The organism is Streptomyces sp. NPDC008092, from assembly GCF_042957285.1.
Taxonomy (GTDB): Bacteria; Actinomycetota; Actinomycetes; order Streptomycetales; family Streptomycetaceae; genus Streptomyces.
In genome coordinates this window covers 197,744-425,239 of sequence record NZ_JBIBHY010000006.1, presented here as the reverse complement: position 1 = coordinate 425,239, position 227,496 = coordinate 197,744, and the positions used below count along the sequence as shown (strand labels likewise).

Sequence of the window (227,496 nt, the reverse complement as noted above, 5' to 3'; positions counted from 1 at the left end):
GCACGGACTGCGGTTCCTGCGTCCGTCGCATCCAGGCGATCCTCGGCCGGGGCGCCTGCCCCCGCCGCGAGCTGGCCGACCAGGGCCGCCCGGTGCTCTCCGAGCTCGAAGCGGCCGACGCGCTCGGCGCGCTCGACGAGGCCGCCTGACTCAGCTGGTCTCGGGCTGCTCGATGATCTGCGAGATGTAGAGCGCCTCACCGAGCTTCTCCACCAGCTCCAGCTGGGTGTCGAGGTAGTCGATGTGGTGCTCCTCGTCCTCCAGGATGTCCTCGAAGATGTTCGCGGACGTGATGTCGCCCTTCTCGCGCATCACCTTGATCCCGCGCTTGAGGCGGTCGATCGCCTCCACCTCGATCTGCCGGTCGGCCTCGAACATCTCCTTCACGGTCTGCCCCACGCGGACGTGGAACAGCCGCTGGTAGTTGGGCAGCCCCTCCAGGAACAGGATCCGGTCGGTGAGCACCTCGGCGTGCTTCATCTCGTCGAACGACTCGTGCCGGGTGTACTTCGCGAGCTTGTACCAGCCGAAGTTCTCCTGCATCTTCGCGTGCAGGAAGTACTGGTTGATCGCGGTGAGCTCACCGGTGAGCTGCTCGTTGAGGAATTCGATGACCTCGGGGTCGCCCTGCATCGCAGAGGCTCCTTCCACGGACTGGGGTGTTTGCGGCGCATGATTGCACCGGCGTAGAAGATCGTCCAGTAAGTGCGGACTTAGTAAGTAAGTCCATACCTGGTGGAAGTTGACCGATTTGATGATCGGTGGGCGGTCTGCCTGGTCAGGTGCGCCTCCGTGGTCTGTCAGGATGGAAGGCATGGGTCATCCGGTGGAGCGCGCGTCTCGGGAAACCGCGGGAGCCGGGCTTCCGCCGGGACAGCGACTGCAGCGCGGCTGGCCGGTCACGCACTACGGCCCGGTGCCCAGGTTCCGGCCCGAGCGCTGGGAGTTCCGGGTTTTCGGCGCCACCGCCGACGGGGGCGCGCAGGTCTGGAACCACGAGCAGTTCACGGCCCTGCCGTACACCACCGTGGTGGCCGACCTGCACTGCGTGACGAAGTTCAGCATGCTCGGCGCGGAGTGGGGCGGGATCCCGGCGCGGACCGTCCTGGAGCTCGCGCCGCCCGCCCCCGACGCCACCCATGTGATGGTCTGGGCGGAGTACGGCTTCAGCTCCAACCTGCGCCTCGCGGACTTCGCCGCCGAGGGCACCCTCTTCGCCACCCACAAGGACGGTGAACTCATCACCGCCGAGCACGGGTTCCCGGTCCGCCTGGTCGTACCTCACCTGTACGCCTGGAAGGGCCCCAAGTGGGTCCGCGGCGTCGAGTACATGACCGCGGACCGCCGCGGCTTCTGGGAGGAGCGCGGCTACCACAACATCGGCGACCCCTGGAAGGAACAGCGCTATTCCTACCAGGAGGGACCGGGGGACGGCCCGGAACTCTGAGCCGCCGGTGACGACGGGCGGGCTCAGCCCTCCCGGAGCCGCTTGAGGCGCTCGACGTCGGCCGCGTGCCCCTCCTTGCCGCCGGGCGTCTCGATGACCAGCGGTACGCCCGCGGTCGCCGGGTGGGTCATCAGCGCCCGGAACGGGTCCTCGCCGATGTGCCCGGAGCCGATGTTCTCGTGCCGGTCCTTGTGCGCGCCGACGACGTCCTTGGAGTCGTTGGCGTGGATCAGCTTGAGCCGCCCCTCGCCGACGGTGTCCACCAGCAGGTCCAGCGTCTGGTGCATCCCGCTCGGTCCGGTCAGGTCGTGCCCGGCGGCGAAGACGTGGCAGGTGTCCAGGCAGACGCCGAGCTTCGGATGGACGTCCAGCGCCTCGAAGTACGGTCCGAAGTCCCAGGTCCGCGAGCAGAGCGAGGCGCCCTGTCCGGCGGTGGACTCCAGGAGCAGGAACGGGTCGTCGTCGTGGGTCAGCTCGTCGAGGAGCGGCAGCAGACGGGCCCGTACCTGCTTCAGCGCCACGTCCCGGGCCCGGCCGCCGGTCGCGCTCCCGGTGTGCACGACCACCCCGAGCGCCCCGATCTCCCGGCCGCGCCGCAGCGAGTGCCGCAGCGACTCCACCGACTTCTCCACGGTGGCCTCGGTGTGCGAGCCGAAGTTGATCAGGTACGGGGCGTGCACGTACGCCGGGATCGCCCCCTCCGCACAGGCCGCGCGGAACGCCTCGTCCTGCTTCGGGCTGCCCGCCGGGGTGGCCCAGCCGCGCGGGTTGGCGACGAAGACCTGCACGGTCTCGGCCTTCAGCTCACGGGCGTACGAGAGCCCCACGGAGTGCAGACCGCCGGCCACCGGGACATGGCCGCCGACGGGGTTGCGGACGGGACCTGACTGCTGACTCTTCACCCGTCAAGGGTGTCACGGTGCGCTCCGCCCCCGGTCACCGGATGGTGATGGTGATCGTCGACCCCTTGGGCGCCTGTTCCCCGGCGTCCACCGACTGCTTCTTCACGGTGTCGCCGAACAGCCCGAGCAGCCCGCGGTCCTCCTTGACCCGGAAACCGGACTGCTCCAGCAGCTTGGCCGCGTCCTCCGCGGTGGCGCCGACCACGTCCGGCACCTCGACCAGCTCCGGACCCTTGGACAGCGTCAGCGTCACGGTGTCGCCCTCGGCGGCCCGCGCGTCACCCGCCGGCGTCTGCTGGGCGACCTGCCCCTGGTCGTACTCGGAGCTGACCTCGGTGGCGGACACCGTCACCTTCAGCCCGGCCTCCTGGAGTTGCTGCCGGGCGTCGTCCAGGTCGTCGCCGGTGACGTCCGGGACGTCGACCGGGGCGCCCTTGCTGACGACGAGCGCGATCGCGGTCCCCGCGTGCCGCTCGGTCCCGGCCCCCGGGTCGGACGAGATGACCGAACCCCTGGGCACGTCCTCGCTGAACTCCCGGGTCACCATGCCCGGTTCGAACCCGTCGGCGGTCAGCAGCAGCTTGGCCCTGGCGAGCGTCCGCCCCTGCACGTCCGGCACCTTCGCCGTCTCGGGGCCGTCCGAGATGGTGAGCGTCACCGAGTCGTTGCTGCGGATGCGCCTGCCGGCCGCCGGGTCGGTGCTGATCACCGTGCCCCGCTTCACCGTGTCGCTGTAGGCGTGCTCGACCGACCCGACGTCGAGCCCGGCCTCCTTCAGCCGCGCGGTGGCCTGGGCCTCGGTCTTCGACAGCAGCGGCGGGACCTTGGTGAACTGCCCGGAGTTGATGTACCAGACACCGGTGCCCGCACCGAGGACGATCAGTACGGCGACGACCAGCGTCAGCAGCCCGCGCCGGGACCGACGGCCCCCGCGCCGCCGGTCCGGGACGGGCGGCGCCTCGAACCGGCTGGTCCGCAGCACTGCCTCGGCCCGCTCGTCCTCCTCGTTGACGGGCAGCGGCCGGGATGGGGGTCCCCCCGCGCGAGCGAAGCCGAGCGTGGGGGAGGTCAACGACCGGGGTATGACACTGGTCCGGTCCTCGGCGATGTCGTGCGCGTCCGCCAGCGCCTGCGGCGGCACGGCGTCCAGCTGCTCGGCGCGGAGCGCGCTCCGCGCCTGCCGCAGCAGGGCGAGCAGCGCGACGGCGTCGTACGGCCGCACCCCGGGATCACGGGCGGTCCCGCGGGCGACCAGCTCGTCCAGCTCGTAGGCGAGCCCCGGCACGACGGCGGACGGCGCCGGCACGTCCTCGTGCAGGTGCTTGTAGAGAATGACCGCGGGCGAATCCGAGTCGTGCGGTTTCTCCCCGGTGAGCATCTCGTAGAGCACGACACCGCACGCGTACACGTCGACGCGCGGATCGGCGGCCCCGCTCTCGACCTGCTCGGGCGCGAGGTACGACACGGTGCCGAGCACGGCGCCGGTCGTGCTGGTGACGGAGTCCACGGACCGCACCAGTCCGAAGTCCGCGACCTTGACCCGCCCGTCGTCCGCTATCAGCACGTTCTCGGGCTTCATGTCCCGGTGCACGAACCCGGCCCGGTGCGCGGCGCCCAGCGCGGCCAGCACCGGCTCCAGGATGTCCAGCGCGGCCCGCGGCTGCAGCGCGCCGCGCTCGCGCAGCACGTCACGCAGGGTGCAGCCGGCGATGTACTCCATGGCGAGGTACACGTACGACCGGTCGGCGCCCTGGTCGTAGACCTGGACGACGTTCGGGTGGGCCAGTCGGGCGACCGACTTGGCCTCCCGGATGAACCGCTCCACGAAGGACACGTCGGCGGCGAGCGCCGGGTGCATCACCTTCAGCGCGAGCACACGGTCCAGCCGGATGTCCAGAGCCCGGTAGACCGTGGCCATCCCGCCGACGGCGATCCGCGCGTCGACGCGGTACCGGCCGTCTAGCACCTGCCCGACGAGAGGGTCCTGAAGGGTCGTATCCACCCAGCGAGTGTACGAGCACCGGCTGACACCCCCACAGGTGAGACCGCTTTCCCCGGGGGACTGCAGCGCACCTGTGACGCTTTGCACCTGGCTGAAATATGCACCTGTCCGCCTGTGGCCGCCGACGGCGACCGGCTCCGGGCAGGCTTCCCGCCTCCCACCAGCGGCCGCCGACGGCGCTCGGCCCCCGCGGGAGAGTCCTGCTTGTCAGCACACGGTTTCGGGCGGTGCGTGGGTGGGAGAGCACGCGGGAGCGGGCCGGCGTTCAGAACGCGGGGCGCTCGGGGTCCAGCACGGCCCGGCCCTCCGCGGGGGACGACGCCTCCGCGAGGTACCGGCGCGGAATCCGCCCCGCCAGCCGGGCCAGCCGCCCCGCCTCCACCCCGGCCCGCATGGCGTGAGCCATCCGCTCGGGATCCTGCGCCCGCGTCACCGCCGACGCCAGCATCACCCCGGCACACCCCAGCTCCATCGCCAGCGCCGCGTCCGACGCCGTACCGGCTCCCGCGTCCAGGATCACCGGCACGCGCGCGTGCTCGACGATCAGCTGGAAGTTGTGCGGGTTGCGGATCCCGAGCCCGGACCCGATCGGCGACCCCAGCGGCATCACCGCGGCGCACCCCACGTCCTCCAGCTTCCGGGCCAGCACGGGATCGTCGTTCGTGTACGGCAGCACCGTGAACCCGTCGTCCACCAGCGTCTCCGCCGCGTCGAGCAGCTCGACCGGGTCCGGCAGCAGGGTCCGCTCGTCGGCGATGACCTCCAGCTTGACCAGGTCGGTGCCCAGCGCCTCCCGCGCCAGCCGGGCCGTCAGCACCGCCTCGCCCGCGGTGTAGCACCCGGCCGTGTTGGGCAGCACCCGGATCCCGAGCCGCTCCAGGACCGACAGCACGGAGCCCCGTACCCCCGGGTCCACCCGCCGCATCGCGACCGTGGTCAGCTCGGTCCCGGACGCGACCAGCGCCCGCTCCAGCACCTCCAGGCTCGGCGCGCCCCCGGTACCCATGATCAGCCGGGAGGAGAACGTCGTACCCCCGAGGACGAACGGATCGTCGGCCATGGCGCTCAGCCTCCCTGCACGGCGGTCAGGACTTCCACCCGGTCGCCCTCGGCGAGCCCGGTCGTCGCCCACTGCCCGCGCGGTACGACGGTCTCGTTGACGGCCGCGGCCACCCCGGAGGGCGCGGGGGTCAGGGACCGTACGAGCGAGTCGAGAGCGGTGCCCGGGGCGATCTCCCGGCGCTCCCCGTTGACGGAGATGGTGACGGAGATGTTCATGCGGTCTGCTCCACGAGTGCGGCGGGAACGAGGTCGAAGCGCCTCGGCGTGAACGGACGGGCTTCCTCCGGCAGCTCGCCGCCGGCCAGCAGCTCCGCCATCACGTCTCCGGTGACCGGTGTGAGCAGCACCCCGTTGCGGTAGTGCCCGGTGGCCAGCAGCAGTCCGTCGAGGCGGGTCGGCCCGAGCAGCGGTGCGTTGTCGGGGGAACCGGGGCGCAGTCCGGCCAGGGTCTCGGTCAGGGGCAGCTCGGTGATCCCGGGCACCAGCTCGTGCGCGTCGCGCAGCAGCTCGTACACGCCGCCCGCCGTGACCGTCGTGTCCCAGCCGAGCTCCTCGCTGGTCGCGCCGACGACCAGCTCGCCGTTCTCCCGGGGCACCAGGTAGACGTTCCCGCCGCGCACCACGGCCCGTACCGTCCGGCTGAGGAACGGCGCGTACCGCGCGGGCACGGTCAGCCGCAGCACCTGCCCCTTCACCGGCCGCACCGGCGGCAGCACGTCGTCCGGCACGCCCGCCAGCCGCCCGCTCAGGCTCCCGCCGGCGAGCACCACCTGTCCGGCGCCCAGGGTGTCACCCGTGCGGGTGCGGACACCGGCGGCCCGACCCCGTTCCACCTCCAGGCGCTCGGCCCAGTCGCGGTGGAAGGCCACCCCGGCCCGCTCGCACGCGGCCACCAGCGCGGCCGCCAGCCGGCGCGGGTCGATCTGGTGGTCGCCGTCCACCCGCAGCCCGCCGCGTACACCCGGCGCGAGCATCGGCTCCAGGCGCCGGCACTCCCGCCCGGACAGCCACTCGGACTCCAGGCCCGACTGCTGCTGGAGGGCGTGCAGCTCGCGCAGATGGGCGCGGTCGTCGGCGTCCAGCGCGACCGCGAGCGTGCCGCAGCGCCGGTAGCCGAGGTCGTGGCCGGTCAGCTCGGTCAGCTCGGCGGCGAAGGCGGGGTAGCGGCGCGCGGAGGCCAGGTTGAGCCCCAGCAGGGTCTGCTCGCCGTAGTGCAGCTCGGTGACCGCGGCCAGCATCCCGGCCGCGACCTGCGCGGCCCCGCCACCGGGCGCCGGGTCGACCACGGCGACGTCGAGCCCGCGCTGAGCCGCTCGCCAGGCCGTGACCAGGCCGATGATTCCGCCCCCGATGACGAGGACGTCGGACGTATGTGAGGACATGGGCGTCCAGCCCCTCCCTTCGCCGGCATGACCCGGATCAGGTTCGTACGGTCGGAGGCCGCCAGCCTCCCTCTCAGCCCGGTGCGTCCGGGCTCCCGCGTGTGCTTCCCCGCCACCCTAGCCCGCGGAGCTCCGCCCTTGTAAGACGGCCTCGGACGGCGCCGCGGACGGCCCGGTGGACGGCCCTGAGTACGGCCCTGAGTACGGCCCTGTGGAACAGGTCACTCGCCGCGACCGCTGACTGACTCTTTGTCAGTTGTCTATCGTTCTTGTCTATGGTGATCACGTGAGCGAGCAGACGCAGCGACGGAGCACGTCACAGACGCGGCGCGTGGTCGTCGTGGGCGCGGGGATGGCCGGGGTGCAGACCGCCGTCGCCCTGCGCGAGCAGGGGTTCACCGGAACCGTCACGCTGATCGGCGCCGAGCCGCACCAGCCGTACGACCGGCCGCCGCTCTCCAAGGCCGTGCTGCTCGGCAAGTCGGAGGGCTCCGCCTTCGAGGTCGACTTCGAGGCGCTCGGCATCGAGCTGGCGCTCGGCCGGGACGCCCTGGGCGTGCGCACCGCCGACCACGAGCTGGACACCGAGGCCGGCCCGGTGCCGTACGACGTCCTGGTCCTCGCCACCGGCGCCGAACCGATCACGCTGCCCGGCACCGAGGGTGTGTCCGGCGTCCATCTGCTGCGCACCCTGGACGACGCCGAACGGCTGCGGCCCGTGCTCGCCCGGCAGCACGACATCGTGGTCGTCGGCGCGGGCTGGATCGGCGCCGAGTTCGCCACCGCGGCCCGCGAGGCCGGCTGTGCGGTCACCGTGGTCGAGGCCGCCGACCGCCCGCTCGCGGGAGCGCTCCCCGCCGAGGTCGCCGCGCCGATGGCCGCCTGGTACGCGGACAGCGGCACCGACCTGCGCACGCACGCGCGCGTGGCAGGCGTCGAGCCCGGCGCGGTGCTGCTCGACGACGGCTCGCGGCTGCCCGCGGGCGCCGTCGTGGTCGGCATCGGCGCCCGCCCCGCCACCGCCTGGCTGGCCGGCTCCGGCATCGAGCTGGGCACCCGCGGCGACGTGCTGGCCGACGACCGTCTGCACAGCAGCGCCCCGGACGTCTACGCGGTCGGCGACTGCGCCTCGTTCCCGTCCGGCCGCTACGGCGAGCGCCTGCTGATCCACCACTGGGACAACGCCCTCCAGGGCCCGCGCACGGTCGCCGCCAACATCCTCGGCGAGACCGACGCGGTCTACGACCCGGTCCCGTACTTCTGGTCGGAGCAGTTCGGCCGCTTCGTGCAGTACGCGGGCCACCACGCCGCGGCCGACCGGCTGGTGTGGCGCGGCGACCCGACCGGCCCGTCCTGGAGCGTCTGCTGGCTCCGTGACACCCGCCTGGTAGCCCTGCTGGCGGTAGGCCGCCCCCGCGACCTGGCCCAGGGCCGCCGCCTGATCGAGGCAGGCACCCGAATGGCCCCCGAGGCCCTGTCCGATCCCGGTAATCCGCTCAAGAACGCCACGACCGCTTGAGAGCGCCCTGAGGGAAACGCGCCCCGAAGGGGCGCGGGGCCGTATCGATATGCGGCTCCGCCGCGTGGGCGCGACCAGCCCCCACGGCGCCGCACCCGGACCACCACCCATCGCGGCGGCACCGACGATGCGCCTACCCTTGACCCCGTGACCGAGATTGACACCAAGACCGATGCTCTCGTCCCCGCCTGGCTCACCCTCCCCGACATCGCAGAGATGATGGATGTCGAGGTGACGCGCGTGCGGCAGCTGGTCAAGGAGGGCCAGCTCATCGCCGTCCGCCGCGGTGAGAACAAGGCACTGCACGTCCCCGCCGCCTTCATCGACGGGGACAAGGTCGTCAAGGGCCTGACCGGCACCTTGACGCTCCTGCGGGACGACGGCTTCACGGACGAAGAGATGCTGGAGTGGCTCTTCACTCCCGACGCGACCCTGCCCGGCACCCCCGCGCAGGCGCTCAGCGAGAATCGCGGCACGGAGGTGAAGCGCCGCGCCCAGGCGCTCGCCGTCTGAGGCAGCCAGTACCGACACAACGGGGGACCACCGATGACCGACACCGCCCGCGCCCAGCTGGCCGACGCCCGGCTCTACCTGTGCACGGACGCCCGTAAGGAGCAGGGCGACCTCGCGGAGTTCCTGGACGCGGTCCTGGCGGGCGGTGTCGACATCGTGCAGCTGCGCGACAAGGGCATGGAGGCCGCCGAGGAGCTTGAGCACCTCGCCGTGTTCGCCGACGCCTGCGCCCGGCACGGCAAGCTGCTCGCGGTCAACGACCGCGCCGACGTGGCCCACGCGGCCGGCGCCGACGTGCTCCACCTCGGCCAGGGCGACCTGCCGGTCCCCGCCGCCCGCGCGATCCTCGGCCCGGACGTCCTGATCGGCCGCTCCACGCACGCCGGGTCCGAGGCCGCCGCGGCCGCCGTCCAGGACGGGGTGGACTACTTCTGCACCGGCCCCTGCTGGCCCACCCCCACCAAGCCCGGCCGTCCCGCCCCCGGCCTCGACCTGGTGCGGTACACCGCGGCCCTGGGCACCGACCGCCCCTGGTTCGCCATCGGCGGCATCGACCTCGGCAACCTCGACCAGGTGCTGGACGCGGGCGCCCGCCGGGTGGTCGTCGTCCGCGCGCTCACCGCGGCCGACGACCCGGGCGCGGCCGCGGCCGAGTTCGCGAAGCGACTGCGGTCGGCGTGACGCACCGTCCGTCCCGGCTGTCCGGAAACATGTCCAGTATCCGGACGGGAGGCCGACAAACCGGGCGAATTTCCCGAGCGCGGTTGGGTCCCTGTCCGCCCCTGGCTAACCTGCGAGTATGGCCCTAGGAACCGCATCCACCAGGACTGACCGCGCACGCACCGTGCGCGACATGCTCGCCACCGGCAAGACCACGTACTCGTTCGAGTTCTCGGCGCCGAAGACCCCCAAGGGCGAGCGGAACCTGTGGAGCGCGCTCCGGCGGGTCGAGGCGGTCGCCCCCGACTTCGTCTCCGTCACCTACGGTGCCGGCGGCTCCACCCGCGCGGGCACGGTCAAGGAGACCGAGCAGATCGTCGCGGACACCACGCTCACCCCGGTCGCCCACCTCACCGCGGTCGACCACTCGCTGGCCGAACTGCGCAACATCATCGGCCAGTACGCGGACGCCGGGATCCGCAACATGCTCGCGGTGCGCGGCGACCCGCCCGGCGACCCGATGGGCGACTGGGTCGCGCACCCGGAAGGCCTGACCTACGCGGCCGAACTCGTCCGGCTCATCAAGGAGTCGGGCGACTTCTGCGTGGGCGTCGCCGCCTTCCCGGAGATGCACCCGCGCTCCACCGACTGGGACACCGACGTCCGGCACTTCGTCGACAAGTGCCGCGCGGGCGCCGACTACGCCATCACGCAGATGTTCTTCCGGCCCGAGTCGTACCTTCGCCTTCGTGACCGGGTCGTCGCGGCCGGCTGCGAGACCCCGGTGATTCCGGAAATCCTGCCCGTCACCAGTGTGAAGATGCTGGAACGGCTGCCCAAACTCAGCAATGCCGCCTTCCCGGACGCCCTGAAAGAGCGGATCCTCACAGCGAAAGACGATCCGGCGGCGGTACGCTCCATTGGCATCGAACATGCCACGGAGTTCTGCGCGCGGCTGCTGGCCGAGGGAGTGCCAGGACTGCACTTCATCACGCTCAACAACTCGACGGCGACGCTGGAAATCTACGAGAACCTGGGCCTGCACCATCCCCCGCGGGCCTAGACCGGCCGCACCGGAGTACGACACACTGCGTAGCGGTCACAGGGAGAGGGGCGTACATGGGCTGGACGGTCCTCTACGTAGCGTTCGGCATCGTCGCGCTGTGGTTGCTCGGCGAGGTGCTGCTGCAGTACAAGGCGCGGCTGCGCTGGCGGCTGCTCGCCTTCGTCGGTTTCCTCGGGGTCGTCTTCGGTGTCCTGATCCCGTCGGTCATCGTGATCGGTGTCGGCGCGATCGCCTTCGCGGTCGGCCAGACCTACGTCACGCTGTCCTTCCGCCGCGGCTTCGAGGCAGGCTGGGCGGTCAAGCGTCCCGGTGCGGACGGTGACGGCGGCGGCCTGACCAAGCGCCGCCGCGGCGAGCCGGACGAGGACGCGGACCCGGGGCCGGAGGCCACCGACCCGGACGCGGCCGACGCCGCCTACGCCGAGCAGCAGGGCGCCTACGCGGCGGCCGGCGGGAATCCGTCCTACGGCGGTGACGAGTACGACCGCGACGACGTCTTCACCCCGGCGGCCCGCACCATGGAGCCCGGCGCGGCCGAGGCCGCCGCGGTGTACGAACCGCAGCCGATGCCCGACGACACCGGCTCCTACGGCGTCTACCGGGACTCCGGCTACGCCGCCACCGGCGACCAGCAGGCCGCCTACGCGACCGCCGGCCAGGACCAGGCGTACGCCGCCCAGGGCACCGACCAGAACTACGCCTACGACTACTCCGGCTACGGCCAGCAGCAGCAGTACGGCTACGACACGAGCGGCGGCCAGCAGCAGTACGCCAACTACTCCGACCCGTACATCGGCAACCAGACCTACGGCGGCGCCGGGTACGACCAGTCGTCGTACGGCACCCAGCAGTACGACCAGCAGGGCTACGCCCAGGGCCAGTACGGGAACGGCACCGGCGGCTACGGCGAGACCCCGGCGGGCGGGGTCTGGGTCCCGCAGCAGCGCGCCGACGAGACCTACGGCGGCGAACTCCCGCAGGAGCAGCAGTACCCCTACCAGGGCCAGGGCGACGGACAGGGACAGCAGCAGGGCCACCAGGGCAACGGGTACGACGAGCAGTACCGTTTCTGAAGCCTTCCCGCGGCGCCCGGCTCACTGCGAGCCGCGGAACTCCGGTCCCTCCACGATCAGCCCGGCCACCAGCGCCCCCGACATGCCGGCATGCGCAAGCCCGCCACCGGGGTGCGACCAGCCGCCGACGGTGAACAGGCCCGGTACCGCCGTCGTGTTGGCGGGGTGCAGCACACCCTCCGCCGCGGCCAGCGCGGGCGGTGGCACCGCACCGCCCAGGGCGCCGGTCTCCCGCCCGGTGTCCACAGGCGTGCGGACCTCGCGCCACAGCACCCGCTCGCGCAGCCCCGGCACGGCACGCCCGGCGGCGGCGACCATTCGGTCCGCGAAGGCGTCGGCGGCCCCCGGAGCGGTCCAGTCGTACCAGGCCGCCGACGGCACCGTCGCCGTCACCACCAGTGACTCGTGCCCGGCGTCAGGACGCAGGGCCGGGTCGTCCGGCCGGTCCACGACGACCGTCGGCAGGTCTGGCAGCTCCCCGTGCCCCAACAGGTCCAGGTCGCCCTCGGCGTCCGGGCCGTGCACCACCGTGCGGTGCACGGCGGCCGGTTCCCGCGCGCCGCGCAGCGCCAGGCACACCACCACCCGGCCCAGGTAGCGGTCCTCGGCTTCCGGGCGCACGTCCTGCGGGCCGTACAGCTCCCTGCCCGCGACCAGGCGGCCCAGCCGCCACGGCCCCGTACCGACGACGAAATCCGCCTCCGCCACCGTGCTGTCGGCCAGCTCCACCCCGGCCGCCCGGCCGTCCTTCTCCAGGATCCGCACGACCTCGGCGCCGAAGACGAACTCCACCCGCCGCTTCACACACCGCTCGTACACCGCGCGGGCCAACTCCCGTATGCCGCCCCGCACGTACCAGGTGCCGAAGGCGTGCTCCAGGTACGGCAGCACGGCCGCGCTCGCGGGGGCGACCCCGGGATCGATGCCGTGCGCGAGCGCGTAGCCGTCCAGCAGCTCCCTCAACCGCAGGTCGCGCAGCTCCCAGGCGCCGATCTCGTAGAGGGTGCTCGCCCGGCGCGTGCGCAGCAGCTTTTTGTGCGGGACCGACGGGTACGGCTCGCGCTCGGCCAGCACCTGCCAGTTCGGCCACAGCGGCTCCTCCAGGAGCGGGCGCCGGGTGCGGTCCCAGGCCTCCCGGGCCCGCACCAGGAAGTCGCCCCAGCGCTGCCCGGCACCGGCACCGAGGGCCTCGTCCAGGGCGGCGACGACGCCCGCCCGGGACGCGTTCGGCAGGGACACCTCCGTGCCGTCCGCGAAGACGTGCCGGGCCGACGGGTCCACCTGGACCAGCTCGACACAGTCCTCCAGCGGCTCCTTGCCGGTCTTGACGAACAGGTCGCGGTACACGGCGGGCAGCGGCAGCAGACCCGGCCCGGTGTCGAAGGCGAACCCGTCACGCTCGAACCGGCGCACCCCGCCGCCGTACGTGTCCGTACGCTCGTACACCGTCACCCGGTGGCCCGCGACGGCCAGCCGGGCGGCCGCCGCCATGGCGCCCATCCCGGCGCCGATCACCGCAATCCGTCCCATGCCCGCGACTTTATCGACCGCCACCGACAGTCCGGACCGGCGGGCCGTCAGCCGGGCGGCCGCCCCACCTGCGCCGCGAGCCGCCGTTCCTCCCGGCGCTGGGCCCGGCGGCGCCAGAAGCGCCGGATCCGGGAGACCAGGAACACCAGCACGATCAGGCCGGTGGCCAGCAGCACCGCCGCGACGACCGCCGCGGCCAGCGGGTGGAACATCGCGAACGACACGATCCCGGCGACCCCGAGATCCTCGGCGAAGCTCAGCACGATGTTGCTGAACGGCTCCGGCGAGGTGTTGACCGCCATCCGGGTCCCGGCCTTCACGGTGTGGCTGGCCAGTGCCGTGGAACCGCCGACCAGCCCGGCCACCACGTCGTTGACCGAGCCGCTGTGACCGGCGAGCAGCGCCCCGACCCAGGCGCCCGCCAGCGGCCGGACCACCGTGTGCACGGAGTCCCAGACCGTGTCGACGTACGGGATCTTGTCGGCGACCGACTCGCACAGGAAGAGCACGCCCGCGACGATCAGCACCTCGGGGCGCTGCAGCGTCTCGGGGACGTCGTCGCTCAGGCCCGTAGCGCCGAAGAGACCGAGCAGCAGCACCACCGCGTAGGCGTTGATTCCGCTGGCCCAGCCGCTGGTGAAGACCAAGGGGAGTACCGACACGGACGCGATCGTAACCAGTCCGGGGCCGTCCGTCCTGGGCCTCCGTGCGCAGACCTGAGTACGGATACCCAGGCACCGAGTTGAGTACGCGTACGGATGGGCCGCGACCTGCGGGAACGGGAGAGTGGAGACACGGAAAGGGGCGCGGGTCCGGCACCGCCGACACGGGGCGGCGGAACGGCACCGGCGCTCTTGCCCGCTCCTTCCGCCGATTCGCGTCGGCGGAAGCGAGACACGGGGGAGAGGGGACCCGGGGGAACGACGGGAACCGGGGAGCACGGGGGTGTACGGGGTGCACGGGGTGCACGGGGGTGCACGGGGGTACACGGAAGGCGCCGGTCCGACGGCGGCCCGCGGGGGACGCGGCCGCCGGCGGCCGGCGCCTTCGCACGCCCACGCGCGCGTGCCGGTCCCGGAAGGGCTCAGCCCCTCCCGCTCACCCGCCCCTGCAGCAGCCGGGACAGCGCCGCGTGGACGTCGTCCAGGGAGCGCTCCGGCTGGAAGGACTTCCAGTCCAGCGCGGCCACCAGCACCATCCCGACCAGGGCGGCCGCCGTCAGCTGGACGTCGATCTCGTCGCTGAACTCGCCGTTCTCCACGCCCTCGCGCAGCACCCCCTCGACGACCGCGACCGCCTGCTGCCGGACCACCATCAGCGTCGACTGCCAGGCCCGGTTGGTGCGCCACAGCTCCGCCACGTAGAGCTGGGTGAAGGCCGGGTAGCGGTCGATGAAGACGAGACCCGCGCGGACCATGGCGTCCAGGGCGTCGACCTTGCTGCCGCCCTCCCGCGCGGTCTGCTCGGCGGCGTCCCGCAGGGACGCCGTGAGCAGGCCCACGCCGTGCCGCAGCAGCTCCTCGAAGAGGACCGACTTGCTCGCGAAGTTGTAGTAGACCGTGCCCTTCGCGACGCCCGCCCGTTCGGCGATCTCGTCCACCGTGGTGGCCGAGAAGCCCTGCTCGGCGATGAGCGTGACGGCGGCCTCGTAGAGCTTCTGCCGGGTGGCCTCACGGCGTGTGCTGCCGCCCGTGGTGCTGCTGCTTTCCATGGTCCCGATTCTCACAGCAACGGAGGGCCCCGCGGGCACGGAAGAGGAGGTCATGGCGGAGGTCATGGCGGCCTCACAGACTCAGCTCGGGATGCAGGCGGTCCAGCGTCCACACCTGGCGGCGCCGGGCCGAGACCGCGGTGAGCGCCAGGGCACCCGCCGTGAACGCCGCCAGGACGGCACAGGCCTGCCACACCGGGCCGAGCCCGCCGCCCGTGATCAGCCGCCGCAGCGCCGCCACCACGTAGCTCATCGGCAGGAACGGGTGGATCGCGTTGAAGAAGCCCGGGCTGGTCTGCACGGGATACGTGCCGCCCGCCGACGTCAGCTGGAGCATCAGCAGGGCGAGGACCAGGATCCGTCCGGCCGCCCCGAAGCGCGCGTTCAGCCACTGCACGATCGCCGCGAAACAGGCCGCCACCAGGAACAGGAACCCGACCGTCCCGGCCGCTCGGGCCATCCGGAGCCCGATCGCCCAGTGCAGCACGGCCATCAGGGCGGCCGTCTGCAGCACCCCGACAGCGACCACCGGCAGCCAGCCCGCCAGCGCGATCCGCCAGGCCGCGGAACCGGCCGCCAGGGCACGCCGGTTGAGCGGCTGGATCAGCATGTAGGCCACCATCGCGCCGACCCACAGGGAGAGCGGGATGAAGTACGGGGCGAACCCGGTGCCGTAGTTGGGCGCCTTGTGCAGGTCCTGCGAGGCGAGCTGGACCGGGTCGGACATCACCCCGGTGCGCTGGTCGCGGTCCTGCTTGTCGTAGTCGGGGATCTTCGCCGCGCCGTCGTGCAGGCCGCCGGCGAGCGTGTTGGACCCGTCGGCGAGCTTGTACATCCCGCCGTTGAGGTCGTAGGCGCCGGACTCGAGCCTGCCGAGGCCGCTGTCGAGGTGGGTGGCGCCGGCGGTGGCCGTGCCGAGTCCGGTGTGCAGCTTCGCGGCGCCCGCGGCCACCCGGGCCGCGCCGTCGTTCAGCTTGTCGATCTTCGTGACGGCGTCGGCGACGTCCTCGGAGAGGTGCGGGGCGCGGTCGGCGAGGGCCTGCGCCTGGGTCTGGAGCGTGCCGAGGTTCGCGTCGAGCGTCTTCAGGTCGCCGTTCTGGTCGGCGATCAGCGCGTTCAGGTCGTCGGCGACGCCGGCCACGTCGTCGGCCGCGTCCCTGGCCTTCTTCAGGTCGGGGCAGACCGGGTCGGTCAGCAGGTCCGCCGAGCAGCGCGCCGCGTAGACCTGGTCCAGGGTGTCGGCGGCGGCGTGGGCGGTCTCGGCGGCCGCCGGGGCGGTCTTCACCAGGACGCCCAGGTTGTCCCGGACGGTCCGGGCCGAGTCGGCGACCAGCTGCGCCGTGTCACCGATGGTCTTCTCGTTCTTCGCCAGGTACGGCCCGACCTTGCCGTAGACCCCGTCGACCTGGTCCGCGAGGGCCTGCGTGCCGTCCGCGACCTGCCGCGAGCCGTCCGCCAGCGTGCCGGCGCCCGTGTCCAGCTTCCTGATCCCCTTGGCGAGCTTCGCGCTGCCGGTCCTGGCGTCCGCGAGGCCGTCCGCGAGGTCCTTCGACCCCTTCTCCGCCTTCCCGATGCCGCCGGCGAGGGTGTCGGCGCCCTCGGCGGCCTTCGTGGTCTGCCCGTGGATGTCGGCGAACGAGATGAAGATCCGGTCCAGGAAGGAGCGGGACGCCTTGGTGGACGCGGCCGAGCGCACCTCGTTGAAGACCGTGCGGGAGATCTGCCCGACGATGTAGTTGTTCGCGTCGTTCGTACGCACCTGGAGCGCGCCGGTCTCCGGGGAGTCGCCGGAGCTGGAGGCGATGCGCGCGCTGAAGTCGGCCGGCATGGTCAGCGACAGGTAGTAGGTGCCGTTCTCGACGCCCCGGCGGGCCTCGGCGGCGCTCACCTCGTGCCAGTCGAAGGCCCTGCTGTCCTTCAGCCCGGCCACGATGTCGTCGCCCGCGGTGAGCCGCTCGCCGCCCGCCGTCGCCCCCTTGTCGTCGTTCACGAGCGCCACGGGGACGCGGTCGAGACGGCCGTAGGGATCCCAGAACGACCACAGGTACAGCGCGCCGTACAGCAGCGGCAGCACCAGCAGGGCCACCAGGGCCGCGCGCGGCAGCCGGCCCCGTCCGAAGCGCCTGAGCTCAAGCGCGGCCAGTCGCGGCGAGCGCATCGCCGGCCTCCTTCTTCTCCGTGGCCTTCTGCGTGGCCTTCTGCGTGGCCTTCTGCGTGTCCTCAGTGGCCTCAGTGGTCTCTGTGGCCTTCTCCGTGGTCTCCAAGGCCTCCGTAGCCGTCGCAGCCGTCCCGGATTCGGTGGGTTCCGTGGTCCCGGTGCGGACGACGACAGCCCCCGCCATCGCCTGGCCGCACACCGCCACCACCGTCGTCCCGGCCTCCGCGATCGAGGCCAACAGCGCCCGTACCTCGGCCCGTTCGGACTCCGACAGCTTCAGGTCCGCGTCGTCCACGGCCAGCAGCCGCGGCCTCCCGACCAGCGCCAGCGCCACGGACAGCCGCAGCGCCTCGATCCGCTCCAGATCCCGTACGGCGGTCCGGGCGCCCTTGGGCAGTGACTCCAGGTCGAGCCCGGCGGCGGCCAGCGCGTCGTCGACGCGCCGCTGTGCCCGCTCCCTGCGCTCGGTACGCGGCCGCAGCAGCGCGCGCACGGAGTCGCCGAACCGGCGCTGCAGCAGGGCCCGTTCGCGCAGGTGCTCGCCGACGGTCAGGGCGGGTTCGAGGTCGGTGACCCCGGCCACGTTGGCCACCGCGCTGATCCGCCGTACGGCCGCGAGCTGCTTGGGCAGCCGGGCCCCGCCGACGGTCGCGGTGCCCTCGGTCGCCTTCATCCGGCCGGTGAGCGCGAGCAGCAGACAGGTGCGGCCGGAGCCGGACGGGCCCTCCACCGCGATCAGTGCGCCGGGCCCGGCGTCCAGGGAGATGCCCTGGAACGCCCAGCCCCGCGGGCCCTTGAGCCCGAGGCGCTCGGCCGTGACAGGTACGCCGTGCACAGGTTCCCCCCGGTGGCTTCGTTTTTGAACTGACTGGTCAGTGCAAAAACTACTCCGAACCTACGATCGAAGCAAAAGCCCAGGTCAGAACGGATTGTCAGTGCCATACCTCACGATGGGCACATACGGCACCCCGTGTGAGGGCGCCGTCACTCAGACGACAGGAGGTTCGTCATGGCCAACTCGTCAGCGTCCGCCGCCCACCGGCGCCGCGCCACCGGCCCTGCCCCCTCACTGACCGGCCCGGCGAGCGATGTGCACCCCGTGCTCCGCCGGGCCACGGCCCCGCCCGCCGCCCTCGACCTGCTCACCCAGGCCCGTGCCGCCCTCGACGAGGCCGAACTGCTCGACACCCCCAACGAGCGCTACGCGACCGCCCACCTGGCCGCCCTGCGCACCGCGGCCGCCGTGCTCGCGGCCCGCGCCCGCCCCGAGACCTCGCCCCGGCGCCGGGCCCGGATCCGCAGCGCCTGGGAAGTGCTCCCCGAAGTCGCCCCCGAGCTCACCGAGTGGAGCGCCCTGTTCGCCTCCGGCGCCGCCCGCCGGGCCCGCGCCGAGGCCGGCATCCAGGGTGCGGCGGGCCGCCGGGACGCCGACGACCTGATACGGGACGTGGCCATGTTCGTCCGCATCGTCGAGCGGATGCTCGTCCTCCAGCCGGTACTGCCGCAGCCGCGCAGGCAGGACGGGGAGCGCCCGGCCGGCGACCCGGGAAGGGAGCTGCCCGACGCGGGATGACCAGGCAGGCCGGCGGGATGACCAGGCAGGGCGGCCGGACGACCGGGCAAGGCGGCGGGGGGCAACGGGCGGCGGAGGCAATAGGGTGGAGAGCGCCTGAAGCCTTCCCGCCTCCGCACCCCGGGCCGGGGAGGCACCCAGTTCGCGCCGCCGGGCAACAGGCGGTGCCGCGCCGAGGAGTCAACTGCCGTGCCGGACCCCACTCGACCCCGCGCTTCTCTCCGTACCGCCGTGGTCTGGGAGGTTCTTCAGGACGCCCTCGACCGCCGGGTCAAGGCCACCGGCCGGGACGCGCTGGACGTCCTGGACACCGGCGGCGGCAGCGGCAACTTCGCCGTCCCCCTGGCCCGCCTCGGCCACCGCGTCACCGTCGTCGACCCCAGCCCGAACGCACTGTTCGCGCTGGAGCGCCGGGCCGCCGAGGCTGGCGTGGCCGACCGGGTCAAGGGCGTCCAGGGCGACGTCCTCGGCCTGTTCGACGTGGTCGAGCGCGGCGCTCACGACGTGGTCCTCTGCCACGGCGTCCTGGAGCACGTCGACGACCCGGCCGAGGGCGTGCGCAACACGGTGGCCGCGCTGCGCTCCGAGGGCGTCCTCAGCCTGCTCGCCGCCGGGCTCGGCGGGGCCGTCGTCGCCCGAGCCCTGGCCGGCCACTTCACGGAGGCCAAGCAGGCCCTGGAGGACCCCGACGGGCGCTGGGGCAGCGGCGACCCGATGCCGCGCCGCTTCACCGCCGAGCAGCTCACCGGCCTGGTCGAGGGCGCGGGCCTGGCCGTCACCGCCGTGCACGGCGTGCGGGTCTTCGCCGACCTGGTCCCCGGCGTCCTGGTGGACACCGAGCCGGGCGCCCTGGACGCCCTGCTCAGGCTGGAGGCCGCCGCGGCCGAGCTCCCCGCCTTCCACGCCGTCGCCACCCAGCTGCACGTGCTCGGCGAGACACCGGGTGCCACCGGGGCCTGAGATCCTCCTGAGTCGAGCCCGCTGATCAGGGGCTCGACAGCGGATGGAGTACGCCACAGGCCCCCCGATCGAGGGGTTTGCGCCGTATGATCGAGGGAGACCAACCCGGCATGACGGGTCGGCTGCCGGGGAATGGAAGCCTCAGCGAGCCGGTACTGCCATGGCGGGTTCCGGTTGGCCAATTGGCCTAGAGGGGCGGGTTTCACGGGGGCGATTCCCTGCCTATCCTGAAGGGACCCCCCGGGTCGCCCCGGCGACTGCACGATGAGGAGGACGCCGTGCCGCTCTCGGAGCACGAGCAGCGAATGCTTGAGCAGATGGAGCGAGCGCTGTACGCCGAAGACCCCAAGTTCGCGACAGCGCTTGAGGGAAGCGGCCTGCGGACGTACACCCGGCGACGGGTCTACCAGGCGGTGGCCGGCTTCCTCGTGGGTATCGCGCTCCTCATCGCCGGAATGGTCGTGCAGCAGGTCTGGGTCAGCGTGGTGGGCTTCCTCGTCATGCTGGGCTGCGCGGTCCTCGCCGTCACCGGCTGGCGCAAGGCTCCCAAGCCCGGGGAACAGCCCGCCGCGGGGCCGCAGGCGCGCCGCCAGGGCCGGCCGAAGCGCTCCATGATGGACCGTATCGAGGAGCGGTGGCAGCGCCGCCGTGACGAACAGGGCCACTGAGGGCTCCGCCGGGAGGGCCGACAGGCCGAACAGAGCGTGACTGAGGGGTGACCGCTGGTTGGCGGTCACCCCTCAGGTGTTGTTCAGTCGGCCGGAGCCGAGGGACCTGCTGCGGGCCGTGCGCCACTGCGGGTACGTGGGGGCTGGTCGCGCAGTTCCCCGCGCCCCTTACGGGGCACTTCACAGCCGCCCCCTTGTCAGCTCCCCAGCTGCGGGCAGGCGTGCCGCAGGGCGGCACCCGGCAAGCGCCGGTAAGCGCCCCCCCCGCGCCAGCCCCCTCAGCTCTCCTGTTCCGTCGGCTTTCGCAGGGGCGGCCGGGCCGCCGCCAGTCGCTCGCGCAGCCGGGCCCAGCCCGCCGACGCCGCCCACACCGCGCGCACGCTCGACCGCGGAGCGAACAGCGCCCGCAGCCGCGCGGGAACACCGACCGTGCCGTTGAACGCGGCCGTCACCCGGCGGACGTCGTCCGCGAGGCCCGCCGTCGGCCGCGGCCGTGGCGCGTACAGCACCTGTTCGACCGCGTCCGCCACCCGGTGCACCGAGGCCCCGGTGGCCGGATCGAGACGGCCGAGCCGGACGATCCGGGCGGCCGCGTTGCGCGGGGTCAGCGACTCGTCCGGCAGGATGCCGAAGTCCCAGGCGGTGTCGGTCAGTTCCAGCCAGACCGCCAGCGTGTGTGCCGCCATGCCCGTGGGCGTACGGTCGTGGGCCCCGAGCCGGCCTGCCCGCGCCTGCTGCCGGTACAGCATCGGCGACAGCGGCACCGCCAGTACGGCGAGACCGCCGAGCGCCCACAGGGCCAGCTGCCACCACGGCGGCCCGTCGTCGCCGCTCTGCACCGCGGCCGCCGCCGACGGGCTGGCGCAGGCGTCCTGCCTGCGCAGCTGCGGCGTGCAGCTCTCGCTCTGCGAGGCCGAGGCCGACGGCGCCGCCGAGGCGCCCTTGGAGGGCAGGGTCTCGTCCGGCACGGAGGACCCGGGCGAGACCGACACCGTGTACGAGGGAGTCGTGCCCCGGGTCGGGGTCGGCTCGAAGCGGGTCCAGCCCACACCCTCGAAGTACAGCTCCGGCCAGGCGTGCGCGTCCTTCAGGCCCACCGACACCGTGCCGTCGGCCTGCGGGGTGCCCGGTGCGAAGCCCACCGCGACCCGGGCCGGGATGCCCAGCGTCCGGGCCATCGCGGCCATCGCGAACGAGAAGTGCACGCAGAAACCGCGCTTCTGCTTCAGGAAGTTCGCGATCGCGCCCTCGCCCCGGCCGACCTCCACCTGGGTGTCGTACTGGAAGCCGCCCGTCACCGCGAAGTAGTCCTGGAGCTTCACCGCCTCCTCGTAGTGGTTCGCCGAGCCCGCGGTGACCTCCTTCGCCGTCTGCGCCACCACCGACGGCAGCGAGGAGGGCACCTTGGTGTACTCCTTCCTCATCGCCGCCGAGGCCTCGGGCGCCGCGGCCAGCTGCTCCGCCGTCGGCTGCACGTCCAGGCTGGTGACCTGGTAGGTCTCGCCGCGCGTGTTCTGCCCGTGGTCGCCGACGAGGGTCATCCCGACCGGCTCGTAGCGCCAGGTGCCGGCCACCTTCACCCCGCTCGGCGGGTACGGCATCGGCAGCCAGTCCTGGGCGTACCAGTCGGCGGCCGCGATCGTCGACCTCACCGTCGTCCGCTTGACGTCGGCGCCCAGTCCCGCCGGGGTCGGGAACCTGTCCGGCACACCGGTGATGTGCCGCTGGGCCGGCTTCCAGGTGGTGCCGTCGAAGTCGTCCAGGGAGACGATCCGCAGGTACAGGTCGGAGACGTCGTCGCTGCTGGTCCGCACGGACAGCACCTGGCGGTCCTCGTCCACGTTGAGGCTGTCCCGCAGCGACACCAGCGGGTTGACCGCGGAGATCGTGCCGCCGTTCCCGTCGCCCACGCCGACACCGTTCCCGGCGCCGTCCAGCAGGCCGCCCTGGATCGAGGGCATCGCGAGCGGCACGAACAGCGCGACGCTCAGCACGGCGAAGCCGATCCGGCGCCCGGTGCGCACCGGGGCCACCGCGCCGCTCTCCTGGCCGCCCGGGGTGCGCGCGGCCCCGCCGAACACCCGGCCCCACTGCGAGAGCCGGTCCCGGCCCTCGGCGAGCAGCAGCATCAGGTAGCCGGCCGCCGCCACCAGGAACCACAGCCAGTCCGTCGGCCCGTCGGACAGTCCCGCCGCCACCGAGTACAGCGCGAGCAGCGGCAGCCCGGCCGGGGCCGCGCTGCGGAAGGTCACCGCGAGGGTGTCCACGACCAGTCCGACGACCAGCACCCCGCCGATCACCATCAGCCGGATGCCGGGCGTCAGTGGCGCGGGTATCGCGTACCGGCTGACGTCGTCCGAGCCCTGCTGGAGCAGGTCGCCGAGGTACCGGAAGGTGTCCGGGCCGGGGATCACCCCGGCGATCGCGTGGCTCCGGGCGAAGACCACGGTCAGCATCAGCAGCGTGACCAGCGCCTGCGCGGCCACGGTCAGCGGCCGGGCCAGCGGCACCCGCCGGGCGGCCGCGCCCACGCCCGTCTGCACCGCCAGCAGGAACGCCGCCTGGAACAGCCAGGTCATCGGGGAGACCAGCGGCAGCAGGGCGCAGGACGCCATCAGCGTCGCCGCCGCGGCGGTGAGGGCGAGCCGGGCGCGTCCGCTCATCGCCGTGCCTCCCCGCTCAGCGCGGCCTGCCCGGTGCGCTCCCGGTCGGCCTGCCGCCACGCCTCGGCCACTGCGGTGCCGCGCGGCACGCTGACGGCCGTCCAGCCGGCCTCGCGCAGCATCCGCAGCCGCTCCTCGTGCGCGTCGCCGGGGGCGGGCACGTCGGCGGGCTCCCTGATCCAGGTGTCCGGGTCCAGCACGAAGGCGACGGCACCACCGCTGCGCTGGCGCATCTTCGCGGCCACCGTCGCCTGTTCCTCGTCGAGGTCGCCGAGGAAGGCCACCAGCAGCCCCTCGTTCCCGCCGCGCAGCACGTCGTAGGCCCGGGACAGGCCGGTGCCGTCCGAGTGGTCGATCACCGCGAGGGTGTCCATCAGCAGCCCGGCCGCCTCCGCCGACTCGTGGCCGGTGCCCGCGAAACCGTCGGCGCCCTCGCCGGGCACCGAGCTGCCGGTGTCCGTCAACAGCCGGACCGAGAAGCCGCGTTCGAGCATGTGGACCAGGACCGAGGCGGCACCGGACACCGCCCACTCGAACGCCGAGTCCGGACCCGCGCCCTCGTAGGCGCCGCCCCGGGTGTCGAGGAGGACCGTGCAGCGGGCGCGCTGCGGCTGCTCCTCGCGGCGCACCATCAGCTCGCCGTAGCGCGCGGTGGAGCGCCAGTGCACCCGGCGCAGGTCGTCGCCGTGGCGGTAGCCGCGCGGGATCACGTCGTCCTCGCCGGCCAGGGCCAGCGAACGCTGCCGCCCGTCGCCGTACCCCTTCGCCTCGCCGCTGAGCCGGATCGGCGGCAGCGGCTCGACCTTCGGGATGACGGTCAGGGTGTCGAACGTCGAGAAGGCGCGGGTCAGTTCGCACATGCCGAACGGGTCGGTCAGGCGCAGCTGGAGCGGGCCCAGCGGATAGCGGCCGCGCAGGTCCGAGCGGACCCGGTAGGACACCTCGCGGCGGCCGCCCGGCTCCACCCGGTCCAGGACGAAGCGGGGGCGCGGGCCGAGGACGTAGGGCACCCGGTCCTGGAGCATCAGCAGGCCGGTGGGCAGCCGCGAGACGTTGTCCATCCGCAGGTGAACCCGGGCCTCGCTGCCGGCCGGCACCCGCGCGGGGGAGAGCCGGCGGCTGCCGGCCACCCGGTAGCGGGTGCGGTAGAGCACGGCCGCGCAGAGCAGCGGCAGCACGGCGAGCAGCAGTCCGACCCGGCGCAGATCGGCCTGGCCGAGTATGTACGCGCAGATCACCGCCGCGATGCCGGCCGCGAGGAAGGAGCGGCCGCGGGTGGTCAGCCCGGCCAGGGCCGTGCGGATCCCGCCCGTCTCCCCGCGGTCGGCCTCCGCCGGGGTGCCCATCACAGACTCCGCGGCGGCTGCTGGGGATAGGCCGGCACACCCCGGCCCAGACCGCCGAAGCCGGCCTGCTGCTGGGGGGCCGCGGGCACCGGGGTCGACTGCAGGATCTCCTGGACGACCTGCTCCGCGGTGCGCCGGTTGAGCTGGGCCTGGGCGGTGGGCAGCAGCCGGTGCGCCAGCACCGCGACGGCGAGCGCCTGCACGTCGTCCGGCAGCGCGTACTCCCGGCCGCTCAGGGCCGCGGCCGCCTTCGCCGCGCGCAGCAGGTGCAGCGTGGCGCGCGGGGAGGCGCCGAGTCTGAGGTCGGGGTGGTTGCGGGTGGCGGCGACCAGGTCCACCGCGTACCTGCGGACCGGCTCGGCGACGTGGACCCCGCGCACGGCCTCGATCAGCTTCACCACGTCATGGGCGTGCGCCACCGGCTGGAGGTCGTCCAGGGGGTTGACCGCGCCGTGGATGTCGAGCATCTGCAACTCGGCCTCCACGCTGGGATAGCCGACCGAGACGCGGGCCATGAACCGGTCGCGCTGGGCCTCGGGCAGCGGATAGGTGCCCTCCATCTCGACCGGGTTCTGGGTGGCCACCACCATGAACGGGCTGGGCAGTTCGTAGGTCTGCCCGTCGATGGTGACCTGCCGCTCCTCCATCGACTCCAGCAGCGCGGACTGCGTCTTCGGCGAGGCGCGGTTGATCTCGTCGCCGATCACGATCTGCGCGAAGATGGCGCCCGGCTTGAACTCGAAGTCCCGGCGCTGCTGGTCCCAGATGGACACGCCGGTGATGTCCGACGGCAGCAGGTCGGGCGTGAACTGGATGCGCCGCACCGTGCAGTCGATGGACCGCGCCAACGCCTTCGCCAGCATCGTCTTGCCCACGCCCGGGACGTCCTCGATCAGAAGATGTCCCTCGGCGAGCAGCACGGTCAGCGAAAGCCGTACGACCTCGGGCTTGCCCTCGATCACACCCTCCACCGAACTGCGGACCCGCTCCACAGTGGCGGTCAGATCAGTGAGGCTCGCTCGATCGTCATAGGTCGTCACCCGGCCCTCCTCGGCCCGTTATTGCCCGGCCGGTGCGTCGTCTCGCACAACCGGCCCACCCCGAATCACGGACACCACGCGTGAATGGTTCCGCGCGACGTCTCACACCGCATTCTTGCTGCCGTTACCGATTCGTGTCACTCGCCTGTGGACAACTGCCCGCAGTATGTCGGTCTTACGGCCTTTCGACCGTCTATTCGACAGGGAGTCGACAGCTTACGGCGGGCCCGTTCCGGGGCGCACGGTCCGCTCGGCGGGCCGATGCGTCGCGCAGGGGGGCGGCCGGGGCGGGGCCGCGATCGGATCGAGGGGGGGGTGATCCGCCCGGGCCGGGCCGGCGGGGGCCCGGTCCGGGCGGATGGTGTCTTCGGCGGGGCCGGTCAGACCGGGTCGATCTCGCGGAGGAGGCCGGTGCGGACGTCGAAGACGAAGCCGCGTACGTCGTCGGTGTGCTGCAGGAACGGAGAGGTGCGCACCCGCTGCATGGACTGCCGGACGTCCTGGTCGACGTCCCGGAAGGACTCCACCGCCCAGGCCGGGCGCTGGCCGACCTCCATCTCCAGTTCGGTGCGGAAGTCCTCGGTGAGGGCCTCCAGACCGCAGCCGGTGTGGTGGATCAGCACGATGCTGCGGGTGCCGAGCTTGCGCTGGCTGATGGTGAGGGAGCGGATCACGTCGTCGGTGACCACACCGCCGGCGTTGCGGATGGTGTGGCAGTCGCCGAGCTCCAGGCCGAGCGCGGCATGCAGGTCGAGGCGGGCGTCCATGCAGGCCACCACGGCCACGTGCAGCACGGGCCGGGCGTCCATACCGGGGTCGGTGAAGGCGGACGCGTAGGTCCGGTTGGCGTCGACCAGGCGGTCCGTCACGGTGCCGTCCGTGGTTATGGCGCCTTCGGATCCAGTGGGAACTGCTGCGGAAGTCGTCATAGTCATGACGTTACTGGTCACGCGCGTTCAGGGCCTGCTGTGAGAGGGGACAAAGAACGTCATCGTGGCTTGTTGTGAGCTAACCCACACGGAGGGCAAAACACGTCCGCACGGGTGATTCCCGATGAATCCCCGCCCCGGCCGGGACGCCGTACGCGCCGCGCAGGCCGGTTGATTGACCGCGCGACACGGTGGACTAAAGTGACGCGAAGCGGGAGGCGAGGCTCTCCCCGCTGGTGAAATCCCCTGGAGACCCCGGCACAGCGCCCGGGCCGTCTCCCCACGTGCGCGGTGCGCGTACCGAGCGGGCGGGGACCCGGCGGTGCTCCCCCCGTGCCGGAACTGAGAGGCCCCCTTGAGCCAGAGTCGACATGTCCCGGTGATGCTCCAGCGGTGCCTGGATCTGCTGGCACCCGCCCTGGAGCGGCCGGGCAGCGTGGTCGTCGACTGCACCCTCGGCCTCGGCGGCCACAGCGAGGCGCTGCTGACCCGCTTCCCCGAGGCCCGCCTGGTCGCCCTGGACCGCGACAAGGAGGCCCTGCGCCTGTCCGGCGAGCGGCTCGCCCCCTTCGGCGACCGCGCCACCCTCGTGCACGCCGTCTACGACGAGCTGCCCGCCGTACTCGAACGCCTCGGCATCGCGCGCGTGCAGGGCGTGCTGTTCGACCTCGGCGTCTCCTCCATGCAACTCGACGAGGCCGGCCGCGGCTTCGCCTACGCCCAGGACGCGCCCCTGGACATGCGCATGGACCAGACGACCGGCATCAGCGCCGCCGAGGTGCTCAACACCTACCCGCCCGGTGATCTCGTCCGTGTCCTGTTCCAGTACGGCGAGGAGAAGCAGGCCAAGCGGATCGTCTCGGCGATCGTCCGGGAGCGCGAGAAGGAGCCGTTCACCAACAGCGCCCGGCTCGTCGAGCTGATCCGGGACGCCCTGCCGCAGGCCGCCAAGCGCACCGGCGGCAACCCGGCCAAGCGCACCTTCCAGGCGCTGCGCATCGAGGTCAACGGCGAACTCGCCGTCCTGGAAAGGGCGATCCCGGCCGCCGTGCGGGCCCTCGCGGTCGGCGGCCGGATCGCCGTACTGTCCTACCACTCGCTTGAGGACCGCCTCGTCAAGCAGGTGTTCGCGGCCGGCGCCGCCACCACCGCGCCGCCCGGGCTGCCGGTCGTGCCCGAGCAGTACCAGCCCCGGCTCAAGCTGCTCACGCGCGGTGCCGAACTTCCCACCGAGGAAGAGGTCGCCGAGAACCGCCGGGCCGCTCCGGCGCGTCTTCGGGGAGCCCAGCGCATCAGGGAGGAAGCCGAGTGAGCGAGCGGGGTTCGCGGACCCACCGGAGGACACGTGAGTAGGAAACCCGAGCTTCGGGGGCGGGCGGCCCGGCTCGCCCGGCTGTTTCCGGCCGGCCGTGCCCGCCAGGCCGCCCGCACCCCGTTCGTCCTGCTCGTCGTCCTGCTCCTCGGCGGCGGCCTGATCGGCCTGCTGGTGCTGAACTCGGCACTCAGCGAGGGCTCGTTCAAACTCGACGACCTCCAGAAGCAGACGAAGAACCTCACCGACGAGGAACAGGCGCTGCAGCGGGACATCGACGCCTACTCCGCCCCCGACGCCCTCCAGCGCCGCGCCCGCGAACTCGGCATGGTCCCCGGCGGCGACCCGGTCTTCCTCGGCCCGGACGGCACCGTGAAGGGCGTCCCCGGCCCCGCCGCCCTCCGGCAGACCACCGCGCCGCGCGCCCCCGAGGCGCTCGGCACGCAGTCCGCCGGCGCGCCCGCCCCGACGGCCACCGGCTCCGGGCCGGCCACGGCACCCGCGGCCTCCGTGCCGGCGACGGCATCCGGGCCGACGCCCACCCCGGCCCTCACGCCCGGGACCTCCCCGACCACGACCCCCGGCAGGTGACGGAAGTGCCAGACACTTCTGGAAACAGGCAGCCGCCGCGCCGCCGCGTGCCCGGCCCCGCCAAGCCGCCCCGCCCCCGGGACCCCAGGGGTGCCGTCCGGAGCCGGTCCGCCCCCGGTCCCGGCGCCCGCCCGGTCCGCCGCCCGGGCGGACCGCGCCCCCCGGCCGCACCCCCCCTGCGCCTCGGCAGCCCCCGCCCCCGGCTGCGCATGGTCGGCCTCGCCCTGACCCTGGTCCTGCTGGTCTTCGTCGGCCGCCTGCTCCAGGTCCAGGCCGTCGACGCCAGCGCGTACGCGGCGAAGGCCGAGCAGAACCGGTACGTCGTGCACACCCTGGCCGCCGAGCGCGGCGGGATCACCGACCGCAACGGCGTGGCGCTGGCGATCAGCGAGGACGCGTACGACATCACCGCCGACCCCACGATGTTCACCAGCAAGCAGCTCAAGGTGGCCGACGGGCCCGAGCAGGCGGCCGCGCTGCTCGCCCCGATCCTCGGCAGGAACCAGGCCGACCTCGTCAAGCTGCTCCGGCCGCAGAACAAGGACCTGCGCTACGTCCGGCTCGCCACCCGGCAGACCCCGCAGGTCTGGAAGCAGATCAAGGACCTGAAGGCCGCGCTCACCACCAAGGCCGAGACCGACAGCAGCACCGTCAACGTGCTGGGCGGGGTCTTCGCCGACCCGAGCAGCCAGCGGGTGTACCCGAACGGCGACCTGGCCGCCGGGATACTGGGCTGGGTCAACGCCGACGGCAAGGGCGGCGGCGGCATCGAGCAGCAGCTCGACAAGGAGCTCACCGGCAAGGACGGCAAGATCCGCTACGCCCAGTCCGGCGGCCGCGAGGTGCCCACCGCGGGCTCCACCGAGACCCCGGCCGTGTCCGGCTCGGACGTCGAGCTGACCATCGACCGGGACATCCAGTGGGCCGCGCAGAACGCCATCACCGAGCAGGTCAAGAAGTCCAAGGCGGACCGCGGCTACGTGGTCGTCCAGGACACGCAGACCGGGCAGATCCTGGCGATGGCCAACTCGCCCGGCTTCGACCCGAACGACCTGTCGACGGCCGACGCCGACGCGATGGGCAACGCGGCCGTCCAGGACGCCTACGAGCCCGGCTCCACCGCCAAGGTGATGTCGATGGCCGCCGTCCTGGAGGAGAACGCCGCCACCCCGCTCACGCACGTGGTGGTGCCCAACCGGCTGCACCGCGGCGACCGGCTCTTCAAGGACGACGTCGACCACGCCACCTGGTACCTCACGCTCAACGGCGTGCTCGCCAAGTCCAGCAACATCGGCACCATCCTCGCCACCGGCCAGCTCGGCAGGACCCAGGAACAGGCCAACCAGGTCCTCTACTCGTACCTGCGCAAGTTCGGCATCGGCAGCTACTCCGGGCTGGGCTTCCCCGGCGAGACCAAGGGCATCCTGGCGTCGCCCGGCAAGTGGTCGACGTCGCAGCAGTACACGATTCCTTTCGGTCAGGGCTTCTCCATCAACGCCATGCAGGCGGCCTCCGTCTACTCGACGATCGCCAACGGCGGGGTCCGCGTGGAGCCGACCCTGGTGCGCGGCGCCAAGGGCGCGGACGGCCGCTTCACCCCGGCCGCCCAGCCGAAGAAGACCCGCGTGATCAGCCAGAAGACGGCCAAGACCCTGGCCGAGATGCTGGAGTCCGTGGTGGACGACGAGCAGGGCACCGGTGCCAAGGCGGCCATTCCCGGTTACAACGTCGCGGGCAAGACCGGTACCGCCAACCGAGTGGATCCGGCCACCGGCAGGTACCGCGGCTACACCTCGTCGTTCGCCGGTTTCGCACCCGCCGACAAGCCCCGTATCACCGTCTACTGCGCCATCCAGAACGCGACCGCCGGCAGCTACTTCGGCGGCCAGATCTGCGGCCCGATCTACAAGCAGGTGATGGAGTTCGCCCTCAAGACCCTCCAGATCCCGCCGACCGGCGCCAAGGCGGCCGATCTGCCCGTCGACTACAAGCCCTGACCAGCGCCTCGGCACTTCGCACAGACCACCAGGAACGAGCTCGTGACAACGATCACCCCCGATCCCGGGAACCACGGGACCCCGCGCCCCTCGCTTCGCTCCGGAGCCGGTGCGCCCGGTACGCTCACCGCCGTGCCACACGCTGATCAGTCCCAAACCACCCAGAAGGGCGCTTCCGTGACATATCCGGGGCCGCCCAGGCCGGTTCAGGTCTCCGCAACACCCCTCGCGGAGCTCGCCGATCAGCTGGGTGCCGCCGAGCCGGAACCCGTCGAGAACACGGCCGACGTCACGGGCATCACCCATGACTCGCGCGCGGTCCGCCCCGGTGACCTGTACGCCGCCCTGCCGGGCGCCCGGCTGCACGGCGCCGACTTCGCCGCCCAGGCCGCCGGCCTCGGCGCGGTCGCCGTACTGACCGACCCGACGGGCGCCGAGCGCGCCGCCGCGACCGGCCTGCCGGTCCTGGTCGTCGACGACCCGCGCGCGCGGATGGGCGAGCTGGCGGCGACCATCTACGGCCGCCCGGGCCGCGACCTGCTGCAGATCGGCATCACCGGCACGTCGGGCAAGACCACCACGGCCTACCTGGTCGAGGGCGGTCTGAAGACCACCCGCACCACCGGTCTCATCGGCACCGTCGAGATGCGCATCGGCGACGAGCGCATCAAGTCCGAGCGCACCACCCCCGAGGCCACCGACCTCCAGGCCCTGTTCGCCGTGATGCGCGAGCGCGGGGTCGAGGCGGTCGCCATGGAGGTCTCCAGCCACGCGCTGGTCCTCGGCCGGGTCGACGGCTGCGTCTTCGACATCGCCGTCTTCACCAACCTCAGCCCGGAACACATGGAGTTCCACTCCGACATGGAGGACTACTACCGGGCCAAGGCGCAGCTGTTCACCCCGGAACGCAGCAGACGGGGTGTGGTCAACGTCGACGACGAGTACGGCCGCCGGCTCGCCCGGGAGGCCTCCGTCCCGGTCGTCACCTACTCCGCGGAGGGCCACCCCGACGCCGACTGGCGGGCCGCGGACGTCCACACCGGCCCGATGGACTCGACGTTCACCGTCGTCGGGCCCGAGGGCGTGCGGGTCGCCGCCAAGTCGCCGCTGCCGGGCCCCTTCAACGTGGCGAACACCCTCGCCGCGATCGTCGCCCTCGCCGCCGCCGGGTTCGACCCGCAGACCGCCGCCGACGGCATCGCCGCCGTGCCGGGTGTGCCGGGCCGCCTGGAGCGGGTGGACGCCGGACAGCCCTACCTCGCGGTCGTCGACTACGCCCACAAGACGGACGCCGTCGAGTCGGTCCTCAGGGCCCTGCGCAAGGTCACCAAGGGCCGGCTGCACATCGTCCTCGGCTGCGGCGGCGACCGCGACCGGACCAAGCGGGCCCCGATGGGCGCCGCCGCGGCCCGGCTCTCCGACACCGCCGTACTGACCTCCGACAACCCGCGCTCCGAGGACCCCCTCGCCATCCTCGCGACCATGCTCGAAGGCGCCGCCTCGGTGCCCGCCCACGAGCGTGGCGAGGTGCTCCTCTTCGAGGACCGGGCCGCCGCGATCGAGGCCGCCGTCGCCCGCGCGCACCCCGGCGACACCGTGCTGGTGGCCGGCAAGGGCCACGAGCAGGGCCAGGACATCGCCGGCGTGATCCGTCCCTTCGACGACCGCCAAGTGCTTCGCGAAGCTATCCAGAAGACCCAGGGATGAACTTGTGATCGCCCTCTCTCTCGCCGAGATCGCAGAAGTCGTCGGCGGGCAGACGCACGACATACCGGATCCGTCCGTCCAGGTCACCGGCGAGGTCGTCCGGGACTCCCGCGAGGCGGGGCCGGGCAGCCTGTTCGCCGCCTTCGTGGGCGAGCGCGTGGACGGCCACGACTACGCCGCCCAGGTCGTCGAGCAGGGCGCGGTCGCCGTACTGGCGTCGCGCCCCGTCGGTGTGCCCGCGATCGTCGTGGACGACGTCCAGACCGCCCTCGGGGCCCTCGCCCGCCATGTCGTACGACGGCTCGGCGCGACCCTCGTGGCGCTGACCGGCTCGGCCGGCAAGACCAGTACCAAGGACCTCATCGCCCAGGTGCTGCGCACCAAGGCGCCGACCGTCTTCACGCCCGGCTCGCTCAACAACGAGATCGGACTGCCGCTGACCGCCCTGTCCGCCACCGGGGAGACGAAGTTCCTGGTGCTGGAGATGGGGGCCCGCGGCATCGGCCACATCCGCTACCTCACCGATCTGACGCCCCCGAAGGTCGGCCTGGTCCTCAACGTCGGCACCGCCCACATCGGCGAGTTCGGCGGCCGGGAGCAGATCGCCCAGGCGAAGGGCGAGTTGGTGGAGGCCCTGCCGGCGGCCGAGGACGGCGGCGTCGCGGTCCTCAACGCCGACGACCCGCTGGTGCGGGCCATGGCCTCCCGTACCAAGGCGAAGGTGGTCCTTTTCGGAGAGTCGGCCGAAGCGGACGTACGGGCCGAGAACGTACGACTCACGGACACGGGACAGCCCGCGTTCAGCCTTCACACACCCTCCGGTGCAAGCGATGTGACCATGCGCCTGTACGGTGAGCACCACGTGTCGAACGCGCTCGCCGCGGCCGCCGTCGCCCATGAGCTGGGCATGTCCGCGGAAGAGATCGCCCTGGCGCTCTCCGAGGCGGGCTCCCTCTCCCGCTGGCGTATGGAGGTCACCGAGCGCCCGGACGGCGTGACCATCGTCAACGACGCCTACAACGCCAACCCCGAGTCCATGCGAGCCGCGCTGCGCGCGCTCGCGGCCATGGGCAAGGGGCGCCGCACGTGGGCGGTGCTCGGCAAGATGGCCGAGCTCGGGGACGAGGCGCTCGCCGAGCACGACGCGGTCGGACGGCTCGCCGTCCGGCTCAATGTCGGCAAGCTCGTCGCCGTCGGGGGAGTGGAAGCCTCCTGGCTGCAACTGGGCGCATATAACGAGGGTTCGTGGGGTGAGGAGTCGGTGCACGTGTCCGACGCACAGGCGGCGGTCGACCTGTTGCGCAGCGAGTTGCGCCCGGGGGACGTCGTACTCGTGAAGGCGTCACGGTCGGTGGGGCTGGAGAGCGTTGCGCAGGCGCTCCTCCGGACCGGTGCCGAGGGTGTTGATGCCCGATGATGAAGCAGATCCTCTTCTCGGGTGTCATCGGTCTCTTCCTGACGCTGATCGGCACCCCGCTGCTGATCAAGCTCCTCGCCCGCAAGGGCTACGGCCAGTACATCCGTGACGACGGCCCGCGCGAGCACGCCAGCAAGCGCGGTACGCCGACGATGGGCGGTATCGCCTTCATCCTGTCGACGGTCGCCGCCTACTTCCTGTCCAAGGTGATCACCGGCTACACCCCGACCTACTCGGGCGTGCTGGTGCTCGGCCTGATGTGCGGGATGGGCCTGGTCGGCTTCCTGGACGACTACATCAAGATCGTCAAGCGGCGTTCGCTCGGTCTGCGGGCCAAGGCGAAGATGGCCGGCCAGCTGATCGTCGGTATCTCCTTCGCGGTGCTGTCGCTGCAGTTCGCCGACGCCCGCGGCAACACCCCGGCCTCCACCAAGCTGTCGTTCATCACGGACTTCGGCTGGACCATCGGCCCGGTGCTGTTCGTGGTCTGGGCGCTGTTCATGATCCTCGCGATGTCCAACGGCGTGAACCTGACCGACGGTCTGGACGGCCTGGCCACCGGCGCCTCCGTCCTCGTCTTCGGCGCCTACACGTTCATCGGCGTCTGGCAGTTCCAGGAGTCCTGCGCCAACGCGACGACCCTGACCAACCCCAACGCCTGCTACGAGGTGCGTGACCCGCTGGACCTCGCGGTCATCGCCTCCGCGCTGATGGGTTCCTGCCTCGGCTTCCTGTGGTGGAACACCTCGCCGGCCAAGATCTTCATGGGCGACACCGGTTCGCTCGCGCTCGGCGGTGTCCTGACGGGCCTGGCGATCCTCTCCCGCACGGAGCTGCTCGTCGCCATCATGGGCGGCCTGTTCGTCCTCATCACCATGTCGGTGGTCATCCAGGTCGGCTCCTTCCGGCTCACCGGCAAGCGCGTCTTCCGGATGGCACCACTCCAGCACCACTTCGAACTCAAGGGCTGGTCCGAAGTCCTTGTGGTGGTCCGCTTCTGGATCATCCAGGGCATCTGTGTGATTGTCGGACTCGGCCTCTTCTACGCAGGATGGGCAGCGGACAAGTGACCGACTGGCAGGGCAAGCACGTCACCGTCGCCGGGCTCGGCGTCTCCGGTGTCCCGGCGGCCAAGGTGCTGCACGCGCGGGGCGCGATCGTCACGGTCGTCAACGACGGCGACGACGCACGCGCGCGTGAGCAGGCCGCCGAACTGGAGGCGCTGGGCGTCACGGTACGGCTCGGCGACGGCGCCACCCTGCCGACTGGCACCGAACTCATCGTCACCGCGCCCGGCTGGAAGCCGGACAAGCCGCTGTTCCAGGCGGCCCGCGCGGCCGGCATCGAGATCTGGGGCGACGTCGAACTCGCCTGGCGGCTCCGCGGCCCCGGCGCCGCCCCCTGGCTCGCCGTCACCGGCACCAACGGCAAGACCACCACCGTCCAGATGCTGGCGTCGATCCTGAAGGCCGCGGGGCTGCGCACGGCCGCCGTCGGCAACATCGGCGTCTCGCTGCTCGACGCGGTCCTCGGGGACGAGGAGTACGACGTCCTCGCGGTGGAGCTGTCCAGCTACCAGCTGCACTGGGCGCCCTCCCTGCGCGCCCACTCCGCGGCCGTGCTGAACCTCGCCCCCGACCACCTCGACTGGCACGGCTCCATGGAGGCCTACGCCAAGGACAAGGGCCGCATCTACGAGGGCAACCGGGTCGCCTGCGTCTACAACGCCGCCGACAAGCTCACCGAGGAGCTGGTCCGCGAGGCCGACGTCGAGGAGGGCTGCCGGGCCATCGGCTTCACCCTCGGCACCCCGGGGCCCTCCCAACTCGGCGTCGTGGACGGCATCCTCGTCGACCGCGCGTTCGTGGAGAACCGGCAGAAGAACGCCCAGGAGCTGGCCGAGGTCTCCGACGTCAACCCGCCGGCCCCGCACAACATCGCCAACGCCCTTGCCGCGGCGGCCCTCGCGCGCGCCTTCGGGGTGCCGCCCACGGCCGTACGGGACGGGCTGCGGGCCTTCACGCCGGACGCCCACCGCATCGCGCACGTGGCCGACGTGGACGGGGTCGCGTACGTCGACGACTCCAAGGCGACCAACACCCACGCGGCCGAAGCCTCGTTGGCGTCATATGAGTCGATCGTATGGATTGCGGGCGGTCTGGCGAAGGGCGCGACCTTCGACGAGCTGGTCGCCAAGTCGGCGAAGCGGCTTCGGGGCGCGGTGCTCATCGGCGCCGATCGCGCCCTCATCCGGGACGCCCTCGCGCGACACGCGCCGGAAGTCCCGGTCGTCGACCTCGACCGGACCGACACTGGGGCGATGCTCGCGGCGGTCCAGGAGGCGCGACGGCTCGCCGTCGCCGGAGACACGGTGCTGTTGGCACCCGCCTGTGCCTCCATGGACATGTTCGCCAACTACAACAAGCGCGGTGACGCGTTCGCCCAGGCTGTTCGCGAACTCGGCGCCTGACCCGGCCGCCTGCCGGGCGACCTTGGGAGGGACGCGTGGGACGGTCGACGTGCAGAGCCTGTGTCACATCCCCGGCCGGGCGCACGCCGCCTGGCACGCACTCCCCCAGAGGGGGGACCCCCAGCCGCGTTGCCGAAACGCCCACGTGGCTCCGCCACGAGGGCGCTCCGGCGCCTTGCGATCGCACGCACCAGACGACGTGCGCTGATCCGACCAGGGATATGACACAGGCTCTCAGCGGAGGCGTTGATGCCCGGTAGCCGCACCGGCCGCCCGCCCGTACAGCGGGCGGTCCGCCGGCCCGCCGCGCCCCGCGCGTCGCGCGAGAACCCGCTGCGGCGGTTCTACCTGCGCGCCCACCGGGCCTGGGACCGGCCGCTGACCGCGTACTACCTGATCCTCGGCGGCAGCCTGCTGATCATCGTGCTGGGTCTGGTGATGGTCTACTCGGCCTCCCAGATCACCGCGCTGCAGATGTCGCTGCCGGGCTCCTTCTTCTTCCGGAAGCAGTTCCTGGCCGCCTGCATCGGGGGCGTGCTGCTGCTCGTGGCGTCCCGGATGCCGGTGAAGCTGCACCGGGCGCTCGCCTACCCGATCCTCGCCGGAGCCGTCTTCATGATGGCGCTGGTGCAGGTGCCGGGGATAGGGATGTCCGTCAACGGCAACCAGAACTGGATCTCCCTCGGCGGTTCCTTCCAGATCCAGCCCAGCGAGTTCGGCAAGCTCGCCCTGGTGCTGTGGGGCGCCGACCTGATGGCGCGCAAACAGGAGAAGCGGCTGCTGGCCCAGTGGAAGCACATGCTGGTGCCGCTCGTTCCGGTGAGCTTCCTGCTGCTCGGGCTGATCATGCTCGGCGGCGACATGGGCACGGCGATCATCCTGACCGCGATCCTCTTCGGCCTGCTGTGGCTGGCGGGGGCGCCGACCCGGCTCTTCGCCGGCGTGCTGTCCGTCGCGGGCGTCCTCGGGGTGATCCTCATCAAGACCAGCCCCAACCGAATGGCCCGGCTCGCCTGCATCGGCGCCACCGAACCGAGGAGCGGCGTCGCCGACTGCTGGCAGGCGGTTCATGGCATCTACGCCCTGGCCTCCGGCGGGCTGTTCGGATCCGGCCTCGGTGCGAGTGTGGAGAAATGGGGACAACTCCCCGAAGCCCACACCGACTTCATCTTCGCCGTCACCGGTGAGGAACTGGGTCTGGCGGGGACGCTGTCGGTACTGGCCCTCTTCGCGGCTCTAGGCTATGCGGGTATCCGCGTGGCCGGACGCACGGAGGACCCCTTCGTGAGGTACGCCGCGGGAGGCGTGACCACCTGGATCACCGCCCAGGCGGTGATCAACATCGGTGCGGTGCTCGGCCTGCTGCCGATCGCCGGCGTCCCCCTCCCGCTGTTCTCCTACGGAGGCTCCGCCCTGCTGCCGACCATGTTCGCCATCGGGTTGCTGATCGCCTTCGCGCGCGACGAGCCCGGTGCGCGGGCGGCGCTTGCGATGCGGCAACCTCGCTTTGGTAGAAAGCGGGGAGCCGGGGGCCCTCAGGGGCCTCGGAGATGGAACACGATGCGACGGCGTGCCCCCGCGGCCCGCCCGTCCGGAGAGCGGTGAATTTCGGTGCATGTCGTACTCGCTGGTGGGGGGACCGCCGGCCACATCGAGCCCGCGCTCGCCCTCGCGGACGCCCTGCGCAGGCAGGACCCCACCGTGGGGATCACGGCCCTGGGCACGGAACGCGGCCTGGAGACCACACTCGTCCCGCAGCGCGGCTACGAGCTGGCGCTGATCCCGGCGGTGCCGCTGCCCCGCAGGCCCACCCCCGAACTGATCACCGTCCCCGGCCGGCTGCGCGGCACCATCAAGGCCGCCGAGCAGATCCTGGAGCGCACCAAGGCGGACTGCGTCGCGGGCTTCGGCGGCTACGTCGCCCTGCCCGCCTACCTCGCCGCCAAGCGCCTCGGCGTGCCGATCGTGATCCACGAGGCCAACGCCCGCCCCGGCCTCGCCAACAAGATCGGCTCCCGGTACGCGGCCAAGGTCGCCGTCTCCACCCCGGACAGCAAGCTGCGCGACGCCCGCTACATCGGCATCCCGCTGCGCCGCTCCATCGCCACCCTGGACCGGGCCGCCGCCCGCCCCGAGGCCCGCCACCGCTTCGGCCTCGACCCCAACCTGCCCACGCTGCTGGTCTCCGGCGGCTCCCAGGGCGCCCGCCGGCTCAACGAGGTCGTGCAGCAGGTCGCGCCCTGGCTGCAGCAGGCCGGCATCCAGATCCTGCACGCGGTCGGCCCGAAGAACGAACTGCCGCAGGTACATCAGATGCCGGGAATGCCCCCGTACATCCCGGTAAGTTACCTGGACCGGATGGACCTCGCGTACGCCGCGGCCGACATGATGCTCTGCCGCGCGGGCGCGATGACCGTCGCCGAACTCTCCGCCGTCGGTCTCCCGGCCGCCTACGTCCCGCTGCCCATCGGCAACGGCGAACAGCGGCTGAACGCCCAGCCGGTGGTCAAGGCAGGCGGCGGCCTGCTGGTCGACGACGCGGAGCTCACCCCGGAATGGGTGCAGCAGAACGTCCTGCCCGTGCTCGCCGACCCGCACCGGCTGTACGAGATGTCCCGCGCGGCGAGCGAGTTCGGCCGCCGGGACGCCGACGACCTGCTCGTCGGCATGGTGTACGAGGCGATCGCCTCAAGCCGATAGGACCGTATGACGAAAGGCAAGTGAGCAGCGTGGCCGGATCGACCACCGCCGAACGCGGTGAACGCCAGCAGGAGTCGTCCGGCCCGCCGCTCGTCCGCCGGCTGCGGAACCGCCGCTTTCGTAGGATGGTCATTCTGGTGCTGTCCGTGGTGCTCCTCGGATCGGGTTCCGTCTGGCTGCTGTACGGCTCCCCGTGGCTGCGGGTACGCCATGTCTCCGTGTCCGGTACGGCCGTTCTGAGCCCGGAGGACGTCCTGGAGGCCGCCGACGTCCCCGTCGGGGCGCCGCTGGTCTCCGTCGACACCGGCGGGATCGAGGCCCGGCTGCGCCGGAAACTGCCCCGCATCGACACGGTGGACGTCGTCCGTTCCTGGCCCCGCGGAATCGGGCTGAAAGTGACCGAGCGTACTCCCGTGCTGCTCATCGAAAAGAGCGGAAATTTCACCGAAGTGGACAAGGAAGGCGTCCGGTTCGCCACGGTTTCGCAAGCACCGAAAGGCGTTCCGGCGCTGGAATTGAGCCTGTCCCGGTCGGGTTCGGCGACCGCGAGCCTGCGCCGGTTCGGCACCGACCGGCTGGTGCGGGAGGCGGTCGACGTCGCGCGAGCCCTTCCGGCCGCCGTCCGCCGGGACACCCGGACCCTCAAGGTCCGTTCCTACGACGACATCTCGCTGGAGTTGGGCGGCGGCCGCGTCGTGGAGTGGGGCAGTTCCGAGAACGGGGCCGCGAAGGCGCGCACGCTCACCGCACTCCTGAAAGCCGCTTCCGGTGCCCGGCACTTCGACGTGAGTGTTCCCACCGCCCCTGCGTCATCGGCGAGTTGACGCACATCAGCGCAGGCCAGCACCCTGGTTGGGCACTGCTACGGCTGATCACATAGGGTGAAAAGAAAAACGGGAGGTTCGGCGTGTTCGTTGAACGGGCGCCACTTGTCGACTTAGTGTCCTGTTCAGAAGACTTCAAGGAACGGACACACTGGTAACCCTAAACTTCAACGTTAGGGTTCGGGTCGGCGCTACGGACCGTCCCAATCGGCATCTGCCGTCCCGCGCGGGCACCGCACGTGGACGGCGACGTAATTCGAGGCGAGAGGCCTTCGACGTGGCAGCACCGCAGAACTACCTCGCAGTCATCAAGGTCATCGGTGTCGGCGGCGGTGGTGTCAATGCCATCAACCGGATGATCGAGGTCGGCCTCAAGGGCGTCGAGTTCATCGCCATCAACACCGACGCACAGGCGCTGTTGATGAGCGACGCCGACGTCAAGCTCGACGTCGGCCGTGAACTCACCCGCGGACTCGGCGCCGGCGCCAACCCGGCCGTCGGCCGCAAGGCCGCCGAGGACCACCGCGAGGAGATCGAGGAGGTCCTCAAGGGGGCCGACATGGTCTTCGTGACGGCCGGTGAAGGCGGCGGCACCGGCACCGGCGGCGCGCCCGTCGTGGCCAACATCGCGCGCTCGCTGGGCGCCCTCACGATCGGCGTGGTCACCCGCCCCTTCACCTTCGAGGGCCGGCGCCGCGCCAACCAGGCCGAGGACGGCATCGCCGAACTCCGCGAAGAGGTCGACACCCTCATCGTCATCCCGAACGACCGGCTGCTGTCCATCTCGGACCGCCAGGTCTCGGTGCTCGACGCCTTCAAGTCGGCCGACCAGGTCCTGCTCTCCGGTGTCCAGGGCATCACCGACCTCATCACCACCCCCGGTCTGATCAACCTCGACTTCGCCGACGTCAAGTCGGTCATGTCCGAGGCCGGTTCGGCCCTCATGGGCATCGGCTCGGCCCGCGGCGACGACCGCGCGGTGGCCGCCGCCGAGATGGCGATCTCCTCGCCGCTCCTGGAGGCCTCCATCGACGGCGCCCGGGGCGTGCTGCTCTCCATCTCCGGCGGCTCCGACCTCGGCCTGTTCGAGATCAACGAGGCCGCCCAGCTGGTCAGCGAGGCCGCCCACCCCGAGGCCAACATCATCTTCGGCGCGGTCATCGACGACGCGCTCGGCGACGAGGTCCGCGTCACGGTCATCGCGGCCGGCTTCGACGGGGGCCAGCCCCCGGCCCGCCGGGACAACGTCCTCGGCTCGTCCTCGGCCGCCGCCCGCCGCGAGGAGCCCGCGCCGGCCCGCAGGGAGCCCGAGCGCCCCTCCTTCGGCTCGCTCGGCAGCGTGACGCCGAAGGAGGAGCCGGAGCCGATGCCGGAGCCGGTGGCCGACCTCCCGGTCGCCCCGCCGGTCCCGCCGTCCCGTTCCTACACGGACAGCGCGGCCGAGGAACTGGACGTGCCGGACTTCCTCAAGTGATCCTTACGACGTGATAGGACAGCGCGAGACCGTGAGCGGCGCGCACTTCGCCTTCACCGACAGGTGGGGCGGAGTGAGCGCCGCTCCGTACGAGGAGCTCAACCTGGGCGGGGCGGTCGGCGACGACCCCGGTGTGGTACGGACCAACCGGGAGACCGCCGCCAAGTCGCTCGGCCTGGACCCCGGCCGGGTGGTCTGGATGAACCAGGTGCACGGAAACGACGTGGCCGTCGTGGACGAGCCGTGGGGAGACCGGCCGGTGCCCGAGGTCGACGCGGTGGTCACCGCGCGCCGGGGGCTCGCCCTCGCCGTGCTCACCGCCGACTGCACGCCGGTCCTGCTGGCCGACCCGGTCGCCGGGATCGCGGCCGCCGCCCACGCGGGCCGGCCCGGCATGATCGCCGGAGTCGTCCCCGCGGCCGTGCGCGCCATGACGGAACTCGGTGCCGACCCGGCCCGGATCGTCGCCCGCACCGGACCCGCCGTCTGCGGCCGGTGCTACGAGGTGCCGGAGGCGATGCGCGCCGAGGTGTCCGCCGTCGAGCCGACGGCGCACGCCGAGACCAGCTGGGGCACTCCGGCGGTGGACGTGAGCGCCGGAGTGCACGCGCAGCTCGCGCGCGCCGGAGTGCTCGACCGGGCGCAGTCGCCGGTGTGCACGCTGGAGTCGGACGATCACTTCTCGTACCGGCGGGACCGCACCACCGGGCGGCTCGCCGGCTATGTGTGGCTGGACTGATGGGGCATGACGGACCGTAAGACCGAGATCGCCGGAAACCTGGCGAAAGTGGAGGAGCGCATCGCCGCCGCCTGTGCGGCGGCCGGGCGCAAGCGGGAGGAGGTGACCCTGATCGTGGTCACCAAGACCTACCCGGCGAGCGACGTGCGGATCCTGTCGGGGCTCGGCGTGCGCCATGTCGCCGAGAACCGGGACCAGGACGCGGCCCCCAAGGCCGCCGAAAGTTCGGATCTGCCCTTGATTTGGCACTTTGTCGGTCAATTGCAGACCAACAAAGTGCGATCCGTTGTGGGTTATGCGGATCTCGTGCAGTCCGTCGACCGTGCCCGGCTCGTGGACGCACTGTCCAGGGAGGCGGTGCGGGCCGGGCGCGAGGTCGGGTGCCTCCTCCAGGTCGCGCTCGACGCGGGCGCGAGCGGCAGAGGGGAGCGCGGCGGTGTGGCGCCCGGCGGAATCGAAGAGTTGGCCGCCCTCGTCGCCGCCTCGCCGGGACTGCGGCTCGACGGCCTCATGACCGTCGCTCCGCTCACCGGGGAGTACGCGGGGCGCCAACGCGTGGCGTTCGAGCGGTTGATGGATTTGTCGACGGACCTGCGCCGGGCCCATCCGGCTGCGAACATGGTCTCCGCAGGGATGAGTGCGGACCTTGAGGAAGCCGTGGCCGCCGGGGCGACACATGTACGCGTCGGCACCGCGGTACTCGGAGTCCGCCCCAGGCTCGGGTAACGTCGCCAAGAAGTCGGACCACAGCAGAAAATATGGTCAATGCCGCCCCAAGGCGGGCACAGCGACCGTGTGGATCGCGGGACTTGGCAGTCGTCACCGATCCACCACAGAGCGGAGGACTCAGAGCATGGCCGGCGCGATGCGCAAGATGGCGGTCTACCTCGGCCTCGTGGAGGACGATGGGTACGACGGCCGCGGATTCGACCCCGATGACGACTTCGAGCCCGAACTGGACCCGGAGCCCGAGCGGGACCACCGACGGCACGAGCCGTCACACCAGTCCCACGGTTCACACCAGTCCCAAAGGGACGATTCGGTACGAGTGGTGCAACCGTCGCCCCCGCGCGACCCGGTGTCGCATTCCGCTTCGCTCCCCGCGGAATCGGGACGCCCGGCGCGCATCGCCCCCGTGGCGTCCATCACACAAGAACGCGCAAGCCTGGAGAAGAACGCACCGGTGATCATGCCCAAGGTCGTGTCGGAACGAGAGCCTTACCGGATCACCACGCTTCACCCCCGGACCTACAACGAGGCACGTACCATCGGGGAACACTTCCGTGAGGGCACCCCGGTGATCATGAATCTGACTGAGATGGATGACACAGACGCGAAGCGACTTGTCGACTTTGCGGCCGGTTTGGTGTTTGGTCTTCACGGCAGCATCGAGCGGGTGACGCAGAAGGTGTTCCTGTTGTCGCCTGCTAACGTCGATGTCACGGCGGAGGACAAGGCCCGCATCGCAGAGGGCGGGTTCTTCAACCAGAGCTGAGACGCAAGACCGGTACTAGGCACGGAAACAGGGGAGAGGGAAGCACGGATCATGAGCGTGTTCCTGGATGTGATCTACATCGCGCTGATGTGCTTCCTCATCGTGCTCATCTTCCGGTTGGTCATGGACTACGTGTTCCAGTTCGCCCGCTCATGGCAACCCGGCAAGGCGATGGTGGTCGTACTTGAGGCCACCTACACTGTCACCGATCCACCGCTCAAGCTTCTGCGGCGGTTCATCCCGCCGCTGCGTCTCGGGGGCGTGGCGCTCGACCTGTCCTTCTTCGTACTGATGATCATCGTCTACATCCTGATCGCGATCGTTGGTCGGCTGTGATGAGGAGCGATGTGACCTACCGTCTTGCCGATGCCGACGACTACGTTGAGGTGAAGAGATGCCGTTGACCCCCGAGGACGTGCGGAACAAGCAGTTCACGACCGTCCGCCTCCGAGAAGGCTATGACGAGGACGAGGTCGATGCCTTCCTCGACGAGGTCGAAGCCGAACTGACGCGCCTGCTCCGCGAGAACGAGGACCTGCGCGCCAAGCTCGCCGCGGCCACGCGCGCTGCTGCCCAGAACCAGCAGAACATGCGCAAGCCTCCGGAGCCGCAGGACCAGCAGGGCGGCATGCCCCAGGGCGGGATGCCTCAGCAGGGCATGCCTCAGCAGGGGATGCCGCAGCAGGGCATGCCGCAGGGCGGTATGCCGCAGCAGGGCATGCGAGGCCCCGGCGCTCCGGTGCCCGCCGGCATATCGGGCCCGCCGCAGCAGCAGATGGGTGGCCCCATGGGCGGTCCCCCGCAGCTGCCGAGCGGCGCCCCGCAGCTGCCGGCCGGTCCCAGTGGCCAGGGCGGTCCGCAGGGTCCCGGTCCGATGGGCCAGGGACCGATGGGTCCGGGTCCGATGGGCCAGGGTCCGATGGGTCAGGGCATGGGCCAGGGTCCGATGGGCCAGGGCATGGGCCAGGGTCCCGGCCCGATGGGCCAGGGCATGGCCCCGATGGGCGGCCAGCCCCCCATGCAGCAGATGGGTGGCCCGATGGGCGGCCCCATGGGCGGTCCGATGGGCGGCCCCGGTCAGGGCCCCGGTGGCGACAGCGCCGCCCGTGTCCTCTCGCTGGCCCAGCAGACCGCCGACCAGGCGATCGCCGAGGCCCGCTCCGAGGCCAACAAGATCGTCGGCGAGGCCCGCAGCCGCGCCGAGGGTCTGGAGCGTGACGCCCGTGCCAAGGCCGACGCGCTGGAGCGGGACGCGCAGGAGAAGCACCGCGTCGCGATGGGCTCCCTGGAGTCCGCGCGCGCCACGCTGGAGCGCAAGGTCGAGGACCTGCGCGGCTTCGAGCGCGAGTACCGCACGCGTCTGAAGTCGTACCTGGAGTCGCAGCTGCGTCAGCTGGAGACCCAGGCCGACGACTCCCTGGCGCCGCCGCGCACCCCGGCCGCGGCCTCCCTCCCGCCGTCCCCGGCGCCCTCCATGGCCCCGGCCGGCGCGAGCGCCCCGTCCTACGGCGGCAACCCGTCCATGGGCGGCCCGTCGATGGGCGGCCCGTCGATGGGCGGCCCGTCGATGGGTGCCCCGTCCCCCGCTGCCCCGTCCTACGGCGGCCAGCAGCAGATGACGCCGGCGATGACCCAGCCGATGGCTCCGGTACGCCCGCAGGGCCCCTCTCCGATGGGCCAGGCGCCGTCCCCGATGCGCGGCTTCCTCATCGACGAGGACGACAACTGACGGCGGGCGCGTAGCGCGCGTAGCCGTCGGCAGAGCACCACAGGGCGGGGCCCCGGATTCCGATCCGGGGCCCCGCCCTTTTTACGCGGGTTGCGCGGCCCGACGTCTCAGGCGCGCTGGGGGTTGCCCCGGCCGGAGGCTGGGGGAGGGACCGGGCGCGCCCGGTGCGCCGACCCGCACGTGTGACGAGGCGGCGCGTGAAGGGGCGCGGGGAACCGCGCACGGTAGGCGCTCCGACCCGCACCCACGAGAAGGGGCCCGGTCCCCACCGTGGAGACCGGACCCCTGCTCGGACAGGCCGGCGGCTACGCCTTGCGCAGCCGGAACGTCAGCGACAGCCCTTCGTCGGTGAAGGGATCGCCGTAACCGTCGTCCCCCTCGCCCTGGGAGAAGTCGGTCGCCAGCACTTCGTCGGCGATCAGCGCAGCGTGCTCCGCCAGCGCCGCGATCACCGCCGGGTCGGTCGACACCCACCGGAGCGCGATCCGGTCGGCCACGTCCAGCCCGCTGTTCTTGCGCGCCTCCTGGATCAGCCGGATCGCGTCCCGGGCGAGGCCCGCCTGGCGCAGCTCCTCCGTGATCTCCAGGTCGAGCGCGACGGTCGCACCGGAGTCCGACGCCACCGACCAGCCCTCACGCGGCGTCTCCGTGATGATCACCTCGTCCGGCGCCAGCGTCACCGTCTCACCCTCGACCTCGACCGACGCCGTGCCCTCCCGCAGCGCCAGCGACAGCGCGGCCGCGTCCGCCGCGGCGACCGCCTTGGCGACCTCCTGCACCCGCTTGCCGAACCGCTTGCCCAGTGCCCGGAAGTTCGCCTTCGCGGTCGTGTCGACCAGCGAGCCGCCGACCTCGGAGAGTGACGCCAGCGACGAGACGTTCAGCTCGTCGGTGATCTGCCCGTGCAGCTCCGGGTCGAGCGCGTCGAAGCCGACCGCCGCGACCAGCGCCCGGGACAGCGGCTGCCGTGTCTTGACGCCCGACTCCGCGCGCGTGGCCCGGCCCAGCTCCACGAGCCGGCGTACCAGGACCATCTGCTTGGACAGCTCCGGGTCGATCGCCGACAGGTCGGCCTCCGGCCAGGACGACAGGTGCACCGACTCCGGAGCGCCCGGGGTCACCGGCGCGATCAGGTCCTGCCACACCCGCTCGGTGATGAACGGGGTCAGCGGGGCCATCAGCTTGGTGACCGTCTCCACGACCTCGTGCAGCGTGCGCAGCGCGGCCTTGTCGCCCTGCCAGAACCGGCGCCGCGAACGGCGGACGTACCAGTTGGACAGGTCGTCGACGAACGCCGAGAGCAGCTTGCCGGCGCGCTGGGTGTCGTACGCCTCCAGCGCCTGCGTCACCTGGTCGGTGAGCGCGTGCAGCTCGGAGAGCAGCCAGCGGTCCAGGACCGGGCGGTCGGCCGGGGCCGGGTCCGCCGCGCTCGGCGCCCAGCTCGACGTACGGGCGTACAGCGCCTGGAAGGCGACCGTGTTCCAGTACGTCAGCAGCGTCTTGCGGACGACCTCCTGGATCGTGCCGTGGCCGACCCGGCGGGCCGCCCACGGGGAGCCGCCGGCCGCCATGAACCAGCGCACCGCGTCCGCGCCGTGCTGGTCCATCAACGGGATCGGCTGCAGGATGTTGCCCAGGTGCTTGGACATCTTGCGGCCGTCCTCGGCGAGGATGTGCCCCAGGCAGACCACGTTCTCGTACGACGACTCGTCGAAGACCAGCGTGCCGACCGCCATCAGCGTGTAGAACCAGCCGCGGGTCTGGTCGATCGCCTCGGAGATGAACTGCGCCGGGTACCGGCTCTCGAACAGCTCCTTGTTCTTGTACGGGTAGCCCCACTGCGCGAACGGCATCGAACCCGAGTCGTACCAGGCGTCGATGACCTCGGGCACGCGCACGGCCGTCTTCGCGCACTGGGGGCACGCGAAAGTGACCTCGTCGATGAACGGGCGGTGCGGGTCCAGCTCCGACTGGTCGGTGCCGGTCAGCCCGGTCAGCTCCGCGCGGGAGCCGACCACGGTGAGGTGGTCGTCCTCGCAGCGCCAGATCGGCAGCGGGGTGCCCCAGTAGCGGTTGCGGGACAGCGCCCAGTCGATGTTGTTGTTCAGCCAGTCCCCGTAGCGGCCGTGCTTGACCGTCTCCGGGAACCAGTTCGTCTTCTCGTTCTCTTCGAGGAGGCGGTCCTTGATCGCCGTCGTGCGGATGTACCAGGACGGCTGCGCGTAATAGAGCAGCGCGGTGTGGCAGCGCCAGCAGTGCGGGTAGCTGTGTTCGTACGGCAGGTGCTTGAAGAGGAGGCCGCGCTGCTTGAGGTCCTCGGTGAGCCGTTCGTCGGCCTTCTTGAAGAAGACGCCGCCGACCAGCGGCACGTCCTCCTCGAAGGTGCCGTCCGGGCGGACCGGGTTCACCACCGGCAGGCCGTAGGCGCGGCAGACCTTGAGGTCGTCCTCACCGAAGGCGGGGGACTGGTGGACCAGACCCGTACCGTCCTCGGTCGTGACGTACTCCGCGTTCACGACGTAATGCGCCGGTTCCGGGAACTCAACCAGCTCGAACGGACGTTGATAGGTCCAGCGCTCCATTTCGGCGCCGGTGAAGGTCTGGCCCGTGGTCTCCCAGCCCTCGCCGAGCGCCTTGGCGAGAAGCGGCTCGGCGACGACGAGCTGCTCCTCGCCGTCGGTCGCGACGACGTAGGTGACCTCCGGGTGCGCGGCGACCGCCGTGTTGGACACCAGGGTCCACGGGGTGGTCGTCCACACCAGGAGCGCGGCCTGGCCGGCGAGCGGACCGGAGGTGAGCGGGAAACGGACGTACACGGAGGGGTCGACGACCGTCTCGTAGCCCTGCGCCAGCTCGTGGTCGGACAGGCCGGTGCCGCAGCGGGGGCACCAGGGGGCGACGCGGTGGTCCTGGACCAGCAGGCCCTTGTCGAAGATCGTCTTCAGCGACCACCAGACCGACTCGATGTACTCGGGGTCCATGGTCACGTAGGCGTCGTCCAGGTCGACCCAGTAGCCCATGCGGGTCGTCAGCTCGGAGAACGCGTCGGTGTGGCGGAGCACGGACTCCCGGCACTTCGCGTTGAACTCGGCGATGCCGTACTTCTCGATGTCCGGCTTGCCGCTGAAGCCCAGCTCCTTCTCGACCGCCAGCTCGACGGGCAGGCCGTGGCAGTCCCAGCCGGCCTTGCGGGCCACGTGGTAGCCGCGCATGGTGCGGAAGCGGGGGAAGACGTCCTTGAAGACGCGCGCCTCGATGTGGTGGGCGCCGGGCATGCCGTTGGCGGTGGGCGGGCCCTCGTAGAACACCCACTCGGGGCGGCCCTCGGACTGCTCCAGGGTCTTGGCGAAGATCTTCTGCTCGCGCCAGAAGTCGAGCACGGCGTGCTCAAGGGCGGGCAGGTCGACCTGTGCGGGCACCTGGCGGTACGTCGGCGCTGTCATCTGCGAGCTTCCTCCAACGGACTTGCTGCCTTCCGTCGGAGGGACGAGAGCCTTGTCTTCCGGACGCCGTGTGCGGCGCGCTCCCGCGGTACCACCCTCCTTGGCCCGCCGGACGCCGTGTGCGCCGGTGAGCCCCCTCATTGGGGTCGCGAAGCCGGCTCTACTGGCCCCTGCGGGGCTTTCTTCCGGCGGCTCCGGGGTGATCTTCACGTCGCGCTCGCCCCCGGGCTTCCACCGTCCCCGGGTCGCTCTGGGCTGCGTACGCCGCTACTCGTCCCCATCCACGCTTCTCGCTGCGCCCAGTGTACGGCGCCGCACGGACAGCGGCCGCCCTGTTTTCCGGGCGCCGCCGGGGCGGAGCGGTCCACCTGCCGAGATGACCCGAATGGCGCGGTACGCGTGTTCGCATCCTGGGATGTCCGGCTCGGCGGATTACCGCGCGGGGAGCTGGGCACAACGCATGCATACCTGCTGCGTGGGGGGTGCGGGGCAGGCGGATCGGGCGGCGTGCCCCGTTGCCGCGGGACTCAAGTCGATTTATCGTCCCAGCACGATTCGCGTGCAAGATCACAATATGTGAAGGGGCTGCGGCCATGGTGGCGAAGAAGACCGCCGTACAGCAGCCGGCGTCCGGCCGGTCCAGGGGCGCGGCTGCCTCCGGCGGCGACACCACAGGGGGCGGCGGAAAGCAGGGCACGCGCGCGACAGCGGCGGCTCCTTCCGGGAAAGCGCCGGCTGATCAGGGTTCCGCCGGGAGAGAGGCCGCGAAGAAGGCACCCGTGAGGAAGACGGCCGAGACGAAGGCAGCCGGGAAGAAGGCAGCCACGAGGAAGGCCGACGGGGCGAAGTCGGAGAAGGCGGAGAAGAGCGCGTCCAAGGCCGTGGCGACGAAGACCGCGGCGGAGAAGAGCACGGCCAAGAAGAGCACGGCCAAGAAAGCGGGCGCGGCGCGGGCCGCGAAGCAGACGGGAGCCACGACGGTGGTTGCGAAGAAGACTCCTGGCACGGCCACGGCGGCGGACAGCGCTGTCCCCAAGGCGCGGGTCGCCACGGCGGCCCCGGACGAACTCGCGGTGCGTCCCGGCGAGGCCCCGTGGACACCGGAGGAGGTCGAGGAGGCGCGCACCGAGCTGATGACCGAGGCGCTGCGGCTGCGCGCCGAGCTCGACGCGTCCGAGAGCGCCCTGGCCGGGCTGATGCGGGACTCCGGGGACGGCGCAGGTGACGACCAGGCCGACACCGGCACCAAGAACATCACCCGGGAGCACGAACTGGCGCTGGCCGCCAACGCGCGCGAGATGCTCGAACAGACCGAGCGCGCCCTGCAGAAGCTCGACGCGGGCACCTACGGCCTCTGTGAGAACTGCGGGAACCCCATCGGCAAGGCCCGGATGCAGGCCTTCCCGAGGGCCACCCTGTGCGTCGAGTGCAAGCAGAAGCAGGAACGCCGCTACTGAGCATCGGGGTCCCCTGGGGCGTGCCGTAGTCTCGTCCCGAGGCAGGCACCTAGGTTGAGGGACTCACGTGGCAGAGGCGGAACGCATCATCGGTACGCCGGGCACCCCGGACGACGGCGGCGAGCGGACGGCGGCGCCCGGCGCCCCCGGTGCGCCCGGCGCTTCCGACGCCTCCGGTGCGGATCAGCAGTCCACCGCGGACCAGCGGACCGGCCGCGGGCGCCGGATCGCCGTGCTGTTCGCGGTGGCCGCCTTCGCGTACGCCCTCGACCTGGTCAGCAAGATGATCGTGGTCGCCAAGCTGGAGCACCACGCCCCGATCGAGGTCGTCGGCGACTGGCTGGAGTTCCACGCGATCCGCAACCCGGGCGCGGCCTTCGGGTTCGGCGGCGCCTTCACGATCATCTTCACGCTGATCGCGGCGGCCGTGATCGTCGTGATCTTCCGGCTGGCGCGCAAGCTGTACAGCTTCCCCTGGGCGGTCGCGCTCGGCCTGCTGCTCGGCGGCGCGCTCGGCAACCTCACCGACCGGATCTTCCGCTCGCCGGGGATCTTCGAGGGCCAGGTCGTCGACTTCATCGCGCCCAAGGACTTCGCGGTGTTCAACCTGGCCGACTCGGCGATCGTCTGCGGCGGCATCCTGATCGTGCTGCTCTCCTTCCGCGGCCTGGACCCGGACGGGACCGTCCACAAGGACTGAGGCCCGCAGAGGGGCCCCCGGGGGCTTGCGTACGGGGCTGTCGGCGCGGTCCGGCATACTCGACGGGTGAGCACGATTCCCGAGATCCGAACCCTGCCCGTGCCCGACGGCCTGGAGGGCGAGCGCGTCGACGCCGCCATCTCCCGCATGTTCGGCTTCTCCCGTACCAAGGCGGCCGAGCTGGCCGCGGCGGGCAAGGTCCAGGTCGACGGCGCGGTGGTCGGCAAGTCCGAGCGGGTGCACGGCGGCGCCTGGCTCGAGGTCGAGATGCCGGGGGCGCCCGCGCCCGTGCAGATCGTCGCGGAGCCCGTCGAGGGCATGGAGATCGTGCACGACGACGAGGACGTGGTCGTGATCGTCAAGCCGGTCGGCGTGGCCGCGCACCCCTCGCCGGGCTGGACCGGCCCGACCGTGATCGGCGGCCTCGCCGCCGCCGGATACCGCATCTCCACCTCCGGCGCCGCCGAGCGCCAGGGCATCGTGCACCGCCTCGACGTCGGCACCTCGGGCCTGATGGCGGTCGCCAAGTCGGAGCGGGCGTACACCTCGCTGAAGCGCCAGTTCAAGGAGCGCACGGTCGACAAGCGCTACCACACGCTCGTGCAGGGCCACCCCGACCCGACCAGCGGCACCATCGACGCCCCGATCGGCCGCCACCCGCAGCACGACTACAAGTGGGCGGTCACGGCCGACGGCAAGCCCTCCGTGACCCACTACGACCTCATCGAGGCGTTCCGCGCGGCCTCCCTGCTCGACGTGAAGCTGGAGACCGGCCGCACCCACCAGATCCGCGTCCACATGGCCGCCCACCGCCACCCCTGCGTCGGCGACCTGACCTACGGCGCCGACCCGACGCTCGCCAAGCGGCTGCACCTGACCCGCCAGTGGCTGCACGCGGTCCGCCTCGGCTTCGAGCACCCCGCGGACGGCGAGTGGGTCGAGTTCGCCAGCGAGTACCCGGCCGACCTGCAGAAGGCGCTCGACCAGGTCCGCGAGGAGACCTACGGATGAGCACGCGCGCGTACGCGGTCCGCGTCGCCGGGGACCCGGCCGACCTGGAGGCGTGCTTCGCGGTGCGCAAGCAGGTCTTCGTGGTCGAGCAGGGCGTCCCCGAGGACCTGGAGTACGACGAGTACGACCCCGTCGCCGTGCACGTCCTGGCGGTCCGCGAGGACGGCACGCCCCTCGGCACCGGCCGGCTGCTGTACGGCGAGCGGGCCGCGGCCAGGACCGGCGGTGACCCGTCCCTCGGCTCCCTGGGCCGGCTCGCGGTCACCGGGGAGGCCCGCGGCCTCGGCATCGGCGTCGCCCTGGTGCGGGCCATCGAGGAGGCCGCACGCGCGCGTGGCCTGACCGCGGTGGACCTGCACGCGCAGACCCACGCGCTGGGCTTCTACGAGCGGCTGGGCTACGAGCCGTACGGCCCGGAGTACGAGGAGGCCGGCATCCCGCACCGGGGGATGCGCAGGGTTCTGTAGCCGGCATGGCACGCTTGAGGCCCGCTGTGTGATCGTCTACACCCGGAGCGCTGGCCGTGGATCAGTTGGCCCTGTTGTTCGTGCTGCTGCTCGGGGCCCTGGTGAGTGTTCCGGTGGGGGACCGGTTCGGACTGCCGGCGCCCGTGCTGATGACGTTGTTCGGGATCGTCCTCGCGGTCGTCGACTTCGTGCCGGACGTGAAGATCCCGCCCGAGCTGATCCTGCCCGGCCTGCTGCCGCCGCTGCTCTACGCCGCCGTACGGCGGACCTCCTGGCGGCAGTTCGCGGCCAACGTCAGGCCGATCTTCCTGCTCGCCGTGGCCCTGGTCTTCGTCACCACGCTGTGCGTGGCCGTGGTCGCCAACGCGGTCGTGCCCGGACTGCCGATCGCCGCCGCGATCGCACTGGGCGCGCTGGTCGCCCCGCCCGACCCGGTCGCGGCGACCGCCGTCGCGGGACAGCTGGGGCTGCCGCGCCGCCTGGTGTCGATCCTGGAGGGCGAGGGCCTCTTCAACGACGTCACCGCCATCGTTCTCTACCACGTGGCCATCGCGGCCGTGGTCAGCGGCACGTTCTCGCCGTGGCGGGCCGGGCTGGACTTCCTGCTGTCCGCCGTGGTCGCGGTCGTCGTGGGGCTGGTGCTCGGCTGGGGCGCGAACAGACTCATGGACGTGCTCGGCGACGCGACCCTGCAGATCGGCCTGACCCTGATCGTCCCGTACGCCTCCTACGTCATCGCCGAGGAGCTGCACGGCTCCGGTGTCCTGGCCGTGCTCACCACCGCCCTGTTCATCGCCGAGTACGCCACCGACGCCGACGACGTCATGACCCGGCTCGCCGGATACACCTTCTGGGACATCGTCGACACGCTCGTCACCGGTGTCGCGTTCGGGCTGATCGGCCTGGAGCTGCACAACGCGATCCGCACGGCGTCCGGCCGCTGGGGCGAGCTGCTCGGCTGGGCGGCGGCGGTCGTGGGGGTGGTGGTCGTGGTGCGGCTGGTCTGGCTGCTGCCGGCGACCTGGCTGACCAAACGGCTGCACGCCCGGCGGGACTACGACGAGGAGATCCCGACCAGCTGGCGGGAGACCATCGTGATGTGGTGGTCCGGGATGCGCGGGGTGGCGTCGGTGGCGCTGGCCCTGGCCATCCCCCTGAGGACCGACGACGGGTCCGCCTTCCCGGACCGCGACGAGATCGTCTTCATCGCCTTCGGCGTGATCATGGCGACGCTGGTGCTCCAGGGGCTGACCCTGCCCTGGCTGGTGAAGCGGCTGGGGGTACGGGCCGACACCGACCGCGAGAAGGAGATCGAGAAGGAGCTGGCGGTACGGGCGGCGAAGGCGGCACGGCGGCGCCTGAAGGAGATCGAGCAGGTCGAGGAGCTGCCCGAGGACGTGACGGAGCAGATGCTGCGGCGGGCCTTCGAGATCGGGTTCCGGATCAGTCCCGACGTGGTGGAGGACGAGCGGCGGGAGGGCCACGACAAGCGGGTGCGGCGGCTGAAGCGGTTGCGGCGGATCCAGCAGGAGATGCTGAGCGCGGCGCGGCACGAGGTGCTGGCGGCGCGCAGCGAGCCGGGGGCGGATCCGGAGATCGTGGACCGGGTGCTGCGGCATCTGGACGTCCGCAGCCTGCGGTGACGCTCCGCTGGGGGTGCCGTGATGGGTCGTCCTTCGTCTGCGGCGCCGTCGTGGCTGGTCGCGCAGTTCCTCCCCCAGCCTTCGGCCGGGGGTGCCCCCAGCGCCCCTTTCGGGGCGCTGTACAGCGGTAGTAATACAAGTGCATGGCGCCTGTGGACAGTCACAGGCGCCGTCGGCTTTCCGCTCGTAGTCTCGGATCATGGCTCGGAACATTGTGATCAGTGGTGGAGGGACCGGGATCGGGCTCGCCGCGGCGCGGGTGTTCGCCGGGGACGGGGACCGTGTGCTGCTGCTCGGGCGGCGCAGAGAGGTACTGGAGAAGGCCGGGGTGCCGGGGGCCGTCAGCCGTGCGGCGGACCTGAGCGAGCCCGCCGAGGTACGGAGCGTCGCGCGGTTCGTCGCCGACGAGTTCGGCACCGTGGACGTGCTGATCCACAGCGCCGGCGGGAACGCGGCCCTGGCGCCGGACGCGGAGGACGGTGACCCGCTCGACGCCGTCGCCCGCGTCTGGAGCGGCAACTTCCGGCAGAACACGCTGACCGCCGTACTGCTCACGGAGGCGCTGAAGGACCGGCTCGCCGACCCCGGCGGGCGGGTGCTGTTCGTCAGCTCCATCGCGGCCTTCCGGGGCTCGGGGAGCGGCTCCTACGCCGCGTCCAAGGCCGCCCTGCACCCGTACGCCCATGACCTGGCCCGGCAGCTGGGGCCGCGCGGGGTCACCGTGAACGTGGTCGCGCCCGGGTACGTCGAGGACACCGAGTTCTTCGGCGGACCGGTGGAGGAGGCCCGGCGGGAGCGGCTCGTCGCCGAGACGTCGACGGGCCGGGCCGGCATACCCGGTGACGTCGCCGCCACCCTGCACTGGCTGGCGTCCCCGGCCGCCGGGCACGTCACCTCGCAGATCGTCCAGGTCAACGGCGGCGCCGAACGCGGCCACTGACAGGAGACCTCAGCCGCGGCCGGTGCGGGGCGGCTCGTGCAGGCGCCGGTCGGCCGCGGCCGCCGCCCCGTCCTGCGCCCCGTCCTGGGAGGGGATGATCGCGCCGGGCGGCAGGACCGCGTCGGCCGTGTTGACCCGGGGCAGGGCGTACGGGTGCTCCGCGTTCAGCCAGGTGATCATCTGCTCGCGGACGGTCACCCGGACCGTCCAGATGTCGTCCGCGTCCTTCGCGGTCACCAGCGCCCGCACCTGGACGGTGTTCGGCGTGGAGTCGGTGACCACCAGGCCGTGGGCCCGCCCGTCCCAGGCCGGGCAGGTGCGCAGGATGTCCTGGAGCTTTTCCCGCATGGCCTCGATCGGTGCCGAGTGGTCGACGTGCCAGTAGACGATCCCGGTCATCTGCGGGGTGCCCCGCGACCAGTTCTCGAAGGGTTTGGAGGTGAAGTACGACACCGGCATGGTGATCCGGCGCTCGTCCCAGGTCCGTACCGTCAGAAAGGTCAGGGTGATCTCCTCGACCGTGCCCCACTCGCCGTCGACCACGACCGTGTCGCCGAGGCGCACCATGTCGCCGAAGGCGATCTGCAGGCCGGCGAACATGTTCGCCAGGGTGGACTGGGCGGCCACACCGGCGACGATGCCGAGGATCCCGGCGGAGGCCAGCAGCGAGGCGCCGGCCGCGCGCATCGCCGGGAAGGTCAGCAGCATCGCCGCCACGGCCACCACACCGACGATCGCCGTCACCACCCGCATGATCAGCGACACCTGGGTGCGCACCCGGCGGACCCGGGCCGCGTCGTGGTGGACCCGGGCGTAGCGGTCGTAGGTCGACTCCACGACGGCCGCCGCGATCCGCACCACCAGCCAGGCGGCCGACCCGATCAGCATCAAGGTCAGGACCTGGCCGACGGCGGTCCGGTGCTCCCGGATCAGCTCGGCCTGGTCGTAGGAGCCTCTGAGCAGGGCCGCGCACAGCACCAGCTGGTAGGGGATGCGGCCGCGGCGCAGCAGGCCCCACAGGGGCGTCTCGCTGTGCCGTGTGTCGGCCTTGCGCAGCAGCAGGTCGGTCGCCCAGCCGATCAGCAGGGTGAGGACGACGGCGCCGCCGACCACGATCAGCGGGCGGAGTACGTTCTCCATCTCCATGGATGCGAACGTAACCGCTGCGGCGGGGTCCTGAACATGCCGTTCGGTGAGAAGGAGGCGACAGGCGTCACCTGGCGGGCTGGCACCATGGGTCCATGAACATCATGCTCTTTCACTCGACCTACGGCCTCAGGCCCGCGGTGCGCGAGGCCGCGGACCGGCTGCGTGCCGCCGGGCACGAGGTGTGGACGCCGGACCTCTTCGAGGGGCGCACGTTCGACACGGTCGAGGAGGGCATGGAGTTCAACGAGGCGATCGGCAAGGACGAGCTGCTGAAGCGGGCCGTGCTGGCGGCGGCGCCGTACTCGGAGCGCGGGCTGGTGTACGCGGGGTTCTCGCTGGGCGCCTCGGTCGCGCAGACGCTGGCGCTGGGCGACGAGCGGGCGCGGGGGCTGCTGCTTCTGCACGGCACCTCGGACATCGCCGCGAGCGCCTCGGTGGACGAGCTGCCGGTGCAGCTGCACGTGGCCGAGCCGGACGCCTTCGAGACGGACGACTGGCTGAGCGCCTGGTACCTGCAGATGGGCCGGGCCGGCGCCGACGTGGAGATCTACCGGTACCCGGGGGCCGGTCACCTCTACACCGATCCCGGTCTGCCGGACTACGACGAGGAGGCCGCCGAGGCCACCTGGCGGGTGGCGCTCGGCTTCCTCGACACGCTGTAGGAGGCGGTTACACCGGGTCGTAGGTGCGCTCGACCTTCTGGGTGCCGCTGCGGGTGCGGTACGACCGCTCCCAGGACGAGGTGGCGTCGGCCTTCGTCTTGTCGGAGAGGACGTAGTAGTCCATCTGCGCCCGCGCGGCCGTGATGTCCAGGATGCCGTAGCCGTGCCGGTCGGTGTCGACCCAGTGCACGTGGCGGTTGGCCAGCTGGATGACCGGGGCGGCGAGGGCGGAGACGACGCCGGGGGAGACCTTGAGGATGTCGTCGAGGTTGTCGGAGGTCACCGAGGTGACCACGAACTCGGTGGCGGCCGAGGCGGACAGGGGGTAGGTCCCGGCGTCCACGGGCACGTCGTTGGCCCAGGCCATGTGGATGTCGCCGGTCAGGAACACCGTGTTGCCGATCGCGTTGGAGCGCAGGTGGGCCAGCAGCTCGCGGCGGTCGTCGGTGTAGCCGTCCCACTGGTCGGTGTTGAGGGCGAGGCCGTCCTGGGGCAGGCCGAGCAGCTTGGCGAGCGGTTTGAACAGGTCGGCGGAGAGCGAGCCGATGGCGAACGGCGAGATCATCACCGAGTTGCCGACCAGCCGCCAGGTGGTGTCGGAGGCCTTCAGCCCGGCCTTGAGCCAGTCGAGCTGGGCGCGGCCGGTGATGGTGCGGTCCGGGTCGTCGACCGAGCCGCTGCCCGTGGACACCTGCTGGGAGCGGAAGGAGCGCAGGTCGAGCAGGGAGAGGTCGGCGAGCTTGCCGAAGCGCAGCCGGCGGTAGGTGGTGCCGGCGATGGCCGGGCGGACCGGCATCCACTCGAAGTAGGCCTGCTTGGCGGCGGCCTGACGGGCCGTCCAGGTGCCTTCGGTGCCCTCGGTGTGGTTCTCGGCACCGCCGGACCAGGAGTCGTTGGCGAACTCGTGGTCGTCCCAGATCGCGATGACCGGCGCCTTGGCGTGCAGGGCCTGCAGGTCGGTGTCGGTCTTGTACTTGCCGTGCCGTATGCGGTAGTCGGCGAGCGTGATGATCTCGTGGGTCGGCGCGTGCTCCCGGACCACGGTGTCGCGGGTGCCGTACTCACCGGTGCCGTACTCGTAGATGTAGTCGCCGAGGTGCAGCCAGGCGTCGAGGTCGTTCCGGGCGGCCAGGTGCCGGTAGGAGGCGAAGTAGCCGGCCTCCCAGTTGGCGCAGGAGACGACGCCGAAGCGCAGGCCCGCGACGGTGGCGTCCGCCGCCGGCGCGGTGCGGGCGCGCGCCACCGGGGAGTCCGTGGGGCCGGCCGAGAAGCGGAACCAGTAGTCGGTGGCCGGGGCCAGGCCGCGGATGTCCGCCTTGACGGTGTGGTCGGAGGCGGCGGTCGCGGTGGTGGAGCCCCTGGAGACGACGTTCGTCAGCGCCTTGTCGGTGGCGACGACCCAGCTGACCTCGGTGTCCGGGCCGACCCCGGAACCGGGTGTCGCGTCGGTGGTCGGCGTCACCCGCGTCCACAGCAGGATGCCGTCGGGCAGCGGGTCGCCGGAGGCGATGCCGTGCAGGAAGGCGGGGGCGTCCGAGGCGGCCCGGGCCGGCAGCGCGGCGGCCAGGGGTGCGGCCAGGACAGCGGTCGCCGCCGCGGCCTTGACGACCGTACGGCGGCGGGGGGAGAGGGAGTGTGCACTCTCGGAAGACTGTGTTGATCGGTTTCGACTGGTCACGACCGCTGAGGTTACTGACCAGTATGAACAAGAGCAGGCGAACCATGGAAAGTTCGCCTGCTCTTCACGTGGAGCCGGAAATTCCGGTCGGCGTCAGGCCTTGAGGGCCGCGTCCACCACGGTGTTGAAGGCGTCGACCGTCATCGGCGGGTTGCCGTTGGAGTCGGCCGTCAGCATCTTGCCGTTCATGACGAAGCTCGGGGTGCCCGTCACGCCGTCCTTGTTGGTGTCGAAGGTCTTCGACATGGCCAGCGCCCAGGCGTCGTACTTGCCGGACTTCACGTCGGCCTGGAAGGACTTGTTGTTCTTCAGCGCCGGGACGGTGTCGGCGACCTCGATGAGGTAGCTGTCGTTCTTGAACTTGTCGGTGGACTCGTCCGGGTGCCACTTCTTCGAGTACAGCGCGGTCTTGTACTCCAGGAACGCCTCGTCGCTGACGTTCAGCGCGGCACCCATGGCGCTCATCGCGTTCTTGGAGCCCTCGCCGCGCGAGCCGATCTGGCCCTTGCCGAGCGAGTCGCCGTCGAGGAACGTGCCGCCGATGTACTGGATCTTGAACTTGCCGTCGTCGATGTCCTTCTTCACCGTCGAACCGACGGTCTGCTCGAACTGGGCGCAGATCGGGCAGCGCGGGTCCTCGTACACCTTCAGGGTCTTCGTGGCGGTGGACTTGCCGATGACGACCGTGGTGCCGTCCGTGCCCGTGGTGTTGGCCGGGGCGACGACCTTGGCGTCCTTCTCGGCCTCCCAGTAACCGGGCTTGTTGGCCTGGACGACCGCGTAGCCTATGCCGCCCGCCGCGGCCAGCACGGCCACGACCGAGCAGGCCACGATGAGCTGCCGCCTGACCTTGGCGCGCTTGGCCTGCTTCTCGCGCTCGGCGCGCAGCCGCTCCCGGGCCGCGTTCTTGGCAGCTGCGCTGTTCCGCTTGCTCATGTTGGTGATCTCCAAAGGGGGACGCGCACATGTCGTACGCGGGATACGTGTGGGGGACTCGCTGCACTCGGCGTGCTCGGACGAGGGGCGTGCTCGGGCGGGTGGGGCGCTCAGGCGAAGGGCAGGGCGAGCGCCCCGGAGCACGGTGGTCCGCGCCGTCCCAGGGAGTGCGCGAGGAGCAGGTCGCGGGTGGCGGCCGGGCGCGGTGCCGGACGCGGCAGCCGCCGTACCGGGGCCGGCCGGACCGCGCCCGCGGCGGCCGCGAGCAGCAGCGGGCGGAAGGTGGTGGCGGCGACGGCGCGCAGCAGCTGGGTCAGGGCACGCTCGCCGCGGCGCAGCCAGGCGGCGGCGAGCAGGCCGACGCCGACGTGCGCGGCGAGCAGCAGCCAGGCGGCGGTCGGGTCGGCCTGCGTGAGGGCCGCGGCGGCGCGGGAGCCGCCGGTCATCCGGGCCAGCGGGGTGCCGACCGTGCCGCCGTGGCAGAGGACGTCGAAACCGACGGCGCGCAGCGGGCCGGCGATGGGGCCGCCCGCCCGGCCGTAACAGGCGTGCTGGCCGGTGGTGAAGACGGTGTCGGCGGCCAGCTCCAGCGGGATCAGCAGGGCCGCGATCCGGCCGAAGCCGCGCTCGCGGCCCGCCAGCGCGTACGCCGCGGCGAACACACCGGCGGCTACCGCGGCCACCGTCGTGAACGGCAGCGGGGCCCGGGACAGCAGCACGTGCGACGCGGTGCTGAGCGTCACGACGAAGGCCGTGAACAGCGCCGCGCGCACGGCTCTGAGCTGGGTCCCGGATATGTCCATAGCGGTGGAGAGTCTGTCACGTACTCATGTAAGGGACCCCTAAAAAGGTCCTGAGAATCGGCGAAGGTTACAGCCCTGGAATGCGGCCGTTGCGGAAGAGGTCGACGAAGATCTGGTGGTCGGCACGCGCGCGTGCGCCGTAGCTGTGCGCGAAATCGGTGAGCAGGCCCGCGAAGCCGTCCTCGTCGGCGGCGATCGCCGCGTCGATGGCCCGCTCGGTGGAGAACGGCACCAGGGACTCGCCGGAGGTGTCGTCGGCCGCCGAGTGCATGGACGCCGTGGCCCGGCCGAGGTCGGCGACGACCGCCGCGATCTCCTCCGGGTCGTCGATGTCGCTCCAGTCCAGGTCCACCGCGTACGGCGACACCTCGGCGACCAGCTGTCCCGCGCCGTCCAGCTCGGTCCAGCCCAGCCACGGGTCCGCATGGGCCTGCAGGGCCCGCTGCGAGATCACCGTGCGGTGGCCCTCGTGCTGGAAGTAGTCCCGGATCGCCGGGTCCGTGACGTGCCGCGAGACGGCCGGGGTCTGGGCCTGCTTGATGTAGATCACCACGTCGTTCTCCAGGGCGTCCGTGGCGCCCTCCAGGAGGATGTTGTACGACGGCAGGCCGGCCGAGCCGATGCCGATCCCGCGGCGGCCCACGACGTCCTTCACGCGGTAGGAGTCCGGACGGGACAGGGACGACTCGGGAAGGGTCTCCAGGTAGCCGTCGAAGGCGGCCAGCACCTTGTAGCGGGTGGCGGCGTCCAGCTCGATGGAGCCGCCGCCGGAGGCGAAGCGGCGCTCCCAGTCGCGGATCTCCGTCATCGAGTCCAGCAGCTCGAAGCGGGTCAGCGAGCGGGCCGCGCGCAGCGCGCCGAGCAGCGGGCCCTCGGCGCTGTCCAGGGTGAACGGCGGCACCTCGTCGCTCTTCGCGCCCGTCGCCAGCGCGTGGATGCGCTCGCGGTAGGCGTCCGCGTACACCTCGACCAGCTCGGTGATCTGCGCGTCGCTGAACGCCTTCGCGTACCCGATCAGCGCCACGGAGGCGGCGAAGCGCTTCAGGTCCCAGGTGAACGGGCCCACGTAGGCCTCGTCGAAGTCGTTGACGTTGAAGACCAGGCGGCCGTTGGAGTCCATGTACGTGCCGAAGTTCTCCGCGTGCAGGTCGCCGTGGATCCACACGCGCGAGGTGCGCTCGTCCAGGTACGGGCCGGTGAATATCCGCCCGCCACCCAGTCCGGCGTGCTCCGCGTCCAGGTCGTGGTAGAAGAGCGCGGCCGTGCCCCGGTAGAAGGCGAAGGCCGAGGCCGCCATCTTCCGGAACTTCACGCGGAACGCGGCCGGGTCGGCGGCCAGGAGCTCGCCGAAGGCGGTGTCGAAGACGGCGAGGATCTCCTCGCCGCGCTGCTCGCCGTTGAGCTGGGGGACCGACATCGCTGGGTGCCTCCTGGTGCGTGTGGTGCCTGACATGTGGCGCGGATCTCTCGCCCGGACCAACGTGCGAAGGTCCCCGGGAGTGCCCGCTTTCTCCGCACGAAGGTACGCGGGGGAGCCCGCCGGGTGTCAGTGCCGAGGCATAGGATTCCGCTGTCCCACCAGACTGCCCGCAGCCGGTCGGAAGATCGTCGACGCCTGTTTTCCTTTGGAGGCCGAACCCGTGTCAAAGCCGCCCTTCACGCACCTGCACGTCCACACCCAGTACTCGCTGCTGGACGGTGCCGCGCGGCTCAAGGACATGTTCAACGCCTGCAACGAGATGGGCATGACGCACATCGCCATGTCCGACCACGGCAACCTGCACGGGGCGTACGACTTCTTCCACACCGCGAAGAAGGCCGGGGTCACCCCGATCATCGGGATCGAGGCGTACGTCGCCCCCGAGTCCCGGCGCAACAAGCGCAAGATCCAGTGGGGCCAGCCGCACCAGAAGCGGGACGACGTCTCCGGTTCCGGCGGTTACACCCACAAGACGATGTGGGCCGTCAACAGCACGGGCCTGCACAACCTCTTCCGGCTCTCCTCGGACGCGTACGCCGAGGGCTGGCTGCAGAAGTGGCCCCGGATGGACAAGGAGACGATCTCCCAGTGGTCCGAGGGGATCGTGGCCTCCACCGGCTGCCCCTCCGGCGAACTCCAGACCCGGCTGCGCCTCGGCCAGTACGACGAGGCACTGAAGGCGGCGGCCGAGTACCAGGACATCTTCGGCAAGGACCGCTACTTCCTGGAGCTGATGGACCACGGCATCGAGATCGAGCACCGGGTCCGCGACGGCCTGCTGGAGATCGGCAAGAAGCTCGGCATCCCGCCGCTGGTGACGAACGACTCGCACTACACGTACGCGCACGAGGCGACCGCCCACGACGCCCTGCTCTGCATCCAGACCGGCAAGAACCTCTCCGACCCGGACCGCTTCAAGTTCGACGGCACCGGCTACTACCTGAAGTCCACGGACGAGATGTACGCCGTCGACTCCTCGGACGCCTGGCAGGAGGGCTGCGCCAACACCCTCCTGGTCGCCGAGATGGTCGACACCACCGGCATGTTCGAGGCCAAGAACCTCATGCCGAAGTTCGACATCCCCGACGGCTTCACCGAGGTCACCTGGTTCAAGGAGGAGGTCCGCCGGGGCATGGAGCGCCGCTTCCCCGGCGGCATCCCGGACGACCGCCAGAAGCAGGTCGAGTACGAGCTGGACGTCATCATCCAGATGGGGTTCCCGGGCTACTTCCTCGTGGTCGCCGACTTCATCATGTGGGCCAAGAACAACGGCATCGCGGTCGGCCCCGGCCGAGGCTCCGCGGCCGGTTCGATCGTCGCCTACGCCATGGGCATCACCGACCTCGACCCGATCCCGCACGGCCTGATCTTCGAGCGGTTCCTCAACCCCGAGCGCGTCTCCATGCCCGACGTCGACATCGACTTCGACGAGCGCCGGCGCGTCGAGGTGATCAGGTACGTGACCGAGAAGTACGGCGCCGACAAGGTCGCCATGATCGGCACCTACGGCAAGATCAAGGCGAAGAACGCCATCAAGGACTCCGCGCGCGTGCTGGGCTACCCGTACGCGATGGGCGACCGCCTCACCAAGGCGATGCCCGCCGACGTCCTCGGCAAGGGCATCGACCTCGACGGCATCACCAACCCCTCGCACCCGCGGTACAACGAGGCGGGCGAGATCCGCGGGATGTACGAGAACGAGCCGGACGTCAAGAAGGTCATCGACACCGCGAAGGGCGTCGAGGGCCTGGTGCGGCAGATGGGCGTGCACGCCGCCGGCGTGATCATGTCCAGCGAGCCCATCGTCGACCACGCCCCGATCTGGGTGCGGCACACCGACGGCGTGACCATCACGCAGTGGGACTACCCGCAGTGCGAGTCGCTCGGCCTGCTGAAGATGGACTTCCTCGGCCTGCGCAACCTGACGATCATGGACGACGCCGTCAAGATGGTGAAGTCCAACAAGGGCATCGACCTCGACCTGCTGGCCCTGCCGCTCGACGACCCGAAGACCTTCGAGCTCCTCCAGCGCGGCGACACCCTGGGCGTCTTCCAGTTCGACGGCGGCCCCATGCGCTCCCTGCTGCGCCTGATGAAGCCCGACAACTTCGAAGACATCTCCGCCGTGTCGGCCCTGTACCGTCCGGGCCCGATGGGCATGGACTCGCACACCAACTACGCGCTCCGCAAGAACAAGCTCCAGGAGATCACCCCGATCCACAAGGAGCTGGAGGCGCCCCTTGAAGAGGTCCTGGCCGTCACCTACGGCCTGATCGTCTACCAGGAGCAGGTGCAGAAGGCCGCCCAGATCATCGCCGGCTACTCGCTCGGCGAGGCCGACATCCTGCGCCGCGTGATGGGCAAGAAGAAGCCCGACGAACTGGCCAAGAACTTCACCATCTTCCAGGCCGGCGCCCAGAAGAACGGCTACAGCGACGAGGCCATCCAGGCCCTGTGGGACGTGCTGGTCCCGTTCGCCGGCTACGCCTTCAACAAGGCGCACTCCGCCGCGTACGGACTGGTCTCGTACTGGACCGCCTACCTCAAGGCGAACCACCCCGCCGAGTACATGGCCGGTCTGCTCACCTCGGTCAAGGACGACAAGGACAAGTCGGCCGTCTACCTCAACGAGTGCCGGCGCATGGGCATCAAGGTGCTGCCGCCGAACGTCAACGAGTCGGTGCACAACTTCGCCGCCCAGGGCGACGACGTGATCCTCTTCGGCCTCGAAGCCGTGCGCAACGTCGGCACGAACGTGGTGGAGTCGATCATCAGGAGCCGCAAGGCCAAGGGCAAGTACAACTCCTTCCCCGACTACCTCGACAAGGTCGAGGCGGTCGCCTGCAACAAGCGGACCACGGAATCGCTGATCAAGGCGGGCGCCTTCGACGCCCTGGGGCACACCCGCAAGGGCCTCACCGCGCACTTCGACTCGATGATCGACAACGTGGTCGCGGTCAAGCGCAAGGAGGCCGAGGGCCAGTTCGACCTCTTCGGCGGGATGGGCGAGGAGGAGAGCAGCGAGCCCGGCTTCGGACTGGACGTCGAGTTCACCACCGAGGAGTGGGACAAGACCTATCTGCTCGCCCAGGAGCGGGAGATGCTCGGTCTGTACGTCTCCGACCACCCGCTCTTCGGCCTGGAGCACGTGCTCTCCGACAAGGCCGACGCGGGCATCGCCCAGCTCACCGGCGGCGAGCACGCCGACGGCGCCGTGGTGACCATCGGCGGCATCATCTCGGGCCTGCAGCGCAAGATGACCAAGCAGGGCAACGCCTGGGCCATCGCCACCGTCGAGGACCTCGCGGGTTCCATCGAGTGCATGTTCTTCCCGGCGAGCTACCAGCTGATCTCGACCCAACTGATCGAGGACGCGGTGGTGTTCGTCAAGGGCCGCCTCGACAAGCGCGAGGACGTGCCCCGGCTGGTGGGGATGGAGCTGGCGGTCCCGGACCTCTCCAACGCCGGCACCAACGCGCCCGTGATCCTCACCATCCCCGCCACCCGGGTCACCCCGCCGATGGTCAGCCGCCTCGGCGAGATCCTCGGCCACCACAAGGGCGACACCGAGGTCCGGATCAAGCTCCAGGGCCCGACCAAGACCACCGTGCTGCGCCTGGACCGGCACCGGGTGAAGCCGGACCCGGCACTGTTCGGCGACCTCAAGGTGCTGCTCGGCCCGTCCTGCCTGGCCGGATAGGCCCCACTCCGCGGAGACGGTCGTAACGCGCGCCGAAGGGGCGCACCCGTGACGGGTGCGCCCCTCCTGCGTGCCTGGGCTTCAACAGCCCGGTGGGACCTGGTCGGTCCGCTCAGTTGTGGCCGAAGCTCTTCTGCTTCTTCTTCGCAACGTCCGCCGGGCTGCCCTGGATGTGCGACACCGGCGAGTCCTGGGACTCCGTCGACGTACGCTGCGGATGCTCGTGGGACTGCTCGCTCTGCGAGGTGCGGTTCTGGGAGCCACCCTTGCGGTTCTTGTTCTTGGCCATGGTGATCTGCCTCCTGTGGGGGATCTAGGGGCCGAATTCAGATTCACATAGGCTGACAACGGACGCATTTCGGATAATTACCGTGTGTGACAGGGCTTGTCGGAGAGCGAGGTCCCGAAACGCCACGCCGAAGATCGAGTTCGGGCCGTTAACCCCCGCGTGGTCGGGCAGACTCGAAGGAAGCCCCGAAAGCAAACCTCCCGGAAAGAGGGTGAGTCGCGTGGACCGCTGCATCGTCCTGGTGGACGCCGGGTATCTGCTGGGTGCCGCCGCCAGTCTCCTCGCCGGTGAGCCCTCCCGATCCCGCATCACCGTCGACCACGCCGCGCTGATCCAGGCGCTGCGCGACCGCGCGGAGTCCGACACCGAGCGTCCACTGCTGCGCATCTACTGGTTCGACGGCGCCCCCGACCGTGTCCCCCAGCCGGAACACCGCCGGCTGCGCGTGATGCCCCGGGTGACCGTCCGGCTCGGCGCGCTGACCCGCAGCGACGGGCGCTGGGCGCAGAAGGGCGTGGACGCGGCCATGCACGCCGAGCTGACCGAGCTGGCCCGCAACCGCGCGTGCTCCGACGTCGTCCTGGTGACCGGTGACGGGGACCTGCTGCCGGGCATGATGGCCGCCAAGGAGCACGGGGTCGCCGTGCACCTGTGGGCCGTGCAGGCCGCCGACGGGGACTACAACCAGTCCGAGGACCTGGTCGCCGAGGCCGACGAGCGGCGGGTCCTGGACCGGGCGTGGATCACCCAGGCGGTACGGGCCAAGGAGCTGACCGCGGTCTGTGCGCCGCCGCCGGTGCCGCGGCCGGAGATCGCCGCGATCCTCTCGGCGCCGCTGCCCGAGTCGACGCTGGCGGCGGCCCCCGAGCCGGGCACCGAGGACGTGGAGCGGGCGCCCGCCGCGAGCGCGGTGGAGAACGGGGCGCCGGAGCGGGTGGCGGTGGCGAAGGGGGTGCCGACGCCGAAGGACCTCGCCGCGCTGCGGGCGCCGGGCGCGCAACCGGTCCAGCATCCGGCGACCACGGCCACCCTGCGGTGGTCCTCCGACAAGGGGTGGGTGGACCGGCCCGGGGGTGCGGCGGAGTCGGCGGAGGCGGCCTCCATGCCGACGCTGGCGCAGCTGACCACCGCGGAGCAGCGGTGGGCCGACCGGGAGGAGGACATCACGACCGTCGGCGGGGATCCGTACGAGGTCGGGCAGGTGTTCGCCAAGCGGTGGATGTCGCGGCTCGGGGACCAGAGCCATCTGCACAAGCTGTCGGGGATGTACCCGCGGATTCCGCACCGGATCGACGGGGAGCTGCTGCGGTACGCGGCACGGTTCGGGCTGCTGGCGCACAAGGACGACCAGATCGACGAGCACGACCGGTACGCCATTCGGGCGGGGTTCTGGAGGGAGTTCGATGTGCCGGCGGGGGCCGGGGAGCATGCGTCGGCGGAGTGAGAGCGAGGGGGCGCGGTGGTGCCTTCGGCTGCGGGCCGGTGGCGCTGGTCGCGCAGTTCCGCGCGCCCCTTTGGGGCGCGTTGTCCCCACGGGGCTGGAAAGCTGAGGCGCCCCAAAGGCGAGTAAACGGGGGCGACCCCGTAGGCTCGTCCCTTGTGAGTACGGGCGTGGGTCGGGCACTTCGGCGGCAGGGTGATGTCGTGTGTGCCGTGCGTGGGCTGACCAAGACCTACGCCGCGGTCAAAGGGCGGCGCGGTGCCCCCGCCGTGCCCGAGGTGCGGGCCACCGACGGGGTGGAGCTCGACGTCCGGCGCGGGGAGATCTTCGGGCTGCTCGGGCCGAACGGGGCCGGCAAGTCGACGCTGGTACGGCAGCTCACCGGGCTGCTGCGGCCCGACGCGGGCAGCGTCGAGATCCTCGGGCACGACATCGTGCGGCACCCGGAGCGGGCCGCGCGGATCCTCGCCTACCTCGGGCAGGAGTCCAGCGCCCTCGACGAGCTGACCGTGTCCCTCGCGGCCGAGACCACCGGGCGCCTGCGCGGACTGGACGTGCGTGCGGCGCGGCGCGAGCGCGACGCCGTCCTTGAGGAGCTGGGCCTGACGCCGATCGCCGGACGCGCGCTCAAGAAGCTCTCCGGGGGACAGCGGCGGCTCGCGTGCTTCGCCGCCGCGCTGGTCGGGGAGCGGCCGCTGCTGGTGCTCGACGAGCCGACGACCGGGATGGACCCCGTGGCCCGGCGGGCCGTGTGGGCCGCCGTGGACCGGCGGCGGGCCGAGCAGGGTGCCACCGTGGTGCTGGTCACCCACAACGTCATCGAGGCCGAGACGGTCCTCGACCGGGTCGCCGTCCTCGACCAGGGCCGGGTCATCGCCTGCGACACTCCCGCCGGGCTCAAGGAGCGGGTCGCCGGCGAGGTGCGGGTCGAGCTGGTGTGGCGGGAACGGGCGCCGCTGGAGGTGCCCGAGGTGGCCGTCCTGCGGGAGCGTGCCGTCGAGTCCGGCCGGCGCTGGACGCTGCGGCTCGCGCCCGAGGAGGCGCGTGCCGTCGTCGCCACGGTGACCGGCGGGGCCGCCTTCGCCGCCCTCGACGACTTCACCCTCGCCACGCCGAGCCTGGAGGACGTCTACCTGGCGCTGGGCGGCGCCGCACGGCAGGGGCTGGTGAAGACGTGAGGGCGGACGCGAGGGTGAACAGGACGGCGGCCGGGCGCGTACGGAAAGACGCGGCAGCGGTACGGGCCGCAGGTGCCGCACGGAAAGGGAGCAGCGCGACGTGAGTGTCGTACCCGCTGAGGTTCTGCCGGGCGGTGCCCTGGCCGTGGACGACGCGGCGCCGGGCGGCCAGGCGGCCGAGCTGGGCCCGCGGGCGCGGCTGTGGCCGTCGCTGGTGGCCGTCTACCGTGCGCAGCTGTCCCGGGCCCGGGTGGCGCGGATCCCGCTGCTGTTCGTCGCGACCTTCCAGTCCGTCGGCATCATGATCATGATGCGCGGGGTGGTGGACTCGCGGGGCGAGGCCCAGTCCGTGGTGGCGGGCTCGTCGGTGGTCGTCGTCGCCTACGTGGCGCTGAACCTGCTGGCGCAGTACTTCGGGCAGCTGCGGGCGAGCGGCGGGCTCGACCACTACGCCACGCTGCCCGTGCCGCCCGCCTCGGTGGTGCTCGGGGCGGCCGCGGCGTACGCCTCCTTCACCGTGCCGGGGACGCTGGTCACGGCCGTCTTCGGGTGCGTGCTGTTCGGGCTGCCGCTCGGGAACCTGTGGATCCTCGTCGCGGTGATCCCGCTCGCGGGGGCGGCCCTGGCGGGGCTGGGGGCGGCCTGCGGGCTGCTCGCGCCCCGGCCCGAACTGGCCACCCTGCTCGGGCAGCTGGGCATGTCGGCGGCGCTGCTGCTCGGCGTGCTGCCGCCGGACCGGATGCCGGGGATCATCCGGTTCGCGCGTGACCTGCTGCCGTCGACGTACGGCGTCGAGGCCTACGCCCGGACCTTCGGGGCGCGGCCCGACTGGGCCGTCGTCCTCGCTGACCTGGGTGTCTGCGCCGGGGTGGGCGTCGTTTCGCTGGCCGTCGCCACCTGGGCGTACCGCAGGGCCGCCGTCCGGTGACGCGCCCCACAGGCCGAACTGGCACGATGGCATCGTGACCGCACCGTTGACGCCGCCTCCGCCGCCGCACGACCAGTCCCCGCACCAGGCCTGGCAGGCTCCGCCGCCTGCCGGGGCGGCCGCGGGGGAGTACGGACAGGACGGTCCCGGTATGAAGACCGAACTGCGGGAGGGCGCCGTGATCGCCGTCGCGGTGGCGGTGAGCGGGGTGCTGCTCGGGTTGCTGTGGCTGTGGCTGGCGCCGCATGTGCCGCTGGTCGGGGACCAGTCCGGCAAGAGCTGGGCGGTCTACCTCAAGGACAGCGAGGGGGAGCAGGCGGCCGGGGTGGACGGGACGTTCACGCTGCTGGCGCTGGCGTTCGGGGTCCTGAGCGCGGTGGTGGTGTTTCTGTGGCGGCGGCGTGGGGGTGTGCCGCTGGTGGTGGCGCTGGGGGTCGGGGGGCTGCTGGCGTCGGTGCTGGCCTGGCGGCTCGGGATGTGGCTGGGGCCGGAGTCGGACGTGATCGCTCACGCGAAGGCCGTGGGCAAGGGGGTGACGTTCTCTGCGCCGCTGAAGCTCGGGGCGAAGGGGGCGTTGCTGGCGTGGTCGCTGTCGGCGTTGGTGGTGCACCTGGGGCTGACGGCGCTGTTCGGTCCCCGGGACCCGGAGCCGCCGTACGAGGACGGCCCCTACGCCGCTCCACCGGCGTAGCCGGTTTCCGCCCCCGCCGCCCCTACCCGTCCCATCCTCCAGGGGGTGGCCCCCCTTCGACCGCCCGCCCCGGGGGCTGCCGCCCCCGCACCCCCGCATCGGCCTGAACGGCCTCGTCCTCAAACGCCGGACGGGCCGGGGATGGGGGTGCAGCGCGTTCGGTGAGTGGGAAGCGGGGGGCGACGGCAGAAGAGCAGGGGCGCGGGGAACTGCGCGGCCAGCCCGCGACGGCCTGCAGCCGGTCTGTCAGCTGTGGGGGTTGCACGGGACGGTCGGACGGGGGCGCGGGGAACTCCCGCGTACGGCTCCGCGGGCCGCGCCCCCACCTGCCTATGCCGGACGGCGACCGTGGTTCGAGCGGCCCTTCTTCAGGCGCCACTTCCTTTTCCGTGTCTTCTTCGACATGTCTTCCGTACTTAACCCAGCGCGGAGACTTCGTCGAGGGGTCACGCACGTCCGATCGGGGCGAGGGTCGCGTCGGTGAGCGTCGCCAGGGCGGTCGGGGCGAGTTCCACCTCCAGGCCGCGGCGGCCCGCCGAGACGCAGATCGTGGGGTGGGCCGAGGCCGAGGCGTCCAGGACCGTGGGGAGCTTCTTGCGCTGGCCGAGCGGGGAGATGCCGCCGCGGACGTAGCCCGTCGTGCGCTCGGCGAGGGCCGGGTCCGCCATCGCCGCGCGTTTGCCGCCGACCGCCGTGGCCAGGGCCTTGAGGTCCAGGCTGCCGGCCACCGGGACGACCGCGACCGTGAGCGTGCCGTCGACGTCCGCGACCAGGGTCTTGAAGACACGGTCGGGGGACACGCCCATCGCCTCCGCCGCCTCCTCGCCGTAGGACGGGTGGGCGGGGTCGTGGTCGTAGGAGTGGACCGTGAAGTCCACGCCGGCGGTGGTCAGGGCCACCGTCGCCGGGGTGCCACCGCCGCCGGACTGCTGCTGTTTCTTTGATTTCTTCGGCATTCAGGAAGACCCCGGGTCAGTTCAGGCTCGTCGGTGTCCGCGTCAGCTCCGCCGCGGGCAGTGACGGCAGGTTACGGATGATCGCCGTCTCGGAGCGAAGGAGTTTCAGCTCGTCGCGCAGGCGGGACGCGGTGTCGGGGGCCTGGAGCAGACGCTGCTTGGTGGGGGTGTCGTGCATCATCGCGGCGGCGACCAGGTAGGAGACGACGGACGGTTCGTCGGGGAGGTCGGCACCCGTGGAGAGGGAGCGTTCGCGGGCGCCCGCCAGGCGCTTCTGGTACTGGCGGAAGGCCCGCAGCACGCCCTCGGCCAGCGCGCCGGCCTCGTCGCCCTGCTCCTCCGGCAGCTGCTCCAGCTCCGCCGTCAGGAACGGGCCCGACGCGTCGACGGAGAGCAGCCGCACCCGGTTCGTACCCGTGGCCAGCACCTCGAACGTGCCGTTCGCCCGCTCCCGGATCGTCGCCGCGTCCGCCACGCAGCCCACCCGGTGGAAGGACTTGAGGGGGTCGGGCCCGAAGCCGGCCGCCGGGCCCCGGTCGGGCTGCGCCGTCGGGTCCGGCATGCCCGGCGCGCTCGGTGCCACCTCGTGGCCGTCGCGGATCGCCACGACGGCGAACCGGCGCGGTTCTTCCTCGGGCGTCTTCAGCAGGTCGCGCATCATGGCGCGATAGCGCTCCTCGAAGACGTTCAGCGGCAGCACCAGCCCCGGGAACAGCACCGAGTTCAGCGGGAAGAGGGGGAGACGGACGGTGGTCACGGCGCCACAGCCTAGTGGTCATCGGCGGGAACGTGTCCGCCGTGCTCGGCCCGTGGGCGTCCCGCGGCCCGCGGCGAGGGGATCAGTACGGCCTCGGGGAGCGGTTCCGTACCGGCCAGCAGGTGGGCGCGCAGGCGTACGAAATGGCCCAGCGGGTCCTCGGAGAGCCGGTCCCAGGGGAAGGACGTGACGTACGGGCCGATCAGGTGCAGCTGGGTGCGGGCGGCCTCCCAGCGTTCCAGGCGGACCAGCAGGTACATCAGATTGTTGCGGATCTCGGCCGGCCAGGTGTCGGCCGCCGGGAACCGCGCGGAGAGCGCGACCGCCCGGTCGGCCGCCGCGTCCAGGCGGGCCCGCGGCACCTCGGGGCCGCAGCCGTCGGTGAGGTAGGCGAAGGCCGCGCGGGCCGGGAGGGCCTGGACGAGGGAGTCGGCCGGAGCGTCCTGCGCCGCCAGGTCGGCGAAGTCGAAGCACTCGTGGTGCGAGCCGTGCCAGTAGGTGCCCAGGTAGCGCAGCGCCGCCACATGGCAGCCGTAGTGGTGCGGGGCGCGGCGGACCGCCGCCTCCCACAGCTCCTCGAAGTACTTGTGGCCGGCGTTCGTCCCGCGGGCGTGGTCGAGCGCGATCCGCCACGGCACCGGGTCCCGGTCGTCGCCGCGCGCCGCCGCGGTGATCAGCGGGCTGAGCGGGCGCAGGAGCTCCGCGCGGGCGGGGGAGTCCCAGGCGTGCACCACCGCGAGCTGGGCCTGGACCACCAGCAGGTCCGGGTCGTGCGGGGCGGCCGCGGCCCACTGGCCGAGCCACTCGGCGCGGGAGCGGGCGAAGAGCGCGAGGCGGAGCACGTACCGGTCGCGTTCCTCCCACTCGGCCGAGTCCCGGGTGCCGGCCAGCAGCTTCGCCGCTGCCTCGTACTCGCCGCGGCCGGCCGCGACCAGCGCGGGGGCGAGCCGCTCGTCGGGCGCGTCGAGGAACACCTCGTCGTCGGCCGGGAGCGGTCCGGCGGCGAGAGGCGGAGCGTTCGTGGCCCTCCGTGCGGGACGGAAGAGCGCGCGCAGTGAAGCCATGGCGTTGACCATTGAAAGTCCGCAGGTCGGGGCAGCGCCAGACGGTATGGCCAACTCCACGAAAGTTGTATGGCCGATGGTCAAGGAGAGGTAAAAGGTGACTGTTGCTCACCTGTTCGGCACCTGTCAGCGACCGATACTCCCTTCGGCTGCCCCGGCGCTGCCGGCCGTCACCCCCGCCTGAGCAGCCTCGTCGCCCCCGCCGCCACGGTCGTGGCCAGGATCCAGCCCAGCAGGATCATCACCGCCGCCGCCCACTGCCAGCCGCCGGTGAGCCGCCACTGGCCGACCTGGCCCAGGTCGATCACCGGCAGCAGCAGGTCCAGGACGAACAGCGCCGGATCCCAGGCCGGGTGGCCGCCCGAGTTCATCGGCGGATGCGGGGCGTGCGCGAACGCGAGCGTGCCCGCCGCCCACAGCACCGCCATCCACACCGCCGCCCGGCCCGGCCGGTAGCCGTAGGCCACCGTCAGGTCCTGCGCGAACCCCCAGAGCTTGGCGGCCGGCGGCAGCGTCTCGCGGCGCCGCCGCTGCTTGGCGAGCAGCACCTCGCGCGCGTCCTCGTCCTCGCCGGCCGCCCGCAGCACGGTCGCCAGCCGCTCGTAGGGCTCCGGGTTGTACTCGGCGGTCGCCGCCGCCACCCAGTCCAGGCGCCGGGTCAGCGGGAACGGGCCCTGCGGCACCAGGTTCTCGTAGCCGAAGCCGCCCATGTGCAGCCGTCCGGGGCCCGGCCAGCTGGTCGCCCGGTCCACCAGGTTGACGACCCGGGCGCCGGACAGCACCACCCGCCCGCGCTGCGGCTCCTCCCCGAGGAACCGCAGCTCCGGCGCCTGCACCCGGCGCAGCGACAGCTCCTGGTCGTCCGTGAGGGCCAGCCGGGCCCGCTCCAGGTCCACCGCGTCCCCGAACCGACCGTCGTCCAGCCGGATCCCGCCCTGGCTCTCGAAGCGCTGGATCCGGGTCCCGCGCGCCGGGGTCGTCCCGCTCTGCCAGGGGCCGCCCACCCCGGCCGGGGTCAGGTACAGCGTCCGGCCGACGGTCAGCTGGGGCGCGTTCAGCGCGAACCGCCCGTCGGGGTTGCGCAGCCGCGCCCCGCGCAGGCTCAGCGAGACACCCACCTTGGCGCTGCGCAGGCTCAGCTCCCCGTGCGTCTCCAGGAGCTCCGCCTGCAGGTCCTGGCCGACGGTCATGCCGTCCGCCGCGATCGACCGCCCGCTGCGGTCCCGGTACACCACCGCCTGGTTCAGCAGCAGATCGGTGCCGATGTGCGCGTCGGTGAGCCGGACCCCGCCGAGGAAACGGCAGCGCGGCAGGTGCAGGTCACCCTCCGTGTGCAGGCGGGCCGCCTCCAGCCGGGGCGCCGCGCAGTCCACGAACCGCGCGGTCGTGAAGTGCGCCTCCGGCAGCAGGATCTCGTCGTCGAACCGGCAGCCGCGCAGCTCCAGGTACGGCGTGACCGTGCCGCCCGCCAGGTCCAGCGGGCCCGTGATCCGGACGCCGACCAGCTTCAGCGAGGCCACCCGGCCGGCCAGCGCCGGCGGGCCGTCCAGCAGCAGCCAGCACACGATCCGGGCCCGCACGGTCCGCTCGGGTCCCCACGGGTGGCCGCCGTGCGGATCGTCCACGTGCAGGTCGCCGCTGCTCAGGTCGTACACGCTGCCGTTGCGGAACGCCTGCCACATACCGGCCTCGGCCGCGGTCAGATCGTCCGGCAGATCCCCGTCCCGGACGCCGTCCCCCTGGGTCACGGCTTTTCCTTCTTCCTCAACTACTCGCGGGTCATGTTTCGGTACAACCGGTGATGCCCGGTGCGTGAGATCCCGAACACAGGTGGTGAGGGTGATCTTCCGGGTTCCGGCCAGGCTATGTACCGGCCGTTGCCCCGCGTCCGGTATCAGCCACGGACCGGCGGCCGGTGCAGCCGCCGGCTCACGTTCTGTATCAGCCATTGATACGCGCGGACGGGCTGCGAGTGCCGTCTGAGAGAATTGAGCCTGTGATCTCCCGAATCGATCTGCGCGGTGACGCCCTGCCTGAGGGCCTCGCCCTGCGCGACCTGCTGCCCCGAGCCGACTTCGACGTCTCGGCCGCCCTGGAGAAGGTGCGTCCGATCTGCGAGGCCGTGCATCATCGGGGCGACGCGGCGCTGATCGACTTCGCCGAGAAGTTCGACGGGGTCACCCTGGAGCAGGTCCGGGTCCCGGCCGAGGCCCTGGCCAAGGCGCTGGACGAGCTCGACCCGGCCGTGCGCGCGGCCCTGGAGGAGTCCATCCGGCGCGCCCGCCTCGTCCACCGCGAGCAGCGCCGTACGAGCCGCACCACCCAGGTCGTGCCGGGCGGGTCCGTGACCGAGAAGTGGGTGCCCGTGGCGCGTGTCGGGCTCTACGCGCCCGGCGGCCGGTCGGTCTACCCGTCCTCCGTGATCATGAACGCGGTGCCCGCCCAGGAGGCCGGCGTCGAGTCGATCGCCCTCGCCTCGCCGCCGCAGGCGGAGTTCGGCGGGCTGCCGCACCCGACGATCCTCGCCGCCTGCGCCCTGCTCGGCGTCGACGAGGTGTACGCGGCCGGCGGCGCCACCGCCGTCGCGATGTTCGCGTACGGCACCGAGTCCTGCCCGCCCGCCAACATGGTCACCGGCCCCGGCAACATCTGGGTGGCCGCCGCCAAGCGCTACTTCACCGGCCGGATCGGCATCGACACCGAGGCCGGCCCGACCGAGATCGCCGTGCTCGCGGACGCCACCGCCGACCCGGTGCACGTCGCCGCCGACCTGATCAGCCAGGCCGAGCACGACCCGCTGGCCGCCGCCGTCCTGGTCACCGACTCGGTGGAACTGGCGGACGCGGTGGCGAAGGAGCTGGAGCCGCAGGTCGCGGCCACCAAGCACGTCGACGACCGGATCGTCCCTGCCCTGAAGGGCCGGCAGTCCGCGATCGTCCTGGTCGACGGCGTCGAGGAGGGCCTCAGGGTCGTCGACGCGTACGGCGCCGAGCACCTGGAGATCCAGACCGCCGACGCGGCGGCCGTGGCCGACCGGGTCAGGAACGCGGGCGCGATCTTCATCGGGCCCTGGGCGCCGGTCTCCCTCGGGGACTACGCGGCCGGGTCCAACCACGTGCTGCCCACCGGCGGCTGCGCCTGCCACTCCTCGGGGCTCTCCGTCCAGTCCTTCCTGCGCGGCATCCACATCGTCGACTACACCGAGGACGCGCTGGCCGAGGTCGCGCACCACGTGGTCACGCTGGCGGAGGCGGAGGACCTGCCCGCGCACGGCGCGGCGGTGAAGGCACGGTTCGGGTGGAAGGTACCGGCGAGCAAGTGAACCTCGGAATCGACGATCTCCCCGTCCGGGACGAGCTGCGCGGCAAGTCCCCCTACGGCGCGCCCCAGTTGGACGTCCCGGTACGGCTGAACACCAACGAGAACCCCTACCCGCTGCCCGAACCGCTGGTCGAGCGGATCACGGAGCGGGTGCGCGAGGCCGCCCGCGACCTGAACCGCTACCCCGACCGGGACGCGGTCCAGCTCCGCACCGAACTCGCCAAGTACCTGACGAGGACCGGCGACCACCCGCTCACCGTCGAGAACGTGTGGGCGGCCAACGGCTCCAACGAGGTCATCCAGCAGCTGCTGCAGACCTTCGGCGGCCCCGGCCGCACGGCGATCGGCTTCGAGCCGTCGTACTCGATGCACTCGCTCATCTCGCGCGGCACCGGCACCCGCTGGATCTCCGGCCCCCGCAACGAGGACTTCACCCTCGACGTCGAGGCGGCCTCGCAGGCCATCGCCGAGCACAGGCCGGACGTCGTCTTCATCACCACCCCCAACAACCCCACCGGCAACGCGGTGCCGGCCGAGACGGTCCTCGCGCTCTACGAGGCCGCCCAGGCCGCCAAGCCCTCGATGGTCGTCGTGGACGAGGCCTACATCGAGTTCAGCCACGGCGCCTCGCTGCTGCCGCTGCTCGAAGGTCGGCCGAATCTCGTCGTCTCCCGGACCATGTCGAAGGCCTTCGGCGCGGCCGGCCTGCGCCTCGGCTACCTCGCCGCGCACCCCGCGGTGGTGGACGCCGTCCAGCTGGTCCGGCTGCCGTACCACCTCTCGTCGATCACCCAGGCGACCGCGCTGGCCGCCCTGGAGCACACCGACACGCTGCTGAAGTACGTCGAGCAGCTCAAGGCCGAGCGGGACCGGCTGGTCGCCGAGCTGCGGGCGGCGGGCCTGGAGGTCACCGAGTCGGACGCCAACTTCGTGCAGTTCGGGCGGTTCGAGGACCCGCACGCGGTCTGGCAGAAGATCCTCGACCGGGGAGTCCTCGTCCGGGACAACGGCGTGCCCGGCTTCCTGCGGGTGTCCGCCGGAACCCCCGAAGAGAACGACGCGTTCCTCGACGCGGTACGTGAAGTCAAGAAGGAGCTGGACGCATGACCCGCGTAGGGCGCGTGGAGCGCACCACCAAGGAGACCTCGGTCCTCGTCGAGATCGACCTCGACGGCACCGGCAAGACCGACATCAAGACCGGCGTCGGCTTCTACGACCACATGCTCGACCAGCTCGGCCGGCACGGTCTGTTCGACCTCACCGTGAAGACCGACGGCGACCTGCACATCGACTCGCACCACACCATCGAGGACACCGCCCTCGCCCTCGGCGCCGCCTTCAAGCAGGCCCTCGGCGACAAGATCGGCATCTACCGGTTCGGCAACTGCACGGTCCCGCTGGACGAGTCGCTCGCCCAGGTCACGGTCGACCTCTCCGGCCGCCCGTACCTGGTGCACACCGAGCCGGAGAAGATGGCGCCGATGATCGGCGAGTACGACACCACCATGACCCGGCACATCCTGGAGTCCTTCGTCGCCCAGGCGCAGATCGCCCTGCACGTACACGTACCGTACGGACGTAACGCGCACCACATCGTGGAGTGCCAGTTCAAGGCGCTGGCGAGGGCGCTGCGCTACGCCTCCGAGCGCGACCCGCGCGCGGCCGGCATCCTCCCCTCGACGAAGGGCGCGCTGTAAGCGATGAACAGCCTCTCGACCATACTGATCGTCGTCGGCCTCTTCCTGGTCGGCGGAATCATCTCCTTCGTCAAGCAGAAGATGCCCACCAGCCTGATCGTGCTGCTCTCGATCGGCGCCGCGATGTGCCTGGTGGCGGGCGTCATGAGGCTGGAGGTGTGGAATTGACCGCACCGTCGAAATCGTCGAAATCGGTCGTCGTCTTCGACTACGGCTTCGGCAACGTCCGGTCCGCCGAGCGGGCCCTCGCCCGCACCGGGGCCGACGTCGAGATCACCCGTGACTTCGACAGGGCCATGAACGCGGACGGCCTGCTGGTGCCCGGCGTGGGCGCCTTCGCCGCCTGCATGGAGGGCCTGCGCGGGGCGCGCGGCGACTGGATCATCGACCGCCGGCTGTCCGGCGGGCGGCCGGTGATGGGCATCTGCGTCGGCATGCAGATCCTGTTCGCGCGCGGCATCGAGCACGGCGTGGAGACCGACGGCCTCGACGAGTGGCCCGGCTCCGTCGAGCCGCTCCAGGCCGAGATCGTCCCGCACATGGGCTGGAACACCGTGGACGCACCGGCCGGCTCCCAGCTGTTCGCCGGCCTGGACGCCGACGCGCGCTTCTACTTCGTGCACTCCTACGCGGTCCACGACTGGACCCTGGAGACGGCGAACCCGGCGATGCGTGCCCCGCTCGTCACCTGGTCGACGCACGGCAAGCCGTTCGTGGCCGCCGTGGAGAACGGCGCCCTGTGGGCCACCCAGTTCCACCCCGAGAAGTCCGGCGACGCCGGCGCCCAGCTCCTCACCAACTGGATCGGAACACTGTGAGCACGCTCGAACTCCTCCCCGCCGTCGACGTCCGCGACGGCCAGGCCGTCCGCCTCGTGCACGGCGAGTCCGGGACCGAGACCTCCTACGGCTCCCCGCTGGAGGCGGCGCTCGCCTGGCAGGCGTCGGGCGCCGAGTGGCTGCACCTGGTCGACCTGGACGCGGCGTTCGGCACCGGCGACAACCGCGCGCTGGTCGCCGAGGTCACCAGGGCGATGGACATCAAGGTCGAGCTGTCCGGAGGCATCCGCGACGACGCCACCCTCGCCGCGGCCCTCGCCACCGGCTGCACGCGCGTGAACCTCGGCACGGCCGCCCTGGAGACCCCGGAGTGGGTCGCCAAGGTCATCGCCGAGCACGGCGACCAGATCGCGGTCGGCCTGGACGTGCGCGGCACGACCCTCAGGGGCCGCGGCTGGACCCGCGACGGCGGCGACCTCTACGAGACGCTCGCCCGCCTCGACAAGGAGGGCTGCGCCCGCTACGTCGTCACCGACATCGCCAAGGACGGCACCCTCCAGGGCCCGAACCTGGAGCTGCTGCGCAACGTGTGCGCCGCGACCGACCGGCCGGTCGTGGCCTCCGGCGGCGTGTCGTCGCTGGACGACCTCCGGGCCCTCGCCGACCTGGTACCCCTCGGAGTCGAGGGCGCCATCGTCGGAAAGGCCCTCTACGCCAAGGCGTTCACCTTGGAAGAAGCACTGGAGGCAGTGTCACCATGACGTCGGATGCCGTACGGCGCGTGCAGAGCGGGAGTCCCTGGGAAGAGTCCTTCGGTTTCGCCCGCGCCGTGGCGGCGGGCGACCGTGTGGTGGTGGGCGGTACGACGTCCTTCAAGGGCACCGTGCTGTACGGGGAGGGCGACCCGTACGAGCAGGCCAGGGTGGCCTTCGCCACCGCCCTGGAGGCGATCGCCGAGTTCGGGCTCGGACCGGAGTCGGTGATCCGCACCCGGCTTTTCCTCGCGCACGCGCGCGACATGGACGCGGTGGGACGCGCCCACAAGGAGGTCTTCGACCGGGTGCGCCCGGTGACCACGTTCGTCGTGGTGACCGGCTTCGTCGACCCGCGCATCCTGGTGGAAGCAGAGCTAGAGGCATACAGAGGAGCCGTGGATTCATGACCCTGGCGGTCCGAGTCATCCCCTGCCTGGACGTGGACAACGGCCGGGTCGTCAAGGGCGTCAACTTCCAGAACCTGCGCGACGCGGGCGACCCGGTCGAGATGGCCAAGGTGTACGACGCGGAGGGCGCCGACGAGCTGACCTTCCTGGACATCACCGCGTCCTCCGGCAACCGGGAGACCACCTACGACGTCGTGCGCCGTACGGCCGAGCAGGTGTTCATCCCCCTGACCGTCGGCGGCGGCGTCCGCACCGCCGAGGACGTCGACAAGCTGCTGCGCGCCGGCGCCGACAAGGTGGGCGTCAACACGGCGGCCATCGCCCGCCCGGAGCTGATCCGCGAGATCGCGGAACGCTTCGGCCGCCAGGTCCTGGTCCTCTCGGTCGACGCCCGCCGCACGGAGTCGGGATCCTTCGAGGTCACCACCCACGGCGGCCGCCGCGGCACCGGCATCGACGCCGTCGAGTGGGCGCACCGGGCCGCCGAGCTGGGCGCCGGCGAGATCCTGCTCAACTCGATGGACGCGGACGGGACGAAGGACGGCTACGACCTGGAGATGATCGCGGCGGTGCGCAAGCACGTGACCGTGCCGGTCATCGCCTCCGGCGGTGCCGGCGCCCTCGCCCACTTCCCCCCGGCCGTCGGTGCGGGCGCCGACGCGGTGCTCGCCGCCTCCGTCTTCCACTTCGGCGACCTCAGGATCGGCCAGGTGAAGCAGACCCTGCGCGAGGCGGGCCACCCGGTGCGCTGACGCCGCGCCGAACCCGGCCCCGGTGCCCCTGACGGGGGCCGGGGCTTTTTCATGCCCTCACGCACCTTCGTCAGCAGATACGAAAGAGAAGTTGCGCAAAATCAATTGCGCAATTTTCCTTTCGCATCTACCGTCGGTGGCATGACGGAGAAGGAGCGGGACCGCCGAATCACCGATGTGGGCACCCTCAAGGCGCTGGCCCACCCGCTGCGCATGAAGCTCTACCGGGGCCTGTGCGTGGCCGACAAGGCGACGGCCTCGCAGCTCGCCGAACAGGTCGACGAGGCCGTCTCGCTGGTCAGCTACCACCTGCGCAAGCTCGCCGAGCACGGGCTGATCGAGGAGGCCGAGCCGCAGCGCGCGGACGGCCGGGAGCGCTGGTGGCAGCCCGCGTCGGACGGCATCAGCATCCGGGACCGGGACTTCCGCGACGCACCCGAGAAGGCCGCCGCCCACCTCGCCGCCACCCGGCTCTTCCACGAGCAGCGCGCCGACATGTACCGCCGCTACCTCGACGAGCGCGCCACTTGGAGCGCCGAGTGGAACGCCGCCGCGCCCGACAGCGAGTCCCTGCTCCGCCTGACCGCGGCCGAACTCGGCGAACTCCGCGAGGAGCTGCTCGCGCTGGCCAGGAAGTACGACGCGAAAGGCCGGTCCGCCGAGGCGAACGGCGACACCGAGGGGCGCGAGCACGTGGCGCTGTACACGTACGGCTTCCCGTTCCGCATCTGAGAAGGGTTCACCTCCGTGACCGCCACCCTCACCGCCCACGCCGCCGCGACCACCGCGCCGCGCCCCGCCCACCGCGACCCCGACGTCCTGCGCTGGCTCGGCGCCTACACCTCCTCCATGGTCGGCGACAGCGTCTACTACATCGCCCTCTCCTGGGCCGCCGTCCAGGGCGGCTCGCCCGCACAGGCCGGCGCCGTGATGTCCGTGAGCGCCCTGCCCAGGGCCGTGCTGATGCTGTTCGGCGGGGTGATCGCCGACCGGCTGGGCCCGCGCCGGGTCGTCATCGGCAGCGACGCCGTGCGCTGCGCGGCCGTCCTCGCCGCGGCCGCACTGCTCTTCCTGACCAGCCCCGGCCTGTGGCCGCTCGCCGCGCTCGCCCTGGTCTTCGGCATCGTCGACGCCGTGTTCATGCCCGCCGTGGGCGCCCTCCCCGCGCGCGTGACCAGCCGCGACCAGCTGGCCCGCGTGCAGGGCATGCGCGGCATCGCCCTGCGCGTCGCGAGCATCCTCGGCGCCCCGCTCGGCGGCCTCGGGGTGGCCGTCGGCGGCGCCGCGGCCGCCTTCGGCCTCGCCGGACTGCTCATCGCCGTGTCGGTCCCCCTGCTGATGTCCCTGCGGGTGCGGGACCTCCCCGCCGACGACCGTGCCGCCGCCCCCACCCCCTGGCAGGACCTGCGGGCCGGCCTCGCGCACATCCGCCGCCACCGCGTCCTGGCCCCGCTGATGCTGGCCATCGCCCTCGGCGACCTGGGTTTCGTCACGCCCCTCAACGTCGGGCTGACCCTGCTCGCCGACCGGCGCGGCTGGGGCGCTGCCGGGGTGGGCTGGGTGCTCGCGGGGTTCGGTGTCGGCGCCGGGGCCGCCTCCCTGCTGCTGACCGTGCGGGGGCGGCTGCCGCGCGCCGGCCTGGTCGCCGGCGTCTCCATCCTCGCCGGATCCGTCGCGATCGGCGCCCTCGCCTTCGTGCCGAGCCTCGTCGGCGCGGTCGGCGTCGCCCTGCTGATCGGCCTGCTCGCCGGACTCAGCGGCGCGATGTGCGGGGCCCTGCTGCAGACCCAGGCCGATCCCGCCTTCCTCGGCCGCGTCACCTCGGTCTCCAGCCTGATCAGCCTCGGTCTCACCCCGCTGAGCATGCCGTTCGCAGCCGCCGCGACCGGCGCCTTCGGACTCGGCCCGGTCTACGTCGTCAGCGCCGCCGTCTGCGGACTCGGCGGCGTCGTCGCGCTGGCCGTACCCGGGCTGCGCCGGGCCGAACTGCCCCGCTGAGGCCGGTCAGTCCTTCGGCTGGGTCAGCTGGATCAGGTTGCCGACCGTGTCGTCCAGGACGGCGGCGATGGCGGCGCCCTGGTCCTGCGGCTCGTGCGGGAAGCGGACGCCCAGGGTGCGCAGGCGGTCGTACTCCGAACGGAGGTCGTCCACGGAGAACACGATGGCCGGCAGCCCCGCCGCGTAGACGGCCCTGCGGTACGGGTCGGCGAGGGGGCCCCGGCCGGGTTCCAGCAGGAGCTGGAGGTCCGGCTGGGCGCCCTGCGGGGCGCCCACCGTGACGAACAGGGTGCCGTCGCCCAGGTCCAGGCGGGTACGGGTCTCGAAGCCGAGGACGTCCGTGTAGAAGGCGTGCGCCCGCGGCACGTCGTCCACGTACACGCTCGTCATCGCGACCCTGATCACCAGGGGCTCCTCAGATGCCCAGCTTCTTGGACTCCTGCAGCTTGGCGATCGCGTTCTCGTCGCCGGTCACCTCGACCTTCGCCGTGCTCTGCCGTCCGAACGCGAACATCAGCAGCTCGGAGGGCTCGCCGGTCACCGTCACCACCGGGGTGCCGCGATGGGCGACCGCCGTCTGGCCGTCCGGGCGGCGCAGCACCAGGCCCGTCGGCACGCCCCGGCCCAGCAGCCGGGCGGTGCGCTCCAGGCGGGCCCACAGGGCGTCCTGGAAGACCGGGTCCAGCTCCCGCGACGACCAGTCCGGCTGGGCCCGTCTCACGTCCTCGGTGTGCACGTAGAACTCGACGGTGTTGGCCGCCTCGTCCACCTGCTTGAGCTGGAACGGCGAGAACCGCGGCGGACCCGTGCGGATCAGCTGGATCAGCTCCTCGTACGGCTTCGCCGCGAACTCCGCCGTCACCTTCTCCAGGCGCGGCGCCAGCTGCTTGATCATCGTGCCCCCGGCCGCGTCCGGCCGGCGTTCGCGCACCACCACGTGCGCGGCCAGATCACGGGTCACCCAGCCCTCGCAGAGGGTCGGTGCCTCGGGACCGGCGGTCTCCAAGAGGTCGGCGAGCAGGAGCCGTTCACGCTTGGCGAAGGTCGACATACCGCCAGCCTAAGGCCACACCCACCGTCCGGACAGTGGACACGGACCGTGACTGTCGGTGCCGCACGGCACAATGGCACCCATGACCAGTACGACCGGTACGACGGGTACGCCCCCGTCCAGTGGCCTCGCCCCGGAGATCGCCGCCCGCCTCAAGCGCAGCGCCGACGGACTCCTCCCCGCCATCGCCCAGCAGTACGACACCGGCGAGGTGCTGATGCTCGGCTGGATGGACGACGAGGCGCTGCACCGGACCCTCACCACCGGCCGCTGCACCTACTGGTCGCGCAGCCGCCAGGAGTACTGGGTCAAGGGCGACACCTCCGGCCACTTCCAGTGGGTGAAGTCGGTCGCCCTCGACTGCGACGCCGACACCGTGCTGGTCAAGGTCGACCAGGTGGGCGCCGCCTGCCACACCGGCGACCGCACCTGCTTCGACGCCGACGTGCTCCGCAAGGACGCCGAACACGGCCACGAGGGCGCCGAGCACGGTCACCAGGGCGCCGATTCCGGCGTACCCGCCTCGGATCAGTAAGGTCTGCCGCCATGGACCTCGAGACCTTCCGCAAGCTCGCGACCGACCGGCGTGTCATCCCGGTCACCCGCAAGCTCCTCGCCGACGGCGACACCCCGGTCGCGCTCTACCGCAAGCTCGCCGCCGAGCGCCCCGGCACCTTCCTGCTGGAGTCCGCCGAGAACGGCCGCTCCTGGTCCCGGTACTCCTTCGTGGGCGTCCGCAGCGCCGCGACCCTGACCGCCCGCGACGGCCAGGCCCACTGGCTCGGCACCCCGCCCGTCGGCGTGCCCGTCGACGGCGACCCGCTGGCCGCCCTGCGCGCCACCATCGAGGCCCTGCACACCCCGCACGACCAGGAGCTGCCCCCCTTCACCGGCGGCATGGTCGGCTACCTCGGCTACGACATCGTGCGCCGCCTGGAGAAGATCGGCCCGGGGGAGCGCGACGACCTCCGGCTTCCGGAGCTGACCATGCTCCTCACCAGCGACCTCGCCGTCATGGACCACTGGGAGGGCTCGGTCCTGCTGATCGCCAACGCGATCAACCACAACGACCTCGACACGGGCGTCGACGAGGCCCACGCGGACGCCGTGGCCCGCCTGGACGCCATGGAGGCCGACCTCTCCCGCCCGGTCGCCCAGCCGCCCGCCGTGCTGCCGCCCTCCGAACTCCCCGAGTACACCGCCCTGTGGGGCGGCCCCGACTTCCAGGTCGCCGTCGAGGACATCAAGGAGCGCATCCGCGCGGGCGAGGCCTTCCAGGTCGTCCCCTCCCAGCGCTTCGAGACCCCGTGCACGGCGAGCGCCCTGGACGTCTACCGCGTCCTGAGGGCCACCAACCCGTCGCCGTACATGTACCTCTTCCGCTTCGACGGCTTCGACGTCGTGGGATCCAGCCCGGAAGCCCTCGTCAAGGTCGAGGACGGGCAGGCCATGGTGCACCCCATCGCCGGCACCCGGCCGCGCGGCGCCACCCCGCAGGAGGACCAGGCCCTCGCCGAGGAGCTGATGGCCGACCCCAAGGAGCGCGCCGAGCACCTGATGCTCGTCGACCTCGGGCGCAACGACCTGGGGCGGGTCTGCGAGCCCGGCTCCGTCGAGGTCGTCGACTTCATGTCCGTCGAGCGGTACTCGCACGTCATGCACATCGTCTCCACGGTCACCGGAAAGGTCGCAGCGGGCCGCACCGCCTTCGACGTCCTCACCGCCTGCTTCCCGGCCGGCACCCTCTCCGGCGCCCCCAAGCCCCGGGCCATGCAGATCATCGACGAACTGGAGCCGTCCAGAAGGGGGCTGTACGGCGGCTGCGTCGGCTACCTCGACTTCGCCGGCGACTCCGACACCGCCATCGCCATCCGCACCGCCCTGCTCCGCGACGGCACGGCGTACGTCCAGGCCGGCGCCGGCATCGTCGCCGACTCCGACCCGGTCGCCGAGGACCAGGAGTGCCGCAACAAGGCGGCGGCGGTCCTGCGGGCGGTGCACACGGCCAACAGACTGGGCAAGTAGGCGCACGGACCGGGCAAGTGGGGCGCTTCTCACCCGACCCCGGGTGACCGTTCGTGCGGGGTTCAGGCGATAGTGGAGTACGTGACTGCTGTTCCTCACCCCTCTTCCGAAGCCGCAGCCGGTGAACCCGCCCGGTCCGGCCGCCGTAGCCTCGCCGTCGCGCTGCTCTTCGGCGCGCTCGGCGCGGCCGTGGCCCTGCTGTCCACCCGGCAGCGCTGGGCGGAGGGCACCGCGACGGTGGCCGGCGGCGACTTCCCGCTGACCGCCAGGGGCAGCGACGTCACGGGCGTCCCCGCGGCCCTCGCCATAGTGGGCCTCGCCGCGCTCGTCGCCGTCTTCGCCGTCCGCAAGGCCGGCCGCTTCCTGGTCTCCGGCCTCCTCGCGCTCTCCGGCGCCGGCATCGTCGCCGCGGCCCTGCTGGGCGCGTCCGACGGCTCGGCGCTCGACGAGAAGGCCGCCGCGGCCAGCGGCGACACGTCCGCCACGGTCGCCACGCTCAGCCACACCGGCTGGCCGTACGTCGCCGCGGCCGGCGGCGTGCTCATCCTGGTCGCCGGGCTGCTGGCGCTGCGCTACGGGCGGCAGTGGCCCGCCATGTCCGGGCGCTACGAGCGCGGCACGGGCGCGGAGCGGCCGCGGCGGGCGCCGAAGCCGGTCGATCCCGACCGGCCGGAGGACATCTGGAAGGCGCTCGACCGGGGCGAGGATCCGACGGGCGCGTGACGCTTCGCCGGGGGCGCCGCAGGGGCGCGGGCCGAGTCGGTCGGCTGCGGCGCCGTGGGGGCTGGTCGCGCAGTTCCTCCCCCAGCCTTCGGCCGGGGGTACCCCCAGCGCCCCTGTCGGGGCGCCGGCAAGCGGGGCGCTGGAAATCGATGTGGTGAATCAGTCGATGTGGCGAATCAGACGCCACCCCAGCTCCTGGCGCACCTGTGGGTACGGGACAATGGAGGGCGAGCGTCCGGAAGGACACGTACGAGCTCGGGCCCGTACGACACGTACCAGCAACGAGGAGCAAGTCATGGCGGGCAGCAGCCACGGTCACACCCCGGCCGCCTGGACCGGCGTCACCATCGCCTTCATCGGTTTCTGCGTTTCGGGCGCCTTCATGGTGATGGCGCAGCCGCTGGGTTTCTGGGCCGGCATGGTGATCGTGCTCCTCGGTGGCGTGGTCGGCATGGTCATGCGCTCCATGGGCCTCGGCCAGCCGAAGGAGAGCGGCGCCCTCGTGTACAGCACCACCGCCCCGGCCGCCCCGGCCGCCACCCGCGAGCCGGTCGGCGCCGAGAGCTGACCCGCAGCGTCTCCCGAGGGGTGCTCCGAGAGATCGGGGCGCCCCTCGCGCGCGTACGCCGGCCGTACCGGGCACAATGCGAGGCGTGAACGCCGACAGCCACAGCGCAGCCGCCCCACCGGTGATGCCCTCCCTCCGGGGCCGGCTGGCCGTGCCCGTCGCCGTGCTGGGCGCCGTCGCCGGAGCCTTCGCCTACGTCGGCACCGTCGACCCCAACCAGCCCGGCCACTACCCGGTCTGCCCGCTCTACCGGTTCACCGGCCTGTACTGCCCCGGCTGCGGCGGCCTGCGCAGCGCGCACGCGTTCGTCCACGGCGACTTCCTGGCCGCGCTGCGGGACAACGCGGCGGGCGTGCTCGCCTATCTGGCCTTCGCCGCGGTGTGGACCGTCTGGGTGGTGCGCGCGGCGCGCGGCCGGCCCGCCCGGATCGAGCTCGGGCCGGTGCAGGCGTGGAGCCTGGGCGTGTTGCTGCTGGTCTTCACCGTTGTCCGGAACCTGCCCTTCGGTGGCTGGCTGCATCCTTGATCAACCGGTGGATGTCCAGGTACTGGGACCGGCGTCAACCGGATGTGAGGCCTACCCCGTCCTCCGGATACCATCGCAGTGACCATGAGTTTTCGGCCCATGGGTTTTTGACCGCCTGGAAGAACCGTCCGGAAGGGGGCCGCTCGCGTGAGTGTGCTCGACGAGATCATCGACGGAGTCCGTGCCGACCTCGCGGAACGGCAGGCGCGCGTCAGCCTCGACGAGCTCAAGGAGCGCGCGGCGAAGGCGCGGGCCGCCAAGGACGGCGTGGCCGCGCTGCGCGGTGAGGGCGTCAAGGTCATCTGCGAGGTGAAGCGCTCCAGCCCGTCCAAGGGCGCGCTGGCCGCGATCGCCGACCCGGCGGGGCTCGCCGCGGACTACGAGGCGGGCGGCGCGGCCGTCATCTCGGTCCTGACCGAGCAGCGCCGCTTCGGCGGCTCGCTGGCCGACCTGGAGGCGGTCCGGGCCCGGGTGGACATCCCGGTGCTGCGCAAGGACTTCATCGTCACGTCGTACCAGCTGTGGGAGGCCCGCGCGTACGGTGCCGACCTCGCGCTGCTGATCGTCGCCGCCCTCGACCAGCCGGCCCTGGAGTCGCTGATCGAGCGCGCCGAGTCGATCGGCCTCACCCCGCTCGTCGAGGTCCACGACGAGGACGAGGTCGAGCGTGCGGTGGACGCCGGCGCCAAGGTGATCGGGGTCAACGCGCGCAACCTGAAGACCCTGGAGGTCGACCGCTCCACCTTCGAGCGGGTCGCCCCGGAGATCCCCGACCACATCGTCAAGATCGCCGAGTCCGGCGTCCGCGGCCCGCACGACCTGATCGCGTACGCCAACGCGGGCGCCGACGCGGTCCTGGTCGGCGAGTCCCTGGTCACGGGCCGCGACCCCAAGGCGGCGGTGGCCGACCTGGTGGCGGCGGGCGAACACCCCGCACTCCGCCACGGCAGGCCCTGATCACCCGGTAGGCTGATCCCGATGACTCCCACGGTGACGACAGCAGTGGACCGGTACGCCCGCCTCGCGCGCGGCTGCCGTCCCCGCGGTTGCCGTGCCCCGGCGCGCCGCATCCACGGCCGCCGGGTGCGTTATGTCATCGGTGACGAACCCGGGCAGGTGAACGGCCGTCGATGGCAACGCGCCCCTCAGGGGCGCGGGGCCGTATCCGATCATGCGACTCCGTCGCGTGAGCGCGACCAGCCACACACGGCCTGAGGTCGTACGACGGACTCCGCCCCCACGGCGAACAGTGTCTTTTCACACGCACTCACCGTGAGGTTCTGGCATGCCCAGCGATTTCTTCTTCCCTGACCCCACCGGTCAGGTTCCCTCCCCCGAGGGCTACTTCGGCGCCTTCGGCGGCAAGTTCATCCCGGAGGCCCTCGTCGCCGCCGTGGACGAGGTCGCCGTCGAGTACGACAAGGCCAAGCACGACCCCGAGTTCGCCCGCGAGCTCGACGACCTCCTGGTCAACTACACCGGCCGCCCCAGCTCCCTCACCGAGGTCCCCCGCTTCGCGGAACACGCCGGCGGCGCCCGGATCTTCCTCAAGCGCGAGGACCTCAACCACACCGGCTCGCACAAGATCAACAACGTGCTCGGCCAGGCCCTGCTGACCAGGCGCATGGGCAAGACCCGCGTGATCGCGGAGACCGGCGCCGGCCAGCACGGCGTGGCGACGGCCACCGCCTGCGCGCTGTTCGGCCTCGACTGCACCATCTACATGGGCGAGATCGACACCCAGCGCCAGGCCCTCAACGTGGCCCGGATGCGCATGCTCGGCGCCGAGGTCATCGCCGTGAAGTCCGGCAGCCGCACCCTCAAGGACGCCATCAACGAGGCGTTCCGCGACTGGGTGGCCAACGTCGACCACACCCACTACCTGTTCGGCACGGTCGCGGGACCGCATCCCTTCCCGGCGATGGTCCGCGACTTCCACCGCGTCATCGGCGTCGAGGCCCGCCGCCAGCTCCTGGAGCGGGCCGGCCGGCTCCCCGACGCCGCGATCGCCTGCGTCGGCGGCGGCTCCAACGCCATCGGGCTCTTCCACGCCTTCATCCCCGACGAGGGCGTCCGCCTCATCGGCTGCGAGCCCGCGGGCCACGGCATCGAGACCGGCGAGCACGCGGCCACCCTCACCGCCGGCGAGCCCGGCATCCTGCACGGCTCCCGCTCCTACGTCCTCCAGGACGACGAGGGCCAGATCACCGAGCCGTACTCGATCTCGGCCGGTCTGGACTACCCCGGCATCGGCCCCGAGCACTCCTACCTCAAGGACTCCGGCCGCGGCGAGTACCGCGCGGTCACGGACGACGCGGCCATGCAGGCCCTGCGCCTGCTCTCCCGTACCGAGGGCATCATCCCGGCCATCGAGAGCGCCCACGCCCTCGCCGGCGCCCTGGAGGTCGGCAGGGAACTCGGCAAGGACGGGCTGATCGTCGTCAACCTGTCCGGCCGCGGCGACAAGGACATGGACACCGCCGCGCGCTACTTCGGGCTGTACGACACCGACGCCGAGGTCGCGGCCGACGCCGCCGACACCGCCGAGATCGAGGGGGACGCCAAGTGAGCGGGAACATCCAACTGCTGAACGACACCCTCGCCGGTGCCAGGGCCGAAGGCCGCGCCGCGCTCATCGCCTACCTCCCGGCCGGGTTCCCGACCGTGGACGGCGGCATCGAGGCGATCAAGGCCGTGCTCGACGGCGGCGCGGACGTCGTCGAGGTCGGGCTGCCGCACAGCGACCCGGTCCTGGACGGCCCGGTCATCCAGACCGCGGACGACATCGCCCTGCGCGGCGGCGTCAGGATCGCGGACGTCATGCGCACGGTCAAGGAGACCCACGAGGCCACCGGCAAGCCGATCCTCGTCATGACGTACTGGAACCCCATCGACCGCTACGGCGTCGAGCGCTTCACCGCCGAGCTGGCCGAGGCGGGCGGCGCGGGCTGCATCCTGCCCGACCTGCCGGTCCAGGAGTCGGCGCTGTGGCGCGAGCACGCCGAGAAGCACGGCCTCGCGACGGTCTTCGTCGTGGCGCCGAGCAGCAAGGACGAGCGGCTCGCGACGATCACGGCAGCGGGCAGCGGGTTCGTCTACGCGGCCTCGCTGATGGGTGTCACCGGCACGCGTGAATCGGTCGGGGCGCAGGCCCAGGGCCTGGTCGAGCGCACCCGGGCCACCGGCACCGGGCTGCCCGTCTGCGTCGGCCTCGGCGTCTCCGACGCGGCCCAGGCCGCCGAGGTCGCCGGCTTCGCCGACGGCGTGATCGTCGGTTCGGCCTTCGTGAAGCGGATGCTGGACGCGCCGGACCGGGCGGCCGGCGTGGCGGCCGTCCGCGAACTCGCCGGGGAGCTGGCGAAGGGCGTGCGCCGGCAGGCGTAATCCGTCACCGCAGGACACAGCGGAACATTCGGTCACTCGAACGGGTGGACCTGGGACCGGGGAGGCGCGCTGCGCCTCCCCGGTTCGTTCTGGGGGTGTGAGCGAGAAGAATCGTGACGGAAAGCGGATGGCCCGTGAGCGGCTGGCGGCCGAGCGCGAGAAGCAGCGGGCCGCGGACAAGCGACGGCGCGCGCTGATCGTGGGCGCGAGCGTCGTCTGCGTCCTGGGTCTGGCGGCGGTGGTCGGCGTGGTCGCCGCGAACGCGGGCAAGGACAAGGGCAGCGCGAGTTCCGGGCCGGTCGTGGCGCCCTCCGGTGCGCAGGGCAAGGACAGCCTCGCGATCCCGGTCGGCAAGGACGGCGCCAAGGCGACGCTCACCGTCTGGGAGGACTTCCGCTGCCCGGCCTGCCAGGCCTTCGAGACCGCGTACCGCCCGACGCTCCACGAGCTGGTCGACGGCGGGCAGCTCAGGATCGAGTACCACCTGGTCACGCTGATCGACGGCAACCTCGGCGGCACCGGCTCCCGGAACGCGGCCAACGCGGCGGCCTGCGCCCAGGACGCCGGCAGGTTCCGCGACTTCCACGACGTGCTGTACGAGAACCAGCCGAAGGAAACCGACGACGCGTTCGCGAGCAACGACAAGCTGATCGAGCTGGCCGGCAAGGTGCAGGGGCTGGACACGCCGGCGTTCCAGAAGTGTGTCAAGAACGGCACGCACAATTCCTGGGTCGTCAAGTCCAACCAGGCCTTCCAGGCCGCCAAGTTCGACGGCACGCCGACCGTCCTGCTCGACGGCAAGAACATCTACCAGGACCAGACCATGACCCCGGCCAAGCTGAAGCAGCTGGTCGAGGACGCGAACAAGCAGTAAGGGGAGCGGGCGATTCTCACGCCCCCGTTATGGAGCCGTAGCCGGGCTGGTTGCCGTCGGCCCGGTCCGGCACGGTAGCGTCGACCCTGCCATGGAAGAACTTGCCTACATTCCCAGCCCGTCGCGCGGAGTGATCCACCTCGGACCCATCCCGCTGCGCGGCTACGCGTTCTGCATCATCATCGGTGTCTTCGTAGCCGTCTGGCTCGGCAACAAGCGCTGGATCGCCCGGGGCGGGCGGGCCGGCACCGTGGCCGACATCGCGGTCTGGGCCGTACCGTTCGGCCTGGTCGGCGGGCGCCTCTACCACGTGATCACGGACTACGAGCTGTACTTCAGCGCGGGCCGTGACTGGGTCGACGCCTTCAAGGTCTGGCAGGGCGGCCTCGGCATCTGGGGCGCGATCGCGCTCGGTGCGGTGGGCGCCTGGATCGGCTGCCGGCGCCGGGGCATCCCGCTGCCGGCCTACGCCGACGCCATCGCCCCCGGCATCGCCTTCGCCCAGGCGATCGGCCGCTGGGGCAACTGGTTCAACCAGGAGCTCTACGGCCGCGAGACCCACCTGCCGTGGGCCCTGCACATCACCTCCTCCGAGGGCGGCCGCGTTCCCGGCTACTACCACCCGACCTTCCTCTACGAGTCGCTGTGGTGCATCGGCGTCGGCTTCCTGGTCATCTGGGCCGACCGCCGCTTCAAGCTCGGGCACGGGCGGGCCTTCGCCCTGTACGTCGCGGCGTACTGCGTGGGCCGCGGCTGGATCGAGTACATGCGCGTCGACGACGCCCACCACATCCTCGGTCTGCGGCTCAACGACTGGACCGCGATGATCGTGTTCCTGCTCGCGGTGCTGTACATCGTGGTCTCCTCGAAGAAGCGGCCGGGCCGGGAGACGGTGGTCGAGCCGGGCGTCCCCGACGGTGAGGGTGTCTCCGACGGTGAGGCCGACGGTACCGGTGAGGCCGTCGAGGCGAACGAGGCGGAGGCCTCCGGCGACGAGGCCGAAGCCGGGGACGACGCCGACGACGGGGTCAAGGCCGAAGCCGGGGACGAGGCCAAGGACGCGGTCAAGGACGAGGCCGGGTCGGGGACCAAGAAGAGCTGAGCTGTCTGCCGTACGACAAAGAGGGCGCCCGGGATCGAACCGGGCGCCCTCTTCGTGTGCCGGCCGACGGGTTGCGGCAGGTCCGGCACCGCCGGACGGCGCCGTGGCGGTGCTCGGCGTCGCGGCGGAAAGCAATCGTCGGCGGGCGGATCAGGTCAGCGGCGGTTCAGCAGGGACAGGGTTCTGCGGGCCGCCGCCACCACCGCCGCGTCGATGAAGCTGCCGTCGGGGAGGGCCTGGGCGCCCTGTTCCGTGGTGGCCGCCTTGATGACCGTCTCCGCCTGCTCCAGTTCGGCCTCGGTCGGGAGGTAGGCCCGTTCGATGATCGGGAGCTGCCGGGGGTGGATCGCGGCGCGGCCCAGGAAGCCCAGGGCGCGGCCGTGGGCGCAGGAGGCGGCGAGGCCGTTGAGGTCGCGGGTGTCGGGGTGGACCGACTGCGGCGGCGGCGCGAGGCCCGCCGCCCGTGCGGCGACCACGATCCGGGAACGCGACCAGTCGAGGCCGATGTCGTCCCGTACCCCCAGGTCGGCCCGCAGGTCCGCCTCGCCCAGGGAGATGCCCCGCAGGGCGGGGTGGGCGGCGGCGATGGCGTAGGCGTGTTCGATGCCGAGGGCCGATTCCAGGAGGGCGTAGAGGGGGAGGGCGGCGGTCCGGGCGGCGAGGCGGCGGATGTCGTCGGGGCTCGTCACCTTGGGGAGGCGGAGCCCGGAGAGGCCGGGGAGGTCGAGCAGGGCGTGGACGTCGGGCTGGGCCCAGGGGGTGTCCAGGGCGTTGACCCGGACGTGGACCGGGACCGGCTGATGGTGGGCGAGGAGCTCGGCGGTGGCGGCGCGGGCGTAGTCCTTGCGGTCCGGGGCGACCGCGTCCTCCAGGTCGATCACCACCACGTCGGTTCCGGAGGCCAGCGCCTTGGCGACGACATGCGGCCGGTCGCCGGGGACGTACAGCCAGGTCAGGGGGAACGACAGGGCGGTCATACGGCGCCCTCCTCGCGCAGCGCCCGAACCTGGGCCGGGGTCAGGCCCAGCTCGGCCAGGACCTCCTCCGTGTCGGCGCCGTGCGGACGGCCGGTCCAGCGGATCGCGCCGGGGGTGGCCGAGAGCCGGAAGAGGACGTTCTGCATGCGCAGCGGGCCGAGGTCGGGGTCGGGGACGGTCGTGATCGTGTTCAGCGCCTGGTACTGGGGATCCTCCATGACGTCCCGTACGTCCTGGACCGGCGCCACCGCCGCCTCCGCCTTCTCGAACTCGGCCAGCACCTCGGCACGGGAGCGGGTGGCGACCCAGCCGCCGACGGCCGCGTCGAGGACGTCGGCGTGCGCGGCCCGGCCCGCGCCGGTCGCGAACCACGGCTCGTCGATCAGCTCCGGGCGCCCGACCAGGCACATCACGCGTTCGGCGATCGACTGGGCCGAGGTGGACACCGCGACCCAGCTGCCGTCCGCGGTGCGGTAGGTGTTGCGCGGGGCGTTGTTGGCGGACCGGTTGCCGGTGCGTTCCTGCACGTAGCCGAGCTGGTCGTACCAGGTGGGCTGGGGGCCGAGGACGGCCAGGATCGGCTCGATGATCGCCATGTCGACGACCTGGCCCTCGCCGGTGCGGTCCCGGGCCGCGAGCGCGGTCATCACGGCGTACGCGGTCGCCAGCGCCGCGATGGAGTCGGCGAGCCCGAACGGGGGCAGCGTCGGCGGGGCCTCCGGTTCGCCGGTGATCGCCGCGAAGCCGCTCATCGCCTCGGCGAGGGTGCCGAATCCGGGGCGGCGGGCGTAGGGGCCGAACTGGCCGAAGGCGGTGACCCGGGTCAGGACCAGCCGGGGGTTGGCGGCGGACAGCTCCTCCCACCCGAGGTCCCACTTCTCCAGGGTGCCGGGGCGGAAGTTCTCGATGATCACGTCGGCGGTGGCGGCAAGACGCAGGAGCGTGGCACGGCCGCCGGGCTTGGACAGGTCGAGGGTGAGGGTGCGCTTGTTGCGGCCGAGCAGCTTCCACCACAGGCCGACGCCCTGCTTGGCCGGGCCGTGGCCCCGGGAGGGGTCGGGCTTGGCGGGGTGCTCGACCTTGACGACCTCGGCGCCGAAGTCACCGAGGAAGGTGGCGGCGAGCGGACCGGCGAAGAGGGTGGCCAGATCGAGGACGCGCAGACCGGCGAGGGGCGGGGACGCGGGCGCCTCGGGCGCTTCGGGTGCCTTGGGTGCCGTGCTCATGCGGTGTACTGGGTTTCGATCTCCGGGCGGTACGGCATCGACTCCGTCGCCCCTTCCCGCTGGACGGAGATCGCCGCCGCGGCCGCCGCCCAGGACAGCGCCTCACGGATCGGTTTCTCCTCGGCCAGGGCCACCGCGAGGGCGCCGACGAAGGTGTCGCCCGCGCCTGTCGAGTCGACGGCGGTCACCCGGGGCGCGGGGATGACGAGCGGGGCGGCGTCGCGCGTGAGGTAGAGGCTGCCGGCCGCGCCGAGGGTCACGACGACCTGCGGCACCTGGTCCAGGAGCGCGGCCGCCGCGTCACGTGGGTCGGCGCGGTCGGTGAGGGTGGCCGCCTCCCGCTCGTTCGCCACCAGCAGGTCGATGTTGTCGAGGAGTTCGGACGGCAGCGGGCGGGCCGGGGACGGGGTGAGGACGGTCCGGATGCCGTGGCGGCGGGCGGCCTGCGCACCGGCCACGACCGCGGCGAGGGGGATCTCCAGCTGGAGCAGGAGCATGTCGGCGGAGGCGATGACGCCCTCGTCGCCGGGGGAGAGGTGGTCGACGGTGCCGTTGGCGCCGGGGATCACGACGATCGCGTTGCCGCCCTCGTCGTCCACCACGATGTGCGCGGTGCCGGACGGGCCCTCGATCGTGCGCAGCGAGTCCGTGTCCACGCCGGAGTGTTCGAGGGTCTCGCGCATCCGGGCGCCGTAGGCGTCGTGGCCGACCGCGCCGATCATCGAGACGGTGGCGCCGGCGCGGGCGGCGGCGATCGCCTGGTTGGCGCCCTTGCCGCCGGGGATCGTGCGGAACGCCCGTCCCGTGACGGTCTCGCCGAGCTGCGGGGCCCTCTCGGCGTACGTGACGAGGTCCATGTTCGTGCTGCCGAGTACGGCGATGTGGGTCATGGGCGGGTCGCCTCCAGGTGGGTGAGGTGGGCGAGGGTGTCGAAGCCGGTTCCGTCGAGGCCGGCGACGGAGGTGGCGAGCCGGTTCTTGAGCGGGGTCGTCCAGCGGTCGGGGAGTGCGTCGGGGTCGCCCGCGAGCAGCCCGGCGACGGAGCCGGCGGTCGCGCCGTTCGAGTCGGTGTCCCAACCGCCGCTCACCGCGCGGCAGACGGAGCCGGTGAAGTCGCCGTCGGCGTGGGTGAGGGCGGCGGCGATCAGGGCGGTGTTGGGGATGGCGTGCACCCAGTGGTGGGTGGGGGAGTGGGTGGCGTGGAGTTCGTCCACGACGGTGTCGAAGTCGGCGTGTTCCTCGGCGAGCCGGATCGCGTGATCGACGGCGCGGGCGAGCCGTGAGTGGGGTGGGATCACGGATCGGCCGGTGCGCAGGCAGGCGTGGACGTCGTGGGTGCCGGTGGCGGCGGTGGCGATGACGGCCGCCGCGAACATCGCCGCGTAGACGCCGTTGGCCGTGTGGGTGAGGGCGGCGTCGCGGTGGGCCTGTTCGGCCGCGGCGGCCGGGTCGCCGGGGTTGGTCCAGCCGTGCGCGTCGGCGCGGATGAGGGCGCCGATCCACTCCCGGAAGGGGTTGCGGTGGCGGGCGGTGTGCGGGGGTTCGATGCCGGTGAGCAGGTTGCGGTAGGCGACGCGTTCGGCGGTGAAGGTACGGCCGGCGGGGAGTTCGTCGAGCCACAGGGCGGCGACGTCGGCGGTGGTGAAGTTCCTGGTGTGGCGCTGGAGCAGGAGGAGGTTGAGGAGGGGGTAGTTGAGGTCGTCGTCCTCGGGCATGCCGTCGATGTTCTCGGCGAGGGAGGTGGGGGCCGAGCGGCGGTTCCAGGGGTGGGCGGAGAGGAGGTCGGCGGGGACGCCGCGAGCGGTGAAGTAGCGGTTCAGGGGCCAGTTGCCGGTGGCGCGGGCGAGTTCGCGGATGGCGTGCAGGGGAAGCTTCTCGACGGGTTTCCCGAGCAGACAGCCGACGGCTCGGCCGAGCCAGGCGGCGTGGTACGTGCGGGGGTGTGGGGGCCGGGGGGCGGGGACGCTTACCGGCGCTTGCCGGGCGCCGCCCGCGCCCACCCTCCCCCACGCTCGGCTTCGCTCGCGCGGGGGGACCCCCATCGCCCCAGCGGCACGACTGCCCGCGGCTGAAGGAGCCCCGTAAGGGGCGTGGGGAACTGCGCGATCGGCCCCCACCGGGCCGCAGCCGTACGACGGCCACTGCGGGCACAGTGCCTTGATGTCGGCCAGATCCGTCGGCTCGTTCAACCTGCTCGGCAGGTCCGCGAGTTCGTCGAGGAGGTCCTCCGCGAGCTGGCGGAGATAGCGGGAGGCCCGGTCCGGCGACGCGCCCGCCCGGCTCGGCGCGTCCCCGCCCCCCGCCGCCCGCCAGCGCGCAGCGATCGCCGACGGCTCCCGCCCGTCCTGCCGCGCCTGGCGCAGCTCGTGGCCCAGCAGATCCTCCGGCTGGACCCAGGTCAGGCGGAGCAACTCGGGCCTCCGAGGCGGGCGAAGGACTCCTCGTGGGCGCGGCGGCGTTCCAGGTCGAGGGTGAAGACCTCGCGGGTCACGGCGGCCAGGACCCGCGGCGGTTCCCAGAGGTCGAGGCGGCTGGCCTCCGCGACCCGCTTCGACCAGTCCTCCGGAACCGGCGAGCCCAGCGCGCCGGCGATCGCGCCCGCCATCGTCGCGATGGAGTCGCAGTCCCGGCCGTAGTTGACGGAACCGAGCACGGCCTGCCGGTAGTCGCCGTCGGCCACCAGCAACATGCCCAGGGCGACGGGGAGTTCCTCGATGGCGTGCAGGCGGGAGGGGCGGCGGGCGCCGAGGGAAGGGGACCGGTAGTCCGGGCCGACCGTGTCGTAAGGGGCGACCGCGTCGCGGAGCGGGACGAGCGCCGACTCGAAGTCGGAGTGGTGTGCCGCCGTTTCACAGACGCGTGCGATCGCCTCGCGGGTGCCGTCCTTCGCCAGGGACAGGCAGACGCCGACCACGGAGTCCGGTGTCGCGCCGGGTGCCGTCGCCGCCGCCACCGCAGCGGCGAAGACGCCCGCCGCCTCCCTGCCGTACGACGACTGGTGGGCGCCCGCGACGTCCAGCGCCTCGGCGTACGCGGCTTGCGGGTTCGCCGCGTTGACCAGGCCGACCGGGGCCATGTACATCGCCGCACCGCAGTTGACGATGTTGCCGACGCCGGCCTCCCGGGGGTCGGCGTGGCCGTAGTGGATGCGGGTCGCCAGCCACTTCTCCGCCAGGAAGATCCGGTGGAGGGGGATGGTCTCCGCCTCCAGTTCCGGGATCCAGCGGGGGTTGGTCATCAGGTCGGGGACCAGGTGGTCGGCGATCGCGTAGGCGTCGAGGTGGTCGCGGACCCGGTCGTACACCCGTACCAGCGCATGGGTCATCAAGGTGTCGTCGGTGACGTGCCCGTCGCCCTTGTGGTACGGCGCGATGGGGCGGGCGGTGCGCCACGCGTCGCCGTTCCAGGGGCCGACGATGCCGTGCACGCGGCCGCCGTGGCGTTCGAGGATCTGGTCGGGGGAGTAGCCCTCGACCGGACCGCCGAGGGCGTCGCCGACGGCGGCCCCGACCAGTGCTCCGGTGATCCGGTCGTCGAGCGAAGCTCCGGCGCTTTCTTCTCCTTTGGGCGTCATGCACCGAATCATCCACCTGGAAGGGCCGGTTGTGTGGCTTCCAGGAGTTCGGCGAGTTCCACGAGGTCCGTGCCGGTGAGCCGGGGGAGGGCGCAGCCGGAGAGGGTGCGGCAGGCGTCCCGCCAGGACGGCGGGATCGCGTCGGCGCCGCCGAGGGCGCCGGTGAGCGCGCCGGCCAGGGCGGGGGCCGAGTCGGCGACCCGGGAGAGGCAGGCCGCGGCGGGTACGGCCTCGGCGATCCGGCCGCGGGCCGCGGTGGCGAGGGCGAGGGCGACCGGGACGGTCTCGGCGGCGGCGATGCCGTAGCTGTAGACGTGGTCGACGATTTGGTGTTCGAGGAGGGGGACGAGGGCGAACGCCGTGTCCGCGGCGCCGGTGAGGGTCAGGGCGTGCCGGGTGTTGCGGCCGATCTCGGTGGCCTCGGGGAGTTCGGCGAGGGCCGCGGCCACGCAGGTCTCGACCTCGGCGCCGACGAGGGCGAGGGCGAGCGCGGCCGCCATGGCCCGGGCGCCGTGCACGCCGTCGCCGTCCTGGGTGTAGCGGGCGTCGAACTCGGCGAGGTCGGCGGCGCGTTGGGGGTCGCCGGGGTGGGCGACGGCGAGGGCGCAGGCGCGGACGCAGGCGGCGTCGTCGAAGTAGTGCGGGTTGTCGTGGCCGGTGGCGGGCGGGCGCAGGCCGGCGGCGAGGTTGCCGAGGCCGGCCCGGACGGAGATGCGGGCGCGCAGCGGGAGGACGGCCGACTCGATCTCCGGGGCGCGTTCGGCCGCGGCGGCGACCTCGGAGGCGACGGCGGTCCAGGTGAGGTCGATGGCGGCGCGGGTGCGCAGTTCGCGGCTGAGGTCGCCGAGGACGGTGTCGTCGCCGGCGCGCAGCACGGCCTCCGCGGCGAAGGCCGCCCACTCGGCGTCGTCGGAGGGGCCGAGGCGGAGGGGCTCGGGGGGCTGGTTCAGGGCGATGGGGACGGGGAGGGTGGTGGTCGCGTTCTGCTCGGCGAAGGTGTCGAGTTCGCGGGTGAGGCGGCGGGTCCACTCGGGCATGCGGGAGGCGCGGTGCCGCGCGGAAGGCCAGCCGGCGGCGTCGCCCGCGGCGAGGCCGAGGAGGAGCCCCTCGATACGGCGCCGGTTCACCGGTCCCCCTCGCCGCAGCTGACGCCCAGCGGGCTGCGCGCCCCGGCCCTCGAAGACCTCGCCCACCCGTCATCCGGCTCGGTCGGCAGGAACGCCGGGGCGGAGCGAGGCGGCCCGGTCTGTGCGGAAGCCGCCCCCAGCAGCAGTTCCGCCACCTCCAGCACATGGTGCCCGGCCATCGACGGCAGGCAGCTGCCGCGGGCCGGCCCGATCGCCGCCCCCCACTCGGGCGGGATCGCCGCCTCCCCGCGGGTCGCTCCGGCCAGCGCGCCGGCCACCGCGGCCGTCGTGTCCGCGTCGCGCCCCATGTTCACGGCGGTCAGCACCGCGTCCCGGAAGTCGCCGTCCGCCGCGGCGTACGCGCCGAAGGCCAGGGCCACCGCCTCCGGGGCCAGGTCGGTCCACGGGTAGCCGCCGATGACCACCGCGGTGCGGACCGCCCGCTCGCCGCGGTGGGCCACGGACACCGCGCGGCGCAGGGAGCGGGCCGTCCAGGAGTCGTCGGGGACGACGGCGAGTGCGGCCGCCACCACCGCCGTCGGCGGGGCCCCGGCCATCGCCGCCGCGACCCCCGCGGCCACCGCCTGGCCGCCGTAGATGCCCTCGCCCTCGTGGCTCACCGAGCCGTCCACGGCGACCAGCCGGGCCGCCTCGGCGGGGCGGCCCGCCGCGAAGACGCCGAAGGGGGCCGCGCGCATGGCCAGGCCGTCGCTCCAGGCGTGCCGGTGCTGGGCGGAGATGGGGGCGGCGAGGCCCCGGCGGAGGTTCTCCAGGGTGCCGCGTTCGCTGAAGCCGGCGCCCTTGAAGGGGCCCTCGGCGCGGTCGGCGATCCACTCGTGCCAGGCCGCCTCGACATGGGCCGGGGTGAGTGCCGAGCCTTGCCGGGCGAGGAGGAGGCCGGAGAAGATCGCGTACTCGGTGTCGTCCGTGCCGGCCGGACGGTCGGTCACGTACCCCGTGATGCGGCCCCAGCGGGCACGGATCTCGGAGGGCTTCATGTTCTCCGCCGGTGCCCCGAGCGCGTCTCCCACGGCCAGCCCCAGGAGCGCGCCCCGCGCCCGGTCGTACAGCTCCGGGGCGCGCTCGTCGGGGGCGGGGACCGGCGGGGTGCAGACGATCGATGACATGGGCGGGCCTCTCCGGGAGGGGCTTCGCGCGAGGGCGCGGAACCGTTTGCGGATGTGTCCCACCAACGGCGGTTGACCGCAGCCTGAAGGGCCTCCACATCACCCGGTCGACATCTGTGCACACCCTCGCACGTGTGAGCGGAAAAGGGTAAAGCCGCAGGTTAGCCGAGCCTTTCCTTGCTGGCGACAGGGAATGTCGCGGCGTACTGTCGGCGTTGTCGAAACATAGAACTTGTCCAAAGTTAGCTTTGCCTCAGCTTATTCGGGGCATACCGCGAGACCTTTTGGGGGACCCCTCATGGCCGTCATCGAGACCCAGGCGACCTTGCACGAAGCCCACCGTGACAACCACACCCACCGGGATGTGAACGGGGGCTGGCTGCGGCCCGCCGTCTTCGGTGCCATGGACGGACTGGTCTCCAACCTCGCCCTGATGACCGGTGTGGCCGGCGGGGCCGTCGGTCACCAGACCATCGTCATCACCGGGCTCGCGGGCCTCGCCGCCGGCGCCTTCTCGATGGCCGCCGGCGAGTACACCTCCGTCGCCTCGCAGCGCGAGCTCGTCGAGGCCGAGCTGGACGTGGAGCGCCGGGAGCTGCGCAGGCACCCGCAGGACGAGGAGGCCGAGCTGGCCGCGCTCTACGAGGCGCGGGGCGTCGAGCCGGCGCTGGCCCGGGAGGTCGCCCGGCAGCTGTCCGCCGATCCGGAGCAGGCGCTGGAGATACACGCCCGCGAGGAACTCGGCATCGACCCCGGCGACCTGCCCTCGCCGCTGGTCGCCGCCGTCTCCTCCTTCGGGTCGTTCGCGCTGGGCGCGCTGCTGCCCGTGCTGCCGTTCCTGCTCGGCGCGACCGCGCTCTGGCCCGCCCTGCTGCTGGCCCTCGCCGGGCTGTTCGGGTGCGGTGCCGTGGTGGCCAAGGTGACCGCGCGGAGCTGGTGGTTCAGCGGTCTGCGGCAGCTCGCGCTGGGCGGCGCGGCGGCCGGTGTGACGTACGCCCTGGGCACCCTTTTCGGGACGGCCGTAGGATAGGGCGACTGGTAGCTATGCGTTGGGCCGCATAAATACCCGTTACTCGCTGGTTTCGAATGCTTAACCACTGGGCATGAGCCGTAAGCGCCGCAGGCAATGAGGCCTGCCATGCACCTGTGGGGTGGCGCGACGCCCACCCCGCCCCCGCGGACCGATGGACACGGATCTGTCCGGATCGGTCCCCCACCACCTTCACCGCTTTGCGCGGTACCGCGCCGTAAACCCCTGCGGCGTCCGCATGTTGGAACGGTGTATCCAGTTCCCGAGAACCGCTCCATCATGTAACCTGCGTGAAATTTCGCAACAAAAACGCAGAGGGCCAGCGTCGTCCCTCGGCACCTGCTATACGCCACTGACGACGACGGGAGAGCCGATGCGTACGCCGCGCCAGCCGTCCCAGCACTCCACGAACGGCCGAAACTGGTCGTTCATGGATGCTCGCCCTGCTGCGCAGGGTATGTACGACCCCCGCAACGAGCGCGACGCCTGTGGCGTCGGCTTCGTGGCCACCCTCACCGGCGAGGCGAGCCATGCGCTGGTCGAGCAGGCGCTCACGGTTCTGCGCAACCTGGAGCACCGCGGCGCGACCGGTTCCGAGCCCGACTCCGGCGACGGCGCGGGCCTGCTCTCCCAGGTGCCCGACGCCTTCTTCCGCGAGGTGGCCGGATTCGAGCTGCCGGCCGCCGGTTCGTACGCCGTCGGCATCGCCTTCCTCCCGGAGGACGGCACCCAGGACGCCGTCTCGCGGATCGAGACGATCGCGGACGAGGAGGGCCTCACCGTCCTCGGCTGGCGCGAGGTCCCGGTCGCCCCGCAGCTGCTCGGCGCCACCGCCCGCTCCACCATGCCGGTCTTCCGGCAGATCTTCGTCACCGACGGGGCCAGCGAGGGCATCGCGCTGGACCGCAAGGCGTTCGTGCTGCGCAAGCGCGCCGAGCGCGAGGTCGACGTCTACTTCCCGTCGCTGTCCGCGCGGACCATCGTCTACAAGGGCATGCTGACCACCGGCCAGCTGGAGCCCTTCTTCCCGGACCTGTCCGACCGCCGCTTCGCATCCGCGATCGCGCTCGTGCACTCCCGGTTCTCCACGAACACCTTCCCGTCGTGGCCCCTCGCGCACCCCTACCGGTTCGTCGCCCACAACGGTGAGATCAACACCGTCAAGGGCAACCGCAACTGGATGCGGGCCCGCGAGTCGCAGCTGGTCTCCGACCTGTTCGGCCCGCAGGAGAAGCTGGACCGGGTCTTCCCGATCTGTACGCCCGACGCCTCCGACTCGGCCTCCTTCGACGAGGTGCTGGAGCTCCTGCACCTGGGCGGGCGTTCGCTGCCGCACTCCGTGCTGATGATGATCCCGGAGGCGTGGGAGAACCACGACTCCATGGACCCGGCCCGCCGCGCCTTCTACGGCTACCACTCCACGATGATGGAGCCCTGGGACGGCCCCGCCTGCGTCACCTTCACCGACGGCTCCCAGGTCGGCGCCGTTCTCGACCGCAACGGTCTGCGTCCCGGCCGCTACTGGGTCACCGACGAGGGCCTGGTCGTCCTCGGCTCCGAGGTCGGTGTCCTCGACATCGACCCCGCCAGGGTGGTCCGCAAGGGCCGGCTGCAGCCGGGCAGGATGTTCCTCGTCGACACCGTCGAGCACCGCATCATCGAGGACGACGAGATCAAGGCGGGCCTTGCCGCCGCGCAGCCGTACGCGGAGTGGCTGGAGGCCGGCGAGATCGAGCTGGGCGACCTGCCCGAGCGCGAGCACATCGTCCACACCCACGCCTCGGTCACCCGCCGCCAGCAGACCTTCGGCTACACCGAGGAAGAGCTGCGCGTCATCCTCGCGCCGATGGCCAAGGCCGGTGCCGAGCCGATCGGCTCCATGGGCACCGACTCGCCCATCGCCGCGCTGAGCGAGCGCCCGCGCCTGCTCTTCGACTACTTCACCCAGCTCTTCGCGCAGGTCACCAACCCGCCGCTGGACGCGATCCGCGAGGAGCTCGTCACCTCGCTGCGCTCGTCCCTCGGCCCCGCGGGCAACCTGCTCGACCCGAACGCCGCGTCCTGCCGCTCGGTCGTGCTGCCCTTCCCGGTGATCGACAACGACGAGCTGGCCAAGCTCATCCACATCAACGCCGACGGCGACATGCCCGGCTTCAAGGCCGCGACCCTGTCCGGCCTGTACCGGGTCTCCGGCGGCGGCGACTCGCTCGCCGCGCGCATCGAGGAGATCTGCGCCGAGGCCGACGCCGCCATCGAGAACGGCGCCCGCCTGATCGTCCTGTCGGACCGGCACTCGGACGCCGAGCACGCGCCGATCCCGTCGCTGCTGCTCACCGCGGCCGTCCACCACCACCTCATCCGCACCAAGCAGCGCACCCACGTGGGCCTGCTCGTGGAGGCCGGCGACGTCCGCGAGGTCCACCACGTCGCCCTGCTGATCGGCTTCGGCGCCGCCGCCGTCAACCCGTACCTGGCCATGGAGTCCGTCGAGGACCTGACCCGCGCGGGCACCTTCCTGCCGGGCATGGAGGCCGAGCAGGCCATCCGGAACCTGATCTACGCCCTCGGCAAGGGCGTCCTGAAGGTCATGTCCAAGATGGGCATCTCCACGGTCGCCTCCTACCGCGGCGCGCAGGTCTTCGAGGCCGTCGGTCTCGAAGCGGGCTTCGTCGACAAGTACTTCAACGGCACCGCCTCCAAGATCGGCGGCGTCGGCATCGACGTCATCGCCAAGGAGGTCGCCGCCCGCCACGCCAAGGCCTACCCGGCCTCCGGCATCGCGCCGGCCCACCGCGCCCTGGAGATAGGGGGCGAGTACCAGTGGCGCCGCGAGGGCGAGCCGCACCTGTTCGACCCGGAGACGGTCTTCCGCCTCCAGCACTCGACCCGCGCCAACCGCTACGACATCTTCAAGAAGTACACGGACCGCGTGAACGAGCAGTCCGAGCGGCTGATGACGCTGCGCGGCCTCTTCGGCTTCAACAGCGACCGTCCGTCGATCTCCGTCGACGAGGTCGAGCCGGTCTCCGAGATCGTCAAGCGGTTCTCCACCGGCGCCATGTCCTACGGCTCCATCTCGCGCGAGGCCCACGAGACCCTCGCCATCGCCATGAACCAGCTGGGCGGCAAGTCCAACACCGGTGAGGGCGGCGAGGACCCGGACCGCCTGTACGACCCGGCCCGCCGGTCCGCCATCAAGCAGGTCGCCTCCGGCCGCTTCGGCGTGACCTCGGAGTACCTGGTCAACGCGGACGACATCCAGATCAAGATGGCCCAGGGTGCCAAGCCCGGCGAGGGCGGCCAGCTGCCCGGCCACAAGGTCTACCCGTGGGTCGCCAAGACCCGGCACTCCACCCCGGGTGTCGGCCTGATCTCCCCGCCGCCGCACCACGACATCTACTCCATCGAGGACCTGGCCCAGCTGATCCACGACCTGAAGAATGCGAACCCGCAGGCGCGGATTCACGTCAAGCTGGTCTCGGAGGTCGGCGTCGGCACGGTCGCGGCCGGTGTCTCCAAGGCCCACGCGGACGTCGTGCTCATCTCCGGCCACGACGGCGGTACGGGCGCCTCCCCGCTGACCTCGCTCAAGCACGCGGGCGGCCCCTGGGAGCTCGGCCTCGCCGAGACCCAGCAGACCCTGCTGCTCAACGGCCTGCGCGACCGGATCGTCGTGCAGACCGACGGCCAGCTGAAGACCGGCCGTGACGTCGTCATCGCCGCGCTGCTCGGCGCCGAGGAGTTCGGTTTCGCGACCGCGCCGCTCGTCGTCTCCGGCTGCATCATGATGCGCGTCTGCCACCTCGACACCTGCCCGGTCGGCGTCGCCACCCAGAACCCGGTGCTGCGCGACCGCTTCTCCGGCAAGGCCGAGTACGTGGTGAACTTCTTCAGGTTCATCGCCGAGGAGGTCCGCGAGATCCTCGCCGAGCTGGGCTTCCGCTCCATCGAGGAGGCCGTCGGCCACGCGGAGACGCTCGACGTCACCCGCGCCGTCAACCACTGGAAGGCGCAGGGCCTGGACCTGGCCCCGCTCTTCCACGTGCCCGAACTGCCCGCGGGCGCGGCGCTGCACCAGACGGTCGCGCAGGACCACGGCCTGGAGAAGGCCCTGGACAACGAGCTGATCAAGCTCGCCTCCGACGCCCTGGCCGCCTCCAGCGCCACCGACGCCCAGCCGGTGCGCGCCCAGATCAAGGTCCGCAACATCAACCGCACGGTCGGCACCATGCTCGGCCACGAGGTGACGAAGAAGTTCGGTGGCGCGGGCCTGCCCGACGACACCATCGATATCACCTTCACCGGCTCGGCCGGCCAGTCCTTCGGCGCCTTCCTGCCGCGCGGCGTCACGCTCCGCCTGGAGGGCGACGCCAACGACTACGTCGGCAAGGGCCTGTCCGGCGGCCGTGTCATCGTCCGTCCGGACCGCGCGGCCGACCACCTCGCCGAGTACTCCACCATCGCGGGCAACACCATCGCCTACGGTGCCACCGGCGGCGAGCTGTTCCTGCGCGGCCGTACCGGCGAGCGGTTCTGCGTCCGCAACTCCGGTGCGCTGGTGGTCTCGGAGGGCGTGGGCGACCACGGCTGCGAGTACATGACCGGCGGCCAGGCGGTGGTCCTCGGCGAGACGGGCCGCAACTTCGCGGCCGGCATGTCGGGCGGCGTCGCCTACGTCATCGACCTGGACCGCGACAACGTCAACGTCGCCAGCGTGGACGCGATCGAGGCCCTGGACGACGCGGACAAGCAGTGGCTGCACGACGTGGTGCGCCGTCACGCCGAGGACACCGGCTCGACGGTCGCCGAGAAGCTGCTCGCCGACTGGGACACGGCCGTGCAGCGGTTCAGCAAGATCATCCCCAGCACGTACAAGGCAGTGCTCGCCGCCAAGGACGCCGCCGAGCGAGCGGGTCTCTCCGAGACGGAGACCCACGAGAAGATGATGGAGGCGGCGATCAATGGCTGACCCGAAGGGCTTCCTGAACCACGGCCGTGAGGTCGCGAGGACCCGTCCCGTCACCGAGCGCGTCAAGGACTGGAACGAGGTCTACGTCCCGGGTTCGCTGCTGCCGATCATCAGCAAGCAGGCCAGCCGGTGCATGGACTGCGGCATCCCGTTCTGCCACAACGGCTGTCCGCTCGGGAACCTGATCCCCGAGTGGAACGACTTCGCCTACCGCGAGGACTGGCCGGCGGCGTCGGAGCGCCTGCACGCCACGAACAACTTCCCGGAGTTCACGGGCCGTCTGTGCCCGGCCCCGTGCGAGTCGGCGTGCGTGCTCGGCATCAACCAGCCGGCCGTCACCATCAAGAACGTCGAGGTCTCCATCATCGACCAGGCGTGGGAGGCCGGGACCGTCGCCCCGCAGGCCCCCGAGCGCCTGTCCGGCAAGACCGTCGCCGTCATCGGCTCGGGCCCCGCGGGCCTGGCCGCCGCCCAGCAGCTCACCCGGGCCGGCCACACCGTCGCCGTCTACGAGCGCGCCGACCGCGTCGGCGGCCTGCTCCGCTACGGCATCCCCGAGTTCAAGATGGAGAAGCGGCACATCAACCGGCGCATCGAGCAGATGCGCGCGGAGGGCACCCGCTTCCGTACCGGCATCGAGATCGGCGTCGACCTCAAGGCGACCGACCTGAAGAAGCGGTACGACGCGGTCGTCATCGCCGCCGGCGCCACCACCGCTCGTGACCTCCCGGTCCCCGGCCGCGAGCTCAAGGGTGTCTACCAGGCGATGGAGTACCTGCCCCTGGCCAACAAGGTCCAGGAGGGCGACTACGTGGTGTCGCCGATCTCGGCCGAGGGCAAGCACGTGGTCGTGATCGGCGGCGGCGACACCGGCGCGGACTGCGTGGGCACCGCCCACCGCCAGGGCGCGGCCTCCGTCACCCAGCTGGAGATCATGCCCCGCCCGGGCGAGGACCGCGCGCCGAACCAGCCGTGGCCGACCTTCCCGATGCTCTACAAGGTCACCTCGGCGCACGAGGAGGGCGGCGAGCGGGTCTACTCCGTCTCCACCACCCACTTCGAGGGCGACGAGGACGGCAACGTCCAGTGGCTGCACCTCACCGAGGTGGAGTTCGTCGAGGGCAGGCTGACCCCGAAGCCGGGCACCGAGCGGAAGATCCCGGCCCAGCTGGTCACCCTGGCCATGGGCTTCACCGGCACCGACCGGGTCAACGGTGTGGTCGAGCAGTTCGGTCTGGAACTCGACGAGCGCGGCAACGTCGCCCGCGACGCCGACTTCCAGACCAACGTCCCCGGCGTCTTCGTCGCCGGCGACGCGGGCCGCGGCCAGTCCCTGATCGTCTGGGCGATCGCCGAGGGCCGCTCGGCCGCCAAGGGCGTCGACCGCTTCCTCACCGGAGCGAGCGACCTCCCGGCCCCGATCCGCCCGACGGACCGCTCGCTGATGGTCTGACCGTCACCCCGTAGAACGTCCCGTACAAAGGCGTACGGAACACTGACGGCGCCTGCCCCACAGTCCCCGACCGGACGACCGGGCAGGCGCCGCCGCATGTCCGCCGGTCAAGTAATCTCGGCCTCCTGACCACGAGTCGAGGGGGAGCCGGGATGGCCGCGATCAGTCTCAGCAAGATGGAGCAGACCGCGCCCGCACTCGTCGGCGCCTACCGCTCCGCCGGGATCTCCCTCACCAAACACGGACTCGACGGACTCCGGGCCGCCGTCTACCTGGTCGTCGACTACTCCGGCTCGATGAAGCCGTACTACGCCGACGGCAGCGTGCAGGCACTCGCCGACCGGGTCCTCGGCCTCTCCGCCCACCTGGACGACGACGGCCGGGTCCCCGTCGTCTTCTTCTCCACCGACATCGACGCGGTCACCGACATCAGGCTCGCCGAACACACCGGCCGGATCGGGAAGATCGCGGCCGGGCTCGGGCACATGGGCAAGACCAGCTACCACCTGGCCATGGACGCCGTGATCGACCACTATCTCGACAGCGGCGCCACCGACCCCGCCCTGGTCGTCTTCCAGACCGACGGCGGCCCGATCAACAAGCTCGCCGCGGAGCGCTACCTGTGCAAGGCGGCCAGGCTGCCGCTGTTCTGGCAGTTCGTCGGCTTCGGCGACCCGCACAGCAAACAGTTCGACTTCCTGCGCAAGCTCGACGAACTGGCGGTGCCGCAGAAGCGGGCCGTGGACAACGCGGGCTTCTTCCACGCCGGTTCGGACCCGGCGAAGGTACCGGACGGCGAGCTGTACGACCGTCTCGTCGGCGAGTTCCCGCAGTGGCTGGCGGCGGCGCGGGCGGCGGGCGTCGTACGGGCCGGCTGAACCCGGACGGCCCGGCTGACTTTACGCGGCACCGTTGGCTGTAGCGCTCCGGCGTGCCACCCTGAGGGGTGATCCGGCGGGGAGGCGACGCGACGTATGGACGACGCGGCACGAACGGTGAACGGTCAGGCGCGGGTGGGGAGTTCGGCGCAGCGAGCGGAGCCGCCCGGCAAGGGTGAGAAGCTCGCGGACTGGGCCGACGGCCGGCTGGGGATCTACGGCCTGGCCAAGGCGAACATGCGCAAGGTGTTCCCGGACCACTGGTCCTTCATGCTGGGGGAGATCTGCCTCTACAGCTTCCTCATCCTGATCCTCACGGGCATCTACCTCACCCTGTTCTTCGAGCCGAGCGGTGCCGAGGTCGTCTACCACGGCACCTACCAGCCGCTGAACGGCATCGTCATGACCAAGGCGTACGAGTCGACGCTGCACATCAGCTTCGACGTGCGCGGCGGCCTGCTGATCCGGCAGATCCACCACTGGGCGGCGCTGGTCTTCGTGGCCGGCATGCTCGTCCACATGATGCGGGTGTTCTTCACCGGCGCCTTCCGCAAGCCGCGCGAGGTCAACTGGCTGTTCGGCTGGCTCCTGCTGTTCCTCGCCATCCTCACCGGCCTGACCGGCTACTCGCTCCCCGACGACCTGCTCTCGGGCACCGGCGTCCGGTTCGCCGACGGCGCGATCCTGTCGATCCCGATCGTCGGCTCGTACCTCTCGATGTTCCTGTTCGGCGGGGAGTTCCCGGGCCACGACATCATCTCGCGCTTCTTCCCGATCCACGTCCTGCTGCTGCCCGGGATCATGCTCGGGCTGGTCGTCGCCCACCTGATCCTGGTCTTCTACCACAAGCACACCCAGTACCCGGCGCCCGGACGCGACCAGAAGAGCGTGGTCGGCATGCCCTTCCTGCCGGTCTACATGGCCAAGGCCGGCGGCTTCTTCTTCCTCGTCTTCGGCGTCCTCGCGCTCATCGGCGGCATCGCCACCATCAACCCGGTGTGGGCCTTCGGCCCCTACCGCCCCGACCTGGTGACCACCGGCGCCCAGCCCGACTGGTACCTCGGCTTCTCCGAGGGCCTGATCCGCGTCATGCCCGGCTGGGAGATCAACGCCTGGGGCCACACCCTGGAGCTGGGCGTCCTCATCCCCTTCTCGGCCTTCCCGCTCTTCCTCCTGGCCATCGGCGTCTACCCGTTCATCGAGGCGTGGATCACCGGCGACAAGCGCGAGCACCACATCCTCGACCGCCCGCGCAACGTCCCCGTCCGCACCGCCCTCGGCGTGGCCTGGCTCAGCCTCTACGGCGTCCTCCTGATCGGCGGCGGCAACGACGTCGTCGCCACCCATCTCCATCTCTCCATCAACTCGATCACCTGGTTCGTGCGGATCTCCGTCTTCGTCGTCCCCGTACTCGCCTTCATCGCCACCAAGCGCATCTGCCTCGGCCTGCAGCGCCGGGACCGCGACAAGGTCCTGCACGGCAGGGAGACCGGCCTCATCAAGCTGCTTCCGCACGGCGAGTACATCGAGGTCCACGAACCCCTCAGCCAGGAGAGCCTGTTCGTCCTCACCCAGCACGAACAGAACCCGCCCTACGAGCTGGGCCCCCTGGAGGACGCGAACGGCGTACGACGCAAGGTCACGGTCGCGCAGCGGGTACGGGCGAGCCTGGCCAAGGGGATGTACGGCCCGGACACCCACATCCCGAAGCCCACGAAGGAGGAGTACCGGGAGATCACGAGCGGGGATCACCACTGAACGCCGCGAGCTGAGGCGCCCCTTCAGGGGCGCGGGGAACTGCGCGACCAGCCCGCACCGGCCCGCACCCTAAGGACGACCGAGAACCACCCTCCGACACTCCTCCGGAGTTCCCCAAGCACCCCGCAGCGCACGTGCCTTGGTCACCCACAACGACAGGTCGTACTCCGCCGTATAGCCGATCGCCCCATGCAGTTGCAGCGCGGCCCGCGCTGCCGCATACGCCGCCGCGCAGGCGCTGAGCTTCGCTGCGGCCACATCCGGCGGAGTCATCGTCACCGCGGCCCCGAACACCAGCGGCCGCGCGAACTCCAGCGCGATCTTCACGTGGGCCAGCCGATGCCGGACCGCCTGGAACGACCCGACGGGCACGCCGAACTGGGTCCGCTGCTTCACGTACGCCACCGTTCTGTCGAGCAGGGCCAGCCCCACCCCCAGCGCCTGCGCCGCCGTGGCCAGCCGGGCCCAGGTCCGTGCCTCCGCCCACGGCGGCTCCGTGCCGAGCAGCTCGCCGACCGGAACCAGCGGGGTGAGCCGGCGGGCGGGATCCAGGGACCGGCGTACCGCCCCGGCGCCGGAGGACAGCCGCATGCCCTCCGGTGCGGCCGCGAGCCGCACATCGGCCGCGTCCCCGTCCAGCGCCAACCCGTAACCGTGCTGCTCGAACGCCACCGTCGCCATCGTCCCGCCCGACGCGATCCCCGGCAGGAACCGCTTGGCGAGGCTCGCGCCGTCATCGAGCAGGACCGCCGCCGCCACCGTCTCCGCCAGCGGCCCCGGCACCGCGTACCGGCCCAACTCGACGAAAGCGACGGCGAGTTCGACGGGCCGGCGACCCACCCCGCCGTACTCCTCCGGCACGGTCAGCCCGAACACCCCCGCGTCGCCGAGCCGGCCCCACAGCGCCCGCCCGCTCGCCCGTTCGCCGCGGCTCCACTCCCGTACCACCGCCGGTGTGTCCGCTGCCGTCAGCAGCGCCCGCAGGGCGTCGGCGAAGTCCCGCTGCCCGGTGTCGAGGAGGAAGCGCATGTCAGCGGCGTCCCTTCGGCAGGCCGAGCAGCCGCTCGGCGATGATGTCGCGCTGGATCTCGTTGGTGCCCGCGTAGACCGGACCGGCGAGGGAGAAGACGTAGCCCTCCGACCACGGCGTGTCGGCCAGCTCGCCCTCCGCGCCCAGCAGGTCGAGCGCCGTCTCGTGCAGCGCCAGGTCCAGCTCCGACCAGAACACCTTGTTCAGGCTGGACTCCGGGCCGAGCGACCCGCCGTCCAGGAAGCGGGCCGCGGCCGCGTAGGTGAACAGCTGGTACGCGCGGGCGCCGACGACCGCGTCGGCCACCCGGGCCGCGGCCGACTCCGGTTCGCCCCGCGCCTGCCAGAGGTCCCGCAGCCGGTCGGCGGCGGCCAGGAACCGTCCCGGCGACCGCAGGGTCAGCCCCCGCTCGTTCCCCGCCGCCGACATCGCGATCCGCCAGCCCTGGCCCGGTTCGCCGACCACGTCCTCGTCGGGCACGAACACCTCGTCGAGGAACAGCTCCGCGAACGCCGGCTTCCCGTCGAGACGGCCGATCGGGCGCACCGTCACCCCCGGTGCGCGCAGGTCGAACATCAGGTAGGTGAGTCCCTGGTGCGGCCTGGGCAGGTGCGGCTCGCTGCGGAAGAGGCCGAACGCGCGGTCGGCGAAGGCGGCCCGCGACGACCACGTCTTCTGGCCGGTGAGCAGCCAGCCGCCGTCCGTCCGCGCGGCCCTGGAGGTGAGGGCGGCCAGGTCGGAACCGGCCCCGGGCTCGGACCACGCCTGCGCCCAGACCGCCTCCCCGGTGGCCATCGGCGGCAGCACCCGGGCGCGCTGTTCCTCGGTCCCGTGGTCGAACAGGGTCGGTGCGAGCAGGCTGATGCCGTTCTGCCCGACCCGGCCGGGCGCGCCCGCCGCCCAGTACTCCTCCTCGAAGACCAGCCACCGCGTCAGCCCCGCGCCCCGGCCGCCGTACTCCTCGGGCCAGGACACCACCGACCAGCGGTCCGCGGCCAGTTCGGCCTCCCAGGCGCGGTGCGCCGCGAACCCCTCCGCCGTCTCCAGCGAGGGCAGCGGGCCACGCGGCACATGGGCCCGGAGCCAGGCGCGGGCCTCGGCGCGGAACTCCTCGTCGGCCGGGCTGTGGGTCAGGTCCACGGTCGCCGTCACCGTCCTTCCCTAACAAGTGTTTGGTAGGTTAGCGTGGGCCCATGACAGGCGTCGAGAGTCCGGAGTACGTGCCCGGGCACGGGCTGCTCGAAGGCCGCACCGCGGTCATCACCGCCGCGGCCGGGGCGGGGATCGGCGGGGCGACCGCGCGCCGCTTCCTGGAGGAGGGCGCCCGCGTGCTGATCAGCGACGCGCACCCGCGGCGCCTGAAGGAGCACGCGGCCGAGCTGGCCGGCGAGCATCCGGGTGCCGTGACCGCGGTCCCGTGCGACGTGACCGACGAGGCCCAGGTGCAGGGCCTCTTCGACACCGCGGTGCGGGAGCACGGGCGGCTGGACATCGTCGTCAACAATGCCGGTCTCGGCGGGACTTCGGCCCTCGCCGACATGACGGACGACCAGTGGACACGGGTCCTGGACGTCACCCTCAACGGCACCTTCCGGTGCTCGCGCGCCGCGCTGCGGCTCTTCCGCGAGAGCGGGCAGGGCGGGGTGATCGTCAACAACTCCTCCGTCGTCGGCTGGCGCGCCCAGGCCGGCCAGGCCCACTACGCCGCCGCCAAGGCCGGGGTGATGGCCCTGACCCGGTGCGCGGCCATCGAGGCCGCCGCGTACGGGGTGCGGGTCAACGCGGTGGCGCCGAGCCTCGCCATGCACCCGCACCTGGTGAAGGTGACCTCGGCGGAGCTGCTGGAGGAGCTCACCGCCCGCGAGGCCTTCGGGCGGTACGCCGAACCCTGGGAGGTGGCCAACGCCATCGTCTTCCTCGCGTCCGGCTACTCCTCCTACCTCACCGGAGAGGTCCTCTCCGTCAGCAGCCAGCATCCGTAGGACGAGAATGTGCCCGTGCCGACCAAGAAGAAGCCCCAGGTGACCGCCGCGCCCGCCCGGCGGCGCGAACTCCTCGAGACCGCCGCCGAGGTCTTCGCCGAACAGGGCTACAACGCCACCACCGTACGCAAGATCGCGGACCACGCGGGCATGCTCGCCGGCAGCCTCTACTACCACTTCGACTCCAAGGAATCGATGCTGGAGGAGATCCTGCGGACCTTCCTCGACGAGCTCTGGGGCGGCTACGACACCGTCCTGGACGCCGGACTCGGCCCCCGCGAGACCCTCGAAGCCCTGGTCACCGAGTCCTTCCGGGAGATCGACCGGCACCGCGCCGCCGTCGCCATCTACCAGAAGGAGAGCAAGCAACTGGTCGCGCAGGAGCGGTTCGGCTTCCTCGCCGAGTCGCAGCGCAGGTTCGAGAAGGCCTGGCTGTCGACGCTGGAGCGCGGGGTCGCCGCACGCGTCTTCCGCGCCGACCTCGACGTCCGCCTCACCTACCGGTTCGTGCGCGACACCGTATGGGTCGCCGCCTCCTGGTACCGGCCCGGCGGGCAGCACAGCCCGGAGGAGATCGCCCGGCAGTACCTGTCGATGGTGCTGGACGGGATCGCCGTCCGCGAATAGCTCACCCATTCGTTGAAAGCCCCTTTCTGCCGAGGGAGTTGCTGACATGGCCGAGGCCTACATCGTCGAAGCGGTGCGCACGCCGGTCGGGCGGCGCAAGGGCGGACTGAGCGGGGTCCACCCGGCCGACCTGGGCGCCCACGTGCTGACCGCCCTGGTGCGGCGGTCGGGCGTGGACCCGGCCGCCGTCGAGGACGTCGTCTTCGGCTGCCTCGACGCGGTGGGGCCGCAGGCCGGTGACATCGCCCGCACCAGCTGGCTGGCCGCCGGGCTGCCCGAGGAGGTGCCGGGCGTCACCGTCGACCGCCAGTGCGGCTCCTCGCAGCAGGCCGTGCACTTCGCCGCGCAGGCCGTCCTCTCCGGCACCCAGGACCTGGTGGTCGCCGGCGGCGTTCAGAACATGTCGCAGATCCCCATCGCCTTCGCGTCCCGCCAGGCCGCCGAGCCGCTCGGCCTCACCGAGGGCCCCTTCCTGGGCAGCGAGGGCTGGCGGGCCCGGTACGGCAGGCAGCCCGTCAACCAGTTCGCCGGCGCCGAGATGATCGCCGCCAAGTGGGGCATCAGCCGCCAGGACCAGGAGGAGTTCGCCCTGAACTCCCACCGGAGGGCACTGCGCGCCATCGACGAGGGCCGCTTCGAGCGGGAGATCGAGCCCTACGGTCCGGTCGCCGTGGACGAAGGCCCGCGCCGCGACACCTCCCTGGCGAAGATGGCCGCCCTGAAGCCGGTCGTCGACGGCGGCACCATCACCGCCGCCTGCTCCTCCCAGGTCTCCGACGGCGCCGCCGCGATGCTGCTCGCCTCCGAACGCGCGGTCCGCGAGCACGGACTCCGCCCCCGGGCCCGCGTCCACCACCTCTCCGTCCGCGGCGAGGACCCCGTCCGGATGCTCTCCGCCCCGATCCCGGCCACCGCCCACGCGCTGAAGAAGACCGGCCTCACCATCGACGCCGTCGACCTCGTCGAGATCAACGAGGCCTTCGCCCCGGTCGTCCTCGCCTGGCTCAAGGAGACCGGCGCCGACCCCGCCAAGGTCAACGTCAACGGCGGTGCGATAGCCCTCGGCCACCCGCTCGGCGCCACCGGCGTCAAACTGATGACGACCCTCCTGCACGAACTGGAGCGCACCGGCGGCCGGTACGGCCTCCAGACCATGTGCGAGGGCGGGGGCCAGGCGAACGTGACGATCATCGAACGGCTGTGAGCGGAGCGGATGGGACATGGCCCGCCACCACTTCGGCGGACGGAGTCCGGCGCAGGCCGCCGAAGCCTGGGAGGCCCCCCGGGGCCGAGCAGTGCGAGGGGGCCGTTCGGGATGGTGCCCATGTGCGAGGGCGGGGGCCAGGCGAACGTGACGATCATCGAACGGCTGTGAGCCCTCACTTCAGGGCCATGAGCCGTTCCCGGGTCTCCTCCGCCTCCTCCATGATCCGGTCCACCAGCTCCGCGCACGACGGCAGGTCGTCGATCACCCCGGCGACCTGCCCGGACGCCATCACCCCGAGGTCCGTACGGCCGTCCACCATCGCCGACCTGAGCAGCATCGGCGTGTTCGCGGCCAGCAGCACCTGACTCCAGGACAGCTCCTTGCCGTGCCGCAGGGCCAGGCCGTCCCGCACCATCTGCCGCCAGGTGAGCCCGGACAGCTTCCGGAATCCCGCCGCACGCCGGATCGCGTGCAGCAGACTCCTGGCCCGGCCCGAACGCTCCAGCGCGGCCACCAGGTCGGTCCTCAGCATCCGGTGCGGCAGCCCGTCCACCGCCCTGGTCACCGTGACGTCCCGGACCGTCGCCGCCAGATACCTCGCCTTCACCGCGTCCGGCACCGTCGAGTCCGAGGTGAGCAGGAACCTGGTGCCCATCGCGACCCCCGCCGCGCCGTACGCCAGCGCCGCCACCAGACCCCGGCCGTCGAAGAACCCCCCGGCGGCCACCACCGGTATCCGCACCGCGTCCACCACCTGCGGCAGCAGCACACTCGTCGCCACCTCGCCGGTGTGCCCGCCGCCCTCGCCGCCCTGCACGATCACCGCGTCCGCGCCCCACGCCGCCACCTTCTCGGCGTGCCGCCGCGCCCCGACGGACGGGATCACCACCACGCCCGCCTCCTTCAGTTCGGCGATCAGCTCGGGGGAGGGGGCGAGCGCGAAGGACGCCACCCGCACACCCCCGTCGATGATCAGCCGGACCCGGTCGCCGGCGTCGGCCGCGTCCGCCCGCAGGTTCACCCCGAACGGTGCGTCCGTACGGGACCGCACCTCGGCTATCGCGTCGCGCAGCCGGTCGAGCGTCATCGTGGCGGAGGCGAGGACGCCGAGGGCTCCGGCGTCGGCCGTGGCCGAGACCAGGCGGGGGCCCGCCACCCAGCCCATCCCGGTCTGGACGATCGGATGCCGGATCCCGGCCAGCCGCGTCAGTGCCGTCTCCATCAGCCGGCGACCTCCTTCGTCCGGGCGCCGGCCGGGTCCAGCACCTCGCGGATCAGCCGCAGCTCCGCCGCGCTCGGTTCCCGGGTGTACGGCACCTCCTCCGGTACGGCCAGCTCGAAGCCCGTCGCCTCCCGGATCTGGTCGGTGCTCACCCCCGGATGCAGTGCCGCCAGCCGCATCGAACGGTCGGGGGTCTCGAAGTCGAGGACGCCCAGATCGGTGACGATCCTCGGGATGCGGTGGTAGCGCTCCGTGCCCGGATGCGCGGCGACCCGGTCGTACCCCACCCCGCACACCATGTCGACCTTCGCCACGAAGACCCGCCGGGAGTGCTTCGGGACCCAGTAACTCGTCGGGTTGTTGAGGGTGTTGAGAGGTGCCCCGCGCACCCCCAGCAGCTGGCGCCGGGGGCGGGACCAGTCGCCGATGCAGGAGATGTTCTGGTTGCCGTACCGGTCGAGCTGGCTCGCGCCCATCATCACGTGCCGGCGGCCGCCGGACACCAGGGCGAGATGCTGCCGGTAGGGCAGCCAGCCCTCGGGTGTCCCGTCCGGGCGGACCAGCAGGGCCTCGCCGTCGGTCAGCAGCAGGTCCGGCGCGAAGGTCAGCCGGGCCAGGCGGGCGCCCAGGGAGGGGATCAGGCCCATGGGGCTCGCCAGGATCTCACCGGCGCCGCGCCAGGCCTCGGCGCAGGCGATGACGCAGTACTCGGAGCGCAGCACCCCCGTGTGCGGTGTGCCCGTCGCCCCCGTCGCCCCCGTCGCCCCCGTCACCCCGGTCACCCCTGTCGTCTCTGTCATCCCCGTTCCTCCTGCCAGTTCCGCACCGCGGACCGGTACGCCTGCTCGTCCCCGGCCAGGAACCGCTCGGCGAACTCCGCCCACGACGCCGTCGCGTACAGCCGCTGGAACGCCTCGTCCCGGCCGTAGTCGGGGGCGCAGGACGTGAAGTGCGCACCGCCCGGCGCCTCCACGACCCCCGTCACGTTCAGCCGCTTGACGAGCAGCGACTGCGGGGCCGCCTCCTTCGTCAGCTCGGCCGTGTCCACGATCCGTTCGCAGGAGACGTAGGCCGTGTCCGCCGCCTCGCAGAACAGGTCGTCGAAGTACGGGTCCGGGCCCAGGTACTGCCCGTTGCCCAGCCGGTCGGCGCGGTTGACGTGGACCAGGGCCGCGTCCAGGCGCAGGGCGGGCATCGCCACGAAGGTCTCCCCGTCGTCGTACGGCGAAGCGACCGTCCGGAGGCCGGGGTTGACCCGCATGACGTCCGAGCCGAGCCCCGCCCGCACCGGCAGGAAGGGCAGCCGGTTCGCGGCCGCGTGCAGGCCCCACATGAACATGCCCTCGTCGACCTCCATGAGTTCGAACGCCCCGCGTTCCCGCGCCGCGCGGTAGTGCGGTTCGAGCGGGACGGAGTCGAGGGTGACGAAGGGCGTCACCAGCTTGCGCACCCGGCCGGCCGCGACCAGCATCCCGACGTCCGGGCCGCCGTACGAGACCAGCGTCAGATCGTCGATACCGCTCCGGAGCACTGCTCTGACCAGGGACATCGGCTTGCGCCGGGAACCCCAGCCGCCGATGCCGAGGGTCATGCCGCCGGCCAGCCGGGAGACGGCCTCGTCGGCGGTCATCGTCTTGTCAGTCACTCCCCGCACCCTCCTTCCCGAAGGTGTCACGGACCTGGTCGGCCACCCCGCTGAGGGCGGCCTCGAAGGTGAAGCCCTGTTCGAACCGGTAGCCGCGCCGCACGTCGACGGGGTCGATGCCGTTGATGGCGGCCTTGGCGAGACGCAGCAGCCGGCCGTCCTTGGCGGCTATCTCCCGCGCCAGCTCCAGCGCCGCGGAGCCGAGTTCGGCGCGGGGCACGACCCGCCAGACCGAGCCGTGCGCGTGCAGCTCGGCGGCGGTCGCCGTGCGCGAGGTGTAGTACAGCGTCCGCATCAGATGCGGCGGGACCAGCCGGGCCAGGTGGGTGGCCGCGCCCAGGGCGCCCCGGTCCAGCTCCGGCAGCCCGAAGACGGCGTCCTCGCTCGCCACGATCGCGTCCGCGTTGCCCACCAGCCCGATCCCGCCGCCCAGGCAGAAGCCGTGCACCGCGGCCACCACCGGGGTCTCGCACTCGTACACCGCCGCGAAGGCCTCCGCGCAGCCCCGGTTGGCGCCGAGCAGCGCCGCGTGCCCGTCCGCCTGTATCTCCTTGATGTCCACGCCCGCGTTGAAGCCCCGGCCCCGCGCGGTCAGCACGACGCACCGGGTCCCGGGGTCGCGGCCGGCCGCGCGAACCGCGTCCGCCAGCGCGAACCAGCCCCGCACCGGCAGTGCGTTCACCGGCGGGTGGTCGACCGTGACGAGCGCGATGCCCTTTTCCGGGGACGAGGTGGAGACACCCATGGACGCATCAGCTACCTTCGCACTCAACTGCCTTTCCACCAAACATTTGTTAGGTGTGAGGCTTCGAAGCTAGCAGCCGGTGCGGACGAGCGGGAGGCCCTGTGGATAACTCGCCGAGCGGCAGGACGGTCGTCGTCACCGGCGGTACCAGGGGGGTGGGCGCCGGGATCGCCCGGGCCTTCGCCGAGGCCGGCGCCCATGTCGTGGCCTGTGCCCGGCGGCCACCCGAACAACACCTCGAAGGCGTCGAGTTCACCCCCCTCGACCTGCGCGACCCGGCCGCCGTACGCGCCTTCTTCGACGCCCTGCCCCGGCTCGACGTGCTCGTCAACAACGTCGGCGGCACCCCCTACCGGCGGCTCGCCGACGCGGACGCCGAGCGGCACGCCCGGGTGATCGAGCTGAACCTCCTCACCCCGCTGACCGCCTCCCTCGCCGCGTACGAGCACCTGCGGCGGGCCCGGGGAGCGGTGGTGATGATCGGCAGCGTCAGCGGAGCCCGCCCCTCGCCGGGCTCCGCCGCCTACGGCGCGGCCAAGGCGGGGCTGGAGAGCCTCGCCCGGTCCATGGCGGTGGAGTGGGCGCCGGAGATCCGGGTCAACACCCTCGTGGTCGGCATGGTCCGCACCGAACTGGCCGGCCTCCACTACGGCGGCCGGGACGGCATCGACGCCGTCTCCCGCACCGTCCCGCTCGGCCGCCTCGCCGCGCCCTCCGAGGTCGGCGCCGCCGCCGTCTTCCTGGCCTCCGAGGCGGCGGCCTACATCAGCGGGGCGAGCCTGCTCGTGCACGGGGGCGGGGAGACGCCCGCGTTCCTCGACGCCGCAACTGCCAACAAGCCGTCCGACAAGGAGGAGTGAGATGAGCGGAATCTGCGCGGACCGGGTCGTGGTCGTCACCGGCGCCGGGCGCGGGCTCGGCCGGGCGCACGCGCTCGCCTTCGCCGCCGAGGGCGCCCGGGTCGTCGTCAACGACCTCGGTGTCGGCCTCGACGGCGGGCCGGGGGAGGACAGCCCGGCCGGGGCCGTCGTGGACGAGATCCGGGCGGCCGGCGGCGAGGCGGTGGCGCACGGCGGCGACATCGCGACGGACGCCGGTGCCCAGTCGCTGGTGGCGGCCGCCCTGGACGCGTACGGCCGCCTCGACACCCTCGTCAACAACGCCGGCTTCCTGCGCGACCGCATGCTCGTCAACCTCGGCGAGGACGACTGGGACGCGGTCATGCGGGTGCACCTCAAGGGCCACTTCCTGCCCTTGCGGCACGCGGCCGGGCACTGGCGGGCCGAGGCCAAGGCGGGCCGCACCCCGGTGGCCCGGATCGTCAACACCAGCAGCGGCGCGGGCCTGCTGGGCTCGGTCGGGCAGGGCAACTACAGCGCCGCGAAGGCGGGCATCGTCGGTCTCACCCTGGTCGCGGCGGCCGAACTGGCCCGCTACGGGGTCCAGGTCAACGCCGTCGCCCCGGCCGCCCGCACCCGGATGACCGAGCGCGCCTTCGCCGCGACCATGGCCGCTCCGGACGCCGGCTTCGACGCGATGGCCCCCGGGAACGTCTCCCCGCTCGTGGTCTGGCTGGGCTCCGCCGCGAGCGCCGGGGTCACCGGGCGGGTGTTCGAGGCGGAGGGCGGCCGGATCACCGTCATGGAGGGGTGGCGGCCCGGCCCGGCCGCCGACAAGGGGGCCCGGTGGACCCCGGCGGAGGCGGGGGAGGCGGCGCTGAAACTGCTGGCCGGGGCGGCCGCGCCCGGGGCGGTGTACGGGGCGTGAGACGGGTGGGGCGTGAGACGGGTGGGGCGGGGCCCGGCTGTCCGGGTGCCTAGGTGTCGCACTCCAGTACCGTCCGGCACAGCGAGCACCGGGCCCGGACCCGGCCCCGGACCGGCACCCGGATCCGCTGGTGGCAGGTCGGGCACGGGAACGAGACCCGCAGTCGGCCGCCGCCGTCGGGGGTGAAGGCGTAGGCGGCGGCGGGCTGCGCGGGCGGCGCGGCGGGGGCGTGGCGGCGGTCGCGGGCGTAGCGGCGGCGGCCCGCCCATCCGGCCGCGCTGAGCGGCGGCTGCTCCCCGTCCTGGCGGGCCCGGGCCATGCCCTTCTGGTAGGCGGTGTAGGCCTGCGGGCTGGTGAACCACACCGACGGGTCCTCGCGGAAGACGAGGGAGCGCTTGGCCAGCACGTAGCCGAACTCCTCCGGGGTGAGGTAGCCGAGCTTCTGGGACGCCTCGCCGTGCTCCCGGTAGGCGTCCAGGAGCAGCCAGCCGGCGCCGAGGTAGGTGGTCGCCGTGTCGGTGAGGATCTCGTTCTCCCGGACGCCCGGGAAGGACAGGTCCAGGCGGTGCAGGTAGACGTGCATCACCTCGTGGGCGAGGGCCGCGCCGATGTCCCTGCGGTGGGTGCGGAAACGGTCGTTCAGCTCGACGAAGTACTCGGGGCCCGCGGTGAGTTCGACGTTCGCCGCGTGGGCCATGTCCTTGAAGCCGACGATCATGCGGGCGTCGGGCAGGCGGAAGTGCCGGACCATCTCGCGGGCGACGCGCTGCGAGCCGAGGTGGAGGTCGTCGGTCTCGCAGAACGCGACGGCGGCGGGGAGGACGCTGGTGGCGAAGGTCTGGACGGTGTCGTACGACAGCCGCCGGTACAACGCCGTGATGGCGGCCCGCACGGTGTCCAGGTGCGGGTAGCCGTGTTCCACCGGGCCGCCGTTCGCCACGTCTCCTACCCCCATGGACGCCGCTGGAGCTTCCTTCCCAGTATGCGGGGGACGGGGAAAATTGGGGGGCGGAAGGTTGTTCGATGTCCGCGGGTGGGTGGGGGCCGGCCGCGCAGTTCCTACCCCCGGCGCCCCTGGAGGGGCGCCAGACGCACCGCTCCTTGATTCGATTCCTGGAGCTCCAGGACCCAGACCTCGTTCTCGCCCTCCTTCAGGACCGGGCCGGGGACGTACAGCGACTCCTGTGGGCCCGCCGACCAGTACCGGCCAAGGTTGAAGCCGTTGACCCAGACGAAGCCCCGGGTCCAGCCGGGGAGTTCCAGACGGGCGTCGCCGGCCCCGTGGACCGTCACCGTGCCCCGGTACAGGCCCGGCGCGCCCTCCTCCGGAAGCGGTCCGAAAGGCACCTCCTCCACGCCTTCCTCGAACGCGTCCAGATCGAGCCCCCGCGCGCGTACCCCGTGCAGGAACTGGCGTTCGTGCAGGATGCCCCCGGTGATGCCCTTCGGCTCGCCCGAGCGCGGGCCGTAGTTGACGCGGCCGAGGGACTCCACCCAGAACTCCACGCGCGCGGGGCCGGCGAGCGGCTTCCCGAGCCGGGGTTCCTCCTCGGTGAGGACCCCGGCCGGCTCGCCGTCGACGTACACGACCGCGAGGTCGCGCAGGCCCCGCGCGGTGAGCGGGTACGGCTGGCGCGGGCCCGGTACGTCCACCTCGTAGCGGACCAGGCCCCGGGCGATGTCCAGCTCCTCGAAGGTGGGCGGGACCGGGTGGACGCGTTCGGGGGTGCCGAGGGTCTCCAGGACGCCGGTCAGGGGTGCCCAGCCGGTCACCTCCACGTCCGCCGGCGCGGCCAGCAGGGGCGGCGCCGGAGGCGGTTCGGGCAGCGGGTCCGCGTGGTACCCGGCGAGGACCTCGCGGAAGCGCCGGAACTTCTCCGTGGGGCGGCCGTACTCGTCGATCGGCGCGTCGTAGTCGTACGAGGTCACGTCCGCCTCCAGCGGGCCCTCGTGCAGCTCGCCGCCGGGGCGGTTGGCGCCCGCCCAGCCGGCGAAGTTGGTGCCGCCGTGCGCCATGTAGACGTTGACCGACGCCCCGCACTCCAGGATCTCCCGCAGTGCCGCCGCGGCGTCCTCGGCGTCCCGTACGACGTGCTCGCCGCCCCAGTGGTCGAACCAGCCGCACCAGAACTCCATGCACATCAGCGGGCCGTGCGGCTGGTGGCGGCGCAGGGTCTCGAAGGCGTCGCGCGCGTGGGAGCCGAAGTTCACCGTCGCGAGCAGTCCGGGGACCGAGCCGCCGGTGAGCATGTGGTCCTCGGGGCCGTCCGAGGTGACCAGCGGCACCGTCACCCCCTCGGCCCGCAGCAGGTCGGTGAGGTGGGCCAGGTAGGCGGCGTCGGAGCCGTAGCTGCCGTACTCGTTCTCGACCTGGACCATGATCACCGGGCCGCCCCGGTCCAGCTGCCGGGACGTGACCTCGGGCAGGAGACGGCGGAACCAGCGGTCCACGTACTGGAGAAAACGCTCGTCACGCGTGCGTGCCCGGGCGCCCAGCTCGCCCGTCACCCAGTGCGGCAGACCGCCGTTCTCCCACTCCGCGCAGATGTACGGCCCCGGCCGCACGATCGCCCACAGGCCCGCCTCCCGGGCCGCGTCCAGGAAGCGGCCGAGGGCCTCGGCGTCCCGGAAGACGCCGGGGTGCGGCTCGTGCAGGTTCCACGGCACGTAGGTCTCCACGCAGTTCAGCCCCATGGCGCGCAGCAGCGCCAGCCGGTGGCCCCACTGCTCCTCGTGCACCCGGAAGTAGTGCAGCGCTCCGGACAGCAGCCGTACCGGCCGGCCGTCCAGGAGGAAATCCGTTTCGCCCACCGTGAAGTCGCTCATACGCTCACCTTGGCCTGCTGGCGGGCGCCCAGACCATGGACAAAGATCAGCAGCACTTGGACGGAAGAGACGTACGGAAGGGGCGCGCAGTGCCGCACGGAGCGCCGGTCTTCCGCACCTGGATGCGGTTCTTCACGCCCGGCGCCGTCCACCACCGCCTCGGCCTGGTCTGCCTCGGCGTCGGCCTCCAGTACGGCGCGGTGCCCGCCGTCGGCCCGCGCGTGCTGGACGGACACGTCGCCGTGGTGATCAGCTCGGGCCGGGGCTGGTACCGGATGCCCGACGGACGCTCCACCACCGTCACCGCCCCCGCGCTGGTGTGGCTCACGCCCGGCGTCCCGCACCACTACGGCCCCGACCCGGACAGCGGCTGGGACGAGGCCTTCGTGACCTTCACCGGGCCCGACACCGCGGCCTACACGGAACTCGGCTACATCGAGCCCGAGCGCCCCGTGGTGCCCCTCTCGGACGCCACCGGACCGCGTGACGTCGTCGCCCGCATCGCCCGGGCCGCCCGCCACGGCAACCCCCTCCTGGAGGTCGAGACCGGCGCCGCCGTGCACGAGCTCCTCGTCGCCCTGCGACGCGCGCGTGCCGACCTCGCCCCCGACGGCGATCCGGTGCTGCACGCGCTCGCCCGGGACGCCTGCACCGGGATGACCGTCGCCGACCACGCGGCCCGGCACGGCATGACCCCGGCCGAGCTGCGCACCGCCGTCCGCCGGGTCGCCGGGTGCAGCCCCAAGGACTACCTGATCGGCATCCGGCTCGGCCGCGCCCAGGAACTCCTCGCCACCACCGAGCTGTCCGTCGCCGCCGTCGCCCGCCGCGTCGGCTACGACGATCCGGCCTACTTCTCCCGCCTGTTCACCCGCCGGGTCGGCACCGCCCCGGTGCGCTTCCGGGCCCAGCAGAGCCGGGCCGTGCCCGACGACTGGAACGAGGGGCTCCAGGAGGACGGCGAACCGGGTCCGCCGGTGGCCGAACCCGCCGACGGCCCTTAGGGATCACCCCGCCGTCCCCCTTAGGGTTGACACCCATGACCACCAGCAACACCGGTACCGGTGAAGTCGACCCCGCCGTCCACGAGGAGCTCGGCCGGCTGCGCGACAGCATCGACAACATCGACGCGGCCGTCGTCCACATGCTCGCCGAACGCTTCAAGGCCACCCAGCAGGTCGGCCGCCTCAAGGCGGTCCACCGGCTGCCCCCGGCCGACCCGGCCCGCGAGGCCCGGCAGATCTCCCGGCTGCGCGCCCTCGCCGAGAACGCCAAGCTCGACCCCGCCTTCGCCGAGAAGTTCCTGAACTTCATCATCGCCGAGGTGATCAGGCACCACGAGTCCATCGCCGAGGACACCGTGAACGGCCGGGAGACGGACGGGCACTGATCCCGGGAACCCGCCGCACGCCTCCAGGAGTGTCCGGCACCGCAGGGCGACCCCCGCGCGGTGCCGATCACCGCAGGACGGCCCCCGTGCGGTGACAGGGCGCTCGAACAGGCGCTCCAGGCGCAGAGGGCGCCCACCAGCGCCGTCTCGTACCACCCCGCGGCCCCGGGCCGGACATATACCGCGTACCGCTCCCGCCCCTGTGCGTTGTCGGTGTCATCAGGCAGCATGGCCCGCATGTCCGTACTGACTCGCGACGAAGCGCAGAGCCGCGCCGAGCTCCTCGACGTCCACCGCTACACGATCGACCTCGACCTGACCACCGGGGACGAGACCTTCGACTCCCGCACCGTGATCCGGTTCACGGCCCGGTCCGACGGCGACACCTTCGTCGAGATGAAGCCCGCCGCCCTGCGCACCGTCACCCTCGACGGACAGCCCCTGGACCCCGAGACGCTGGACCAGGACCGGCTGCCCCTGAAGGACCTCACCGCGGGCGAGCACGAGCTGCGGGTCGAGGCCACCATGCGCTACTCGCGCACCGGCGAGGGCATGCACCGCTTCACGGACCCCACGGACGACGCGACGTACGTCTACACCCAGCTGTTCATGGACGACGTGCAGCGCGTCTTCGCCGCCTTCGACCAGCCCGACCTGAAGGCCGTCTTCGAGCTCTCCGTGACCGCCCCCGAGGGCTGGACGGTGCTCGCCAACAGCGTCACCGAGCACCTCGGCGAGGGCCGCTGGCGGGCCGCCGCCACCCCGCTGATCTCCACCTACCTGGTCGCCGTCGCCGCCGGCCCCTGGCACTCGGTGCGCACCGAGCACCGCGGACTGCCCTTCGGCATCCACTGCCGCCGCTCGCTGGCCCCGCACCTGGACGCCGACGCCGAGGAGATCCTCGACATCACGCGCGCGTGCTACGACCGCTACCACGAGAAGTTCGAGGAGCCCTACCCCTTCGACTCCTACGACCAGGCGTTCGTCCCCGAGTTCAACGCCGGCGCCATGGAGAACCCGGGGCTGGTCACCTTCCGCGACGAGTTCGTCTACCGCTCCGCCGTCACCGACACCGAGCGGCAGACCCGCGCGATGGTCATCGCCCACGAGATGGCCCACATGTGGTTCGGCGACCTCGTCACCCTCAGGTGGTGGGACGACATCTGGCTGAACGAGTCGTTCGCCGAGTACATGGGCTACCAGACCCTCACCGAGGCCACCCGCTACACGGACACCTGGGTCGACTTCGGCGTGGCCCGCAAGGCCTGGGGCTACGACGCCGACCAGCGCCCCTCCACCCACCCGGTGGCCCCCGAGGCCGTCGACGACACCGCCGCCGCCCTGCTCAACTTCGACGGCATCTCCTACGCCAAGGGCGCCTCCGCGCTGCGCCAGCTGGTCGCCTGGATGGGCGAGAAGGACTTCCTGGCCGGCATCAACATCCACTTCCAGCGGCACCGGTTCGCCAACGCCACCCTCGGGGACTTCATCGACTCCCTCGCCGCCGCCACCGAACGCGACGTGCACGCCTGGGCCGACACCTGGCTGCGCACCACCGGCGTCGACACCCTCACCCCGGTCCTGGCCGACGCGGCCGACGGCACCCGCACCCTCACCGTCGAGCGCACCGGCAGCCGCCCGCACCGCATCTGCGTCGGCGTCTACGACCAGGACCTCGCCGACGAGGGCCGGCTCACCCTGCGCGAGCGGATCGGCCTCGACATCCCGCAGAGCGCGCCCCAGGCCCTCGGCAAGCGCCCCGCCCTGCTCGTGCTCAACGACGGCGACCTGACCTACGCCAAGGTCCGCTTCGACGCCGGGTCCGCCGCCACCGTCCGCGCCCACCTGTCGGGCCTGCCCGACCCGCTGACCCGCGCGGTGGTCTGGAACGCCCTGCGCGACGCGGTCCGCGACGGGGAACTCCCGCCCGCCGCCTACCTGGAGACCGCCCGCGCCCATCTCCCGCACGAGACCGACCTCGCCCTCGTCCAGGGCGTGCTGGCCTTCACCGCGGGCCACGTCGTCGACCGGTACCTGGCGCCCGAGGACCGCCCCGCCGCCCTCGCCACCGTCTCCGCCCTGTGCCGCGACTTCATCCGGCGCACCGAGGACGGCGACAACCCCGGGCTGCGCCTGATCGCCGTACGGCACTTCATCGCCGCCGCCGCCCACCCCGACACCATCGCCGCCTGGCTCGCCGAGGGCACCGTGCCCGGCGGACCCGAGCTCGACCCCGAGCTGCGCTGGCGCATCATGACCCGGCTCGCCGTCCTCGGCGCCGTCGACGAGGGCCGGATCGCCGCCGAACTGGCCCGCGACCCCAGCGCCAGCGGCCAGGAGGGCGCCGCCCGCTGCCGCGCGGCGCTGCCCGACCCCGAGGCCAAGCGCACCGCCTGGGAGGCGATGTTCGGCGGCGACGAGCTGTCCAACTACCTGTTCACCGCCACCGCCGAGGGCTTCTGGCACCCCGAACAGGCCGACCTGGTCCGCGAGTACGTGCCGCGCTACTACCCGGACGCGGTCGCCGTCGCCGCCCGGCGCGGCCCCCGCATCGCCACCGTCACCGGCCGGCAGGCCTTCCCCGCGCACGCCGTCGACGCCGAGAACCTCGCCCTCGGCCGGGCCTGCCTGGCCGACGCCGAGCCGGTCTCGGCCCTGCGCCGCCGCCTGATCGACGAACTGGACGACCTGGAAAGGGCGTTGCGGGTCCGCGGGGCCTAGGACCGCGGACGTACGACGACACGGGCGCGGCCGGTACCCGACGACGACGCGGGGGACCGGCCGCCGCTCCTAGGCTCGGTGCCGGAGAAGCACCAGAGCCCCCAGGGAGAAACCCGTGATCGTAGTCACCGGTGCCACCGGCAACGTCGGCCGCGCCCTCGTCACCCGTCTCGTCGCCGGCGGACAGCCCGTACGGGCGCTCACCCGCGCCCCGGAGACGGCCGGCCTGCCCGACAGGGCCGAGGTGGTGAGGTTCCGGCCGGACGACCCGGCCCCGCTGCTCGCGGGGGCGACCAAGCTCTTCCTGTACGTCCAGGGCACCGGCGGGCGGCTGCCCGAGTTCCTGGACGCGGCCCGCACGGCCGGGGTCCGCCAGGTCGTCCTGCTCTCCTCCGGGATCATCCAGGAGGGCGCCGACGAGACCCACCCCATCCACGTCATGCACGCCACCGCCGAGCGGCAGATCCGCGACAGCGGGCTCGCCTGGACGTTCCTGCGCCCCAACGCGTTCGCCACCAACGCCCTCCAGTGGGCGCCCGGGATCCGCGCCGGGAACACCGTGCACGGCGTCTTCGCCGGCATGCTCACCGCCCCCATCCACGAGGACGACATCGCCGCGGTCGCGGAACGCGCCCTCCTCGACGACGGCCACGAGGGCGCCGCCCACCGCCTCACCGGCCCCGCCGCCACCACCAACACCGACCAGATCGCGGCGATCGGGCGGGCCGTCGGCCGCGAGCTGACCTTCGTCGAGGTGCCACCGGAGGAGGCGGCCCCGCTGTTCCCGGGGACCCCGCCGGCGATGCTCCGGGGCCTGCTGAAGACCTTCGCGGCCACCGTCGGCGTCCCGCCGGAGATCACCGGCACGGTCGAGGAGATCACCGGCAGCCCGGCCCGCACCTTCGGGCAGTGGGCCGCCGACCACGCGGCCGACTTCCGCTCGTGAAGTCCCTGCATCCCCGACCGGACCCGTCAGCCCGCGGCCGGCCGCAGTTCCGCGCGGCGCATCCCGCCCTCCCGCGGCCCCGCCCGCCGGTTGCCCACCTCGGCCGTCCCCGGCGCCGCCGCACCCAGCGTGAAGCCCAGGCGCTCCAGGAAGCACTCCCCGGAGCGCCAGCCCGGCGGCACCGACGCCGTCACCAGGGAGACCCCCTCGGCATGCGCGAGCAGCGACTCGGCCAGCGCCCGCCCGAGCCCCCGGCCCCGCGCCCAGGGCGCCAGCAGGAACAGCCCCACCGCGACCGCGCCCGGCGCCGGATGGTTCCGTACCGCGTCCACCAGGCCCGAGACGACCCCGTCCCGCTCCAGCACCAGCAGCACCTTGTCGGCGGGGTCCGCGCCCTCGGGCAGCCCGTAGAACAGGCTCTGCACGTCGCCCGGCCCCGACGGCAGCCCGGTCGCCGCCACGAACCAGTCCTCGCAGGCCTCGAAGAGGTCCAGCAGCGGCGCCTCGTCCGCGGGCCGCGGTTCCCGCACCAGCACCCGCTCACCGGGCACGTCGATCATCCACGCGTCAACCACCCGACCGACGTTAACCCCGGTCAGCCCCGGTCTCAACGCCCTGTCACCGCTTGCTCCGAAGCGCCCGGGGCGCACCGCCCCGACAGGTTTTCCCCGCACGGCAGTACCCACTTTCGGGTTTCGATCGTTGAACTTTGGGGGCGCGCAGACCCAATCCCGTACAAACTGGAACTCCCCCCGCGGACAACCCCTTTGGACCACCCCTTCCGGCCGGCGCCCCGAGGAGATCCCATGAGCACGCCGCCTCTCGCATCCGGACCCCAGGGCCCCGACGCCCTGCGGCCTCTGCTGGACACCGTGCTCGACGCACTGCGCGAGGGCGGCCGGGCGCGCGGCGGACCGCTGCCCGCGGGCGGCCCGGAGGCGGTGGCCGAACGGGTCGCGGACGCCGTGGGGGACGTCCTCCCCGACGACGGCGACCCCGACGCCCTGCGCACCCTGGTGACCGCCCTCGCCGAGGGCGCCGCCGACCCCGCCGACCCGCTGTGCGCGGCCCACCTGCACTGCCCGCCGCTGGCCGTCGCCGCCGCCGCGGACCTCGCCGCGAACGCCCTCAACCCGTCCCTGGACTCCTGGGACCAGGCCCCGGCCGCCGCCGCCCTGGAAGCCCTGGTCACCCGCACCCTCGCGCACACCATCGGCCTCTCCGACGCGGTGGTCACCACCGGCGGCACCGAGTCCAACCAACTCGCCCTGCTGCTGGCCCGCGAGGCCCTCGGGGGCGGCCTCCGGCTGGTCTGCGGGGCCAACGCGCACCACTCGCTGCCCCGGGCCGCCTGGCTGCTCGGCCTGCCCGACCCCGTCGTGGTCCCCGCCCCGAACGGCACCCTCGACCCGGCCGCCCTGCACGCCGCCCTCACCCACCTGCCCCGGCCGCTGCTGGTCGCCGCCACCGCCGGCACCACCGACGCCGGACTCATCGACCCGCTCCCCGAGATCGCCGGGCTCTGCGCCGCCCACGGTGCCCGGCTGCACGTCGACGCCGCCTACGGGGGCGGCCTCGCCTTCAGCGACCGGCACCGGGACAAGCTCGCCGGCCTGGAGCGCGCCCACACGGTCACCCTCGACCTGCACAAACTCGGCTGGCAGCCGGTCGCCGCCGGACTCCTCGCCGTCGCCCGCCCGGCCGAGCTGGGCGTCCTCCACCACCACGCCGACTACCTCAACGCCGACGACGACACCGAGGCCGGCTACCCCGACCTGCTCGGCCGCTCCCTGCGCACCACCCGGCGCCCCGACGTCCTCAAGATCGCGGTCACCCTCAAGACCCTGGGCCGCACCGGACTCGGCGCACTGGTCGACCAGGTGTGCGCCCGCGCCCGGGAGTTCGCCGCCCTGGTCCGCGAGCACCCCGGCTTCGAGCTCTACGACCGGCCGAACATCAGCACGGTGCTGTTCCGCCCCACCGGAGCCACCGACGACGACGTCGCCGGCGCCCGGCGCAGGCTGCTGCACGACGGCCGGGCGGTACTCGGCCGGGCCCGGCTCGACGGCCGGCTCTGGCTCAAGGCCACCCTCCTCAACCCCCACACCCGGCCGGACGACCTGGCCCTCCTGCTGAAACTCGTGGAAGGAACCACGCCCCAATGAGCTCGACGCCCAACCCCCCACGCCACGAGCCCGAAGCACCCCGCGACCTGGTCGGCGTCGGCATCGGACCGTCCAACCTCTCCCTCGCCGCCCTCGCCCACCCGCTCGCCGAACTCGACGCCGTCTTCTACGAGCAGCGTCCGGGCTTCGACTGGCACGCCGGGCTCCTGATCGACGGCGCCACCATCCAGGTTCCCTTCCTCGCCGACCTGGTGACCCTCGCCGACCCCGCGAACCCCTGGTCGTTCCTCAACTACCTCAAGGCCCGCGACCGGCTCTTCCCCTTCTACTTCGCCGAGCGCTTCCACATCCGGCGCGCCGAGTACGACGCCTACTGCCGCTGGGTCTCCGAGGGCCTGCCCGGACTGCGCTTCTCCCACCAGGTCGACGCCGTCCGCTGGAACTCCGAACGCGACCTGTTCGAGGTCGACTTCACCCGGCTCGACGCCGAGGGCGAGGCCGAGTCGCTCGGCCGTACCTACACGAGGAACGTCGTGCTCGGGGTCGGGACCGTGCCCTACGTGCCCGACCCGCTCAGGCCCCTCGTGGAGTCCCCGGGCGTCCCGGTCATCCACGCGGCCGACTACCTCGACCACCGCGAGGCCTTCCTCGCCGCCGAGCACGTCACCGTCGTGGGCTCCGGGCAGTCCGGCGCCGAGGTCTTCCTCGACCTGCTGCGCAACCGGCCCGCCGGCCGCGAGAAGCTGCACTGGATCGGGCGCGGCGAGGCGTTCGCGCCCATGGAGTACTCCAAGCTCGGCCTGGAGCACTTCACCCCGGACTACACCCGCTACTTCCACGCCCTCACGGAGTCCGTCCGGGACCGGCTCGTCTCCGCCCAGTGGCAGCTGCACAAGGGCATCGACGCCGACACCATCGCCGCCATCCACGACGAGCTGTACCGCCGTACGCTGCACGGCGGCTGGCCCGAGACCGTCCTGACCCCGGGCGTCCAGGTCCGCACCGCCGGACGCGTCGCCACCACCAAGGTCGAACTCCACCTCGAACACGTCCAGCAGGGCAACCGCTCCCGGCTCACCACCGACGCGGTCGTCCTGGCCACCGGCTACCGCGAACGCCCCCTCGGCCGCCTGCTCGCCGGACTCGACCCCTATCTGCGCCGGGACAGCAGCGAACGCCCGCGGGTGGACGAGCGGTTCCGGCTCGTCCTCGACCCGTCGGTGACCGGAACGGCGTACGTCCAGAACGCCGAACTCCACACCCACGGCGTCGGCGCCCCGGACCTCGGCCTCGCCGCCTGGCGCAGTGCCACCATCCTCAACACCCTCACGGGCAAGGACCCCTACCCGCTGCCCGCGCGCACGGCCTTCACCAGCTTCGGCCTGGAGCGGCCGGAGGAAAGGGTCCCGGCGCAGCAGCAGCCGAGGCAGCTCACCCCGCTGGTCGACTGAGCGCCTCGCCGATCGGGGGAGAAGAGGGCGCCGGTCCCCGGACCGGCGCCCCTCGGGACGGCTAGAACACCGGCGTGCCGTCGCGGGTCAGCCTCCAGTCCGCCGACGCGAAGTCCTTCGGGTCCAGCACGCCCTTGGCGGTCGCCCACTCCGCGATCCGGGTGCGGATCTCCGTCGACTCCGACCACAGCTCCTTGGCCGAGGCGACGTGCGGGAACGCGCCGCCGCCGTTGGCGCGGTAGTTGTTCACCGCGAGCACGAACTGCCGGGTGTCGTCGAGGGCCGCGCCGTCGAAGGTCAGGTTCCTGATCCGGGACCCGGCCGCCTGCGCCACGTCGATCTCGTACCTGAGGCCCGAGACGTAGTCGTAGTTGTAGTCCGGGCGGCCGTTCGCGTTGGTCAGCTTCTCCACGTCGACGGCCGCGTCCGCCGCCGTCTGCACGAAGTACTCCGCCGAGTACTCCAGGTACGCCCGGAGCTGGGCACCCGTCATCAGCTTGGCGACCAGCGTGTTGTCGTAGACGTAGAGGCTCGACAGGTCCCGGATGGTCACGTTGCCGGCCGGGATCTCGGAGGTCCGCGAGAACGGCGAGGCCTGCGCGAGCACCGGCAGCGACGCGTACTCCGTGCCCGCCAGGGCCGCCTTGACGACGTCCTCCTGGACCTTGGTGATCAGGTCGATGATCGGGGCGTCCCGGTAGCGGGCGTCGACCGTGGTGAGGGTCTCGGTGGCGGTGCCGACGACCTGGTTGACGTACGCCACGACCTTGGCGTGCTCGTCCTTCAGGAGGCGGGTGATCCGCGGATCGTCGGCGACCGTGTTGGAGTTCAGCAGCGAGGCCGCGACCGACTCGACCTGCCACCCGCCCTTGCCGAACACCAGCTCGATGTCGAAGAGGGAGAGGCGCTCGGCGTAGCACAGCGGCTCGGAGAGGACGACGGTCCTGCCGGTGGCCTCGTTGACGACCTTCAGCTCCGGGATCTCCACGTGCGCGTGGCCGACCAGGATCGCGTCGATGCCCGGCACCTGCCTGGCGACGTTCGCCGCCGCGTTCTCCACGTACGGCACCTGGTCGCCGTAGGAGGAGGTGCCCGAGGAGCCGGAGTGGGCCGAGACCACGACCACGTCCGCGCCCATCGCCTTCAGCTTCGGCACCCACTTCGCGGCCTGCTCCTCCAGGCCGGGGAAGGCGAGCCTGCCCTGGACGTAGGCCTTGTCCCAGATCGCGATGCCCGGGTTGGTCAGGCCGAGGACGGCGACCTTGACCGGCGGGGCGCCCGGGACGTGGAACTTCTTGATGAGGTACGGCGGGAAGGCCGGCCGCAGGGTCTTCGCGTCGACCGCGTTGGCGCCGAGCAGCGGGAAGTCCAGCTGGTCCTCGAACTTGCGCAGGGTCTCGATGCCGTAGTTGAACTCGTGATTGCCGAGCGCTGCCGCGTCGTACCCGATCGCGTTCATGGCCTGTGCCATCGGATGCACCGGGCCGCCCTTGGCGGTGATCGGGTCGACCTTGGCGTAGTAGTACGTCAGCGGTGTGCCCTGGATGGTGTCACCGGCGTCCAGGAGCAGGGTGTTGCGGCGGCCCTTCGCCTTGCGCACCTGCTCGACCAGGGTCGAGACGCGTGCCAGGCCCATCGCGTTGCCGGCCTTGTCGGAGTACTCCGCGTCCTTGAAGTAGTCCCAGTTGAAGACGTGCCCGTGCAGGTCGGTGGTGCCCATGACGGTGAGGGAGTACCGCCTCGGGTGCCGGGCGGGCCCGGACGACGCCTGCGCCGGGGCGGCCGCCGCGCCGGCGACCGCCACTCCCGCTCCGGCCGCGGCGGAACTCTCCAGGAACTTACGGCGGTTCAAGGACATGTCTTGATCTCCTCGGGATTTGGTCAACGACGCGCGTAGATTCTGTCCTGCGCATGACCGTCGGCAACAGGCCCGGGAGGTTTCGATCTGGTGACCTGAGCATGCCGCATTCAACAAGTGCGAGATGCTCATAGGAGCGGGGCGCCGCACAATTAAACACTTGTCAATAGGCCTTCACGCAAAGGTTGTTGGGTCGTCATGTGCGACCAATTCTCTACCCGCCGGTAAGGCCTAGGCTCGAAGCATGCGCCGAGCAAAGATCGTTTGTACTCTGGGGCCCGCCACCGACTCGTACGACCAGATCAAGGCCCTGGTCGAGGCCGGCATGGACGTCGCCCGATTCAACCTCAGCCACGGCAGCTACGCCGAGCACGAGGAGCGCTACCAGCGTGTCCGCAAGGCCTCCGAGGAGACCGGTCGCAGCGTCGGGATGCTCGCCGACCTTCAAGGCCCGAAGATCCGGCTCGGCCGCTTCACCGAAGGTCCCGTACTCCTCGAACGCGGTGACACGTTCGTCATCACGGTGGAGGAGGGCGCCGAGGGCGACCGGCACCAGTGCGGGACGACGTACACGGGCCTCGCGGCCGACGTCACCCCGGGTGAGCGGGTCCTCGTCGACGACGGCAAGGTCTGCCTGGAGGTCACCCACGTCGACGGCCCCCGGGTGCACACCACGGTGGTCGAGGGCGGCATGGTCTCCGACCACAAGGGCCTCAACCTCCCCGGCGTCGCGGTCTCCGTCCCCGCCCTGTCCGAGAAGGACGAGGCCGACCTGCGGTGGGCGCTGCGCACCGGCTTCGACGTGATCGCCCTGTCCTTCGTGCGCAGCGGCCGGGATGTCGAGGACGTCCACCGCATCATGGCCGAGGAGGACCGCCGCCTCCCCGTGATCGCCAAGGTCGAGAAGCCGCAGGCCGTCGAGAACATCGACTCCATCGTGGCCGCCTTCGACGGCATCATGGTCGCCCGCGGCGACCTGGGCGTGGAGATGCCGCTGGAGCAGGTGCCGATCGTCCAGAAGCGCGCCGTCAAGCTGGCCAAGCGCAATGCCAAGCCGGTCATCGTCGCCACCCAGATGCTCGACTCGATGATCGAGAACTCGCGCCCCACCCGCGCCGAGGCCTCCGACGTCGCCAACGCGGTCATCGACGGCACGGACGCGGTGATGCTCTCCGGCGAGACCAGTGTCGGCAAGTACCCGATCGAGACCGTGCGCACCATGGCGAAGATCGTCGAGGCGGCCGAGGAGGACATCCTCGCCAAGGGGCTGCCACCGCTGACCGAGAGCAACAAGCCCCGCACCCAGGGCGGCGCGGTCGCCCGGGCCGCCGCCGAGATCGGCGACTTCCTGGGCGCGAAGTTCCTGGTCGCCTTCACCCAGTCGGGAGACACCGTCCGCCGGCTCTCCCGCTACCGCTCGCCGATCCCGCTGCTCGCCTTCACCCCGGATCCGGCCACCCGCTCCCAGCTCAACCTCACCTGGGGCGTCGAGACCCTGCTCGGCCCGCACGTCGACTCGACGGACAAGATGGTCGACCAGGTCGACGAGCTGCTGCTGAAGTACGGACGCTGCCAGAAGGGTGACGTCGTGGTCATCACGGCGGGCTCCCCGCCCGGCGTCTCCGGTTCCACCAACATGGTCCGGGTGCACCACATCGGCGAGGACGACAGCCCCAAGTAACGTGCGAAGGGCCCCTGCGTCAGGCGGAGGGGCCCTTCTGCCACGACATTTCGCGACCTTGGAATCCAAGGAAAAGTGCCCCGGGTCGGACTCGAACCGACACTGTACGGGTTTTGAATCCGTTGCCTGCTGCCAATTGGGCTACCGGGGCTCGAAGAATCAAAGGTGAACCCCGACCCTCCGCGCGTCCACCATACCGTAGCTAGGTAGGCTCTTGTCAGCAGTACCCCTGCCCTGAACGAGGAGCCCCCGTGACCGCCGCCGAGTCGCCCCAGCCAGTCGACGCACCCGACGACAAGTCGCATGTGCCTCCGCTGACGACCCGAGTCGTCATCGCCGAGGACGAGGCCCTGATCCGGCTCGACCTGAAGGAGATGCTGGAGGAGGAGGGGTACACGGTGGTCGGCGAGGCCGGCGACGGCGAGCAGGCCGTCGAGCTGGCCCGCGAGCACCGCCCCGACCTGGTCATCCTCGACGTCAAGATGCCCAAGCTGGACGGCATCTCGGCGGCCGAGAAGATCGCCGAGGAGTCCATCGCCCCGGTCCTGATGCTCACCGCCTTCTCGCAGCGCGACCTCGTCGAGCGGGCCCGTGACGCCGGCGCGATGGCGTACCTGGTCAAGCCGTTCAGCAAGAGCGACGTCGTCCCGGCGATCGAGATGGCCGTCTCCCGCTTCAACGAGCTGCGCCAGCTGGAGCAGGAGGTCGCCGACCTCACCCAGCGCCTGGAGACCCGCAAGCTCGTCGACCGCGCGAAGTCCGTCCTCCAGACCGAGTACGGCCTGACCGAGCCGGCCGCCTTCCGCTGGATCCAGAAGACGTCGATGGACCGCCGCATGTCGATGCAGCAGGTCGCGGAGGCGGTCATCGCGGACAGCGAGGAGAAGAAGTCCGGCAAGGGCTGACCCGCACAGACATACGACAAGGCCCGTGCTCCGGAGAAGGGAGCACGGGCCTTTGCAATGCCGCTGAGGGAAGCGCACCGTCAGGGGCGCGGGGCTGTTGTCAATGTGCGGCTCCGCCGCGTGGGCGCGACCGGCCGCAACCGGCCCGCAGCGACCCGACTACCTAGTCCTCACCCAAATAGGCCTTCCGCACCGACTCGTCGGTGAGCAGATCCTGCCCGCTGCCCGACAGCACGATGTTGCCGACCTCCATCACATGCCCCTGGTCGGCCAGCGACAGCGCGGCCTGCGCGTTCTGTTCGACGAGCAGAATCGTTGTCCCCTGCGACTTCAGCTCGGCGATCGTCGCCATGATCTTCTGCATCATGATCGGCGAAAGCCCCATCGACGGCTCGTCCAGCATCAGCAGCTTCGGCTGGGACATCAACGCCCGCCCCATCGCCAGCATCTGCTGCTCACCGCCCGAGAGGGTGCCCGCGGCCTGCTTGCGCCGCTCGCCCAGGATCGGGAAGAGGTCGTAGGCCCGCTGGATGTCCTTCTCGATGCCCGGCTTGTCGCTGCGCAGGAACGCGCCGAGGCGCAGGTTGTCCTCGATGGTCATGCGCGGGAAGATGTGCCGCCCCTCGGGGGAGTGGGCGAGACCCAGCGAGACGATGTTGTGCGCGGGGATCTTCTTCAGCGACTTGCCGTTGAACCGGATCTGCCCGCCGACCGGCTTGAGCAGTCCGGACAGCGTGCGCAGGGTCGTCGTCTTGCCGGCGCCGTTGGTGCCGATCAGGGTGACGACCTGGCCGGCCTCGACCTTGAAGGAGATGCCCTTGACGGCCTCGATCTTGCCGTAGGCGACCCGCAGGTCCTCTACTTCGAGCAGTGCGGTCATCGGTCGTTCTCCTTGCCGGGCACGGCGTCGGACGTGTTGTCGGCTTCGGGCTCGGCCGCCGCTTCCGCCGCCTCGACCTCGGCGACCTCCTCGTCGCCGGGCGCGTTCTCGAACGGCTCGCCCAGGTACGCGGCGATGACCCGTTCGTCGCCCTGTACGGTCGCGCTGTCGCCCTCGACGAGCTTCTCGCCCTGCACCAGGACGGCGACGCGGTCGCAGAGGTTGAAGATGAAGCGCATGTCGTGCTCGATCACGAGTACGGCGATGCCCTTGTCGCGGATCGCGAAGACCAGTTCCTCGGTGGCGCGGGTCTCCTGCGGGTTCATGCCGGCCGTCGGCTCGTCGAGGAGCAGCAGCCCCGGCTCGCTCGCCAGCGCGCGGGCGATCTCCAGCTTGCGCTGCTCGCCGTAGGGCAGGTTGCGGGCGAGGTGCTCGGCCTTCTTCTCCAGGCCCACGAACTCCAGGAGTTCCATGGCGCGGGCCCGGGAGGCCGCCTCGGCACGGTGGAAGCCGGGACCGCGCAGCAGGGCGGACCAGAGGCCCTCCTTGGTGCGGGTGTGGCGGCCGACCAGGACGTTCTCCAGGACCGTCATGTTCGCGAACAGCCGGATGTTCTGGAAGGTGCGGGCGATACCGGCCGCCGTGACCTTGAAGGACTTCGGCGGCAGCACCTGGCCCCGGTAGCGGACCTCGCCCTCGGTGGGGATGTACAGGCCGGTGAGGCAGTTGAAGAAGGTGGTCTTGCCGGCGCCGTTGGGGCCGATCAGACCGACGATCTCGCCGCTCCTGACGGTGAAGTCGACGTTGCGTACGGCGGTCAGACCGCCGAAGCGCATGGTCACACCGCGGGCGTCGAGCACGACCTCGCCGGGGGCGGCGGGGGCGGCATCCGTGATGGGGGTTTCCGTGGTCATCGTGGTCAGGCCCCTGCCTTGGTGAGGACGGCGGGCGCTTCGGCATCTTCGTGGAATTCGAGCTGGCGGCGCCGGTTGGGGATGAGGCCCTCAGGGCGGAAGCGCATCAGCAGGATGAGCGTGACGCCGAAGGCGAAGAGCTGGTAGTCGCCGAGGAACTGCAGCTTGGCCGGGATCAGGTAGAGCAGGGACGCGCCGACCAGCGGGCCGGAGATGGTGCCCATGCCGCCGAGGACCACCGCGGCCAGCAGGAAGGCCGAGTTGGGCGGCACCACGTAGGCGAACTGGTACTGCTCCGGGGTCACCGTGTAGGTGACGTGGGCCTGGACCGAGCCGGAGAGGCCGGCCAGACAGGCGCCCAGGGCGAAGGCGATGAGCTTGACCCGGAAGCCGTTGATGCCCATGGCGAGCGCGGCGGTCTCGTCCTCGCGGATGGCGACCCAGGCGCGGCCGATGCGGGAGTCGCTGCTGCGCCGGAAGACGATGACCACGATGAGCGTGATGATCAGCATCAGCAGCAGGTAGTTGGCGAACCGGCCGATGGTGGAGCCGAGGATCTGGTGCTCGGCGCCGAAGTCGAAGCCGAGGATGTTCAGGTTCGGGATCGAGGAGATGCCGTTGGAGCCGTTGGTGACGTCCGGGCCCGAGGTGCCGTCCAGGTTGAGGACGGTGATCCGGAAGATCTCACCGAAGCCGAGGGTGACGATGGCCAGGTAGTCGCCGCGCAGTCGCAGGGTCGGAGCGCCGATGACGACACCGAAGATCATGGCGACGACCGCGCCGAGCAGCGCCGAGGCCCAGAACGGCCACTGGACGTGCAGCGGCGAGGACGGGGAGCCGGAGACCAGGGCCGCGGTGTAGGCGCCGACACCGAGGAAGGCGACGTAACCGAGGTCGAGGAGGCCGGCGAGGCCGACGACGATGTTCAGGCCGAGCGCGACGGTCGCGAAGATCAGGATGTAGACGCCGATCGTCGCGTACTGGTCGTTGGACTGGGTGAACGGGAAGGCCGCGGCGGCCAGGAAGGCGCCGGTCATGGTGATGTTCCGGTGCTTCGCGGTGATCGCCGAGACCCGGGCCACGATCCCGGCCTTGGAGACGGCGGCGAAACCGAAGCCGGCCGTGATCAGGAAGCCGATGAACAGTTCGTCGTACGAGGTGCCGATGCCGTAGCTGAAGACGACCAGGCCCACGGCCATGGCCGCGACGATGACGAGGATCTCGGCCCAGGCGGGCAGCGGACGCGCCGGTGCCGGGGCCTTGGTGGCGAAGGCCGCGCGGAACGTGTTCATGTTCTGCCGGGAGTTGTGCCTGAACAGCTCCCAGCCGGTGTCGTCCGGGTCGACCGGTTCGCGCTCCGGCCGCTCGAACGGCAGGGCCAGTGCGCCGATCACGGCGGCCAGGGTGGCGATCGCGACGACGAAGCCGCCCGGGTCCAGGTTCACCACACCGCCGAGCTCGTCGCTGATGGCGATGACGGTGTACCAGGCGGTGCCGAAGGTGCCCAGCGCGGCCATCTTCAGCGCGCTGTCGGCGCTGCCCGGCGCCAGCGCGCCCAGGCCCTTGACGCCGTAGGAGGCGAGGCCGAACAGGGTGGTGAGGATGCCGCCGATCAGCACCAGGACCTGCAGGCCGCCCGGGTAGCCGTAGACGGTGAGGTCGCCGGGGAAGGCGGAGGTCCAGGTCCACGACATGAACGTGGAGACGACGGCGAGGATGCCGCCGCCGGTGGCCAGGGCCCGGCCGAGCGGGGCCGGCAGCCCGATCAGACCGGACGCGGCGGGCGCCGGGGCGCTCGCGGTCTCCGGGGTCTCGGGGGTCTCGGATGCGGTGGTCTCAGTGGTCATCGGTGTCACGCCCTGTCCGCGACGCGTTCGCCGAGCAGACCCTGTGGCCTGAACAGCAGTACGAGGATGAGGAGTACGAACGCCCAGACGTCGGCCCAGGACTGGCTGCCGAACTGGCTCATGCCGGGGATGTTCGAGATGTAGGCGGTCGACAGGGCCTCGGCGACGCCGAGGACGAGGCCGCCGAGCATGGCGCCGTAGATGTTGCCGATACCGCCGAGGACGGCCGCGGTGAAGGCCTTCAGACCGAGCAGGAAGCCCATCTTGAAGTCGATCTGGCCGTACTTGAGGCCGTAGGCGACACCGCCGATGGCGGCGAAGGCGGCTCCGAGGGCGAACGCGATCACGATGATGCGGTCGGTGTTGACGCCCATCAGCTTCGCGGTGTCCGGGTCCTGGGCGGTGGCCTGCATGCCGCGGCCGGTGCGGGTGCGCATCACGAAGTAGGCGAGGAAGGCCATGCTGAGCGGGGCCACGACCACCAGGAAGATGTCACCGGTCTGGATCGTGACGTTGCCGATGTTGAAGGGGCCGCCCGGGATGGTCGGGAAGGTACGGGCGGACTTGGCCTCGGGGTACCAGGCCCACACCGCCTGCTGCAGGGCCAGGGAGAGGCCGATGGCGGTGATGAGGGGGGCGAGACGCGGGGCGGTGCGCAGGGGGCGGTAGGCGAACCGTTCCGCTCCGACGGCGACCAGGACGGCGACGATGATCGCGCCCACCAGCATCAGCGGGAGGGCTATCCACATCGAGGTGCCGCCGGGCAGTACATACGCGTAGACCGTGAGCGCGCCGAAGGCGCCGGTCATGAAGATCTCGCCGTGGGCGAAGTTGATGAGCTGGACGATGCCATAGACCATCGTGTAGCCGATGGCGACCAGCCCGTACATGGATCCCAGTAGCAGGCCGTTGACCAGCTGCTGCGGCAGTTCGTTCACCGCATGTCCTCCGAGACGGTTCGGAAAGTTCGACGGATGAGGCCGGATGCGAGTCCGCGCGGGGCGCCAGTGGAACAGCGCCCCGCGCGGCTCGGTGATGCGTGCGGGTGTGGGTCAGCTGCTCGGCGTGTACGTGCCCGAGGTGGCTGCCTTCCAAGCCCCGCCGTCGACCTTGTAGACGGTGAGCTGCTTGTTGGTCGCGTCACCGTACTCGTCGAAGGAGACCTTGCCGGTCACACCGTCGAAGGAGACGTTCTGCACCGCGGCGGTGATCTTCGCGCGGGCGTCGGACGGCAGCTTGCCGCCGTTGTCGTCGACGACCTTCTTCACGGCCTCGATGATCGCCCAGGCGGAGTCGTAGGAGTAGCCGCCGTAGGCGCCGTACGCCTCCGAGTAGCCGCCCGCCTTGTAGTTGGCGACGAACTCCTTGGCGGAGTCGAGGGTCTCGACCGGGGCGCCGACCGAGGTGGCCATGTCGCCGGTGGCGGCCGTGCCCGCCAGCTTGATGTAGTCGTCGGCGTAGATGCCGTCGCCGCCGACCAGCGGGATCTTGGCGCCCGCGGCCTTGAGCTGCTTGCTCAGCGGACCGGCCTGCGGGTACTCGCCGCCGTAGTAGACCACGGTGGCGCCCGAGTTCTTCACCTTGGTGACGACCGCGGAGTAGTCCTTGGAGTCGGGGTTGATGTGCTCGGTGCCGACCACCTTGCCGCCGAGCTTCTTGAACTCGTCGGTGAAGGTGGCGGCGAGGCCGGCGCCGTAGGTCTTCTTGTCGTCGATGATGAAGGCCTTGGTCAGCTTCGCCGTGTTGTAGACGTACTGCGCGGCGTACGGGCCCTGGATGGCGTCCGTGGTCGCGGTACGGAAGTACGACTTGTACGGCCGCGCCTTCGAGGTCTGCCAGTTGTCGCCCTGGGTCAGAGCCGGGTTGGTGTTGGCCGGAGAGACCTCGACCAGCTTGGCGTCGTCGAAGACCTTCTGCATCGACTGGGCGACCGAGGAGTTCAGCGGGCCGACCACGCCGTAGACGCTGCTGTCGCCGACGAAGGCGGTGGCGTTCGCCTGGCCGGAGGAGGGCTGGGCCTGGTCGTCCTTGGCCTCGATCTTGAAGGTGACGCCGTCGACGTACTTCTTCTTGTTGGCCTGCTTGACCGCCAGGTCCACGGAGTTCTTGATACCCAGGCCGAGCGCGGACAGGTCGCCGGTCAGCGGAGCGTCGACGCCGATGGTGACGGTGGTGCCGCCGCTGCCGGAGTCCGAGCCCTTGTCGCCGCTGTCTCGCGAACCGCAGGCGGTGAGGGTGAGTGCTCCCGCTGCCAGCGCGGCGGTGATGGCGATGAGCGAACGTTGACGCACGATCAGTCCTTTCCCCTGAACAACCGCATCCCCGTGGAAACGGCCGAGTCACGCCCCCCGGTTGAAGAGAGAATCCGTCGGCGCCGTGACTGGCCGTGACTCTAGGCGGGTGGGGGGAATGTGGAGGAGGGTCTGACCCATGCTGTGACGCTCTTGTTATGACACGAGGTAATCCAGAGCGGTACACGGTGCGGAGAAGAGTGGAATTCAGGCCGATTCGCCCCGTCCGCATCGTGAGAATCCGCAGGACCGGCGCTCGCGGGATCAGGTGTCTAAGGTGTTTTGGTGATTACCGGGAAACGGTTGCTATCCGTTGCTACAGGCGACTTTCAGGGCGTGTGAGAGGTGCTGTGCGTAGCGGGACCCCAGGATGAAACTCTGCACCTGCATTGCGCGGGTATTACGCAGGGTTACATCCAGGAAAGGAAGTCCGGCATCCTTCGGAACCGTTCTGCAATCGGTCACATGCATCGTGATCGTGATCTCACGGGATGAGCCCGCTTCTGTCCGAAAGGGGGTGGGCGGTGACTCGGTCAGCGTGAGGCCCGCGTAGGGCTGGGTCACCCTGGGTACGGTGACCGGCGGCCCGTCCGTCACGGTCATCCGCACCGCGAAGCTGAAGCTGCGGGGCGGGGCGTCGCGGGGAGTGGCCCGGCCGTCCAGGAAGGCGAACGCCACCGTCTGCGCGGGGTACGGGACTTCGGGGGGCGCCGGCGCCGGCGCATGCCGGAGGATCGCGACCAGGCAGCCGCCGCCCGCGACGAGAACGGCCGCTGCGGCGAGGGCGATGCGGCGGCGGGTGAGGTGCCGGAGCGGAGCGGCCGTCTCGGGGCCGTCCGTCCCGTGGTCGTCCGGGGCCTCCCGTGCGCGGGTGCCCTCACCCGGTTCGACCGGGCCGATGCCGCTCGCTCCGCTCACTGCCAGGGCCCTCCCGTCGGCACGCCGTGGCGGTACCGCTCGGTGCAGGCCGCGTGGGACCGCCGGTCGATCAACCGGTCGGCGGCAGCGGCCCCTTGACTGCGCTTCGCGGCGCGCGCGGCGTCCACGACGTTCCGGAGGATCTCGTACTGCCCGTTGGACAGTCCCATCGACTGGTAGTCGCCGTAGGTGTCGCTGTCCAGGACCGCGCGCGACCAGTGCGCGACGATCGAGGCGCACAGCCGGGCGGCGGAGGCCGCCGACGGGGACGCGGAACTCGCCGCGGCGCGGTCGGCGGCGCCGGGGGCGCCGCAGGCGGTCAGCAGAGCGAGACAGATCCCCACTGCGCTCAGCCCGGGCAGGGTGCCTCCTCGCCGTCCCATGCACCGACGTTACGGGCGCGGACGGCGGGGGAGCAATGGGTCTGTGGCCGGGCGGCCCTCAGCTCTGGACGGCGGCGGCCGCCGTTGTGCCGTCCAGGTCCCGCAGCAGGCAGGTGAGGCGGGCCGTGCACACCCGCCGGTCCTCCTCGTCGCTGATCACGATCTCGTACGTCGCCGTCGACCGCCCCCGGTGGACGGGCGTCGCCACGCCGGTGACCAGGCCGGAGCGGGCCCCGCGGTGATGCGTGCAGTTCAGGTCGACACCGACCGCGATCTTCGAACTGCCGCCGTGCAGCATCGAACCGACCGAGCCCAGGGTCTCCGCCAGCACCGCGCTGGCCCCGCCGTGCAGCAGCCCGTACGGCTGGGTGTTGCCCTCCACCGGCATGGTGCCGACGACCCGCTCCGCCGAGGCCTCCAGGATCTGCACGCCCATGCGGTTGCCGAGGTGGCCCGCCGAGAACAGGGCCCGCAGGTCGACGCCGAGCGAGGCGTACTCGTCGATGACCTCCTGCGGGAACTTCACGTGCTGCTGCTCGCCCATGGGCCGGCTCCGTTCGTCGTGCGGCTGACTCTCCCCTGAGCAAACGCTCAGTAGGCCGCCGATTCTTCCAGACGCACCGAACGGGCGCTCAGACGGCGGCTCTCGGGTGCGGCACACCGGCCTCCAGCCGGATCACCACGGACTTGCTGGCCGGGGTGTTGCTGATGTCCGCCGTCGAGTCGAGCGGCACCAGCACGTTGGTCTCCGGGTAGTACGCGGCCGCGCAGCCCCGGGCGGTCGGGTAGAACACCACCCGGAAGCCCGGCGCCCGGCGCTCCACGCCGTCCTTCCACTCGCCGACCAGGTCCACGCACGCTCCGTCGGAGACCCCCAGCCGCCGCGCGTCCTCCGGGTTCACCAGGACCACCCGGCGGCCGTTCCTGATACCCCGGTAGCGGTCGTCCAGGCCGTAGATCGTGGTGTTGTACTGATCGTGCGAGCGCAGCGTCTGCAACAGCAGCCGCCCCTCGGGCAGTTCGGGGTACTCGACCGGGGCCGCCGTGAAGTTCGCCTTGCCGGTGGCCGTCGGGAAGCGCCGCTCGTCGCGCGGGGCGTGCGGGAGAGCGAAGCCGCCCGGGTGCGCCACGCGCGCGTTGAAGTCGTCGAAACCGGGGATCACGCGCGCGATGCGGTCCCGCACCGTCGCGTAGTCCTTCTCGAACTCCTCCCACGGCGTACGGCTGTTCTCGCCGAGCACCCGGCGCGCCAGCCGGCACACGATGGCCGGCTCCGACAGCAGGTGCGGGCTCGCGGGCTCCAGGCGGCCGCGCGAGGCGTGCACCATGCCCATCGAGTCCTCCACGGTGACGAACTGCTCGCCGCCGCCCTGGAGATCGCGCTCGGTCCGGCCGAGCGTCGGCAGGATCAGCGCACGCGCGCCCGTGACGACGTGCGAGCGGTTGAGCTTCGTCGACACGTGCACGGTCAGCCGCGCCCGCCTTATCGCCGCCTCGGTCACCTCCGTGTCGGGGGTCGCGGAGACGAAGTTGCCGCCCATCGCGAAGAAGACCTTCGCCTCGCCGTCGCGCAGCGCGCGGATGGCCCGGACGACGTCGAAGCCGTGCTCGCGCGGCGGCGCGAAGCCGAACTCCTTCTCCAGGGCGTCCAGGAAGGCCGGCGCCGGCCGCTCGAAGATGCCCATCGTGCGGTCGCCCTGCACGTTCGAATGGCCGCGGACCGGGCACACACCCGCGCCGGTACGGCCGATGTTGCCGCGCAACAGAAGGAAGTTGACGACCTCCCGGATCGTCGGCACCGAGTGCTTGTGCTGGGTGAGCCCCATGGCCCAGCAGACGATGGTGCGCTCCGAGGCGAGCACCATGCCGAGGGCCTTCTCGATCTCCTCGCGCGTGAGTCCGGTGGCGGTGAGCGTCTCGTGCCAGTCGGCGGCGCGGGCGGCCGCCGCGAACTCCTCGTACCCGTGGGTGTGTTCGCGCACGAACTCCTCGTCGACCGCGCCGTCGGTCTCCAGCACGAGCTTGTTGAGGAGCCGGAACAGGGCCTGGTCGCCGCCGATGCGGATCTGCAGGAACAGGTCGGTGAGCGCGGCGCCCTTGAGCATGCCCTGGGGGGTCTGCGGGTTCTTGAACCGCTCCAGCCCCGCTTCCGGGAGCGGGTTGACGCTGATGATCTTCGCGCCGTTGGCCTTGGCCTTCTCCAGCGCGGAGAGCATCCGGGGGTGGTTGGTGCCCGGGTTCTGCCCGGCGACGATGATCAGGTCGGCCTTGTACAGGTCCTCCAGGTGGACGCTGCCCTTGCCGATGCCGATCGTCTCGGTCAGCGCCGAGCCCGAGGACTCGTGGCACATGTTGGAGCAGTCCGGCAGGTTGTTGGTGCCCAGCTCGCGCGCGAACAGCTGGTACAGGAACGCGGCCTCGTTGCTGGTCCGGCCCGAGGTGTAGAAGACCGCCTCGTCGGGGGAGGAGAGGGCCGCGATCTCCTCGCCGATGATGTCGAAGGCGCGCTCCCAGCCGACCGGCTCGTAGTGCTCGGCGCCCTCGGCGAGGTACATGGGCTGGGTGAGCCGGCCCTGCTGGCCGAGCCAGTAGCCGCTGCGGTGGTGCAGGTCGGCGACCGGGTGCGCGGCGAAGAAGTCCGGGGTCACCCGCCGCAGGGTGGCCTCCTCGGCCACCGCCTTGGCGCCGTTCTCGCAGAACTCGGCCGCGTGCCGGTGGTCGGGCTCCGGCCAGGCGCAGCCGGGGCAGTCGAAGCCGTCCTTCTGGTTCACGCGCAACAGCGTCAGCGCGGTGCGCCGCACGCCCATCTGCTGCTGGGCGATGCGCAGCGTGTGGCCGATGGCGGGCAGCCCCGCGGCCGCGTGCTTCGGCTCCGCGACCTGCGGCGCGTCCTGGACCGGATCCTCCTTGGGCGGCTTCGTCGCCATCGCACGCTCTCCCTCTACGCCGGCACAACAGTGCCTCCGATCCTCGCACGTGCCACCGGCAGCCATCGAGCACGGGCGGCCGCGGAGAACGGAACCAATGCGTGACGGCCCCGGCAATGCGTGACGGCCCCGGCCGCTCACGCCTCGCATCCCGCACCGTCGGCCTTCACTGTCAGTGCGGCGTGGCAGGATCGGGGGCGTGGCAGAGACAGCAGCGAAGCAGACCGACAAGACCCCCGGCGGCCCCCGTCCCCGGCTGATGCTCATGGACGGGCACTCGCTGGCGTACCGCGCGTTCTTCGCGCTGCCCGCGGAGAACTTCACGACCGCGACGGGCCAGCCGACGAACGCGATCTACGGCTTCGCTTCGATGCTGGCCAACACCCTGCGTGACGAGGCGCCCACGCACTTCGCGGTGGCGTTCGACGTCTCCCGCAAGACCTGGCGCTCCGAGGAGTTCACCGAGTACAAGGCGAACCGCTCCAAGACCCCGGACGAGTTCAAGGGCCAGGTCGAGCTGATCGGCGAGCTGCTCGACGCCATGCACGCGCAGCGCTTCGCCATCGAGGGCTTCGAGGCCGACGACATCATCGCCACCCTCGCCACCCAGGCCGAGGCCGCGGGCTTCGAGGTCCTGATCGTCACCGGCGACCGCGACTCCTTCCAGCTGGTCACCGAGCACACCACGGTCCTCTACCCGACCAAGGGCGTCTCCGAGCTGACCCGGTTCACTCCGGAGAAGGTTTTCGAGAAGTACGGGTTGACGCCCGCCCAGTACCCCGACTTCGCCGCCCTGCGCGGCGACCCGTCCGACAACCTCCCCGGCATCCCGGGTGTCGGAGAGAAGACCGCCGCGAAGTGGATCAACCAGTTCGGCTCCTTCGCCGAGCTGGTGGAGCGCGTCGACGAGGTCAAGGGCAAGGCCGGCCAGAACCTCCGCGACCACCTGGAGTCCGTCAAGCTGAACCGCCGGCTCACCGAGCTGGAGCGGGCCGTGGAGCTGCCGAAGACGGTCGCCGAGCTGGAGCGCGCGCCGTACGACCGCAAGAACGTCGCGATGATCCTGGACACCCTGGAGATCCGCAACCCGTCGCTGCGCGAGCGGCTCTACGCGGTCGACCCCGGCGCCGAGGAGGCAGAGACCGCGCCGGTCGCCGAGGCGGGTGTGGAGGTCGACGGCTCCGTGCTCGGCACCGGCGAGCTGGCCGGCTGGCTCGCCGAGCACGGCACCGGACCGCTGGGCGTCGCCACCGTCGACACCTGGGCGCTCGGCACCGGCTCGGTCGCCGAGGTCGCGCTGGCGGCGGCCGGGGGAGCCGCGGCCTGGTTCGACCCCGCGGAGCTGGACGAGGCCGACGAGAACGCGTGGGCGGCCTGGCTGGCCGACGCGGCCCGGCCCAAGGTCTTCCACAACGCCAAGGGCGCCATGCGGGTCTTCGCCGAGCACGGCTGGACCATCGAGGGCGTCACCATGGACACCGCGCTCGCCGCGTACCTGGTCAAGCCCGGCCGCCGCTCCTTCGACCTGGACGCGCTGTCCCTGGAGTACCTGCACCGCGAGCTGGCCCCGGCCGCCGCGGCCGACGGCCAGCTGGCGTTCGGCGCGGACGACGGCGCCGAGGCCGAGGCGCTGATGATCCAGGCCCGGGCGATCCTCGACCTCGGCGGGGCCTTCGAGGCCCGGCTCCAGGAGGTCGGCGCCGCGGACCTGCTCCGTGACATGGAGCTGCCCACCTCCGTCCTGCTCGCCCGGATGGAGCGGCACGGCATCGCCGCCGACCGCGCGCACCTGGAAGCGATGGAGCAGATGTTCGCGGGCGCGGTGCAGCAGGCCGTGAAGGAGGCGCACGCGGCGGCCGGCCACGAGTTCAACCTGGGCTCGCCCAAGCAGCTCCAGGAGGTCCTGTTCGGCGAACTGGCCCTCCCGAAGACGAAGAAGACCAAGACCGGTTACACCACCGACGCCGACGCGCTCGCCTGGCTCGCCGGCCAGACGGAGAACGAGCTGCCGGTGATCATGCTCCGGCACCGCGAGCAGGCCAAGCTGCGGGTCACGGTCGAGGGCCTGATCAAGACCGTCGCCGCCGACGGCCGCATCCACACCACGTTCAACCAGACCGTCGCCGCGACCGGCCGCCTCTCCTCCACCGACCCGAACCTCCAGAACATCCCGGTCCGCACCGACGAGGGCCGCGCGATCCGCCGGGGCTTCGTGGTCGGCGAGGGCTTCGAGTCGCTGATGACCGCCGACTACAGCCAGATCGAGCTGCGCGTGATGGCCCACCTCTCCGAGGACGAGGGCCTGATCGAGGCGTTCACCTCCGGCGAGGACCTGCACAACACGGTCGCCTCCCAGGTGTTCGACGTCGACCGTTCGGCCGTCGACGCGGAGATGCGCCGCAAGATCAAGGCGATGTCGTACGGCCTCGCGTACGGGCTGTCCGCGTTCGGCCTCTCCCAGCAGCTGAACATCGACGCGGGCGAGGCCCGGGCCCTGATGGACACCTACTTCGAGCGCTTCGGCGGGGTCCGCGACTACCTGCGCCGGGTCGTCGACGAGGCCCGCGCCACCGGCTACACGGCGACGCTCTTCGGCCGCCGCCGTTACCTCCCCGACCTCAACAGCGACAACCGGCAGCGCCGGGAGGCCGCCGAGCGGATGGCGCTCAACGCGCCCATCCAGGGCACGGCGGCGGACATCGTGAAGATCGCCATGCTCCGGGTGGACGGCGCGCTGCGCGAGGCGGACCTCAAGTCCCGCATGCTCCTCCAGGTCCACGACGAAATCGTCCTGGAGATCGCCCCCGGCGAGCGGGACCGGGTCGAATCCGTCCTCCGCGACCAGATGTCCAACGCGGTCCACCTCCGGGCCCCGCTGGACGTCTCGGTGGGCGTGGGCGCGGACTGGGAGTCGGCAGCGCACTGACGCCTTCGGCGGGCGCCGAGAGAGGGCGCCGCTCCGCCCCCCTCCTTTTTCTCCGCCGCACTGGCGAGCAGCCACATCGGCGCTTCCCTGCGGTGCCGAACCGGGTGCGTCCCGTGGGTTCGGCACCGCCGGCCACCACCGTCGTGGCTGAGCACCGTCGCGGCGGAGAAAAAGGGAGGCGGCGGAGCGAAGAGGGACAGAGCGAAGCGAGCGGGAGCAGAGCGAAAGGGGAGGCGGCGGAGCGAAGCGAGGGGGAGCAGGGCAAACCGACGCGAGGAGGGGCAAGGCGGGGCGAGGTGGAGGTGGGTGACGCAAAAAAACGGGGGTGCCGGCCCATCACTCGCGTGGACCCCGCCAGAACGCCCCGGCCTCCGCCACCGGCAAGGATGCGGCCATGGGTATACGTATGGTTCACCGCCGGACGCCCCAGAGCAGGCCCCCGGCCAAGGCCCGTTCCGCCTCCGCCTCCGCTCAGGTCACGGCGTCCCCGTCGGCCCCGGCCCTGGCGGCCGGCGCCAGCACCGCCCGCATCCCCGCCGACCTCGCGGTCACCGTGCGCCGGTCGGCCACCCGCCTCCGGCGCCGGCTGCGCGCCCGCCCCGGCCTGCGCCAGTGGTTCGACCTGGCCCGCAGCTACCTCGCGCTGCTCCTCACCGCACTCCCCGGCCCCCGCCGCCCCCGCACCATGACCGTGTTCGTGGCGAGCCTCACCGAACGGCCGACGGGCTCCGCCGCACGCCGCCGGCCACCGGAGCCGGACGCCACACCCTGACCGCCACGGCGTACCCCAGCACCCCGAGCAGCAGCCCCGCGCCCGTTCCGAAGAGAACCGTGGGCAGCAGCTCCCAGGGCTTCGCCGTGGCCCCCCAGTACTCCCACCAGCGCAGCGCCCGCTGCACCGCCGCGAGCAGGGCGCAGCCGGCGATTCCGGCGCCGGCCCACCACCGGTCCCGTACCGACAGCACCGGCACCCCCACCGGCTCCGCCGCCGGAGCCCGTCGTACCGCGCGGACCGCCCACACGGCGAGCACGGCCGCGCCGACCGCCGAACTGCCGTACTGGAGCAGGGTGTACAGCGGCATGCCCGCGACGTTCCGGCCGATGGCCGGGATCAGCCGCGTCCCCCAGCGGTCGTGGTGCGTGAACGCGTCCCAGACGACGTGCGTGAGCCCGCCGAGCACGGCGGAGACGTACCACCACGCGGCCGCCGGGAGCCCGGCACGCGCGCGTGGCGCCCCGCAGCGCAGCAGCGCGGCCACCCGCCCCTGCCGGGCGCGGGGCGCGAGGGCCACCAGGGGTTCCCGGACCAGCAGCCACAGCGCCACCAGCGCCCAGGCGAACAGCACGTCGACGGTGAGGACACCGGTGAAGGAGTGCGTGACATCGCCGAACTCCATCGCGTCCGGCACCGCGCTCGCCGCGTAATAGGTGAGGTCGGGTGCGAACGACCCCGCGACGAGCACCGCCGGCACCAGCCGGCCGCGCCCGCTCCCGTCGCCGCGCACGGCGGGCAGCACGGCGGCGGCATGGCTGAGAGTGAACGGCACCCGGGCCTCCTGGAACAGTCGTCGGCCGGAGCGCCGAACAAGTGATCGCGTACGGCAAGTATCCGCGACACCACCATCGTTCAACGGGGAATGGCCAACTGGTGAAAATCGGGCACCGCCGGGTGTCCGTGGAAGGGAAGTTGTCGTAGGGTCGCCTGGGTCGCCGCCCCGGCGTGCACGGCCGGATGCGCTACCTCACCACGCGAAAGAGGTATCAGGGGGCAACCACAGCACCGGGTCGACCGTCACACCAGGGGCGAGCGGACAGACGGAGACGGGCGCTCAGAAGGCGTCCATGGGAGGGGTTCACCTTATGGCGGCGCAATTCGGCAAGCGGCTGCGCAAGGGAGCGGCGACGACCGCCGCGGCCGCGTTGGCGGTAGCGGCTCTGTCCGCTTCCCAGGCCCCGGGCGCCACCACGGGGGACACCGGCAGACAGGCCAACGCCGGCGCCAGCACCTCGGCGCCCGACGGAGCCGGGGCCACCGGCGGTGCCACCGGCGACTCGCCGTACTACACGGACCTGCCGCCGCTGAACAGCCCGAACCCCAGCGCGAGCCCCACGGCCTCCTCGTCGAGCATCGGCACCGCGGTCTCCCGGGGCGAGGCCGAGGCCGGCATACCCGCCACCGTCCTCGACGCCTACAAGAAGGCCGAGGCGGAGCTGCGCAGCTCCAAGCCCGGCTGCAACCTGCCCTGGCAGCTGCTCGCCGCCATCGGCAAGGTCGAGTCCGGCCAGGCCCGCGGCGGCGACGTCGACGCCGAGGGCAACACCCTGCACCGGATCCTCGGCCCGCAGCTCGACGGCAACGGCTTCGCGCTCATCCCGGACACCGACGGCGGCAAGTACGACGGCAACAGCCAGTACGACCAGGCCGTCGGCCCCATGCAGTTCATCCCCTCGACCTGGGCATGGGCCGGCCGCGACGGCAACGGCGACGGCGTCAAGGACCCCAACAACGTCTACGACGCGGCGCTCGCCGCCGGCCACTACCTGTGCCGCAACGGCTGGGACCTGTCCGTCCAGGCCGACATGAACAGCGCGATCCTCAGCTACAACAACTCGCAGGACTACCTCAACCTGGTCCTGTCCTGGTACGAGTTCTACCGCAAGGGCACCCACTCGGTCCCGGACGGCACGGGAACCCTGCCCTCGCACCGCAGCGACGGCTCGACCGGCTCCGGCTCCCCTTCCGGCTCCGGCTCCGACGGCTCCACGACGAAGCCGGCCGACAACACGCCCAACCCCCACGGGCCCACGCCGAGCGTCCCGAGCGCGCCCACCCTGCCGCCCACGGCCACCGACACCGTGGACCACCTGGAGGACGCGGGCACCGCCGCGCTCACGGCGACGGCCGGCGACGCGTTCGGCAAGCAGATCAGCACGCGCGCGGAGACCAAGGCCGGCCGGATCGTCGCCAAGGTCCGGGTCCGCTTCACCATCGTGGGGGACACGGACGCGACCTTCAGCGGCGGCGAGGACACCGCCACGGTCGTCACCGACAGCAAGGGCATCGCCGTCGCGCCGACCCTCCAGGCGGGCGAGAAGACCGGCGACTTCACGGTCCACGCCAGCGTGGTCGGCCGTACGGTCAAGGGCGTCGACTACGACGCGACCGTCACCGCGCGCGCCGCCGACACCCTCGCCCTCGTCAACACCACCGCGCTGACCTGCACGCCGGGCGGCGAGTTCACCGACCAGGTGCAGGCGAAGGCCACCTACCAGGGCGCCGTCGCCGACAAGGTCGCCGCCACCGCCACGCTCGTCAAGTCGGCGGACGACACGAGCGAGAACGACAAGGGCCCGTACTTCAAGGACGCGAACGGCAACGCCGTCCGCACCCTCACGGACCTCCAGACGGACGCGGACGGCCTGCTCACGCTGCCCAAGCTGTACGCCGACGACACCACCGGCACGTTCCTGCTCCGCATCACCACCACCGGCGGCGCCACGCTCACCGTGGAGCTGACGGTCGTCGCGGCCGACCCCTCGTCGAGCCCGTCGCCGAGCACCTCGCCGAGCGCGTCCGCGTCGGCCTCCGCCTCGGCCTCGCCGAGTGCTTCCGCCGGCTCCTGATCCACCGCCGTACGACGACCAGGGCGCCCTCCCGCCGACGCGGGACGGCGCCCTCGTCGTCGTACGACCTGTTCTCATCTCACCCTCCCGTTGCTACGGTGCCCGGACCTGACGATCCATCAGGAAACCGTCGGCCGTAGGGAGGTCCCGCATGCGTGCCCTGATCGCCGCCGCGACCGGTCTCGCCCTCGCGTTCGCCCTGGTCGCGACCATCAGCGCCCTCGGGTCGCCGGACGGGAGCACGTCCCCGAAGCCGCTGCTCACGACGGTGCCCTCACACCCGTAACCGCCGCCCCGGGAGGCCGAGATGCGCCGCAAGGCCAGTCTGGTCCTGCTCGCCTTCGCCGTGTTCTTCGCGACCCTGTCCCCGCTGCTGCGCTGGTACGCCTTCCCGCGGCTCGCCAAGATCCCGGCGAACCAGTACCAGGACATGGTCCTGGTGGCGAAGAACGCCACGCTCCTCGACTACGGCACCATGAAGGCGAAGCAGGTCCCCCAGGTCACCATCGTGCAGACCCTCAAGGGCAACGTGTCGGCCGCGAAGAAGATCGAGAAGACGGCGGGCCGGGACGTCGTCGTCTGGGACAGCCTGTCCTACGTCCAGGGACCCGACGGCAAGATGGTCTCCGAGATCCCCGAGCGCTACATCTTCGACGCCCACAGCCAGGAACCCGTGCACGCCACCGGCGAGATGGTCGACGGCGACCCGGTCACCCGGGACGGCATCGAGTTCAAGTTCCCGTTCCTGACCGAGAAGCGGGACTACGAGTACTTCGACGCGCAGTCCCGCACCACCAACCCCATCCACTACAAGGGGACGCAGACCTTCCGGGGCGTCAAGGTCTACTACTTCGAGCAGACCATCCCCTGGACCAAGGTCCCCATGCCCAAGAAGCTGCCGGTGCAGGGCATCACTCCCGAGTCCGTCGCCAAGACCGGCACCACCCGCTGGTACACCACGGTCCGCAAGTTCTGGGTCGAGCCGGAGACCGGGGCACCCGTCTACGGCGAGGAGATCCACAAGGAGGAGCTGCGCGGCGGCACCCTGCTGGGCGGCCGGGCCAAGGTGACGGCCTTCGCCGGCGACGTGAAGATGCGCGAGGACTACGTCGAGCACACGGTCGCCCTGGTCAAGCACAACCGCACCCTCGTCCTGATGCTGACCTCCTACCTCCCCTGGGGGTTCCTGTCCCTCGGCATCGCGCTGCTCGCCCTCGCCCTCTACCTGGAGGCCCGCGGCCGCCGCCCCGCCGACCCGGCGCCCGTCGGCACCCCGGTGCCGGAACCGGTCAGCGCCTGAGCCGCGCGTTGGTGTGCCGGGTCGGCTCGGCGGTGGCGGGATCCTCGGGCCAGGGATGCTTCGGATACCGCCCGCGCAGCTCGGCCCGCACGCCCCTGTACCCGTCCCTCCAGAAGGAGGCGAGGTCGGCGGTGACCGCGGCGGGCCGCCCGGCGGGGGACAGCAGATGCACCAGCACCGGCACCCCGGCCACGGCGGGCGACTCCTGCAGGCCGAACATCTCCTGCAGCTTCACGGCGAGCACGGGCTGTTCGGGATTCCCGTAGTCGACCCGGATCCGGGACCCGCTCGGTACCGCGATCCGCTCCGGCGCCAGCTCGTCCAGCCGCCCGGCCTCCCCGCCCGCCCACGGCAGCAGCCGCCGCAGCGCCTCCCCGGCGTCGATCCGCCCGAGATCGGCCCGCCGCCGGGCCCGGCCGAACTCCGGCTCCAGCCATGCGTCCACGCGCGCGTGCAGCGCGTCGTCGGAGACGTCCGGCCAGGGCTCCCCGAGGCGCAGGTGCAGAAAGGCGAGCCGCTGCCGCAGCACGACGGCGTCGGGCGTCCACCGCAACAGGCCGAGCCCCTCGCGCCGCAGCCCGTCGAGCAGCGCCTCGCGTACCAGGGCCGGGTCGGCGTCCCGCACCGGCCGCACCGTCAGCTCGATCGCCCCGAGCCGCTCCACCCGCCGCGCGACGACGTCCCCGTCGGCCCAGCGGACCTCCTGGTCCGCCGCGTACAGCGAGGCCGCCGCCGACCTGGCCGTGTCCTCGTCCACCACCGCGGCGAGCCGCACGCGCGCGTGGCCACTGCCGACCGGACGGTCCGCCACGGCCACGGCGATCCACGGCGCGCCGCGCAGCGGACTCCCGTCGCCGAGCTCGGCCCGGGTGCCGGAGGCCATCAGGTACGACCCCCCGTCGGCCCTGGCGACCCGCTCGGGGAAGGCGAGGGCGGCGACGCGACCCACGGTGCGCTCGTCCACGCCGGATGCCGAAGCACCCTCGCCGTCCGCCTGCAGCCGCCGTACCTCCGCGAGCCAGCGCCCGGCGTAGGCGTCACCGCCCCGCCGGGCGGCGCGCAACGCGGCCGCCATGTCGTCCCCGTACTCCCGCGGCGGCTCCTCGCTCAGCAGCGCGACCGCCTCCGCGCCCCCGCCCGGGGTGTCCAGCAGCGCCCGCCCCAGCCGCGGATGCACCCCCAGCCGGGCCAGCCGCACCCCGCGCTCCGTCGCCCGGCCGGCGGAGTCGACCGCGCCGATCGCCGTCAGCACCTCCCGCGCCGCCGCCATCGCCCCGGCCGGCGGTGGGTCCAGCAGCGCCAGTCCCGAGGCCCCCGGATCGCCCCAGCAGGCCGCCTGGAGAGCGAACGCGGTCAGGTCGGCCACCTTGATCTCCGGGGCCGGAAAGGCCGTCAGGCGGGCGTCCTCGGTCTCGGACCAGCACCGGTACACCGCCCCGGGCGCCTCCCGCCCGGCCCGCCCCGCCCGCTGCCGCCCGGCCGCGCGGGACGCCCGTACCGTCGCCAGCGCGCTCAGCCCGCGCGCGTGGTCCACCCGTGGCTCCCGCGCGAGCCCCGCGTCGACGACCACCCGCACCCCGGGGACGGTGAGCGAGGACTCGGCGACCGCGGTGGCCAGCACCACCCGGCGCCGCGCCCCGGGCGCCAGCACCGCGTCCTGGACGGCGGCCGGCGCCCTGCCGTGCACCTGGAGCACCTCCACGTCCCCCAGGTCGCCCAGCCGGCCCGCCACGCGCGCGATCTCGCCCACGCCGGGCAGGAAGCACAGCACGTCCCCGTCCCGCTCGGCCAGGGCCCGCCGCACCACCGACCCCACATGCGCCAGCAGCGCCGGGTCGACGCGCATCCCGTGCGGCGGCCGCACCGGACGCGCCGGCGGTGCCCACACCGTCTCCACCGGGTACGCGACACCGGCCGCCTCGACCACCGGCGCCCCGCCCAGCAGCCGCGCCCACCCCTGCGCGTCCGTCGTCGCCGACGCGGCCACCAGACGCAGCTCCGGCCGCAGGGTCTCCCGGACGTCCCAGAGGAAGGCCGCCACCGTGTCGGCGTCCAGATGGCGTTCGTGGCACTCGTCGAGGACCACGACGTCCACGCCGGACAGTTCCTGGTCGCGTTGCAGGCGCTGCAACAGCACACCGGTCGTGACCACCTCCACGCGCGCGTGCCGTCCCACGACCCGCTCGCCGCGCACGGTGTAGCCGACGCTCCGCCCGACCTGCTCGCCGAGCAGCCAGGCCATCCGGCGGGCGGCCGCGCGGGCGGCGATCCGGCGCGGCTCGGCCACCACCACCCGCCGCGCCGGCTCCTCACCCAGCAGCCCGGCCAGCGCCAGGGGCACCAGCGTCGTCTTGCCGGTGCCGGGCGGTGCCACGAGCACGGCGGTGCCGTGCCCCTCCAGGGCGTCGCGCAGACCGGGCAGGGCCTGCCGCACGGGCAGCGCGTCCAGGGCGTCGTAACGGATCACGCACCCAGTGTCGTACGCCCCCGGAAGCGCCCTTCACGCGCGCGTGCGCTTCGACCGGGGTCTACCGAGGCGTTCGGTCCGGGTCCCGCTCGCACACGAAGATCGCCGTCCCGGGGATGAGATTGCCCCGCAGCGGGGACCAGCCGCCCCATTCGGACGTGTTCCAGGCCGGCCATTCCGGCTCCACCAGGTCGACGAGCCGGAAACCCGAGGAGGCGATGTCCCGGACCCGGTCGCCGAGCGTCCGGTGGTGCTCGACGTACACCGCGTGGCCGTCCTCGTCCTGCTCGACGTACGGCGTCCGGTCGAAGTAGGAGGCGGAGACCGAGAGCCCTTCGGGGCCGGGCTCGTCCGGGAACGCCCAGCGGATCGGGTGCGTCACCGAGAAGACGAACCGCCCGCCCGGCCGCAGCACCCGCCGCACCTCGCGCAGCACCAGCCGCGGATCGGCGACGAAGGGCAGCGCGCCGTACGCCGAGCACACCAGGTCGAAGGAGGCGTCCGCGAAGGGCAGCGCGCCCGCGTCCGCACAGATCAGGGGAAACGATCCGCCGATGCGCAGCGCGTGCTGGAGCTGGCGGTGCGAGAGGTCCAGGGCGACCGGCCGGGCGCCCTGGGCGGCCAGCCAGCGCGCGCACTGGGCCGCGCCGGCGCCGATCTCCAGGACGTCCTTGCCCTTCAGCTCCTCCGGCGGGCCGAGCAGCTCCGCCTCCGTCTCGTCGAGGCCCTCGGGACCCCACACGAAACGGTCGTCGCCGAGGAACGTGCCGTGCTCGACCTGGTACTCGTCGGCGTTGCGGTCCCACCAGCCCCGGTTGGCCCGGCTGCTCTCCGCGACCCCGGCGGCACGCCGGGTGGCTTCCGGTTCGGCCTCGGCGCCGGTGGTCGCACCGGCCTCTGCCAGGTCGAACGAATCGGGCTCTTGGATGATCGGCTCCCTCGTCGTACTCTTCCGTGCAACCCGCCAGCGGTGTGTCACGGAGGGGGTCTCTCAGGCGTGCGTGGCCTGGTGGGACGTTTCTTGTGCCGGGTATGCGGTGTTCCGCCCCGGGTGTGCGCCTTCGCGCATTGACCCTGCCCGGCTGCCCCCGTATGCTACAAGTTGCGCTGCGGGCCTGCGCACCTCAGACGTAGCAGGCTGCGCTCGCATCTGTTGTATGTCCCCTCGGTTGTCGAGGCGTCACCGGTTTTTCGGGTGGCGCTTCCCAGGCTGTCCGGCTTCTGCAGAGCGAAACAGGCTCCCGGCGTAAGCAGTACCTACGACTTCAATGTCCGTACCGGAGCCCTTTCTCACATGACGAGCAGCACCGAGACCACCGCCACCACCCCGCAGGTAGCGGTCAACGACATCGGTAACGAGGAAGCCTTCCTCGCCGCGATCGACGAGACGATCAAGTACTTCAACGACGGCGACATCGTCGACGGCGTCATCGTGAAGGTCGACCGGGACGAGGTCCTGCTCGACATCGGTTACAAGACCGAAGGTGTCATCCCGAGCCGCGAACTCTCGATCAAGCACGACGTCGACCCCAACGAGGTCGTCGCCGTCGGTGACGAGATCGAGGCCCTCGTCCTCCAGAAGGAGGACAAGGAAGGCCGCCTGATCCTCTCGAAGAAGCGTGCCCAGTACGAGCGCGCCTGGGGCACCATCGAGAAGATCAAGGAAGAGGACGGCATCGTCACCGGTACCGTCATCGAGGTCGTCAAGGGTGGTCTCATCCTCGACATCGGCCTCCGCGGCTTCCTCCCGGCCTCCCTGGTCGAGATGCGCCGTGTCCGCGACCTCCAGCCCTACGTGGGCAAGGAGCTCGAAGCGAAGATCATCGAGCTGGACAAGAACCGCAACAACGTGGTCCTGTCCCGCCGTGCCTGGCTGGAGCAGACCCAGTCCGAGGTCCGCCAGACGTTCCTCACGACCCTCCAGAAGGGTCAGGTCCGCTCCGGTGTGGTCTCCTCGATCGTCAACTTCGGTGCCTTCGTGGACCTGGGTGGCGTCGACGGTCTGGTCCACGTCTCCGAGCTGTCCTGGAAGCACATCGACCACCCGTCCGAGGTTGTCGAGGTCGGCCAGGAGGTCACCGTCGAGGTCCTCGACGTCGACATGGACCGCGAGCGTGTCTCCCTGTCGCTGAAGGCGACCCAGGAAGACCCGTGGCAGCAGTTCGCCCGGACCCACCAGATCGGTCAGGTCGTCCCGGGTAAGGTCACCAAGCTGGTTCCGTTCGGTGCGTTCGTCCGCGTGGACGAGGGCATCGAGGGTCTGGTCCACATCTCCGAGCTGGCCGAGCGCCACGTGGAGATCCCGGAGCAGGTCGTCCAGGTCAACGACGAGATCTTCGTCAAGGTCATCGACATCGACCTCGAACGCCGCCGCATCAGCCTCTCGCTGAAGCAGGCCAACGAGTCCTTCGGTGCCGACCCGGCCTCGGTCGAGTTCGACCCGACCCTGTACGGCATGGCCGCGTCCTACGACGACCAGGGCAACTACATCTACCCCGAAGGCTTCGACCCCGAGACCAACGACTGGCTCGAGGGTTACGAGAAGCAGCGCGAGGAGTGGGAGCGCCAGTACGCCGAGGCGCAGCAGCGCTTCGAGCAGCACCAGCAGCAGGTCATCAAGAGCCGCGAGGCCGACGCCGCTGCCGCTGCCGAGGGCGGCGACGCCGCGGGTGCGGCTCCGGCCGCGGGTGGCGGTTCGTACTCCTCCGAGGGTGCGGACACCTCCGGTGCGCTGGCCTCGGACGAGGCGCTCGCCGCGCTGCGCGAGAAGCTCGCGGGTGGCCAGAGCTGATCGCTGGCCGCTGGGCTTAGCCGATAACTGAGGGGCCGCACCTTTCGAGGTGCGGCCCCTTCGTGTTGCCCGGATGCCCGGATGCCCGGATGCCCGGATGTCCGGTTGCCCGGTTGTTTGTCGGCCGGCGGCCCGGTGGGGGCTGGTCGCGCAGTTCCCCGCGCCCCTGAGGGGGTTGGCGTGGGCGTTCGTCATGCTGCTGGGGGAGTCGGTGTGGCCGTCGGTTGCACTCCTGGGGGAGTTGGCGCAGCCGCCCGTCGCACTCCTGGGGGAGTCGGTGTGGCCGACTGGCGTGCTCCTGGGGGGAGTTGGTGTGGTCGGCCGGTGAAACGTGTGGGATACACGAATAGCCGTCGGGCCGTAACGCGGCGCTGGGACGCTTCCCCGGTCTTCGTTCAAGATCGGAAGGGGAGTCGCGTCATGACACAGCCTCACTACGGGTCGGGGACGAGTCGGCGGTCGTTTCTGAGGAACGTCGGTCTCACCGGTGGCGCGGGCGCCATGTTCGCCACCATGGGGGCGCTCGGACTCGCCCCCACCGCCCAGGCCGCCCAGCGCGAACAGCCCTTCCGGGCGCTCAGCGCGAGCGACTTCACCCTCACCGGGCGCGCCGCGGCCAGGGTCGTCATCCTCGGCGGCGGCATCGCGGGCCTCGCGACCGCCTACGAACTCGGCAAAGCCGGCTACGACTGTACGATCCTGGAGGCCAGGGACCGTACCGGCGGGCGCAACTTCACCGTGCGCGGCGGCGACTCCACCACCGACCTCTACGGCAACACGCAGACCGCGCGGTTCGCCGACGGCCACTACATGAACGCCGGGCCGGCCCGGATCCCGCAGTGGATGATCACCCTCGACTACTGTCGCGAACTCGGCGTCCCCATCCAGGTGTTCACGAACGTCAACGCCGACGCCTACATCTACAACGAGTCCGCCGGCATGACGAAGCCGGAGCGGTACCGCACCGCCAAAGCCGACGTGTACGGCTATGTCTCGGAGCTGCTCGCCAAGGCGACGAACAAAGGTGCGCTGGACAAGGAGTTGACGGCCACCGACCAGGAGCGGCTCGTCGAGTTCCTCAAGGACTGGGGTGAACTCGGCGACAAACTGACGTACGAGGGCGGTGAGCGGCGCGGGTACACGACCGTACCGGCCGCCGCCGGCACCCCCGGGGTGCTCCTCGGTGACGTCCCGACCGCCTCCGCGGTGCTCGCGAGCGGAGTCGGGCGCTACTTCTCCTTCGAGTTCGGCTTCGACCAGGCGATGCTGATGTTCCAGCCGGTGGGCGGCATGGACCAGATACCGAAGGCGCTCACCCGGGCGATAGGCGCCCGGCGCATACGTACCGGAGCCACCGTCTCCAAGATCACCGACACCGGGCACGGCATCACCGTGACGTACACCCAGGGCGGCCGTACCAAGGTCGTCGAGGCCGACTACTGCGTGGCCGCCATGCCGCCCAACATCCTCGCCAGGATCCCGCACAACCTGGGCTCCGGAGTGCAGAGCGCCCTGGAGGCCGTCACCCCGTCGTCCGCGGCCAAGATCGGCCTCGAATACCGGTCCCGCTGGTGGGAACTGGACCACAGCATCTACGGCGGCATCACCGAGACCGACCAGGACGTCACCCACATCTGGCACCCCTCCTACGGCTTCCACGGCGAACGGGGCGTCCTCATCGGCTACTACAACTACGACGACGACGCCGACTCCTACGCCAAGCTCACCCCGGCCCAGCGCGAGCAGCGCGCGGTCGCCGCCGGCGTGAAGATCTACGGCGACAAGTACCGCACCGAACTCGTCTCCTCCTTCTCCCACCACTGGCGTCAGACACCCCACCTGGAGGCCGCCTGGCACGACACCCCCGGCGGCCCCGACGACGCCCGCTACAAGCCGCTGAACGAGCCCGCCGGCCGGGTCTGGTTCGCCGGTGACTGGCTCAGCTACACCGACGCCTGGCAGCACGGCGCGTTCAGCTCGGCGCGCAAGGCGGTCACGGCGCTGCACGCGCGCGTGATGGCCTCCTGACCCCGGCACGCGCGCGTGACCGCGTCCGGTCAGGACGGACGCACGCGCGCGTGCACCCCCTTCCGGCATGGGACTTCCGGCATGGGACTTCCGGCATGAGAAGGCGGTGAGAGGCGTCTGTTCGGGGTTCCGGCGGGAATGCCTGTGGTCAGTGCCGCGTTGATGGGTACGAACACGAGGAGGAGCGGTCACAGTGCTTGATCCGCAGGGTTTGTACGCATGGGAGCCGAAGGGGCTGGCGGTCGTCGACATGGCGCTGGCCCAGGAGTCGGCAGGTCTTGTCATGCTCTACCACTTCGACGGATACATCGACGCGGGTGAGACCGGCGACCAGATCGTCGACCGGCTCCTCGACTCGCTGCCCCACCAGGTCGTCGCCCGCTTCGACCACGACCGGCTCGTGGACTACCGGGCGCGCCGCCCGCTGCTGACCTTCAAGCGGGACCGCTGGACCGAGTACGAGGAGCCCAGCATCGAGGTCCGCCTGGTCCAGGACGCCACCGGCGCCCCCTTCCTGCTGCTGTCCGGCCCGGAGCCCGACGTCGAGTGGGAGCGCTTCGCCGCCGCCGTGCAGCAGATCGTGGAGCGGCTCGGCGTCCGGCTATCCGTGAACTTCCACGGCATCCCGATGGGCGTCCCGCACACCCGCCCCGTCGGTCTCACCCCGCACGGCAACCGCACCGACCTGGTCCCCGGACACCGCAGCCCCTTCGACGAGGCCCAGGTGCCCGGCAGCGCCGAGTCGCTGCTCGAATTCCGCCTCATGGAGGCCGGCCACGACGTCCTGGGCGTCGCCGCGCACGTGCCGCACTACATCGCCCGCTCGCCCTACCCGGACGCCGCCCTGACCGTCCTGGAGGCCGTCACGGCGGGCACCGGCCTGGTCCTTCCGGGCATCGCCCACGCGTTGCGCACGGACGCGCACCGCACCCAGACGGAGATCGACAGCCAGATCCAGGAGGGCGACGAGGAGCTCACCGCCCTCGTGCAGGGCCTTGAGCACCAGTACGACGCGGCCGCGGGCGCCGAGACCCGCGGCAACATGCTCGCCGAGCCGGTGGAGATCCCCTCGGCGGACGAGATCGGCCTTGAGTTCGAGCGCTTCCTCGCGGAGCGGGAGGGCGACAACTGAGGCCCGGCCGCACGTGACCGCGCCCCGGCCGGGGCTCGCCGTCCCGGCGGGGGCGACGGCGACCGGGCCCCGTCCCGGCCGGTGTCGGTGGCAGGGCCTAAGCTTCGGGGCATGCTGAAAGTTGGCCTCACCGGCGGCATCGGCGCCGGCAAGAGCGAGGTGTCGCGGCTGCTCGTCGGGCACGGCGCGGTGCTGATCGACGCGGACCGCATCGCGCGTGAGGTCGTCGCGCCCGGGACGCCCGGTCTGGCCGCCGTGGCCGAGGCCTTCGGACCGGAGGTACTGGCCGCCGACGGCAGCCTGGACCGGCCGAAGCTCGGCTCGATCGTCTTCGCCGACCCCGCGAGACTCGCCGTGCTGAACTCGATCGTGCACCCCCTGGTAGGAGTCCGCTCCCGCGAGCTGGAGAGCGCGGCCGCCGACGACGCCGTGGTGGTCCACGACGTCCCGCTCCTCGCCGAGAACGGCCTCGCGCAGCTCTACGACGTCGTGGTCGTCGTGGACGCCGCCCCGGAGACCCAGCTGGACCGGCTGACACGGCTGCGGGGGATGACCGAGGAGGACGCCCGCGCCCGCATGGCCGCGCAGGCCACGCGCGAGAAGCGCCTGGAGATCGCGGACGTCGTGATCGACAACGACGTCCCCCTGGACGCGCTCCGGCAGCGCGTCGGGGAGGTGTGGGCCGACCTGGTGCGCCGCGCGCAGGCGTCAGGTTCGGGCGAGCGGAATGCGTCTTCGAAATAGCGGGCACCCGTCCGGGCGTTGAACCGCTTCAGTGAGGGAAGGACTTTGCCGTGCCCGAGACCAGCGGTTCGACCGGACGTACTCCGGAGACGCATGTCATCGACTTCCGTGCCGCCGAGCAGCTGCTCAACGCACGGGACCCGCGGGGTGCGGTGAAGCTGCTCGACGGAGTGATCGGAGCGCATCCCGAGAACACCGCCGCCCGGCTGCTGCGCGCGCGTGCCTTCTTCGCCGCCGCGCAACTGCGCCCCGCCGAGCTGGAGTTCACCATCGTCCTGGAGCGGGAGCCGGACAACGCGTTCGCCCACTTCGCGCTCGCCCGCACCTACCAGCGCCAGGGCCGCGCCGACCTCGCGATACGCCACTTCCGGCTGGCGGCCGCCCTGGACCCGAACCCGGAGTACCTGAAGGCGGCCCGCTTCGACAGCGGCACATGAGCCCACAGTGTGCGAGCCGCCGGAGCGTGAGCCCGCGGCGCGTGGGCGGACAGCGTGTGAGCCCGCGGCGCGTGGGCCGACGGAGCGTGTCCGGACGCTTTCTCACGGGTGACCGTGCTGCGGCGGGCGCCGGAACGGCGGCGGCCGGGTGTCCGCGGGCGGGTACGGCGGCACATCGCGGCCCGGCTGGTAGTGCGGGCCCTGCCGGATGTGCCTGAGGATCATGGTCAGGTCGACGGTGGCCACCAGCCACAGCACCCCGCAGGCGGCAGCCCAGCCGGGGCGCCCGACCAGCGCGAACGCCGCGGTGCCGAAGATGGCCCAGGCCAGCCCCCACAGGCTCAGCCACAACCGCGCCCGCAGTGCGCTGCGGGCGGTCGCCGGTTCACTGCCCGTACGCATCCCGGATCACCGCTCCTGTCTGCAACGTACTCCTCGACCGGACGTTCACCAAGGGGGACCCCGCCGTGCTGCCGGACACCGCCGACTTGCCCGACCTGCTCCTCGACCTCGCCGTGCCGCACGAGGACATCAACGAGGTGGTGGCACTGCGGCGGGCCGTGACCGCCGACCCCGGGGTGCGGCGGCTGCTGGAGGAGGGCGCCGAGGACGTGACCGGTGTAGTCCGGGAGGTGGACGACCCGACAGGGCTCGGTGACCGGGCCGCCCAGGCCCCGGCCGCCCTGGGCGAGTACTTCCTCGTGTACGTCTTCCTCGCGGCGGTGCCGCACGTCCGCGCGGTGCACCGGGCGCGCGGCATCCCCGACGACGTCTCCCGCCACACGCTCGCCGACCTCGGCCGCGGCATGGCACTGCACCGCCGGCGGTACGGCAGGGGAGGGCTGGGCGCGCGCCAGGCGCACTGGCTCACCCGGCACTTCTGCGGGCGGCTCTACCAGCTGGGACGGCTGCAGTACGAGCGGACGGCACTCGGCGAGCGCACGGCACAGGCGATCGGATCGGCCGGTACCGAGGTGACCGGCGGTGAGCCCGCCCTGGACCTGCACATCCCCGACTTCCTCGGGCCGCTCTCCCCGGTCGCCTGCGACCGCTCCCTGGACCATGCGCGGGAGTTCTTCGCGCGGCACTTCCCCGAGGAGCCGCACGCCGTCGCGACCTGTCACTCCTGGCTGCTCGACCCGCAGTTGCGCCGGTACCTCCCGGCGGACTCCAACATCGTCCGTTTCCAGGAGCGGTTCCGGCCAGGATGGGAGGACCGGGAACCGGCCGACACCACACCGGTCGGCTTCGTCTTCGGCGACCCGGACCTGCCGGTGCCGGACCTGCCCCGGCGGACGTCGGTGGAGCGGGTGGTCGGCGACCATCTGCGGGCGGGCGGCCACTGGTACGTCGGGCACGGCTGGTTCCCGTGGGACCAGTGACGGGCGTCAACCGGGCCTATGCGTAGGAAAGTTCCCGGCGAGCTTTCGAACTGCTCGAACGAGTGAACCGTCGAGGGTCGGGAACGGCGGTGCGGCGACCGGCCGTTGTTCGGGCATGACGATTGAAATGCGTGAGGGGCACGAGGGAACGGGTCCCGGAGCGATCACCCCGGACGGCTGCGCGGTCGAGCTCTACTCGCGCCTGACCGTCGGCGCCGAGCCGGACATCATCGAGGCGGCGGTCCCGGCCGGCGCCAGCATCCTGGAGCTGGGCAGCGGCGTGGGGCGCATGACGCACCCGCTCCTGGAGCGCGGGTTCACGGTCACGGCGGTGGACGAGTCGGCGGAGATGCTGGCGCGCGTGCGCGGGGCGCGCACGATACGCAGCACCATCGAAGGGCTCGACCTGGGCGAGAAGTTCGACGTGGTGATGCTCGCGTCGTTCCTGGTGCACACCGGGGACGTGGAGGAGCGCCGGGCCATGCTGCGCGCCTGCGTGGCGCACGTGGCGGACGGCGGCTGCGTGCTCATCCAGCGCGAGGGCGCGGACTACCACACGAGGGTGCCGCGGGAGCGGGTCGACCCCGGCGGCTACACCGTCCGGATCCTGTCCGTCGAGCCGGTCGGGGACGGGGTGAACTCGGTGCGCTCGGAGTACGAGTTCCCGGACGCCACCTGGACCCAGACCTTCCTGGCCCGGCCGCTCACCCGGGAACAGTTCGAGGAGGCGCTCGCGGAGTCGGGACTGGAGGTGGCGGAGTATCTGACCGAGGACGGGATATGGGTGAGGGCGGTACCGGCGGCCCGGCTCGGGTGACCCCGCCGGGCGGCGGTGGCGCCGGGGCGCCTGGCCGGGCCGGACACGGTGGGGCGGGCCGGGCGGATCACCGTCCGCCGGGACGTCCACGACTCGGCCGGCCCGCCGAGCCCATCCCACCCGTACCAGCCCCGCCCATACCGGCCCCACCCGTACCGGCCGCACCTGCGCCGCCCATGCCGCCCGTCCCACCGGTGCCGCCCATGCCGCCGAGGCCGCGCAGTCGTTCCAGCTCGCGGCGGTCGCGCTTGGTGGGTCGGCCCGCTCCGCGGTCGCGCATGCCGATGGGGGCGAAGGCCTCGCGGGGCGGGGGCGGCGGTGAGTTGTCGATGTAGCACACGGCGGCCACCGGGGCACCGACCCGCTTGCGGATCAGCCGCTTCACGATGACGACCCGCTCCCGCCCCTCGTGGCGCAGCCGCACCTCGTCGCCGACGCGCACGGAGTGGGCGGGCTTGACCCGCTCGCCGTTCACCTGGACGTGTCCGCCACGGCAGGCGGTGGCTCCCATGGAGCGGGTCTTGATCAGGCGGACGGCCCAGACCCAGCTGTCGATCCGCACGTTCTCACCAGGAGCGGGGCCCGCAGCCTCAGCCGCGGCGACGGCTGCGGCGATCGCGGCGGGGTCGGGAGCCGGGGTGGCGGGGGCCTCGGCTGCGGGGGCCCCGGCTTCCTCGCTGCTCGCGTGCTCCCTGCCGTCGTCCGCATCCTCAGAAGCCATGCCCCGACCTTAGCTCTCCGAGCCGACATCGACGGAACCGTTGTGCCGACGCCCACAACCGCACCCCGGAGCGGTGCGGGGGCCCGAGCCGCTCCGGCCGACCTCGCCCTCGCTGCGTCCGTCCCTCTTCCGCCTCCGCCTGTCTTCCGCCTCCGCCGGCCGGACCGGCAGCCCTACCGTTGAAGCGTGAACCGCACCCCCCTCACCCGGCTCGCCCACCTCGACCAGTGCGTCAGCGGCTGCCGTGCCTGTCCCCGCCTGGTCGCCTGGCGGGAGGACGTGGCGCGTACCAAGCGGGCCGCGTTCGCCGACTGGACGTACTGGGGCCGACCCGTCCCCGGGTTCGGGCCCGCCGATGCCCGGCTGCTGATCATCGGCCTCGCCCCGGCCGCGCACGGCGGCAACCGCACCGGCCGGATGTTCACCGGTGACCGTTCCGGCGACGTGCTGTACCAGGCGCTGTACGACGTCGGGCTCGCCTCGCAGCCGACCTCGGTGAGCGCCGACGACGGCCTGGAGCTGTCCGGCGTGCGCATCACCGCACCCGTGCACTGCGCCCCGCCCGCCAACAAGCCGACCCCCGCGGAGCGTGACGCCTGCCGCCACTGGCTGGTCGAGGAGCTGACGCTGCTGCGGCCGACGCTGCGCGCAGCCGTCGTACTCGGCGCCTTCGGCTGGCAGGCCGCGCTGCCGGCGTTCGCGGAGGCGGGCTGGACCGTGCCGCGGCCCCGCCCGGCCTTCGCCCATGGCGCCCGGGTCGGCCTCGGCGGGCTGGACCTCTTCGGCTGCTTCCATGTCAGCCAGCGGAACACCTTCACCGGCCGCCTCACCCCCGAGATGCTCCGCGACGTGCTGCGGACGGCGGCGGAGGCGGCCGGACTGGAGTGAGGGGCCGCGCTCAGACGATCCGGGCGGCCGCCACGGGGCGGTCGTCCACCGTGTGGGTGCCGGTGGAAGCGGAGGAGTTGACGCTCCAGCGGTACCGGGAGAACTCGCCGGTGGCGTCGGAGGCGTAGAACATCATGTGGCCGATGCCGACGCCCTGGAAGCTCTCGCCGTCCACGTTGCTGACCATGCGGGTGTCCGGGTAGCGGGGGTAGTTGCTGAGGCCGTAGACGCCGTGCGGGTCGGAGGTGCAGTCGACGATCTCGACGGCGTACTGGGTCTCGCCGGTGAAGTCGGCGACCCCGCTGAAGACGCCCTTGACCTCGCGGACCAGCACGATGTGCCCGGTGTTCGCCGCGTCCTGCCCGCTGTAGTCGACGGCGATCAGATCGCCCGGCCGCAGGTCGGTGACCTTGCGGATGCGGCGGAAGCGCGGGCCGGCGGTGTTGTCGCGGAACGCCGAGCAGTAGTCGGCGGCCTCCGGGCCCTTCTCCTGGAAGTACTGGAGGAAATACGCGTCCGTGGCCCAGCCGTAGGTGTGCTTCAGCAGCGCGGTGACGAAGGACGAGCAGCGGGCCCGGGCCACCCAGCCGGCGAGGTCGTCCGGGCGGCCCCAGGCCACGGTCGCCGGCGTGTCCAGCAGATAGACGTTGTTCGCGCGTGCCGTGCGCCCGCTGACCAGGGCGATCTCGGCGGCGTCGAGGGCACGGCCGTAGGCGCGGACGTCGTCGACCGCGCCCTTGAAGCGGTTCACGTAGCCGCCGTCCCAGCGGGCCCGGCCGATGTTGAAACCCTGGGTGGCGGCCCAGGACAGGGCGGTGTCGGCACTGCCTTCCAGGACGCCGTCGACGTAGAGCCGGACGCGGGTGCCGTCCCAGACGCCTGCCAGGTGGGTCCAGACTCCCGTCTTCGTCACCGGGGCGGCGGCGAGCGCCGAGACCTTGGTGCTCTGGTCCTCGCTGCGCACCTTGAACGCCCAGGTCCCGGCCGTGTCGTCGTACTGCAGGAGGAAGCGGCTGACGCCGCCGCCGTCCTGGCTCACGGCCGTGTACATGTTCGTGAGCACGGCGTCGTCGGCCAGCCGGACCCAGGCCGTGACCGTGAACGGTGCCGTGGTGTCCAGGACGGAGGCGGTGGCGGCGTAAGCACCGGCGGTGCCGTCGAAGCTCAGTTCGCCGCCCGCCCGCAGACCGGTCCAGCTCGCTCCCGGGCCCGGGGCGACCGGGTGGTCCAGTCCGGAGCGGTCGGCGCCCGAGCCGTCCAGCGGCCAGTGCCCGGCCAGTCCGGTCGGCAGATAGCCGGCCGCCAGCAGCCGCTGGTACCGCACCAGCTGCTCGGCCTCGGCCAGATGCGGCGCGGCGACCGGGGTGAACGGCGTGTCCAGCGGCTCGTCGGCGGCGGCGGTCCCCGTACCCGCCGTCATGCCGGCCACCGCGCCCATCCCCACCAGCGCGGCCCCGCTCAACAGCCCCCGCCTGCTCACCATGGTCATGCCCTCCCCGTCCGGTCCGTTCGGAACCGTCTCGATCTGCACTGGCGAGGAGAACTCTAGGAGATCCCTGTGCGAACTGGTGTTCCTGTGGATCACTGTCGCCGATCGTCCTGTGGACGACCGCCGGGCGGCCGGATTCCCCGGTCAGTCGCCGGTGTCCTCGCCGAACAGGTGCCGCACCGTCGACCGGTAGTTGGCCTGGACGTGGCCGAGTGCGCGGGCGCGGGCGCGGTCCGGGTCGCCGGAGGCGATGGCGTCGTACAGCTCGCGGTGTTCGGTGAGGAGCTGGGGCCACTCCTCGTTCCGCCGGGTGAGCCAGCGCAGCCGGCCGTCGACCGGTTCCATGACCGAGATGAGCAGGCTGTTGCCGGCCAGGGCCAGGATCCGGTCGTGGAAACGGGTGTTGATGTCGGTGATGGTCTCGGCGTCGCCCGCCTCGGTCGCGGCGGCCGCCCGGCCGAGCAGCTCCCGCAGCTCGGCCAGTGCCTCCGGGGTCGCCCGCGCCGCCGCCAGCCCGGCCGCGTACACCTCCAACGCCTCGCGCAGTTCGAAGAGTTCCTTGACGTCGGTCGGGGTCAGCCGGCGGACGACCGTGCGGCGGGCCGACTCGAAGAGGACGAAGCCCTCGGCGACCAGGGCCCGGATCGCCTCCCGGACCGGTACCCGGGACACCCCGAACCGCTCGGCGAGCTCCCGTTCCACCAGCCGGTCACCGGGGCCGAGGCGCCCCGCGATGATGTCCTGCCGCAGGGTCGCGAGGACGCGCTCGCGCACCGCGCCCAGGGGTTCGATCTTCGTGGTGGGGGAGCCCATGAGGTCATTTTCGCCGACCCCGGGGGCTTTTACGGAGCCGTAACGGGACGGACATCGGTCGGAACGCTTGACGGGAGCACCATGACCGCAGTTTGGTATACCAAAAGCTGGTACACCGGTTGGTTCCCTGGAGGCCCCGTGTCCCTCGCCGACCGCGCCGAAGCCACCGGCGCAACCGTGTTCGTCCCCGACCCCCGGCTCACCAACGAAGACCTGGCCCCCGCCGAGCGGCGGAACTGGAAGGTCTTCGACCTCTTCGCCATGTGGATGTCCGACGTCCACAACCTCGGCAACTACACCTTCGCCGCCGGCCTGCTGGTCCTCGGCATGAACGTCTGGCAGGTCTTCACCTCCCTCCTCGCCGGCTTCGTGCTCATCTACATCGGCATGAACTGGATGGGGAAGATCGGCCAGCGGCACGGCGTGCCGTTCCCGGTGGTCAGCCGGATCAGCTTCGGCGTCTGGGGCGCCAACATCCCGGCGCTGATCAGGGCCGTGATCGCCATCATGTGGTACGGCATCCAGACCTACCTGGCGTCCGTCGCCGTCAACGTGATGCTGCTGGCCGCCTGGCCGGGGCTGAAGTCCCTGACGGAGAGCTCCTTCCTCGGCCTGGACACGCTCGGCTGGATCTCCTTCGTCTCGCTCTGGCTGATCCAGGCGGCGATCATCAGCCGGGGCATGGAGACGATCCGCAGGTTCCAGGACTTCTGCGGCCCGGCGATCTGGCTGGTGATGATCGCCCTCGCGGTCTGGATCCTGGCCAAGGCCCACTGGACCATCTCGCTCACCTCCACCCCGCACCCGGTCCCGGTCGGCGAGCAGTGGCGGCAGTGGTTCGGCGCGATCGGCCTGATCCTCGCCACCTACGGCACCCTGATGCTCAACTTCTGCGACTTCTCGCGCTTCGCGCCCGACTACCGCACCGTCCGCCGCGGCAACTTCTGGGGCCTGCCGGTCAACTCCACCGCCTTCGTGGTCGTCTCCGTGATCGTCACGGCCGGCTCCCTGGAGGTCTTCGGCGAGGCCATCACCGATCCGGCCGAACTGGTCGCCAAGGTCGGCAACACCTGGGTCCTGGTGGTGGCGGCGCTGACCTTCGCGGTCGCCACGATGGGCGTCAACATCGTCGCCAACTTCGTCTCACCGGCGTACGACCTGGCCAACGTCTGGCCGCAGAAGATCAGTTTCAGGGTCGGCGGCATGATCAGCACGGTGGCGGCCCTGGTCGTCACGCCCTGGAACCTCTTCTCCAACCCCACCGTCGTCAACTACTTCCTCGGCGGCCTCGGTGCCTTCCTGGGCCCGCTGTTCGGCGTGATCATGGTCGACTACTACGTGATCAAGCGCGGCAAGGTGGACGTCCAGCAGCTCTTCGACGCGGCCCCCGGCTCCCCGTACCACTACCGCAAGGGCGTCAACCCCAAGGCCCTGTGGGCGTTCCTGCCCTCGGCGGCGGTCGCGGCCGTGCTCGCGCTGGTGAAGACGTTCAGCGACGTGGCGCCGTACTCCTGGTTCATCGGCACGGCGCTGGCCGCGGGCCTCTACCTGGCGCTGTGCCGCGGCGATCGAGCCCCCGTGACCGAGGAGGTCTGAAGGACGTGCGGATCGTCGTCACCAACTGCAACACCACGCAGGAGATGACCGAGGAGATCGTACGAGGTGCCCGGGCCGCCGCAGGCCCGGGCACCGCCGTGACCGGGCTGACCCCGCACTGGGGGCCCGAGTCGGCGGAGGGCTGGCTGGACAGCTACCTGTCGGCTGCGGCGGTCCTGGACGCGCTGCGGACGTACGCCGGTCCGCCGTACGACGCGGTGGTCATGGCCGGATTCGGCGAGCACGGGCGCGAGGGCGTGCGGGAACTGGTGGACGTGCCCGTCGTCGACATCACCGAGGCCGCGGCCCACCTGGCCTGTCTGCTGGGTCGCCGCTACGGCGTCGTCACCACCCTGGACCGGTCGCGCGGGCAGATCGAGGACAGCCTGGAGACCGCCGGGGTGGCCCGCAACTGCGTCGCCGTCGCCGGAACCGGACTCGGCGTCCTGGACCTCGCCGGTGACCCCGGGCGCACGGAGGCCGCGTTCCTCGCGGCGGCCGAGCGGGTCCGGGACGCCGGCGCCGAGGTCCTGGTCCTCGGCTGCGCCGGGATGACGGGGCTGCAGCGGGTGGTGGGGGAGAAGCTCGGCGTTCCGGTGGTCGACGGGGTCGGCGCGGCGGTGAAGCTGGCCGAGTCGCTGGTGGCGCTCGGACTCACGACCAGCCGGGCGGGCAGCTACCGGAAGCCGCTGGCGAAGAGCCGGGTGTGGGGGGCCGCGCCGGGGCGGCCGTAGCGCGAGCGTCCTCCCGGAGCCGGAGCCGGAGCCGGAGCCGGAGCCGGAGCCGGAGCCGGAGCCGGAGCCGGAGCCGGAGCCGGAGCCGGGACCGGGACCGGCTCAGGGCCGCCACACGTACCGCACGTCCGGCTCCCGCTCCTCGTTCCCGCTTCCGTCCGTGTGCTCGACGGCGACGAAGCCGTGCCGCTCGTAGAACCGGTGCGCGGGCTTGTTGACCTGGAACGTCCAGAGCGTCAGCCCCGACGGGGAGCGCTCCTTGGCCAGTGCGACGAACCGGTCGCCGATACCGCGCCCGCGCCACTCCGGGGCCAGGTACAGCTGGGACAGCAGATCCTCCGCGAGCACCATCATGCCCACGACGCGACCGCCCGTCTCCGCGACCCAGGTCTCGCGCGCCGGCACCACGACGTCCCGGATGTACGCGCGCACCTCGTCGTCCGAGCGCGGCCGGACGACCGTGGGCAGGGCGGCGCCGAACGACCGCAGCCAGACATCGGCGACCCCGGCGGCATCCGGCCCGGCGGCGCGGCGCAGTACGACCTCGGCGTTCACCCCCGCGCCCCCTCGGGCACGACGGCCGTCGCCGTGATCTCCACCAGCTGCCCGGTGTAGCCCAGACAGGCGACCCCGACCAGCGTCGACGAGTGCGGCCCGGCGCTGAGCCCGGAGGCCTCGACGACCTCCCAGACGCCGGACAGCACCGCGGGCTCACTGCTCACGACGTACACGTCCGTCGCCAGCACGTACTCCAGGTCGCTGCCGACCGAGCGGAGTTGCTCCCGCAGGTTGGCGATCACCCGCTCGGCCTGCCGCGGCGGATCCCCCTCGCCGACGAGCTTCCCCTCGTCGTCCAGCGGAACGGAACCGGCGAGGAACGCGAGCTTCGTGCCGGCCTCGACGACGGAGACGTGCGAGTAGCCCGGCGGCGGGAAGAGAGCCGGGGCGGTGACACGCTGGATCACGGGGGCTCCTGGAATGAAAGACGGACAACCGGTCGATCATCCGCGCTCGCGAGGGGCGGCCGCACCTGAATTTCCCCGGGCGGCTGCCAGCGGGCGGCCAGACCGCCGTACGGACTCCCCACCCGCCGGCTCCCGTGCCCAGGGCACCCACCGCCCCGGCAGCGACTGGGATCCGGCCGTCTACCACCGGGGCCGGTTCGACCCGGCCGCCCTCCGGACCTGTCATGCCGTGCTCGCTGCCCGCCGGGGAATGGGTGACGAACGAGAAGCGGCTGCTGGAGCGAGCCGGGCTGCGGGGAGTTGCCGACATCCTCGGCGGATTGCGGCCGGAATCCGGTGAGTTGGCCCTGGCCGTGAATGAGGACGAGCTGCTGTTCGGCTTTGCGTGACGTAATTGGGCTGCTCGAAAAATGCCTGGGAACACGCCAGTTGCCGCTGCTACCGTCCCTCACGTGGCGAAACTCAATCAGATCATCGCGGTCGAGAAGGGCATCAAGTCCAAGGCTCATCAGGACCTGACGTCGGCGCATCACGGGCTGCAGAAGCCCGCGTTGCTGGCCGGTATCTCGCGGACGTACCAGCCGAAGGACGAGGAGGGCGAGCAGTTGCCGCCCGAGTCCACGCGGGTCCAGGTCAAGGCCGAGGACGTGCTGCGGGAGACCTCGGCCACGCTGACCCGGCTCTTCGACGTGACCGCCACCAAGGACTGGGCCAACTGCGAGGCCAGGGCCGATGTGAAGGTGGACGGGCGGGTGCTGGTCGCCGGCGTGCCCGTCGCCTACCTGCTGTTCCTGGAGAAGCAGCTCGTCGATCTCCAGACGTTCGTACGGAAGCTGCCTGTTCTCGACGCCTCCGAGTCGTGGCTGCAGGACCCCTCCACCGACGCCTGGAAGACCGAGCCGGTGCGGACCCTGCGCACCAGGAAGGTGCCCCGCAACCATGTGAAGGCCGAGGCCACCGAGAAGCATCCGGCCCAGGTCGAGGTGTACTACGAGGACGTACCGGTGGGGTACTGGACCACCGTGAAGTTCTCGGGTGCGCTGCCCGCCCGGCGGGTCAACGAACTCCTCGACCGGGTCGAGAAGTTGCAGCAGGCCGTCAAGTTCGCCCGTGAGGAGGCGAACGGCGCCGACGTCGTCGACCAGCGGGTCGGGGACGCCGTGTTCGGCTATCTCTTCGGATAGCCTTCCCAGACTCCCCGGCCCCAGTGGCCGGGGTGCGCGAGGAGCGCAAAGCTGAAGCTGAGCCTTGTCGTGAAGAGCGGTCGTATCCACAGTGCGCACTGTGCGCACAGTGCACACCACGCACGCCGTGCACGCCGTGCACATCGGGCGGACCGCGTTGAATCTCAGACTCTCGCTCCAGACTCAGCATTCGCCGCCGATCGCCGGATCGACCGGGCCCGGGCCCCAGTTCGTCGAAATGCAGGTTCAAGTCCTGCCCGCGCAGCTCGATGCGTGGTGGTCCAAAGGAAGGACGCGACGACCTTACGACTGACCCGGGTCCTCAAGTGTGCCGGCGTGTGAAGATGGGTGGCATTCCGGGGCCCGGGGGCAGGCTACGCCCTCGGGCCCGCTCGCGTTCCGCCCCGAATCGGCCCCGCAGGGAATTGCGTTCATAAAGAACGCGGCTCTCCGGGGCACTTGTCACACCCACGAAATGCGAACGCACCTTTCCGTACCGGAACACGATCTACCGTGGGACGCACAAGCCAGCAGCCCGGCCACCGTCGCCCGAAGGCACACCCCGCCCTCGTCCGGACAGGAGCCCCGTGTCCCGTCGCATCGCTCTGCCGCCCTGGCTCGCCCACGCCCTGCGCGCCCAGCGCGGGCCCGTGTCCTGGAGCGCCGTGACGAGAGGGGCGCTGGCCGCTGGGCCGCTGCTGCTCGCCGCGGTCCTGCTGCACCGCACCTCGCTCGGCGTCGTCGCCGCCATCGCTGCCATGCTCGCCGGGATCAACGACCGCCCTGGCAGCCGACGCTCCGCCGTCCGGCGGCTCGGGGCGCCCGCGGCGGCCGGGGCGCTCGGGCTGCTCGTCGGCACGTACGGCGGGGAACACCTGACCGCCGTGCCCCTGACCCTGCTGCTCATCGCGCTCGGGCTGGTCGCCGGCGGCATGAGCGCCGTCGGGCCCGTCGCCTCCGGGGCCGGGACCCAGCTGCTGGTCGCCGCCGCCATCGGCGCCGGGATGCCGGTCGCCGAGGCGGGCTGGCAGCGGGCCCTCGCCTTTCTCGCGGGCGCCGGGTGGCTGGTCGTGCTCCGCCTCGCCCTGCCCACCCCCGGCGCGATCGCCGGTGACTTCCGCTTCGACGGGGAGCGGGACGCCGTCGCCGCCGTGTACGACGCCGTCGCCGACCTGCTCGACGCGGTGGGCGGCGAGGCCGCCGGCCCCGGACGTGCCGCCCTCACCGCCGCGCTCGACCACGCCCAGGACGCGCTCACCGGGCCCCGGCTGCGGCGGTACGCCAGTTCCGCCGCCGAACGCCGGCTGCACGCGCAGTACGCCGCCGCCCTGCCCCTCGCCGAGGCGGCCACCGCCCTCGCCTGGGCCGGGGAGCCGATATCCGCACGGGCGGCCGAGGGGCCCCGGCGGCTCGCCGTCGCCGTCCGGGCGGGCGGCGGCACCGGGCCGCTGCCCGCACCCTCGCGGTCCGCGCCCGCGCTGCGCGCCCTCGACGACGCCCTGCTGCACGCCGCGGAGGCCTTCGACCGGGCCGAACCCGAGGGCGGCGGGCAGCGGCCGCCCGCTCGGCGCCGAACCGCCGTCGACATCGTGCGCGCCGCGCTCGGCGGCGGCGGGCGGGAGTACGGGCTGCGGGTCGCCCTCTGCTTCGGGGCCAGCGCCGCCATCGCCCAGGCCCTGCACCACGCCCGCTGGTACGGCGAGCACCAGCACTGGTACTGGCTGCCCGCCACCGCCGTCTTCCTCGTCAAGCCCGACCTCGGGCCGCTCGCCTCCCGGGTGCTGTGCCGGGCCGCGGGCACCGTGCTCGGCGCCCTCGTCTTCGCCGGCCTCGCCGCCGTGCTGCCCCGGCCCGAGGGACTCGTCGCACTGGTCGCCGTCTGCGGAGCGGTGATCCCGCTGTCCACCCGGCACTTCGGCGCCCAGACCGCCGTCGTCACCGTCCTCGTGCTCGCCCTGGTCATGGTCGGCGGCGAACCGCAGGCCTCCCTCAGCCGGATCGGCGAGACGCTGCTGGCCTGCGCGCTCGTGCTGGTCGTCGGCCATCTGCCGATGCCGGGACGGCGGGGCGGCGGGGTACGCGCCCGGCTCGCGTCGGCCGGGCGGGCCGCGCACGCCTATCTCGACCACGTCCTGAGCGGCTCCGGCGACCGCGGCGAACGCTGGGCCCTGCGCCGCGAGGCCTACCGCACCCTCGCCGAGGCCCGGGCCGCCATCGCCCTCGGCGCCGCCGAACTCCCCGCCCTGGCCCGGCACACCGAGGGCACGGACGCGGTGGCCGCCGTACTCGAACGGCTCGTGGACACGACCACCGCGTGTGCCGTGCACCTCGACGAGACGGGACGGCTGACCGACCGGCACACCCGGCAACTCGAAGACCTGGCAGGGGAGCTGGAGCGCGGTGGGCAGCGGCTCGGGGTCGCGGTGCCGCGGATGCCGGTCGCCGCGTAGTCAGCGCGCCAAGGTGCCCTCCAGCACCGTCACGGGGATGGGCGGGCGGCTCCACAGGGCGAGGATCTCGTTGGCCAGGGCCACGACGGACAGCGGCGGCCGGTCGCCGTACACCTCGACGGCGGCCGCCGAGAGGCTGCGCGGAACCGCCGACGCGTCCAGCAGGACCCGCCAGTCCTCCGGGCTCAGCGCCAGGAACTCCAGACCGGTGAGCTGCGCGATCTCCAGCGGGTCGGCGAGCGTACCGGGGTAGGCGCTGAGGGTGCGCAGCCGGGGCAGCCCGACGACCGGGGCGAGACCGAACCGCTGCCCCTCCTCCACCGCACCGATGCTCAGCACCTCCAGGCCGGGGTGCGCGGCCTCCTCGACACTTCCGATGCTCGCGTGGTTGACGTACCCCACGGCCGGTGGCCGGTGCCCGGCGTGGCCGCCGCGCCGTGCGTCCTCCGGCAGGTTCACCACCAGGTCGGTGAGCGAGCCGGCGAGCAGGTCGGCGCCGGTGTGGTCCTCGTGTCCGATCATGATGATCTGACCGGTGTGGCCGGCCGGGCCGGGCGTGAGGTCCACCGCGATCAGGTCGCCGCCGCCGTTGTCGCCGAAGACGATCCAGCCCGGCGAGCCGACCAGGCCCTGCACCGCCGCGTCCGGCGGGGTGACGACCGCGTCCTTCGCCGCGAACCGCCAGTCGGCCGGACGGGTCGACGCGTCCGCGAGGAACACCTCGTCCAGCGGGAGGACCTCGCAGCCGACCGCCTCGGAGACGGCGTACGAGTCCTCCCCGTCGCCCCAGTCCTGCCCGTTCTCCCCGTTCTCGCCTCTCTCCTCGTCCTCTCCGTTCTCCTCGTCCTCCCAGTGCGCCCGCGTCACCCGGTACAGCGCCCTGAGCTCCGCGGGCAGCGGGACGCCGAGCCGGGCCTCCGCCGCCGCGATCTCCGCCCCGGTCGCGCCGACGGCGTCGGGGAGCCGCTCGCGCAGCGTCCGCTCCAGCAGCTCCGGGTCCGCCGAGGGGTGCGGCACCGCATGGGGCATCGGCTCGGGCAGCCGGCGCCAGGGCTCGGGGACGGCGTCCTCGACCAGGATCAGCGAACCCGGATGCGGATCCCCGATCCCGGGTGTCACGGCGGGGCTGCTGCCGATGAGATGGAGCACGGTCCGCCCGTCCCGGCGGATCTCCGCGGCGAAGGCCATGTCGTCGGCTCCGGCCTCGGCCAGTGCCTCCTGCACCCGCTGTACGGCGTCGAACTCGTCCTGCACGTCCTCCACCTGGGCGGCCCGCCCGGGCGGCGGAGTCGGGCGGGGCAGGTCCAGACTCCAGCCGAACAGGCCGATACGGCCCACTACCTGGCCACCCGGTGCGGCAAGGCGCTCCGGATGGGCGGCACGCAGCAGCCGCAGCACGGGCTCCCAGGTGGCGAAGTCGTGCAGTGCGGGCAAGGCGGGCTCCAGTCGTCCGGGGAGGGCGGCGATGTGACGTGCGATCCGATTGTCGCGGAGGCCACTGTCACCCGGTGCGCCGGAGACCGTCAGGTGTCCCGGAGGCGTGCGCCGCAGCCGGCCTCAGTCCGCGAACCGCGCCCAGACCGGCGCATGGTCCGAACCCGCGACCCCGCGCCGCTTCGCCGGATCCTCGCCCACCGACGGCAGGTCCGGCGGTGCGGTGGTGCCCGGCAGGCCCGTGCCCGCCTCCGTCAGCCGGTGCACCAGGCGGTGGCTGAGGAGTATGTGGTCGATCAGTTCGCGCCGCCCGGAGTCGACGCGGGAGTAGCGCTGCTCCGCCGGTATGCGCGGGGCGATGTCCCACAGCCGTACGGCGTCGCCCTTGTCCGGGTGGTCGTAGCCGGTGGTGCCGAGTTCGGAGCCGGGCGGGCCGAGCAGGATCTGGGTGGTGGCCGCCTGCACCTCGTCGTTGAGGTCGCCGAGGACCGCGACGTCGCGGGACGTGCCCTGCCCGGCGAGCAGTTCGTCCGCCAGCGCCCGCAGCGCCGTCGCCTCGGCGGCGCGCCGGTAGAGGGCGTACGCCCCGTAGCGCGCCCGTTCCCCCTCGTCGTGCGGGTAGAAGCGGTCGCCGGGGTAGGTCAGGAGCTTGGACTTGAGATGGGCCACGGCCACCGTGAGCGGTCCGGCCGGGGTCTGCAGCGCGACCGCCAGGAAGCCGCGCCCGGCCTGGGCGGCGGTCGCGCCCGAGTCGTCCGTCTGCACCGGGCGCAGGGCGGCCGGGAACGCGGCCGTGTCGGCGGCCACCGTCAGCTCGGCACGGGTCAGGAAGCCGACCCGGATGCCCCGGCCGTCGGGGTGCGAGGAGAGGGTGAACCGCCAGTTCGGGCCGAGCAGTTCGGCGAGGTCCGCCAAGGCGTCGGGGTCACCGACCTCCTGGACGCCGAGCAGGGTCGGGTCGAGCGGGCCGATCACGGAGGCGAGGGCGGCGAGCTTCGCCTCGTAGGCGGACTTGTCCTTGGGGCCGTAGGGGCTGCCGGGCCGGTAGAGGTTTTCGAGGTTCCAGGTGCCCAGGAGCATGCCGGGCTCCTTCCAGGAGGTGGTGCGGCCAGCGTGCTCGCCCGGGCCGCCTCGCGACAGTGCCGGGACCGGATGCGCGGTTCGGCTCACCCGGGCCGAGGACGGTGCCCTACGTTGGGGGGATGAGCTCCGCTCCCGCAGCCCGCGGTGCCGGTTCCGCCGGCTGTGGCTCCGGTTCCGCCGGCTGTGGCTCCGGCTCCGGCTCCGGCTCCGTCGGCTGTGGCTCCGGCTCCGTCGGCCTGGTGCACAGCGCCCGCGCCGCCGACGTCCGCACCACGATCGTCGACGGCCGGGTCCTGATGCGCATGCGCCTGGCCCCCGAGGGTGCCGGAGCCGCGGAAAAAAAGCTTCGGCCGCGCCGATGAGTTCTCTCCACTCCCGCGGTCACCACCCGGAACCGACCGTTGTCCAGGAGGGTCCATGTCGCTTCCGGAGATCGTCTCGCGCGAGCGGTGGCGCGCCGCGCGTGCGGAGTTACTGCGCAGGGAGGAGGCGCTCACCCGCGCGCGCGACGCGCTGAGCGCCGAGCGGCGCCGGCTGCCCATGGTCGAGGTGGACCCCGAGTACGTCTTCGAGGGCGGCGACGGCAAGGCGACCCTGCTGGACCTCTTCGACGGGCGGCCCCAACTCGTCGTCCACCACTTCATGTTCGCTCCGGAGTGGGAGGCCGGCTGCCCCTGCTGCGCCGCCTTCCTGGACCAGGTCGGCCACCTGGCCCATCTGCGGGCGCGCGGCACCGCGTTCGCGGTGGTCTCCCGGGCACCGTTCACCAGGATCCTGCCGTTCAAGGCGCGGATGGGCTGGACGCTGCCCTGGTACTCGTCCTGTCACACCGGCTTCGACCACGACTTCGACCACGACTTCAACCGCGACTTCGAGGCCACCATCGTCGTGGACGACGAACCGGTCGAACGGCCCGGCCTCAGCTGCTTCCTGCGGGAGCACGACCGGGTCTTCCACACCTACTCGGTGTACGACCGCGGTCTCGACGGACTGGGCCCGGCCACCTCCCTGCTCGACCTGACGGCCCTCGGCCGGCTGCCGGAGGGCAGTGAACGCGTCCGCTATCACGACGAGTACGAAGACTGACACGGCCGGTCACGCAAGTGGCCGAAAGTCAGCCCAAAGTCAACGGACCCTCACCGTCCGCGCCGACGGTGTGTCGGGTATGTCTCAATAGCGTCACCGGGCGAGCCGTTCGCGTTCTCCAGAGCGTTAACTCCTACAGGTACGACGCATTTCTGGAGGTGCAGGATGGTGAACGGGCGAACCGTGCTCGAACGCTTTCCCGCAGGCGGACCGCGAGGATCATGGCCTGCGGAGGAGTTCGCGCAGGCCCGGCGGCTGGAAGGGCTGCCCGCCGAGGTCGTGATGGATCTGGCCACGGACACGTTCCTGGTCATCGTGCGCGGCACCGGCGGTGTCGAGGGCTAGCCGAGGGGCGACCGGCGGGTCAACCGGCCTTGCGGGCCGGCAGTTTCGTCGTGAACTGGTCCGCCTGGAGCGCGTACAGCTCCGCGTAGACCCCGCCGCTTGCCAGGAGTTCGTCGGGGGTGCCCGACTCCACCACCCGGCCCTGGTCGAGCACGTGCACCAGATCCGCGTGCCGGACCGACGCCAGCCGGTGGGTGATCAGTACGACCGTCTGCCCGTTGCCCGCGAGGGCGCGGATCTTCTCGAAGACCTCCAGTTCGGCCCGGGCGTCCAGGGCGGCCGTCGGCTCGTCCACGATCAGGATGTGCCCGCGCCGGTAGGCGGCCCGCGCGATGCCCAGCCGCTGCCACTGGCCGCCGGACAGCTCGTGCCCGCCGCTGAAGTTGCGGGCCAGCAGGGTGTCCAGGCCGCGCGGCAGGTCCTCGACCACCTCCTCCGCGCCCGCCTCCGCGACCGACGCGGCCAGCCGCTCGTCGGTGAGCGGCGCCGACGAGCGGCCGACGGCCACGTTGACCTTGGCGGTGAACGGCCAGCGCTTGAAGTCCTGGGCGACCATGGCGATGCGCTCGGCGAGCCGGTGCCGGTCGGCCCGTGCCGCGTCGACGCCGTCCCACAGGATGCGGCCGCGGTCCGGCTGGTACAGCCCCGCCAGCAGCTTGACCAGGGTGGTCTTGCCGGAACCGTTCTCGCCGACCAGGGCGACGATCCGGCCGAGGGGGATGGTGAGCGTGACGTCGTCCAGAGCGGGGCGGGCGGCACCACTCGGGTGGTCACCCTTATGACCCCCCGCACGATCATCCGGACGACCCCCTGCGCGATCATCCGCAGCACGATCGCCTTGATGATTGCTCGGATGTCCGTCCAGATGTACGTCCGGATGTTCGTCCGGATGACTGTTCGGATGATCGCTCGGATACCTGAAGGTGACGTTCTCGAAGCGGATCTCCCGGGGATCGTCGGGGAGCGGGTCGCCGCCGACCGGGATCGCCCGTTCGGCCGCCTCGACGTACAACCGCTCCAGGTCGCCCACGAACAGCGCCTCCTCGTGCAGCGTGTTGATCTCCAGCACGAGGGTGTTGAGGCTCGCCGAGCCGCTGCGGATCGCGATCACCGCCGTACCGGCCACCGACAGGGCCATCGCGCCGCTCAGCAGCAGTCCGCCCAGTGTCGCGTACGTGGCGACGGTCGCGAGGCCGGTCCAGGCCGCCGCGATCAGGCCGGTACGGGCCGCGAGCCGGGCCAGCCGGGCCTGCTCCGCCTCTGCCGTCTCCGACATCGCCCGGTAGTGCCGCAGCAGGAACGGCCCGACCCCGTGCACCCGGATCTCCGGCGCCGCCTCCGGCTCGGTGAGCAGGGCGCTGATCAGGTGGCCGGCGCGGGCGTGCTGCACCCAGGTGTGGAAGGACTCGTAGCGGCGCCGGGCGTTGGTCAGGGCGCCCCAGGCGCTCGGGATCGTCATCGTGATCAGCAGCGGGAGCAGGGCCGGGTGCAGCACGGTCAGCACACCGGCCGCGGTGACCAGCGAGATCATCGCGTTCACCACGCGCGTGCCGTACATGATCATGCGGCGGGCCGAGGAGGCGCCGTACTGGGCGGTGTCCAGCAGCTTGTGGAAGGCGTGGTCCTCGATCGCGGCGAGTTCGACGGCCGCGGCCCGCTCCAGGTACATCTCGGTCGCCACCCGCTCGACCTTGGGTTCCAGGCGGCCGGTGGCGTAGGTGGACGCGGCGCGCAGCAGGGCGGCCACGAACATGACGACGGCCATGGTCACCAGGGCGGGGGCGGCGCTGCGCAGCCGTGCCTCGATGGTGCCGGTGCCGATCAGCCGGCCCAGCACGCTGTTCACGGCGAGCAGGCTCACGGCCTGGGCCGCCCCGACGCCCACCTGCGCGGCCAGCACGATCCGCGCGGCCCCGGCGTCCGCCTGCCGGGCCAGCCGCAGACTGGACGCGAGCATGCCGGGCAGCCGGGTCATCATGGCGCGGAAGTCCAGCTCCAGGAAGGCGTTCCCGTGCTGGCTCCAGCCCATGTCGTAGCGGAGCGGTCCGCCGAACAGCAGCTGCTCCGACTCCGACATCTCGGGCGCCGCCGTGTCCCGCTTCTTCCTCACCGCGTTCCTCCCCGGGGCCGTGACCGTGTCCGTGTCCGTGGACGAACGGCCACTATCGCGGGCGGAGCCGCCACAGGGCAGGGCGCGCGGCGAGGCACGCGGGGTGCGGGGGAGTGCACGAGGGGTACGGATCGAGGCGACCCCGAGGCGTGGGGAGGTACGGAGAGGTGGGGAGGTGTGCCCGAGAGGCACGGGCCGAACTCACCCCGAACCGACTCGCGGTCCGGGAAGGCCGGTTCCACCCCCTGCTGTCGGCCGAAGCCGCGCAGCCCACAGCTCAGAGCCCACAGCCGCGCAGCGTCACGCGCTCAGCGGGCGGGACCACTCCGGTGTCGTCCCCGTCACCCGGCACAGGGCGAGGTACAGCGGTATCGGCGGGGTGTACGGCACCGTGCCCTCGGGACGGTGGATCAGGCGGGCGGTGCCGGGAAGCGGGGCGCCCAGGCTGTAACGGGCGGGGGCGGGCCAGGTGAGGGCGTCGTCCGAGTCGGTCGGGACGATCCACCACCAGTGCGTGCCGTCGGCGTACACGCATCCCACCCGCGGCAGCCGCGGTACCACCAGCGGCCCGAGCCGCGCCGGTACCGCCACCGCGTCGCAGCCCAGCGGTGCCGTCATGCCCTCGGGCACCGGGAACGACCCGATGGCACCCGCCGCGGACGACGACCGCCGGTCGCGCTTCAGGCGGATCAGAGTGTCGAGACCCAGGGACTGGCCGGAGCCGGACGCGCCGTTCATGCCTGCCTCCGCCGGGGCACCGGCCCCGGTGCCCCGGACCGCCCCGCCGCGCCGGAGCCCGACGCGGGCCGCGGCACCGTGGTGTGCGCCGGTTCGTGGGACGAACCGCCCGCCGGGCCGGTGGCGGGACGTGCGCCCCAGCCCAGGTCGTTGCGTGGCTCCGCGGTGTCCCGGGCGGCGTCGGTCTGGCGCGCCAACTCCGCCCAGACCAGCAGCCCGGGCCCGTGCTCCTGAGCCCCCCAGGCCTGGCACAGCGCCTCGACGAGGAGCAACCCCCTCCCGTGCTCCTCCTCCGGGCGCTGCGGGGACGGGTGCGGCTCGTCGGGCGCACAGCCCTCGTCCTGCACGGCGATGCGCACCGTGTCGTCGTGGTCGTGCAGTTCGCACACGACGCGACTGCTCGCGGTGTGCACGATCGCGTTGGTGACCAGCTCGGATATGACCAGGGCAGCGGTGTCACAGGTGTCCGCGCCGACCGACCAGCCGGCCAGCCGGGCGCGCACCAGGCGTCTCGCCTGGGCGGGGGAACCCGGATGAGCGGCGAGCTCGAACCGGAACCGGCGCTCGGCAGTGCCCTCACCAGGGTCGGCTGCCTCCCCCACGCTCGAACGAGTTCGCACGGGAGGACCCCCATCAGCACCGAGACCGAAACGGCCTGCGGCGGCGTCTGTTCCTAAGGGCGCGGACGGAATCACGCTTGCCACTATCTCCCCGCCGCGAACACTTGGCAAGTGTCACTCTGAAAAATGCAGAGTGCTGTGTGACGCGGTGAAAGGCCGTGGCACACTGCTCGCAACAGCATGTCGAGCGGCGCCAGTTGGGATGAGTGAGGATCCGACGGACCGATCCGGCCAATGCGATCGATGCGACCGAACAGGATGTTCCGGCTGTTGCGGCCAACTCGGTCTTACTGGTCGGTCCGGTCATTCCGTCAGATCTTCGAATGAGTCTTCGAATGGCGCCGCTGGGCTGTCAGCATGCCGGGTGACACCTGTATGTGCGTGAGTGTGCGTGACCGTGAGTGTGTACGACCGCGCAGGTGTGTGGCGGCCGGACGCCGGAGAGGCCGGCCGGGGAACAGGGAACAGGGAATTTCGTGGAGGTGGAGCGTGAGTGAGCCGCGGTCCGCGCCGACGGTGGGGCAGGTGGTCCTCGGCCGGCGCCTCCTCGACCTGCGGGAACGCGCGGGGCTCAAGCGCGAGGAGGCCGCCCGTGTGCTCCGCGTGGCGCCCGCCACCGTCCGCCGCATGGAGATGGCCGAGGTCGCCCTCAAGATCCCGTACCTCCAACTGCTCCTGAAGGCCTACGGGGTGACCGACGACGAGGCCGACCTCTTCGTCCGGCTGGCCGAGGAGGCCAACAAGCCCGGCTGGTGGCAGCGGTTCCACGACATCCTGCCGAGCTGGTTCTCCATGTACGTCAGCCTGGAGGGCGCGGCGAGCCTGATCCGCTCCTACGAGCCGCACTTCGTGCCCGGGCTGCTGCAGACCGAGGACTACGCACGCGGGGTGCTGAAGTCGGGCGCCGTCGGCCAGACCGAACCGGAGGAGATCGAACGCCACGTCGCCCTGCGGATGCAACGCCAGCAACTGCTCACCCGTGCCGAGGCGCCGCGCTTCTGGGCGGTGATGGACGAGACCGCCCTGCACCGCCCGGTCGGCGGTCCGGAGGTGATGCGCGCACAGATCGACCGACTGCTCGACGTCACGAAGCTGCCCAATGTGACGCTCCAGGTCGCCCCGTTCTCCAGTGGGCCGCACCCGGGGACGTACGGGCCCTTCGTGCTCTTCCGATTCGCCATGCCCGAACTTCCGGACATGGTCTACAGCGAGTACCTGACCGGCGCCGTCTACCTGGACGCGCGCACCGAGGTGGCGACCCACCTTGAGGTCATGGACCGCATGGCGGCGCAGGCCGCTACGGCACAACGCACGAAGGAGATCCTCCGGGATCTCCGCAAGGAGCTGTGAATGGATCGCATAAAGCCCCAGTCCGGGCCGCGGAACCGCACCGAGCGGATCTACAACGGCATGCCTGCCCGGGAACTGGGCAGCGAGGGCTGGCACAAGCCGTGGAGCGGCGGCAACGGGGGCAACTGCCTGGAGGCGATGAAGCTGGCCGACGGCCGGATCGCCGTCCGCCAGTCGACCGACCCCGACGGGCCGGCGCTGATCTACACCACGGACGAGATGACGGCCTTCATTGAGGGCGCCAAGGCGGGGGAGGCCGACTTCCTGCTCTCCTGAACCTGCCTCTGCCTCCTTTTCTTTCTTCTTATATTCAACTTCTTTGTAATGGTGCTGAACTGATCATCGACCGCGTCAGACGCACGGACATCACAGCCGGGACCACACCCGCCGGGGCGCGTCCACCAGTCGGCTGACGGCCACCACCGGGAGCGGGGGGGGCCGCCCGCCCCCCCCCCCGCCCCCCCCACCCGCCGCCGGACCGCCCACCCCCGGGCGCGGGCCAAGCGCCCCGCGGCCACCACCCCCGCCCGCGCGCCCCGCACCGACTTGCGCCCCCCCCCCCCGGGGGGGGGGGGGGGGCGGCCGCCCCCCCCCCCCCCCCCCCCCCGCTCCCGGCGACTGCTCCCGCAGCGCAGTCCTCGGACAGTCCGCCCCGTGTCACCCCCGCCCACCGCGCTTGTCGGCCCTGGCTCCGGCCCCGACTCCGGTTCCGGCCTCTTCCTCGGCACCTACACCGTCATCGGCCGGTCGTACGGAGATATCGGCGACGGCAGTTGCGAACTGCCTGTCAGGTAGTGGTCGACGGCCGCCGCCACCGCCCGCCCCTCGGCGATCGCCCACACGATCAGCGACTGCCCGCGAGCCGCGTCCCCTGCGGCGAACACGCCAGGGACGTTCGTGGCGAACCCCGCGTCCCGGGAGACGGTGCCGCGCGGCTCCATCGCCACCCCCAGCTGGTCGATCAGCCCGTCCTCCCGGTCGGGCCCGGAGAAGCCGAGCGCGAGCAGTACCAGGTCGGCCGGGAGCGTCCGCCCGGTCCCCGGCACCGGCAGCCGCGCCGCGTCCACCTCCACCAGATGCAACGACCGCACGTGCCCGCTCCCGTCGCCCGTGAAGCGAAGCGTCGACGCCGCGAACAACCGCGCGTCCGCGTCCGCCGAGGGCGCCGTCTCCAGGTCCCGCGCCTCCTCGTGCGCCGCCGACAGCCGGTAGATCTTCGGATACGTCGGCCACGGCTCGACGTCCTCGTCCCGCTCCGCGCCCGGCTGCGCGTAGATGTCCAGCTGGGTCACCGACGCGGCCTGCTCCCGCAGCGCCGTCCCCAGACAGTCCGCCCCCGTGTCACCCCCGCCCACGATCACCACATGCTTCCCGGCCGCCGACATCGGCGACTCGGCCAGGTCTCCCTCGCACACCCGGTTGGCCAGCGGCAGGTATTCCATCGCCTGCTCTATTCCGTCCAACTCCCTGCCCGGCACCGAAAGTTCCCGCCACGCCGTCGCCCCGGTCGCGATCACCACCGCGTCGTACCGGGCCCGCAGCTCCGTCGCCCGCAGGTCCCGCCCGACCGTCACGGACGTACGGAACTTCGTCCCCTCGGCCCGCATCTGGCCCAGCCGCCGTTCCAGATGGCGCTTCTCCATCTTGAACTCCGGTATGCCGTACCGCATCAGCCCGCCGAGCCGGTCGTCCTTCTCGTACACGGCGACCGTGTGCCCGGCCCGGGTCAGCTGCTGCGCCGCCGCGAGCCCGGTCGGCCCGGACCCGATCACCGCCACGGTCCGGCCGGACAGCCGCTCCGGCGGCCGCGGCGAGGCGAACCCCTCCGCCCAGGCGTGGTCCGCGATGGCGCACTCGACGTTTTTGATCGTGACGGCGGGCTGGTTGATCGCGAGCACGCATCCCGCCTCGCACGGCGCCGGGCACAACCGTCCCGTGAACTCGGGGAAGTTGTTCGTGGCGTGCAGCCGGTCGCTGGCCGCCCGCCAGTCCTCCCGCGACACCAGGTCGTTCCACTCGGGGATCAGGTTGCCCAGCGGACACGCGTCGTGGCAGAACGGCACCCCGCAGTCCATGCAGCGGTCCGCCTGCTTGCTGATGATCGGCAGCAGCGCGCCGGGGACGTACACCTCGTCCCAGTCCCGGACCCGCTCCTCGACGGGCCGCCGCGGCCACTCCTCGCGTGGCGTGGTCATGAACCCCTTGGGATCGGCCATGGTCGTCTTCCTCGCGTGCGGTCACCCCAGGCCGTGCGTCATCGGGCGGCACTCTTTCGGCCACGATACGTCCGCTCGGGCACGCCCGCAGAGTGGCTGACAGCGCTTTCCGGCGAGGGTCTCTCAGCAGGGAGCCAGCCGGCGACCAGCCGGGTACCAGGCGGGTGTCAGACAGGTGTCAGACGGGTACCAGGCGGGATCCAGCCTCTGTCCAGCCCCTGTCCAGCCGGTATCCAGCCGGGGGACCGATGTGCTCCCGCGTCTCCCTCAGGACAGGGCCAGGACGTAGACGACCGCCGCGGCGGCCGACGCGACGGTGCGCACGTGGTTCCAGAGCGTCCACTCACGCACGTACACCGGCCAGTAGGAGACGGCCTCCGGCGCACCTGGCTCCAGCTTGGCCAGCGCCTCGTTCCGGGGCACGTTCGCCACCGCGGTCAGCCCGAACGAACCGAACAGATACAGCCCGCTGCCCAGCAGCAGCTCCACCTTCCCGTCGTCCGGCCACACCACGAACGTCACCACCGCGATCATCGCGCACACCACCGCCGCACCCGCGAACACCAGCATGAACACCGGGGTCAGGGCCGCCCGGTTGATCGCGTTCATCGCCGCGACCCCCTGCGCCGAGGGCAACGAGGCCAGCCCGCGCATCACGAAGGTCGAGAACCCGCAGAACACCCCCGCCACCACCCCGGCCCCCAGCACCCCCAACAGGACCAGCACGTAATACGGCCCGTCGATCACGACCACCGCACCCACTCTCGCCGCTGGACGCCTCCACCTCTCAGATCAATGCCCACGGGTCACCCCTCCCCATGACTGTGAAGCCCGTCCACATACACATCCGGCCAGAATCGCCCCCTCCACCTCGGTCCGTCCCCTCCCTCGCACCGAACCACCCCCCATCGCCACCGCGGGCCCCGCCCCTGCCCGCCGTCACCCGGTCAGGCGGATCTCCACCCCGGCCTCCCACTCCCGCAGCACCGCCTCCACCGTGCGCGCGATCCGCCGCCGCGCCTCGTACCGTGGCACCCCGCTCATCAGCAGCTGGTCATACGGCGTGTCCACGTGCCGTATGCCCGCCACCACCGCCGAGACCACCGCCCCCTCCGTCAGCGCCCGCCCGGCCGCGGTCCGCCCGACCCGCCCGCTGCCCCGCACCGACGCGTGCGCCGCGATCGCCCGGGCCCGCTCCGGCGGGCAGCCCGGGAACAGGCGCAGGATCTCCACCGCGAACGCCTCCGTGAACCGCACGTCCTCGGCCGCCCGCCGCTTCGCGTCCCGCGCCCGGCGCCGCCGCCGTGCCTCGGCGTCGGCCAGGCACCGCGTCTCGGCCCGGGCCAGCGCGGCCTCCTCGACCAGGACGCCCTGCCGCTCGTACCGGCTCTTGCGCCGGTTGAACCGGACCACCACCGCCGACAGCGAGCTCTCCTCCCGTGACCGCCGGGTCAGTGCCGTGTCGCCCCGGGGCAGGAACACCAGATGCCCGAGATCGGTGCACTCAAGGCACCGCGGCACCCCGTCCTCCACCACCAGCAGCGACAACGGCCCCCGCCGGCACGCCGCACAGCGCTTGTGCCGCAGCGGCTGCACGACCAGAAGCCCACCGTGGTGAGGGGGAGTTGCGAGGCGTGTCATATGCGGTACTTTCCCCTCCCCGGGGACTGATCTCACGTCGTTCGCGCCCTCCCTCGCTGCCTCGCTGCCTTGCTGCCTCTCTGTCGACCGGCCGGCAGGGAGGCAGGCGGTGGCACGCTTCTGCCCGGCTCGCGCCCTGTCCAGCCGGCCACCGTCACGGTGCCCGGCCCGGAACCACCCCCGGCTCGGCCGAACGGCCGACCCGGCATCATGATCCTGTGCGACTCGAAGCGATCACCTGGGACCGGCTCGCCGAACGCCTCGCCGAGCGGCTGGTCGAACTGAAGCCCGCCGACGGGAGTGACTGGCCACGCGCCGCCTTCGACGCCGCTCCGGCCGCCCGGCCCGGCGACCTCGCGGAGCGCGTCGCCGAGGCGCTGCGGGTGCGGGGCCGGCCGTCGCTCGTCGTGGGCACCGAGGGCTTCCTGCGCCCCGCCTCGCTGCGCCTGGAGCACGGCCGGCACGACGCGGAGTCGTACTACGGCGGCTGGTTCGACACCAACGCCCTGTGGCGGGAGGTCTTCGGCCCCCTCGATCCCGGCGGGACCGGCCGCGTCCTGCCCGATCTGTGGGACCCGGCCACCGACCGGGCCACCCGGAGCCCCTATGTCCAACTCCCGCCCGGTGGAGTCCTGTTGCTGCACGGGCCGCTTCTGCTCCGGCACTGGTTCCCGTTCGACCTGAGCGTCCACCTCCTCCTGACCCCCGGCGCGCTGCGCCGCCGTACCCCCGAGGCCGACCACTGGACCCTCCCCGCCTTCGAGCGCTACGCGGCCGAGACCGACCCGGCCGGCACGGCCGACGTCCTGGTCCGCGCCGACGACCCGCGGCATCCGGCGTGGAGCGGCTGAGGGGATCCGGTAAACCGCTTTTCTATGCGCGTGCATGTAAGTAGTCTGGCCGTATGCCTACCTCCCCGATCACCCCCGTCACCTTCGACGACTCCCTCCGGGCCCTCCTCGACGCCAGGAACTTCGCCAGCGTCGCCACCCTCGGCCCCGACGGCGCCCCGCACAACTCGGTGGTCTGGGTCAAACGGGAGGGCGACGCCGTGCTGTTCTCCTCCACCGACGGCCGCCAGAAGGTGCGCAACCTCCGCCGTGACCCCCGCATCAGCCTCACGGTCTTCGACCTGGCCAACCCCTACCACTCGGCCGAGATACGAGGCACCGCCGAGATCCTCCCGGACGAGGACAAGCGGCTCCCGCACGAGCTCTCCCACAAGTACCTCGGCATCGACCCGCCCGCGGAGAAGGACGACGAGACCCGCCTGATCATCAGGGTCGTGCCGCGCCGGATCGTCGCCTTCTCGGCCTGAGGGGCGGCCCGGGGCCGGGCGGCTCAGAGCCAGCCGTTGCGCCTGAAGCCGCGGTACAGCACCAGGCACGCCAGGGATATGACGCCGAGGACGAGCGGATAGCCGAACCGCCAGTGCAGTTCCGGCATGTGATCGAAGTTCATGCCGTACACACCGCACACCATCGTCGGCACGGCGATCACCGCGGCCCAGGCCGTGATCTTCCGCATGTCCTCGTTCTGCGCGACCGTCACCTGGGCCAGATGCGCCTGGAGGATGGAGTTGAGCAACTCGTCGAAGGACGCGATCTGTTCCTTCGCCCGCATCAGGTGGTCGAGCACATCCCTGAAGTAGGCCTGTATCTCCGGTTCGATCACTCGTATCGGTCGGGTGGTCAGCTCCTCCATCGGCCTGGCGAGCGGCACCACCGCTCGCTTCAGCTCCAGGAGTTCACGCTTCATCTGGTAGATCCGGCCCGGGTCGGCCCGCGCGCCGTTCTCCGCGAACACGTCCGCCTCGACCTGGTCGATGTCGCCCTGCACCGAGTCCGTGACGCTCAGATAGTCGTCGACCACGTGGTCCGCGATGGCGTGCAGCACCGCCGCCGGCCCCTTCGCGAGCTGGCTCGGCGTGGCCTCCAGCTCCTCGCGCAGCGGCCCCAGCGAGCCGTGCCGGCCGTGCCGTACCGTGATCACGAAGTCCTCGCCGACGAAGACCATGATCTCGCCGGTGTCGACGACCTCGCTGGTCGCCGTCAGCTTTTCGTGCTCGACGTAGCAGACCGTCTTGAACACCGCGAACAGCGTCTCCCCGTACCGCTCCACCTTCGGGCGCTGACGGGCCTCGACCGCGTCCTCCACGGCCAGCGGGTGCAGGTCGAACAGCTCGGCGATGCCCGCGAACTCGCTGTCCGTCGGCTCGTGCAGCCCCAGCCAGACGAACCCGTCCCCCCTCTTGCGCACCCGTTCCACCGCGGAGAACAGGTCGCTGCACTCCGGAACCCGCGCCCCGTCCTCGTACGTCACGCAGTTGACCACCGAGGAGCCCAGCGGGGACCGTGCGTGATGGTTCAGGTCGACACGGGGCCGCCGCCGGGCCAGCCGTGCCACCCTGCGCAGGCCGCCGGTCCTGCCCAGCCCTGTGACCTTCCGCAGATTCCCTGCCATCGTCATCCGGATCTCCTTGCATGGAGCCACTCGTGCAGCGCTTCCCGCCTTGCCCGGCAAGTCTGCCAGTCCGGTGTGAGACGCGGGTAAGCCTGTGGGAACGGCGAGTTCCGGTTGGTTCCCGCCTGTGGACAACCGTGTTCCCGACCCGTGCTCCCCCGACCCCTGTTCCCGACCTCTGCGCCGGGTAACTGAAATCATCCCTTCATGACACAGGCCGACGGATATCTCCTCGACAACCGCCAGAGCGAGGCCGGGCAGCGCTTCGACGCCTTCGCGACCCTCTTCGACCCGACCACCTTCCGTCATCTGGAGACACTCGGTCTCGGACCGGGCCGGAGCTGCTGGGAGGTCGGGGCCGGCGGCACCTCCGTGGTGTCCTGGCTGGCCGGGAAGGTCGGGCCGACCGGCCGGGTCGTCGCCACCGACATCGACACCTCGCTGCTCGCCGCGGCCGCCCACGCACCCGTCGAGGTCCGCACCCACGACGTCGGCGCCGAGGAGCCGCCGGGGGAGGGCTTCGACCTGGTGCACGCCCGGCTCGTCCTGGTCCATGTGCCGGACCGGGAAAGGGCGTTGCGTTCCATGATCAAGGCCCTGCGCCCCGGCGGACGCCTGCTCATCGAGGACGCCGACCCCGCCCTCCAGCCCCTCACCTGCCCCTACGAGTACGGCCCCGAGCAGCAGCTCGCCAACCGCCTGCGCCAGGGCTTCCGCAAGCTCCTCGCCGAACGCGGCGCCGACCTGTCGTACGGCCGCAAGCTTCCGCGGCTGCTCCGCGAGGCCGGGCTGCACGAGGTGGAGGCCGACGCCTACTTCCCCGTCGCCTCGCCCGCCTGCACCGCCCTGGAGATCGCCACCGTCCGGCAGATCCGGGCCCGGCTCGTCGCGGCCGGCCTGGCCACCGACGAGGACATCGACCAGCACCTCGCCAACGTGGCGACCGGCAGCATGGACCTCGCCACGGCCCCGATGATCTCGGCGTGGGGCCGCAAGGCGTAGGCCCGCCTCTCCGGACGGGGCGCGATGCCCGGATCAGCCATGGGCGGGCGGTCTCGCACCCACGCGTTCCACCGCCAGCGCGCCCGCCCCGCAGCCCAGCACGGCCGCCTCCCGGGCATCCACGCCTGCGACCAGCGCCGCGAGGAACGCCCCGGTGAAGGCGTCACCCGCGCCCGTGGTGTCCCGGGGCATCGCCGGTGCGGCCGGGATGCGTGCGAGGACGCTGCCCGACCGGGCCACCAGCGCGCCGTCCGCCCCCGCCTTGGCCACCACCAGCGGGACCTGGCGGCTCAGCTTGGCTGCGGCGTCGGCCGGATCGGGCAGCCCCGTCAGCAGACAGGCCTCGTCCCGGCTCGGCAGCAGGACGTCCACTCCCTCGACGAGCGCCAGAAAGCGGTCCACGCCCAGCGCGGTGAGGAACCCGGCCGACGCGGGATCCAGGCTCACCGGTACGCCACGTGCGCGGGCCGCCGCCAGGGCCGTCGCCACCAGTGCCCGGCTCGGTTCGGAGAACAGCAGGTAGCCGGAGAGATGCAGCCGGGCCACTCCGTCGAGCAGCGCGTCCGACCAGTCGGCGGGCTCCAGCCGCAGGGACGCCCCGCTGTCCGTGAGGAAGGTCCGCTCGGCCGCGTCGCCGTTGTCGACCAGGCAGATCACCGTTCCTGTCGCGGCCCGGGGGTCCACCACGAGGCGGGGCCGGACCCCGGCGGCGACCAGCTCCCGCTCGTGCCACTGGGCCGCGTCCGCGCCCACCCGCCCCAGCAGCCGGACGTCCGCACAGCCTGAGTGCGCCGCCCAGCAGGCCACATTGGCGCCCGCCCCGCCGGGCAGGGTCCGGATTACGGCGGCCGTGTCGGTCCCGGCCGCGAGCGGCCCCCGGTACCGCGCGACGACGTCGGTGACGATGTCCCCGACGACCAGCAGCGCCCCGCCCTCGGCCGGCACCGCGCCTCCGGCCGGCACCGCGCCCTCGGCCGGCACCGCGCCTCCGGCCGGCACCGCGCCCTCGGCCGGCACCGCGCCTCCGGCCGGCACCGCGCCCTCGGCCGGCACCGCGCCTCCGGCCGGCACCGCGCCTCCGGCCGGCACCGCGCCTCCGGCCGGCGCCACGTCTCCGGATGGCGCCGCGCCCCCGGCCGGTGCCCGGTCCCCGTCAGGCATCGCCTCTTCGTGAGGCGTCCCCTCACCGCCGGATGCCGCCGCCCCGCCCGGCGCCGCCGCCCGCTCGGTCGTCACCCCCTGGCCCACGCCGAGGCGATCCGCGCCGCCAGCCCGACATTGCCGCGCACGGCCGCCAGGTTGGCCTCCAGAGACGCGCCGTCCGTGTGCCGGACCAGGTAGTCGAGGAGGAACGGCGTGACCGCCTGACCCGCGATCCCTTCCGCGTCGCACGCGTGCAGCGCGTCGGCGAGCACGCGCGCGTGCAGCGCGGGGTCGAGCTGCTCAGCCTCCGGGACGGGGTTGGCGACGATCAGCGCCGTGTCCGCCGCGTCCAGTGCGTCCTGCGCCCGCATGACATCGGCGACCTGGTCCGGGGTCCGAAGCGTCCAGTCGACCGGATGCCCGGAGTCGGACAGATAGAAGCCGGGGAAGCGGTCCGTGCCGTAACCGGCGACGGCCACGCCCAGGGTCTCCAGACGCTGGAGGGTCGCCGGAACGTCCAGGATCGACTTCACGCCCGCGCACACCACCGTGATCCGGGTGCGCGCCAGCAGGCCCAGGTCGGCGGACTCGTCCTGGGTCGCCGTCCACTCCCGGTGCACCCCGCCGAGACCGCCCGTCGCGAACACCCGGAGGCCGGCCAGCGCCGCCAGCTGTGCCGTCGCCGACACGGTGGTCGCCCCGCTCGCCCCCGCCGCCACGGCGAGCGGCAGGTCGCGGTGGCCCAGCTTGCGGATCCCGTCCTCGTTGGCGATCCGCTCCAACTGGTCCTTGTCCAGGCCGACATGGGGACGCCCGTCCAGCACGGCGATGGTCGCGGGCACCGCTCCCGCGCGCCGTACCGTGTCCTCCAGCTCCAGCGCCACCTGGAGGTTGCGCGGGCGCGGCAGCCCGTGCGCGATGATCGTGGACTCCAGGGCGACCACCGCGCGACCCGCGCCGAGCGCCTCCCTGACCTCTTCCGACACCACCAGCACCACGCCTGTCTCCTGTCCGTCGGTCTTCCCTCATCTCTGGCGAGGGCCGTACCCGGCTAAACGCTTGCGGCCTGTGGGGGACGCCACCAGCCTGGGCGGCATGACGAATCACCCGGTACGTCTGGACCACGTCGTCCTCTGGGTCGCCGACCCGGCCGCCGCGGCCGGCTTCTACGAGCGGATGCTCGGCCTGGAGCCGCTGCGCATCACCGAGTTCACCGCGGGAGAGGTGCCCTTCCCCTCGGTACGCGTCAACGAGGAAACCATCATCGACCTCGCGCCGTTCACCCTCGCCGAGCGCCTGCCGGTACTCCCCGGCGCCGCCGACAGCGCGGGCCGGCCCGTGAACCACGTCTGCCTGTCCCTGCCGTCCGACGCCTTCGACACCCTGCGCGCCCGCCTCGCCGAGCACGCCGTCCCCATGACCGACATCGGGCACGACTCCTTCGGCGCCCGCGGCAAGGCCCCGCGCAACTTCTACTTCCGGGACCCCGACGGCAACGTCGTCGAGGCACGGCACTACGGCTGACCGCGCCCGCGAACGCCGCACGACCAGGGCTCGGGGGCGGGCTCGGGGGCGCGCCTCAGAACAGCGGCTCGGGCAGCACGCCCTCCAGGGCGAGCAGCTTCCGCTTGGTCTCCAGACCGCCCCCGAACCCGCCGATCCCGCCGTCGCTCTCCACCACGCGGTGACAGGGCACGACGACCGGCAGCGGATTGGCGCCCATGGCCGCGCCCACCGCCTGCGCCCCGCCGGGCTGCCCGACCCGCCCCGCCAGATCGCCGTACCCGACCACCGTGCCGTACGGGACACCGGCGGCCAGTTCGCGCAGCACCTGCCGGTTGAAGCCGGAGATCAGCGACCAGTCCAGCGGCAGGTCGAAGTCCTGCCGTCGGCCCGCGAAGTACGCCCGCAGCTGGGATATCGCCTCGGCCAGCACCGGCTCCGCCGGATCCTCGACGGGCTCGGTGCCCAGCCGGGCAGCCAGCCGCTCCAGCGTCCGGTCCCGCACCGCGTCGGTGGCGTGGAAGACCACGTTGACCAGGCCGGTCCCGGTCGCCGCGAGCAGCAGCGGACCGATGTCGGTGGCCACCACAGCCCACACCACGCGCTGCCCGTACTGTCCTTCGCTGTCCATGTGCCCCACCGTACGGCCCGCCACTGACAACGCCCGTCGCCCCGGTCCGGCTCAGCTCGCACGCAGCGCGGCCCGCACCACGTCCGGCTTGTTGGTGATGATCCCGTCCACGCCGTAGCCGACGGCCTTCCAGGTGGTGACCGCGTCGTTCACCGTCCAGGTGAAGACGCGCAGCGGCCTGCCGTGCGGCCCCTCGAACGAGTGCACGTTCCGCACATAGCCGGCGGAGACCGAGTCCACCGAGGGGTTGACCAGGTCCACGAAGCGCGCGTAGCGCTGCAGGGATCCCGCGGACGGCGTGCCGAGGTAGCCGGTCGTCACGGCGGGCCGGAGGCCGTGCACGACGCGCAGGCTGTCCGCGCTGAAGCTCTGCACGACGAGCCGGTCCAGGTGCGGGCGGTCGAGCCAGCCCTCGTCGCCCAGCAGCCTGAGGGTCTGCTGCTCGATGCCGGGGTACAGCTCAGGGTTCTTGATCTCCAGGAGCAGCTTCTCGTGGTTGTGCTCGACCCGGCGCATGTACTGCGCCAGCGTCGGCACCCGCGTGCCCCGGTACGACGGGGAGAACCAGCTGCCGGCGTCCAGCCGCGCGATCTCGGCCGCGGTGAAGTCCTTCACCTTCCAGGGCGCCCGGCCGGGAAAGACCTGTTCGACGTCGGTGGTGCGCTCAAGGCTGTCGTCGTGGATGACGACGAGCCGGCCGTCCTTGGTGCGCTGGACGTCGTTCTCGACCCAGGTGAAGCCCAGCGAGGCCGCCTTGTCGATGGCGGCCAGCGTGTTCTCGGGGGCATAGGCGGAGGCACCCCGGTGCGCGAGCACCGTGGGCTCGGCGGTGTCGCCGGCCCGGGCGGCGGGGACGGGGCTCAGCAGGGCGGCCGTTCCCAGCAGCGCGGTGACCGTGGCGGCGACTGCGCGCGCGTGCATGCGCACTCCTCACGTCGGGCGAATACGGACAGCACAAGAGTGACAGCAGGGAGTCAACGGCGGCCGGGTGCGGGACGGCCACAGATGGAATGGAGTGGCCCAAGCCCGCTCACCGTTGCCGCACAACTGAGGCAAGGGCGTGTTTCTTTGCCGGAAAATCGTTCGACCATTCCGGTGCGGGTCATACTCTCTGCGTCAACCCTGACCGCTCGGGCGGTCCTGGGACGGGGGCGCATTGCACATATTCCGGGACGCAAAGGGTGAAGGGCAGCCGCGCATGCAGGGCACGGTCGACGGATTCAGCTACGGGGTCGTCACCCCGTTGGTGGCCTATCTGATGGCCTGCCTCGGTGGCGCCCTCGGGCTGCGCTGCACGACCCGGGCGATGCTGGTGGCCCACTCCTGGCGGCCCGCCTGGCTCGCCCTGGGCTCGGCGGCGATCGGCTCCGGCATATGGACCATGCACTTCGTCGCCATGATGGGGTTCAGCGTCAAGGAGACGCCGATCCACTACGACAAGCCCCTCACCTACACGAGCCTCGGCCTCGCCATCGTCATGGTGGGCGTCGGGATCTTCATAGTCGGCTACCGGGGCGCCACCGGGACAGCGCTCTTCACGGGCGGCACGATCACCGGCCTGGGCATCGCCTCGATGCACTACCTGGGCATGGCCGGGCTGCGTCTCAACGGAACCCTGGAGTACAACACGCTCACGGTGGCCGCGTCGGTCGTGATAGGGGTCGTCGCCGCCACCTCGGCCCTGTGGGCGGCCGGACAGGTCCGCGGCTTCCTGTGGAGCGTCGGCGCGAGCCTCGTGATGGGGCTCGCCGTCAGCGGCATGCACTACACCGGCATGGCCGCCCTCACCGTCCACCTGCACAGCGCCGGCGTGACGTCGCCGGGCGACTCGCCCGCCTCCCTGCTCGCCCCCATGCTGATCGGCCCGCTGGCCTTCCTCTTCCTGGCCGCCGTCGTCGTGATCTTCGACCCGCTGATGGTCACGGGCAAGCCCGACCGCCTCCGCGTGGAGCACAAGCCGGGCGTCCCGGCCGGCGAGGTCAACCACCACCCGAGCCGCCGCCCGCAGGTCCGCGTCGGCCGCCAGCAGAGCCACCACAGCGCGCGCACCCCGCAGAACCGCTGATCAGAACCGGCTGTCAGTGCGGGGCCGTACGGTGGAACCCATGCGGCCCGTTTCCCACATCGAACGCACGGTGGCGCCCTTCGAGGTCGTCAGCCCGTACCAGCCCAGCGGCGACCAGCCGGCGGCCATCGCCGACCTGGCCAAGCGCATCGAGGCCGGTGAGAAGGACGTCGTCCTCCTCGGCGCGACCGGCACCGGCAAGTCCGCCACCACCGCGTGGATGATCGAGAAGCTCCAGCGCCCCACCCTGGTGATGGCGCCGAACAAGACGCTGGCCGCCCAGCTGGCCAACGAGTTCCGCGAGCTTCTCCCGAACAACGCGGTCGAATACTTCGTCTCGTACTACGACTACTACCAGCCCGAGGCGTACGTCCCGCAGTCGGACACCTACATCGAGAAGGACTCCTCGATCAACGAGGAGGTCGAGCGGCTGCGCCACTCCGCTACGAACTCGCTGCTCACCCGGCGTGACGTGATCGTCGTCGCCTCGGTCTCCTGCATCTACGGCCTCGGTACCCCGCAGGAGTACGTCGACCGCATGGTCCCGCTGCGGGTCGGCGACGAGATCGACCGCGACGACCTGCTGCGCCGCTTCGTGGACATCCAGTACACGCGCAACGACCTTGCGTTCACCCGCGGCACCTTCCGTGTCCGCGGCGACACCATCGAGATCTTCCCGGTCTACGAGGAGCTCGCCGTCCGCATCGAGATGTTCGGCGACGAGATCGAGGCGCTGTCCACGCTGCACCCGCTCACCGGCGAGATCATCAGCGACGACCGGCAGCTGTACGTCTTCCCGGCCTCCCACTACGTCGCCGGCCCCGAGCGCCTGGAGCGGGCCGTCAACGACATCGAGAAGGAGCTGGGGGAGCGCCTGGCCGAGCTGGAGAAGCAGGGCAAGCTCCTGGAGGCCCAGCGGCTGCGCATGCGCACCACGTACGACATCGAGATGCTCCGCCAGATCGGCTCCTGCTCCGGCGTGGAGAACTACTCGATGCACTTCGACGGCCGCCTGCCCGGCTCCCCGCCGAACACCCTGCTCGACTACTTCCCGGACGACTTCCTCCTCGTCATCGACGAGTCGCATGTCACCGTGCCGCAGATCGGCGCCATGTACGAGGGCGACGCCTCCCGCAAGCGCACCCTCGTGGAGCACGGCTTCCGGCTGCCCTCAGCCCTGGACAACCGCCCCCTGAAGTGGGAGGAGTTCCAGGAGCGCATCGGGCAGGCCGTGTACCTGTCGGCGACCCCCGGCGCGTACGAGCTGTCCCGCGGGGACGGCGTCGTCGAGCAGATCATCCGCCCCACCGGGCTCGTCGACCCCGAGGTCGTCGTCAAGCCCACCGAGGGCCAGATCGACGACCTGGTGCACGAGATCCGCAAGCGCACCGAGAAGGACGAGCGCGTCCTGGTCACCACCCTCACCAAGAAGATGGCCGAGGACCTCACCGACTACTTCCTGGAGCTCGGCATCCAGGTGCGCTACCTGCACAGTGACGTCGACACCCTGCGCCGTGTCGAACTGCTGCGCGAGCTGCGCTCCGGCGAGTACGACGTCCTGGTCGGCATCAACCTCCTCAGGGAGGGCCTCGACCTGCCCGAGGTGTCCCTGGTGGCGATCCTCGACGCCGACAAGGAGGGCTTCCTGCGCTCGGGTACCTCGCTGATCCAGACCATCGGCCGCGCGGCGCGCAATGTCTCCGGCGAGGTCCACATGTACGCCGACAAGATCACCCCGGCGATGGAGAAGGCCATCGACGAGACCAACCGGCGCCGGGAGAAGCAGGTCGCCTACAACAAGGCCAACGGCATCGACCCGCAGCCGCTCCGGAAGAAGATCAACGACATCGTCGCGCAGATCGCCCGCGAGGAGGTCGACACCGAACAGCTGCTCGGCTCGGGCTATCGCAAGCTGAAGGACGGCAAGGGGGCCAAGGCTCCCGTTCCCTCCCTGGGCGACAAGGCGGCCAAGGGCGCGAAGGCCGGAAAGGCAGCCAAGGGCAAGGCCAAGGAGACGGTGCCCACCGACCGCCCGGCTGCCGAACTCGCCGAGCAGATCGAGGAGATGACGGAGCGCATGCGTGCCGCCGCGGCTGACCTGCAGTTCGAGATCGCGGCCCGGCTGCGGGACGAGGTCTCCGAAATGAAGAAGGAACTGCGCCAGATGAGGGAGGCGGGCCTGGCCTGACCCCTGGGCCGCGGCCGAACCCCGGCAAGGGCGCGAAGTGTTGCAAGACCGACACAAAGCGCGGGCCGGGGTTCGGCACTGTCAGTGGCGCTGCATAGGGTTTCGGGCAACCGCGCACTTCGCGGCCACCGGGGACATCCGACGAGGGGAAGCAGCCGTGACCGTCAACATGACCAAGGGTCAGGCCATCAGCCTGGAGAAGAAGGACGGCGGCTCCCTGAGCTCGGTCCGCATGGGTCTTGGTTGGAAGGCGGCGCCCCGGCGCGGGCTGTTCGGCTCGCGCACCCGTGAGATCGACCTGGACGCCTCGGCGGTGCTGTTCGCCGACAAGCAGCCCGTCGACGTCGTGTTCTTCCGGCACCTGGTGAGCGACGACGGCTCGGTCCGCCATACCGGCGACAACCTGGTCGGCGGTGCGGGCCAGGGCGGCGACGACGAGGCCATTCTCGTCGACCTCGCGCGCGTGCCGGTCCACGTCGACCAGATCATCTTCACCGTCAACTCCTTCACCGGCCAGACCTTCCAGGAAGTGCAGAACGCCTTCTGCCGGCTGGTCGACGAGGCCACCGGTCAGGAACTCGCCCGCTACACGCTCGACGGCGGCGGCGAGTACACCGCCCAGATCATGGCGAAGGTGCACCGGTCGGGATCCGGCTGGACGATGACGGCCCTGGGCGTCCCGGCCAAGGGCCGTACCTTCCAGGACCTGGTGCCGGCGATCCTGCCGATCCTCTGAGCTTCGGCCGAAGGCCGGAGGAGAAACCGCGCGACCAGCCATGAGGGCACGGCGGTCCACCGACGGCATTTCGTGGCACTCCCGGCGGAGCGCTCGGCGGTGGCCTGACGGCACACGAGGACACGACACACAGGGGGACGTGGGCAATGGCGGCCGAGCTGGTGCGCGGGCAGAACCATCCGCTCTCGCGGAACCGGATCGAGATCCGGATCTCGGCCGACGCGCCAGTCGTGGCCGGGGCCACCCTCGCCGACGAGAACGGCCGGGTACGGGGCGCCGACGGGGTGGCCCATCCGGGGGCGCCCACGCTGCCGGGGATCGAGGTCTCCCGGCAGGCGGCCGCCGAACACCGGCTGGCCGTCGACCTCGACGCCATGCCCGAGACCGTGCACCGGGTCAGCGTCCTGATCGCTCTGCCCGCCGTACCAGGCGCTCCGCTCCGCTTCGGCGCCCTCGCCGCACCGCGTGCCGCGGTCACCGGACTCGACGGTACCGATGTCGCCGGCTACACCCTCACCGGCCTGGACGCCGAGTCGGCGGTCGTCGCCCTGGAGCTCTACCGCCGCCAGGCCGCCTGGAAGATCCGCGCGGTCGGCCAGGGTTACGCGGAGGGCCTGACGGGGCTCCTCACCGATCAGGGCCTGCCGCAGGCCGCCGAACTCGCCCGCGGTATCGAGGAAGCGGTGGCACGCGGACTGGCGCGCTCGGTCCCGGCCCGCACCGCGGACACCGACCGCTCCCGGCGTACGGCCGCCTCCGTCACCGGCCCCGACCTGCCCGGCACCGCCCCCGCAACCGGGTCTCCGTACGACGTCCAGGCACCCGGTGGCAGCGCCAGCCGCCCCGCCCCCTCCGACGCGCCTGTCGATACGGAGCCGACGTCCGACGACCATGGCAGGCTCACGGCTTCCGGCGGGCCGGGCGTCCCGGCGGCCGCCACCTCCAGCGGGGGCCCCATCGACTACACGCATCCGAAGCGTCGCCAGGCGTCCCGGCCCCCGGCCCCCGAGGCCACGGCCCCTGCGGACGGGCCTGCGCCGCCGGTGGCGGGCGACGCCGTCGGCTGGTCCATGGACGAGCGGCTCTACAACCAGGTCTGGGGCATGTTCGAGGACCTGGCCCGCTCCACCGCTGCCTGTCGCAGCGCGGTCGACTTCGCCGAGTCGCGGATGGAGAAGGAACTCGACCAGGTTCTCTCCGACCCGCGCAGCCGCCTGGGCTCGGCGGGCGACGCCGCACGCGAGGCGGCCCAGGACCGGCAGGCCCAGCTGGTCGACCAGGCGCGAGCCGCGTTCGACCGGGACCTCGCCCAGCTCACCGCCGAGTCCGAGGTCGTCGAGCCCGCGCTGCCACCCGCGTACGCCCGCTGGGACAACCCGGTCTGGCACGGCTACCGGGTGCCGACGGAGACGCCGATGGCCATCCGGCTGGGCGACCTCCACCTCCCGGAGAGCGAACCCCTGTGCATCCCGATGCTGGTCCGGCTGCCGCTGGAGCGGGGCCTGTGGATCGACAGCGGCGTGCCCGACGGATCCCTGTTCGAGGAGGCGGTTGAGCTGCGGCCCCTCGCCCTGCAGACGGCGGTGGCGCTCGCGGCCCGGCTGCTCGCCGTCCATCCGGCAGGGGAGTTCGGCGTGCAGGTCATCGACCCGGCGGGTGCCGGTGCGTCGGCGTTCGCACCGTTGACGGGGGCCGGTGTGCTGGACGCGCCGCCCGCTATGGGTGCCGCCGGTGTGGCGGGCGTGCTGGGGCGGCTCACGGAGCGCGTCGACCTGGTGCAGATGGCGGTACGCGGCGGTGCGTCCGACGCGCTCCCGCCCGGCCTGGACACCTCGCGGCAGCTGCTGATCGTGAACGACTTCCCGCACGGCTTCGACGACCGGGCCGTCACCCAGCTGCGCTATCTCGCGGACGAGGGCCCGGACGCCGGTGTCCATCTCCTGCTGGTCGCCGATCGCGAGGACGCCGCCGCCTACGGCCCGTTGCTCGATCCGCTCTGGCGTTCACTGATGCGACTCACACCGGTACCGGACGATCACCTGGCCGACCCGTGGGTGGGGCATGCCTGGACGTACGAGCCCTGCCTCGTACCGCCCGGCAGCCAGGTGCTCCAGCGGGTGCTCGCCCAGGTCGCGACAGCCCGCACCAAGCGCATGTAAAGTCTCCTGACCAGGCGATTTGGTCTTTCTTTTGCCAATCGCTTTACCTTTCCTTGGTGATTGGGGTACTGTTTTCCGTACGGAGGGGAGTACTCCCTGTCTGCTGCGGCGTACCCGTCAATACGGATCCGGTCGGATCCCGGGGCGTCGGCCCGTCCCGGGTGGAAGAGACCTCCGGTAGCGCAACGCCGAATCTTTGCCGTTCACTAACCGGAGGCAACAGTGGATGTATCCGTGACCCTTTGGGTCCTCACCATCCTTGGGCTGGCCGCCCTGATCGCGGTCGACTTCTTCATCGGCCGCAAGCCGCATGACGTGTCCGTCAAGGAAGCCGGAATCTGGACCGTCGTCTGGATCGCCCTGGCCGGACTCTTCGGCCTCGGTCTGCTCGTCTTCGGCGGCGGCCAGCCCGCCGGCGAGTTCTTCGCGGGCTTCATCACCGAGAAGTCGCTGAGCGTCGACAACCTCTTCGTCTTCGTCCTGATCATGGCGAAGTTCGCCGTGCCCTCGCAGTACCAGCAGCGGGTGCTGCTCGTAGGTGTCCTCATAGCCCTGGTGCTGCGGGCCGTCTTCATCGCCGCGGGCGCCGCGATCCTCGCCAGCTTCTCGTGGGTCTTCTACCTCTTCGGAGCCTTCCTGATCTGGACCGCCTGGAAGCTGATCCAGGAGGCCCGGGCCGACCAGGAGGAAGAGGAGTTCGAGGAGAACAAGCTGCTCAAGGCCGCCGAGCGCAGGTTCGGCGTGGCCGACCGCTACCACGGCACCAAGCTGTGGATCCAGCAGAACGGCAAGCGGGTCATGACACCGATGCTGGTCGTGATGCTCGCGATCGGTACGACGGACGTCCTGTTCGCGCTGGACTCCATCCCCGCGATCTTCGGCCTGACGCAGGACCCGTACATCGTCTTCACGGCCAACGCCTTCGCGCTGATGGGCCTGCGCCAGCTGTACTTCCTCATCGGCGGACTGCTGAGGAAGCTGGTGCACCTCTCCTACGGCCTGTCGATCATCCTCGGCTTCATCGGCGTCAAGCTGGTGCTGCACGCGCTGCACGAGTCCGGCGTCCACGTCCCGGAGATCAGCATCCCGGTCTCGCTCGGCGTGATCTGCGCCGTCCTGATCGTCACCACGATCACCAGCCTGCGGGCCTCCAGGAAGCAGGCGGCGGCCGAGGCGGCGCAGGCTCGGAGCGAAGGCGCTCCGAAGGACAGCATCGACGTCTGACCACGTCGGACGTAGGAACAACCACCCGCGCAGTGGTGCGAAGCGCATTGCCGACCCACTGCTCAGGCTGCTTCCTTGGGTGGCGGAACGTCCCCGGTCCGGGGGCGCCGCCGCCCGGTGGAGGCAACCGTGACATTCGTCCAGATCATCGACTTCGAGACCGACCGCATCGACGAGATGAAGGCACTCGCCGACGAGATGGGCAGCAGGCTCGCCGGCCGCGAGAACAGCCCCACGCGCCGCCTGATCCTCCGGGACCGGAGCCGGCCAGGACGCTACCTCGGCGTGATCGAGTTCAACTCCTACGAGGAGGCCATGCAGAACAGCAACGACCCCGAGACGAGCAAGTTCGCCGAGCAGATGGCCGCCCTGTGCACCCGGCCGCCGTCCTTCACCGACTGTGACGTCGTGGACCTGACCGACTTCGCGTAATCGCCCGACCAGTCGCACCCGTACACCCCGGGGGTCGTGCCGCGCCGGCGGCAGGCCCCCGGAGCCCGAAAGGACCGGAATGCGAAGCCCGTACGCCTCTGCCACCATCGCTGCATGATCACTCGGCTCAGGTCGCTCACCACCCAGTGGACGTTCCTCGTGCCGGTGCTCGCGGTCGTCCTGCTCCTGTTCACCTGGGGCCGTAGTCTTCCCGGCGCGGTCGTCGCGCTGGTGACCGTGGTCCTCGCCGGATCGGTCCTCGCCGCGGTCCATCACGCCGAGGTCGTGGCCCACCGGGTCGGCGAACCCTTCGGCTCCCTGGTCCTCGCCATCGCCGTCACGATCATCGAGGTTGCCCTGATCGTCACCCTCATGGTCGACGGCGGCGACAAGAGCTCCACCCTGGCCCGGGACACCGTCTTCGCGGCCGTGATGATCACCTGCAACGGCATCGTCGGCCTCTGCCTCCTCGTCGCCTCACTCCGCCACGGCACCGCGGTCTTCAACCCCGAGGGCACCGGCGCCGCCCTGGCGACCGTGGCCACCCTGGCCACGCTCAGCCTCGTACTGCCGACCTTCACCACCAGCAGACCGGGCCCGGAGTTCTCCGGCGTCCAGCTCACCTTCGCGGCTCTGTCGTCACTGATCCTGTACGGCCTGTTCGTGGCCACCCAGACCGTGCGGCACCGCGACTACTTCCTGCCGATCACCCGGCAGGGCGAGGTGATCACCGCCGACGAGCACGCCTCGGCCCCGTCCGCGCGGGCCGCCTGGACCAGCCTCGGCCTGCTCGGCCTCGCGCTCGTCGGGGTCGTCGGACTGGCCAAGGGCGTGTCGCCGACGATCGAGTCCGGCGTGGCGGCGGCCGGCCTGCACCAGGCCGTGGTGGGCGTGGTCATCGCCCTGCTGGTGCTGCTCCCCGAGACCATCGCCGCCCTGCGCTCGGCCCGCCGCGACCGCGTGCAGACCAGTCTCAACCTGGCGCTCGGTTCGGCCATGGCCAGCATCGGCCTGACCATCCCCGCCGTGGCCCTCGCCTCCATCTGGCTCTCCGGACCTCTCGTCCTCGGTCTGAGCGCCACCCACATGCTGCTGCTCGCGCTGACCGTGGTGGTCAGTTCCCTCACGGTGGTGCCGGGCCGGGCCACACCACTGCAGGGCGGCGTCCACCTGGTGCTGTTCGCCGCCTACCTGGAACTGGCGATCAACCCCTAGCGGCTCCGCAGATCCTCATCCGGCGACTGGCTCGGCCACCGCCACCGGCACCGGACGCGTCTCCGGCAGCAGCACGAAGCACCCCAGACTCAGCAGTGCGATCGCCGTCAGATACGCCCCCACGGCCCAGGGCACGCGCCCGCTGTGCTCCGCCAGCGCCGTCGCCACGATCGGCGTCAGCGCGCCCCCGAGGACCCCGCCGAGGTTGTAGCCGACGGCGGCACCGGTGCACCGCACCCGGGGCTCGTACAGCTCCGGCAGGTAGGCGGCGACCACCGCGAACATGGTGATGAAGGCGACCAGGGCACCGGTGAACCCGAGGAACATCAGCAGCGGCTGTCCGGTCGCGAGCAGCGCGACCATCGGGAACATCCACAGCGCCGAGGCCGTGCACCCCACCAGGCACAGCGTCCGCCGCCCGTAGCGGTCGCCCAGCAGGGCCATCACCGGCGTGAGCGACCCCTTCACGACTACGGCGGCCATGACGCACGTCAGCATGACGGTACGGCTCACCCCGAGCCGCTCCGTCCCGTACGCCAGCGACCAGGTCGTCACCGCGTAGAACACCGCGTACCCGACCGCGAGCGCCCCCGCCGTCAGCAGCACCAGCCGCCAGTGGTGCCGTACGACCTCCGCGAACGGCATGCGCGCGGGCTCCTCGATCTCCAGGAACTGCGGACTCTCGGGGAGCGACGAACGCAGCCACAGTCCGCCCAGTGCCAGCACCCCGGCAGCCCAGAACGGCACCCGCCAGCCCCACTGCGCGAACTGGGCGTCCGCGAGGGAGGCCGACAGGGCCAGGATCACGCCGTTGGCGAGGAGGAAGCCGATGGCCGGACCGATCTGCGGAAAGCTCGACCACAGGGCACGCCGTCCGGCGGGCGCGTGCTCCGCGGTCAGCAGCACCGCCCCGCCCCACTCCCCGCCGAGCCCCAGCCCCTGCAGAAAGCGCAGCACCAGCAGCAGCACGGGAGCTGCCATCCCGATCCTGTCGTACGACGGCACGAACCCGACCGCGACCGTCGACGCGCCCGTCAGCAGCAGGGACGCGACCAGCACCGGGCGCCGGCCGCGCCGGTCCCCGAGGTGCCCGAACAGCACCGAGCCCAGCGGCCGGGCCACGAACCCCACACCGAACGTCCCGAACGCCGCCAGGGTCCCCGCGAGCGGCGAGAACGTCGGGAAGAACAGCGGCCCCAGGACGAGCGCCGCGGCCGTCCCGTAGACGAAGAAGTCGTAGAACTCGATCGCGGTCCCGGCGAGCGAGGCGGCAGCCAGCCGCAGCATCGAGGGGGACCTTACGGTGCGTGCATCATGCATGCTCCGTCAACTACCCAGGGTGATCGTGGGTTACGGGGGCGCGCGGTGGTGAGACACCCCGTGCAGGAGCCGCCGCGCACCGTGATAGACCGGACCGGGCAGCGGTCCTTCCCGGGCCGTTCGCCGTTCCCGCGGGTTTCCGCGGATTTCCCACGGACCGGAGGAATCGTGCCCCGCACCCTGGCCAACGCCCCGATCATGATCCTCAACGGGCCCAACCTGAACCTGCTGGGCCAGCGCCAGCCCGAGATCTACGGCTCCGACACGCTCGCCGACATCGAGGCCCTGTGCGTCAAGGCGGCGGCCGCGCACGGCGGCACCGTGGACTTCCGGCAGTCCAACCACGAGGGCGAACTGGTCGACTGGATCCACGAGGCGCGCCTCAACCACTGCGGGATCGTCATCAACCCGGGCGCCTACTCGCACACCTCGGTCGCGATCCTGGACGCCCTCAACACCTGTGACGGGCTGCCCGTACTGGAGGTCCACATCTCCAACATCCACAAGCGCGAGTCGTTCCGGCACCACTCCTACGTCTCCCTGCGCGCCGACGGAGTGATCGCCGGATGCGGCGTGCAGGGCTACGTGTTCGGCGTGGAGCGCGTGGCGGCACTGGTCGGCGCCGCGACCGCGGACGCGTAGCGCGTCAGAGCCGTCCGGCCTCCACGATCCGCCGCAGGAAGCGCCGGGTGCGCTCCTGCTGCGGGTCGCCGAACACCTGCTCGGCGGTGCCGCGTTCGAGTACGACGCCGCCGTCGAGGAAGCAGACCTGGTCGGCGACGTCCCGGGCGAAGCCCATCTCGTGCGTCGCCAGCACCATGGTCATCCCCTCGCCCTTGAGGTCACGGACCACGGTGAGCACCTCGCCCACCAGCTCCGGATCGAGGGCGGCGGTGATCTCGTCGAGCAGCAGCAGCCGGGGCCGTACCGCCAGGGCGCGTACGATCGCCACCCGCTGCTGCTGACCGCCGCTCAGCCGGTCGGGGTAGGCGCCGGCCTTGCCGCCCAGTCCGAGGCGTTCGAGGAGTTCCCTGGCCCGCTGCTCGGCCTCCGCGCGGGGGACGCCGTGCACCCGCCGCGGCGCCAGAGTGACGTTGTCCAGCACGGTCATGTGCGGGAAGAGGTTGTACGCCTGGAAGACCACGCCGATCCGGCGGCGCACCGCGTCGTGGTCGGCGCGCGGGTCGGTGATCTCCTCGTCGTCCAGCCAGATCGCGCCGTCGTCGATCTCCTCCAGGAGGTTGGCGCAGCGCAGCAACGTCGACTTGCCGGACCCGGAGGCGCCGATCAGCGCCGTCACCGTGTGCGGAGCGACCTCCAGGTCCACGTCCCGCAGCACGACCGAATCCCCGAACGTCTTGCGGACGGACTCCATGCGCAGCACAGGCGCGTCGCTCATATGGATCCTCCCTGGGCGCGCTGCCGGTCCATCCGGGCCGTCACCCAGTCCGTGAAACGGGTCATCGGGATGGTCAGGGCCACGAAGACCAGCCCGGCGACGATGTACGGCGTGTAGTTGAGGCTGCGCTGGGCGATGATGTCGGCCGCCCGTACGGCGTCGATGGCGCCGCCGATGGACACGAGCCCCGTGTCCTTCTGCAGGGACACCAGGTCGTTCAGCAGGGGCGGCACCTGGCGGCGTACGGCCTGGGGGAGCACCACGTACCGCAGCGCCTGCCGGTTGGTCAGGCCCAGCGAGCGGGCCGCGGCGCGCTGCGAGGGGTGCACGGACTCGATGCCCGCGCGGAACACCTCGGCGACGTAGGCGGCGTACGTCAGGGTCAGCGCCGTACCGCCCAGCAGCACGGGGTCCACGGTCACGCCCTGGAGGCGCAGTGCGGGCACCCCGAAGACCACGATCATCAGGTTGATGATCAGGGGCAGACCGCGGAAGAAGTCCGTGTACGCCGCCGCCAGCGCCCGCAGGGGGAAGAACACCGGCCCCGGCAGGGTGCGGGCGATGGCGATCAGCATGCCCAGGACCAGCACCAGCACGCCGCAGATCAGCAGCAGCCGGACGTTGAGCCACAGGCCTTCGAGGACCTTGGGGAACGCCTCGCGCGCGTACTGCCCGTCGAAGAAGGTCTCCTTGGTGCGCTCCCAGCCCGGCGCGCTGATCACGACCACGTACAGGACGACGGCCGTGACCAGGGTCGACAGCGCGGCGAGCGCGGTCGCACGGCGGGCGCGGGCGCGCTTGTAGCGCTCCCGCTCCAGCCGTCGTTCGGAGGGGGTGTAACCGTCGGTGCCCGCAGGGGCACCGGCCGACATGTCGCCCTTGTCGTCCGCGCCCTCCTGGCCGGACTCGTCCTTCGTGACCGTCACTTGAGCACCGGAGCGTCGACGGCGTCGGACAGCCACTGCTTCTCCAGCTTCGCCAGGGTGCCGTCCTTGCGCAGGGCGTCCACGGCCGACGTCACGCAGGAGGTGAGGCCGCTGCCCTTGTCCAGGACGAGTCCGAACTGCTCGGGCGTGCCGCCCTGGTTCTCGAACTGGCCGACGATCCTGGCGTTCGTCACCTGGGCCGCGGTGACGTAGAAGGCGGTCGGCAGGTCGGTGACGATGGCGTCGACCTGGCCGTTCTTGAGCGCCGAGATGGCCTGGTCGTTCTTGGAGTACGCGGCCGCCTCCTGGGACGGCTTCACCACGTCGCTGATGTAGTTCAGGCTCGTCGTGCCCACCTGGGCGCCCAGCTTGAGACCCTTCAGGTCCGCGATGCTCGTCGCCTTCGCGGCCTTGCTGCCCTTGAGTGCGATGACCGCCTGGCGCACGTCGTAGTAGCCGGACGAGAAGTCCACGGCCTTCTTGCGCTCGGTGCTGATGGACACCTGGTTGATGTCGAAGTCGAAGGTCTTCACACCGGGCGCGAACGCCTTGTTGAACGGCACGCTCTGCCAGACGACCGCGCTCTTGTCGTACCCCAGCTGCTTCGCCACGGCGTACGCGACCGCCGACTCGAAGCCCTCGCCGTTGGCCGGCTTGTCGTCCTTGAACCACGGCTCGTAGGCCGGTTCGTCCGTCGCGATGGTCAGTTTGCCGGAGGTCTGGGTGGCCAACTTGCCCTTGGCGCAGGTGGTTCCGGCCGACGAGGAGGAACCGCCGGACGCCTTGTCGTCCGGCTGCGGAGCACAGCCGACAGCGGTGGCGAGCAGGGCTATGGTGGCGGCGGCGACAGCGCGGCGCAGTACGCGCGGGGCAGGGTGCATGGCGGGAGAGTGACAGCGAACGCCGCGTTTGTCCACGTCAAGCGGGTGTTTGTCCGCATAGTGGGAACGGGTGTTGCGGCCTTGTGAACGCTCCGCACGGGGGAGCGGACACGCCGGGGCCGCCGGCCGAGGGCGGGGATCGATGACCGGCGGCCCGTACCGCGCAGGAGCCGTCATCCTGTGCGGGGCTGCCACCAGTTGACTGCGCCGTGGCGCGCGCGGGGAGCGTGCGCCGGATGCCGACGCGTGCGAACCGTTCACACGGGGCGCGCGATGAGCCTGCGCGCCCCGCGCTCACCACCGGCGCGCCCCCGCGCTCACCATCCGCGCGCGTGCCACTCCGGCAGGTGCGGGCGCTCCGTGCCCAGGGTGGTGTCGTTGCCGTGCCCCGGGTACACCCAGGTCTCGTCCGGCAGCACGTCGAAGATCTTCGTCTCGACGTCGTGGATCAGGCTCGCGAAGGCCTTCGGGTCCTTGCGCGTGTTGCCGACACCGCCGGGGAAGAGGCAGTCCCCGGTGAAGACGTGCGGATGGCCGTGCGGGTCGTCGTAGACCAGGGCGATGGAGCCCGGGGTGTGGCCGACCAGGTGGCGGGCGGTCAGTTCGACGCGGCCGACCCGGATCACGTCGCCGTCGCCGACGAGGACGTCGGTGGTCACCGGGATGCCGGGCGCGTCCTCGCGGCCCGCGTACGTCCGCGCGCCGGTCACGGCGACGACCTCGGCCAGCGCCTGCCAGTGGTCGCCGTGCTGATGCGTGGTGACGACGGACGCGATGCCGTCGTCGCCGATCGTGCCGAGGAGCGTCTCCGCGTCGTTGGCCGCGTCGATCAGCAGTTGCTCGTCGGTGGCACGGCAGCGCAGCAGATAGGCGTTGTTGTCCATCGGCCCGACCGCGATCTTGGTGATCATCAGGTCCTTGAGCTCGTGCACGTCCGCCGGTCCGCCGACCGTCACCTCTCCGCTGTACGTCATGACGGTCAGCCTATAGCGGGGAACAGGCGCCGATGCGCCCCGCGCTGCACGCGCGCTACAGCGGCGGGAGCGTGGGCAGGGCGCCGCCCTTCACGACCAGGGCCGAGCCGTCGCGGCGGCCGGCGAGCCAGCCCAGCAGATCGGCGGTGGATCCCTCGACGGCGACCGGACCTCCCGGCGCGCCGCCGCCCGTCGTCCAGACCTGGCCGCTGTCACTGCGCAGACCGGTCGACGGGACCTCCCGGTGTCCGCCGAAGCGGTCCGCCAGGAAGTCGATCTCCCGCTCGCTGAACTCCTCCGGGAGGTCCTCCAGCTCGTACCCGATCCCGAGGTCGACATGGTGCAGCTCGACCTCGGCCCAGCGGCGGAACGGCACCCGGGCCGCGCTGTCGGTGACCCCGTTGCGCAGCTCCACCGTGCGGGTCCAGTCCGCGGGCTCGGCCGCCCGGGCCCGGAACCCGGCGTGGCTCGCGCGCAGGTCGTCGAGCTGTACGTCGAGCGCGCGCGGCGCGTCCCGCTCGATGTCGGTGTCCCGCGCCTCGGCGGAGACGTACATGGGACGTCCGGCCAGGACGTTGGCGAGCGCGTCCGCGTTGCGGGCGAGGTGGGCCAGAACGTGGCCGACCGTCCAGCCCGGCAGCCGTGACGGTCGCGCGCCGGCCGCGTTGTCCAGTGCGGCGGCTGCGGTGAGGAGCCGTTCGGTCGCTTCCTGTACAGACGCCAGGTCATGAGCGTGATCAATCATGGGGCTGACAGTAGCTCCGCCACACCTTCGGGTGAAGGTTTCGCACCAGCTCCGTAAATCGAATGCGCGTGCTATATCGTCGGTGGCGGCGTCGGGCATGCTGGATGGTCCGGGATTGTTCACGCATCCAGGAATCCGAACCGGCGTTGTCAGTGGCTCCCCCTAGTCTGAAGAAGCACGGGGCCCTGCCCCTGTCACTTCTCTCAAGAAAGGTGCGGACCGGCTGTGGCCGACCGTCTCATCGTCCGTGGCGCGCGCGAGCACAACCTCAAGAATGTCTCGCTCGACCTGCCTCGCGACTCGCTCATCGTCTTCACGGGCCTGTCCGGGTCGGGCAAGTCCTCCCTGGCCTTCGACACGATCTTCGCCGAGGGCCAGCGTCGCTACGTGGAGTCGCTCTCCTCGTACGCCCGCCAGTTCCTCGGGCAGATGGACAAGCCGGACGTGGACTTCATCGAGGGCCTGTCCCCGGCGGTGTCCATCGACCAGAAGTCGACCTCGCGCAACCCGCGCTCGACGGTCGGCACCATCACCGAGGTCTACGACTACCTGCGGCTGCTCTTCGCGCGCATCGGCAAGCCGCACTGCCCCGAGTGCGGCCGCCCGATCTCGCGCCAGTCGCCGCAGGCCATCGTGGACAAGGTCCTGGAACTCCCGGAGGGCAGCCGCTTCCAGGTGCTCTCCCCGCTGGTGCGCGAGCGCAAGGGCGAGTTCGTCGACCTCTTCGCGGACCTCCAGACCAAGGGCTACTCACGCGCGCGTGTGGACGGCGAGACCATCCAGCTCTCCGACCCGCCGACGCTGAAGAAGCAGGAGAAGCACACCATCGAGGTGGTCATCGACCGCCTCACGGTGAAGGACACCGCGAAGCGCCGCCTCACCGACTCCGTGGAGACCGCGCTCGGCCTCTCCGGCGGCATGGTCGTGCTCGACTTCGTCGACCTCCCCGAGGGCGACCCCGAGCGCGAGCGCATGTACTCGGAGCACCTGTACTGCCCGTACGACGACCTGTCCTTCGAGGAGCTGGAGCCCCGCTCCTTCTCCTTCAACTCGCCCTTCGGCGCCTGCCCCGAGTGCACCGGCATCGGCACGCGCATGGAGGTCGATCCGGAGCTGATCGTCCCGGACGAGGACAAGTCGCTCGACGAGGGCGCCATCCACCCCTGGTCGCACGGCCACACCAAGGACTACTTCGGCCGCCTGATCGGCGCCCTCGCGGACGCGCTGGGTTTCCGCACCGACATCCCCTTCGCCGGGCTGCCGCAGCGCGCCAAGAAGGCCCTGCTCTACGGTCACAAGACCCAGATCGAGGTCCGCTACCGGAACAGGTACGGCCGCGAGCGCGTGTACACCACGCCCTTCGAGGGCGCCGTGCCGTTCGTCAAGCGCCGGCACAGCGAGGCCGAGAGCGACGCCAGCCGCGAGCGCTTCGAGGGCTACATGCGCGAGGTGCCCTGCCCGACCTGCCAGGGCACGCGCCTCAAGCCGATCGTCCTCGCGGTCACGATCATGGACAAGTCGATCGCCGAGGTCTCGGCGATGTCGATCAGCGACTGCGCGGACTTCCTGGGCGAGCTCAGGCTCAACGCCCGCGACAAGAAGATCGCCGAGCGCGTGCTCAAGGAGGTCAACGAGCGGCTGCGGTTCCTGGTCGACGTCGGCCTGGACTACCTCTCGCTGAACCGCGCGGCCGGCACCCTCTCCGGCGGCGAGGCCCAGCGCATCCGCCTGGCCACCCAGATCGGCTCCGGTCTCGTCGGCGTCCTCTACGTCCTCGACGAGCCGTCGATCGGCCTGCACCAGCGCGACAACCACCGGCTGATCGAGACCCTGGTCCGGCTGCGCGACATGGGCAACACGCTCATCGTCGTCGAGCACGACGAGGACACCATCAAGGTCGCCGACTGGGTCGTCGACATCGGCCCCGGCGCCGGCGAGCACGGCGGCAAGGTCGTGCACAGCGGCTCCCTCAAGGAACTGCTGGTCAACGACGAGTCGCAGACCGGCCAGTACCTGTCCGGCCGGAAGTCGATCCCGCTGCCCGACATCCGCCGCCCGCTGGACCCGTCCCGCCGGCTCACCGTGCACGGCGCCCGGGAGAACAACCTCCAGGACATCGACGTGTCCTTCCCGCTGGGTGTGTTCACGGCCGTCACGGGCGTGTCCGGCTCCGGCAAGTCGACGCTGGTCAACGACATCCTGTACACGCACCTGGCCCGCGAGCTGAACGGCGCTCGGAACGTCCCCGGCCGGCACACGCGCGTGGACGGCGACGACCTCGTCGACAAGGTCGTGCACGTCGACCAGTCGCCGATCGGCCGCACCCCGCGGTCGAACCCGGCGACGTACACCGGCGTCTTCGACCACATCCGCAAGCTGTTCGCCGAGACCACCGAGGCGAAGGTCCGCGGCTACCTGCCGGGCCGCTTCTCCTTCAACGTCAAGGGCGGCCGCTGCGAGAACTGCGCCGGCGACGGCACGATCAAGATCGAGATGAACTTCCTCCCGGACGTCTACGTCCCGTGCGAGGTCTGCCACGGCGCCCGGTACAACCGGGAGACCCTGGAGGTCCACTACAAGGGCAAGTCCATCTCCGAGGTCCTGAACATGCCGATCGAGGAGGCCACGGGCTTCTTCGAGGCCGTCCCGTCGATCGCCCGCCACCTGAACACGCTCAAGGACGTCGGCCTCGGCTACGTCCGCCTCGGCCAGTCCGCCACCACCCTGTCTGGCGGTGAGGCGCAGCGCGTGAAGCTCGCCAGCGAACTGCAGAAGCGCTCCACCGGTCGCACGGTCTACGTCCTGGACGAGCCGACCACCGGTCTGCACTTCGAGGACATCAGCAAGCTGCTGAAGGTCCTCGGTGGCCTTGTCGACAAGGGCAACACGGTCATCGTCATCGAGCACAACCTCGACGTGATCAAGACCGCGGACTGGGTCGTCGACATGGGTCCGGAAGGCGGCGCAGGCGGCGGACTCGTCGTCGCGGAGGGCACCCCCGAGGAGATCGCCGCCGTCCCGGCCAGCCACACCGGCAAGTTCCTGCGCGAGATCCTCGGCGCCGACCGCATCAGCGACGCCAGCTCGGTGAAGGCACCGCGCAAGGCGCCGGCGAAGAAGACGGCCGCGGCGAAGAAGACCGTCGCGGCGAAGTCGACGGCGAGAAGGACGGCGACCGTCACCACCGCCGACGGCACAGCCACGAAGAAGGCGGCCGGGGTCACGAAGAAGGCGACGCCCGCGAAGAAGACGACGCGGACCCGCAAGGCCTGAGCATCCGCCCGCGCACCTGCTCCGGCAGATCCAGGCAAGTCCAGGCAGACCCGGCGGATCCAGTCGGATACCGGCGGATCCGATGAAACACGGCGCCCCACGGGAACTTCCCGCGGGGCGCCGCTCGTTCCACGATCAGCCGCCCGATTCCCGCGGCCACGACGGACCTTGACCCCTCAACAGCGAGTCAGAGAGAGAAGCCTTCGAGTTCGGAGGCGTACGGCGGTTCCGCGCCCGCCCGGGAGCATGTGATCGCGGCCGCCCGCGCCGCGAATCGCAGCAGCCCCGTCCAGCCGTCGGCGCCCAGTCCCAGGAGCGCCTCGGCGGACAGGGCGTCCTGAGCGGCCAGACCGTGCAGCAGGGCCGCGTTGACCGTGTCACCGGCGCCGATCGTGTCCACGACGGTGACCTCCTCACCGGGGACGGCGTACACGGTGCCGTCGCGGGTGAAGGCACTGAGACCGTCGCCGCCGTGGGTGATCACCACGGCCGAGGGACCCGCCGCCAGCCATTCGTGCGGGGTGCCGCCCAGCCACAAGGCGTCCTCCTCCGAGAGCTTGAGGAGAGTCACCGAGGGCAGCCAGCTCTTGAAACGGGCCCGGTAGGCGTCCGGATCCGCGATCAGGCCCGCCCGGATGTTCGGGTCGAGCGCGGTGAACAGGCCCTGCCCGGCCGCGTCGCGCATCAGCTCCTCATAGGCGCTCGCCCCCGGTTCCAGGACGAGCGAGAGCGTGCCGAAGGAGACCGCCCGGGTCGTGGCGGGGAGGCCGGCGGGGGTGGTGAACAGGCGGTCGGCCGTGCCCTCGACGTAGAAGGAGTAGGAGGCGGAGCCCCGCGGGTCGATCGTGGCGGCCGCGAGGGTGGTCGGCTCCGGGCCGCGCTCCACCAGGGCGACGTCCACGCCCGCCCACCGCAGCCCGTCCAGCAGGGCCTCGCCGAAGGCGTCACGGGAGGCCCGGGAGCAGAACGCGGTGGGGGAGCCCAGGCGGCCGAGGGCCACGGCCGTGTTGTACGGGCCGCCGCCGAGCGCCGGCTGCAGGGCCGCGAGGGCACCGGTGCCCTGCGGTACGAGGTCGATCAGTGCCTCACCGGCGACGACGATCACGAGAGGATTCCTTTCCCGGGGTGCCAAAGGTGCGAGAAGTGCGAGAGATGCGAAAGACGCGAGAGGTGCCAGGGGTATTGGCGGAGCCAGGGATCCTGGCGGGGCTAGGGGTCCTCGGGATCGGGGCTGCCAGAGGTGTCCGCGGCCCTGTCCTCCTCCTGGCACCCGCACGACGTCCGGTGCACGAAGGCGCAGGGCAGCCGTACGGTCCGGGCGGGCCGGTCGGGTGAGGCCAGCCGTTCCAGGAGCACCCGGACCGCCTCGGCGCCGAGTTCCCTGCTGGGCTGGGCGATGGCGGTGAGCCGGGGCGAGAAGAGGTCGGCCCAGGCGAAGTCGTCGAAGCAGCACAGGGCGATGTCGTCCGGTACGGAGAGGCCCCGCGCCCGCAGAGCGCGCAGGGCGCCGATGGTCATCGCGTTGTTGGCGGTGACGAGTGCCGTGGGCGGGGCGGCGAGCGACAGCAGGGCGGCGGTGGCCTGCTCGGCGCCCGAGGATTCCGAGTTGCCGGGGACGACCAGGTCCTCGTCGAAGGGCAGCCCGGCCGCGGCCAGCCCCTGCCGGTAGCCGGCGACCCGCTCGCCGGTGGTGCTCAGCCCGGGCAGCCCCGCGACCAGGCCGATCCGGCGGTGCCCGAGACCGCCGAGGTGGGTGACGAGCCGGGCCATCGGCCCGGTGTTCTCGGCGCAGACCTGGTCGAAGGGCAGGGCGGTGTCCGCGGGGCCGTCGATGACCCGGTCCAGGAGGACGGCCGGTACGGCATGACGGTCGAGGTAGGCGAGGAGCGCGCGCGGGTCGGCGGAGGGGGCGACGATCAGGCCGTCGACGCGGCGTTCGTGGAGAAGCTGCACGACTTTGCGTTCGTGCTCGGGGTCGTCGTGCGGGTCGGCGATGAGCAGGCTGTAGCCGTGTTCCAGGACAGCGGCCTCGACGCCCTGGAGGATCTCCGTGAAGTAGGGGTTGCTGATCGCCGACACCGCGAGCCCGATGGAACGGGTGCGGGACGTGACCAGGGAGCGGGCGAGGGTGTTGGGCGTGTAGCCCAGTTCCTCGATGGCGTCGAGCACGGCCTGACGGGTGTGGGGCAGCACCGGGCGGGTTTCGTTCAGCACATGGGAGACGGTCGCCACGGAGACACCGGCGCTCCGGGCCACGTCGGCCATGGTGGGCATGAGGCTCCCCTGGTCGTTTTCCGCTTTGGGCAAGGGCTCCCGGGTTGTTCCGGCCGGGCTGCCGGGTCCCGCTCGGTCCGCCGTGCCCCCTTCGGCCGGGAAGCTACCCCATCGGACACGGCCGCGTAAACGCTTACGCAAGCGTTTACGTCCTTTGGGGTGGGTCAGGGAGCAGACCGGACTGTCCCGGACAGGGGCTGCCTTGGGCAGGGGCCGCCCCGGACAGGGACTACCTCCGGCAGTGACTACCTCGGACAGGCCTGCCGCCTCGCACGGGACTGGCGCAGGCGCGACCGCCCCAGACCAGACCGCCCCCACCCGAAGCGGGACGATCCGCCCGGGTAGTGTCGTCTCGCACGGTCCCGGACGGCTGCATCCCGCCGCTGTTCCGGGCTGTCACGGTCCGCACTCCGGCGGTAGCCCCGCAGCGCCCTCTCCGGCGCCCGCCCGGCACTGCCCCCGGGCTGCCGTCCCGCATCGCCCCGATCCCCGCGATCCCCTCAATCCCTCTGATCCCCCTGGAGCCCGCCGTGTCCGCCCGCCCCTTCGCGAGTCGCCGTACCGTCCTGCGCGGAGCGGCCGTCACATCGGTCGCCGGACTGGGGGCGGCCGCCTGCAAGGCACCCGGCGGTGCGGCCACGGCCGAGGCCACGCCGACCGCGCCGGTCGACCTCGGGGCCGAGAGCGAGGTCGACAAGGGCGGCGCCAGGCTCTACCGGGAGCACAACGTGGTCGTCAGCCGGTCCGCCGACGGCGCGCTGAAGGCGTACAGCACGATCTGCACGCACGCGGGGTGCCCGATCGACAAGCTCCAGGGCACGACGCTGGTCTGCCCCTGCCACGGCAGCGAGTTCGACGCCGTGACCGGGAAGGTGGTGCGGTCGCCGGCCACGGAGCCGTTGAACGAACTGCCGGTCAAGGCGGCGAACGGTCGGATCGTGGCGGGACCCGGCGCCTGATCCGGGGCCGGGTGTCAGCGCCGGTTCACTCCCAGTCCCAACCGATCCCCAGCAGGCCCGGCCGTACCCGGGGCTCGACCAGGTGGACGGAACGGTGCAGTCCGCTCAGTGGCAGGGTCTGCCGGCCGCTGCGGGGGGCCGCCGTGGAGTGCTGGGCGAACCGGTGGCAGCGGGTCGGCAGTGCGTCGGCGGCGAAGCGCACCTGAAGGGTGTACTGGCCGCCGGGAAAGCCGAAACCGCGGACGTACTCGCGTGAGACACCGGCCGTGCCGTCCTCGACGGCGTAGCGGAAGAGGAAGGTGTCGCCGGAGCGCAGACGTGTGCCGAAGAGGAGTTCGGCGACGAGGAGGCCGGTCTCCTGGTCCGAACGGACGCGTCCCGCGCGGCAGTTCTCCAGCGCGCGGACGGTCATGTGCTGCGGGGCGCACCCGGGGTCGCCGTGGTGGACGGCCACGAAGCGGTCGACGCCGTCCCGGTGGGCGCGCACGATGTGCTGCGACTCGCGGGCGGCCAGTTCACGGTGGGTGCCTATCCGCACCCGTTCGTGGTGTCCCAGGGTGTGCAGGCCGCCGTCGAGGGACCAGCCGAGCTCGGCCTGCATCCGGTCGAGGACGTCGCAGGCCTCAAGCAGGGAGCGGTAGGAGCGGGCGGCGGGGCGGCGCACGGCAGGCTCCTGGTCGGTGGTCTCCGCGAGCAGCCGGATCAGGGACTCGTCCGGGAGCTGGAGGATCTCCTCCAGCGCGCGGACGGCCCGCAGCGACTCCGGGCGCTGCGGCCGGCGGGCACCCTGCTGCCAGTAACTCAGGCTGGTGACGCCCACTTTTACGCCGTAGCGGGACAGGTGGTGCTGCACGCGCTGGAGCGGCAGCCCGCGGGCGGCGATCGCGGCGCGCAGGGCCACATGGAAGGGGCCGCCGCGCAGGGCCGAGTCCAGTTCCGCGGTCGCGACGTCCGCGTGCTGTGTGCCGTGCCGCATGCAGAGGGCCTTTCTGTCGGGGGGTTCAACGGCTGGTCAGGCCGTTGGCGCGGTTCGGGGCCACCCCGTCGGCGCCGGGGCGGCCGTACCTGGGCACGCCGCGTCCGCAGGCCGTCGCTCACGGCCCCGAGTTCCACCGCATTGAAGCGTGTTGACCAATCCCCGACAACACCTTCGGCCGGTCGGGGGCGCCCACCTGGCCGGGGTGCGACCCCGTTCACCGGCGGGACCGTGCGGGTGCGGCCGCGCCACTCTCGGCCAGGAGGCCGGAGATCGTTCGTGGGTGAAGGGTCGATTTGGGGAGGAAGCAGAGCAAGATCCGTCACGATCCGCGGAGCGGCGCCGAACCGGTCGTGCACCGGGCCCGCGCCCGCGGTATGCCGGAACGGCACGCCATGTCGTGGAGGTGTCCGATTTCGCGATCCGCTGTCCAGCCGGGCAGGGGCAGGGGCAGGGGCCTGGGCCTGGGCAGAGACAGGGGCCGCGGGCGGGCGGCCACGGGGCTGGGCGCTTGCCCAGCGTCGCGGAGTCCCGGTGTCCCCGCTGTCCCGCCGCCCGTCCCGCCGGCGGTTGTCCACAGGCTCGTCGCGGTGTCGGTGCTCGCCAGTAGGGTGTGAGACATGGCCGACCCCTCCAGCTACCGCCCCAAGCCGGGACAGATCCCGGACTCTCCCGGGGTGTACAGGTTCCGTGACGAGCACCGCCGGGTGATCTACGTCGGAAAGGCGAAGAGCCTGCGCCAGCGCCTGGCGAACTACTTCCAGGACCTGGCGAGCCTGCACCCCCGTACCCGGACGATGGTCACCACCGCGGCGTCCGTGGAGTGGACCGTGGTGTCCACGGAGGTCGAGGCGCTCCAGCTGGAGTACTCCTGGATCAAGGAGTACGACCCCCGCTTCAACGTGAAGTACCGCGACGACAAGAGCTACCCCTACCTCGCGGTGACGATGAACGAGGAGTTCCCGCGGGTCCAGGTGATGCGAGGTCACAAGAAGAAGGGTGTGCGCTACTTCGGGCCGTACGGCCACGCGTGGGCCATCCGGGACACCGTCGACCTGCTGCTGCGCGTGTTCCCGGTGCGCACCTGCTCGGCAGGGGTGTTCAAGAACGCCACCCGCACCGGCCGCCCCTGCCTGCTCGGCTACATCGGCAAGTGCTCGGCCCCCTGCGTCGGCCGGATCGAGCCGGAGGAGCACCGCGAACTGGCCGAGGATTTCTGCGACTTCATGGCCGGCCGCACCGGTACCTACCTCCGCCGTCTGGAGCAGCGGATGACGGAGGCCGCCGAGGAGATGGAGTACGAGCGGGCCGCCCGGCTGCGCGACGACATCGAGGCCCTGAAGAAGGCCATGGAGAAGAACGCGGTCGTGCTCGCCGACGCGACCGACGCCGACCTCATCGCCGTCGCGGAGGACGAGCTGGAGGCGGCCGTCCAGATCTTCCACGTGCGCGGCGGACGCGTGCGCGGTCAGCGCGGCTGGGTGACGGACAAGGTGGAGGACGTCACCACCGGGGCTCTCGTCGAGCACGCCCTCCAGCAGCTCTACGGCGAGGAGACCGGCGACGCCGTCCCCAAGGAGGTGCTGGTCCCGGCGCTGCCCGAGCCGGTCGAGCCGGTCCAGGAGTGGCTCACCGGCCGCCGTGGGGCCAATGTCTCGCTGCGCATCCCGCAGCGCGGCGACAAGAAGGCGCTGATGGAGACCGTGCAGCGCAACGCGCAGCAGTCGCTCGCCCTGCACAAGACCAAGCGTGCCTCCGACCTCACCACCCGTTCGCGCGCGCTGGAGGAGATCGCCGACGCCCTGGACCTGGACAGCGCCCCGCTGCGCATCGAGTGCTACGACATCTCGCACCTCCAGGGCGACGACGTGGTGGCCTCCATGGTCGTCTTCGAGGACGGCCTGCAGCGCAAGAGCGAGTACCGCCGCTTCCAGATCAAGGGCTTCGCCGGCCAGGACGACGTGCGCTCCATGCACGAGGTGATCACCCGCCGCTTCCGCCGCTACCTCGCCGAGAAGGAGCGGACCGGCGAGTGGGTGGAGGACGGCGCCGAGGACGCCCTCACGGAATCCGGCGCCACCGGGGAATCCGGCGTCCCCGCGGGCCCCGGCGCCCCCACGGCCTCCGCCGGTACCCCCACGGCCTCCGAATCCCGAACCCGCAGCCTCACCGGGGCCGACTCTGACGCCGCCCCCGCCCCGGACCCCGACGACGCCCCCGTCAACGGTTTCAAGGACGAGGACGGCCGCCCCAAGAAGTTCGCCTACCCGCCCCAGCTCGTGGTCGTCGACGGCGGTCAGCCGCAGGTCGCCGCCGCCAAACGGGCGCTCGACGAGCTAGGGATCGACGACATCGCCGTCTGCGGCCTCGCCAAGCGCCTCGAAGAGGTGTGGCTGCCCGAGGACGACGACCCGGTGGTCCTGCCCCGCACCAGCGAGGGCCTCTACCTGCTCCAGCGGATCCGTGACGAGGCGCACCGCTTCGCCATCACCTACCAGCGCACCAAGCGGGCCAAGCGCTTCCGTTCCAGTCCCCTGGACGACGTGCCGGGGCTCGGCGAGACCCGCAAACAGGCGTTGATCAAGCATTTCGGCTCGGTGAAGAAGCTGCGATCCGCCACAATCGAGCAGATCCAGGAAGTACCCGGGATAGGCCGCAAGACGGCCGAGACCATCGCCGTGGCCCTCGCCCAGGCGGCCCCGGCCGCACCCGCCGTGAACACGGCGACCGGAGAGATCATGGATGACAGGGAAGACGAGGCGCCCGAGACGACGGCGGACGCCTCGGGGGAGCCCGTACCCGCGGGCGCCCCGGACGATCGACGGGGCCAGGAGAGATGACCGAGCGCGACGCACACCCCACAGCACAGCGAGATCCGGCGTTCAGCGAAACGCAGGGTGAGCCCGAGGAAACGCACAACGAGTCGGGCCAGGATCAGCCGCAGGAGGCGCAAGCCGAAGCGGTCCAGGAAAACGGAGCAGAAGTGAGTACGGACGCCACCGCTGCCGGGGTGCCCGAGGCGGCCATCCCCGAGCTGGTGATCATCTCCGGCATGTCGGGAGCCGGCCGGTCGACGGCGGCGAAGTGCCTGGAGGACCTCGGCTGGTTCGTCGTGGACAACCTCCCGCCGGCCCTCATCCCCACCATGGTCGAGCTGGGCGCCCGCTCCCAGGGCAACGTGGCGCGGATCGCGGTCGTGGTCGACGTGCGCGGGCGGCGCTTCTTCGACAACCTGCGCGAGTCCCTCGCCGACCTCGACAGCCGGTCCGTCACACGCCGGATCGTCTTCCTGGAGTCCTCCGACGACGCCCTGGTCCGCCGCTTCGAGTCGGTGCGCCGCCCGCACCCGCTGCAGGGCGACGGCCGGATCGTGGACGGCATCGCCGCCGAGCGGGAGCTGCTGCGCGAGCTGCGCGGCGACGCCGACCTGGTGATCGACACCTCCAGCCTCAACGTGCACGAGCTGCGCGCCAAGATGGACGCCCAGTTCGCCGGCGAGGAGGAGCCCGAGCTGCGGGCGACGGTGATGTCGTTCGGCTTCAAGTACGGCCTGCCGGTCGACGCCGACCTGGTCGCCGACATGCGGTTCCTGCCCAACCCGCACTGGGTGCCGGAGCTGCGCCCGTACACCGGACTCAACGAGGAGGTGTCGGCGTACGTCTTCAACCAGCCGGGCGCCAAGGAGTTCCTCGACCGGTACGCCGAGCTGCTGCGGCTGATCGCGACCGGGTACCGGCGTGAGGGCAAGCGCTACGTGACGATCGCCATCGGCTGCACGGGCGGCAAGCACCGCTCGGTCGCCGTGTCCGAGAAGCTCGCCGCCCGCCTGGCCGCCGAGGGAGTGGAGACCGTAGTCGTGCACCGGGACATGGGGCGCGAGTGACCGAGCGCAGTCCACGGCTGAGCAGGCTGCGGCGGATGGTGCCCGAGTCCCGCACAGGCCGTCCCGTCGAGGCCCGCGGTGCCCGGCCGCGTCGCCGCGGTGCCCAGCCCAAGGTGGTCGCCCTGGGCGGCGGCATGGGCCTGTCCGCCTCGCTCGCCGCCCTGCGGCGGATCACCGGCGACCTCACCGCCGTCGTCACCGTGGCCGACGACGGCGGCTCCAGCGGGCGCCTCCGCGACGAGCTGGGTGTGCTCCCGCCGGGTGATCTTCGCAAGGCGCTCGCCGCCCTGTGCGGTGACGACGACTGGGGGCAGACCTGGGCCCGGGTCATCCAGCACCGCTTCCAGTCCAAGGGCGACCTGCACGAGCACGCGGTCGGCAATCTGCTGATCGTCGCCCTGTGGGAGCAGCTCGGCGACCACGTCCAGGCACTGGACCTGGTGGGCAGGCTGCTCGGCGCGCACGGGCGCGTGCTGCCGATGTCCGCCGTGCCGCTGGAGCTGCAGGCCCTGGTCAAGGGGCACGACCCGGAGCGGCCCGAGGAGGTGGACCTGGTCCGCGGGCAGGCCACCGTGGCGCTCACGCCCGGCGAGGTGCAGTCCGTGCACCTGGTGCCGCACGACCCGCCGGCCGTGCCGGAGGCGGTGGCGGCCGTCCTGGACGCGGACTGGGTGGTGCTCGGCCCCGGCTCCTGGTTCTCGTCGGTGATCCCGCACCTGCTCGTCCCCGATCTGCTGGACGCGCTCACCGAGACCAAGGCCCGTAAGGTCCTCTCGCTGAACCTGGCGCCGCAGCCGGGAGAAACCGAAGGGTTCTCACCGCAGCGTCATTTGGAGGTTTTGGGGCGACACGCCCCTAAACTCGCCCTGGACGTGGTGCTGGCCGACGAGGCCGCCGTGCCCGACCGCGACTCGCTCACCGAGGCCGCCAAGCGGCTGGGAGCCGCGGTCGAGCTGAGCCCCGTGGCCCGGACCGACGGTTCACCCCGGCACGACCCGGAGCTGTTGGCCGCCGCGTACGACCGTATTTTTCGGATGCATGGAAGGATCGGCCCATGGCGATGACGGCAGCGGTGAAGGACGAGATCTCCCGGCTACCCGTCACCCGGACCTGCTGCCGGAAGGCGGAGGTCTCCGCCATTCTGCGGTTCGCGGGCGGCCTCCACCTGGTGAGCGGGCGCATCGTGATCGAGGCGGAGCTGGACACCGCGATGGCGGCCCGGCGCCTCAAGCGGGACATCCTGGAGATCTTCGGCCACAGCTCCGAGCTGATCGTGATGGCACCCGGCGGGCTGCGCCGCGGCTCCCGGTACGTCGTACGGGTGGTGGCGGGCGGCGACCAGCTGGCCCGCCAGACCGGGCTGGTGGACGGCCGGGGCAGGCCGATCCGGGGCCTGCCCCCGCAGGTCGTCTCCGGGGCCACCTGCGACGCTGAGGCGGCCTGGCGCGGCGCCTTCCTGGCGCACGGCTCGCTGACCGAGCCCGGCCGCTCCTCCTCCCTGGAGGTGACCTGCCCGGGCCCGGAGGCCGCGCTCGCGCTGGTCGGCGCCGCCCGCCGGCTCTCCATCGCCGCGAAGGCCCGCGAGGTGCGCGGGGTGGACCGGGTGGTCGTCCGTGACGGTGACGCGATCGGCGCCCTGCTGACCCGGCTGGGTGCGCACGAGTCGGTGCTGGCCTGGGAGGAGCGCCGGATGCGCCGCGAGGTCCGCGCCACCGCGAACCGCCTCGCCAACTTCGACGACGCCAACCTGCGCCGCTCCGCCCGCGCCGCCGTCGCGGCCGGAGCCAGGGTCCAGCGCGCCCTGGAGATCCTCGGCGACGAGGTGCCCGAGCACCTCGCCGCGGCCGGCCGGCTGCGCATGGAGCACAAGCAGGCCTCCCTGGAGGAGCTGGGCGCGCTCGCCGACCCGCCGCTCACCAAGGACGCCGTCGCCGGCCGGATCCGCCGTCTGCTCGCGATGGCCGACAAGCGTGCGTCCGATCTGGGTATCCCGGGCACCGAGGCCAACCTCTCCGAGGAGCTGGCCGACAACCTCGCAGGCTGAGGCACCGTCAGCCGGCCGGTGCCGATGGCCGCGACGGTCGTCGGCACCGGTGTTTGCGTCCCTTTTAAGCCACCGTGAACTGGCCATGAGGCGCCCTTGACTGGATCATGAAGTGTCATGAGCCTGGCATGAGTTCGCCGCCGTGGCGGACCACTGCTAGGGGGGTTCATGAGACACAGAGCGAGATCGATCCTCGCTGTCGGCGCGCTCCTGATCGGCTCGGCCGCGCTCGCACCCATCGCCCAGGCGCAGACCGGAAGTTCCGGGAGGCCCGACCCCGACCAGGTCAAGGTCTTCCGCGCCGACGTCACCAAGAAGCAGATTCCGCTCCTGCTCGAAGCCGGGCAGGACAGCCACGAACTCGGCGACCAGGTCACCGGATCCGGCAAGACGGAAGTCGAGCTGTACCTCACCGACCAGCAGGCGAAGAAACTGGAGAAGCAGGGCGTCGACCTCACCGAGCACACGGTGTCGGCCAAGGCCGAGGCGCGGGTCGAGGGTGCCTCGCAGGGCGTGTTCCGCCCGTACAGCGGCGCCGGCGGGCTGGAGGAGGAGATCCTCGCCACCGCGCAGGCCAACCCCGGCCTCACCAAGGTCGAGTCCATCGGCAGGACGGTGAACGGCCAGGACATCCTCGCGCTCAAGCTGACCAAGGGCGCGAAGAGTTCGAAGGACGGCTCCAAGCCCTCCGTGCTGTACGTGTCCAACCAGCACGCGCGCGAATGGATCACGCCGGAGATGACCCGCCGGCTGATGCACTACTACCTGGACAACTACAGCACCGACAAGCGCGTCAAGAAGATCGTCGACTCGACCGAACTGTGGTTCGTGCTGTCCGCCAACCCCGACGGCTACGACTACACCTTCCAGAACTCCGACACCCGCCTGTGGCGCAAGAACCTGCGGGACGTCAACGGCGACGGTGTCATCAGCACGGGTGACGGCGTCGACCTCAACCGCAACTTCGGCTACAAGTGGGGCTACGACGACGAGGGTTCGTCGCCCAACCCCACCAGCGAGACCTACCGCGGCGCGAGCCCCGAGTCCGAGCCCGAGACCAGGGCGCTGGACGCCTTCGAGAAGCGAATCGGGTTCACGTACGGCATCAACTACCACTCCGCCGCCGAGCTCCTCCTCTACGGCGTCGGCTGGCAGGTGGCCACCCCGACCCCGGACGACGTCCTCTACAAGGCGCTGGCCGGCACCCCGGACAACCCGGCGATCCCCGGCTACCACTCGCAGGTCTCCTCGGAGCTGTACACCACCAACGGCGAGGCGGACGGCCACGCGTCGAACGTCAACGGCATGGCGATGTTCACCCCCGAGATGTCGACCTGCCAGACGGCCTCGGACATCGACCCGAACGACGCCTGGAACGCCGCCGACTGCCAGTCGGTCTTCAACTTCCCGGACGACGAGAAGCTGATCCAGGACGAGTTCGCGAAGAACATCCCCTTCGCGCTCTCCGTCGCCGAGACCGCCGCCCACCCCGACCAGCCGGTCTCCTCGGTCGGCCTGAGCGCCGCCGACTTCACCCCGGCGACGTTCTCCACGTCGTACTCGCGCGGC

At 71.9% G+C, this 227,496-nt stretch carries 204 protein-coding genes, 1 tRNA gene and 1 riboswitch (2 of these 206 only partly in view); of the genes, 119 read left to right on the top strand and 86 right to left on the bottom strand.

From position 1 onward, the window contains the following. Nucleotides 1-149 carry the 3' portion of a (2Fe-2S)-binding protein gene (locus tag ACFZB3_RS21870; protein WP_391377396.1) on the top strand. 103 nt of this gene lie to the left of the window's left edge, so only the last 149 of its 252 coding nucleotides appear in the window; its start codon lies off the left edge, out of view; its stop codon occupies nucleotides 147-149. A 1-nt stretch (nucleotide 150) separates the two neighbouring features. Here the strand turns inward: ACFZB3_RS21870 and bfr are convergent, their stop codons facing one another. Then, a complete protein-coding gene (gene bfr / locus ACFZB3_RS21865; protein WP_391377394.1) occupies nucleotides 151-633 on the bottom strand; it encodes a bacterioferritin in 483 nt (160 codons plus the stop codon). Between the two features lie 181 nt (nucleotides 634-814). Between bfr and ACFZB3_RS21860 the strand changes: the two genes are divergently transcribed. Continuing rightward, on the top strand, nucleotides 815-1,447 hold the full coding sequence (locus ACFZB3_RS21860) for a molybdopterin-dependent oxidoreductase (protein WP_391377392.1): 633 nt from the start codon (nucleotides 815-817) through the stop codon (nucleotides 1,445-1,447). A 23-nt stretch (nucleotides 1,448-1,470) separates the two neighbouring features. On the opposite strand, the gene ACFZB3_RS21855 is transcribed toward ACFZB3_RS21860, so the two are convergent. The 5 genes from ACFZB3_RS21855 to thiO all read right to left on the bottom strand — a co-directional run bounded on the left by ACFZB3_RS21855 (nucleotide 1,471) and on the right by thiO (nucleotide 6,795). Continuing rightward, on the bottom strand, nucleotides 1,471-2,349 hold the full coding sequence (locus ACFZB3_RS21855) for a deoxyribonuclease IV (protein ID WP_391377390.1): 879 nt from the start codon (nucleotides 2,347-2,349) through the stop codon (nucleotides 1,471-1,473). A 34-nt stretch (nucleotides 2,350-2,383) separates the two neighbouring features. Then, nucleotides 2,384-4,351, bottom strand: a complete 1,968-nt coding sequence (gene pknB, locus ACFZB3_RS21850) for a Stk1 family PASTA domain-containing Ser/Thr kinase (RefSeq protein ID WP_391377388.1) — start codon at nucleotides 4,349-4,351, stop codon at nucleotides 2,384-2,386. Between the two features lie 265 nt (nucleotides 4,352-4,616). Continuing rightward, entirely contained in the window at nucleotides 4,617-5,411 is a 795-nt protein-coding gene (locus ACFZB3_RS21845) for a thiazole synthase (RefSeq protein ID WP_391377386.1), read from the bottom strand. A 5-nt stretch (nucleotides 5,412-5,416) separates the two neighbouring features. Beyond that, nucleotides 5,417-5,629, bottom strand: coding sequence for a sulfur carrier protein ThiS (gene thiS / locus ACFZB3_RS21840; RefSeq protein WP_391377384.1), 213 nt, complete (start codon nucleotides 5,627-5,629; stop codon nucleotides 5,417-5,419). Then, nucleotides 5,626-6,795, bottom strand: coding sequence for a glycine oxidase ThiO (thiO, locus tag ACFZB3_RS21835; RefSeq protein ID WP_391377382.1), 1,170 nt, complete (start codon nucleotides 6,793-6,795; stop codon nucleotides 5,626-5,628). The genes thiS and thiO overlap by 4 nt, the downstream gene beginning before the upstream one ends. Continuing rightward, nucleotides 6,793-6,904: riboswitch (TPP riboswitch) on the bottom strand. It overlaps the preceding gene by 3 nt. A 177-nt stretch (nucleotides 6,905-7,081) precedes the next feature. On the opposite strand from thiO, the gene ACFZB3_RS21830 reads away from it, so the two are divergent. The 5 genes from ACFZB3_RS21830 to ACFZB3_RS21810 all read left to right on the top strand — a co-directional run bounded on the left by ACFZB3_RS21830 (nucleotide 7,082) and on the right by ACFZB3_RS21810 (nucleotide 11,626). After that, entirely contained in the window at nucleotides 7,082-8,314 is a 1,233-nt protein-coding gene (locus tag ACFZB3_RS21830; protein WP_391377380.1) for an FAD-dependent oxidoreductase, read from the top strand. Between the two features lie 147 nt (nucleotides 8,315-8,461). Next, nucleotides 8,462-8,827, top strand: a complete 366-nt coding sequence (locus ACFZB3_RS21825) for an Rv2175c family DNA-binding protein (RefSeq protein WP_391377378.1) — start codon at nucleotides 8,462-8,464, stop codon at nucleotides 8,825-8,827. 33 nt (nucleotides 8,828-8,860) lie between these two features. Then, nucleotides 8,861-9,508 carry a thiamine phosphate synthase gene (thiE, locus tag ACFZB3_RS21820; RefSeq protein ID WP_391377376.1) on the top strand — a complete coding sequence of 216 codons (648 nt, stop codon included), beginning with the start codon at nucleotides 8,861-8,863 and terminating at the stop codon, nucleotides 9,506-9,508. 118 nt (nucleotides 9,509-9,626) lie between these two features. After that, nucleotides 9,627-10,550 (top strand): methylenetetrahydrofolate reductase [NAD(P)H], encoded by a 924-nt coding sequence (gene metF, locus ACFZB3_RS21815; RefSeq protein ID WP_391377374.1) that lies wholly within the window; start codon nucleotides 9,627-9,629, stop codon nucleotides 10,548-10,550. Between the two features lie 56 nt (nucleotides 10,551-10,606). After that, a complete protein-coding gene (locus ACFZB3_RS21810) occupies nucleotides 10,607-11,626 on the top strand; it encodes a hypothetical protein (protein WP_391377372.1) in 1,020 nt (339 codons plus the stop codon). A gap of 21 nt (nucleotides 11,627-11,647) precedes the next feature. Here the strand turns inward: ACFZB3_RS21810 and ACFZB3_RS21805 are convergent, their stop codons facing one another. The 5 genes from ACFZB3_RS21805 to ACFZB3_RS21785 all read right to left on the bottom strand — a co-directional run bounded on the left by ACFZB3_RS21805 (nucleotide 11,648) and on the right by ACFZB3_RS21785 (nucleotide 17,860). Then, a complete protein-coding gene (locus ACFZB3_RS21805; protein WP_391377370.1) occupies nucleotides 11,648-13,156 on the bottom strand; it encodes an FAD-dependent oxidoreductase in 1,509 nt (502 codons plus the stop codon). A gap of 47 nt (nucleotides 13,157-13,203) precedes the next feature. Beyond that, nucleotides 13,204-13,818 carry a DUF4126 family protein gene (locus ACFZB3_RS21800; RefSeq protein WP_391377368.1) on the bottom strand — a complete coding sequence of 205 codons (615 nt, stop codon included), beginning with the start codon at nucleotides 13,816-13,818 and terminating at the stop codon, nucleotides 13,204-13,206. Nucleotides 13,819-14,240: 422 nt separating this feature from the next. Then, nucleotides 14,241-14,867: a TetR family transcriptional regulator gene (locus tag ACFZB3_RS21795; RefSeq protein WP_391377366.1), complete on the bottom strand. Its 627-nt coding sequence runs from the start codon at nucleotides 14,865-14,867 to the stop codon at nucleotides 14,241-14,243. Between the two features lie 73 nt (nucleotides 14,868-14,940). Further along, a complete protein-coding gene (locus ACFZB3_RS21790) occupies nucleotides 14,941-17,025 on the bottom strand; it encodes a YhgE/Pip family protein (RefSeq protein ID WP_391377364.1) in 2,085 nt (694 codons plus the stop codon). Then, entirely contained in the window at nucleotides 16,997-17,860 is an 864-nt protein-coding gene (locus tag ACFZB3_RS21785; protein ID WP_391377362.1) for an ATP-binding cassette domain-containing protein, read from the bottom strand. Before ACFZB3_RS21785 ends, ACFZB3_RS21790 begins: the two co-directional genes overlap by 29 nt. Nucleotides 17,861-18,034: 174 nt before the next feature. Between ACFZB3_RS21785 and ACFZB3_RS21780 the strand changes: the two genes are divergently transcribed. From ACFZB3_RS21780 to ACFZB3_RS21770, 3 genes are all read left to right on the top strand, one after another. Further along, the gene (locus tag ACFZB3_RS21780; RefSeq protein WP_391377360.1) at nucleotides 18,035-18,598 is read left to right on the top strand and encodes an SAV_6107 family HEPN domain-containing protein; all 564 of its coding nucleotides are present in this window, start codon (nucleotides 18,035-18,037) and stop codon (nucleotides 18,596-18,598) included. A gap of 189 nt (nucleotides 18,599-18,787) precedes the next feature. Further along, entirely contained in the window at nucleotides 18,788-19,558 is a 771-nt protein-coding gene (locus ACFZB3_RS21775; protein ID WP_391377358.1) for a methyltransferase, read from the top strand. A 278-nt stretch (nucleotides 19,559-19,836) separates the two neighbouring features. Then, on the top strand, nucleotides 19,837-20,226 hold the full coding sequence (locus ACFZB3_RS21770) for a DUF3040 domain-containing protein (protein WP_391377356.1): 390 nt from the start codon (nucleotides 19,837-19,839) through the stop codon (nucleotides 20,224-20,226). A 278-nt stretch (nucleotides 20,227-20,504) separates the two neighbouring features. Here ACFZB3_RS21770 and ACFZB3_RS21765 read toward each other — a convergent pair whose 3' ends face one another. The 4 genes from ACFZB3_RS21765 to ACFZB3_RS21750 all read right to left on the bottom strand — a co-directional run bounded on the left by ACFZB3_RS21765 (nucleotide 20,505) and on the right by ACFZB3_RS21750 (nucleotide 26,204). Beyond that, nucleotides 20,505-22,889 (bottom strand): transglutaminaseTgpA domain-containing protein, encoded by a 2,385-nt coding sequence (locus tag ACFZB3_RS21765; RefSeq protein ID WP_391377354.1) that lies wholly within the window; start codon nucleotides 22,887-22,889, stop codon nucleotides 20,505-20,507. Further along, nucleotides 22,886-24,235 carry a DUF58 domain-containing protein gene (locus ACFZB3_RS21760; RefSeq protein ID WP_391377352.1) on the bottom strand — a complete coding sequence of 450 codons (1,350 nt, stop codon included), beginning with the start codon at nucleotides 24,233-24,235 and terminating at the stop codon, nucleotides 22,886-22,888. Before ACFZB3_RS21760 ends, ACFZB3_RS21765 begins: the two co-directional genes overlap by 4 nt. Next, complete coding sequence (locus ACFZB3_RS21755; protein ID WP_391377350.1) at nucleotides 24,235-25,275, bottom strand: AAA family ATPase; 1,041 nt, start codon at nucleotides 25,273-25,275, stop codon at nucleotides 24,235-24,237. Before ACFZB3_RS21755 ends, ACFZB3_RS21760 begins: the two co-directional genes overlap by 1 nt. Nucleotides 25,276-25,655: 380 nt before the next feature. After that, complete coding sequence (locus ACFZB3_RS21750; protein ID WP_391377348.1) at nucleotides 25,656-26,204, bottom strand: carbonic anhydrase; 549 nt, start codon at nucleotides 26,202-26,204, stop codon at nucleotides 25,656-25,658. 355 nt (nucleotides 26,205-26,559) lie between these two features. On the opposite strand from ACFZB3_RS21750, the gene rsmH reads away from it, so the two are divergent. From rsmH to ACFZB3_RS21670, 16 genes are all read left to right on the top strand, one after another. Next, complete coding sequence (rsmH, locus tag ACFZB3_RS21745; protein WP_391377346.1) at nucleotides 26,560-27,516, top strand: 16S rRNA (cytosine(1402)-N(4))-methyltransferase RsmH; 957 nt, start codon at nucleotides 26,560-26,562, stop codon at nucleotides 27,514-27,516. A gap of 33 nt (nucleotides 27,517-27,549) precedes the next feature. Then, nucleotides 27,550-28,107: a septum formation initiator family protein gene (locus ACFZB3_RS21740; RefSeq protein WP_391377344.1), complete on the top strand. Its 558-nt coding sequence runs from the start codon at nucleotides 27,550-27,552 to the stop codon at nucleotides 28,105-28,107. Further along, nucleotides 28,104-30,104: a penicillin-binding transpeptidase domain-containing protein gene (locus ACFZB3_RS21735; protein WP_391377342.1), complete on the top strand. Its 2,001-nt coding sequence runs from the start codon at nucleotides 28,104-28,106 to the stop codon at nucleotides 30,102-30,104. The genes ACFZB3_RS21740 and ACFZB3_RS21735 overlap by 4 nt, the downstream gene beginning before the upstream one ends. Nucleotides 30,105-30,146: 42 nt before the next feature. Further along, entirely contained in the window at nucleotides 30,147-31,811 is a 1,665-nt protein-coding gene (locus ACFZB3_RS21730; RefSeq protein WP_391377340.1) for a UDP-N-acetylmuramoyl-L-alanyl-D-glutamate--2,6-diaminopimelate ligase, read from the top strand. Between the two features lie 4 nt (nucleotides 31,812-31,815). After that, nucleotides 31,816-33,228, top strand: coding sequence for a UDP-N-acetylmuramoyl-tripeptide--D-alanyl-D-alanine ligase (murF, locus tag ACFZB3_RS21725; RefSeq protein WP_391377338.1), 1,413 nt, complete (start codon nucleotides 31,816-31,818; stop codon nucleotides 33,226-33,228). Next, nucleotides 33,228-34,298 carry a phospho-N-acetylmuramoyl-pentapeptide-transferase gene (mraY, locus tag ACFZB3_RS21720; protein ID WP_351497047.1) on the top strand — a complete coding sequence of 357 codons (1,071 nt, stop codon included), beginning with the start codon at nucleotides 33,228-33,230 and terminating at the stop codon, nucleotides 34,296-34,298. Before murF ends, mraY begins: the two co-directional genes overlap by 1 nt. Continuing rightward, nucleotides 34,280-35,698 (top strand): UDP-N-acetylmuramoyl-L-alanine--D-glutamate ligase, encoded by a 1,419-nt coding sequence (murD, locus tag ACFZB3_RS21715; protein ID WP_391377336.1) that lies wholly within the window; start codon nucleotides 34,280-34,282, stop codon nucleotides 35,696-35,698. Before mraY ends, murD begins: the two co-directional genes overlap by 19 nt. Before the next feature lie 249 nt (nucleotides 35,699-35,947). Further along, entirely contained in the window at nucleotides 35,948-37,303 is a 1,356-nt protein-coding gene (ftsW, locus tag ACFZB3_RS21710; protein WP_391377334.1) for a putative lipid II flippase FtsW, read from the top strand. 6 nt (nucleotides 37,304-37,309) lie between these two features. After that, nucleotides 37,310-38,398: an undecaprenyldiphospho-muramoylpentapeptide beta-N-acetylglucosaminyltransferase gene (murG, locus tag ACFZB3_RS21705; RefSeq protein WP_362581660.1), complete on the top strand. Its 1,089-nt coding sequence runs from the start codon at nucleotides 37,310-37,312 to the stop codon at nucleotides 38,396-38,398. Nucleotides 38,399-38,427: 29 nt separating this feature from the next. Next, nucleotides 38,428-39,222: an FtsQ-type POTRA domain-containing protein gene (locus ACFZB3_RS21700; protein WP_391377844.1), complete on the top strand. Its 795-nt coding sequence runs from the start codon at nucleotides 38,428-38,430 to the stop codon at nucleotides 39,220-39,222. A 277-nt stretch (nucleotides 39,223-39,499) separates the two neighbouring features. Further along, nucleotides 39,500-40,696, top strand: coding sequence for a cell division protein FtsZ (ftsZ, locus tag ACFZB3_RS21695; RefSeq protein WP_391377331.1), 1,197 nt, complete (start codon nucleotides 39,500-39,502; stop codon nucleotides 40,694-40,696). Between the two features lie 10 nt (nucleotides 40,697-40,706). Beyond that, nucleotides 40,707-41,435 (top strand): peptidoglycan editing factor PgeF, encoded by a 729-nt coding sequence (gene pgeF, locus ACFZB3_RS21690; RefSeq protein WP_391377329.1) that lies wholly within the window; start codon nucleotides 40,707-40,709, stop codon nucleotides 41,433-41,435. Between the two features lie 6 nt (nucleotides 41,436-41,441). Beyond that, on the top strand, nucleotides 41,442-42,161 hold the full coding sequence (locus tag ACFZB3_RS21685; protein WP_391377327.1) for a YggS family pyridoxal phosphate-dependent enzyme: 720 nt from the start codon (nucleotides 41,442-41,444) through the stop codon (nucleotides 42,159-42,161). A gap of 127 nt (nucleotides 42,162-42,288) precedes the next feature. Continuing rightward, the gene (locus ACFZB3_RS21680) at nucleotides 42,289-42,930 is read left to right on the top strand and encodes a cell division protein SepF (RefSeq protein WP_391377325.1); all 642 of its coding nucleotides are present in this window, start codon (nucleotides 42,289-42,291) and stop codon (nucleotides 42,928-42,930) included. Between the two features lie 51 nt (nucleotides 42,931-42,981). Then, complete coding sequence (locus ACFZB3_RS21675) at nucleotides 42,982-43,266, top strand: YggT family protein (RefSeq protein ID WP_046729537.1); 285 nt, start codon at nucleotides 42,982-42,984, stop codon at nucleotides 43,264-43,266. Nucleotides 43,267-43,324: 58 nt separating this feature from the next. Beyond that, nucleotides 43,325-44,659 (top strand): DivIVA domain-containing protein, encoded by a 1,335-nt coding sequence (locus ACFZB3_RS21670; RefSeq protein ID WP_391377323.1) that lies wholly within the window; start codon nucleotides 43,325-43,327, stop codon nucleotides 44,657-44,659. A gap of 305 nt (nucleotides 44,660-44,964) precedes the next feature. Here the strand turns inward: ACFZB3_RS21670 and ileS are convergent, their stop codons facing one another. Further along, nucleotides 44,965-48,102, bottom strand: coding sequence for an isoleucine--tRNA ligase (gene ileS / locus ACFZB3_RS21665; protein ID WP_391377321.1), 3,138 nt, complete (start codon nucleotides 48,100-48,102; stop codon nucleotides 44,965-44,967). A 593-nt stretch (nucleotides 48,103-48,695) separates the two neighbouring features. Here ileS and ACFZB3_RS21660 point away from each other — a divergent pair. From ACFZB3_RS21660 to ACFZB3_RS21635, 6 genes are all read left to right on the top strand, one after another. After that, nucleotides 48,696-49,559, top strand: a complete 864-nt coding sequence (locus tag ACFZB3_RS21660) for a TraR/DksA C4-type zinc finger protein (protein ID WP_391377319.1) — start codon at nucleotides 48,696-48,698, stop codon at nucleotides 49,557-49,559. Between the two features lie 67 nt (nucleotides 49,560-49,626). Further along, nucleotides 49,627-50,259 carry a signal peptidase II gene (gene lspA, locus ACFZB3_RS21655; RefSeq protein WP_391377317.1) on the top strand — a complete coding sequence of 211 codons (633 nt, stop codon included), beginning with the start codon at nucleotides 49,627-49,629 and terminating at the stop codon, nucleotides 50,257-50,259. Nucleotides 50,260-50,325: 66 nt separating this feature from the next. Continuing rightward, on the top strand, nucleotides 50,326-51,270 hold the full coding sequence (locus tag ACFZB3_RS21650; protein ID WP_391377315.1) for an RluA family pseudouridine synthase: 945 nt from the start codon (nucleotides 50,326-50,328) through the stop codon (nucleotides 51,268-51,270). Continuing rightward, nucleotides 51,267-51,737, top strand: a complete 471-nt coding sequence (locus tag ACFZB3_RS21645; RefSeq protein ID WP_391377313.1) for a GNAT family N-acetyltransferase — start codon at nucleotides 51,267-51,269, stop codon at nucleotides 51,735-51,737. The genes ACFZB3_RS21650 and ACFZB3_RS21645 overlap by 4 nt, the downstream gene beginning before the upstream one ends. A 56-nt stretch (nucleotides 51,738-51,793) precedes the next feature. Next, complete coding sequence (locus ACFZB3_RS21640; protein ID WP_391377311.1) at nucleotides 51,794-53,380, top strand: Na+/H+ antiporter; 1,587 nt, start codon at nucleotides 51,794-51,796, stop codon at nucleotides 53,378-53,380. Nucleotides 53,381-53,579: 199 nt separating this feature from the next. Then, nucleotides 53,580-54,320, top strand: coding sequence for an SDR family oxidoreductase (locus ACFZB3_RS21635; RefSeq protein WP_391377309.1), 741 nt, complete (start codon nucleotides 53,580-53,582; stop codon nucleotides 54,318-54,320). A 9-nt stretch (nucleotides 54,321-54,329) separates the two neighbouring features. Here the strand turns inward: ACFZB3_RS21635 and ACFZB3_RS21630 are convergent, their stop codons facing one another. After that, nucleotides 54,330-55,460: a mechanosensitive ion channel domain-containing protein gene (locus ACFZB3_RS21630; protein WP_391377842.1), complete on the bottom strand. Its 1,131-nt coding sequence runs from the start codon at nucleotides 55,458-55,460 to the stop codon at nucleotides 54,330-54,332. 101 nt (nucleotides 55,461-55,561) lie between these two features. Here ACFZB3_RS21630 and ACFZB3_RS21625 point away from each other — a divergent pair, with 101 nt between their 5' ends. Further along, nucleotides 55,562-56,131: a dienelactone hydrolase family protein gene (locus ACFZB3_RS21625; RefSeq protein ID WP_391377307.1), complete on the top strand. Its 570-nt coding sequence runs from the start codon at nucleotides 55,562-55,564 to the stop codon at nucleotides 56,129-56,131. 7 nt (nucleotides 56,132-56,138) lie between these two features. Here the strand turns inward: ACFZB3_RS21625 and ACFZB3_RS21620 are convergent, their stop codons facing one another. From ACFZB3_RS21620 to ACFZB3_RS21605, 4 genes are all read right to left on the bottom strand, one after another. After that, nucleotides 56,139-57,809 (bottom strand): alkaline phosphatase D family protein, encoded by a 1,671-nt coding sequence (locus ACFZB3_RS21620; protein ID WP_391377305.1) that lies wholly within the window; start codon nucleotides 57,807-57,809, stop codon nucleotides 56,139-56,141. Between the two features lie 93 nt (nucleotides 57,810-57,902). Next, nucleotides 57,903-58,745: a thioredoxin domain-containing protein gene (locus ACFZB3_RS21615; RefSeq protein WP_391377303.1), complete on the bottom strand. Its 843-nt coding sequence runs from the start codon at nucleotides 58,743-58,745 to the stop codon at nucleotides 57,903-57,905. A gap of 110 nt (nucleotides 58,746-58,855) precedes the next feature. After that, complete coding sequence (locus ACFZB3_RS21610) at nucleotides 58,856-59,548, bottom strand: hypothetical protein (protein WP_391377301.1); 693 nt, start codon at nucleotides 59,546-59,548, stop codon at nucleotides 58,856-58,858. A 67-nt stretch (nucleotides 59,549-59,615) separates the two neighbouring features. Next, the gene (locus ACFZB3_RS21605; protein ID WP_391377299.1) at nucleotides 59,616-60,965 is read right to left on the bottom strand and encodes a DUF2252 family protein; all 1,350 of its coding nucleotides are present in this window, start codon (nucleotides 60,963-60,965) and stop codon (nucleotides 59,616-59,618) included. A 223-nt stretch (nucleotides 60,966-61,188) separates the two neighbouring features. Here ACFZB3_RS21605 and dnaE point away from each other — a divergent pair, with 223 nt between their 5' ends. Further along, complete coding sequence (dnaE, locus tag ACFZB3_RS21600; protein ID WP_391377297.1) at nucleotides 61,189-64,728, top strand: DNA polymerase III subunit alpha; 3,540 nt, start codon at nucleotides 61,189-61,191, stop codon at nucleotides 64,726-64,728. 112 nt (nucleotides 64,729-64,840) lie between these two features. On the opposite strand, the gene ACFZB3_RS21595 is transcribed toward dnaE, so the two are convergent. Then, nucleotides 64,841-65,017, bottom strand: coding sequence for a hypothetical protein (locus ACFZB3_RS21595; protein ID WP_361283648.1), 177 nt, complete (start codon nucleotides 65,015-65,017; stop codon nucleotides 64,841-64,843). A gap of 220 nt (nucleotides 65,018-65,237) precedes the next feature. Between ACFZB3_RS21595 and ACFZB3_RS21590 the strand changes: the two genes are divergently transcribed. The 4 genes from ACFZB3_RS21590 to ACFZB3_RS21575 all read left to right on the top strand — a co-directional run bounded on the left by ACFZB3_RS21590 (nucleotide 65,238) and on the right by ACFZB3_RS21575 (nucleotide 69,255). Continuing rightward, on the top strand, nucleotides 65,238-66,461 hold the full coding sequence (locus ACFZB3_RS21590) for an NYN domain-containing protein (protein ID WP_391377294.1): 1,224 nt from the start codon (nucleotides 65,238-65,240) through the stop codon (nucleotides 66,459-66,461). Between the two features lie 200 nt (nucleotides 66,462-66,661). Further along, nucleotides 66,662-67,636 (top strand): ATP-binding cassette domain-containing protein, encoded by a 975-nt coding sequence (locus ACFZB3_RS21585; RefSeq protein WP_391377292.1) that lies wholly within the window; start codon nucleotides 66,662-66,664, stop codon nucleotides 67,634-67,636. A gap of 100 nt (nucleotides 67,637-67,736) precedes the next feature. Further along, a complete protein-coding gene (locus ACFZB3_RS21580) occupies nucleotides 67,737-68,564 on the top strand; it encodes an ABC transporter permease (protein WP_391377290.1) in 828 nt (275 codons plus the stop codon). Nucleotides 68,565-68,598: 34 nt separating this feature from the next. After that, on the top strand, nucleotides 68,599-69,255 hold the full coding sequence (locus tag ACFZB3_RS21575; protein ID WP_391377288.1) for an AAA family ATPase: 657 nt from the start codon (nucleotides 68,599-68,601) through the stop codon (nucleotides 69,253-69,255). A gap of 446 nt (nucleotides 69,256-69,701) precedes the next feature. Here ACFZB3_RS21575 and ybaK read toward each other — a convergent pair whose 3' ends face one another. From ybaK to ACFZB3_RS21555, 4 genes are all read right to left on the bottom strand, one after another. Continuing rightward, nucleotides 69,702-70,211 (bottom strand): Cys-tRNA(Pro) deacylase, encoded by a 510-nt coding sequence (gene ybaK, locus ACFZB3_RS21570; RefSeq protein ID WP_391377286.1) that lies wholly within the window; start codon nucleotides 70,209-70,211, stop codon nucleotides 69,702-69,704. A 16-nt stretch (nucleotides 70,212-70,227) separates the two neighbouring features. Continuing rightward, on the bottom strand, nucleotides 70,228-70,968 hold the full coding sequence (locus ACFZB3_RS21565; RefSeq protein ID WP_391377284.1) for an LON peptidase substrate-binding domain-containing protein: 741 nt from the start codon (nucleotides 70,966-70,968) through the stop codon (nucleotides 70,228-70,230). Between the two features lie 11 nt (nucleotides 70,969-70,979). Next, nucleotides 70,980-72,032, bottom strand: coding sequence for a hypothetical protein (locus ACFZB3_RS21560; protein ID WP_391377282.1), 1,053 nt, complete (start codon nucleotides 72,030-72,032; stop codon nucleotides 70,980-70,982). A 170-nt stretch (nucleotides 72,033-72,202) separates the two neighbouring features. After that, complete coding sequence (locus tag ACFZB3_RS21555; RefSeq protein WP_391377280.1) at nucleotides 72,203-73,780, bottom strand: oxidoreductase; 1,578 nt, start codon at nucleotides 73,778-73,780, stop codon at nucleotides 72,203-72,205. Nucleotides 73,781-74,028: 248 nt separating this feature from the next. Between ACFZB3_RS21555 and hisD the strand changes: the two genes are divergently transcribed. The 10 genes from hisD to ACFZB3_RS21505 all read left to right on the top strand — a co-directional run bounded on the left by hisD (nucleotide 74,029) and on the right by ACFZB3_RS21505 (nucleotide 81,741). Next, the gene (hisD, locus tag ACFZB3_RS21550) at nucleotides 74,029-75,354 is read left to right on the top strand and encodes a histidinol dehydrogenase (RefSeq protein WP_391377278.1); all 1,326 of its coding nucleotides are present in this window, start codon (nucleotides 74,029-74,031) and stop codon (nucleotides 75,352-75,354) included. After that, complete coding sequence (locus ACFZB3_RS21545; protein WP_391377275.1) at nucleotides 75,351-76,460, top strand: histidinol-phosphate transaminase; 1,110 nt, start codon at nucleotides 75,351-75,353, stop codon at nucleotides 76,458-76,460. Before hisD ends, ACFZB3_RS21545 begins: the two co-directional genes overlap by 4 nt. Continuing rightward, nucleotides 76,457-77,050, top strand: coding sequence for an imidazoleglycerol-phosphate dehydratase HisB (hisB, locus tag ACFZB3_RS21540; protein ID WP_391377273.1), 594 nt, complete (start codon nucleotides 76,457-76,459; stop codon nucleotides 77,048-77,050). The genes ACFZB3_RS21545 and hisB overlap by 4 nt, the downstream gene beginning before the upstream one ends. Before the next feature lie 3 nt (nucleotides 77,051-77,053). Next, nucleotides 77,054-77,218 carry a hypothetical protein gene (locus ACFZB3_RS21535; RefSeq protein WP_391377271.1) on the top strand — a complete coding sequence of 55 codons (165 nt, stop codon included), beginning with the start codon at nucleotides 77,054-77,056 and terminating at the stop codon, nucleotides 77,216-77,218. Continuing rightward, nucleotides 77,215-77,868 (top strand): imidazole glycerol phosphate synthase subunit HisH, encoded by a 654-nt coding sequence (gene hisH / locus ACFZB3_RS21530; RefSeq protein WP_391377269.1) that lies wholly within the window; start codon nucleotides 77,215-77,217, stop codon nucleotides 77,866-77,868. The genes ACFZB3_RS21535 and hisH overlap by 4 nt, the downstream gene beginning before the upstream one ends. Then, entirely contained in the window at nucleotides 77,865-78,590 is a 726-nt protein-coding gene (gene priA / locus ACFZB3_RS21525; protein ID WP_391377267.1) for a bifunctional 1-(5-phosphoribosyl)-5-((5-phosphoribosylamino)methylideneamino)imidazole-4-carboxamide isomerase/phosphoribosylanthranilate isomerase PriA, read from the top strand. Before hisH ends, priA begins: the two co-directional genes overlap by 4 nt. Then, on the top strand, nucleotides 78,587-78,991 hold the full coding sequence (locus ACFZB3_RS21520) for a Rid family hydrolase (RefSeq protein ID WP_391377265.1): 405 nt from the start codon (nucleotides 78,587-78,589) through the stop codon (nucleotides 78,989-78,991). The genes priA and ACFZB3_RS21520 overlap by 4 nt, the downstream gene beginning before the upstream one ends. Beyond that, a complete protein-coding gene (gene hisF, locus ACFZB3_RS21515; RefSeq protein ID WP_391377263.1) occupies nucleotides 78,988-79,743 on the top strand; it encodes an imidazole glycerol phosphate synthase subunit HisF in 756 nt (251 codons plus the stop codon). Before ACFZB3_RS21520 ends, hisF begins: the two co-directional genes overlap by 4 nt. A gap of 141 nt (nucleotides 79,744-79,884) precedes the next feature. Then, nucleotides 79,885-80,475 carry a helix-turn-helix domain-containing protein gene (locus ACFZB3_RS21510; protein ID WP_391377261.1) on the top strand — a complete coding sequence of 197 codons (591 nt, stop codon included), beginning with the start codon at nucleotides 79,885-79,887 and terminating at the stop codon, nucleotides 80,473-80,475. 15 nt (nucleotides 80,476-80,490) lie between these two features. Then, on the top strand, nucleotides 80,491-81,741 hold the full coding sequence (locus ACFZB3_RS21505) for an MFS transporter (RefSeq protein WP_391377259.1): 1,251 nt from the start codon (nucleotides 80,491-80,493) through the stop codon (nucleotides 81,739-81,741). A gap of 6 nt (nucleotides 81,742-81,747) precedes the next feature. On the opposite strand, the gene ACFZB3_RS21500 is transcribed toward ACFZB3_RS21505, so the two are convergent. Then, on the bottom strand, nucleotides 81,748-82,146 hold the full coding sequence (locus tag ACFZB3_RS21500; RefSeq protein WP_391377256.1) for a VOC family protein: 399 nt from the start codon (nucleotides 82,144-82,146) through the stop codon (nucleotides 81,748-81,750). 10 nt (nucleotides 82,147-82,156) lie between these two features. Further along, nucleotides 82,157-82,792 carry a TIGR03085 family metal-binding protein gene (locus tag ACFZB3_RS21495; RefSeq protein ID WP_391377254.1) on the bottom strand — a complete coding sequence of 212 codons (636 nt, stop codon included), beginning with the start codon at nucleotides 82,790-82,792 and terminating at the stop codon, nucleotides 82,157-82,159. Between the two features lie 73 nt (nucleotides 82,793-82,865). Between ACFZB3_RS21495 and hisI the strand changes: the two genes are divergently transcribed. The 11 genes from hisI (at nucleotide 82,866) to lgt (ending at nucleotide 91,994) form a co-directional block, all read left to right on the top strand. Then, nucleotides 82,866-83,327, top strand: coding sequence for a phosphoribosyl-AMP cyclohydrolase (gene hisI, locus ACFZB3_RS21490; protein WP_391377840.1), 462 nt, complete (start codon nucleotides 82,866-82,868; stop codon nucleotides 83,325-83,327). An 11-nt stretch (nucleotides 83,328-83,338) separates the two neighbouring features. After that, nucleotides 83,339-84,817 (top strand): anthranilate synthase component I, encoded by a 1,479-nt coding sequence (locus ACFZB3_RS21485; RefSeq protein WP_391377252.1) that lies wholly within the window; start codon nucleotides 83,339-83,341, stop codon nucleotides 84,815-84,817. Between the two features lie 72 nt (nucleotides 84,818-84,889). After that, entirely contained in the window at nucleotides 84,890-85,540 is a 651-nt protein-coding gene (locus tag ACFZB3_RS21480; RefSeq protein ID WP_391377250.1) for a TIGR02234 family membrane protein, read from the top strand. Nucleotides 85,541-85,835: 295 nt separating this feature from the next. Beyond that, nucleotides 85,836-86,108, top strand: a complete 273-nt coding sequence (locus ACFZB3_RS21475; protein ID WP_391377248.1) for an HGxxPAAW family protein — start codon at nucleotides 85,836-85,838, stop codon at nucleotides 86,106-86,108. A gap of 76 nt (nucleotides 86,109-86,184) precedes the next feature. Next, complete coding sequence (locus ACFZB3_RS21470; RefSeq protein WP_391377246.1) at nucleotides 86,185-86,634, top strand: DUF2752 domain-containing protein; 450 nt, start codon at nucleotides 86,185-86,187, stop codon at nucleotides 86,632-86,634. 147 nt (nucleotides 86,635-86,781) lie between these two features. Beyond that, complete coding sequence (trpC, locus tag ACFZB3_RS21465) at nucleotides 86,782-87,591, top strand: indole-3-glycerol phosphate synthase TrpC (protein ID WP_391377244.1); 810 nt, start codon at nucleotides 86,782-86,784, stop codon at nucleotides 87,589-87,591. Nucleotides 87,592-87,612: 21 nt separating this feature from the next. Continuing rightward, complete coding sequence (gene trpM / locus ACFZB3_RS21460) at nucleotides 87,613-87,849, top strand: tryptophan biosynthesis modulator TrpM (RefSeq protein ID WP_391377242.1); 237 nt, start codon at nucleotides 87,613-87,615, stop codon at nucleotides 87,847-87,849. 70 nt (nucleotides 87,850-87,919) lie between these two features. After that, entirely contained in the window at nucleotides 87,920-89,203 is a 1,284-nt protein-coding gene (gene trpB / locus ACFZB3_RS21455; RefSeq protein ID WP_391377240.1) for a tryptophan synthase subunit beta, read from the top strand. After that, a complete protein-coding gene (gene trpA, locus ACFZB3_RS21450; protein WP_391377238.1) occupies nucleotides 89,200-90,018 on the top strand; it encodes a tryptophan synthase subunit alpha in 819 nt (272 codons plus the stop codon). The genes trpB and trpA overlap by 4 nt, the downstream gene beginning before the upstream one ends. A gap of 97 nt (nucleotides 90,019-90,115) precedes the next feature. Further along, entirely contained in the window at nucleotides 90,116-90,892 is a 777-nt protein-coding gene (locus ACFZB3_RS21445; protein WP_391377236.1) for a thioredoxin domain-containing protein, read from the top strand. Nucleotides 90,893-90,983: 91 nt separating this feature from the next. Continuing rightward, entirely contained in the window at nucleotides 90,984-91,994 is a 1,011-nt protein-coding gene (gene lgt, locus ACFZB3_RS21440; protein ID WP_391377234.1) for a prolipoprotein diacylglyceryl transferase, read from the top strand. Between the two features lie 155 nt (nucleotides 91,995-92,149). On the opposite strand, the gene ACFZB3_RS21435 is transcribed toward lgt, so the two are convergent. From ACFZB3_RS21435 to ACFZB3_RS21405, 7 genes are read right to left on the bottom strand one after another with little or no spacing between them, the layout of a single operon-like run. After that, complete coding sequence (locus ACFZB3_RS21435; protein ID WP_391377232.1) at nucleotides 92,150-92,971, bottom strand: aldolase/citrate lyase family protein; 822 nt, start codon at nucleotides 92,969-92,971, stop codon at nucleotides 92,150-92,152. After that, nucleotides 92,968-94,197 (bottom strand): CoA transferase, encoded by a 1,230-nt coding sequence (locus ACFZB3_RS21430; protein ID WP_391377230.1) that lies wholly within the window; start codon nucleotides 94,195-94,197, stop codon nucleotides 92,968-92,970. Before ACFZB3_RS21430 ends, ACFZB3_RS21435 begins: the two co-directional genes overlap by 4 nt. Continuing rightward, nucleotides 94,194-95,087, bottom strand: coding sequence for a ribokinase (rbsK, locus tag ACFZB3_RS21425; protein ID WP_391377228.1), 894 nt, complete (start codon nucleotides 95,085-95,087; stop codon nucleotides 94,194-94,196). Before rbsK ends, ACFZB3_RS21430 begins: the two co-directional genes overlap by 4 nt. Beyond that, entirely contained in the window at nucleotides 95,084-96,607 is a 1,524-nt protein-coding gene (locus ACFZB3_RS21420; RefSeq protein WP_391377226.1) for an ADP-ribosylglycohydrolase family protein, read from the bottom strand. Before ACFZB3_RS21420 ends, rbsK begins: the two co-directional genes overlap by 4 nt. After that, nucleotides 96,595-97,770 carry an ADP-ribosylglycohydrolase family protein gene (locus tag ACFZB3_RS21415; RefSeq protein ID WP_391377224.1) on the bottom strand — a complete coding sequence of 392 codons (1,176 nt, stop codon included), beginning with the start codon at nucleotides 97,768-97,770 and terminating at the stop codon, nucleotides 96,595-96,597. The genes ACFZB3_RS21420 and ACFZB3_RS21415 overlap by 13 nt, the downstream gene beginning before the upstream one ends. 8 nt (nucleotides 97,771-97,778) lie before the next feature. Further along, nucleotides 97,779-98,897 carry an ADP-ribosylglycohydrolase family protein gene (locus tag ACFZB3_RS21410; RefSeq protein WP_391377222.1) on the bottom strand — a complete coding sequence of 373 codons (1,119 nt, stop codon included), beginning with the start codon at nucleotides 98,895-98,897 and terminating at the stop codon, nucleotides 97,779-97,781. After that, nucleotides 98,894-100,024, bottom strand: coding sequence for an ADP-ribosylglycohydrolase family protein (locus ACFZB3_RS21405; protein ID WP_391377220.1), 1,131 nt, complete (start codon nucleotides 100,022-100,024; stop codon nucleotides 98,894-98,896). The genes ACFZB3_RS21410 and ACFZB3_RS21405 overlap by 4 nt, the downstream gene beginning before the upstream one ends. A gap of 298 nt (nucleotides 100,025-100,322) precedes the next feature. Here ACFZB3_RS21405 and ACFZB3_RS21400 point away from each other — a divergent pair, with 298 nt between their 5' ends. From ACFZB3_RS21400 to ACFZB3_RS21380, 5 genes are all read left to right on the top strand, one after another. Further along, complete coding sequence (locus ACFZB3_RS21400; RefSeq protein WP_351489454.1) at nucleotides 100,323-101,054, top strand: VIT1/CCC1 transporter family protein; 732 nt, start codon at nucleotides 100,323-100,325, stop codon at nucleotides 101,052-101,054. 430 nt (nucleotides 101,055-101,484) lie between these two features. Further along, nucleotides 101,485-106,023: a glutamate synthase large subunit gene (gene gltB / locus ACFZB3_RS21395; RefSeq protein WP_391377218.1), complete on the top strand. Its 4,539-nt coding sequence runs from the start codon at nucleotides 101,485-101,487 to the stop codon at nucleotides 106,021-106,023. Then, entirely contained in the window at nucleotides 106,016-107,476 is a 1,461-nt protein-coding gene (locus tag ACFZB3_RS21390; RefSeq protein ID WP_391377216.1) for a glutamate synthase small subunit, read from the top strand. Before gltB ends, ACFZB3_RS21390 begins: the two co-directional genes overlap by 8 nt. A gap of 152 nt (nucleotides 107,477-107,628) precedes the next feature. Then, nucleotides 107,629-108,354, top strand: a complete 726-nt coding sequence (locus ACFZB3_RS21385; protein ID WP_391377215.1) for a VWA domain-containing protein — start codon at nucleotides 107,629-107,631, stop codon at nucleotides 108,352-108,354. Nucleotides 108,355-108,450: 96 nt separating this feature from the next. After that, nucleotides 108,451-110,112, top strand: coding sequence for a cytochrome b N-terminal domain-containing protein (locus ACFZB3_RS21380; RefSeq protein WP_391377214.1), 1,662 nt, complete (start codon nucleotides 108,451-108,453; stop codon nucleotides 110,110-110,112). 69 nt (nucleotides 110,113-110,181) lie between these two features. Here the strand turns inward: ACFZB3_RS21380 and ACFZB3_RS21375 are convergent, their stop codons facing one another. Both ACFZB3_RS21375 and ACFZB3_RS21370 read right to left on the bottom strand, forming a co-directional pair. Further along, on the bottom strand, nucleotides 110,182-111,141 hold the full coding sequence (locus ACFZB3_RS21375; RefSeq protein WP_391377213.1) for an acyl-CoA dehydrogenase family protein: 960 nt from the start codon (nucleotides 111,139-111,141) through the stop codon (nucleotides 110,182-110,184). 1 nt (nucleotide 111,142) lies between these two features. Beyond that, nucleotides 111,143-112,282: an acyl-CoA dehydrogenase family protein gene (locus tag ACFZB3_RS21370; RefSeq protein ID WP_391377838.1), complete on the bottom strand. Its 1,140-nt coding sequence runs from the start codon at nucleotides 112,280-112,282 to the stop codon at nucleotides 111,143-111,145. A gap of 53 nt (nucleotides 112,283-112,335) precedes the next feature. On the opposite strand from ACFZB3_RS21370, the gene ACFZB3_RS21365 reads away from it, so the two are divergent. Genes ACFZB3_RS21365 through ACFZB3_RS21355 form a run of 3 tightly spaced genes read left to right on the top strand, consistent with a single transcriptional unit; the run spans nucleotide 112,336 to nucleotide 114,955 of the window. After that, entirely contained in the window at nucleotides 112,336-113,124 is a 789-nt protein-coding gene (locus ACFZB3_RS21365) for an SDR family oxidoreductase (RefSeq protein WP_391377212.1), read from the top strand. A 15-nt stretch (nucleotides 113,125-113,139) separates the two neighbouring features. After that, complete coding sequence (locus ACFZB3_RS21360) at nucleotides 113,140-113,751, top strand: TetR family transcriptional regulator (protein WP_391377211.1); 612 nt, start codon at nucleotides 113,140-113,142, stop codon at nucleotides 113,749-113,751. A gap of 46 nt (nucleotides 113,752-113,797) precedes the next feature. Beyond that, on the top strand, nucleotides 113,798-114,955 hold the full coding sequence (locus ACFZB3_RS21355; RefSeq protein ID WP_391377210.1) for an acetyl-CoA C-acetyltransferase: 1,158 nt from the start codon (nucleotides 113,798-113,800) through the stop codon (nucleotides 114,953-114,955). Between the two features lie 175 nt (nucleotides 114,956-115,130). Here ACFZB3_RS21355 and ACFZB3_RS21350 read toward each other — a convergent pair whose 3' ends face one another. Genes ACFZB3_RS21350 through ACFZB3_RS21335 form a run of 4 tightly spaced genes read right to left on the bottom strand, consistent with a single transcriptional unit; the run spans nucleotide 115,131 to nucleotide 118,570 of the window. Next, on the bottom strand, nucleotides 115,131-116,180 hold the full coding sequence (locus ACFZB3_RS21350) for a nitronate monooxygenase (RefSeq protein WP_391377209.1): 1,050 nt from the start codon (nucleotides 116,178-116,180) through the stop codon (nucleotides 115,131-115,133). Further along, on the bottom strand, nucleotides 116,180-116,980 hold the full coding sequence (locus ACFZB3_RS21345; RefSeq protein ID WP_391377208.1) for a CoA-transferase: 801 nt from the start codon (nucleotides 116,978-116,980) through the stop codon (nucleotides 116,180-116,182). The genes ACFZB3_RS21350 and ACFZB3_RS21345 overlap by 1 nt, the downstream gene beginning before the upstream one ends. Beyond that, a complete protein-coding gene (locus tag ACFZB3_RS21340) occupies nucleotides 116,977-117,825 on the bottom strand; it encodes a CoA-transferase (RefSeq protein ID WP_391377207.1) in 849 nt (282 codons plus the stop codon). Before ACFZB3_RS21340 ends, ACFZB3_RS21345 begins: the two co-directional genes overlap by 4 nt. After that, on the bottom strand, nucleotides 117,818-118,570 hold the full coding sequence (locus ACFZB3_RS21335) for an enoyl-CoA hydratase family protein (protein ID WP_391377206.1): 753 nt from the start codon (nucleotides 118,568-118,570) through the stop codon (nucleotides 117,818-117,820). Before ACFZB3_RS21335 ends, ACFZB3_RS21340 begins: the two co-directional genes overlap by 8 nt. A gap of 101 nt (nucleotides 118,571-118,671) precedes the next feature. Between ACFZB3_RS21335 and ACFZB3_RS21330 the strand changes: the two genes are divergently transcribed. Beyond that, nucleotides 118,672-119,430, top strand: a complete 759-nt coding sequence (locus tag ACFZB3_RS21330; RefSeq protein ID WP_391377205.1) for an SDR family oxidoreductase — start codon at nucleotides 118,672-118,674, stop codon at nucleotides 119,428-119,430. Nucleotide 119,431: 1 nt separating this feature from the next. Then, complete coding sequence (locus tag ACFZB3_RS21325; protein WP_391377204.1) at nucleotides 119,432-120,337, top strand: SDR family oxidoreductase; 906 nt, start codon at nucleotides 119,432-119,434, stop codon at nucleotides 120,335-120,337. A 49-nt stretch (nucleotides 120,338-120,386) separates the two neighbouring features. Here the strand turns inward: ACFZB3_RS21325 and ACFZB3_RS21320 are convergent, their stop codons facing one another. Next, nucleotides 120,387-121,277 (bottom strand): hypothetical protein, encoded by an 891-nt coding sequence (locus ACFZB3_RS21320; protein WP_391377835.1) that lies wholly within the window; start codon nucleotides 121,275-121,277, stop codon nucleotides 120,387-120,389. A gap of 119 nt (nucleotides 121,278-121,396) precedes the next feature. Continuing rightward, complete coding sequence (locus ACFZB3_RS21315) at nucleotides 121,397-123,163, bottom strand: beta-galactosidase (RefSeq protein ID WP_391377203.1); 1,767 nt, start codon at nucleotides 123,161-123,163, stop codon at nucleotides 121,397-121,399. 122 nt (nucleotides 123,164-123,285) lie between these two features. Between ACFZB3_RS21315 and ACFZB3_RS21310 the strand changes: the two genes are divergently transcribed. The 4 genes from ACFZB3_RS21310 (at nucleotide 123,286) to ACFZB3_RS21295 (ending at nucleotide 128,220) form a co-directional block, all read left to right on the top strand. Further along, nucleotides 123,286-124,167, top strand: a complete 882-nt coding sequence (locus ACFZB3_RS21310; RefSeq protein ID WP_391377833.1) for a helix-turn-helix domain-containing protein — start codon at nucleotides 123,286-123,288, stop codon at nucleotides 124,165-124,167. Between the two features lie 35 nt (nucleotides 124,168-124,202). Further along, on the top strand, nucleotides 124,203-124,553 hold the full coding sequence (locus ACFZB3_RS21305) for a chorismate mutase (protein WP_391377202.1): 351 nt from the start codon (nucleotides 124,203-124,205) through the stop codon (nucleotides 124,551-124,553). 237 nt (nucleotides 124,554-124,790) lie between these two features. Then, complete coding sequence (pepN, locus tag ACFZB3_RS21300; protein WP_391377201.1) at nucleotides 124,791-127,274, top strand: aminopeptidase N; 2,484 nt, start codon at nucleotides 124,791-124,793, stop codon at nucleotides 127,272-127,274. Nucleotides 127,275-127,389: 115 nt separating this feature from the next. Beyond that, nucleotides 127,390-128,220 carry an NAD(P)H-binding protein gene (locus tag ACFZB3_RS21295; protein ID WP_391377200.1) on the top strand — a complete coding sequence of 277 codons (831 nt, stop codon included), beginning with the start codon at nucleotides 127,390-127,392 and terminating at the stop codon, nucleotides 128,218-128,220. Nucleotides 128,221-128,246: 26 nt separating this feature from the next. Here ACFZB3_RS21295 and ACFZB3_RS21290 read toward each other — a convergent pair whose 3' ends face one another. Further along, entirely contained in the window at nucleotides 128,247-128,795 is a 549-nt protein-coding gene (locus tag ACFZB3_RS21290) for a GNAT family N-acetyltransferase (RefSeq protein ID WP_391377199.1), read from the bottom strand. Between the two features lie 231 nt (nucleotides 128,796-129,026). Between ACFZB3_RS21290 and ACFZB3_RS21285 the strand changes: the two genes are divergently transcribed. After that, nucleotides 129,027-130,385, top strand: coding sequence for an aminotransferase class V-fold PLP-dependent enzyme (locus tag ACFZB3_RS21285; RefSeq protein ID WP_391377198.1), 1,359 nt, complete (start codon nucleotides 129,027-129,029; stop codon nucleotides 130,383-130,385). Beyond that, the gene (locus tag ACFZB3_RS21280) at nucleotides 130,382-131,797 is read left to right on the top strand and encodes a SidA/IucD/PvdA family monooxygenase (RefSeq protein WP_391377197.1); all 1,416 of its coding nucleotides are present in this window, start codon (nucleotides 130,382-130,384) and stop codon (nucleotides 131,795-131,797) included. Before ACFZB3_RS21285 ends, ACFZB3_RS21280 begins: the two co-directional genes overlap by 4 nt. Nucleotides 131,798-131,858: 61 nt before the next feature. Here the strand turns inward: ACFZB3_RS21280 and ACFZB3_RS21275 are convergent, their stop codons facing one another. Beyond that, nucleotides 131,859-133,655 carry a 5'-nucleotidase C-terminal domain-containing protein gene (locus tag ACFZB3_RS21275; RefSeq protein WP_391377196.1) on the bottom strand — a complete coding sequence of 599 codons (1,797 nt, stop codon included), beginning with the start codon at nucleotides 133,653-133,655 and terminating at the stop codon, nucleotides 131,859-131,861. 244 nt (nucleotides 133,656-133,899) lie between these two features. On the opposite strand from ACFZB3_RS21275, the gene pyk reads away from it, so the two are divergent. Next, nucleotides 133,900-135,336 carry a pyruvate kinase gene (gene pyk / locus ACFZB3_RS21270; RefSeq protein ID WP_391377195.1) on the top strand — a complete coding sequence of 479 codons (1,437 nt, stop codon included), beginning with the start codon at nucleotides 133,900-133,902 and terminating at the stop codon, nucleotides 135,334-135,336. A 76-nt stretch (nucleotides 135,337-135,412) separates the two neighbouring features. On the opposite strand, the gene ACFZB3_RS21265 is transcribed toward pyk, so the two are convergent. Then, nucleotides 135,413-135,487 (bottom strand) — tRNA-Leu (locus ACFZB3_RS21265). 100 nt (nucleotides 135,488-135,587) lie between these two features. Here ACFZB3_RS21265 and ACFZB3_RS21260 point away from each other — a divergent pair. Continuing rightward, nucleotides 135,588-136,241, top strand: a complete 654-nt coding sequence (locus ACFZB3_RS21260; protein ID WP_093504354.1) for an ANTAR domain-containing response regulator — start codon at nucleotides 135,588-135,590, stop codon at nucleotides 136,239-136,241. 163 nt (nucleotides 136,242-136,404) lie between these two features. Here ACFZB3_RS21260 and ACFZB3_RS21255 read toward each other — a convergent pair whose 3' ends face one another. The 9 genes from ACFZB3_RS21255 to ACFZB3_RS21215 form a co-directional block, all read right to left on the bottom strand. Then, a complete protein-coding gene (locus tag ACFZB3_RS21255; RefSeq protein ID WP_391377194.1) occupies nucleotides 136,405-137,121 on the bottom strand; it encodes an ATP-binding cassette domain-containing protein in 717 nt (238 codons plus the stop codon). Further along, entirely contained in the window at nucleotides 137,118-138,035 is a 918-nt protein-coding gene (locus tag ACFZB3_RS21250) for an ATP-binding cassette domain-containing protein (RefSeq protein ID WP_391377193.1), read from the bottom strand. The genes ACFZB3_RS21255 and ACFZB3_RS21250 overlap by 4 nt, the downstream gene beginning before the upstream one ends. A 5-nt stretch (nucleotides 138,036-138,040) precedes the next feature. Then, entirely contained in the window at nucleotides 138,041-139,882 is a 1,842-nt protein-coding gene (locus tag ACFZB3_RS21245) for a branched-chain amino acid ABC transporter permease (protein WP_391377192.1), read from the bottom strand. A gap of 5 nt (nucleotides 139,883-139,887) precedes the next feature. Further along, nucleotides 139,888-140,820: a branched-chain amino acid ABC transporter permease gene (locus ACFZB3_RS21240; protein ID WP_391377191.1), complete on the bottom strand. Its 933-nt coding sequence runs from the start codon at nucleotides 140,818-140,820 to the stop codon at nucleotides 139,888-139,890. A 114-nt stretch (nucleotides 140,821-140,934) separates the two neighbouring features. Next, nucleotides 140,935-142,173, bottom strand: coding sequence for an ABC transporter substrate-binding protein (locus ACFZB3_RS21235; RefSeq protein ID WP_391377190.1), 1,239 nt, complete (start codon nucleotides 142,171-142,173; stop codon nucleotides 140,935-140,937). A gap of 306 nt (nucleotides 142,174-142,479) precedes the next feature. Beyond that, entirely contained in the window at nucleotides 142,480-143,091 is a 612-nt protein-coding gene (locus ACFZB3_RS21230) for a Tat pathway signal sequence domain protein (RefSeq protein WP_391377189.1), read from the bottom strand. Then, on the bottom strand, nucleotides 143,088-143,474 hold the full coding sequence (locus ACFZB3_RS21225; RefSeq protein WP_391377188.1) for a hypothetical protein: 387 nt from the start codon (nucleotides 143,472-143,474) through the stop codon (nucleotides 143,088-143,090). The genes ACFZB3_RS21230 and ACFZB3_RS21225 overlap by 4 nt, the downstream gene beginning before the upstream one ends. Nucleotides 143,475-143,532: 58 nt before the next feature. Beyond that, nucleotides 143,533-144,018: a hotdog fold thioesterase gene (locus ACFZB3_RS21220; RefSeq protein WP_391377187.1), complete on the bottom strand. Its 486-nt coding sequence runs from the start codon at nucleotides 144,016-144,018 to the stop codon at nucleotides 143,533-143,535. An 88-nt stretch (nucleotides 144,019-144,106) separates the two neighbouring features. Next, nucleotides 144,107-146,401 (bottom strand): FdhF/YdeP family oxidoreductase, encoded by a 2,295-nt coding sequence (locus tag ACFZB3_RS21215; RefSeq protein ID WP_391377186.1) that lies wholly within the window; start codon nucleotides 146,399-146,401, stop codon nucleotides 144,107-144,109. A gap of 199 nt (nucleotides 146,402-146,600) precedes the next feature. On the opposite strand from ACFZB3_RS21215, the gene polA reads away from it, so the two are divergent. Both polA and ACFZB3_RS21205 read left to right on the top strand, forming a co-directional pair. Beyond that, nucleotides 146,601-149,327, top strand: coding sequence for a DNA polymerase I (polA, locus tag ACFZB3_RS21210; RefSeq protein ID WP_391377185.1), 2,727 nt, complete (start codon nucleotides 146,601-146,603; stop codon nucleotides 149,325-149,327). A 394-nt stretch (nucleotides 149,328-149,721) separates the two neighbouring features. Beyond that, entirely contained in the window at nucleotides 149,722-150,099 is a 378-nt protein-coding gene (locus ACFZB3_RS21205) for a hypothetical protein (protein ID WP_391377184.1), read from the top strand. Here the strand turns inward: ACFZB3_RS21205 and ACFZB3_RS21200 are convergent. Continuing rightward, entirely contained in the window at nucleotides 150,035-150,874 is an 840-nt protein-coding gene (locus ACFZB3_RS21200) for a DUF4184 family protein (protein ID WP_391377183.1), read from the bottom strand. The two genes, ACFZB3_RS21205 and ACFZB3_RS21200, sit on opposite strands and share 65 nt — an antisense overlap. A 313-nt stretch (nucleotides 150,875-151,187) precedes the next feature. Between ACFZB3_RS21200 and ACFZB3_RS21195 the strand changes: the two genes are divergently transcribed. The 3 genes from ACFZB3_RS21195 (at nucleotide 151,188) to ACFZB3_RS21185 (ending at nucleotide 154,251) form a co-directional block, all read left to right on the top strand. Continuing rightward, nucleotides 151,188-152,951 carry a lytic murein transglycosylase gene (locus ACFZB3_RS21195; protein ID WP_391377182.1) on the top strand — a complete coding sequence of 588 codons (1,764 nt, stop codon included), beginning with the start codon at nucleotides 151,188-151,190 and terminating at the stop codon, nucleotides 152,949-152,951. A gap of 151 nt (nucleotides 152,952-153,102) precedes the next feature. Continuing rightward, nucleotides 153,103-153,237 (top strand): SPW_0924 family protein, encoded by a 135-nt coding sequence (locus tag ACFZB3_RS21190; RefSeq protein ID WP_391377181.1) that lies wholly within the window; start codon nucleotides 153,103-153,105, stop codon nucleotides 153,235-153,237. A 21-nt stretch (nucleotides 153,238-153,258) separates the two neighbouring features. Then, a complete protein-coding gene (locus tag ACFZB3_RS21185) occupies nucleotides 153,259-154,251 on the top strand; it encodes a porin PorA family protein (protein ID WP_391377180.1) in 993 nt (330 codons plus the stop codon). Here the strand turns inward: ACFZB3_RS21185 and hrpB are convergent. Both hrpB and ACFZB3_RS21175 read right to left on the bottom strand, forming a co-directional pair. Next, nucleotides 154,241-156,718, bottom strand: a complete 2,478-nt coding sequence (gene hrpB, locus ACFZB3_RS21180; RefSeq protein WP_391377179.1) for an ATP-dependent helicase HrpB — start codon at nucleotides 156,716-156,718, stop codon at nucleotides 154,241-154,243. The genes ACFZB3_RS21185 and hrpB overlap by 11 nt on opposite strands. A 61-nt stretch (nucleotides 156,719-156,779) precedes the next feature. Then, on the bottom strand, nucleotides 156,780-157,646 hold the full coding sequence (locus ACFZB3_RS21175) for a methyltransferase domain-containing protein (protein WP_391377831.1): 867 nt from the start codon (nucleotides 157,644-157,646) through the stop codon (nucleotides 156,780-156,782). Nucleotides 157,647-158,012: 366 nt separating this feature from the next. Between ACFZB3_RS21175 and rpsA the strand changes: the two genes are divergently transcribed. The 5 genes from rpsA to ACFZB3_RS21150 all read left to right on the top strand — a co-directional run bounded on the left by rpsA (nucleotide 158,013) and on the right by ACFZB3_RS21150 (nucleotide 163,850). Next, on the top strand, nucleotides 158,013-159,509 hold the full coding sequence (gene rpsA / locus ACFZB3_RS21170) for a 30S ribosomal protein S1 (RefSeq protein ID WP_093504378.1): 1,497 nt from the start codon (nucleotides 158,013-158,015) through the stop codon (nucleotides 159,507-159,509). A gap of 501 nt (nucleotides 159,510-160,010) precedes the next feature. Beyond that, nucleotides 160,011-161,537, top strand: coding sequence for an FAD-dependent oxidoreductase (locus ACFZB3_RS21165; protein ID WP_391377829.1), 1,527 nt, complete (start codon nucleotides 160,011-160,013; stop codon nucleotides 161,535-161,537). A 193-nt stretch (nucleotides 161,538-161,730) separates the two neighbouring features. Further along, on the top strand, nucleotides 161,731-162,669 hold the full coding sequence (locus ACFZB3_RS21160) for a PAC2 family protein (protein ID WP_391377178.1): 939 nt from the start codon (nucleotides 161,731-161,733) through the stop codon (nucleotides 162,667-162,669). Nucleotides 162,670-162,780: 111 nt separating this feature from the next. Further along, a complete protein-coding gene (gene coaE, locus ACFZB3_RS21155) occupies nucleotides 162,781-163,413 on the top strand; it encodes a dephospho-CoA kinase (RefSeq protein ID WP_391377177.1) in 633 nt (210 codons plus the stop codon). A gap of 50 nt (nucleotides 163,414-163,463) precedes the next feature. Continuing rightward, nucleotides 163,464-163,850, top strand: coding sequence for a tetratricopeptide repeat protein (locus ACFZB3_RS21150; protein WP_391377176.1), 387 nt, complete (start codon nucleotides 163,464-163,466; stop codon nucleotides 163,848-163,850). Between the two features lie 102 nt (nucleotides 163,851-163,952). On the opposite strand, the gene ACFZB3_RS21145 is transcribed toward ACFZB3_RS21150, so the two are convergent. Then, the gene (locus tag ACFZB3_RS21145) at nucleotides 163,953-164,252 is read right to left on the bottom strand and encodes a DUF6343 family protein (protein ID WP_391377175.1); all 300 of its coding nucleotides are present in this window, start codon (nucleotides 164,250-164,252) and stop codon (nucleotides 163,953-163,955) included. Nucleotides 164,253-164,317: 65 nt separating this feature from the next. Here ACFZB3_RS21145 and ACFZB3_RS21140 point away from each other — a divergent pair, with 65 nt between their 5' ends. Both ACFZB3_RS21140 and ACFZB3_RS21135 read left to right on the top strand, forming a co-directional pair. Next, the gene (locus tag ACFZB3_RS21140) at nucleotides 164,318-165,232 is read left to right on the top strand and encodes an acyltransferase domain-containing protein (protein ID WP_391377174.1); all 915 of its coding nucleotides are present in this window, start codon (nucleotides 164,318-164,320) and stop codon (nucleotides 165,230-165,232) included. 127 nt (nucleotides 165,233-165,359) lie between these two features. Then, nucleotides 165,360-166,049 (top strand): methyltransferase, encoded by a 690-nt coding sequence (locus tag ACFZB3_RS21135; protein ID WP_391377826.1) that lies wholly within the window; start codon nucleotides 165,360-165,362, stop codon nucleotides 166,047-166,049. Between the two features lie 67 nt (nucleotides 166,050-166,116). On the opposite strand, the gene ACFZB3_RS21130 is transcribed toward ACFZB3_RS21135, so the two are convergent. Next, entirely contained in the window at nucleotides 166,117-166,770 is a 654-nt protein-coding gene (locus tag ACFZB3_RS21130; RefSeq protein WP_391377173.1) for a S4 domain-containing protein, read from the bottom strand. A 186-nt stretch (nucleotides 166,771-166,956) separates the two neighbouring features. On the opposite strand from ACFZB3_RS21130, the gene ACFZB3_RS21125 reads away from it, so the two are divergent. Then, nucleotides 166,957-167,658 (top strand): uracil-DNA glycosylase family protein, encoded by a 702-nt coding sequence (locus tag ACFZB3_RS21125; protein ID WP_391377172.1) that lies wholly within the window; start codon nucleotides 166,957-166,959, stop codon nucleotides 167,656-167,658. A gap of 10 nt (nucleotides 167,659-167,668) precedes the next feature. On the opposite strand, the gene ACFZB3_RS21120 is transcribed toward ACFZB3_RS21125, so the two are convergent. Both ACFZB3_RS21120 and ACFZB3_RS21115 read right to left on the bottom strand, forming a co-directional pair. Beyond that, nucleotides 167,669-169,147, bottom strand: coding sequence for a LamG-like jellyroll fold domain-containing protein (locus tag ACFZB3_RS21120; RefSeq protein ID WP_391377171.1), 1,479 nt, complete (start codon nucleotides 169,145-169,147; stop codon nucleotides 167,669-167,671). Nucleotides 169,148-169,291: 144 nt separating this feature from the next. Then, the gene (locus tag ACFZB3_RS21115) at nucleotides 169,292-169,960 is read right to left on the bottom strand and encodes an FCD domain-containing protein (protein WP_391377170.1); all 669 of its coding nucleotides are present in this window, start codon (nucleotides 169,958-169,960) and stop codon (nucleotides 169,292-169,294) included. Between the two features lie 138 nt (nucleotides 169,961-170,098). On the opposite strand from ACFZB3_RS21115, the gene ACFZB3_RS21110 reads away from it, so the two are divergent. Together ACFZB3_RS21110 and ACFZB3_RS21105 are read left to right on the top strand one after the other, a co-directional pair. Beyond that, nucleotides 170,099-171,556: a cytosine permease gene (locus ACFZB3_RS21110; RefSeq protein WP_391377169.1), complete on the top strand. Its 1,458-nt coding sequence runs from the start codon at nucleotides 170,099-170,101 to the stop codon at nucleotides 171,554-171,556. Nucleotides 171,557-171,561: 5 nt separating this feature from the next. Next, entirely contained in the window at nucleotides 171,562-172,290 is a 729-nt protein-coding gene (locus tag ACFZB3_RS21105; RefSeq protein ID WP_391377168.1) for an aspartate/glutamate racemase family protein, read from the top strand. A gap of 102 nt (nucleotides 172,291-172,392) precedes the next feature. Here the strand turns inward: ACFZB3_RS21105 and ACFZB3_RS21100 are convergent, their stop codons facing one another. Both ACFZB3_RS21100 and ACFZB3_RS21095 read right to left on the bottom strand, forming a co-directional pair. Continuing rightward, entirely contained in the window at nucleotides 172,393-172,845 is a 453-nt protein-coding gene (locus tag ACFZB3_RS21100) for a GNAT family N-acetyltransferase (protein ID WP_391377167.1), read from the bottom strand. Beyond that, complete coding sequence (locus ACFZB3_RS21095) at nucleotides 172,842-173,255, bottom strand: Rid family hydrolase (protein ID WP_391377166.1); 414 nt, start codon at nucleotides 173,253-173,255, stop codon at nucleotides 172,842-172,844. Before ACFZB3_RS21095 ends, ACFZB3_RS21100 begins: the two co-directional genes overlap by 4 nt. 254 nt (nucleotides 173,256-173,509) lie before the next feature. Here ACFZB3_RS21095 and ACFZB3_RS21090 point away from each other — a divergent pair, with 254 nt between their 5' ends. The 3 genes from ACFZB3_RS21090 (at nucleotide 173,510) to ACFZB3_RS21080 (ending at nucleotide 176,889) form a co-directional block, all read left to right on the top strand. Beyond that, complete coding sequence (locus ACFZB3_RS21090) at nucleotides 173,510-173,644, top strand: hypothetical protein (RefSeq protein ID WP_391377165.1); 135 nt, start codon at nucleotides 173,510-173,512, stop codon at nucleotides 173,642-173,644. Nucleotides 173,645-173,707: 63 nt separating this feature from the next. Beyond that, entirely contained in the window at nucleotides 173,708-174,439 is a 732-nt protein-coding gene (locus ACFZB3_RS21085; protein ID WP_391377164.1) for a hypothetical protein, read from the top strand. A gap of 587 nt (nucleotides 174,440-175,026) precedes the next feature. Next, the gene (locus ACFZB3_RS21080) at nucleotides 175,027-176,889 is read left to right on the top strand and encodes an FUSC family protein (RefSeq protein WP_391377163.1); all 1,863 of its coding nucleotides are present in this window, start codon (nucleotides 175,027-175,029) and stop codon (nucleotides 176,887-176,889) included. Here ACFZB3_RS21080 and ACFZB3_RS21075 read toward each other — a convergent pair whose 3' ends face one another. Together ACFZB3_RS21075 and ACFZB3_RS21070 are read right to left on the bottom strand one after the other, a co-directional pair. Then, nucleotides 176,890-178,323, bottom strand: a complete 1,434-nt coding sequence (locus ACFZB3_RS21075; protein WP_391377162.1) for an SMI1/KNR4 family protein — start codon at nucleotides 178,321-178,323, stop codon at nucleotides 176,890-176,892. A gap of 123 nt (nucleotides 178,324-178,446) precedes the next feature. Next, nucleotides 178,447-179,403 (bottom strand): endonuclease/exonuclease/phosphatase family protein, encoded by a 957-nt coding sequence (locus ACFZB3_RS21070; RefSeq protein ID WP_391377161.1) that lies wholly within the window; start codon nucleotides 179,401-179,403, stop codon nucleotides 178,447-178,449. Nucleotides 179,404-179,525: 122 nt separating this feature from the next. On the opposite strand from ACFZB3_RS21070, the gene ACFZB3_RS21065 reads away from it, so the two are divergent. The 3 genes from ACFZB3_RS21065 (at nucleotide 179,526) to ACFZB3_RS21055 (ending at nucleotide 180,837) form a co-directional block, all read left to right on the top strand. Next, nucleotides 179,526-179,768: a hypothetical protein gene (locus tag ACFZB3_RS21065; RefSeq protein WP_391377870.1), complete on the top strand. Its 243-nt coding sequence runs from the start codon at nucleotides 179,526-179,528 to the stop codon at nucleotides 179,766-179,768. Nucleotides 179,769-179,823: 55 nt separating this feature from the next. Then, entirely contained in the window at nucleotides 179,824-180,492 is a 669-nt protein-coding gene (locus ACFZB3_RS21060; protein ID WP_391377160.1) for a DUF899 family protein, read from the top strand. A 165-nt stretch (nucleotides 180,493-180,657) separates the two neighbouring features. Continuing rightward, the gene (locus tag ACFZB3_RS21055) at nucleotides 180,658-180,837 is read left to right on the top strand and encodes a hypothetical protein (RefSeq protein ID WP_093504414.1); all 180 of its coding nucleotides are present in this window, start codon (nucleotides 180,658-180,660) and stop codon (nucleotides 180,835-180,837) included. A 19-nt stretch (nucleotides 180,838-180,856) separates the two neighbouring features. Here the strand turns inward: ACFZB3_RS21055 and ACFZB3_RS21050 are convergent, their stop codons facing one another. The 3 genes from ACFZB3_RS21050 to ACFZB3_RS21040 form a co-directional block, all read right to left on the bottom strand. Continuing rightward, nucleotides 180,857-182,947, bottom strand: a complete 2,091-nt coding sequence (locus ACFZB3_RS21050; RefSeq protein WP_391377159.1) for an ATP-binding cassette domain-containing protein — start codon at nucleotides 182,945-182,947, stop codon at nucleotides 180,857-180,859. Nucleotides 182,948-183,247: 300 nt separating this feature from the next. Beyond that, the gene (locus ACFZB3_RS21045) at nucleotides 183,248-183,685 is read right to left on the bottom strand and encodes a hypothetical protein (RefSeq protein WP_391377158.1); all 438 of its coding nucleotides are present in this window, start codon (nucleotides 183,683-183,685) and stop codon (nucleotides 183,248-183,250) included. Continuing rightward, entirely contained in the window at nucleotides 183,682-184,389 is a 708-nt protein-coding gene (locus ACFZB3_RS21040; RefSeq protein WP_391377157.1) for an ATP-binding protein, read from the bottom strand. Before ACFZB3_RS21040 ends, ACFZB3_RS21045 begins: the two co-directional genes overlap by 4 nt. Nucleotides 184,390-184,794: 405 nt before the next feature. Here ACFZB3_RS21040 and ACFZB3_RS21035 point away from each other — a divergent pair, with 405 nt between their 5' ends. Continuing rightward, nucleotides 184,795-185,655, top strand: a complete 861-nt coding sequence (locus ACFZB3_RS21035) for a Scr1 family TA system antitoxin-like transcriptional regulator (protein ID WP_391377156.1) — start codon at nucleotides 184,795-184,797, stop codon at nucleotides 185,653-185,655. Beyond that, nucleotides 185,656-185,931, top strand: a complete 276-nt coding sequence (locus ACFZB3_RS21030) for a DUF397 domain-containing protein (protein WP_089100964.1) — start codon at nucleotides 185,656-185,658, stop codon at nucleotides 185,929-185,931. A gap of 452 nt (nucleotides 185,932-186,383) precedes the next feature. On the opposite strand, the gene ACFZB3_RS21025 is transcribed toward ACFZB3_RS21030, so the two are convergent. The 3 genes from ACFZB3_RS21025 to ACFZB3_RS21015 form a co-directional block, all read right to left on the bottom strand. After that, on the bottom strand, nucleotides 186,384-187,871 hold the full coding sequence (locus tag ACFZB3_RS21025; protein WP_391377155.1) for a glutamate synthase small subunit: 1,488 nt from the start codon (nucleotides 187,869-187,871) through the stop codon (nucleotides 186,384-186,386). 267 nt (nucleotides 187,872-188,138) lie between these two features. Further along, nucleotides 188,139-188,618 carry an anthrone oxygenase family protein gene (locus ACFZB3_RS21020; protein ID WP_391377824.1) on the bottom strand — a complete coding sequence of 160 codons (480 nt, stop codon included), beginning with the start codon at nucleotides 188,616-188,618 and terminating at the stop codon, nucleotides 188,139-188,141. Between the two features lie 192 nt (nucleotides 188,619-188,810). Continuing rightward, nucleotides 188,811-189,512, bottom strand: coding sequence for a DUF2293 domain-containing protein (locus ACFZB3_RS21015; RefSeq protein ID WP_391377154.1), 702 nt, complete (start codon nucleotides 189,510-189,512; stop codon nucleotides 188,811-188,813). Nucleotides 189,513-189,730: 218 nt separating this feature from the next. On the opposite strand from ACFZB3_RS21015, the gene ACFZB3_RS21010 reads away from it, so the two are divergent. Together ACFZB3_RS21010 and ACFZB3_RS21005 are read left to right on the top strand one after the other, a co-directional pair. After that, nucleotides 189,731-190,363 (top strand): uridine kinase, encoded by a 633-nt coding sequence (locus tag ACFZB3_RS21010; RefSeq protein ID WP_391377153.1) that lies wholly within the window; start codon nucleotides 189,731-189,733, stop codon nucleotides 190,361-190,363. A 53-nt stretch (nucleotides 190,364-190,416) separates the two neighbouring features. Next, the gene (locus ACFZB3_RS21005; protein WP_391377152.1) at nucleotides 190,417-190,830 is read left to right on the top strand and encodes a TIGR03618 family F420-dependent PPOX class oxidoreductase; all 414 of its coding nucleotides are present in this window, start codon (nucleotides 190,417-190,419) and stop codon (nucleotides 190,828-190,830) included. A gap of 23 nt (nucleotides 190,831-190,853) precedes the next feature. Here ACFZB3_RS21005 and ACFZB3_RS21000 read toward each other — a convergent pair whose 3' ends face one another. Beyond that, on the bottom strand, nucleotides 190,854-191,981 hold the full coding sequence (locus tag ACFZB3_RS21000; protein WP_391377151.1) for a CorA family divalent cation transporter: 1,128 nt from the start codon (nucleotides 191,979-191,981) through the stop codon (nucleotides 190,854-190,856). 201 nt (nucleotides 191,982-192,182) lie between these two features. Between ACFZB3_RS21000 and ACFZB3_RS20995 the strand changes: the two genes are divergently transcribed. Beyond that, nucleotides 192,183-192,977, top strand: a complete 795-nt coding sequence (locus ACFZB3_RS20995; RefSeq protein ID WP_391377150.1) for a methyltransferase domain-containing protein — start codon at nucleotides 192,183-192,185, stop codon at nucleotides 192,975-192,977. Between the two features lie 33 nt (nucleotides 192,978-193,010). Here ACFZB3_RS20995 and ACFZB3_RS20990 read toward each other — a convergent pair whose 3' ends face one another. After that, a complete protein-coding gene (locus tag ACFZB3_RS20990; RefSeq protein ID WP_391377149.1) occupies nucleotides 193,011-194,138 on the bottom strand; it encodes a PfkB family carbohydrate kinase in 1,128 nt (375 codons plus the stop codon). Nucleotides 194,139-194,209: 71 nt separating this feature from the next. After that, nucleotides 194,210-195,118: a pseudouridine-5'-phosphate glycosidase gene (locus ACFZB3_RS20985; RefSeq protein ID WP_391377148.1), complete on the bottom strand. Its 909-nt coding sequence runs from the start codon at nucleotides 195,116-195,118 to the stop codon at nucleotides 194,210-194,212. 97 nt (nucleotides 195,119-195,215) lie between these two features. On the opposite strand from ACFZB3_RS20985, the gene ACFZB3_RS20980 reads away from it, so the two are divergent. Beyond that, nucleotides 195,216-195,644: a VOC family protein gene (locus tag ACFZB3_RS20980; protein ID WP_391377147.1), complete on the top strand. Its 429-nt coding sequence runs from the start codon at nucleotides 195,216-195,218 to the stop codon at nucleotides 195,642-195,644. 55 nt (nucleotides 195,645-195,699) lie between these two features. Here the strand turns inward: ACFZB3_RS20980 and ACFZB3_RS20975 are convergent, their stop codons facing one another. Together ACFZB3_RS20975 and ACFZB3_RS20970 are read right to left on the bottom strand one after the other, a co-directional pair. Then, nucleotides 195,700-196,254, bottom strand: coding sequence for a methylated-DNA--[protein]-cysteine S-methyltransferase (locus ACFZB3_RS20975; RefSeq protein ID WP_391377146.1), 555 nt, complete (start codon nucleotides 196,252-196,254; stop codon nucleotides 195,700-195,702). Nucleotides 196,255-196,305: 51 nt separating this feature from the next. Beyond that, a complete protein-coding gene (locus tag ACFZB3_RS20970; protein WP_391377145.1) occupies nucleotides 196,306-197,175 on the bottom strand; it encodes a glycerophosphodiester phosphodiesterase family protein in 870 nt (289 codons plus the stop codon). Between the two features lie 277 nt (nucleotides 197,176-197,452). Between ACFZB3_RS20970 and ACFZB3_RS20965 the strand changes: the two genes are divergently transcribed. The 7 genes from ACFZB3_RS20965 (at nucleotide 197,453) to ACFZB3_RS20935 (ending at nucleotide 206,273) form a co-directional block, all read left to right on the top strand. Continuing rightward, nucleotides 197,453-198,319 (top strand): MHYT domain-containing protein, encoded by an 867-nt coding sequence (locus ACFZB3_RS20965; RefSeq protein ID WP_391377144.1) that lies wholly within the window; start codon nucleotides 197,453-197,455, stop codon nucleotides 198,317-198,319. 40 nt (nucleotides 198,320-198,359) lie between these two features. After that, the gene (uvrB, locus tag ACFZB3_RS20960; protein WP_391377143.1) at nucleotides 198,360-200,507 is read left to right on the top strand and encodes an excinuclease ABC subunit UvrB; all 2,148 of its coding nucleotides are present in this window, start codon (nucleotides 198,360-198,362) and stop codon (nucleotides 200,505-200,507) included. Nucleotides 200,508-200,664: 157 nt separating this feature from the next. Next, nucleotides 200,665-201,243, top strand: coding sequence for a TerD family protein (locus tag ACFZB3_RS20955; protein WP_391377142.1), 579 nt, complete (start codon nucleotides 200,665-200,667; stop codon nucleotides 201,241-201,243). Nucleotides 201,244-201,389: 146 nt separating this feature from the next. Continuing rightward, nucleotides 201,390-203,402: a TerD family protein gene (locus tag ACFZB3_RS20950; protein ID WP_391377141.1), complete on the top strand. Its 2,013-nt coding sequence runs from the start codon at nucleotides 201,390-201,392 to the stop codon at nucleotides 203,400-203,402. A gap of 222 nt (nucleotides 203,403-203,624) precedes the next feature. Further along, nucleotides 203,625-204,626, top strand: coding sequence for a TerC/Alx family metal homeostasis membrane protein (locus ACFZB3_RS20945; RefSeq protein WP_391377140.1), 1,002 nt, complete (start codon nucleotides 203,625-203,627; stop codon nucleotides 204,624-204,626). A 129-nt stretch (nucleotides 204,627-204,755) separates the two neighbouring features. Continuing rightward, nucleotides 204,756-205,058 carry a hypothetical protein gene (locus tag ACFZB3_RS20940; RefSeq protein WP_391377139.1) on the top strand — a complete coding sequence of 101 codons (303 nt, stop codon included), beginning with the start codon at nucleotides 204,756-204,758 and terminating at the stop codon, nucleotides 205,056-205,058. A 114-nt stretch (nucleotides 205,059-205,172) separates the two neighbouring features. Continuing rightward, nucleotides 205,173-206,273 carry a calcium:proton antiporter gene (locus tag ACFZB3_RS20935; RefSeq protein WP_391377138.1) on the top strand — a complete coding sequence of 367 codons (1,101 nt, stop codon included), beginning with the start codon at nucleotides 205,173-205,175 and terminating at the stop codon, nucleotides 206,271-206,273. A 15-nt stretch (nucleotides 206,274-206,288) separates the two neighbouring features. Here the strand turns inward: ACFZB3_RS20935 and ACFZB3_RS20930 are convergent, their stop codons facing one another. Then, nucleotides 206,289-207,560 carry an MFS transporter gene (locus tag ACFZB3_RS20930; protein ID WP_391377137.1) on the bottom strand — a complete coding sequence of 424 codons (1,272 nt, stop codon included), beginning with the start codon at nucleotides 207,558-207,560 and terminating at the stop codon, nucleotides 206,289-206,291. Nucleotides 207,561-207,761: 201 nt separating this feature from the next. Between ACFZB3_RS20930 and aroQ the strand changes: the two genes are divergently transcribed. Further along, nucleotides 207,762-208,235, top strand: a complete 474-nt coding sequence (gene aroQ, locus ACFZB3_RS20925; protein ID WP_391377136.1) for a type II 3-dehydroquinate dehydratase — start codon at nucleotides 207,762-207,764, stop codon at nucleotides 208,233-208,235. Nucleotides 208,236-208,239: 4 nt separating this feature from the next. Here aroQ and ACFZB3_RS20920 read toward each other — a convergent pair whose 3' ends face one another. The 5 genes from ACFZB3_RS20920 to ACFZB3_RS20900 all read right to left on the bottom strand — a co-directional run bounded on the left by ACFZB3_RS20920 (nucleotide 208,240) and on the right by ACFZB3_RS20900 (nucleotide 212,518). Further along, the gene (locus ACFZB3_RS20920) at nucleotides 208,240-208,992 is read right to left on the bottom strand and encodes an ATP-binding cassette domain-containing protein (RefSeq protein ID WP_391377135.1); all 753 of its coding nucleotides are present in this window, start codon (nucleotides 208,990-208,992) and stop codon (nucleotides 208,240-208,242) included. Then, nucleotides 208,989-209,918 (bottom strand): ABC transporter permease subunit, encoded by a 930-nt coding sequence (locus ACFZB3_RS20915; protein ID WP_391377134.1) that lies wholly within the window; start codon nucleotides 209,916-209,918, stop codon nucleotides 208,989-208,991. Before ACFZB3_RS20915 ends, ACFZB3_RS20920 begins: the two co-directional genes overlap by 4 nt. Next, nucleotides 209,915-210,799 (bottom strand): transporter substrate-binding domain-containing protein, encoded by an 885-nt coding sequence (locus ACFZB3_RS20910; RefSeq protein ID WP_391377133.1) that lies wholly within the window; start codon nucleotides 210,797-210,799, stop codon nucleotides 209,915-209,917. Before ACFZB3_RS20910 ends, ACFZB3_RS20915 begins: the two co-directional genes overlap by 4 nt. A 317-nt stretch (nucleotides 210,800-211,116) precedes the next feature. Beyond that, complete coding sequence (locus ACFZB3_RS20905; protein ID WP_391377132.1) at nucleotides 211,117-211,773, bottom strand: MBL fold metallo-hydrolase; 657 nt, start codon at nucleotides 211,771-211,773, stop codon at nucleotides 211,117-211,119. A 55-nt stretch (nucleotides 211,774-211,828) separates the two neighbouring features. Then, the gene (locus tag ACFZB3_RS20900) at nucleotides 211,829-212,518 is read right to left on the bottom strand and encodes a maleylpyruvate isomerase family mycothiol-dependent enzyme (RefSeq protein WP_391377131.1); all 690 of its coding nucleotides are present in this window, start codon (nucleotides 212,516-212,518) and stop codon (nucleotides 211,829-211,831) included. Nucleotides 212,519-212,743: 225 nt separating this feature from the next. On the opposite strand from ACFZB3_RS20900, the gene uvrA reads away from it, so the two are divergent. After that, on the top strand, nucleotides 212,744-215,791 hold the full coding sequence (gene uvrA, locus ACFZB3_RS20895) for an excinuclease ABC subunit UvrA (protein ID WP_391377130.1): 3,048 nt from the start codon (nucleotides 212,744-212,746) through the stop codon (nucleotides 215,789-215,791). 187 nt (nucleotides 215,792-215,978) lie between these two features. Here uvrA and ACFZB3_RS20890 read toward each other — a convergent pair whose 3' ends face one another. Together ACFZB3_RS20890 and ACFZB3_RS20885 are read right to left on the bottom strand one after the other, a co-directional pair. After that, complete coding sequence (locus ACFZB3_RS20890) at nucleotides 215,979-216,896, bottom strand: PfkB family carbohydrate kinase (RefSeq protein ID WP_391377129.1); 918 nt, start codon at nucleotides 216,894-216,896, stop codon at nucleotides 215,979-215,981. 104 nt (nucleotides 216,897-217,000) lie between these two features. Next, a complete protein-coding gene (locus ACFZB3_RS20885; RefSeq protein ID WP_391377128.1) occupies nucleotides 217,001-218,065 on the bottom strand; it encodes a substrate-binding domain-containing protein in 1,065 nt (354 codons plus the stop codon). Nucleotides 218,066-218,595: 530 nt separating this feature from the next. Between ACFZB3_RS20885 and ACFZB3_RS20880 the strand changes: the two genes are divergently transcribed. Beyond that, on the top strand, nucleotides 218,596-219,024 hold the full coding sequence (locus tag ACFZB3_RS20880) for a Rieske 2Fe-2S domain-containing protein (RefSeq protein WP_391377127.1): 429 nt from the start codon (nucleotides 218,596-218,598) through the stop codon (nucleotides 219,022-219,024). Between the two features lie 25 nt (nucleotides 219,025-219,049). Here ACFZB3_RS20880 and ACFZB3_RS20875 read toward each other — a convergent pair whose 3' ends face one another. Beyond that, complete coding sequence (locus ACFZB3_RS20875) at nucleotides 219,050-220,000, bottom strand: hypothetical protein (RefSeq protein ID WP_391377126.1); 951 nt, start codon at nucleotides 219,998-220,000, stop codon at nucleotides 219,050-219,052. 620 nt (nucleotides 220,001-220,620) lie between these two features. Here ACFZB3_RS20875 and uvrC point away from each other — a divergent pair. From uvrC to ACFZB3_RS20850, 5 genes are all read left to right on the top strand, one after another. Beyond that, nucleotides 220,621-222,840, top strand: a complete 2,220-nt coding sequence (gene uvrC / locus ACFZB3_RS20870; RefSeq protein ID WP_391377125.1) for an excinuclease ABC subunit UvrC — start codon at nucleotides 220,621-220,623, stop codon at nucleotides 222,838-222,840. Further along, entirely contained in the window at nucleotides 222,837-223,883 is a 1,047-nt protein-coding gene (gene rapZ, locus ACFZB3_RS20865) for an RNase adapter RapZ (RefSeq protein WP_391377124.1), read from the top strand. The genes uvrC and rapZ overlap by 4 nt, the downstream gene beginning before the upstream one ends. Further along, nucleotides 223,880-224,947 carry a uridine diphosphate-N-acetylglucosamine-binding protein YvcK gene (gene yvcK / locus ACFZB3_RS20860; protein WP_362581372.1) on the top strand — a complete coding sequence of 356 codons (1,068 nt, stop codon included), beginning with the start codon at nucleotides 223,880-223,882 and terminating at the stop codon, nucleotides 224,945-224,947. Before rapZ ends, yvcK begins: the two co-directional genes overlap by 4 nt. After that, nucleotides 224,938-225,927, top strand: coding sequence for a DNA-binding protein WhiA (gene whiA / locus ACFZB3_RS20855; RefSeq protein WP_030642347.1), 990 nt, complete (start codon nucleotides 224,938-224,940; stop codon nucleotides 225,925-225,927). Before yvcK ends, whiA begins: the two co-directional genes overlap by 10 nt. Before the next feature lie 168 nt (nucleotides 225,928-226,095). Further along, on the top strand, nucleotides 226,096-227,496 hold the 5' end (the start) of the coding sequence (locus tag ACFZB3_RS20850) for a M14 family zinc carboxypeptidase (RefSeq protein WP_391377123.1). The gene runs 1,554 nt beyond the window's last position; 1,401 of the gene's 2,955 nt are visible here — the first part of the coding sequence; it begins with the start codon at nucleotides 226,096-226,098; its stop codon lies beyond the right edge, outside the window.

Bases quoted from the DNA above. Each gene is read 5' to 3' on its own strand.
- ACFZB3_RS20900 (WP_391377131.1), bottom strand. From the start codon at position 212,518: ATGATTGATCACGCTCATGACCTGGCGTCTGTACAGGAAGCGACCGAA.
- thiO (WP_391377382.1), bottom strand. From the start codon at position 6,795: ATGTCCTCACATACGTCCGACGTCCTCGTCATCGGGGGCGGAATCATC.
- ACFZB3_RS21675 (WP_046729537.1), top strand. From the start codon at position 42,982: ATGAGCGTGTTCCTGGATGTGATCTACATCGCGCTGATGTGCTTCCTC.
- lgt (WP_391377234.1), top strand. From the start codon at position 90,984: ATGGAAGAACTTGCCTACATTCCCAGCCCGTCGCGCGGAGTGATCCAC.
- hisF (WP_391377263.1), top strand. From the start codon at position 78,988: ATGACCCTGGCGGTCCGAGTCATCCCCTGCCTGGACGTGGACAACGGC.
- ACFZB3_RS21635 (WP_391377309.1), top strand. From the start codon at position 53,580: ATGGCTCGGAACATTGTGATCAGTGGTGGAGGGACCGGGATCGGGCTC.
- ACFZB3_RS21325 (WP_391377204.1), top strand. From the start codon at position 119,432: ATGAGCGGAATCTGCGCGGACCGGGTCGTGGTCGTCACCGGCGCCGGG.
- ACFZB3_RS21375 (WP_391377213.1), bottom strand. From the start codon at position 111,141: ATGCGCTTCCTCCTCGACACCGGGCAGCGGGACTTCGCCGACGCCCTG.
- ACFZB3_RS21810 (WP_391377372.1), top strand. From the start codon at position 10,607: ATGGGCTGGACGGTCCTCTACGTAGCGTTCGGCATCGTCGCGCTGTGG.
- ACFZB3_RS21165 (WP_391377829.1), top strand. From the start codon at position 160,011: ATGTTCGCCACCATGGGGGCGCTCGGACTCGCCCCCACCGCCCAGGCC.
- uvrB (WP_391377143.1), top strand. From the start codon at position 198,360: ATGCGGCCCGTTTCCCACATCGAACGCACGGTGGCGCCCTTCGAGGTC.
- bfr (WP_391377394.1), bottom strand. From the start codon at position 633: ATGCAGGGCGACCCCGAGGTCATCGAATTCCTCAACGAGCAGCTCACC.
- ACFZB3_RS21195 (WP_391377182.1), top strand. From the start codon at position 151,188: ATGGCGGCGCAATTCGGCAAGCGGCTGCGCAAGGGAGCGGCGACGACC.
- ACFZB3_RS21220 (WP_391377187.1), bottom strand. From the start codon at position 144,018: ATGGGCGAGCAGCAGCACGTGAAGTTCCCGCAGGAGGTCATCGACGAG.
- ACFZB3_RS21470 (WP_391377246.1), top strand. From the start codon at position 86,185: ATGCGAGGCGTGAACGCCGACAGCCACAGCGCAGCCGCCCCACCGGTG.
- ACFZB3_RS21185 (WP_391377180.1), top strand. From the start codon at position 153,259: ATGCGCCGCAAGGCCAGTCTGGTCCTGCTCGCCTTCGCCGTGTTCTTC.
- ACFZB3_RS20905 (WP_391377132.1), bottom strand. From the start codon at position 211,773: ATGACGTACAGCGGAGAGGTGACGGTCGGCGGACCGGCGGACGTGCAC.
- ACFZB3_RS21805 (WP_391377370.1), bottom strand. From the start codon at position 13,156: ATGGGACGGATTGCGGTGATCGGCGCCGGGATGGGCGCCATGGCGGCG.
- ACFZB3_RS21435 (WP_391377232.1), bottom strand. From the start codon at position 92,971: ATGACCGCCCTGTCGTTCCCCCTGACCTGGCTGTACGTCCCCGGCGAC.
- ACFZB3_RS21345 (WP_391377208.1), bottom strand. From the start codon at position 116,980: ATGACAGAGACGACAGGGGTGACCGGGGTGACGGGGGCGACGGGGGCG.
- whiA (WP_030642347.1), top strand. From the start codon at position 224,938: ATGGCGATGACGGCAGCGGTGAAGGACGAGATCTCCCGGCTACCCGTC.
- ACFZB3_RS21030 (WP_089100964.1), top strand. From the start codon at position 185,656: ATGGATCGCATAAAGCCCCAGTCCGGGCCGCGGAACCGCACCGAGCGG.
- ACFZB3_RS21595 (WP_361283648.1), bottom strand. From the start codon at position 65,017: ATGGCCAAGAACAAGAACCGCAAGGGTGGCTCCCAGAACCGCACCTCG.
- ACFZB3_RS20975 (WP_391377146.1), bottom strand. From the start codon at position 196,254: ATGGACAGCGAAGGACAGTACGGGCAGCGCGTGGTGTGGGCTGTGGTG.
- ACFZB3_RS21645 (WP_391377313.1), top strand. From the start codon at position 51,267: ATGAGCACGCGCGCGTACGCGGTCCGCGTCGCCGGGGACCCGGCCGAC.
- ACFZB3_RS21120 (WP_391377171.1), bottom strand. From the start codon at position 169,147: ATGACCATGGTGAGCAGGCGGGGGCTGTTGAGCGGGGCCGCGCTGGTG.
- ftsW (WP_391377334.1), top strand. From the start codon at position 35,948: ATGCCCGGTAGCCGCACCGGCCGCCCGCCCGTACAGCGGGCGGTCCGC.
- ACFZB3_RS21055 (WP_093504414.1), top strand. From the start codon at position 180,658: ATGGTGAACGGGCGAACCGTGCTCGAACGCTTTCCCGCAGGCGGACCG.
- ileS (WP_391377321.1), bottom strand. From the start codon at position 48,102: ATGACAGCGCCGACGTACCGCCAGGTGCCCGCACAGGTCGACCTGCCC.
- ACFZB3_RS21605 (WP_391377299.1), bottom strand. From the start codon at position 60,965: ATGTCGGTCCCCCAGCTCAACGGCGAGCAGCGCGGCGAGGAGATCCTC.
- ACFZB3_RS21625 (WP_391377307.1), top strand. From the start codon at position 55,562: ATGAACATCATGCTCTTTCACTCGACCTACGGCCTCAGGCCCGCGGTG.
- ACFZB3_RS21305 (WP_391377202.1), top strand. From the start codon at position 124,203: ATGACCACCAGCAACACCGGTACCGGTGAAGTCGACCCCGCCGTCCAC.
- hisI (WP_391377840.1), top strand. From the start codon at position 82,866: ATGGCACCCATGACCAGTACGACCGGTACGACGGGTACGCCCCCGTCC.
- ACFZB3_RS21765 (WP_391377354.1), bottom strand. From the start codon at position 22,889: ATGAGCGGACGCGCCCGGCTCGCCCTCACCGCCGCGGCGGCGACGCTG.
- ACFZB3_RS21190 (WP_391377181.1), top strand. From the start codon at position 153,103: ATGCGTGCCCTGATCGCCGCCGCGACCGGTCTCGCCCTCGCGTTCGCC.
- gltB (WP_391377218.1), top strand. From the start codon at position 101,485: ATGGATGCTCGCCCTGCTGCGCAGGGTATGTACGACCCCCGCAACGAG.
- ACFZB3_RS20875 (WP_391377126.1), bottom strand. From the start codon at position 220,000: ATGCGGCACGGCACACAGCACGCGGACGTCGCGACCGCGGAACTGGAC.
- ACFZB3_RS21380 (WP_391377214.1), top strand. From the start codon at position 108,451: ATGGACGACGCGGCACGAACGGTGAACGGTCAGGCGCGGGTGGGGAGT.
- ACFZB3_RS21130 (WP_391377173.1), bottom strand. From the start codon at position 166,770: ATGGCTTCTGAGGATGCGGACGACGGCAGGGAGCACGCGAGCAGCGAG.
- ACFZB3_RS21315 (WP_391377203.1), bottom strand. From the start codon at position 123,163: ATGAGCGACTTCACGGTGGGCGAAACGGATTTCCTCCTGGACGGCCGG.
- rbsK (WP_391377228.1), bottom strand. From the start codon at position 95,087: ATGACCCACATCGCCGTACTCGGCAGCACGAACATGGACCTCGTCACG.
- ACFZB3_RS20990 (WP_391377149.1), bottom strand. From the start codon at position 194,138: ATGCCTGACGGGGACCGGGCACCGGCCGGGGGCGCGGCGCCATCCGGA.
- ACFZB3_RS21400 (WP_351489454.1), top strand. From the start codon at position 100,323: ATGGCCGTCATCGAGACCCAGGCGACCTTGCACGAAGCCCACCGTGAC.
- ACFZB3_RS20980 (WP_391377147.1), top strand. From the start codon at position 195,216: ATGACGAATCACCCGGTACGTCTGGACCACGTCGTCCTCTGGGTCGCC.
- ACFZB3_RS21860 (WP_391377392.1), top strand. From the start codon at position 815: ATGGGTCATCCGGTGGAGCGCGCGTCTCGGGAAACCGCGGGAGCCGGG.
- ACFZB3_RS21015 (WP_391377154.1), bottom strand. From the start codon at position 189,512: ATGACACGCCTCGCAACTCCCCCTCACCACGGTGGGCTTCTGGTCGTG.
- coaE (WP_391377177.1), top strand. From the start codon at position 162,781: ATGCTGAAAGTTGGCCTCACCGGCGGCATCGGCGCCGGCAAGAGCGAG.
- ACFZB3_RS21000 (WP_391377151.1), bottom strand. From the start codon at position 191,981: ATGACGATGGCAGGGAATCTGCGGAAGGTCACAGGGCTGGGCAGGACC.
- ACFZB3_RS21285 (WP_391377198.1), top strand. From the start codon at position 129,027: ATGAGCACGCCGCCTCTCGCATCCGGACCCCAGGGCCCCGACGCCCTG.
- ACFZB3_RS21115 (WP_391377170.1), bottom strand. From the start codon at position 169,960: ATGGGCTCCCCCACCACGAAGATCGAACCCCTGGGCGCGGTGCGCGAG.
- ACFZB3_RS20950 (WP_391377141.1), top strand. From the start codon at position 201,390: ATGGCGGCCGAGCTGGTGCGCGGGCAGAACCATCCGCTCTCGCGGAAC.
- ACFZB3_RS21535 (WP_391377271.1), top strand. From the start codon at position 77,054: ATGAACAGCCTCTCGACCATACTGATCGTCGTCGGCCTCTTCCTGGTC.
- ACFZB3_RS21415 (WP_391377224.1), bottom strand. From the start codon at position 97,770: ATGACGCCCAAAGGAGAAGAAAGCGCCGGAGCTTCGCTCGACGACCGG.
- trpM (WP_391377242.1), top strand. From the start codon at position 87,613: ATGACTCCCACGGTGACGACAGCAGTGGACCGGTACGCCCGCCTCGCG.
- ACFZB3_RS21335 (WP_391377206.1), bottom strand. From the start codon at position 118,570: ATGGGTGTCTCCACCTCGTCCCCGGAAAAGGGCATCGCGCTCGTCACG.
- ACFZB3_RS21475 (WP_391377248.1), top strand. From the start codon at position 85,836: ATGGCGGGCAGCAGCCACGGTCACACCCCGGCCGCCTGGACCGGCGTC.
- ACFZB3_RS21495 (WP_391377254.1), bottom strand. From the start codon at position 82,792: ATGTCGACCTTCGCCAAGCGTGAACGGCTCCTGCTCGCCGACCTCTTG.
- rpsA (WP_093504378.1), top strand. From the start codon at position 158,013: ATGACGAGCAGCACCGAGACCACCGCCACCACCCCGCAGGTAGCGGTC.
- ACFZB3_RS21070 (WP_391377161.1), bottom strand. From the start codon at position 179,403: ATGCTCCTGGGCACCTGGAACCTCGAAAACCTCTACCGGCCCGGCAGC.
- metF (WP_391377374.1), top strand. From the start codon at position 9,627: ATGGCCCTAGGAACCGCATCCACCAGGACTGACCGCGCACGCACCGTG.
- hisB (WP_391377273.1), top strand. From the start codon at position 76,457: ATGACCCGCGTAGGGCGCGTGGAGCGCACCACCAAGGAGACCTCGGTC.
- ACFZB3_RS21255 (WP_391377194.1), bottom strand. From the start codon at position 137,121: ATGACCGCACTGCTCGAAGTAGAGGACCTGCGGGTCGCCTACGGCAAG.
- pepN (WP_391377201.1), top strand. From the start codon at position 124,791: ATGTCCGTACTGACTCGCGACGAAGCGCAGAGCCGCGCCGAGCTCCTC.
- pyk (WP_391377195.1), top strand. From the start codon at position 133,900: ATGCGCCGAGCAAAGATCGTTTGTACTCTGGGGCCCGCCACCGACTCG.
- ACFZB3_RS21670 (WP_391377323.1), top strand. From the start codon at position 43,325: ATGCCGTTGACCCCCGAGGACGTGCGGAACAAGCAGTTCACGACCGTC.
- trpB (WP_391377240.1), top strand. From the start codon at position 87,920: ATGCCCAGCGATTTCTTCTTCCCTGACCCCACCGGTCAGGTTCCCTCC.
- ACFZB3_RS21430 (WP_391377230.1), bottom strand. From the start codon at position 94,197: ATGAGCACGGCACCCAAGGCACCCGAAGCGCCCGAGGCGCCCGCGTCC.
- ACFZB3_RS21280 (WP_391377197.1), top strand. From the start codon at position 130,382: ATGAGCTCGACGCCCAACCCCCCACGCCACGAGCCCGAAGCACCCCGC.
- ACFZB3_RS21005 (WP_391377152.1), top strand. From the start codon at position 190,417: ATGCCTACCTCCCCGATCACCCCCGTCACCTTCGACGACTCCCTCCGG.
- ACFZB3_RS21250 (WP_391377193.1), bottom strand. From the start codon at position 138,035: ATGACCACGGAAACCCCCATCACGGATGCCGCCCCCGCCGCCCCCGGC.
- ACFZB3_RS21385 (WP_391377215.1), top strand. From the start codon at position 107,629: ATGGCCGCGATCAGTCTCAGCAAGATGGAGCAGACCGCGCCCGCACTC.
- ACFZB3_RS21060 (WP_391377160.1), top strand. From the start codon at position 179,824: ATGTCGCTTCCGGAGATCGTCTCGCGCGAGCGGTGGCGCGCCGCGCGT.
- ACFZB3_RS21065 (WP_391377870.1), top strand. From the start codon at position 179,526: ATGAGCTCCGCTCCCGCAGCCCGCGGTGCCGGTTCCGCCGGCTGTGGC.
- ACFZB3_RS21365 (WP_391377212.1), top strand. From the start codon at position 112,336: ATGACAGGCGTCGAGAGTCCGGAGTACGTGCCCGGGCACGGGCTGCTC.
- ACFZB3_RS21750 (WP_391377348.1), bottom strand. From the start codon at position 26,204: ATGACGACTTCCGCAGCAGTTCCCACTGGATCCGAAGGCGCCATAACC.
- ACFZB3_RS21405 (WP_391377220.1), bottom strand. From the start codon at position 100,024: ATGTCATCGATCGTCTGCACCCCGCCGGTCCCCGCCCCCGACGAGCGC.
- ACFZB3_RS21145 (WP_391377175.1), bottom strand. From the start codon at position 164,252: ATGCGTACGGGCAGTGAACCGGCGACCGCCCGCAGCGCACTGCGGGCG.
- ACFZB3_RS21510 (WP_391377261.1), top strand. From the start codon at position 79,885: ATGACGGAGAAGGAGCGGGACCGCCGAATCACCGATGTGGGCACCCTC.
- ACFZB3_RS21760 (WP_391377352.1), bottom strand. From the start codon at position 24,235: ATGGGCACCCCGGCGGAGGCCGACCGCGGGGAGACGGGCGGGATCCGC.
- ACFZB3_RS21845 (WP_391377386.1), bottom strand. From the start codon at position 5,411: ATGGCCGACGATCCGTTCGTCCTCGGGGGTACGACGTTCTCCTCCCGG.
- ACFZB3_RS21275 (WP_391377196.1), bottom strand. From the start codon at position 133,655: ATGTCCTTGAACCGCCGTAAGTTCCTGGAGAGTTCCGCCGCGGCCGGA.
- ACFZB3_RS20970 (WP_391377145.1), bottom strand. From the start codon at position 197,175: ATGCACGCGCGCGCAGTCGCCGCCACGGTCACCGCGCTGCTGGGAACG.
- ACFZB3_RS21205 (WP_391377184.1), top strand. From the start codon at position 149,722: ATGGGTATACGTATGGTTCACCGCCGGACGCCCCAGAGCAGGCCCCCG.
- ACFZB3_RS21660 (WP_391377319.1), top strand. From the start codon at position 48,696: ATGGTGGCGAAGAAGACCGCCGTACAGCAGCCGGCGTCCGGCCGGTCC.
- ACFZB3_RS21685 (WP_391377327.1), top strand. From the start codon at position 41,442: ATGACGGACCGTAAGACCGAGATCGCCGGAAACCTGGCGAAAGTGGAG.
- ACFZB3_RS21390 (WP_391377216.1), top strand. From the start codon at position 106,016: ATGGCTGACCCGAAGGGCTTCCTGAACCACGGCCGTGAGGTCGCGAGG.
- ACFZB3_RS21215 (WP_391377186.1), bottom strand. From the start codon at position 146,401: ATGGCGACGAAGCCGCCCAAGGAGGATCCGGTCCAGGACGCGCCGCAG.
- ACFZB3_RS21615 (WP_391377303.1), bottom strand. From the start codon at position 58,745: ATGAGCAAGCGGAACAGCGCAGCTGCCAAGAACGCGGCCCGGGAGCGG.
- rapZ (WP_391377124.1), top strand. From the start codon at position 222,837: ATGACCGAGCGCGACGCACACCCCACAGCACAGCGAGATCCGGCGTTC.
- ACFZB3_RS21795 (WP_391377366.1), bottom strand. From the start codon at position 14,867: ATGGAAAGCAGCAGCACCACGGGCGGCAGCACACGCCGTGAGGCCACC.
- ACFZB3_RS20885 (WP_391377128.1), bottom strand. From the start codon at position 218,065: ATGCCCACCATGGCCGACGTGGCCCGGAGCGCCGGTGTCTCCGTGGCG.
- ybaK (WP_391377286.1), bottom strand. From the start codon at position 70,211: ATGCCGAAGAAATCAAAGAAACAGCAGCAGTCCGGCGGCGGTGGCACC.
- mraY (WP_351497047.1), top strand. From the start codon at position 33,228: ATGAAGCAGATCCTCTTCTCGGGTGTCATCGGTCTCTTCCTGACGCTG.
- ACFZB3_RS21485 (WP_391377252.1), top strand. From the start codon at position 83,339: ATGGACCTCGAGACCTTCCGCAAGCTCGCGACCGACCGGCGTGTCATC.
- ACFZB3_RS20995 (WP_391377150.1), top strand. From the start codon at position 192,183: ATGACACAGGCCGACGGATATCTCCTCGACAACCGCCAGAGCGAGGCC.
- ACFZB3_RS21350 (WP_391377209.1), bottom strand. From the start codon at position 116,180: ATGGAGACGGCACTGACGCGGCTGGCCGGGATCCGGCATCCGATCGTC.
- ACFZB3_RS21680 (WP_391377325.1), top strand. From the start codon at position 42,289: ATGGCCGGCGCGATGCGCAAGATGGCGGTCTACCTCGGCCTCGTGGAG.
- ACFZB3_RS21225 (WP_391377188.1), bottom strand. From the start codon at position 143,474: ATGGGACGGCGAGGAGGCACCCTGCCCGGGCTGAGCGCAGTGGGGATC.
- ACFZB3_RS20910 (WP_391377133.1), bottom strand. From the start codon at position 210,799: ATGCACCCTGCCCCGCGCGTACTGCGCCGCGCTGTCGCCGCCGCCACC.
- ACFZB3_RS21045 (WP_391377158.1), bottom strand. From the start codon at position 183,685: ATGAACGGCGCGTCCGGCTCCGGCCAGTCCCTGGGTCTCGACACTCTG.
- ACFZB3_RS21310 (WP_391377833.1), top strand. From the start codon at position 123,286: ATGCGGTTCTTCACGCCCGGCGCCGTCCACCACCGCCTCGGCCTGGTC.
- ACFZB3_RS21245 (WP_391377192.1), bottom strand. From the start codon at position 139,882: ATGACCACTGAGACCACCGCATCCGAGACCCCCGAGACCCCGGAGACC.
- ACFZB3_RS21630 (WP_391377842.1), bottom strand. From the start codon at position 55,460: ATGGAGAACGTACTCCGCCCGCTGATCGTGGTCGGCGGCGCCGTCGTC.
- ACFZB3_RS21520 (WP_391377265.1), top strand. From the start codon at position 78,587: ATGACGTCGGATGCCGTACGGCGCGTGCAGAGCGGGAGTCCCTGGGAA.
- ACFZB3_RS21560 (WP_391377282.1), bottom strand. From the start codon at position 72,032: ATGGCTTCACTGCGCGCGCTCTTCCGTCCCGCACGGAGGGCCACGAAC.
- ACFZB3_RS21790 (WP_391377364.1), bottom strand. From the start codon at position 17,025: ATGCGCTCGCCGCGACTGGCCGCGCTTGAGCTCAGGCGCTTCGGACGG.
- ACFZB3_RS21355 (WP_391377210.1), top strand. From the start codon at position 113,798: ATGGCCGAGGCCTACATCGTCGAAGCGGTGCGCACGCCGGTCGGGCGG.
- thiE (WP_391377376.1), top strand. From the start codon at position 8,861: ATGACCGACACCGCCCGCGCCCAGCTGGCCGACGCCCGGCTCTACCTG.
- murD (WP_391377336.1), top strand. From the start codon at position 34,280: ATGGGCAGCGGACAAGTGACCGACTGGCAGGGCAAGCACGTCACCGTC.
- ACFZB3_RS21780 (WP_391377360.1), top strand. From the start codon at position 18,035: ATGGCCAACTCGTCAGCGTCCGCCGCCCACCGGCGCCGCGCCACCGGC.
- thiS (WP_391377384.1), bottom strand. From the start codon at position 5,629: ATGAACATCTCCGTCACCATCTCCGTCAACGGGGAGCGCCGGGAGATC.
- ACFZB3_RS20965 (WP_391377144.1), top strand. From the start codon at position 197,453: ATGCAGGGCACGGTCGACGGATTCAGCTACGGGGTCGTCACCCCGTTG.
- ACFZB3_RS21135 (WP_391377826.1), top strand. From the start codon at position 165,360: ATGCGTGAGGGGCACGAGGGAACGGGTCCCGGAGCGATCACCCCGGAC.
- ACFZB3_RS21025 (WP_391377155.1), bottom strand. From the start codon at position 187,871: ATGGCCGATCCCAAGGGGTTCATGACCACGCCACGCGAGGAGTGGCCG.
- ACFZB3_RS20935 (WP_391377138.1), top strand. From the start codon at position 205,173: ATGATCACTCGGCTCAGGTCGCTCACCACCCAGTGGACGTTCCTCGTG.
- uvrC (WP_391377125.1), top strand. From the start codon at position 220,621: ATGGCCGACCCCTCCAGCTACCGCCCCAAGCCGGGACAGATCCCGGAC.
- ACFZB3_RS21610 (WP_391377301.1), bottom strand. From the start codon at position 59,548: ATGGACATATCCGGGACCCAGCTCAGAGCCGTGCGCGCGGCGCTGTTC.
- ACFZB3_RS20930 (WP_391377137.1), bottom strand. From the start codon at position 207,560: ATGCTGCGGCTGGCTGCCGCCTCGCTCGCCGGGACCGCGATCGAGTTC.
- ACFZB3_RS20920 (WP_391377135.1), bottom strand. From the start codon at position 208,992: ATGAGCGACGCGCCTGTGCTGCGCATGGAGTCCGTCCGCAAGACGTTC.